Annotated in this window: 207 protein-coding genes (2 of these 207 running past the window's edge); 99 read left to right on the top strand and 108 right to left on the bottom strand. The window is 68.6% G+C overall.

The annotated features are described in order from the left end of the window. Positions 1–261 carry the final stretch of a YceI family protein gene (locus WIX39_RS07000; RefSeq protein ID WP_199851862.1) on the top strand. Its footprint begins 396 nt before the window's first position, so 261 of the gene's 657 nt are visible here — the last part of the coding sequence; its start codon lies beyond the left edge, outside the window; the stop codon is at positions 259–261. A 39-nt stretch (positions 262–300) separates the two neighbouring features. On the opposite strand, the gene WIX39_RS06995 is transcribed toward WIX39_RS07000, so the two are convergent. Then, positions 301–558 (bottom strand): hypothetical protein, encoded by a 258-nt coding sequence (locus WIX39_RS06995; protein ID WP_081267820.1) that lies wholly within the window; start codon positions 556–558, stop codon positions 301–303. 145 nt (positions 559–703) lie between these two features. Here WIX39_RS06995 and WIX39_RS06990 point away from each other — a divergent pair, with 145 nt between their 5' ends. Then, the gene (locus tag WIX39_RS06990; RefSeq protein ID WP_106935945.1) at positions 704–1,348 is read left to right on the top strand and encodes a LysE family translocator; all 645 of its coding nucleotides are present in this window, start codon (positions 704–706) and stop codon (positions 1,346–1,348) included. A 28-nt stretch (positions 1,349–1,376) separates the two neighbouring features. Here WIX39_RS06990 and WIX39_RS06985 read toward each other — a convergent pair whose 3' ends face one another. The 7 genes from WIX39_RS06985 to argS form a co-directional block, all read right to left on the bottom strand. Then, positions 1,377–2,978, bottom strand: coding sequence for a phospholipase D family protein (locus WIX39_RS06985; protein WP_106935946.1), 1,602 nt, complete (start codon positions 2,976–2,978; stop codon positions 1,377–1,379). 10 nt (positions 2,979–2,988) lie between these two features. Continuing rightward, on the bottom strand, positions 2,989–4,596 hold the full coding sequence (locus WIX39_RS06980) for an RNA polymerase factor sigma-54 (protein ID WP_106935947.1): 1,608 nt from the start codon (positions 4,594–4,596) through the stop codon (positions 2,989–2,991). A 20-nt stretch (positions 4,597–4,616) separates the two neighbouring features. Next, entirely contained in the window at positions 4,617–5,411 is a 795-nt protein-coding gene (lptB, locus tag WIX39_RS06975) for an LPS export ABC transporter ATP-binding protein (protein WP_106935948.1), read from the bottom strand. Then, on the bottom strand, positions 5,408–6,118 hold the full coding sequence (lptA, locus tag WIX39_RS06970; protein WP_106935949.1) for a lipopolysaccharide transport periplasmic protein LptA: 711 nt from the start codon (positions 6,116–6,118) through the stop codon (positions 5,408–5,410). The genes lptB and lptA overlap by 4 nt, the downstream gene beginning before the upstream one ends. 124 nt (positions 6,119–6,242) lie before the next feature. After that, a complete protein-coding gene (locus WIX39_RS06965; RefSeq protein WP_106935950.1) occupies positions 6,243–6,890 on the bottom strand; it encodes a thiol:disulfide interchange protein DsbA/DsbL in 648 nt (215 codons plus the stop codon). A gap of 149 nt (positions 6,891–7,039) precedes the next feature. Then, positions 7,040–7,810 carry an SPOR domain-containing protein gene (locus WIX39_RS06960; RefSeq protein WP_409194735.1) on the bottom strand — a complete coding sequence of 257 codons (771 nt, stop codon included), beginning with the start codon at positions 7,808–7,810 and terminating at the stop codon, positions 7,040–7,042. An 11-nt stretch (positions 7,811–7,821) separates the two neighbouring features. Further along, positions 7,822–9,507, bottom strand: a complete 1,686-nt coding sequence (gene argS, locus WIX39_RS06955; RefSeq protein WP_285411493.1) for an arginine--tRNA ligase — start codon at positions 9,505–9,507, stop codon at positions 7,822–7,824. Positions 9,508–9,637: 130 nt separating this feature from the next. Here argS and WIX39_RS06950 point away from each other — a divergent pair, with 130 nt between their 5' ends. Next, positions 9,638–9,970, top strand: a complete 333-nt coding sequence (locus WIX39_RS06950) for a hypothetical protein (RefSeq protein ID WP_106935952.1) — start codon at positions 9,638–9,640, stop codon at positions 9,968–9,970. Positions 9,971–10,027: 57 nt separating this feature from the next. On the opposite strand, the gene WIX39_RS06945 is transcribed toward WIX39_RS06950, so the two are convergent. The 5 genes from WIX39_RS06945 to WIX39_RS06925 all read right to left on the bottom strand — a co-directional run bounded on the left by WIX39_RS06945 (position 10,028) and on the right by WIX39_RS06925 (position 14,758). Then, a complete protein-coding gene (locus WIX39_RS06945) occupies positions 10,028–10,480 on the bottom strand; it encodes a DUF2214 family protein (RefSeq protein WP_081270062.1) in 453 nt (150 codons plus the stop codon). Positions 10,481–10,681: 201 nt separating this feature from the next. Beyond that, on the bottom strand, positions 10,682–11,608 hold the full coding sequence (locus tag WIX39_RS06940; RefSeq protein ID WP_081270063.1) for a LysR family transcriptional regulator: 927 nt from the start codon (positions 11,606–11,608) through the stop codon (positions 10,682–10,684). Between the two features lie 43 nt (positions 11,609–11,651). Continuing rightward, positions 11,652–12,632 (bottom strand): Bug family tripartite tricarboxylate transporter substrate binding protein, encoded by a 981-nt coding sequence (locus tag WIX39_RS06935; RefSeq protein ID WP_409194734.1) that lies wholly within the window; start codon positions 12,630–12,632, stop codon positions 11,652–11,654. A 4-nt stretch (positions 12,633–12,636) separates the two neighbouring features. After that, positions 12,637–13,827, bottom strand: coding sequence for a CaiB/BaiF CoA transferase family protein (locus WIX39_RS06930; protein ID WP_409194733.1), 1,191 nt, complete (start codon positions 13,825–13,827; stop codon positions 12,637–12,639). Continuing rightward, complete coding sequence (locus WIX39_RS06925) at positions 13,820–14,758, bottom strand: hydroxymethylglutaryl-CoA lyase (protein WP_409194732.1); 939 nt, start codon at positions 14,756–14,758, stop codon at positions 13,820–13,822. The genes WIX39_RS06930 and WIX39_RS06925 overlap by 8 nt, the downstream gene beginning before the upstream one ends. Before the next feature lie 116 nt (positions 14,759–14,874). Between WIX39_RS06925 and WIX39_RS06920 the strand changes: the two genes are divergently transcribed. Further along, positions 14,875–15,615, top strand: coding sequence for an IclR family transcriptional regulator (locus tag WIX39_RS06920; protein ID WP_081270067.1), 741 nt, complete (start codon positions 14,875–14,877; stop codon positions 15,613–15,615). 24 nt (positions 15,616–15,639) lie between these two features. Here the strand turns inward: WIX39_RS06920 and hisC are convergent, their stop codons facing one another. Continuing rightward, the gene (hisC, locus tag WIX39_RS06915) at positions 15,640–16,617 is read right to left on the bottom strand and encodes a histidinol-phosphate transaminase (RefSeq protein WP_409194731.1); all 978 of its coding nucleotides are present in this window, start codon (positions 16,615–16,617) and stop codon (positions 15,640–15,642) included. Between the two features lie 204 nt (positions 16,618–16,821). On the opposite strand from hisC, the gene WIX39_RS06910 reads away from it, so the two are divergent. Next, positions 16,822–18,996 carry a malate synthase G gene (locus WIX39_RS06910; RefSeq protein WP_409194730.1) on the top strand — a complete coding sequence of 725 codons (2,175 nt, stop codon included), beginning with the start codon at positions 16,822–16,824 and terminating at the stop codon, positions 18,994–18,996. Between the two features lie 48 nt (positions 18,997–19,044). Here the strand turns inward: WIX39_RS06910 and WIX39_RS06905 are convergent, their stop codons facing one another. Next, positions 19,045–20,247: a PDDEXK nuclease domain-containing protein gene (locus WIX39_RS06905; protein WP_106935959.1), complete on the bottom strand. Its 1,203-nt coding sequence runs from the start codon at positions 20,245–20,247 to the stop codon at positions 19,045–19,047. Positions 20,248–20,409: 162 nt separating this feature from the next. On the opposite strand from WIX39_RS06905, the gene WIX39_RS06900 reads away from it, so the two are divergent. Continuing rightward, positions 20,410–21,720 carry an MFS transporter gene (locus WIX39_RS06900; protein WP_409194729.1) on the top strand — a complete coding sequence of 437 codons (1,311 nt, stop codon included), beginning with the start codon at positions 20,410–20,412 and terminating at the stop codon, positions 21,718–21,720. Here WIX39_RS06900 and WIX39_RS06895 read toward each other — a convergent pair. Both WIX39_RS06895 and WIX39_RS06890 read right to left on the bottom strand, forming a co-directional pair. Then, entirely contained in the window at positions 21,699–21,914 is a 216-nt protein-coding gene (locus WIX39_RS06895; protein ID WP_106935961.1) for a hypothetical protein, read from the bottom strand. The genes WIX39_RS06900 and WIX39_RS06895 overlap by 22 nt on opposite strands. 168 nt (positions 21,915–22,082) lie before the next feature. Then, positions 22,083–22,340 (bottom strand): hypothetical protein, encoded by a 258-nt coding sequence (locus WIX39_RS06890; RefSeq protein ID WP_409194728.1) that lies wholly within the window; start codon positions 22,338–22,340, stop codon positions 22,083–22,085. Here WIX39_RS06890 and WIX39_RS06885 point away from each other — a divergent pair. Next, positions 22,327–22,905, top strand: coding sequence for a fasciclin domain-containing protein (locus WIX39_RS06885; protein WP_106935962.1), 579 nt, complete (start codon positions 22,327–22,329; stop codon positions 22,903–22,905). The genes WIX39_RS06890 and WIX39_RS06885 overlap by 14 nt on opposite strands. 7 nt (positions 22,906–22,912) lie before the next feature. On the opposite strand, the gene WIX39_RS06880 is transcribed toward WIX39_RS06885, so the two are convergent. Continuing rightward, positions 22,913–23,839, bottom strand: a complete 927-nt coding sequence (locus WIX39_RS06880) for a LysR substrate-binding domain-containing protein (RefSeq protein WP_285411501.1) — start codon at positions 23,837–23,839, stop codon at positions 22,913–22,915. Between the two features lie 82 nt (positions 23,840–23,921). Between WIX39_RS06880 and WIX39_RS06875 the strand changes: the two genes are divergently transcribed. From WIX39_RS06875 to WIX39_RS06855, 5 genes are all read left to right on the top strand, one after another. Further along, positions 23,922–24,254, top strand: coding sequence for a DUF2917 domain-containing protein (locus WIX39_RS06875; RefSeq protein ID WP_409194727.1), 333 nt, complete (start codon positions 23,922–23,924; stop codon positions 24,252–24,254). 135 nt (positions 24,255–24,389) lie between these two features. Continuing rightward, entirely contained in the window at positions 24,390–25,568 is a 1,179-nt protein-coding gene (locus WIX39_RS06870) for an acetyl-CoA C-acetyltransferase (protein WP_106937588.1), read from the top strand. A 5-nt stretch (positions 25,569–25,573) separates the two neighbouring features. Then, positions 25,574–26,377 (top strand): enoyl-CoA hydratase-related protein, encoded by an 804-nt coding sequence (locus WIX39_RS06865; RefSeq protein ID WP_409194726.1) that lies wholly within the window; start codon positions 25,574–25,576, stop codon positions 26,375–26,377. Positions 26,378–26,434: 57 nt separating this feature from the next. Then, positions 26,435–27,691: a 6-phosphofructokinase gene (locus WIX39_RS06860; protein ID WP_409194725.1), complete on the top strand. Its 1,257-nt coding sequence runs from the start codon at positions 26,435–26,437 to the stop codon at positions 27,689–27,691. Then, positions 27,691–27,921 (top strand): cysteine-rich CWC family protein, encoded by a 231-nt coding sequence (locus tag WIX39_RS06855; RefSeq protein WP_409194724.1) that lies wholly within the window; start codon positions 27,691–27,693, stop codon positions 27,919–27,921. Before WIX39_RS06860 ends, WIX39_RS06855 begins: the two co-directional genes overlap by 1 nt. Here the strand turns inward: WIX39_RS06855 and WIX39_RS06850 are convergent. Then, on the bottom strand, positions 27,912–29,237 hold the full coding sequence (locus WIX39_RS06850) for a zinc-binding metallopeptidase family protein (protein WP_409194723.1): 1,326 nt from the start codon (positions 29,235–29,237) through the stop codon (positions 27,912–27,914). The genes WIX39_RS06855 and WIX39_RS06850 overlap by 10 nt on opposite strands. Positions 29,238–29,382: 145 nt before the next feature. Here WIX39_RS06850 and WIX39_RS06845 point away from each other — a divergent pair, with 145 nt between their 5' ends. From WIX39_RS06845 to WIX39_RS06830, 4 genes are all read left to right on the top strand, one after another. After that, the gene (locus tag WIX39_RS06845; RefSeq protein ID WP_081270078.1) at positions 29,383–30,888 is read left to right on the top strand and encodes an MFS transporter; all 1,506 of its coding nucleotides are present in this window, start codon (positions 29,383–29,385) and stop codon (positions 30,886–30,888) included. A 77-nt stretch (positions 30,889–30,965) separates the two neighbouring features. Then, positions 30,966–32,111 (top strand): ABC transporter substrate-binding protein, encoded by a 1,146-nt coding sequence (locus WIX39_RS06840; protein ID WP_409194722.1) that lies wholly within the window; start codon positions 30,966–30,968, stop codon positions 32,109–32,111. A 39-nt stretch (positions 32,112–32,150) separates the two neighbouring features. After that, positions 32,151–32,918 carry a class II glutamine amidotransferase gene (locus WIX39_RS06835; protein ID WP_081270080.1) on the top strand — a complete coding sequence of 256 codons (768 nt, stop codon included), beginning with the start codon at positions 32,151–32,153 and terminating at the stop codon, positions 32,916–32,918. Between the two features lie 115 nt (positions 32,919–33,033). Continuing rightward, the gene (locus WIX39_RS06830) at positions 33,034–35,250 is read left to right on the top strand and encodes a TonB-dependent receptor (protein WP_409194721.1); all 2,217 of its coding nucleotides are present in this window, start codon (positions 33,034–33,036) and stop codon (positions 35,248–35,250) included. Positions 35,251–35,259: 9 nt separating this feature from the next. Here the strand turns inward: WIX39_RS06830 and gshB are convergent, their stop codons facing one another. Together gshB and WIX39_RS06820 are read right to left on the bottom strand one after the other, a co-directional pair. Then, positions 35,260–36,219 (bottom strand): glutathione synthase, encoded by a 960-nt coding sequence (gene gshB, locus WIX39_RS06825; protein WP_081270082.1) that lies wholly within the window; start codon positions 36,217–36,219, stop codon positions 35,260–35,262. Further along, entirely contained in the window at positions 36,219–36,353 is a 135-nt protein-coding gene (locus WIX39_RS06820) for a hypothetical protein (protein ID WP_285411509.1), read from the bottom strand. The genes gshB and WIX39_RS06820 overlap by 1 nt, the downstream gene beginning before the upstream one ends. A 222-nt stretch (positions 36,354–36,575) precedes the next feature. Between WIX39_RS06820 and WIX39_RS06815 the strand changes: the two genes are divergently transcribed. Then, a complete protein-coding gene (locus WIX39_RS06815; protein WP_409196327.1) occupies positions 36,576–36,929 on the top strand; it encodes a nuclear transport factor 2 family protein in 354 nt (117 codons plus the stop codon). Between the two features lie 13 nt (positions 36,930–36,942). Next, positions 36,943–37,869 carry a polysaccharide deacetylase family protein gene (locus tag WIX39_RS06810; protein WP_409194720.1) on the top strand — a complete coding sequence of 309 codons (927 nt, stop codon included), beginning with the start codon at positions 36,943–36,945 and terminating at the stop codon, positions 37,867–37,869. A 16-nt stretch (positions 37,870–37,885) separates the two neighbouring features. On the opposite strand, the gene WIX39_RS06805 is transcribed toward WIX39_RS06810, so the two are convergent. The 6 genes from WIX39_RS06805 to leuS all read right to left on the bottom strand — a co-directional run bounded on the left by WIX39_RS06805 (position 37,886) and on the right by leuS (position 47,006). Then, positions 37,886–39,754, bottom strand: coding sequence for a potassium transporter Kup (locus WIX39_RS06805; RefSeq protein WP_081270084.1), 1,869 nt, complete (start codon positions 39,752–39,754; stop codon positions 37,886–37,888). Between the two features lie 165 nt (positions 39,755–39,919). Further along, entirely contained in the window at positions 39,920–41,248 is a 1,329-nt protein-coding gene (gene gshA, locus WIX39_RS06800; RefSeq protein ID WP_106935969.1) for a glutamate--cysteine ligase, read from the bottom strand. A gap of 123 nt (positions 41,249–41,371) precedes the next feature. Beyond that, on the bottom strand, positions 41,372–42,664 hold the full coding sequence (locus WIX39_RS06795; protein ID WP_409194719.1) for a glutamate-5-semialdehyde dehydrogenase: 1,293 nt from the start codon (positions 42,662–42,664) through the stop codon (positions 41,372–41,374). 93 nt (positions 42,665–42,757) lie between these two features. Next, on the bottom strand, positions 42,758–43,831 hold the full coding sequence (gene holA, locus WIX39_RS06790; RefSeq protein ID WP_081270087.1) for a DNA polymerase III subunit delta: 1,074 nt from the start codon (positions 43,829–43,831) through the stop codon (positions 42,758–42,760). Between the two features lie 7 nt (positions 43,832–43,838). Beyond that, on the bottom strand, positions 43,839–44,360 hold the full coding sequence (gene lptE / locus WIX39_RS06785; RefSeq protein WP_081270088.1) for an LPS assembly lipoprotein LptE: 522 nt from the start codon (positions 44,358–44,360) through the stop codon (positions 43,839–43,841). A 15-nt stretch (positions 44,361–44,375) separates the two neighbouring features. Beyond that, complete coding sequence (gene leuS, locus WIX39_RS06780) at positions 44,376–47,006, bottom strand: leucine--tRNA ligase (RefSeq protein WP_081270089.1); 2,631 nt, start codon at positions 47,004–47,006, stop codon at positions 44,376–44,378. Between the two features lie 203 nt (positions 47,007–47,209). Between leuS and WIX39_RS06775 the strand changes: the two genes are divergently transcribed. The 9 genes from WIX39_RS06775 to WIX39_RS06735 all read left to right on the top strand — a co-directional run bounded on the left by WIX39_RS06775 (position 47,210) and on the right by WIX39_RS06735 (position 62,007). Further along, positions 47,210–48,175: a Bug family tripartite tricarboxylate transporter substrate binding protein gene (locus WIX39_RS06775; protein ID WP_409194718.1), complete on the top strand. Its 966-nt coding sequence runs from the start codon at positions 47,210–47,212 to the stop codon at positions 48,173–48,175. Then, entirely contained in the window at positions 48,168–49,238 is a 1,071-nt protein-coding gene (locus WIX39_RS06770) for an NAD/NADP octopine/nopaline dehydrogenase family protein (RefSeq protein WP_409194717.1), read from the top strand. Before WIX39_RS06775 ends, WIX39_RS06770 begins: the two co-directional genes overlap by 8 nt. An 88-nt stretch (positions 49,239–49,326) precedes the next feature. Beyond that, positions 49,327–51,018, top strand: a complete 1,692-nt coding sequence (locus WIX39_RS06765) for an alpha-amylase family glycosyl hydrolase (protein WP_409196326.1) — start codon at positions 49,327–49,329, stop codon at positions 51,016–51,018. A 5-nt stretch (positions 51,019–51,023) separates the two neighbouring features. Next, positions 51,024–53,198, top strand: a complete 2,175-nt coding sequence (gene glgB / locus WIX39_RS06760) for a 1,4-alpha-glucan branching protein GlgB (RefSeq protein WP_409194716.1) — start codon at positions 51,024–51,026, stop codon at positions 53,196–53,198. Between the two features lie 592 nt (positions 53,199–53,790). Then, complete coding sequence (gene glgX / locus WIX39_RS06755; RefSeq protein ID WP_409194715.1) at positions 53,791–55,908, top strand: glycogen debranching protein GlgX; 2,118 nt, start codon at positions 53,791–53,793, stop codon at positions 55,906–55,908. Between the two features lie 100 nt (positions 55,909–56,008). Beyond that, on the top strand, positions 56,009–57,325 hold the full coding sequence (gene glgC, locus WIX39_RS06750; protein ID WP_081270779.1) for a glucose-1-phosphate adenylyltransferase: 1,317 nt from the start codon (positions 56,009–56,011) through the stop codon (positions 57,323–57,325). Between the two features lie 22 nt (positions 57,326–57,347). Beyond that, entirely contained in the window at positions 57,348–58,826 is a 1,479-nt protein-coding gene (gene glgA, locus WIX39_RS06745; RefSeq protein WP_409194714.1) for a glycogen synthase GlgA, read from the top strand. 252 nt (positions 58,827–59,078) lie between these two features. Continuing rightward, positions 59,079–61,562, top strand: a complete 2,484-nt coding sequence (locus tag WIX39_RS06740) for a glycogen/starch/alpha-glucan phosphorylase (protein WP_409194713.1) — start codon at positions 59,079–59,081, stop codon at positions 61,560–61,562. Between the two features lie 22 nt (positions 61,563–61,584). Then, positions 61,585–62,007 carry an Ig-like domain-containing protein gene (locus WIX39_RS06735; protein ID WP_409194712.1) on the top strand — a complete coding sequence of 141 codons (423 nt, stop codon included), beginning with the start codon at positions 61,585–61,587 and terminating at the stop codon, positions 62,005–62,007. Positions 62,008–62,031: 24 nt separating this feature from the next. Here WIX39_RS06735 and WIX39_RS06730 read toward each other — a convergent pair whose 3' ends face one another. The 4 genes from WIX39_RS06730 to WIX39_RS06715 all read right to left on the bottom strand — a co-directional run bounded on the left by WIX39_RS06730 (position 62,032) and on the right by WIX39_RS06715 (position 64,773). Continuing rightward, entirely contained in the window at positions 62,032–62,517 is a 486-nt protein-coding gene (locus WIX39_RS06730; RefSeq protein WP_106935978.1) for an ExbD/TolR family protein, read from the bottom strand. Between the two features lie 8 nt (positions 62,518–62,525). Then, positions 62,526–63,221, bottom strand: a complete 696-nt coding sequence (locus WIX39_RS06725; RefSeq protein WP_409194711.1) for a MotA/TolQ/ExbB proton channel family protein — start codon at positions 63,219–63,221, stop codon at positions 62,526–62,528. Between the two features lie 18 nt (positions 63,222–63,239). Beyond that, positions 63,240–64,085, bottom strand: coding sequence for a 4-hydroxy-tetrahydrodipicolinate reductase (dapB, locus tag WIX39_RS06720; RefSeq protein ID WP_409194710.1), 846 nt, complete (start codon positions 64,083–64,085; stop codon positions 63,240–63,242). 118 nt (positions 64,086–64,203) lie between these two features. Continuing rightward, positions 64,204–64,773, bottom strand: coding sequence for an outer membrane protein assembly factor BamE (locus WIX39_RS06715; RefSeq protein ID WP_106935980.1), 570 nt, complete (start codon positions 64,771–64,773; stop codon positions 64,204–64,206). 88 nt (positions 64,774–64,861) lie between these two features. Here WIX39_RS06715 and fur point away from each other — a divergent pair, with 88 nt between their 5' ends. After that, complete coding sequence (fur, locus tag WIX39_RS06710) at positions 64,862–65,281, top strand: ferric iron uptake transcriptional regulator (RefSeq protein WP_081270771.1); 420 nt, start codon at positions 64,862–64,864, stop codon at positions 65,279–65,281. Positions 65,282–65,344: 63 nt separating this feature from the next. Here the strand turns inward: fur and hprK are convergent, their stop codons facing one another. The 4 genes from hprK to WIX39_RS06690 form a co-directional block, all read right to left on the bottom strand. Then, positions 65,345–66,304 (bottom strand): HPr(Ser) kinase/phosphatase, encoded by a 960-nt coding sequence (gene hprK, locus WIX39_RS06705; RefSeq protein WP_081270770.1) that lies wholly within the window; start codon positions 66,302–66,304, stop codon positions 65,345–65,347. A 144-nt stretch (positions 66,305–66,448) separates the two neighbouring features. Continuing rightward, entirely contained in the window at positions 66,449–66,916 is a 468-nt protein-coding gene (locus tag WIX39_RS06700; protein ID WP_081270769.1) for a PTS sugar transporter subunit IIA, read from the bottom strand. Positions 66,917–67,104: 188 nt separating this feature from the next. Further along, complete coding sequence (gene hpf, locus WIX39_RS06695; protein WP_081270768.1) at positions 67,105–67,434, bottom strand: ribosome hibernation-promoting factor, HPF/YfiA family; 330 nt, start codon at positions 67,432–67,434, stop codon at positions 67,105–67,107. 330 nt (positions 67,435–67,764) lie between these two features. After that, entirely contained in the window at positions 67,765–69,885 is a 2,121-nt protein-coding gene (locus tag WIX39_RS06690) for an ATP-dependent helicase (protein WP_409194709.1), read from the bottom strand. A gap of 225 nt (positions 69,886–70,110) precedes the next feature. Here WIX39_RS06690 and corA point away from each other — a divergent pair, with 225 nt between their 5' ends. After that, positions 70,111–71,097 carry a magnesium/cobalt transporter CorA gene (gene corA, locus WIX39_RS06685; RefSeq protein ID WP_081270766.1) on the top strand — a complete coding sequence of 329 codons (987 nt, stop codon included), beginning with the start codon at positions 70,111–70,113 and terminating at the stop codon, positions 71,095–71,097. Here corA and WIX39_RS06680 read toward each other — a convergent pair. The 10 genes from WIX39_RS06680 to WIX39_RS06635 all read right to left on the bottom strand — a co-directional run bounded on the left by WIX39_RS06680 (position 71,090) and on the right by WIX39_RS06635 (position 82,453). Then, positions 71,090–71,848 carry a 5'-methylthioadenosine/adenosylhomocysteine nucleosidase gene (locus tag WIX39_RS06680; protein WP_409196325.1) on the bottom strand — a complete coding sequence of 253 codons (759 nt, stop codon included), beginning with the start codon at positions 71,846–71,848 and terminating at the stop codon, positions 71,090–71,092. The genes corA and WIX39_RS06680 overlap by 8 nt on opposite strands. 117 nt (positions 71,849–71,965) lie before the next feature. Next, the gene (locus WIX39_RS06675; protein ID WP_081270764.1) at positions 71,966–73,597 is read right to left on the bottom strand and encodes an ABC transporter substrate-binding protein; all 1,632 of its coding nucleotides are present in this window, start codon (positions 73,595–73,597) and stop codon (positions 71,966–71,968) included. 36 nt (positions 73,598–73,633) lie between these two features. Then, positions 73,634–74,680: a dipeptide ABC transporter ATP-binding protein gene (locus tag WIX39_RS06670; protein ID WP_409194708.1), complete on the bottom strand. Its 1,047-nt coding sequence runs from the start codon at positions 74,678–74,680 to the stop codon at positions 73,634–73,636. Then, entirely contained in the window at positions 74,677–75,705 is a 1,029-nt protein-coding gene (locus tag WIX39_RS06665) for an ABC transporter ATP-binding protein (RefSeq protein ID WP_106935984.1), read from the bottom strand. Before WIX39_RS06665 ends, WIX39_RS06670 begins: the two co-directional genes overlap by 4 nt. A 17-nt stretch (positions 75,706–75,722) precedes the next feature. After that, positions 75,723–76,628: an ABC transporter permease subunit gene (locus WIX39_RS06660; protein ID WP_106935985.1), complete on the bottom strand. Its 906-nt coding sequence runs from the start codon at positions 76,626–76,628 to the stop codon at positions 75,723–75,725. Between the two features lie 4 nt (positions 76,629–76,632). Beyond that, entirely contained in the window at positions 76,633–77,637 is a 1,005-nt protein-coding gene (locus WIX39_RS06655; RefSeq protein ID WP_081270760.1) for an ABC transporter permease subunit, read from the bottom strand. Between the two features lie 51 nt (positions 77,638–77,688). Further along, positions 77,689–79,368, bottom strand: coding sequence for a long-chain-fatty-acid--CoA ligase (locus tag WIX39_RS06650; protein ID WP_409194707.1), 1,680 nt, complete (start codon positions 79,366–79,368; stop codon positions 77,689–77,691). A gap of 100 nt (positions 79,369–79,468) precedes the next feature. After that, the gene (locus tag WIX39_RS06645; protein ID WP_409194706.1) at positions 79,469–80,968 is read right to left on the bottom strand and encodes an NAD(P)(+) transhydrogenase (Re/Si-specific) subunit beta; all 1,500 of its coding nucleotides are present in this window, start codon (positions 80,966–80,968) and stop codon (positions 79,469–79,471) included. Beyond that, complete coding sequence (locus tag WIX39_RS06640; protein ID WP_081270757.1) at positions 80,965–81,294, bottom strand: NAD(P) transhydrogenase subunit alpha; 330 nt, start codon at positions 81,292–81,294, stop codon at positions 80,965–80,967. The genes WIX39_RS06645 and WIX39_RS06640 overlap by 4 nt, the downstream gene beginning before the upstream one ends. Before the next feature lie 28 nt (positions 81,295–81,322). Then, positions 81,323–82,453: a Re/Si-specific NAD(P)(+) transhydrogenase subunit alpha gene (locus WIX39_RS06635; protein ID WP_106935986.1), complete on the bottom strand. Its 1,131-nt coding sequence runs from the start codon at positions 82,451–82,453 to the stop codon at positions 81,323–81,325. 438 nt (positions 82,454–82,891) lie between these two features. Here WIX39_RS06635 and WIX39_RS06630 point away from each other — a divergent pair, with 438 nt between their 5' ends. From WIX39_RS06630 to WIX39_RS06620, 3 genes are read left to right on the top strand one after another with little or no spacing between them, the layout of a single operon-like run. After that, positions 82,892–83,638, top strand: coding sequence for a response regulator transcription factor (locus WIX39_RS06630; protein WP_106935987.1), 747 nt, complete (start codon positions 82,892–82,894; stop codon positions 83,636–83,638). A gap of 47 nt (positions 83,639–83,685) precedes the next feature. Next, on the top strand, positions 83,686–84,111 hold the full coding sequence (locus WIX39_RS06625; RefSeq protein WP_234382133.1) for a DUF4019 domain-containing protein: 426 nt from the start codon (positions 83,686–83,688) through the stop codon (positions 84,109–84,111). Positions 84,112–84,133: 22 nt separating this feature from the next. After that, positions 84,134–84,625 carry an NUDIX hydrolase gene (locus WIX39_RS06620; RefSeq protein ID WP_106935989.1) on the top strand — a complete coding sequence of 164 codons (492 nt, stop codon included), beginning with the start codon at positions 84,134–84,136 and terminating at the stop codon, positions 84,623–84,625. Position 84,626: 1 nt separating this feature from the next. Here the strand turns inward: WIX39_RS06620 and mnmA are convergent, their stop codons facing one another. Further along, on the bottom strand, positions 84,627–85,736 hold the full coding sequence (gene mnmA, locus WIX39_RS06615) for a tRNA 2-thiouridine(34) synthase MnmA (protein ID WP_106935990.1): 1,110 nt from the start codon (positions 85,734–85,736) through the stop codon (positions 84,627–84,629). Positions 85,737–85,882: 146 nt separating this feature from the next. On the opposite strand from mnmA, the gene WIX39_RS06610 reads away from it, so the two are divergent. Beyond that, entirely contained in the window at positions 85,883–87,610 is a 1,728-nt protein-coding gene (locus WIX39_RS06610; RefSeq protein ID WP_409194705.1) for a long-chain-fatty-acid--CoA ligase, read from the top strand. A 9-nt stretch (positions 87,611–87,619) separates the two neighbouring features. Here the strand turns inward: WIX39_RS06610 and WIX39_RS06605 are convergent, their stop codons facing one another. From WIX39_RS06605 to WIX39_RS06585, 5 genes are read right to left on the bottom strand one after another with little or no spacing between them, the layout of a single operon-like run. Then, positions 87,620–88,615 (bottom strand): LLM class flavin-dependent oxidoreductase, encoded by a 996-nt coding sequence (locus WIX39_RS06605; protein ID WP_081270750.1) that lies wholly within the window; start codon positions 88,613–88,615, stop codon positions 87,620–87,622. A gap of 44 nt (positions 88,616–88,659) precedes the next feature. After that, positions 88,660–90,336, bottom strand: coding sequence for an FxLYD domain-containing protein (locus tag WIX39_RS06600; RefSeq protein ID WP_081270749.1), 1,677 nt, complete (start codon positions 90,334–90,336; stop codon positions 88,660–88,662). A gap of 48 nt (positions 90,337–90,384) precedes the next feature. Beyond that, the gene (locus WIX39_RS06595) at positions 90,385–90,984 is read right to left on the bottom strand and encodes a hypothetical protein (RefSeq protein WP_106935994.1); all 600 of its coding nucleotides are present in this window, start codon (positions 90,982–90,984) and stop codon (positions 90,385–90,387) included. A 16-nt stretch (positions 90,985–91,000) separates the two neighbouring features. Continuing rightward, on the bottom strand, positions 91,001–92,803 hold the full coding sequence (locus WIX39_RS06590) for a VanW family protein (RefSeq protein WP_409194704.1): 1,803 nt from the start codon (positions 92,801–92,803) through the stop codon (positions 91,001–91,003). After that, a complete protein-coding gene (locus WIX39_RS06585) occupies positions 92,800–93,405 on the bottom strand; it encodes a DUF6891 domain-containing protein (protein WP_106935996.1) in 606 nt (201 codons plus the stop codon). The genes WIX39_RS06590 and WIX39_RS06585 overlap by 4 nt, the downstream gene beginning before the upstream one ends. A 200-nt stretch (positions 93,406–93,605) precedes the next feature. On the opposite strand from WIX39_RS06585, the gene WIX39_RS06580 reads away from it, so the two are divergent. After that, positions 93,606–94,286, top strand: coding sequence for a DUF4407 domain-containing protein (locus tag WIX39_RS06580; RefSeq protein ID WP_234382138.1), 681 nt, complete (start codon positions 93,606–93,608; stop codon positions 94,284–94,286). Between the two features lies 1 nt (position 94,287). Here WIX39_RS06580 and WIX39_RS06575 read toward each other — a convergent pair whose 3' ends face one another. Together WIX39_RS06575 and WIX39_RS06570 are read right to left on the bottom strand one after the other, a co-directional pair. Then, positions 94,288–94,893 (bottom strand): isochorismatase family protein, encoded by a 606-nt coding sequence (locus WIX39_RS06575; RefSeq protein ID WP_106937593.1) that lies wholly within the window; start codon positions 94,891–94,893, stop codon positions 94,288–94,290. A 129-nt stretch (positions 94,894–95,022) separates the two neighbouring features. Next, complete coding sequence (locus WIX39_RS06570) at positions 95,023–95,403, bottom strand: helicase SNF2 (protein ID WP_081270745.1); 381 nt, start codon at positions 95,401–95,403, stop codon at positions 95,023–95,025. Positions 95,404–95,588: 185 nt separating this feature from the next. Between WIX39_RS06570 and WIX39_RS06565 the strand changes: the two genes are divergently transcribed. Then, positions 95,589–96,080, top strand: a complete 492-nt coding sequence (locus WIX39_RS06565) for a DUF6314 family protein (RefSeq protein ID WP_409194703.1) — start codon at positions 95,589–95,591, stop codon at positions 96,078–96,080. A 9-nt stretch (positions 96,081–96,089) separates the two neighbouring features. Here the strand turns inward: WIX39_RS06565 and WIX39_RS06560 are convergent, their stop codons facing one another. From WIX39_RS06560 to WIX39_RS06530, 7 genes are all read right to left on the bottom strand, one after another. Beyond that, on the bottom strand, positions 96,090–96,680 hold the full coding sequence (locus WIX39_RS06560) for a biotin transporter BioY (RefSeq protein ID WP_409194702.1): 591 nt from the start codon (positions 96,678–96,680) through the stop codon (positions 96,090–96,092). Between the two features lie 40 nt (positions 96,681–96,720). Then, positions 96,721–97,314 carry an energy-coupling factor transporter transmembrane component T family protein gene (locus tag WIX39_RS06555; RefSeq protein WP_106937594.1) on the bottom strand — a complete coding sequence of 198 codons (594 nt, stop codon included), beginning with the start codon at positions 97,312–97,314 and terminating at the stop codon, positions 96,721–96,723. Beyond that, on the bottom strand, positions 97,307–98,026 hold the full coding sequence (locus WIX39_RS06550; protein WP_409194701.1) for an energy-coupling factor ABC transporter ATP-binding protein: 720 nt from the start codon (positions 98,024–98,026) through the stop codon (positions 97,307–97,309). The genes WIX39_RS06555 and WIX39_RS06550 overlap by 8 nt, the downstream gene beginning before the upstream one ends. 83 nt (positions 98,027–98,109) lie before the next feature. Then, positions 98,110–98,952 carry an isocitrate lyase/PEP mutase family protein gene (locus WIX39_RS06545; protein WP_409194700.1) on the bottom strand — a complete coding sequence of 281 codons (843 nt, stop codon included), beginning with the start codon at positions 98,950–98,952 and terminating at the stop codon, positions 98,110–98,112. A 73-nt stretch (positions 98,953–99,025) separates the two neighbouring features. After that, positions 99,026–100,321: an MFS transporter gene (locus WIX39_RS06540; protein ID WP_409194699.1), complete on the bottom strand. Its 1,296-nt coding sequence runs from the start codon at positions 100,319–100,321 to the stop codon at positions 99,026–99,028. Next, positions 100,318–102,645, bottom strand: coding sequence for a N,N-dimethylformamidase beta subunit family domain-containing protein (locus tag WIX39_RS06535; protein ID WP_409194698.1), 2,328 nt, complete (start codon positions 102,643–102,645; stop codon positions 100,318–100,320). The genes WIX39_RS06540 and WIX39_RS06535 overlap by 4 nt, the downstream gene beginning before the upstream one ends. Before the next feature lie 11 nt (positions 102,646–102,656). Further along, positions 102,657–104,069 (bottom strand): aspartate aminotransferase family protein, encoded by a 1,413-nt coding sequence (locus WIX39_RS06530; protein ID WP_409194697.1) that lies wholly within the window; start codon positions 104,067–104,069, stop codon positions 102,657–102,659. Positions 104,070–104,170: 101 nt separating this feature from the next. Between WIX39_RS06530 and WIX39_RS06525 the strand changes: the two genes are divergently transcribed. Continuing rightward, positions 104,171–105,088: a LysR family transcriptional regulator gene (locus WIX39_RS06525; RefSeq protein ID WP_081270737.1), complete on the top strand. Its 918-nt coding sequence runs from the start codon at positions 104,171–104,173 to the stop codon at positions 105,086–105,088. Here WIX39_RS06525 and WIX39_RS06520 read toward each other — a convergent pair. Continuing rightward, positions 105,072–106,805, bottom strand: a complete 1,734-nt coding sequence (locus WIX39_RS06520; RefSeq protein WP_409194696.1) for a M14 family zinc carboxypeptidase — start codon at positions 106,803–106,805, stop codon at positions 105,072–105,074. The genes WIX39_RS06525 and WIX39_RS06520 overlap by 17 nt on opposite strands. A gap of 159 nt (positions 106,806–106,964) precedes the next feature. Between WIX39_RS06520 and WIX39_RS06515 the strand changes: the two genes are divergently transcribed. Continuing rightward, positions 106,965–107,678, top strand: coding sequence for a YebC/PmpR family DNA-binding transcriptional regulator (locus tag WIX39_RS06515; RefSeq protein WP_106936003.1), 714 nt, complete (start codon positions 106,965–106,967; stop codon positions 107,676–107,678). 82 nt (positions 107,679–107,760) lie between these two features. Here the strand turns inward: WIX39_RS06515 and ssb are convergent, their stop codons facing one another. Beyond that, on the bottom strand, positions 107,761–108,315 hold the full coding sequence (gene ssb, locus WIX39_RS06510) for a single-stranded DNA-binding protein (protein ID WP_106936004.1): 555 nt from the start codon (positions 108,313–108,315) through the stop codon (positions 107,761–107,763). Positions 108,316–108,421: 106 nt separating this feature from the next. Between ssb and WIX39_RS06505 the strand changes: the two genes are divergently transcribed. Further along, positions 108,422–109,804 (top strand): chloride channel protein, encoded by a 1,383-nt coding sequence (locus WIX39_RS06505; protein ID WP_106936005.1) that lies wholly within the window; start codon positions 108,422–108,424, stop codon positions 109,802–109,804. Between the two features lie 49 nt (positions 109,805–109,853). Next, positions 109,854–112,952, top strand: a complete 3,099-nt coding sequence (uvrA, locus tag WIX39_RS06500; RefSeq protein WP_409194695.1) for an excinuclease ABC subunit UvrA — start codon at positions 109,854–109,856, stop codon at positions 112,950–112,952. Positions 112,953–112,976: 24 nt separating this feature from the next. Here uvrA and WIX39_RS06495 read toward each other — a convergent pair whose 3' ends face one another. Genes WIX39_RS06495 through WIX39_RS06485 form a run of 3 tightly spaced genes read right to left on the bottom strand, consistent with a single transcriptional unit; the run spans position 112,977 to position 116,982 of the window. Beyond that, a complete protein-coding gene (locus tag WIX39_RS06495; protein WP_081270732.1) occupies positions 112,977–113,732 on the bottom strand; it encodes a GntR family transcriptional regulator in 756 nt (251 codons plus the stop codon). Next, positions 113,729–115,498, bottom strand: a complete 1,770-nt coding sequence (locus WIX39_RS06490; protein ID WP_409194694.1) for a glycerol-3-phosphate dehydrogenase/oxidase — start codon at positions 115,496–115,498, stop codon at positions 113,729–113,731. The genes WIX39_RS06495 and WIX39_RS06490 overlap by 4 nt, the downstream gene beginning before the upstream one ends. Continuing rightward, on the bottom strand, positions 115,495–116,982 hold the full coding sequence (locus WIX39_RS06485; protein WP_409194693.1) for an FGGY family carbohydrate kinase: 1,488 nt from the start codon (positions 116,980–116,982) through the stop codon (positions 115,495–115,497). The genes WIX39_RS06490 and WIX39_RS06485 overlap by 4 nt, the downstream gene beginning before the upstream one ends. Positions 116,983–117,163: 181 nt before the next feature. Here WIX39_RS06485 and WIX39_RS06480 point away from each other — a divergent pair, with 181 nt between their 5' ends. The 12 genes from WIX39_RS06480 to WIX39_RS06425 all read left to right on the top strand — a co-directional run bounded on the left by WIX39_RS06480 (position 117,164) and on the right by WIX39_RS06425 (position 132,884). Beyond that, positions 117,164–118,210, top strand: coding sequence for a substrate-binding domain-containing protein (locus WIX39_RS06480; RefSeq protein ID WP_409194692.1), 1,047 nt, complete (start codon positions 117,164–117,166; stop codon positions 118,208–118,210). After that, on the top strand, positions 118,207–119,730 hold the full coding sequence (locus WIX39_RS06475) for a sugar ABC transporter ATP-binding protein (RefSeq protein ID WP_409194691.1): 1,524 nt from the start codon (positions 118,207–118,209) through the stop codon (positions 119,728–119,730). Before WIX39_RS06480 ends, WIX39_RS06475 begins: the two co-directional genes overlap by 4 nt. Then, positions 119,727–120,755: an ABC transporter permease gene (locus WIX39_RS06470; RefSeq protein ID WP_409194690.1), complete on the top strand. Its 1,029-nt coding sequence runs from the start codon at positions 119,727–119,729 to the stop codon at positions 120,753–120,755. Before WIX39_RS06475 ends, WIX39_RS06470 begins: the two co-directional genes overlap by 4 nt. 11 nt (positions 120,756–120,766) lie before the next feature. Continuing rightward, complete coding sequence (locus tag WIX39_RS06465) at positions 120,767–121,747, top strand: aldo/keto reductase (protein WP_409196324.1); 981 nt, start codon at positions 120,767–120,769, stop codon at positions 121,745–121,747. Positions 121,748–121,787: 40 nt separating this feature from the next. Continuing rightward, positions 121,788–122,645 carry a class I fructose-bisphosphate aldolase gene (locus WIX39_RS06460; RefSeq protein WP_409194689.1) on the top strand — a complete coding sequence of 286 codons (858 nt, stop codon included), beginning with the start codon at positions 121,788–121,790 and terminating at the stop codon, positions 122,643–122,645. A 155-nt stretch (positions 122,646–122,800) separates the two neighbouring features. Further along, positions 122,801–127,510, top strand: a complete 4,710-nt coding sequence (locus WIX39_RS06455) for an RICIN domain-containing protein (protein ID WP_409194688.1) — start codon at positions 122,801–122,803, stop codon at positions 127,508–127,510. 140 nt (positions 127,511–127,650) lie between these two features. Beyond that, complete coding sequence (gene atpE / locus WIX39_RS06450) at positions 127,651–127,890, top strand: F0F1 ATP synthase subunit C (RefSeq protein WP_081270724.1); 240 nt, start codon at positions 127,651–127,653, stop codon at positions 127,888–127,890. 156 nt (positions 127,891–128,046) lie between these two features. Next, positions 128,047–129,252: an ABC transporter substrate-binding protein gene (locus WIX39_RS06445; RefSeq protein WP_081270723.1), complete on the top strand. Its 1,206-nt coding sequence runs from the start codon at positions 128,047–128,049 to the stop codon at positions 129,250–129,252. Positions 129,253–129,382: 130 nt separating this feature from the next. Further along, positions 129,383–130,303, top strand: a complete 921-nt coding sequence (locus tag WIX39_RS06440) for a branched-chain amino acid ABC transporter permease (RefSeq protein WP_106936011.1) — start codon at positions 129,383–129,385, stop codon at positions 130,301–130,303. Further along, on the top strand, positions 130,300–131,283 hold the full coding sequence (locus WIX39_RS06435; RefSeq protein WP_106936012.1) for a branched-chain amino acid ABC transporter permease: 984 nt from the start codon (positions 130,300–130,302) through the stop codon (positions 131,281–131,283). Before WIX39_RS06440 ends, WIX39_RS06435 begins: the two co-directional genes overlap by 4 nt. Further along, the gene (locus WIX39_RS06430) at positions 131,280–132,035 is read left to right on the top strand and encodes an ABC transporter ATP-binding protein (protein WP_106936013.1); all 756 of its coding nucleotides are present in this window, start codon (positions 131,280–131,282) and stop codon (positions 132,033–132,035) included. Before WIX39_RS06435 ends, WIX39_RS06430 begins: the two co-directional genes overlap by 4 nt. 144 nt (positions 132,036–132,179) lie before the next feature. Continuing rightward, on the top strand, positions 132,180–132,884 hold the full coding sequence (locus tag WIX39_RS06425) for an ABC transporter ATP-binding protein (RefSeq protein WP_106936014.1): 705 nt from the start codon (positions 132,180–132,182) through the stop codon (positions 132,882–132,884). Here WIX39_RS06425 and WIX39_RS06420 read toward each other — a convergent pair. The 12 genes from WIX39_RS06420 to WIX39_RS06365 form a co-directional block, all read right to left on the bottom strand. After that, positions 132,869–134,344, bottom strand: coding sequence for a SulP family inorganic anion transporter (locus WIX39_RS06420; RefSeq protein WP_106936015.1), 1,476 nt, complete (start codon positions 134,342–134,344; stop codon positions 132,869–132,871). The two genes, WIX39_RS06425 and WIX39_RS06420, sit on opposite strands and share 16 nt — an antisense overlap. A gap of 274 nt (positions 134,345–134,618) precedes the next feature. Next, positions 134,619–135,332: an SDR family oxidoreductase gene (locus WIX39_RS06415; RefSeq protein WP_081270717.1), complete on the bottom strand. Its 714-nt coding sequence runs from the start codon at positions 135,330–135,332 to the stop codon at positions 134,619–134,621. Between the two features lie 319 nt (positions 135,333–135,651). Continuing rightward, entirely contained in the window at positions 135,652–136,260 is a 609-nt protein-coding gene (locus WIX39_RS06410; protein ID WP_106936016.1) for a glutathione S-transferase, read from the bottom strand. A gap of 19 nt (positions 136,261–136,279) precedes the next feature. Further along, positions 136,280–138,004, bottom strand: a complete 1,725-nt coding sequence (locus WIX39_RS06405; protein WP_409194687.1) for an FAD-dependent oxidoreductase — start codon at positions 138,002–138,004, stop codon at positions 136,280–136,282. Next, a complete protein-coding gene (locus WIX39_RS06400) occupies positions 138,004–138,747 on the bottom strand; it encodes an SDR family NAD(P)-dependent oxidoreductase (protein ID WP_106936018.1) in 744 nt (247 codons plus the stop codon). Before WIX39_RS06400 ends, WIX39_RS06405 begins: the two co-directional genes overlap by 1 nt. Before the next feature lie 24 nt (positions 138,748–138,771). Beyond that, entirely contained in the window at positions 138,772–139,521 is a 750-nt protein-coding gene (locus WIX39_RS06395) for an SDR family NAD(P)-dependent oxidoreductase (protein ID WP_409194686.1), read from the bottom strand. Positions 139,522–139,545: 24 nt separating this feature from the next. Then, complete coding sequence (locus WIX39_RS06390) at positions 139,546–140,265, bottom strand: ABC transporter ATP-binding protein (RefSeq protein WP_285411559.1); 720 nt, start codon at positions 140,263–140,265, stop codon at positions 139,546–139,548. After that, complete coding sequence (locus tag WIX39_RS06385; protein WP_106936020.1) at positions 140,258–141,034, bottom strand: ABC transporter ATP-binding protein; 777 nt, start codon at positions 141,032–141,034, stop codon at positions 140,258–140,260. The genes WIX39_RS06390 and WIX39_RS06385 overlap by 8 nt, the downstream gene beginning before the upstream one ends. Positions 141,035–141,095: 61 nt before the next feature. Further along, a complete protein-coding gene (locus tag WIX39_RS06380) occupies positions 141,096–142,079 on the bottom strand; it encodes a branched-chain amino acid ABC transporter permease (RefSeq protein WP_409194685.1) in 984 nt (327 codons plus the stop codon). Continuing rightward, positions 142,076–142,978: a branched-chain amino acid ABC transporter permease gene (locus WIX39_RS06375; RefSeq protein ID WP_081270710.1), complete on the bottom strand. Its 903-nt coding sequence runs from the start codon at positions 142,976–142,978 to the stop codon at positions 142,076–142,078. The genes WIX39_RS06380 and WIX39_RS06375 overlap by 4 nt, the downstream gene beginning before the upstream one ends. A 13-nt stretch (positions 142,979–142,991) precedes the next feature. Continuing rightward, a complete protein-coding gene (locus WIX39_RS06370; RefSeq protein WP_081270709.1) occupies positions 142,992–144,209 on the bottom strand; it encodes an ABC transporter substrate-binding protein in 1,218 nt (405 codons plus the stop codon). A 45-nt stretch (positions 144,210–144,254) separates the two neighbouring features. Further along, entirely contained in the window at positions 144,255–145,034 is a 780-nt protein-coding gene (locus WIX39_RS06365) for an SDR family NAD(P)-dependent oxidoreductase (protein ID WP_285411562.1), read from the bottom strand. 146 nt (positions 145,035–145,180) lie between these two features. On the opposite strand from WIX39_RS06365, the gene WIX39_RS06360 reads away from it, so the two are divergent. After that, on the top strand, positions 145,181–145,912 hold the full coding sequence (locus WIX39_RS06360; RefSeq protein ID WP_409194684.1) for a GntR family transcriptional regulator: 732 nt from the start codon (positions 145,181–145,183) through the stop codon (positions 145,910–145,912). On the opposite strand, the gene WIX39_RS06355 is transcribed toward WIX39_RS06360, so the two are convergent. The 8 genes from WIX39_RS06355 to gtdA all read right to left on the bottom strand — a co-directional run bounded on the left by WIX39_RS06355 (position 145,878) and on the right by gtdA (position 154,269). Beyond that, positions 145,878–146,786: an acyl-CoA thioesterase gene (locus tag WIX39_RS06355; protein WP_081270707.1), complete on the bottom strand. Its 909-nt coding sequence runs from the start codon at positions 146,784–146,786 to the stop codon at positions 145,878–145,880. The genes WIX39_RS06360 and WIX39_RS06355 overlap by 35 nt on opposite strands. A gap of 118 nt (positions 146,787–146,904) precedes the next feature. Next, a complete protein-coding gene (locus WIX39_RS06350) occupies positions 146,905–147,618 on the bottom strand; it encodes a hypothetical protein (RefSeq protein ID WP_081270706.1) in 714 nt (237 codons plus the stop codon). A 30-nt stretch (positions 147,619–147,648) separates the two neighbouring features. Next, on the bottom strand, positions 147,649–149,001 hold the full coding sequence (locus tag WIX39_RS06345) for an FAD-dependent oxidoreductase (RefSeq protein ID WP_409194683.1): 1,353 nt from the start codon (positions 148,999–149,001) through the stop codon (positions 147,649–147,651). Then, positions 149,001–149,978: a Bug family tripartite tricarboxylate transporter substrate binding protein gene (locus tag WIX39_RS06340; protein WP_081270704.1), complete on the bottom strand. Its 978-nt coding sequence runs from the start codon at positions 149,976–149,978 to the stop codon at positions 149,001–149,003. The genes WIX39_RS06345 and WIX39_RS06340 overlap by 1 nt, the downstream gene beginning before the upstream one ends. Before the next feature lie 84 nt (positions 149,979–150,062). Beyond that, complete coding sequence (locus tag WIX39_RS06335; protein ID WP_205367733.1) at positions 150,063–151,049, bottom strand: Bug family tripartite tricarboxylate transporter substrate binding protein; 987 nt, start codon at positions 151,047–151,049, stop codon at positions 150,063–150,065. 53 nt (positions 151,050–151,102) lie between these two features. Then, a complete protein-coding gene (locus WIX39_RS06330; protein WP_409194682.1) occupies positions 151,103–152,326 on the bottom strand; it encodes a 3-hydroxybenzoate 6-monooxygenase in 1,224 nt (407 codons plus the stop codon). Between the two features lie 30 nt (positions 152,327–152,356). Next, complete coding sequence (locus tag WIX39_RS06325; RefSeq protein WP_081270701.1) at positions 152,357–153,061, bottom strand: fumarylacetoacetate hydrolase family protein; 705 nt, start codon at positions 153,059–153,061, stop codon at positions 152,357–152,359. A gap of 146 nt (positions 153,062–153,207) precedes the next feature. Further along, entirely contained in the window at positions 153,208–154,269 is a 1,062-nt protein-coding gene (gene gtdA / locus WIX39_RS06320; RefSeq protein WP_285411566.1) for a gentisate 1,2-dioxygenase, read from the bottom strand. Positions 154,270–154,390: 121 nt separating this feature from the next. Between gtdA and WIX39_RS06315 the strand changes: the two genes are divergently transcribed. The 6 genes from WIX39_RS06315 (at position 154,391) to WIX39_RS06290 (ending at position 158,416) form a co-directional block, all read left to right on the top strand. Continuing rightward, on the top strand, positions 154,391–155,287 hold the full coding sequence (locus tag WIX39_RS06315; RefSeq protein ID WP_081270699.1) for a LysR family transcriptional regulator: 897 nt from the start codon (positions 154,391–154,393) through the stop codon (positions 155,285–155,287). 85 nt (positions 155,288–155,372) lie between these two features. Beyond that, positions 155,373–155,822, top strand: a complete 450-nt coding sequence (locus tag WIX39_RS06310) for an acyl-CoA thioesterase (RefSeq protein WP_081270698.1) — start codon at positions 155,373–155,375, stop codon at positions 155,820–155,822. An 89-nt stretch (positions 155,823–155,911) separates the two neighbouring features. Beyond that, positions 155,912–156,388, top strand: coding sequence for a phasin family protein (locus tag WIX39_RS06305; protein ID WP_081270697.1), 477 nt, complete (start codon positions 155,912–155,914; stop codon positions 156,386–156,388). 141 nt (positions 156,389–156,529) lie between these two features. After that, positions 156,530–157,237, top strand: coding sequence for a TetR/AcrR family transcriptional regulator (locus tag WIX39_RS06300; RefSeq protein WP_106936027.1), 708 nt, complete (start codon positions 156,530–156,532; stop codon positions 157,235–157,237). 8 nt (positions 157,238–157,245) lie between these two features. Continuing rightward, positions 157,246–158,091: a hypothetical protein gene (locus WIX39_RS06295; RefSeq protein ID WP_172839945.1), complete on the top strand. Its 846-nt coding sequence runs from the start codon at positions 157,246–157,248 to the stop codon at positions 158,089–158,091. Positions 158,092–158,158: 67 nt separating this feature from the next. Further along, a complete protein-coding gene (locus WIX39_RS06290; protein ID WP_007835415.1) occupies positions 158,159–158,416 on the top strand; it encodes an acyl-CoA-binding protein in 258 nt (85 codons plus the stop codon). A 17-nt stretch (positions 158,417–158,433) separates the two neighbouring features. Here WIX39_RS06290 and WIX39_RS06285 read toward each other — a convergent pair whose 3' ends face one another. Genes WIX39_RS06285 through WIX39_RS06270 form a run of 4 tightly spaced genes read right to left on the bottom strand, consistent with a single transcriptional unit; the run spans position 158,434 to position 163,182 of the window. Beyond that, positions 158,434–159,678, bottom strand: coding sequence for a CaiB/BaiF CoA transferase family protein (locus tag WIX39_RS06285; RefSeq protein WP_106936028.1), 1,245 nt, complete (start codon positions 159,676–159,678; stop codon positions 158,434–158,436). Between the two features lie 12 nt (positions 159,679–159,690). Continuing rightward, positions 159,691–160,008: a polyhydroxyalkanoic acid system family protein gene (locus WIX39_RS06280; RefSeq protein WP_106936029.1), complete on the bottom strand. Its 318-nt coding sequence runs from the start codon at positions 160,006–160,008 to the stop codon at positions 159,691–159,693. After that, entirely contained in the window at positions 160,001–161,125 is a 1,125-nt protein-coding gene (locus WIX39_RS06275; protein ID WP_106936030.1) for an aminopeptidase, read from the bottom strand. Before WIX39_RS06275 ends, WIX39_RS06280 begins: the two co-directional genes overlap by 8 nt. Further along, on the bottom strand, positions 161,122–163,182 hold the full coding sequence (locus tag WIX39_RS06270) for a molybdopterin-containing oxidoreductase family protein (protein WP_409194681.1): 2,061 nt from the start codon (positions 163,180–163,182) through the stop codon (positions 161,122–161,124). The genes WIX39_RS06275 and WIX39_RS06270 overlap by 4 nt, the downstream gene beginning before the upstream one ends. Before the next feature lie 51 nt (positions 163,183–163,233). Here WIX39_RS06270 and WIX39_RS06265 point away from each other — a divergent pair, with 51 nt between their 5' ends. Further along, positions 163,234–164,364 (top strand): ABC transporter substrate-binding protein, encoded by a 1,131-nt coding sequence (locus WIX39_RS06265; RefSeq protein WP_081270688.1) that lies wholly within the window; start codon positions 163,234–163,236, stop codon positions 164,362–164,364. On the opposite strand, the gene WIX39_RS06260 is transcribed toward WIX39_RS06265, so the two are convergent. The 3 genes from WIX39_RS06260 to WIX39_RS06250 form a co-directional block, all read right to left on the bottom strand. Next, entirely contained in the window at positions 164,354–165,448 is a 1,095-nt protein-coding gene (locus tag WIX39_RS06260) for a M14 family metallopeptidase (RefSeq protein ID WP_081270687.1), read from the bottom strand. The genes WIX39_RS06265 and WIX39_RS06260 overlap by 11 nt on opposite strands. A 7-nt stretch (positions 165,449–165,455) precedes the next feature. Beyond that, positions 165,456–166,658: a M20 aminoacylase family protein gene (locus tag WIX39_RS06255; RefSeq protein ID WP_081270686.1), complete on the bottom strand. Its 1,203-nt coding sequence runs from the start codon at positions 166,656–166,658 to the stop codon at positions 165,456–165,458. A gap of 81 nt (positions 166,659–166,739) precedes the next feature. Then, on the bottom strand, positions 166,740–167,261 hold the full coding sequence (locus tag WIX39_RS06250) for a nucleoside deaminase (protein WP_081270685.1): 522 nt from the start codon (positions 167,259–167,261) through the stop codon (positions 166,740–166,742). 132 nt (positions 167,262–167,393) lie between these two features. Here WIX39_RS06250 and argE point away from each other — a divergent pair, with 132 nt between their 5' ends. The 9 genes from argE (at position 167,394) to WIX39_RS06205 (ending at position 179,674) form a co-directional block, all read left to right on the top strand. After that, positions 167,394–168,560 (top strand): acetylornithine deacetylase, encoded by a 1,167-nt coding sequence (argE, locus tag WIX39_RS06245; RefSeq protein ID WP_409194680.1) that lies wholly within the window; start codon positions 167,394–167,396, stop codon positions 168,558–168,560. A gap of 150 nt (positions 168,561–168,710) precedes the next feature. Beyond that, positions 168,711–169,934: a DUF445 domain-containing protein gene (locus WIX39_RS06240; protein ID WP_106936034.1), complete on the top strand. Its 1,224-nt coding sequence runs from the start codon at positions 168,711–168,713 to the stop codon at positions 169,932–169,934. A 140-nt stretch (positions 169,935–170,074) separates the two neighbouring features. Beyond that, a complete protein-coding gene (locus tag WIX39_RS06235; protein ID WP_409194679.1) occupies positions 170,075–171,787 on the top strand; it encodes a hypothetical protein in 1,713 nt (570 codons plus the stop codon). Between the two features lie 134 nt (positions 171,788–171,921). Then, a complete protein-coding gene (locus WIX39_RS06230; RefSeq protein WP_409194678.1) occupies positions 171,922–172,698 on the top strand; it encodes an MHYT domain-containing protein in 777 nt (258 codons plus the stop codon). 94 nt (positions 172,699–172,792) lie between these two features. Further along, positions 172,793–174,403, top strand: coding sequence for an acyl-CoA carboxylase subunit beta (locus tag WIX39_RS06225; protein ID WP_409194677.1), 1,611 nt, complete (start codon positions 172,793–172,795; stop codon positions 174,401–174,403). Further along, positions 174,400–176,352 carry an acetyl/propionyl/methylcrotonyl-CoA carboxylase subunit alpha gene (locus WIX39_RS06220; RefSeq protein ID WP_409194676.1) on the top strand — a complete coding sequence of 651 codons (1,953 nt, stop codon included), beginning with the start codon at positions 174,400–174,402 and terminating at the stop codon, positions 176,350–176,352. Before WIX39_RS06225 ends, WIX39_RS06220 begins: the two co-directional genes overlap by 4 nt. Positions 176,353–176,401: 49 nt before the next feature. Continuing rightward, positions 176,402–177,304: an SDR family oxidoreductase gene (locus tag WIX39_RS06215; RefSeq protein ID WP_106936039.1), complete on the top strand. Its 903-nt coding sequence runs from the start codon at positions 176,402–176,404 to the stop codon at positions 177,302–177,304. A gap of 26 nt (positions 177,305–177,330) precedes the next feature. After that, positions 177,331–178,491, top strand: coding sequence for an acyl-CoA dehydrogenase family protein (locus tag WIX39_RS06210; protein WP_081270784.1), 1,161 nt, complete (start codon positions 177,331–177,333; stop codon positions 178,489–178,491). Between the two features lie 7 nt (positions 178,492–178,498). Then, positions 178,499–179,674, top strand: a complete 1,176-nt coding sequence (locus tag WIX39_RS06205; RefSeq protein ID WP_106936040.1) for an acyl-CoA dehydrogenase family protein — start codon at positions 178,499–178,501, stop codon at positions 179,672–179,674. Between the two features lie 23 nt (positions 179,675–179,697). Here WIX39_RS06205 and WIX39_RS06200 read toward each other — a convergent pair whose 3' ends face one another. Further along, entirely contained in the window at positions 179,698–180,981 is a 1,284-nt protein-coding gene (locus tag WIX39_RS06200) for a DEAD/DEAH box helicase (RefSeq protein WP_106936041.1), read from the bottom strand. Positions 180,982–181,029: 48 nt separating this feature from the next. Here WIX39_RS06200 and WIX39_RS06195 point away from each other — a divergent pair, with 48 nt between their 5' ends. The 5 genes from WIX39_RS06195 to WIX39_RS06175 all read left to right on the top strand — a co-directional run bounded on the left by WIX39_RS06195 (position 181,030) and on the right by WIX39_RS06175 (position 184,460). Next, positions 181,030–181,407 (top strand): translation initiation factor Sui1, encoded by a 378-nt coding sequence (locus WIX39_RS06195; protein WP_081270676.1) that lies wholly within the window; start codon positions 181,030–181,032, stop codon positions 181,405–181,407. Between the two features lie 15 nt (positions 181,408–181,422). Continuing rightward, on the top strand, positions 181,423–181,659 hold the full coding sequence (locus WIX39_RS06190; protein ID WP_081270675.1) for a DUF3820 family protein: 237 nt from the start codon (positions 181,423–181,425) through the stop codon (positions 181,657–181,659). Between the two features lie 180 nt (positions 181,660–181,839). Further along, entirely contained in the window at positions 181,840–182,247 is a 408-nt protein-coding gene (locus WIX39_RS06185) for an RNA recognition motif domain-containing protein (protein ID WP_081270674.1), read from the top strand. A 199-nt stretch (positions 182,248–182,446) separates the two neighbouring features. Continuing rightward, positions 182,447–182,935 carry a tripartite tricarboxylate transporter TctB family protein gene (locus WIX39_RS06180; RefSeq protein WP_081270673.1) on the top strand — a complete coding sequence of 163 codons (489 nt, stop codon included), beginning with the start codon at positions 182,447–182,449 and terminating at the stop codon, positions 182,933–182,935. Between the two features lie 13 nt (positions 182,936–182,948). Next, complete coding sequence (locus WIX39_RS06175; protein ID WP_081270672.1) at positions 182,949–184,460, top strand: tripartite tricarboxylate transporter permease; 1,512 nt, start codon at positions 182,949–182,951, stop codon at positions 184,458–184,460. Positions 184,461–184,591: 131 nt separating this feature from the next. Here the strand turns inward: WIX39_RS06175 and WIX39_RS06170 are convergent, their stop codons facing one another. Beyond that, complete coding sequence (locus WIX39_RS06170; RefSeq protein ID WP_106936042.1) at positions 184,592–185,350, bottom strand: TSUP family transporter; 759 nt, start codon at positions 185,348–185,350, stop codon at positions 184,592–184,594. A 376-nt stretch (positions 185,351–185,726) separates the two neighbouring features. Between WIX39_RS06170 and WIX39_RS06165 the strand changes: the two genes are divergently transcribed. Together WIX39_RS06165 and WIX39_RS06160 are read left to right on the top strand one after the other, a co-directional pair. Next, positions 185,727–186,962 carry an ammonium transporter gene (locus WIX39_RS06165; RefSeq protein WP_081270783.1) on the top strand — a complete coding sequence of 412 codons (1,236 nt, stop codon included), beginning with the start codon at positions 185,727–185,729 and terminating at the stop codon, positions 186,960–186,962. Between the two features lie 18 nt (positions 186,963–186,980). Then, complete coding sequence (locus WIX39_RS06160; protein ID WP_106936043.1) at positions 186,981–187,283, top strand: hypothetical protein; 303 nt, start codon at positions 186,981–186,983, stop codon at positions 187,281–187,283. Between the two features lie 27 nt (positions 187,284–187,310). Here the strand turns inward: WIX39_RS06160 and WIX39_RS06155 are convergent, their stop codons facing one another. From WIX39_RS06155 to amaB, 3 genes are all read right to left on the bottom strand, one after another. Then, the gene (locus WIX39_RS06155) at positions 187,311–188,546 is read right to left on the bottom strand and encodes a pyridoxal phosphate-dependent aminotransferase (protein WP_106936044.1); all 1,236 of its coding nucleotides are present in this window, start codon (positions 188,544–188,546) and stop codon (positions 187,311–187,313) included. Beyond that, a complete protein-coding gene (locus WIX39_RS06150; protein ID WP_409194675.1) occupies positions 188,543–189,439 on the bottom strand; it encodes an amino acid ABC transporter substrate-binding protein in 897 nt (298 codons plus the stop codon). The genes WIX39_RS06155 and WIX39_RS06150 overlap by 4 nt, the downstream gene beginning before the upstream one ends. A 167-nt stretch (positions 189,440–189,606) precedes the next feature. Next, the gene (amaB, locus tag WIX39_RS06145) at positions 189,607–191,154 is read right to left on the bottom strand and encodes an L-piperidine-6-carboxylate dehydrogenase (protein ID WP_106936046.1); all 1,548 of its coding nucleotides are present in this window, start codon (positions 191,152–191,154) and stop codon (positions 189,607–189,609) included. Positions 191,155–191,465: 311 nt separating this feature from the next. On the opposite strand from amaB, the gene WIX39_RS06140 reads away from it, so the two are divergent. Next, on the top strand, positions 191,466–191,969 hold the full coding sequence (locus WIX39_RS06140; RefSeq protein ID WP_081266960.1) for a hypothetical protein: 504 nt from the start codon (positions 191,466–191,468) through the stop codon (positions 191,967–191,969). Positions 191,970–191,971: 2 nt separating this feature from the next. After that, on the top strand, positions 191,972–192,412 hold the full coding sequence (locus WIX39_RS06135; RefSeq protein ID WP_106936047.1) for a DUF4174 domain-containing protein: 441 nt from the start codon (positions 191,972–191,974) through the stop codon (positions 192,410–192,412). Positions 192,413–192,416: 4 nt separating this feature from the next. Here the strand turns inward: WIX39_RS06135 and WIX39_RS06130 are convergent, their stop codons facing one another. Further along, complete coding sequence (locus WIX39_RS06130) at positions 192,417–193,280, bottom strand: IclR family transcriptional regulator (RefSeq protein ID WP_081266962.1); 864 nt, start codon at positions 193,278–193,280, stop codon at positions 192,417–192,419. Positions 193,281–193,497: 217 nt separating this feature from the next. Here WIX39_RS06130 and WIX39_RS06125 point away from each other — a divergent pair, with 217 nt between their 5' ends. The 7 genes from WIX39_RS06125 to WIX39_RS06095 are packed head-to-tail and all read left to right on the top strand — an operon-like array spanning position 193,498 to position 200,152. Next, a complete protein-coding gene (locus WIX39_RS06125) occupies positions 193,498–194,571 on the top strand; it encodes an ABC transporter ATP-binding protein (protein ID WP_106936048.1) in 1,074 nt (357 codons plus the stop codon). Then, positions 194,568–195,428, top strand: a complete 861-nt coding sequence (locus tag WIX39_RS06120) for an ABC transporter permease (protein ID WP_081266964.1) — start codon at positions 194,568–194,570, stop codon at positions 195,426–195,428. The genes WIX39_RS06125 and WIX39_RS06120 overlap by 4 nt, the downstream gene beginning before the upstream one ends. 4 nt (positions 195,429–195,432) lie before the next feature. Then, the gene (locus WIX39_RS06115) at positions 195,433–196,227 is read left to right on the top strand and encodes an ABC transporter permease (protein WP_106936049.1); all 795 of its coding nucleotides are present in this window, start codon (positions 195,433–195,435) and stop codon (positions 196,225–196,227) included. Further along, positions 196,228–196,533, top strand: coding sequence for a (2Fe-2S)-binding protein (locus WIX39_RS06110; RefSeq protein ID WP_106936050.1), 306 nt, complete (start codon positions 196,228–196,230; stop codon positions 196,531–196,533). It abuts the gene before it with no gap. Beyond that, positions 196,530–197,936, top strand: a complete 1,407-nt coding sequence (locus tag WIX39_RS06105) for an FAD-dependent oxidoreductase (RefSeq protein ID WP_409194674.1) — start codon at positions 196,530–196,532, stop codon at positions 197,934–197,936. Before WIX39_RS06110 ends, WIX39_RS06105 begins: the two co-directional genes overlap by 4 nt. After that, positions 197,933–199,078 carry an NAD(P)/FAD-dependent oxidoreductase gene (locus WIX39_RS06100; protein WP_106936052.1) on the top strand — a complete coding sequence of 382 codons (1,146 nt, stop codon included), beginning with the start codon at positions 197,933–197,935 and terminating at the stop codon, positions 199,076–199,078. The genes WIX39_RS06105 and WIX39_RS06100 overlap by 4 nt, the downstream gene beginning before the upstream one ends. 21 nt (positions 199,079–199,099) lie before the next feature. Beyond that, the gene (locus WIX39_RS06095) at positions 199,100–200,152 is read left to right on the top strand and encodes an ABC transporter substrate-binding protein (RefSeq protein WP_106937599.1); all 1,053 of its coding nucleotides are present in this window, start codon (positions 199,100–199,102) and stop codon (positions 200,150–200,152) included. A gap of 4 nt (positions 200,153–200,156) precedes the next feature. Here WIX39_RS06095 and tet read toward each other — a convergent pair whose 3' ends face one another. Beyond that, positions 200,157–201,389 (bottom strand): Tet(A)/Tet(B)/Tet(C) family tetracycline efflux MFS transporter, encoded by a 1,233-nt coding sequence (gene tet / locus WIX39_RS06090; protein ID WP_106936053.1) that lies wholly within the window; start codon positions 201,387–201,389, stop codon positions 200,157–200,159. Positions 201,390–201,463: 74 nt separating this feature from the next. Here tet and tetR point away from each other — a divergent pair, with 74 nt between their 5' ends. After that, positions 201,464–202,150: a tetracycline resistance transcriptional repressor TetR gene (gene tetR / locus WIX39_RS06085; protein WP_409194673.1), complete on the top strand. Its 687-nt coding sequence runs from the start codon at positions 201,464–201,466 to the stop codon at positions 202,148–202,150. Here the strand turns inward: tetR and WIX39_RS06080 are convergent. After that, positions 202,092–203,723, bottom strand: coding sequence for a GMC family oxidoreductase (locus WIX39_RS06080; RefSeq protein WP_106936055.1), 1,632 nt, complete (start codon positions 203,721–203,723; stop codon positions 202,092–202,094). The two genes, tetR and WIX39_RS06080, sit on opposite strands and share 59 nt — an antisense overlap. A gap of 78 nt (positions 203,724–203,801) precedes the next feature. Further along, positions 203,802–205,313, bottom strand: a complete 1,512-nt coding sequence (locus WIX39_RS06075) for a CoA-acylating methylmalonate-semialdehyde dehydrogenase (RefSeq protein WP_081266971.1) — start codon at positions 205,311–205,313, stop codon at positions 203,802–203,804. Between the two features lie 120 nt (positions 205,314–205,433). On the opposite strand from WIX39_RS06075, the gene WIX39_RS06070 reads away from it, so the two are divergent. The 6 genes from WIX39_RS06070 (at position 205,434) to WIX39_RS06045 (ending at position 210,531) form a co-directional block, all read left to right on the top strand. Further along, on the top strand, positions 205,434–206,363 hold the full coding sequence (locus WIX39_RS06070; RefSeq protein ID WP_081266972.1) for a LysR family transcriptional regulator: 930 nt from the start codon (positions 205,434–205,436) through the stop codon (positions 206,361–206,363). Positions 206,364–206,549: 186 nt separating this feature from the next. Further along, the gene (locus WIX39_RS06065; protein ID WP_081266973.1) at positions 206,550–207,716 is read left to right on the top strand and encodes an MlaE family ABC transporter permease; all 1,167 of its coding nucleotides are present in this window, start codon (positions 206,550–206,552) and stop codon (positions 207,714–207,716) included. Positions 207,717–207,720: 4 nt separating this feature from the next. Beyond that, positions 207,721–208,566, top strand: a complete 846-nt coding sequence (locus WIX39_RS06060; protein WP_081266974.1) for an ABC transporter ATP-binding protein — start codon at positions 207,721–207,723, stop codon at positions 208,564–208,566. A gap of 16 nt (positions 208,567–208,582) precedes the next feature. Next, on the top strand, positions 208,583–209,542 hold the full coding sequence (locus tag WIX39_RS06055) for an MlaD family protein (protein WP_409194672.1): 960 nt from the start codon (positions 208,583–208,585) through the stop codon (positions 209,540–209,542). Positions 209,543–209,567: 25 nt separating this feature from the next. Further along, a complete protein-coding gene (locus tag WIX39_RS06050; protein ID WP_199851977.1) occupies positions 209,568–210,281 on the top strand; it encodes an ABC-type transport auxiliary lipoprotein family protein in 714 nt (237 codons plus the stop codon). 28 nt (positions 210,282–210,309) lie between these two features. Next, positions 210,310–210,531 (top strand): hypothetical protein, encoded by a 222-nt coding sequence (locus tag WIX39_RS06045; protein WP_409194671.1) that lies wholly within the window; start codon positions 210,310–210,312, stop codon positions 210,529–210,531. Between the two features lie 3 nt (positions 210,532–210,534). On the opposite strand, the gene WIX39_RS06040 is transcribed toward WIX39_RS06045, so the two are convergent. The 3 genes from WIX39_RS06040 to WIX39_RS06030 all read right to left on the bottom strand — a co-directional run bounded on the left by WIX39_RS06040 (position 210,535) and on the right by WIX39_RS06030 (position 213,259). Continuing rightward, positions 210,535–211,551: a hypothetical protein gene (locus tag WIX39_RS06040; protein ID WP_285411594.1), complete on the bottom strand. Its 1,017-nt coding sequence runs from the start codon at positions 211,549–211,551 to the stop codon at positions 210,535–210,537. A gap of 101 nt (positions 211,552–211,652) precedes the next feature. Continuing rightward, positions 211,653–212,402: an SIR2 family NAD-dependent protein deacylase gene (locus tag WIX39_RS06035; RefSeq protein ID WP_409194670.1), complete on the bottom strand. Its 750-nt coding sequence runs from the start codon at positions 212,400–212,402 to the stop codon at positions 211,653–211,655. Next, entirely contained in the window at positions 212,399–213,259 is an 861-nt protein-coding gene (locus tag WIX39_RS06030) for an IclR family transcriptional regulator (protein WP_409194669.1), read from the bottom strand. Before WIX39_RS06030 ends, WIX39_RS06035 begins: the two co-directional genes overlap by 4 nt. Before the next feature lie 145 nt (positions 213,260–213,404). On the opposite strand from WIX39_RS06030, the gene WIX39_RS06025 reads away from it, so the two are divergent. The 6 genes from WIX39_RS06025 to fahA all read left to right on the top strand — a co-directional run bounded on the left by WIX39_RS06025 (position 213,405) and on the right by fahA (position 220,094). Further along, on the top strand, positions 213,405–214,364 hold the full coding sequence (locus WIX39_RS06025; RefSeq protein WP_285411597.1) for an MBL fold metallo-hydrolase: 960 nt from the start codon (positions 213,405–213,407) through the stop codon (positions 214,362–214,364). Positions 214,365–214,509: 145 nt separating this feature from the next. Continuing rightward, positions 214,510–216,147 carry an FAD-dependent oxidoreductase gene (locus tag WIX39_RS06020; protein WP_409194668.1) on the top strand — a complete coding sequence of 546 codons (1,638 nt, stop codon included), beginning with the start codon at positions 214,510–214,512 and terminating at the stop codon, positions 216,145–216,147. A gap of 5 nt (positions 216,148–216,152) precedes the next feature. After that, entirely contained in the window at positions 216,153–216,353 is a 201-nt protein-coding gene (locus WIX39_RS06015) for a DUF2783 domain-containing protein (RefSeq protein WP_081267002.1), read from the top strand. 54 nt (positions 216,354–216,407) lie between these two features. Beyond that, positions 216,408–217,718: a homogentisate 1,2-dioxygenase gene (gene hmgA, locus WIX39_RS06010; protein ID WP_081266981.1), complete on the top strand. Its 1,311-nt coding sequence runs from the start codon at positions 216,408–216,410 to the stop codon at positions 217,716–217,718. Next, positions 217,715–218,689 (top strand): Bug family tripartite tricarboxylate transporter substrate binding protein, encoded by a 975-nt coding sequence (locus WIX39_RS06005; protein ID WP_409194667.1) that lies wholly within the window; start codon positions 217,715–217,717, stop codon positions 218,687–218,689. The genes hmgA and WIX39_RS06005 overlap by 4 nt, the downstream gene beginning before the upstream one ends. 139 nt (positions 218,690–218,828) lie before the next feature. Next, entirely contained in the window at positions 218,829–220,094 is a 1,266-nt protein-coding gene (fahA, locus tag WIX39_RS06000; protein WP_409194666.1) for a fumarylacetoacetase, read from the top strand. A 4-nt stretch (positions 220,095–220,098) separates the two neighbouring features. Here the strand turns inward: fahA and mrdA are convergent, their stop codons facing one another. From mrdA to WIX39_RS05980, 4 genes are all read right to left on the bottom strand, one after another. After that, positions 220,099–222,072: a penicillin-binding protein 2 gene (gene mrdA, locus WIX39_RS05995; protein WP_081266984.1), complete on the bottom strand. Its 1,974-nt coding sequence runs from the start codon at positions 222,070–222,072 to the stop codon at positions 220,099–220,101. A 54-nt stretch (positions 222,073–222,126) separates the two neighbouring features. Continuing rightward, on the bottom strand, positions 222,127–222,648 hold the full coding sequence (gene mreD / locus WIX39_RS05990) for a rod shape-determining protein MreD (protein ID WP_081266985.1): 522 nt from the start codon (positions 222,646–222,648) through the stop codon (positions 222,127–222,129). Beyond that, on the bottom strand, positions 222,645–223,604 hold the full coding sequence (gene mreC, locus WIX39_RS05985; RefSeq protein ID WP_409194665.1) for a rod shape-determining protein MreC: 960 nt from the start codon (positions 223,602–223,604) through the stop codon (positions 222,645–222,647). The genes mreD and mreC overlap by 4 nt, the downstream gene beginning before the upstream one ends. Before the next feature lie 170 nt (positions 223,605–223,774). Next, positions 223,775–224,818 carry a rod shape-determining protein gene (locus WIX39_RS05980; RefSeq protein WP_007833435.1) on the bottom strand — a complete coding sequence of 348 codons (1,044 nt, stop codon included), beginning with the start codon at positions 224,816–224,818 and terminating at the stop codon, positions 223,775–223,777. Positions 224,819–225,033: 215 nt separating this feature from the next. On the opposite strand from WIX39_RS05980, the gene gatC reads away from it, so the two are divergent. Both gatC and gatA read left to right on the top strand, forming a co-directional pair. Further along, positions 225,034–225,333 (top strand): Asp-tRNA(Asn)/Glu-tRNA(Gln) amidotransferase subunit GatC, encoded by a 300-nt coding sequence (gatC, locus tag WIX39_RS05975; RefSeq protein WP_409194664.1) that lies wholly within the window; start codon positions 225,034–225,036, stop codon positions 225,331–225,333. After that, positions 225,333–226,747 carry the 5' portion of an Asp-tRNA(Asn)/Glu-tRNA(Gln) amidotransferase subunit GatA gene (gene gatA, locus WIX39_RS05970; RefSeq protein WP_409194663.1) on the top strand. Its footprint extends 100 nt past the window's final position, so 1,415 of the gene's 1,515 nt are visible here — the first part of the coding sequence; its start codon is at positions 225,333–225,335; its stop codon lies beyond the right edge, outside the window. Before gatC ends, gatA begins: the two co-directional genes overlap by 1 nt.

The raw sequence follows: 226,747 nt of genomic DNA, 5'->3' as shown, positions 1-226,747 counted from the left end.
GACCGGATCGACATCAGCGGCGACAAGGTGGTCGACGTGCCGGGCACGCTCACGCTGATGGGGCAAACGAGGCCGGTGACGCTGAAGGCGGTGCGCTTCAACTGCTACCTGAGTCCGCTGATCAACCGCCAGGTGTGCGGCGGCGACTTCGAGACCACGGTGGAACGCAGCGACTGGGGAATCACCTGGGGACTGAACTTCGGGTTCGAGAACAAGGTGAAGCTGCTGGTGCAGGTGGAAGCGGTCAACGTCCAGCCGTAGGCGCTTCCGGCGCCGTGGCTGGCGGCCCTGCCGGCCTGCCTACCTGACGATGGTCTTGCCGGGGCGGCTCGCGGCCAGCGGTTCGTCGCCGTCGTCCTTCGGGGATTTCAGCCAGTCGCGGGCGGCCATCAGGGCACGCGGAAGATTCAGCAAGACCAGCATCCAGGCACCCATCGCCACCGCCATCACCGCACCGAACAGCAGTTGCTCGGCCAGCGGCGCATCGCTCCAGTAGAAGAAGCTCAGCAAACAGGACAGGATCAATGCCCAGATGGCCAGAAGGTAGAGATTTTTCATTTTTGTGCACCGCGGAAGTCGGTACACAAAATGTAAACGAAAACATAATTTTAGTACTACTTAAAGTTTACTTTTCAGTCGTTGATCAGCGTGACTTTCTCCACGCTATTCACCCATTTCAAATTTCCACCAAGAGGCAGCCCCGATGGACAACACCCTTTCCTTGCTAGGCATCGCCGGCGCGATGGCGGTGGGCGCGATGAGCCCGGGCCCGAGTTTCGTGATGGTGGCGCGCACGGCCGTGGTCTCGCGCGGCGACGGGCTGGCTGCGGCGCTGGGCATGGGGGCTGGCGGACTGGTCTTCGCCATCGCGGCGCTTGCGGGACTGCAGGCGGCGTTCCTGGCGGTGCCGGGGCTCTACCTGGCGATAAAAGGCTTCGGCGGCGCCTACCTCGTCTACCTGGGTTTTCGCATCTGCCGCGGCGCGCGCCAGCCACTGGCCGTGACACCCGATGTGGGTAACTCCCCCGGCCGGCAGGGGCGTGGCGGCCGCACCTTCCTGCTGGGCCTGGCGACCCAGGTCAGCAACCCGAAGACGGCCGTGGTCTACGCCAGCATCTTCGCCGCCTTCCTGCCGCGCGAGGTGCCGCTGGTGCTGGCGCTGGCGGTGCCGGCCGTGATCTTCTGCATCGAGACCGGCTGGTACGCCATCGTGGCGCTGGCGCTTTCCTCGGCGGCGCCGCGCTCGGCCTACCTGCGCTACAAGGCCTGGATCGACCGCGCGGCCGGCGGCGTGATGGGGCTGCTGGGGGTGCGGCTGGTCTGGTCGGCCTTGCGCGGCGGCCACTGACCGGGCACCGGCCGCGCCTGAAGCAGGCCTAGAGCAGGCTCTCGGGCGTCAGCGGCGCCAGCAGTTCGAGCATGGTGCGGTCCCAGAAGCCCGAATCGGGCTCCTCGTGCAGCACCGTGATCTGGCCGGCATCGTCGCTGACCCATTCGATGCGCCCGTCGTTGTTGCCTTCGGCAAAGCGCAGCCGGTAGGCGCCCTGCTGCTTGAGCACGTCGAGCAGCTTGAGCATCTGCTGCGCCATTTCGGGGCTGTGGATGATCAGGCCGATCTCGGTGTTCTGCGATTCCGAGCGCGGATCGAAATTCATCGAACCCACGAACAGCGTGCGCCGGTCGATCACCGCCGACTTCGCATGCAGCCGCCCGACCGTGGTGCCGAAAAGCCCCAGCCGCACGCTGCGCCGGGTGCGCGTGGAGCTCAGCTCGTACAGGTCGGCGCCGAGCTTGAGCATGTCGGGCCGGTAGCGGCGGTAGGCGGTGTGCACCAGCGGCTCGTCGGTGGCTGCCAGCGAATTGGTGACCACGCTGATCTTCACGCCGCGCCCGCGGATCTCGCGCATCACCTCGAGCCCCGTGGCGCCCGGTATCAGGTAGGGCGAGACGATGGTGACCTCGGCGCGCGCGCGGCGCATCTGCTCGACCACGTTGTAGCGCACGCTGTCGACGTCCAGCAGCGGCACGCCGCCGTACGACGCGGTCTTGCCGATCACGCGGTCGGGCGAGTCGGCATAGGCCTCGGCCAGGGTCCAGATCAGGCCCAGCCTGCCGGCGTTCAGGTCGTCGGCGATCGGGCTGTAGCCCAGCAGGTCGTTGGGCGCGGGCGGCGGCGGCGGCGGGGTGGTGTCGGCGCCGGTGGCGGCGTCGAAGCGGCGCTGCAGCTCCTCGCGCGAAAGGCTGCTCGCCACCACCGACTGCACGGGGCGCACATAGGTGCTGTTCCAGTACTGGTCGAACAGGCTGCCGAGCCGGGGAATGAGCGCGCCGGTCACGAAGGTGTCGAGGTCGAGAAAGTTCTCGCCCGCCGTGCGCGTGAAGTACTGGTTGCCGATGTTGCGCCCGCCCGCCACCGCCATCGCGCCGTCGGCGATGAACAGCTTGTTGTGCATGCGGCGGTTCACGCGGCTGAAGTCGAACAGCGAAGCCGCGAAGCGCCTGACCAGGCTGCTGCGCCCTGCCGGGAACGGGTTGAACAGCCGCAGCTCTACATTCGGCGTGGCGGCAAAGCCGAGCAGCAGTTCGTCTTCGCCCGATGTGTAGAGGTCGTCCATGAGCACCCGCACGCGCACGCCGCGCAGGGCGGCGTCGCGCAGGGTGCGCAGCAGGTAGCGGCCGGTCTCGTCGTTCTCGATCTGGTAGTACTGCACGTCCAGCGTGCGCTGGGCGCGGCGCGCCAGCTCGATGCGGGTGGCGAAGGCGAAGTCGCCGCCGGGCATCAGGCGAAAGCCGCTCAGGTCGGGGTCGGGCTGGGCCGCCATCGCGAGCTTGCCGAGCGCGGTGTCGGGCGACACGGCCATGGCCTTGGTGGGCGGGCGCGGCGCCTCGTCGGGCAGGGTGGCGCAGCCGCTGAACAGCAGCACGGCCAGCAAAGCGATCACCCAATGGCCCCAGCGCGACATCGGGAGACGGCTCATCGAAGGCTTTCTACAGGGCCTTGCGCAGGTTGGCGGGCGCAATGCGCAAGGCTTCGCGGTACTTGGCCACGGTGCGGCGCGCGCACTCGATGCCCTGCTCCTTCAGCATCTCGGAGATCTGGCTGTCCGACAGCGGCTTCTTGATGCTCTCGGAGCTCACGAACTGCTTGATCAGCGCGCGCACCGCCGTGCTCGACGCATTGCCGCCGGTCTCGGTGCCCAGCGCCGAGCCGAAGAAATACTTCAGCTCGACCGTGCCGAACGGCGTGGCCATGTACTTGGCGGTGGTCACGCGCGAGATGGTGGATTCGTGCAGGCCCAGTTCGTCCGCAATTTCGCGCAGCACCAGCGGGCGCATGGCCAGCTCGCCGTGCACGAAGTAGCTCTTCTGGCGCTCGACGATGGCGTTGCTCACGCGCAGGATGGTGTCGAAGCGCTGCTGGATGTTCTTGATGAACCAGCGCGCCTCCTGCAGCCGCTGCGACAGCGCCTGGCTGCCCTCGCCCTTGTGCGACTTGAGCGCGCCGGCATAGATGTCGTGCACGCGCAGGCGCGGCATGACCTCGGGATTCAGCATGACGCGGAACTTGACGTTGGTGCCGCGTCCGGTCTTGGTGACGATCACGTCGGGAATGACGATGTTGCGCTCGACGTCGACGAAACGGCGCCCCGGCTTGGGCTCCAGCCGCGCAATGACCTGCAGCGCCGAGCGCACCAGCTCTTCGCTGCTGCGGGTGAGCGTGGCCAGGCGCTTGAAGTCGCGCCGCGCGAGCAGTTCCATCGGCTGCTTGCAGATGGCGATCGCGGTCTTGTAGACCTGTGCCTGCTCTTCGTCTTCGTCGTCGTCCTCGGCGGCCAGCGCGCGCAGCTGGATGCTCAGGCATTCGCCGAGGTCGCGCGCCCCCACGCCCACCGGCTCCAGGCTCTGCAGCAGGCCGAGCGCCACCTGGAAGTGGTGCACCAGGTCGTCGAACTGGTCGTTGTCGTCGCCGGCCAGGCCCGAGGCCAGCGCAGGCAGGGAGTCTTCGAGGTAGCCGTCGTCGTTGAGCGACTCGATCAGGAAGCGCAGCGCGGCGCTGTCGTTCTCGCTCAGGCGCAGGCTCAGCGCCTGGCGGTGCAGGAACGACTGCAGCGATTCCTGGCTGCGCGCGAGTTCGGTGGCGTCGGCGCGTTCGTCGTCGCCCAGGTTGTTCTGGCGCGCGGGAGCGTCGCTGCCCCACTCGCTGTCGTCGGGCGCCATGTCGACGGTGCCGTCGCCTTCCCAGTCGGGCTCGCGCTCGGCGATCTCGGCGGCGGGGCCGTCGGAGTCGGCCGTGGTGGTGGTGGCGGTCTCGGTCGAGGCGGTGGAGGTGCTGGCGGGCGGCGGGGTGAAGTCGCTCTCGCCGTCGCCGCCGTCACTGCCGTCATCGCGCGCAGCGGGGGCGTCGGCGGTGTCGAGCCCGAACTCCTCGCGCGCCGCTTCTTCCGCGGTGCGCTCGAGGAAGGGGTTCTCGTCGAGCATCTGCTCCACTTCCTGGCTCAGTTCGAGCGTGGAGAGTTGGAGCAGCCTGATCGACTGCTGCAGCTGGGGCGTCAACGCCAAGTGCTGCGAGACGCGAAGGGACAGCCCTTGCTTCATGTGGAGAACCCGACCCTTCCTTACATACGGAAGTGTTCGCCTAGGTACACCCTGCGTACCTCGGCGTTGTCGACGATCTCCGAGGGCGTACCTTGTGCCAGCACATGCCCGTCGCTGATGATGAACGCGTGATCGCAGATGCCCAGCGTTTCGCGCACGTTGTGGTCGGTGATGAGCACGCCGATGCCGCGCTCTTTCAGGAAGCTGATGATCCGCTGGATTTCGATGACGGCGATCGGGTCGATGCCGGCGAAGGGTTCGTCCAGCAGGATGAAGCGCGGCTGGGTGGCCAGGGCGCGTGCGATCTCGACGCGGCGTCGCTCGCCGCCCGACAGCGCCAACGCCGGCGAATCGCGCAGGTGGTCGACGCGCAGGTCGGCCAGCAGTTCGGACAGGCGCTCTTCCATGTGCTGCTTGGACAGCGGCGCGAGCTTGCCGCTCGCGTCGGGCTCGTGCTGCAGTTCGAGCACGGCGCGCACGTTTTCCTCCACCGTGAGCTTGCGGAAGATCGAGGCTTCCTGCGGCAGGTAGCTCAGGCCCATGCGCGCGCGGCGGTGGATGGGCATGTGGGCGATGGGCTCGCCGTCGATGGTGATCTCGCCCGCGTCGGCGCGCACCAGCCCGACGATCATGTAGAACGAGGTGGTCTTGCCGGCGCCGTTGGGGCCGAGCAGCCCGACGACTTCACCCTTCTGCACGTCGAGCGAGACGTCCTTCACGACCGTGCGGCTGCCGTAGCTCTTCTTCAGGCCGCGCGCCACCAGGCGACTGCCCGGTGCGCCGTTGGCTTCCTGGGTTCCAGCGGTTTCGATCACTTGCGGGTTTCTCCATCGCCACCGAGCGTGGTGGTCGAGCGCAGGCCCGTGCCGGGCGCGGGCGTGGACGCTGCCGGCGCGGCCGGCTTGGCCCCGGCCGGTGCGCCGGGCGCGGGCGCCGTGGCGGCCTTGGGTGTCAGGATGGTCTTGACGCGGCCGCTCGGGGACGACGCGTTGACCGCGGTGTTCGGCGGCACGGTGGAACCGTTGACCGTGTAGGTGTCGTTGCTCTGGTCGTAGACGATCAGGGCGCCGGTGCTCACGTCGTTCGGCGTGGAACCGAGCAGGCGGCGCATTTCCGCGTTGCGGATGAACTTGACGTTGTCGGCACGGCTGTCGTACTCGATGACTTCGGACTCGCCCTCGATCCACTCGTCGGGGGCGTTGCGCTTCTGCTTGTAATAGGCCCGCTTGCCGGGTGCCGCCGTGACCACGCCGTACTGGTAGCCCTCGGCGTCCTGGCGGACATCGAGCCGCGCGCCGCGGATGATGATCGTGCCTTTTGTTACCAGCACGTTGCCCGTGAACACGCTGGTCTGCTTGAGGTCGTCGTAGCGCATGGCATCCGACTCGATGTTCATCGGCTTGCTGCGGTCGGCGGTCTCGGCCAGGGCGCCCGAGGCAAGGCCGGCCAGCAGCAACGCGGCGGCGGCCAGGCGGCCGACGCGACGCAGGAAGGGAGTGGTGGAGTAAGAATGCAATGTCATAGAGGCACGAAACTTGCTCGGCATTGTATGCGGCTGATTGCGACAACCCGCACGCACAGATGAAAAAGCCCGCCGAAGCGGGCCGGGGATGAGGCGCGGCGCCACGAGGTGCGCAAAGCCCGGGTCAGCCCTTCCTGGCTTCGCCCACGAGGTAGTTCACGACCTGCAGCACCTTGGTCATGCTGCCGGCGGTTTCGCCGTCCACGTACCAGCGGCCGGCCACGGCCATCGCCGGCACCCCAGCCACCTTGTAGGCATCGGTCATCTGCGAAGCCCGCTTGGCCTTGCTGGCCACGCCGAACGAGGTGAACAGTTCCTTGAACTTCGCGGCGTCGAGGCCGTTGGCGGCGGCCCAGGCAATGATGTTGGCGTCGCCGTTCACGTTCTGGCGCTGCGCGTGGATCGCGTTGAACACCTTCGGCTGGTATTCGTCGACCTTGCCCATGGCCTCGAGCGTGTAGTACAGGCGCTGCTTGGCTTCGACGTCGTTGCCCACGAAAGGCACCGGGATGCGGCGGAACGCCACTTCCTTGGGTGCCGACTTGACCCAGGCTTCGAGCGACGGCTCGAAGTCGTTGCAATGGGGACAGTTGTACGAGAAGAACTCGACCACTTCGACCTTGCCGGCCGGCGCGTCGACGGGCACGCGCTTGTCGAGCACCAGGTACTCGGTGCCGGCCTTGGGCGCACGCGCCTGGGCATGGGCCGGGTTGGCGGCCAGGGACAGCAGCCCGAGCGAGGTGGCGGCCAGCGAAAAGTCACGACGTTTCATTGAAAGGGTTCTCCAGTTGGTACGGCAGACTGAGCCGGCACGCGGCGGGGAGTTCCCCCGCCCGCGGCGCGCCCAAGGCGATGAATGGTGGCGGCAGATACCGCGCGGCGAAGCTTAAGGGCTATTGGTGGCAATCGATCGCCGCGGCGTCAGCGCTGCACCCGCACGAGCGCCGAATCGAGACCGCCGCCGTCCAGGCGCTCCTTGAGCCGGTCGGCGTCTTCCTTCTTGTTGAAGGGGCCGGCCCGCACGCGGTAGACGGTGCGGCCCGCCTGCTCGCGCTCGGTGACCTTGGCCTCGACGCCCATCAGCGACAGCTTGGCGCGCTGGGCCTCGGCGTCGTCGGTGGTGCGGAAGGCGCCGGCCTGCACGAAGTACATGAACGGGTCGGCGCCCGAGCTGCTGCTGGCGGCGCTGCTGTTGCTGCTGGGCGCGGCCGACGCGGTGGTCGTGCTGCCGGAGCCGCCGCCCGAGCGGGCGCGCGCCAGGTCGCCCAGCGGGTCGTTCGACGGCGGCAGCGCGTTGGCCTCGGCGGGCGCGGGGGCGGGGGCGGTGCGCGGCTTGGCGGCAGTGGGGGGCACCACCACGGGCACGGGCGGCGCGGTGGTCGCCGGCGCGGTGGCAGGCGCGACGGCGGTGGCGGCCGGCTCGCCGGTGACGGGGTTGACCGGACCGCTCGCGGCCGGCGCCGGCTTGGGCGCGCCAGCCTTGCCTGCCAGCGGCGCGTTAGGGTCCCAGTCGCGGTTCTTGCGGGCTTCGGCCTCGTCCTGCTCGGCGCCGCCGCGCTGCGTCTTGGTCACGAAAGGAATCGGCACCTTGGTCACGTAGACCGCGATGCCCAGCGCGACGCCCAGGCCGAGCACCAGCCCGATGATCAGGCCGATGACGATGTTGCCGCGTTGTCTGGTTGTCTTCTTCATGGTGGGGTGGTTCACATCTTGCTCGGCGCACTGACGCCGAGAATCGCGAGGCCATTGTGCAGCACCTGCGCGGTCGCGGCGACCAGCGCCAGGCGGGCCAGCTTGACCTTCTCGTCGTCCACCAGGATGCGCTCGGCGTCGTAGTAGCTGTGGTAGCTGGCGGCCAGCTCGCGCAGGTAGAAAGTGACGTCGTGCGGGGCGAAATCGCGCGCGGCGGCGGTGAGCATGGCCGGGTACTTGGCCAGCAGCAGCATCAGCGCCTGGGCCGCCGGGCTTTCCAGCGGCGACAGGTCGACGCCCGCCAGCGTGGCGCGGTCGCCGCCCCAGCCCGCCAGCACCGAGCAGATGCGCGCATGCGCGTACTGCACGTAGTACACCGGGTTGTCGTTGTTCTTGGTGACCGCGAGGTCGACGTCGAAGGTGTACTCGGTGTCCGGCTTGCGGCTCAGCAGGAAGAAGCGCACGGCGTCGGTGCTGGTCCATTCGATCAGGTCGCGCAGCGTGACGTAGCTGCCGGCGCGCTTGCTGATCTTGACCTCCTCGCCGCCCTTGACCACGCGCACCATGGTGTGCAGCACGTAGTCGGGGTAGCCCTCGGGGATGCCCTCGCCCACGGCCTGCAGGCCGGCGCGCACCCGGGCGATGGTGCCGTGGTGGTCGGTGCCCTGGATGTTGACGACCTTGTGGAAGCCGCGTTCCCACTTGGCGATGTGGTACGCCACGTCGGGCACGAAGTAGGTGTACGTGCCGTCCTGCTTCTTCATGACGCGGTCTTTGTCGTCGCCGTAGTCGGTCGACTTCAGCCACAGCGCGCCGTCCTGCTCGTAGGTCTTGCCGGCGGCCACCAGCTTCTGCACGGCGGCCTCGACGCGGCCGCTGGTGTAGAGGCTCGACTCCAGGTAGTACTGGTCGAAGTGCACGCGGAAGGCCTGAAGGTCCAGGTCCTGTTCGCGGCGCAGGTAGGCCACGGCGAACTCGCGGATGGCGTCGATGTCCTCGATGTCGCCGGTGGCGGTGACTTCGCGGTCTTCCGACTTGACCGTCTTCTTGGCCTTGAAGTCTTCGGCGATGTCGGCGATGTAGTCGCCGTTGTAGGCCGGCGCCTTTTCGCCGCTGGGCCATTCGGCGTCGCCGGGCTTGAAGCCGCGCGCGCGCAGCTGCGTGCTGTTGGCCAGCGTCTGGATCTGCACGCCGGCGTCGTTGTAGTAGTACTCGCGCCACACGCTCTCGCCCTGCGAGGCGCGCAGGTTGCAGATGGCGTCGCCCAGCGCGGCCTGGCGGCCGTGGCCGACGTGCAGCGGGCCGGTCGGGTTGGCGGAGACGAACTCGACCAGCACCTTCTCGCCCGTGGCGGGCTGCTGGCCGAAGCTTTCGCCGGCCGACAGCACCTCGCGCACGATCTGCTGCTTGGCCGCCGTCTTCAGGCGGATGTTGAGGAAGCCGGGGCCGGCGATCTCGATGGCCTCGACCCATTGGCCGAAGGCGGGGGTTGCGAGCAAGGCGGCGCTGAGCTGTTCGGCCAGCTCGCGCGGCTTGCGCGCTAGCGGTTTGGCGAGCTGCATGGCTGCCGTGCTGGCGAAATCGCCATGGGCGGCCACCTTGGGCGACTCGAACGCGGCTTTGGAGCCAGCGCCGGGCGAGAGGGATTCGAGCGTGTTCGCGAGCGCCGCGAGCAGCTCCTGTTTGACCAATAGCATCTGCGAATTTTACCGGGGGCAAACCCGGGAGCTGTTGACGATGGTCATCCAATCGTGAACCTGGCCCGTTACGATGGTCGGCCCCGGGGCGGGGCAACTGTCACAACCAACCTTGCAAGGACATATCACCATGAAGAAGTTCCTTTCCCTGGTAGCCCTGGGCGCCTGTCTCTCCTTCGGCGCCTACGCGCAAGACAAGGCCGCCGCACCGGCGGCTGCTCCCGCCGCCATGGCCGCGCCGGCCGCCGGCGCCAGCTGCGACGCCAAGGCTGTCGACAAGAACGGCAAGGCCCTGGCCGGCGCCGCCAAGGCCAGCTTCGTCAAGAAGTGCGAAAAGGACGCCAAGGCCGCCGCCGCTCCCGCCTGCGCCACCAAGGCTGTGGACAAGAACGGCAAGGCCCTGGCCGGCGCCGCCAAGAACAGCTTCATGAAGAAGTGCGAAGCGGACGCAGCCAAGGGCTGATTCACCGCCAACGCTGAAGAAGCCCGCCTCGCGCGGGCTTTTTTTCGTCCCGGCTTCCTATTTGCCGAAGCCGCGCGCCAGGAACACCGCCACCAGCGGAATCAGCGCGATCAGGTGCGCCTGCACCATCACCAGCTTGCGCGTCTTCCTGATGTCGGGCTCGTCCGGCAGCTTGCCGGTGGCGCGCAGCGTCTTGCGCCAGCGGAAGTAGGTGAGCGTCGGGAAGATCGAAAGCACGCCGACGATGATGAACAGCCCCAGCTTCACGTGCAGCAGCGGGTTGGTCCAGTACCAGGCCGTGCCCTTCATGCCCCACCAGGTGCGCGCGATGCCGGTGGCGAGCACCGCGATGGCCGCGATGCCGTAGACCATGTCGACCTTGGCCAGCCGCTCCACCACCGCTGCGTTGAGCCACTGCACCCGGCACAGCGCCGCTTCGCTGGAGATGAACACGACCATCGTCAGGATGGCGAGCAAGTGCAGATAGGCGAGGATGGCTTCGAGCGTCATCGGTGACTTTCAAGGATGTGGCTCGCCCCCAGGCTGCGCGCACTTCGTGTCGCTTCGCCAACCCCCTGCTGGGGGCAACACCTGAGGCCCGGCAAAGCCGGTTCCTCGGTGTTTCGCGAAGGAGCCTCGATCGCTGTCAACGTGGGGAGCGTGTCAACAGAATTTCAAATGTGAAGAGATTGTGCCGCCGCACCCCTGCCCTCAGGCCCTGCCGCCCCAGAATTCCGGGTTCCCGTATTGCTCCTTGAGGAAATCAAGCCACAGCCGCACCCGCAGCGGCAGGTGCTTGGCGCCCGCGAACACCGCGTAGATGCCGTTGGGCGGCGCGGCGAATTCGTCGAGCAGCGGCACGAGCAGGCCGGCGTCGATCTCGGCCTCTACCTCCCAGGTGCTGCGCCAGGCGATGCCGTGGCCGGCCAGGCACCAGTCGTGCAGCACCTGGCCGTCGGAGCAATCGAGCGGGCCGCTGGGCCGCAGGTGGATCAGCTCCTGGGCGCCGGCCTCGGTGGTCACGCGAAAGGCCCAGCCGCGCGTCTGCGAGGCGTCGCTCGACAGCGTGAGGCAGGCAAAGCGCGAAAGCTCGCCCGGATGCTTCGGCTTGCCGTGGCGGCGCACGAAGTCGGGCGTGGCGACGCAGCGGCGGCGGTTGTCGGCCAAGCGCACGCTCACCAGCGACGAATCGGGCAGGTCGCCCACGCGCACCGCGCAGTCGAAGCTCTCGCCGGTGACGTCGACCACCCGGTCGCTGAGGTTCAGCGAAATCGTCACCTCCGGATGCAGCGCATGAAAGCGCGGCACCAGCGGCGCGACGTGGCGTCGGCCGAAGCCGGCCGGCGCCGTCACCCGCAGGTGGCCGCTCGCCTTGACGCCGCCGGCACTCACGCTGGCCTCGGCGTTGGCGAACTCGGTCAGCAGGCGCTGACAGTCTTCGAGGAAGGCGCTGCCCTCGTGCGTGAGCGTGATGCGGCGCGTGGTGCGCACCAGCAGCTTGACGCCCAGCCGCTCTTCGAGCGCGTCGAGCCGGCGGCCCATGATGGCCGGGGCCACGCCCTCGGCCTTGGCCGCGGCGGTGAGGCCGCCCCGGGTCGCGACGGAAACGAAGGATTCGAGCTGCTTGAGGCGGTCCATGGCGGGCGGAACTATATCCCCCCGCCCCGCGAAGGAAGCGGCCTTATTCGGGCCGCACGCCCGCCTCGCGCACCGCCGCGCCCCAGCGCGCATGTTCGGCCTTGATGTACTGCGCCGCCTGCTCCGGGCTTCCGCCGCCGGGCGTGCTGCCTTCGGCCAGCAGCTGCGAGATGGTCGCCGGCCTGGCCAGCGCCTTGCCGATGGCGGCGTTGAGCTTCTTCACGATGTCGGCGGGCGTGCCGGCGGGCACGACGATGGCTTTCCAGTCCACCGCCTCGAAGCCCTGGTAGCTCTCGCCCACCGTCGGCACGTCGGGCATCACCGGCAGGCGCTTGGCCGAGGTGACGGCCAGCGCGCGCAGCTTGCCGCCCTTGACCATCGAGAGCGCGCCCTGCGGCGTGGCGAACATGTAGTCGGTCTGCCCGCCGAGCAGGTCGGTGATGGCGGGCGCGGCGCCCTTGTAGGGCACGTTGAGCACCTTGAAGCCGGCGCGCTTGGCGAGCACCTCGCCGGCCATGTGGCCCAGCGTGCCGGTGCCCGCGAGCGCCTGCTTGATCTCGCCCGGCCTGGCCTTGGCGGCCGCGACCAGTTCGGCCAGCGACTTGTACGGCGCCTCCGTGCGCACCACCAGCACCACCGGCTGCGAGGCCACCACGGCCACCGGCACCAGGTCCTTCAGCGCGTCGTAGGGCATCTTGGGGAACAGCGTCGGGTTGATCGCGAGGTTGGCGGTCTGGCCCAGGCCGATGGTGTAGCCGTCGGGCTTGGCCTTGGCCACCACGTCCATGCCGATGTTGCCGTTGCCGCCCGCGCGGTTGTCGACGATGAAGGTCCACTTGGTGTCGTCCATGACCTTCTGCGCGATCAGCCGCGCCACGATGTCGGTGGCGCCGCCGGGCGTGTAGGGCACGACGAGGCGCACCGGCTTGTCGGGCCAGGCCGTGTCGGCGAGGGCGGGTGCGGCGCTCAGGCATGCCGCGGCCGCGGCGCAGGCGAGCAGAGCGCGCCGTGTGATCGATTGCATGGGGTCAGTCTCCGAGGGTGATGTTGTGTTTTGCGAGCGCGGCGATCTGTTCGTCGCTGTAGCCCACTTCTTTGAGGAGTTCGCGGCTGTGTTCGCCGATGTGCGGCGGCTGCAGCCGGATGCCGGGGCGTTCGCCGTCCAGCGTGAACGGCATCAGCGGCACCTTGGCCGTGCTGCCGTCGTTCATGCGCACCGGCGCGAGGCCGCCGGTGGCGTTGAGGTGAGGGTCGTCGAACAGCGCCTGCGGCTTGGTGATGGGCGCGAAGGGCAGCTCGTTGCGCTCGAACACGGCGGCCAGCTCGGCGGCGCTGCGGTGCGCCAGGTGCGAGCGCAGGATGGGCATCATCCAGTCGCGCGCCAGCACGCGGTCGTTGTTGGTCTTCAGGCGCGGATCGGCCAGCATGTCCTCCAGGCCGAAGGCCTTGCAGAAGATGGCCCACTGCTTGTCGCTCACCGCCGCCAGGAAGATCTGCTCGCCGTCTTTCACGGTGAACACGTCGTACACCGCCCAGGCCGAGATGCGGCTGGGCATCGGGTCGGCCGCCTTGCCGGTGGCGGCGAACTGCATCATGTGCTGCGCCACCAGGAACACGTTGTTCTCGAACAGCGCCGACTGCACCTCGCAGCCCTTGTCGGTGAGCTCGCGCTGGCGCAGCGCGGCCATCGCGCCGATGGCGCCGAACATGCCGCCCATGATGTCGTTCACGCTGGTGCCGGCGCGCAGCGGGTCGCCGGCGCGGCCGGTCATGTAGGCCAGGCCGCCCATCATCTGCACCACCTCGTCGAGCGCGGTGCGGTGGTCGTAGGGGCCGGGCAAGAAGCCCTTGTGGCTCACGTAGATGAGGCGCGGGTTGAGCCTGGCCAGCGTGTCGTAGTCCAGCCCCAGCTTCTTCATGGTGCCGGGCTTGAAGTTCTCGCTGACGATGTCGGCGGTGGCGATCAGGCGCAACGCGGCCTCCACGCCCTCGGGCTTCTTCAGGTCGAGCGCGATGCTCTTCTTGTTGCGGTTGAAGGTCGGGAAGAAACCCGCGCCGGAGCCCAGCAGGCGGCGCGTGTTGTCGCCCTCGATGGGCTCGACCTTGATGACCTCGGCGCCGAGGTCGGCCAGCAGCAGCCCGCAGGTCGGGCCCATGACCATGTGGGTGAACTCGACGACGCGAACGCCGGCGTACGGCAGGGGATTGGCTTCAGACATGTTGTGCGTTGTGTTCCTGGACGAAGCCCTTGGGCAATCCGGCTTCCGGCGTCATGCCGTAGACCGGCTCGCCCGGCAGGCCGGCCATGAGCGGCGCGCGCGCCGCGATGAGTTTCTGGATGTCGATGCCGGTGCGCACGCCCATGGCCTCGAACATGAAGACGAGGTCTTCGGTGACGGCATTGCCCGAGGCGCCCGGCGCATAGGGGCAGCCGCCCAGGCCGCCGAGCGAAGCGTCGAAGGTGCGCACGCCCTCGTCCCACGCCGCCAGGCAGTTGGCGATGCCCAGGCCGCGCGTGTTGTGCATGTGGGCGGCGCCCGCGTGCACGCCGATCTCCGCGCGCAGCCGCCTGAACAGCCGGCGCACTTGCGCGGGGTTGGCATAGCCGACGGTGTCGGACAGGCCCGATTCGTCCGCGCCGGCCTCGATGCATTGCGCGGCCAGGCGGATCACGTCGTCTTCCGGCACCAGGCCCTGCAGGGTGCAGCCGAAGGCGGTGGAGATGCCCGCCTCCAGCTTCACGCGCGGCGCGATGGCGTTGCGCAGCTCGGAGATGGCGCGCACTTCTTCCACCATTTCCGTCGGCGTCTTGCGCACGTTGGCCAGCGAATGCGCCACGCTCGCAGACACCGGCATGGTGAGCTTGTGCACGCCGGCCTCCAGCGCGGCCTGCGCGCCCTTGCGGTTGGGCACCAGCGCCATCACCACCAGCCCGGGCAGCGTGATGGCATGGCGCACCACCTCGGCGGCGTCGGCCATCTGCGGCAGCAGCTTCGCGGGCACGAAGGAAGCGACCTCGATCTCGCGCACGCCGGCGGCGTAGAGCGCGTCGATCCAGCGCAGCTTGCTGTCGGTGGGCATGGTGGCCTTGACCGACTGCAGGCCGTCGCGCGGGCCGACCTCGCTGATGAGGACGTCTGGGGGTGTCATCGGATCTGTCTCCCGTGCTGGAATCTCTTGACCGTTCTGTCTTATAGAACTATATTCCGTTAAACAGAATTAGACCGCCGATCCGCCCTGGCTGTCAAGCCGATCCATTGCCGCCCATGCCACGCAAAGCCCAGACTCAATCCGCCTCCGACCTGAATGCCGCCCCCGGCGGCGCCGCCGCGGTCGACCGCGCGCTGAGCCTGCTCTCGGCGTTCCGCCCGGGCGACGAGGCGCTGTCGCTCGCGCAGTTCGCCGAACGCACGCAGCTCTACAAGAGCACCGTGCTGCGGCTGCTGGCTTCGCTCGAACACGCGCGGCTGATCCGCCGCCAGGACGACGGCCGCTATGCGCTGGGCATGGAAATCGCGCGGCTGCATGGGCTGTATGCGGCGTCGCTTTCGGTCGACCGCATCGTGCTGCCGGTGCTGCGCGCGCTCGCGGCGACCACCGGCGAAAGCGCGGCGTATCACGTGCGGCAGGCGCAGGGCGGCAGCTGGGTGCGGCTGTGCCAGTTCCGGATCGATTCATCGCACGTGGTGCGCGACCATGTGCGCGCCGGCGACCTGCTGCCCAACGACCGGGGCGCGGGCGCGCGCGTGCTCATCGCCTTCGGCCCGGAGCGCGACCTGCCGCTCGGCGCCGGAGAACGCAAGCTCTACGAGGACATTCGCGCGCGGGGCTACTGCGCGCTGGTGGGCGACCGCACCGCCGAGCTGGCGGGAATCTCGGCGCCGGTGTTCCATGCGGACGGCAGCCTCGCGGCGGCCGTGACGCTGACGATGCCCACGCACCGGTACGACGAGCGCTACATCGAGCCGGTGCGCGCCGCGGCGAAGGAGCTGAGCGGGCAGGTCTGACGCCGCCCGGCGCCAGTCCGTCAGTCAGCGCAGCGCGGCGAGCACCGCGCGGTTCTGCTCGGGCAGCCCCACGCTGATGCGCAGCCATTGCGGCAGGCCGTAGGGGCCGAGCAGCGACACCTCGATGCCGGCGGCCAGCAGGCGCGCATGCACCGCCTGCGCATCGCCGACCTGCACCATCAGGAAGTTGCCGGAAGAAGGAACGCAGGGCAGGCCAAGCTCCTTGAAGCCGGCCGCGAGCTGGTCGCGCCCCGCGGTGTTGAGCGCGTAGGTGCGCGCCAGGAAGTCCGTGTCGCCGAGCGCGGCCACCGCGGCGGCCTGTGCGGGCGTCGTCACGTTGAAGCGCGGGCGGTGTGCGTTCATGCGCGCCGTGAGCGCCGGCTGCGACACGCCGTAGCCGATGCGCAGCCCGGCCAGGCCGAAGGCCTTGGAGAAAGTGCGCGCCACGATCAGGTTCGGCAGGCGGCGCACCCACTCGATGCTGTCGTAGCGCTGCGCGGGCGAGAGGTATTCGGTGTAGGCCTCGTCCAGCAGCACCGTCACATGCGCGGGCACCGACTGCAAGAAGGCCAGCAGCGGCGCGGCGTCGATGAAGGTGCCGGTCGGGTTGTTGGGGTTGGCCACGAACACCAGTCTGGTGTCGTCGCCGATGGCGGCGCGCATGGCGTCGAGGTCGTGGCCGAACTCGCGCGCCGGCACGACGGTTGCGTGCGCGTGGGCATGCGCCGTGGCCGCGGCATAGACGACGAAGCCGTACTGCGAATAGACGACGCCCTCGCCCGGCTTCAGGCTCACCTGGGCCGCCAGCTCGAGGATCTCGCTCGACCCGCTGCCCAGCGTGAGCCAGTCGGCCGGCACGTCGAGCCGGGCGGCCAGCGCGTTCTTCAGGGCCGTGCCGTTGCTGTCGGGGTAGTTGCCCGCGCCCTCGAGCGCGGCGGCGGCGGCGCGACGGGCCGATTCGGGCATGCCGAGGGGGTTTTCGTTGGAGGACAGCAGAATCATGGAACAGGTCGGGATTTATTTAAGAAGTTAAATATATCCGTCGGTCACGGCATTCTTGTCAGTGCCTACCCTTTGCGCGCCGCAGCTCGCTCGTTCGATTACCTCTATTTTTGTCACGGATAAATCCCGCTTGCGGCTCTTACTGGCCAGCAAAGTATCGAATAAAGTTCATCCCAAGACTGCATCTTTCTCAAGGAGAACCCCATGACCGCCCGCACCACCGCCCACGGACTCCAGGTCGCGACCGAGCTCCACCGCTTCATCGAGGACAAGGTCCTGCCCGCCAGCGGCGTGGCCAGCGACGTCTTCTGGAAAGGCTTCGACGCCATCGTCAGCGACCTCGCGCCGAAGAACATCGCACTGCTCGCCGAACGCGACCGCCTGCAGAGCGAGCTCGACGCCTGGCACAAGAAGAACCCCGGCCCCATCGCCGACATGCCGGCCTACCGCGCGTTTCTCGAGAAGATCGGCTACCTGCTGCCGCAGCCCAAGGACGCGAAGGCCACCACGGCCAACGTCGACTCCGAACTCGCGCTGCAGGCAGGCCCGCAGCTGGTGGTGCCCATCCTCAATGCGCGCTACGCACTGAACGCCGCCAACGCGCGCTGGGGCTCGCTGTACGACGCGCTCTACGGCACCGATGCCATTCCCGAAACCGGCGGCGCCGAGAAGGGCTCCGGCTACAACCCGGTGCGCGGCGCCAAGGTCATCGAGTTCGCGCGCAACGTGCTCGACCAGGCCGCGCCCCTGGCCAACGGCTCGCACAAGCAGGCCACCGGCTACAGCGTGAAGGACGGCAAGCTGGTCGTCGCGCTGCAGAGCAGCAGCACCGGCCTGGCCGACGCATCGCAGTTCATCGGCTACCAGGGCGACGCCGCCTCGCCGTCGTCGGTGCTGCTCAAGCACAACGGCATCCACCTCGACATCCGCATCGACCGCTCCACGCCCATCGGCAAGAGCGACGCGGCCGGCGTGAGCGACCTGGTGCTCGAAGCCGCGCTCTCGACCATCCTCGACCTCGAAGACTCGGTGGCCGTGGTCGACGCGGCCGACAAGGTGGTCGCGTATTCGAACTGGCTGGGCATCGTCGAAGGCACGCTGACCGAAGAAGTCGCCAAGGGCGGCAAGACCTTCACGCGCGGCCTGAACCCCGACCGCGAATACACCGGCGCCGACGGCAAGCCCGTGAAGCTGCACGGCCGCTCGCTCATGTTCCTGCGCAACGTCGGCCACCTGATGACCAACCCGGCCGTGCTGTATGCGGACGGCAAGGAGATTCCGGAAGGCATCCTCGACGCCGTGGTCACCACCGCCATCGCCACCATCGACCTGAAGCGCAAGGGCAACTCGCGCACCGGCAGCATCTACATCGTGAAGCCGAAGATGCACGGGCCCGCCGAAGTGGCCTTTGCCAGCGAGCTGTTCGGCCGCGTCGAGCAACTGCTCGGCCTGCCCGCCAACACCGTGAAGCTCGGCATCATGGACGAAGAGCGCCGCACCAGCGTCAACCTGAAGGCCTGCATCGCCGAGGCCGCCGCGCGCGTGGCCTTCATCAACACCGGCTTCCTCGACCGCACCGGCGACGAGATGCACACCGCCATGCAGGGCGGCCCGATGATCCGCAAGGGCGACATGAAGTCCAGCGCGTGGATCGGCGCCTACGAAAAGAACAACGTGCTGGTCGGCCTGTCGTGCGGCCTGCGCGGCAAGGCGCAGATCGGCAAGGGCATGTGGGCCATGCCCGACCTGATGGCCGCGATGCTCGAGCAGAAGATCGCGCACCCCAAGGCCGGCGCCAACACCGCCTGGGTGCCCTCGCCCACCGCCGCCACGCTGCACGCGCTGCACTACCACCAGGTCAGCGTGACCGCGGTGCAGCAGGAGCTGGAAAAGATCGACGCCGACGCAGAGCGCGACAACATCCTCGACGCGCTGCTGCAGGTGCCGATCGCGGCCGAAGCCAAGTGGACCGCCGAAGAGCGCCAGCAGGAAATCGACAACAACGTGCAGGGCATCCTCGGCTACGTGGTGCGCTGGATCGACCAGGGCGTGGGCTGCTCGAAGGTGCCCGACATCCACAACGTCGGCCTGATGGAAGACCGCGCCACGCTGCGCATCTCCAGCCAGCACATCGCCAACTGGCTGCTGCACGGCGTGGTCACCAAGGCGCAGGTCGACGAGACCTTCCAGCGCATGGCCAAGGTGGTCGACGAGCAGAACGCGGGCGACCCGCTCTACCAGCCGATGGCCGGCAACTTCGCGACCTCCGCCGCGTACAAGGCCGCGCAGGACCTGGTGTTCAAGGGCATCGAGCAGCCCAGCGGCTACACCGAGCCGCTGCTGCATGCATGGCGACTGAAGGTCAAGGGCGAGGCCTGAAACCTGCTCGGCCCCGACTGACGCGAACGGCACCTCAGGTGCCGTTTTTCATGCGCCCGGCTTTGCCTTTCTCTTGGGCTTCGCATCGTCGGGCGACCCCATGGAAAGTTGCCTGAGTTCACGGCGCAATTCGCGTTCGAGTTCCTGCTCCGTCGGCAAATGAAGCTGATAGCGGCTTGCGAAGATGTTGCGCTCCTGTTGCTCGCCGAGCGTGTACTTCACCACGGCATCGTTCTTGTCAGGACACAGGATCACACCCAGCGTGGGGTTGTCGCCTTCGGTGCGACGTTCGCGGTCATAGTAGTTCACATAGAACTGGATCTGGCCGAGGTCGCCATGGGTCAACTTGCCAACCTTGAGGTCGATCAGCACGTAGCACTTGAGCACGGCGTGATAGAAAACCAGGTCGACGTAGAAGTGATCGCCATCGATCGTGATTCGCTCCTGCCGCGACACGAACGCGAAGCCCTTGCCCAGTTCGAGCAGAAAGGTCTGCAGGTTGTCGATGAGTGCCTGTTCCAGCCTGGACTCCACCAGCTTCGGTGACTCCGGCAGTCCGAGAAACTCGATCACCATGGGATCCTTGAATGCGTCCAGCGGCTGTGTCACCTCCTGGCCGTGCGTCGCCAGCCGCATCAATCCCTTCTTGTCCTTGCTCTTCGCCAGGCGGTCGTAGAGCAGGCTGGATGTCTGCCGCTGCAGTTCACGCACTGACCAAGCGTTGCGGATTGCCTCAATTTCGTAGAAGGCACGCGCCTGCGGCCTCGACACACCCAGGAGCTGCCGATAGTGGCTCCATGACAGAGACGAATGCAAAGCTCCGGGCTGCCATCCCTTGTCGCCCTTGGATTTCCGAGACGTCGCCTCGGAACTTGCCTCCGGAGGCAGCACCATGGGCTCGGCCGATTTCCGATACACCGTCTCGGAAATCAGCATGGGGTAATTCAAATAGAACTGCCGAAACGCCTCGAGGTTGTCCACGGAATAGCCTCGGCCGAACTCGGCATTCAACCGTGCCGACAGATCGGCAAGAAGCTTGACGCCGTAGCCTGCCCTGCGCTGCCCACGCTGCTCTTCTTCGACGATCTCGCGGCCGATCAACCAGTTGGCCGCAACCTGCGTCGTATTGACCGTACGCGTCACGCCGACACGCGCAGCCTCCAGGATCTCGCGAACGCGGCTGAAAATCGAAACGGCTTTTGCTCCCGGAGGCTTGGCCGCACGGGCGTGGGTGGTAGGTGGGGTGGGCAATGCGCTGCTCTGGAGGAGTGGTGAGAAATTATGGGGGCATGGTCGACGCTATGGCGCCTTCCATCATGCGCCGCGTGGAAAGCCGCGTCGCGGCGGTGACCACGCCTGCATGGCGATCCATTAGCATTCAGGCCGCCTCATCCTTCCGGCCCTTCTCTCCTCATGAATCCGAACGCGGCACCCAAGCCCGCGGAGCGCTCACGCCTCTCCCGCATCGCACGCTTCTCACACTGGTCCGCCTCCACGACAGCGATGCTGGTCGCGCTTGCCACGGCCTTCGCCCTGAGCCAGGCCTTCCGCACCGTGGGCGCGATGATGGCCACGCCGCTCTCCCAGAACTTCGGGCTGACGCCGCAGCAGCTCGGCATGTGGGCCGGCACCTTCCATTTCACGTTCGGCGTGATGCAGCTCGGCATGGGCGTGTCGATCGACATGTTCGGCGTGCGCCGCACGGTGCTGAGCGCCTTTCCGCTGGCCATTGCGGGCGCGGTGCTGTGCGCGATGGCGCCGAGCTTCCATGCGCTGCTGCTGGGGCAGGCGCTGATCGGCGTGGGCTGCGCGCCCGCGTTCCTGGCGTGCACGGTGTTCATCGCGCGGCACTTCGATGCGGCGCGCTTCACCGCCATGTCGGGGCTGGTGATGAGCATGGCCGGCATGGGCATTCTGTTCACCGGCACGCCGCTGGCATTGCTGATCGAAGCCGCATCCTGGCGTGCCGGCTACGCGGCGCTGGCCGGGTTCGCGGTGCTCTCGTGGCTGGTCATCTTCTGGCGCGTGCGCGAGCCCGCGCGCGCGGCGGTAGTGCATGGCGGCGGGCAGCAAGTGCCGGCTGAACGCCAGTCGTTGCGCAAGGCGGTGCGCGAACTGCTGCCGCTGTTCGCCATGCCGCACACGCTGGGGCTGCTGTGCTTTGCCTGCGTGTCTTACGCGGCATTCATCACGCTGCGCGGCTTGTGGCTCGGGCCGGTGCTGCATGAACGGCACGGCCTGTCGCTGGTGGCCAGCGGCAACGTGGCGCTGGTGATGACGGTGGCCGGCATGATCAGCCCCGCGCTGTTCGGCCGCATGGACCCGGGCGGCGCGCGGCGCGGCCGCTGGATGATGAGCTGCGCCGTCGCCGGCGCGCTGATGTTCGGTGCGATGGCGCTGACGCATTCGGCGGTCGTCGACATCGGCCTGCCGGTCATCTACGGCCTGCTCTCGGGCTACAGCGTGCTGCAGTACGCGTATACCAAGAACGCCTACCCGGCGGAGATGACCGGCCGCGCGATGGCGCTGCTGAACATGGCGATGTTCCTCGGCGTGTCGCTGATGCAGTGGACCACCGGCGTGGCCGCATCGTGGGCGGTGGCGCACGGCGCGGAGCCGTTCCGCGCGGTGTTCCTCACGGTGGCCGGCATGCTGGCTCTGGGAACGCTCGCGTTCCTCGTGCTGCCGCGCTCGCATGGCGGTCAGTCCTCCGTGAAGCGATAGTCGGCCTTCCGCAGGGCCACCTTCTGCGCGCGCCGTTCCGCGCGATGCGTGCGCAGGTGGCGCCCGGCCTTCTGGTTGGATTCGCCGCGCGCCATCGCGGCCACCACGGGATTGCGAGGTGCCGTCGCCGGCACCGAAAAGTAGAACCGGCCCAGACGCTTGTCGTCGTCACGGGCCTTTCGTTGAGCACTCATGTGCGCACACTCCGAAAAACAGAAAGCCCCGGCGAATGGCTGCGCGGGGCCTTTGTCGATGGGCCTCGGCGGGTGCATGGATGCACGTCCGGCCGGGGCGGTCGGTGTGCGTGTCAGGTGTTCAGGAAAAGCTTCATTGATTGGTGTTGTCGCCCGGGAGGTCGGTCGTCACCGGGCGCGGTGAGAAAAGAAACTGTTGCCGAAAAACGAAGGGCGGATTCTGGCGAGCGCCTGCACGAACCGCAAGGCCGGCATGCGCGGCTGTGGCGCAAAGCCGACGCGGCACAAATCTGCAACCGGGTGCGAATCCAAAAGCGAAGCGGCCCCGTATCCGATCCAAGCGCATCGCGCCTCCGAGCTGTTGGCGGTTTCCACAGACACCTTCAAGAACCATTCTTTCCAGGAGCCTTCAATGAAAAAACTCATGATTGCAGTCGGCGTTTCGGTCCTGCTCGGCGCTTGCGCTGGCGGCATGGGCATGAGCGGCAGTGGCAGCAGCGGCATGTCGTCGAACCCGATGGTCGGCGGCGCCGCGATGTACCCGACGAAGGACATCGTCGACAACGCCGTCAACTCGAAGGATCACACGACCCTGGTCGCCGCTGTCAAGGCCGCAGGCCTGGTCGACACGCTGAAGAGCCCCGGCCCGTTCACCGTGTTCGCGCCCACCAACCAGGCCTTCGCCGCGCTGCCGGCAGGCACCGTCGACACGCTGCTCAAGCCCGAGAACAAGCCCACGCTGACCAAGGTGCTGACGTACCACGTGGTGCCCGGCCGCATGGACGGCCCCGCGCTGATGAGCGCGATCAACGCGGGCGGCGGCAAAGCCGTGCTGAAGACCGCCAGCGGCGGCACGCTGACCGCGACGATGAACGGCGGCAACATCTGGGTGACCGATGCCAAGGGCGGCACCGCGATGGTCACCATCGCCAACGTGTACCAGTCGAACGGTGTGATCCACGTGATCAACAAGGTGCTGCTGCCGGGTTGATCCTCCTTCAGGTCCGCTGCGCGGCGTCCGCCTCGTCGCGCAGCCATTGGGCGAAGTCCTGCGCGTCGCGGTTGCCCGCGGCGCGCTTCGACATCTCGACGAAGTAGGCGCGGCGCGACACGGCGCCTTCGCCCAGCGGCGCCACGAGGCGGCCGTCTCTCACGAGTTCGCGCAGCAGCGGCATCCGGCCGATCACCACGCCCTGCCCCGCCACCGCCGCCGCCACCGCGTCGGCGTAGTGGGTGAAGCGCAGCGTGCTCTTCATGCGCAGGTCGGCCAGGCCCATCACGCGCAGCCAGGGTTCCCAGTCGGTCGTCGCCGTTTCGCTGGGGTCGGCGTAGTCGACCGTGAGCAGCGTGAGGCCCGACAGGTCCGACGGCGCATGCAGCGCATCGGCGAGCCTGGGCGCGCACAGCGGCACCACCGATTCCTCGAACAGCGCCGGCCCCACGCCACGGCTGATCGGCGCGAAGCGCACGGCGATGTCGATGCGGCTGCTTTCCAGGTCGAGCACATCGAGCGTGGCCGACACGCGCACGTCCACCTGCGGATGGGTGCCGGTGAAGCGCGCCAGCTTGGGAATGAGCCAGAGCGACGCGAAACCCGGCGTGGTGGTGATCGCCACCTGGCGCGGCGCGGAGTTGGCGCGCACGCGCGCGGTGGCGTCGCGCAGGCGCTCCAGGCTGTCGGTGACGGCGCGCTGCATGACGCCGCCGGCCTCGGTGAGCGACAGCGCGCGGTGGCGCCGCTCGAACAGCAGCACGCCCAGGCTGGCCTCCAGCTGCTGGATCTGCCGGCTCACCGCCGACTGCGTCAGGTGCAGTTCGCCGGCCGCGAGCGTGAAGCTCAGGCGCCGCGCCGCGGCCTCGAAGGTGCGCAGCAGCTCGAGCGGCGGCAGCTCGCCGGCCGGGGCTTTCGCATTCTCTGGGTGCATGCAACGAGTTCCGAATGACCGCGTGTAAGTGCGGGGCCGGCTCACTATATTCATTCGTATCACGAATGCAATGGAGCTTGCCATGAGCACCTCTTCCAACAAACCCGGCGCCACACCGCGCTTTCACGTCAGCCTGCCGACGCGTTCCGTCTTTGCCGTGCCCGACGGCGCCGGCGTGGGCATCGAATGCCGCAGCGGCTCGGTCTGGGTCACGCTGGACCGCGACACGCGCGACATCGTGCTCGCGCCGGGCGAGCGCTTCGAGAGCCCCGAGCACCGGCGCGTGCTGGTGTCGGCGCTGGAGCCGTCGTGCATCACCGTGTCGGATGCGCAGCCGGCCGCGATCCCCCTCGCCAAGCGCACCCGCGCGCGGTCGCCTTGGCGACTCCTGCCCCACGGGTTGTCCCCGGCTTGACCGGGCACCATGGGCGTCGAACCATCGATGCCCATGAGCCCCGATGCATCCCGATTGCCGCCGCTGTCTGACGGGCGGCTTTTTTGCTTTGGGGCGTCCGGCATTCCACAGGCTTCCTGAACGAAGGACATGAACATGGCAGAGGCATACATCGTCGCCGCGGCGCGCACGGCCGGCGGACGGCGCGGCGGCAAGCTCGCGGGCTGGCACCCGGCGGACCTGGCGGCGCAGGTGATAAACGCGCTGGTGGCGCGCAGCGGCATCGACCCGGCGGCGGTGGAGGACGTGATCCTCGGCTGCGTGAGCCAGGTGGGCGAGCAGGCCACCAACATCGCGCGCAACGCGGTGTTGGCGTCGAAGCTGCCTGAATCGGTGCCGGGCACATCGGTCGACCGGCAATGCGGCTCGTCGCAGCAGGCGCTGCACTTCGCGGCACAGGCCGTGATGTCGGGCAGCATGGACGCGGTGATCGCGGGCGGCGTCGAGAGCATGACGCGCGTGCCGATGTTCACGCCCAACGCGCTGCCCGCGAAGGCGGGGCTGGGCACCTACATGAGCCCCGCGATGAAGGCGCGCTACCCCGGGGTTGAATTCAGCCAGTTCACCGGCGCGGAAATGATCGCCAGGAACTACGGCATCGAGAAAAGCGCGCTCGACCGCTACGCGCTGGAGAGCCACCACCGCGCGATCGCCGCGACCCGCGTGGGCGCGTTCGACGACGAGATCGTGCCCGTCGACGTGCTGCTGGCCGACGGCACCCGCGGCGGCGAGGCGCACACGGTGGACGAAGGCATTCGCTTCGACGCGACGCTCGAAGGCATCGCGGGCGTGAAGCTGATCGCCGAGGGCGGGCGCTGCACCGCCGCCACCGCAAGCCAGATCTGCGACGGCGCGAGCGGCGTGCTGGTGGTGAACGAGCGCGGCCTGAAGGCGCTGGGCGTGAAGCCGCTGGCGCGCATCCACCACATGAGCGTGATGGGGCACGACCCGGTCATCATGCTGGAGGCCCCGCTGCCCGCGACGCAGCGCGCGCTGAAGAAGGCCGGCATGAAGATCGGCGACATCGACCTGTACGAAGTGAACGAAGCCTTCGCGCCCGTGCCCATCGCATGGCTGCAGGCGCTCGACGCCGACCCGGCGCGGCTCAACGTGAACGGCGGCGCCATCGCGCTGGGGCATCCGCTGGGCGCCTCGGGCACCAAGCTCATGACCACGCTGATCCACGCGCTGGCGAAGCGCGGCAAGCGCTACGGCCTGCAGACCATGTGCGAAGGCGGCGGCATGGCCAACGTGACCATCGTGGAAAGGCTTTGAAGGCAATGAGCGACCAGGCTTTCATCCTCCACGCGCTGAACGACGGCATCGCCACGCTCACGCTGAACCTGCCGGCCAAGCTGAACCCGATCGCGCGCGAGCTGCAGGTCGAGCTGCGCGACGCGCTGGAGCGCATCCGCGACGACCGCGCGGTGCGCGCCGTGATCCTCACCGGCGCCGGCAAGGCTTTCTGCGTGGGCGCGGACCTGAGCGCGATGGCGCCCGGCGAAGCCGGCAAGTCGCTCGGCACGCAAACCGCCGAGTGGATGCAGGAACTCAGCAATCCGCTGATCGAGACGCTGCGCACCCTGCCGGTGCCGGTGGTGGCCGCAGTGAACGGCCCGGCGGCCGGCGCGGGCGTGGGCCTGGCGCTCGCGGCCGACGTGACCATCGCGGCGCGCAGCGCCTACTTCTACCTGCCCTTCCTGCCCAAGCTCGGCATCGTGCCCGACCTCGGCTGCACCTGGGCCATTCCGCGCCGCGCCGGACGGGCGCGCGCCATGGGCATGGCGCTGCTCGACGAGCGCGTGGACGCGGAGCGCGCGGTGCAGTGGGGCCTGATCTGGTCCTGCGTGGACGACGCGCAGCTGATGGAAGAAGCCACCGGCGTCGCGCAGCGCCTCGCCCGGCTGCCGGCCCATGCGGTGGTCGAGGCGCGCGAGGCCTTCGACGCCTCGGAGCGCCACTCGCTGGGGGAACAGCTGCACTACGAAAGCGAACGCCAGCGCGAGCTGATCGACCGGCCAAGTTTTCGCGAAGGCGTGAGCGCCTTCCTGCAGAAGCGCCCGCCGGTCTTCGAGAGCCGCTGACATTCCGACACCGGCGCCCTCTGGCGCCGGCCCGGGGGCTGCGTGACAATGCCGCGCATGCCCATCCCCAATGCCTTCTACGCCCAATCAGGCGGCGTCACCTCGGTCATCAACGCCTCGGCCTGCGGGGTGATCGAGACGGCGCGCCGGCACCCGGAGCGCATCGGCAAGCTCTACGCCGGGCGCAACGGCATCATCGGCGCGCTGACCGAGGAACTGATCGACACCGGCGCCGAACCGGCCGAGGCCATCGCGGCGCTGCGCACCACGCCTTCCGGCGCCTTCGGCTCGTGCCGCTACAAGCTCAAGTCGCTGGAGAAGAACCGGCGCGAGTACGAGCGGCTGATCGAGGTGTTCAAGGCGCACGGCATCGGCTACTTCTTCTACAACGGCGGCGGCGATTCGGCCGACACCTGCTTCAAGGTGAGCCAGCTGTCGCAGTCGATGGGCTATGCGCTGCAGGCCATCCACGTGCCCAAGACCATCGACAACGACCTGCCGCTGACCGACTGCTGCCCGGGCTTCGGCTCGGTCGCGAAATACGTGGCGGTGTCGACCATCGAGGCCTCGTTCGACGTGCGCTCGATGGCGGCGACATCGACCAAGGTGTTCGTGCTCGAGGTGATGGGGCGGCATGCGGGATGGATCGCCGCGGCCGGCGGGCTCGCCGCGGACCAGGGCATTCCGGTGGTGGTGCTGTTCCCGGAGATCGAGTTCGACAAGGTGCGCTTCCTGGCGCGTGTCGACGAACTGGTGAAGCAGCACGGCTATTGCTCGGTGGTGGTGTCCGAGGGCTGCCACCACCCCGACGGCACCTTCCTCGCCGAACAGGGCACGCGCGATGCCTTCGGCCATGCGCAGCTGGGCGGCGCGGCGCCGGTGGTGGCGCAGATGGTCAAGGACGCGCTGGGCCACAAGTTCCACTGGGCCGTGGCCGACTACCTTCAGCGCGCGGCGCGCCACATCGCCTCGGCCACCGACGTGAAGCAGGCCTACGAGCTGGGCCAGCGCGCGGTGGAGCTTGCGCTGGAAGGCCGCAACGCGGTGATGCCGACCATCGAGCGCATGTCCGACGTGCCGTACACCTACCGCATCGGCAGCGCACCGCTGGAGGCGGTGGCGAATGTCGAGAAGCCGATGCCGCGCGATTTCATCTCGGACGACGGCTACGGCATCACCGAGAAGTGCCGCCGCTACCTGCTGCCGCTGATCGAGGGCGAGGACTACCCCGCCTACAGCGGCGGCCTGCCGGTGTACACCACGCTGCGCAACCTGGCCGTGCCGAAGAAGCTGCCGGCCTTCGAGATCGCATGATGGCAACCGGCACGGCGGTCATCGACGCCACACGCTGCCCGCTGTGCGGCGGGCCGAACCGCTGCGCAATGGAGATCGAACGCGAGACCGGCCGGACGCAGCCGCCCTGCTGGTGCATGCAGGTCGACTTCAGCAATGCGCCGCTGACCAACCTGCCGGATGAAATGCGCGGGCTGGCGTGCATCTGCATGCGCTGCGCGACGGGCGCCGCGCCGCAGCGTCAGGACTGAGCGGCGTCCTGGGACTGAGTCTGTGATTGCGTCTGGGGCTGCACAGCCTCCGGCGCGGCCACCTCGCCCGACATCACCATCGACGGCGTATCGCCCTGCCGCTGCTGCGTGATCACCTGGTGGATGAACTGCAGCTTGCCCACGGCCGTGCGCGGCAGCACGAAGGGGTAGTAGTCGGGCTGGCCCATGCTGCGCGACAGCTCGTTGAGCACGTTGGTGAGCAGCACCCAGCCGTTGATGAAGTCGAGGAACTGGCCGGCATCGGGGTGGTCCGGCTGCCACAGGTCGTCGAGGGTGAACAGGTCGTTCGTGAGCTCGACGTTGGCCGCGTCGACGCCGAAGCTCATCGCGGTGTCCGCCGTGTCGGCCATGTGCAGGTAGTGCGCCCAGGTCTCGGCCCAGTCTTCCCACGGATGCGTGCTGGCGTAGCTGCTGACGTAGCGGTCGGTCCAGTCGGGCGGCGGGCCCTGCTCGTAGTGGGTCTGGAGCGCGGCCGCGTAGTCGGCGCGCTCGTCGCCGAAGAGCGCGCGGAAGTCGTCGATCCACGGCGTGGGCTGCACCAGCAGGTCCCAGTAGTAGTGGCCGATCTCGTGGCGGAAATGGCCGAGCAGCGTGCGGTAGGGCTCGCGCATCTCGGCGCGGATGCGCTCGCGCACGGCGTCCTCCGCCTCTTCGGCGTTGAGGGTGATCACGCCGTTGTCGTGGCCGGTCATGACGTGCGGGCCGCCCGGCACGTTGCTCAGGAAGTCGAAGGTCATGCCGTGCACCGGATCGGCGTGGCGGCTCACCACGGGCAGGCCGAGCGCGAGCAGCTGCGAAATGAGCCGGCGCTTGGCGGTTTCCAGCTTGCGCCAGAGCTCGCCGTTGCTCTCCATCGACAGGTCGGGAATGGTGCGGGTGACGCTGCACGCCAGGCAGTAACCCGGTGCCAGGCCGTGCGGGTCGGCGGGCGGCTGCTCGCCTTCGCGCGCGGCCGGCACCATCCAGCTGCAGGCGGCGGGCGTCATGAGGTTGGCGCAGCGGTGGTAGGTGGGGCCGTGCGGGTCGCCGAACACGGTGAAGGTGTCGGGCTGCGCGCCTTCGCCTTGCGCCAGCGCGAGCGGCACGACGCCGAGCCGGTCGACCACGTAGCCCAGCGGCGTGTGGCAGGCCAGGCATTCGCTGTTGCGCAGGAACACGGGGCGCCCGCACTGGCAGCGGTAGGCCCGGCTCACGGTGGGCGCGGCGAGCTCAGTGGCGAGCGTGGACGCGCCCTCGGGTTCGGCGGCGGCCGGGGCGCCGCCTTGCGGATCTTGGGCTTCGGTCAGGGAATCCATGTGGTTGTCTTGATCTTCTGGAAGACGTCTTCTGGAAGACGCGGAGGGGACAGCCGAACCATTGTGCGACCCGCGGGCACGGCCCTCATCGCGCAAACACCGATATGCTTGTAGGACGACGGACCCCGAGACATTCCGCCGCCCCATGACCTCCCCACAGACACCCGAAGAAGCCGCGAGCACGCCGGCCCCGCCCTCCATCGGCACGCTGCGCCAGCGCTATGGCGAACGCTATCGCTGGTACCTCCTGCTGTCGGTCATGGTGGGGACGATGGCGTCGATCATGTCCTCGACCATCGTCAACGTGGCCATTCCGGGCATGAGCCATCACTTCTCGCTCGGGCAGGAGCGCGCGCAATGGGTGAGCTCGGGCTTCATGGTGGCGATGACGGTCTCGATGCTCACCACGCCGTGGCTGCTGTCTCGCTACGGCTACCGGCGCACCTATGTCGGCACGATGGTGCTGCTCCTGCTGGGCGGCATCGTGGGCGGGGTGGCCAACGACTTCTCGCTGGTGCTGTTCGCGCGCGTGGCCGAAGGGCTGGCGGCGGGGGTGGTGCAGCCGATTCCGGCCATCATCATCCTGCGCGCCTTCGAGCCGCACGAGCAGGGGCGCGCGAGCGGCATCTTCGGCATGGGCGTGGTGCTGGCGCCAGCCATCGGGCCGAGCATCGGCGGTGTGCTGGTCGACCTGTTCGGCTGGCGCTCGATCTTCTTCATGGTGGTGCCGTTCTGCCTGGCCTCGCTCTGGCTGGCCTACAAGTTCGTGCCGACCACGGCGCCCGGCGGCGTGGCGGCGGTGCGCGGCGGCGGGCTCGACGGGCGCGGGCTGGCGCTGGGCACCATCGGCACGCTGTGCCTGCTCAACGGGCTGGTGGCGCTGCGCGGCGATTCGCCCCTGCAGGCAGGGCTGCTGCTGGCCGGCGCGCTGGCGGCGTTCGGCGCCTTCGTGTGGTGGCAGCGGCGGCTGGCGGCTTCGGGCGGCACGCCGCTGATGAACCTGGCGCTGTTCCAGTACCGGCAGTTCGCGATGGGCAGCGTGGTGGCGTTCATCTACGGCACGGCGCTGTTCGGCTCGACCTACCTGCTGCCGGTGTACATGCAGGTCGGGCTGCACCTGTCGGCCTCGCACGTGGGCACCATCCTGCTGCCGGCGGGCATCGTGCTGGCGCTGACCATCGCCGGCGTGGGCCGGCTGGCCGACCGGCATCCGACCTGGGTGCTGGTGACCATCGGGCTGGCGCTGCTGGCCGCGTCGTTCGCGCTGATGATGGTGCTGCGGCTGGACAGCGCGCTGTGGCTGCTGGTGGCGTTCGCGATCATCGGGCGCATCGGGCTGGGGTTCATCCTGCCCTCGCTCAACCTGGGCTCGATGCGGCCGCTGGCCAAGCCGCTGATTCCGCAGGGCGCCAGCGCCATCAACTTCGTGCGCATGCTGGGCGGCGCGGCCGGCGTGAGCCTGTGCGCCATCGTGCTCGAGTGGCGGCTGGCGGCGCACGGCGATTCGCTCGCCAACCCGATGAGCAGCCCGGCGCGGCTGGCCGCCTTCGACGAGGTGTTCGCGATGCTCGCGGGGCTGTGCGCGCTGGCGATCTGCGCGGCCTGGCAGCTGCGGCAGGGGCCGGCGGAGACTGTGCGCAAGCCTGGGTAAACCCCGGCGGCGGAAGACGGGGCTTTCGCTTTCAATTGTTATCAGTTGTATCGAACTCGCCAGCGAGCCCCATTCCCATGCATCGCAGAAATTTCATTGCCGCTTCGGCGGCGGCCGTCGCCGTGCCCGCGCTCGGGCTCATGTCTTCCGCCCAGGCCGCCGAAAGCGGCGCGGCGGACACCGAAATCGTGCTCGGCCTCACCGGCATCCTGAGCGGGCCGCTCGGGGCGCCGATCAAGGTCGTGGTGGCCGGCGCGGGGCTGGCTTTCGACGCGGTGAATGCGCAGGGCGGCCTGTCGGGCCGCAAGATCCGGCTGGTGTCGCTCGACGACGAGCTGGTGCCCGAGAAGGCGGTGGCCAACTACGAGAAGCTGCTCGCCGAGCACCGCGCCTTCGCCTTCTTCGGCTGCGTGGGCTCGGGCACCACCGCGGCGGCGGCCAAGGTGCTGAACCAGAGCGGCGCGCCGATGGTCGCCGGGTATGCGGTGTCGGATTCGGCGCGCGAGAAGGTGGCGGGCTCCGGCTACTTCGTGCGCGCCACCTTCGCGCGCGAGGCGCAGGCGCTGGTGCAGCACCTGACGACCATCGGCGTCTCGCGGATCGCGGTGGCCTACCTCGACAACCCCGGCGGCGCCGAAGTGGCCAGGCTGGTCGAGGCCGCGCTCGCCACGCTGCAGCTCAAGCCCGTGGCCGCCGTGCCGGTGAAGGGCGACGGCTCGGCCAACGAGGCCTCGGGCAAGGCGCTGGCGGACAGCAAGGCGCAGGCGGTCATCATGTACCTGGGCGGCGGCATCGGCGGCGAGGTGATGAAGAGCGCCTGGGCCGCGGGCGGGCGCCAGATGTTCTACGGCATGTCGATCGTGCCGGGCGACGTCACGGCGCGGCTGGTGGGCGACAAGACCAGCGGGCTGGCCATCTCGCAGATCGTGCCCTACCCGTGGAGCGAGGTGGACGCCGGCGCAAGAGAGTATCGGCAGCTCGCCGAGCGCGCCAAGGTCGACGTGGGCTATCTGAGCTACGAAGGCTACGTGAACGCGCTGGTGATGATCGAGGCGCTGCGCCGCACCGGGCGCGACCTGACGCGCGCCAGGCTGCATGCCACGCTCAAGGCGATGAAGCTGCGGGTGAACAACATGGAGATCGATTTCACCGGCGCCAGCAACACCGGCTCGCGCTTCATCGAGATGGTGCGGGTGACGAAGGAAGGCAAGTTCCTGCGCTAGCGGACGCCCGGCCGCGCGAATCGCGGTCTAATTGCGGGCATGTGTCAATTGCTAGGGATGAACTGCAACACGCCGACCGACGTGACCTTCAGCTTCACGGGGTTCGCGCAGCGCGGCGGCCGCACCGATCACCACGCCGACGGCTGGGGCATCGCGTTCTTCGAGGACCGCGGGCTGCGCCACTTCGTGGACCACCAGCCGGCGTGCGAATCGCCGGTGGCCGAGCTGATCCGACGCTATCCCATCCAGAGCCGCAACGTCATCGCGCACATCCGCAAGGCGACGCAGGGCGAGGTCAACCTGCAGAACTGCCACCCGTTCGTGCGCGAGCTATGGGGGCGCTACTGGGTGTTCGCCCACAACGGCGACCTGAAGGAATTCCGCCCGCGCCTGCACGGCAACTTCCATCCGGTGGGCAATACCGACAGCGAGCATGCCTTCTGCTGGATCATGCAGGAGCTGGCCAAGTCGCACGCGGGCGTGCCGAGCATCGAGGAGCTGACGCTCACGCTGCGCGAACTGGCGCCGCAACTGGCGAGCCACGGCACCTTCAACTTCATGCTGTCCAACGGGCAGGCGCTGTGGGCCCACGCGTCGACCAACCTCTGGTACGTGGAGCGGCAGCATCCGTTCGTCACCGCGCAGCTCTCCGACGAAGACCTGGCGATCGACTTCGCGCAGCACACCACGCCCAGCGACCGCGTGGCGGTGGTGGTGACGGCTCCGCTCACGACCAACGAAACCTGGACGCAGTTCGCGCCCGGCGAGCTTCATGTGTTCGTGGATGGACGGCTTTCGGGGTACTGAGCCGAGGTTGCAACCTTTCTACTGACACATTTTCGCAACAGTGCAATAAAGTATCAGCGGACGGACGAAAGTGCGAGAACAATAACTGTTCTCATTTGCATCTTTCGAACCGTCCATGCCCGCATCTCATTTCCATCTTCGGCCTGTCGTGGCCGCAACGCTGCTCGCGCTCCATGCCGTGGCGGCACTGGCCCAGAACAACGCGGCCGAACCGGCCGCCGCAACGGCGTCGAGCGGCACGCTGGCCACGGTGAACGTGGAAGCCAGCGCCGACGCATCGGCCGAGGGCCTGGCCAAGCCCTATGCCGGCGGCCAGGTGGCACGCGGCGGACGCGTCGGCATCCTGGGCACCCAGGACATGATGAGCACGCCCTTCTCCAGCACCAACTACACCAACGAGCTGATCCAGGACCAGCAGGCCAAGAGCGTGGCCGACGTGCTGCTGAACGACCCGTCGGTGCGCCAGGCGCGCGGCTTCGGCAACTTCCAGGAGCTGTACGTGGTGCGCGGCTTCCCCGTGTACTCGGACGACGTGTCGTACAACGGCCTCTACGGCATGCTGCCGCGCCAGTACATCGCCTCCGAATTCTTCGAGCGCGTGGAAGTGTTCCGCGGCGCCAACACCTTCCTGAACGGCGCGGCCCCCGGCGGCAGCGGCATCGGCGGCGCGATCAACCTGCTGCCCAAGCGCGCGCCCAACGAAGCGCTCACGCGTGTCGGCTTCGGCGTGCAGAGCGGCGGCCAGGGCTTCGTCAATCTCGACCTGGCCCGCCGCTTCGGTCCCGACGACAGCCTGGGCGTGCGCGTGAACGCGGTGCGCCGTGAAGGCGGCACCGGCGTGAACAAGGAAAGCCAGCAGCTCAGCGCCTTCGGCGTCGGCCTCGACTGGCACAACCGCAACGTGCGCCTGTCGGCCGACTTCGGCTATCAGGACTATGACCTGAAAGACGGCCGCCCGAGCCTGACGCCCTCGTCCACGCTGCCGATCCCGCGCGCGCCCGACGCCCGCACCAACTTCGCCCAGCCCTGGACCTATTCGAAGGAAAAGGACAAGTTCGCCACCTTCCGCGGCGAAATCGACATCACCGACAACATCACCGCCTGGGCCGCCGGCGGCGTGCGCCGCAGCAGCGAAGACAACGTGCTGTCGAACCCGACGCTCACCGACGCCTTCGGCAACACCAGCAACACGCGCTTCAGCAACACCCGCGAAGACCGCATCGGCACCGGCGAAATCGGCGTGCGGGGCAACTTCGCCACCGGCCCGGTGAAGCACACGCTGGTGGCCTCGGCCGCCAAGTACAGCAACGACCGCGACAACGCCTACGCCATCTCGGCACAGAGCGTGCGCAACAACATCTACACGCCGTACGCGTCGCCCTACCCGGTCGCCAACGGTGCTTTCGTGGGCAACACGCTCGACGATCCGCGCCTGACCGACCGCATCGAAACATCGAGCGTGGCCGTCGCCGACACCATGGCGTTCATGGACGACCGCCTGCTCGTCACGCTGGGCGCGCGCCGCCAGACCATCAAGCAGACCAGCTACGCCTACAACACGCTCAAGCAGACCAGCGACTACGACAAGAGCAGGACCACCCCGGTGGCCGGCGTCGTGTTCAAGATCACGCCGACGGTCTCGGCCTACGCCAACTACATCGAAGGCCTCGTCAAGGGCAACGTGGCGGGCACCACGGTGAACAACCGCCCCGTCACCAATGCCGGCGAAATCTTCGCGCCGTACCAGGCCAAGCAGAAGGAGATCGGCGTCAAGTACGACGGCGGCACGCTCGGCGCCAGCGCCGCGTTCTTCACCACCGACCAGCCGACGTACTACTACGCCGGCCAGACCTACGGCCTGTACGGCAAGCAGCGCAACCAGGGCCTGGAGTTCTCGGTGTTCGGCCAACCGGCCAAGGGCCTGCGCCTGCTCGGCGGCCTGACGCTGCTGGACGCCAAGCAGAAGAACACGCAAGGCGGCGCCACCGACGGCCTGACGGCCATCGGCGTGGCCAAGCAGCAAGCCAACCTGGGCGCCGAATGGGACGTGCCGGGCCTGCGCAACCTGTCGCTGAACGCCCGCGTGCTCTACACCTCGAAGCAATACGCCAACGCCGCCAACACCCAGTCGGTGCCGTCGTGGACGCGCTTCGACATCGGCGCGCGCTACCTGGTCGACCTGGGCAACGGCCGTGCGCTCACGCTGCGTGCGCGCATCGACAACCTGTTCAACAAGTCGTACTGGGCCTCGGTGGGCGGCACGCAGGGCAGCAACTACCTGGTGCTGGGCGCGCCGCGCACCTTCTCGCTGAGCGGCACCATCGACTTCTGACGCTGGAGGTCAGCGGCCCTGCGGCTGCAGGGTCGCTTCCAGCGCATCGATGAACATGGCCGGCACGTCGAAGCCGGTCTGCTCGGTGATTTCCTGGAAGCAGGTCGGGCTGGTCACGTTGATTTCGGTGACCGAGTCGCCGATCACGTCGAGCCCGATCAGCAGCAGCCCGCGCGGCGCGAGCACACGGCCGATGGTTTCCGCGATCTCGCGGTTGCGCGCGGTCAGCGGCTGCGCCACGCCCTTGCCGCCGGCCGCAAGGTTGCCGCGCACCTCGGTGCCTTGCGGAATGCGCGCCAGCACGAAGGGCGCCGGCTCGCCCGCGATGATCAGGATGCGCTTGTCGCCCTGGACGACCTCGGGCACGAAGCGCTGCACCATGATGGTCTCGGCGCCGTCCTTGTTGAGCGTCTCGACGATGGAGCCGAGGTTCAGCGCGTCCTGCTTCACGCGGAAGATGCCCATGCCGCCCATGCCGTCGAGCGGCTTCAGGATGATGTCGCCGTGCTCCGCATGGAAGTCGCGCACCGCCTGCGCGCTGCGCGTGACCAGCGTGGGCGTGACGAACTGCGGAAACTCCATGATCGCGAGCTTCTCGGGGTGGTCGCGCAGCGCGCGCGGCGAGTTGACCACCCGGCCGCCCTCGCGCTCGGCCTGCTCCAGCAGGTGCGTCGCGTAGATGTACTCGGCGTCGAAGGGCGGGTCCTTGCGCATCAGCACCGCGTCGAAGTCCTTCAACGCCTTCGACTCGGTGATGTCGACGCGGTACCAGTCCTTCGCGTCGCCCGTCAGCGTGATCTGCTGCACCGTGGCGGTGACGAAACCACCCGACTTCCACTGGATGTCCTGCGGCAGGCAGGCGGCGATGCGGTGGCCGCGGCGCTGGGCCTCGCGCATCATCGAGAAGGTGGTGTCCTTGTAGATCTTGAAATGATCGAGCGGGTCGGCGACGAAGAGGATGTTTTTCATCAGGCGTTCTTTCTTGCGGTGCCACGAACGGCGGGCGCCGCCGGGTATCGGGGCGCGATGTTGCCGGAAGCGGCGATGTCCTTGCCGGCCGGGGCTTTTTCTCCATGCGCGCGGCCGGGCTGGAGCAATCGCATCGCGCGATTGTGCCGGGAGCCGTCAGCGCCAGATTGTCAACAATCCGAACAGCACAATGTCAACCATCGGGCACGGGACTTGCACGAACCCGCTTGCGACATCCCGCCGTGCACCGCCATGGCCCAGCAAGATTGGAGAACCCCGTGGAAGCATCCGTTTCGCAGCAGCGCCATCCCGCGCTCGTCCCCGCCGCCGTGGTGGACGAGTTCCTTCGCCTGGTGATGATTCCCGACCCGCAGTCGGCCTCGCGCTTCACCGCACCGGACATCCGCATCCGCTTCACCGGCAACCGGCCGATGCAGGCACCCGGCGACACCTCGGCCTTCAATGCGAAGCGCTATGCCTGGGTCAAGAAGAAGATCGAGCGCACCGAGACGGTGGCCGGCGGCACGCCCGAGGAAACGGTGGTCTACAGCCTCGGCACGCTCTACGGCGCATGGCCCGACGGCACGGCCTTCGAAGGCAATCGGTACGTCGACCGCTACGTGGTGCGCCACGGCCTGATCGTGCAGATGGACGTGTGGAACGACAGCGCCGAATGGCTGCTGGTGCGCGCCGGCCTCGCCGTGCTGTGACGAGGCCGCCGGCATGACGACGCGCTGGCCCGACCGGCTCCCCACGCACGACCGCTTCGACTACCTGCCCATCACGCGGCGGCCCGGCTACGTGTGGCCGAACGGCGCGCGGCTGGCGGTGTACATCGGCTTCAACGTCGAGCACTTCGCCTTCGGCGACGGGCTGGGCGCATGCATCGGCCCCGCCTCGCCGCAGCCTGACGTGCTCAACCACGGCTGGCGCGAATACGGCAACCGCGTCGGCGCCTGGCGCTGCCTCGAGCTGCTCGACGCGCTCGCGCTGCCCACGGGCGCGCTCGTCAACACCGCGCTGTACGACCACTGCCCAGAACTGGTCCAGGCGCTGGTGGCGCGCGGCGACGAATTGATCGGCCACGGCCACAGCAACGCCGAACGCCAGGGCGTGCTCGACGAGGCGCACGAACGCGCGCTGCTGCAGCGCTGCCGCGAACGCATGCTGCGCGAGAGCGGGCAGGCGCCGGCCGGGTGGCTCTCGCCATGGATCTCGGAAAGCGCCGTCACGCCCGACCTGCTTGCCGAGACCGGCTACCGCTACACGCTCAACTGGTGCCACGACGACCAGCCGCTGCGCATGCGCACGCGCGGTGGAGAAGGCTCGCTGTGGTCGGTGCCGTACCCGCAGGAGCTCAACGACATCCCGATGATCGTCGGCCGCCTGATGGACGCGAAGGACTTCAGCGCGATGGTGATCGACAACTTCGAGGAAATGCTCGAACAGTCGCGCACGCAGCCGCTGGTGATGGGCCTGGCGCTGCATCCCTACATCGTGGGCCAGCCCTACCGGCTGCGGCATCTGCGCACCGCGCTCGCGCATCTGGCGCGTGCGCGCGACCGGGGCGACATCTGGTTCACCACGCCGGGCGCGATCGCCTCGCACGTGGAACAGATTGCGAAGGAACGGCCGGGGGAGTTCGCCTGAGGCGCTCCGCCAGGCCTCAGATCTCGATCTTCGAGCCCAGCTCCACCACCGCGTTGTTCGGCAGCCCCAGGAACGCCGCCGCCCCGCTCGCGTTGTGGTGCATCTGCGCGAACAGCTTCTCGCGCCACGGCGCCATGCCGCTGCCGAGCGTGGGAATCACCACGTCGCGCGACAGGAAGTAGCTGGTCGTCATCGCCTCCAGCTGGCAGCCGCGCATGCGCGCGTTCTCGAGCGCGCGCGGCAGGTCGATGTCGTTCTTGAAGCCGTAGTGCACGATGATCTGCCAGCAGTGGTGGCCCAGCGGCTCGATCTCGATGCGCTTGTCCATGGGGATCCAGGGCACCTCGTGGTTGCGCACCGTGACGAACATGTTCTGCTCGTGCAGCACCTTGTTGTGCTTGAGGTTGTGCAGCAGCGCATTGGGCACCACGCCCGGCTCGGCCGTGAGGAACACCGCCGTGCCGTCCACGCGCACCGGCGGGCTCACGAACACCGAGTCGAGGAACGACTTCAGGTCGATGGCGTCGGCATGCTGGGCCTCGCCCATGAGGCGGCGGCCTTCCTTCCAGGTGATCATCAGCGTGAACACGAAGCCGCCGATCATCAGCGGGAACCAGCCGCCCTCGAACAGCTTGAGCAGGTTCGAGGCGAAGAACATGAAGTCGACGAAGAAGAACACCGCCGTCGAGCCGATGCACAGCAGCAGCGGCAGCTTCCATGCATAGCGGATCACGAAGAAGGTCAGCACCGTGGTGATCAGCATGTCGGTGGTCACGGCAATGCCGTAGGCCGCGGCCAGGCTGCTCGACGAGCGGAACATGACCACCGCCAGCACGATGGCCACGAACAGGCCCCAGTTGACCAGCGGAATGTAGATCTGCCCGGCCGTGCGCACGCTGGTGTGCTCGATGTTCAGGCGCGGCAGGTAGCCCAGCTGGATGACCTGGCGCGTGACGCTGAAGGCACCGGTGATGAGTGCCTGCGACGCGATCACCGTGGCCAGCGTGGCCAGCAGCACCAGCGGAATGAGCGCCCATTCGGGTGCCATCATGAAGAACGGGTTCTTCACCGCCTCGGGGTTCTCCAGCAGCAGCGCGCCCTGGCCGAAGTAGTTGAGCGTGAGCGCCGGCATCACCACCGAGAACCACGCGATGCGGATCGGGCTCTTGCCGAAGTGGCCGAGGTCGGCATAGAGCGCCTCGGCACCGGTCACGCACAGCACGGTGGCGCCCAGCAGGATGAAGCTGGTGCCGGGGTTGTCCCAGATGAACTTGAGCGCGTAGAACGGGTTCAGCGCCTTGAGGATTTCAGGGTGGTGCACGATCTGCGACACGCCCAGCACCGCGATCGACAGGAACCACACCAGCGTGACCGGCCCGAAGAACTTGCCGATGCCCGCCGTGCCGCGCTTCTGCACCACGAACAGGCAGAACAGCACGACCAGCGTGAGCGGAATGACGTAGTGCGTGAAGTGCGGCGACACCACTTCCAGGCCTTCCACGGCCGACAGCACGGAGATGGCCGGCGTGATGACCCCGTCACCGTAGAACAGCGATGTGCCGAAGATGCCCACTACCAGCAGCAGGTGGCGCAGCCTGGGCTTGTCCGCCACCGCGCGCGAGGCCAGCGCGAGCATCGCGACCAGCCCGCCCTCGCCTTCGTTGTCGGCGCGCAGCACCAGCACCACGTACTTGATGGAGACGATGACGGTGAGCGTCCAGAAGAACATCGACAGGATGCCGTAGACGTTCTCGACCGTGAACGGCACGTGGCCGTGGCCGAAGACTTCCTTGACGGCATACAGGACGCTGGTGCCGATGTCGCCGTAGACGACGCCGATGGCGCCGACGATCAGGCCGGCGGAGATGGTTTTGGGGGCTGACACGAAGTCGATGGGAAAAGGGCTGGCTGTATCAATCGACGTGTCAGACACGCGGGGGAGCGATGGCGGCGGATTCCGCGCCATGCATCCCCTCCGCCCTTTGGGTTCCGTTGATGTGGGGCCGCTATTTTGCCGCCGCCCGCCGCCGCCGCAAGCCGGCCCCCGCAATCATTCGTAGATTTCGGCGTCCGGGTTGGTGGCTTCCATCTCGTAGCTGGCGGCCACCATGGCCAGCCGGCCGACCACGCCGTACATGTAGAAGCGGTTCGGCGCGCTGGCGCCGGGCTTGGCGCCGGGCTGCGGCAGGTGTGCGCTCTCGGAGAAGGCCAGCGGCACGAAGCTCGCGCCCGGCAGCTTGAGGTTCTCGTCGGGCGCCTGCTCGGCATGCACGCGGTAGAAGCCGCCGACCACGTAGCGGTCCATCATGTAGACGACCGGTTCGGCCACGCCGTTGTGCACGCGCTCGTTGGTGAGCACGCCTTCCTGGACGATCAGCTCGGTGGGTTCGCGCAGCTCGCGCAACTCGCGTGCTTCCCGGCTGTTGGCGGCCTTGGCGGCCGACGCGCCGCGCGGCTTGCCGATCAGCGCCTCGACGTCTTTCACGTCGCGCACCGTCACCACGCCCGGGCTGCCGCTGTCGCTATGGCCGCCCTTGACGACCACGAACGGCTTCTCGTTGATGCCGTATTCCTTGTATTTGCGGCGCACCTTCGTCAGCACCGCGTCCACGTGGCTGGTCAGCACGTCGATGCCGCGGCCCTCGGCCACGTCGACGCCCTCGGCACGCGCATAGATCGGGTTTATGAGCCACGGGTCGATGCCCAGCAGCTTGCCGAAGCGCTTGGACAGCTCTTCATAGCTGTGCAGGTGGTTGCTCTTGCGGCGAACCGACCAGCCCGCGTGCAGCGGCGGCAGCAGGTATTGCTCGTGCAGATCCTCGAGGATGCCGGGCGTTCCCGCAGAAAGCTCGTTGTTGAGCAGAATTGTGCAGGGATCGAAGTTCTTCAGCCCCAGGCGGCGCTTGGTGCGCACCACCGGCTCCAGCGTGACGACGTCGCCGCCGGGCAATTCGATCTTCTTGGGCGACTTGATGGCCGGGTCGATCGACCCTACGCGCACGTTGAGCCCCGCCATGTGGAAGATGCGCACCAGTTGCGCGACGTTGGCAAGATAAAACGTGTTCTTCGAGTGATTTTCCGGAATGACGAGCAGGTTGCGCGCCTCCGGACAGATCTTCTCGATGGCTGCCTGCGCCGCCTGCACGGCCAGCGGCAGCATTTCCTTGGTGAGGTTGTTCCAGCCGCCGGGGAACAGGTTGGTGTCGACCGGGGCGAGCTTGAAGCCGGCGTTGCGGATGTCCACGGCGCTGTAGAACGGCGGCGTGTGTTCCATCCATTCGAGCCTGAACCAGCGCTCGATGGCGGGCATCGAGTCGAGCACCCGCTGCTCCAGTTCGTTGATCGGGCCGGTCAGGGCGGTGACGAGATGCGGAACCATGCGGCGGCCTTGTTGGTTTTGTGCTTAAAGGTAGAGCGGAATTGTAGGATTTGGGGATGGCCGCCCCAATGACAAGACGGGAGAAAGCAGACTTGCCTCAGCCGATCCGCTCTCCACGGCTTCTCAACTCCGGACTTCGCCCTGCCCGAGCACGACGTACTTGAGCGAGGTCAGTCCTTCGATGCCGACCGGTCCGCGGGCGTGGAACTTGTCGGTGCTGATGCCGATTTCGGCACCCAGCCCGAACTCGAACCCGTCCGCGAAGCGGGTGCTCGCATTGACCATGACGCTGGCCGAATCGACCTCGCGCAGGAAGCGCTGCGCATGCACATGGTCGCGCGTGACGATGGCGTCGGTGTGATGGCTCGAATAGCGGTTGATGTGGGCGATGGCCTCGTCCACGCCGGCCACCACCTTGATGCTGATCACGGCGGCCAGGTATTCCTCGGACCAGTCCGACTCCACTGCATCGACCACCCTGGCCTGCGGATCGATGGCGTCGTCGGCGCGCAGGATGCGGGCGGCTTCGGGGTCGCAACGCATTTCCACGCCCTTGGCCGCGAAGATGGCGGCGATCTCGGGCAGGAAGTCTTCGGCGACCGTGGCCGACACCAGCAGGCCTTCGGCGGCGTTGCAGGGGCTGTACTTCTGGGTCTTGGCGTTGTCGACGATGCGCAGCGCCATGTCGAACTCGGCCGTGTCGTCCACGTACACGTGGCAGTTGCCGTCCAGGTGCTTGATGACCGGCACCTTGGCGTCGCGGCTGATGCGCTCGATCAGGCCCTTGCCGCCGCGCGGGATGATCACGTCCACGAACTCCGGCATGGCGATCAGCTGGCCGACGGCTTCGCGGTCGGTGGTCTGCACCAGTTGCACCGCCTCGACCGGCAGGCCGGCTTCGGCCAGCGCCTCGGACACCAGCAGCGCCAGCGCCTTGTTCGATTCGATGGCTTCCGAGCCGCCGCGCAGGATGGCCGCGTTGCCGCTCTTGATGGCCAGGCTCGCGGCCTCGATGGTCACGTTGGGCCGGCTCTCGTAGATCATGCCGAAGACGCCGATCGGCACGCGCATCTGGCCCACGCGGATGCCGCTGGGCTGCTGCTTCATGCCGATGATTTCGCCGATCACGTCGGCCATGCCGGCCAGCTGCTCGCAGCCCTGGGCGACGGTCTCGATGACCTTGGGCGTGAGCTTGAGGCGGTCGACCATCGGCGCCGAGAGGCCGGCGGCCGTAGCGCGCTCCAGGTCTTTCTGGTTGGCCGTGGCCAGCACCGGGCCGGCTTCGCGCAGGCGCCGGGCCAGCGCCTTCAGTGCTATGTTTTTGGTAGCTGCATCCGCACGGGCCATGAGGAATGCAGCGGCTTTGGCTTGCAGACCCAGGGTCTGCATGTGCTCGCTGACGTTGAACGCGTTCATGCCCCTATTTTCCCACGCCGATCCGCGGCCGGGCTGCGGCGGGCTTTTTGATGGCTGGAGCCATCCTCGGATCAGGCGCGGATCAAGTGCCGGTCAAGCGCGCCTGGGGCCGGCCGCCGCGCTGCTGCAGGCGCGGCACAGCATCAACGCCAGCCGCTGCAGCGCCTGCCAGCCACTGGCGGGCCAGTCGGGCTGCTTCAGGCCCTTCACGATGCCGTCGACCACGTGCGCGGCGCGCAGCAGGCGGGTCAGCATGCGGTCGTCCAGCCGGGGCAGCACGCGCTCGAAGGCACGCTCGCGCGGACCCCAGATGCGGTTCTCGCGCAGCGCCATCGGCAGCGGACGGCCCGAGGCCATGGCGTCCTTCACGCGCTTGAGTGCGCGGATGTCCTCGGCGATCGTGTAGTGCACCAGCACCTCGGCCTCGCCCTCGGCCTGCAGGCCGTCGAGCATGCGCGCCACGCGCTGCGGGTTGCCGGCCAGCACGGCTTCGGACAGCTTGAACACGTCGTAGCGCGCCACGTTGTTGACCGCGCCCTCCACCTGCTCCCAGCTGAGTTCGCCCGCCGGGTGCAGCAGCGCGAGCTTCTGGATTTCCTGGTGCGCCGCGAGCAGGTTGCCCTCGACGCGGTCGGCAAAGAACTGCAGCGTGCGCTGGCCTTCGTCGCCGGGCATCACGCGCTGGCCCTGCTGACCCAGTCGCTGCGCGATCCACTGCGGCAGCGCATTGCGCTCGATCGGGTCGACCTGGATGCTCGCGCCGTTGTTCTCCAGCGCCGAGAACCAGGCGCCGGTGCGCGTGGCCTTGTCCAGCCGCGGAAGCATCACCAGCGTGAGCGTGCTGTCGTTGCCGGGCGCCGACTCGGCCAGCTGCTGCAGCGCCGCGCTGCCGTCCTTGCCGGGCTTGCCCGACGGAATGCGGATCTCCACGATCTGCTTGTCGGCGAACAGCGAGAGCGAGCCGCCGGCCGCGAGCACCGCGCTCCAGTCGAAGTGCGCGCCGGCCACGGTGTACGAGCTGCGCTCGGTATAGCCCTGCGCGCGCGCGGCGGCGCGGATGGCGTCGGCCGCTTCCTGCGCGAGCAGCGGCTCGTCGCCGTGGATCGTGTAGAGCGGCTTCAGGCCCTTCTGCAGATGGGCCCCGAGCGAGGCGCTGGCGAGTTGCATCGACGGATTACAGCGACTTGACCGCGGCGATGCGGCGCATCAGCTGCTGCGCGATGTCCGACTGCATGTCGCGGAACAGCAGGTCGGCTTCGCCTTCCTTGGCCAGCGCGTTGGTCTCGTTGAAGCTCAGGTCGCGCGTCTGCGAGACATCGGCGGCCGGAATCAGGTCCTTGCCGCCGGGAGTGCGCAGCCGGAAGCGGATGCGCAGCTGCAACTGCAGCTCGCGCACCAGGCCCGCCGAATTGGTCGAGATCACGATGCGGTTGCGGTCCTCGCCCAGGATCTCCAGGATCACGTCGGCCTTGGACGCGTCTTCCGGCGGCAGCACGGTCACCGAACCGGTGGCCCGCAGCTCGCGCCGGATCTGGTTGATCATGGCCGTGTTGCCCGACACCGACAGCGTCTTGAACGCAAACACCGGCGCCTTGCGCAGCTCGAAGCCGCAGCCGGCCAGGCCGAGCGAGGCGCCGGCCGCCGCCAGTCCGAGGAGAAGGCCGCGGCGCGGCAGCGAGACATTGCGATTGTTCATGCTTGAGTCGTTCGTTCAGAGAACCACGTTGACCAGGCGGCCGGGAACCACGATCACGCGCTTGGGTGGCGCGCCTTCGGCGAAGTTGACGAAGTCGTCGCAGGCCAGCGCGAGCTTCTCGATCTCGTCCTTCGAGGCGCCGGCCGGCACGCTGAGCTTGCCGCGCAGCTTGCCATTGACCTGCAGCATGAGCTCGATCTCGTCCTGCACCAGCGCGCCGACGTCGACCGTGGGCCAGGGCGCGTCGAGCAGGCCGCCCAGGTCCTTGTCGTAGCCGAGTTCGTTCCACAGCTGCTGCGCGATGTGCGGCGTGGCCGGGTACAGGCAGCGCAGCAGGATGCCGAAGCCCTCGCGCACCGCGGCGGCGTCGCCCGCGCTGCCGTCGGGCTTGAAGCCTTCCAGCGCGTTGAGCAGCTTCATCGCGCCCGACACCACCGTGTTGTATTGCATGCGCTGGTAGTCGTAGTCGATCTGTCGCAGCACGGTATGCACTTCGCGGCGCAGCGCCTGGGCGCCCTTGCCGAAGGTCTGGCCGGCCAGCGCGGCGGGAGCGACGTCGGCCTGCGCCGCGCCGAAGTTCCACACCCGGCGCAGGAAGCGGTAGCTGCCCTCGACGGCCGCGTCGTTCCACTCCAGCGTGGCTTCGGGCGGCGCGGTGAACATGGTGTACAGGCGCGCGGTGTCGGCGCCGTACTTCTCGATCAGGTCCTGCGGGTCGACGCCGTTGCGTTCGCTCTTGCCCATCTTGCCGACGCCGCCGTACTCGACCTTCGTGCCGTCGGCGGTGGTGCCGCCAATGATGCGGCCCTGCGCGTCGAGCACGGTCGTGACCTCGGCGGGCGGGAAGTAGTCCTTGCCGCCCTTCTCGTTGCGCTTGTAGAAGATGTGGTTGAGCACCATGCCCTGCGTCAGCAGCTTGCTGAAGGGCTCGTCGGCCTTCAGCAGGCCGAGGTCGCGCATCACCTTGGTCCAGAAACGCGCGTACAGCAGGTGAAGAATGGCGTGCTCGATGCCGCCGATGTACTGGTCCATCGGCATCCAGTAGTCGGCGCCGCCGGCCACCATGGCTTCGTCGTTCTTCGGGTCGCAGTAGCGCATGAAGTACCACGACGAGTCGACGAAGGTGTCCATGGTGTCGGTCTCGCGCCGCGCGGGCTTGCCGCAGACGGGGCAGACCACGCCGGCATGGAAGCCCTCGTGCTTGTGCAGCGGGTTGCCCGAGCCGTCCGGCACGCAGTCGGTCGGAAGCACCACGGGCAGGTCTTTTTCGGGGACCGGCACCGCGCCGTGCTCTTCGCAATGGATGATCGGGATCGGCGTGCCCCAGTAGCGCTGGCGGCTCACGCCCCAGTCGCGCAGGCGCCAGGTGGTCTGCAGCTCGCCCAGGCCCTTCTGGCCCAGCGCATGCGCCACGGCGGCCACGGCCTCCTTGTAGCTCATGCCGCTGAAGTTGTCGGAGTTGATGGTCACGCCGCGCTGCTTGTCGCCGTACCAGTCCTGCCACTTGTGATAGTCGAAGTGCGGCTCGTCGTCGACCAGAACGACCTGGATGATCTCGATGCCGTACTTGTTGGCGAAGGCGAAGTCGCGCTCGTCGTGCGCGGGCACGCCCATCACGGCGCCGTCGCCGTAGCCGATCAGCACGTAGTTGCCGACCCACACCGGCACCTGCTCGTCGGTGATCGGGTGCGTCACCGTGAGGCCGGTGGGCACGCCCTTTTTCTCCTGCGTGGCGAGCTCGGCCTCGGTGGTGCCGCCGCTCTTGCACTCCTCGATGAAGGCCGCGACCTTGGGGTCGAGCGTGGCAGCGTGTGCGGCCAGCGGATGCTCGGGCGCCACGGCGCAGAAGGTCACGCCCATGATGGTGTCGGCGCGCGTGGTGAACACGTACATGCGGCCGTCCTGGATCAGCTTGCCGTCGGCACCCTTGATGTCATGGGTGAAGGCGAAGCGCAGGCCTTCGCTCTTGCCGATCCAGTTCTCCTGCATCAGCTTGACGCGCTCGGGCCAGCCCGGCAGCTTGTGCTGGGTGTGCTCGAGCAGTTCCTCGGCGTAGTCGCTGATCTTCAGGTAGTAGCCCGGGATCTCGCGGCGCTCGACCGTGGCGCCGGTGCGCCAGCCCTTGCCGTCGATCACCTGCTCGTTGGCCAGCACGGTCTGGTCGACCGGGTCCCAGTTCACGACCTGGGTCTTGCGGTAGGCAATGCCCTTTTCGAGCATCTTCAGGAACAGCCACTGGTTCCATTTGTAGTAGCTCGGGTCGCAGGTGGCGATCTCGCGGCTCCAGTCGATGGCCAGGCCCATGGCCTGGAGCTGGCCCTTCATGTAGGCGATGTTCTCGTAGGTCCACTTGGCCGGCGGCACGCCGTTCTTCAGCGCCGCGTTCTCGGCCGGCAGGCCGAAGGCGTCCCAGCCCATGGGCATCAGCACGTTGTAGCCGCTCATGCGCAGGTAGCGCGTGAGCATGTCGTTGATCGTGTAGTTGCGCACGTGGCCCATGTGCAGCTTGCCGCTGGGATACGGCAGCATCGAGCAGGCGTAGTACTTCTTGCGGCTCGCGTCCTCGGTGACGCGGTAGGCATCGGCGGCGCTCCATTGCGCCTGGGCAGCGGACTCGACGTCGCTGGGTTTGTAGCTGGGATTCATGGCGGTTCGGCAAGAGCCCGGCGCAAGGCGGCCGGGAACGCGGGATTATCGCGCCGGACTAGACTCGCCCCCAGGCTTCGCGCACTTCGTGTCGCTTCTCCTTCACCCCGCCGGGGGCAATGCCGGCGGCCCGCCCAAGCCGGCTCCACGGCATTTCGCGGAATAACGAAGCCCGAACAGTGCGCCACGGGATGGAATTCGCCATGAAATTGTTTTTGAAACATCTTGTCCTGTGCTTCGCCGCAGTCGCCGCCACGCCCTTGTGGGCACAGCACAACGACAAGCCCCTGCGCATCGTCGTGCCCTTCGCCACCGGCGGCGCCCAGGACGTCATTGCCCGCTACCTGGGCGCCAAGCTGACCGACAGGCTGGGCCAGCCGGTCATCATCGACAACAAGGCCGGCGCCGGCGGCATCGTGGCCGCCGACGCGGTGGCCAAGGCGACCGACGGCGCCACCGTGCTGCTGGCCACGGGCGGCGCGGTCACGATCGCACCCCACCTGCAGGCCAGGCTGCCCTACGACCCGGCGCACGAGCTGGTGCCGGTGGCCCTGGTGGCCGACACGCCCATGACGCTGTCGGTGCGCACCGAAAGCCCCTACAGGACCGTGGCCGACGTGCTGCGCGACGCCAAGGCCAGGCCGGGCCAGGTGACCTACGCCTCGACCGGCAACGGCACCGTTTCGCACCTGACCGGGGCGCTGCTGGCCCAGGCCGGCGGCGTGGACCTGCTGCACGTGCCCTACCGGGGCGCGGCGCCCGCCATGACCGACCTGCTGGGCGGGCAGGTGGCGACCATCGTGACCAGCGTGGCCTCGATCGAGCCCATGGTGGCCAGCGGCAAGGCGCGCGTGCTGGGCACCTTCTCGCGCGTGTCCCTCCCCGGCATGGGCTCGGCGCCCACCATCGGCGAGGCCACCGGACTGCCGGGCATGGAAGTGCCGGTCTGGGTCGGCGTGATGGCGCCGGCACGCATGCCGGCGGCCAGCATCGAGAAGCTGTCGGCGGCGCTGATGGAGGTGTGCAACCTGCCGGAGACGAAGCAGCGCTTCGCCCAGCTGGGCGCGGTCAACACCTGCGGCGGCCCGGCCGCGCTGGGCAAGGTCGTGACGGAAGACAGCCAGCGCTGGGCCAAGGTCATCAAGCAGGGCGGGATCAAGGTTGAATAAATCGGCACACCGCGTCGGCATCGCCGGCGCAGGGGCGATCGCGCTGGCCAGCGCGGCGTGGCTGCGGCAGGCGGGGCACGGCGTGACCGTGTGGTCGCCGGGCGGCCGGGGCGCGGAGGCCCTGCGGACGCAGGCGCTGGAAGCCGGCGGCATCCAGTCGTTCTCGGTGACGGTCGAGGTCGCCGGCGACGCGGCCGGCCTTTGCGCGGCGTCGGACGTGCTGCTGCTCGCCCTGCCCGTCAACGGCCACAGGCGGGTGATGGACGCGCTGCTGCCCTTCCTGCGCGACAGCCAGACCGTGATCGTCAGCTCGATGGCCTCGCTGTCGTCGCTCTATCTCCATGAGGCAGCCAGGCAAGCCGGCCGGCAGATCACCGTGGCCAGCTTCGGCACGACCGTGCTGACCGCGCGCCGGGCGTCGGCCACGCAGGTCAAGGTCATGACGCGGCGCAAGGCGGTCGGCGTGTCCACCCTGCCCGGCGCGAAGGCGCACGAGGCCGTCGCGCTGTGCACCAAACTCTTCGGCGACGGCTTCTTCGCGCAGGAAAGCGCCCTCGCCAGCGCGCTGGCCAACGTCAACCCGCAGTCGCACGGCCCGCTCGCGGTGTTCAACTGGACCCGCATCGAGCGCGCCGAGAACTGGCCGCAGTACCACTGCATGACGCCCGGCGTGTCGCGCGCGATCGAGGCGCTCGACCAGGAGCGCCGCGCCGTGGCGCGGGCCTTCGGCATCGAGCTCGGCCCCATCGAGGCGCACTTCGCGCGTTCCTTCGGCACCACGTCGGAAAAGCTGGCGGACATCGCCGCCGAACTGCACGCCAAGCGCGGCGGCCCGCCCGGCCCGGTGCAGGCCGACACCCGCTACGTGACCGAGGACATGCCCTACGGCCTGGCCTTCATCGAGGCGCTGGGCGCCATCGCCGGCGTGCCCACGCCCGCGACCCGCACCATCGTGGACGCGGCCTCGCTGGTCAACGGCATCGACTTCCGCCGCGAGAACGACCTGCTCGAACCGCTGGGCCTGGCGAACGAAACCGTCGCCGGGCTGCTCGCGCGGCTGTAGCAGGGGCGGCGGCCCGGGGCGCGCACGGGGCTTGCCACTGGCCCGAATCTCGCATGCCACAATGATTTTTCCGACCACAGGGACCGGCATGGGCACCAGCGACAAGAGCAGCGACAAAGGCGGCAGCGAATGGTGGCGCGGAGCGGTGATCTACCAGATTTACCCGCGCAGCTTCAGCGACAGCAACGGCGACGGCATCGGCGACCTGCCCGGCATCACGGCCCGGCTCGACCACGTGGCGGCGCTCGGCGTCGATGCGGTCTGGGTCTCGCCCTTCTTCCGCTCGCCGATGAAGGACTTCGGCTACGACGTGTCCGACTACCGCGCGGTCGATCCGCTGTTCGGCACGCTGGCCGACTTCGACGCCATGCTCGCGCGCATGCATGCGCTGGGCCTGAAGCTCATCATCGACCAGGTGCTCTCGCACACCTCCGACCAGCACGCCTGGTTCGCCGAAAGCCGCAGCTCGCGCGACAACCCCAAGGCCAACTGGTACGTGTGGGCCGACCCCCGGCCCGACGGCACGCCGCCCACCAACTGGCTGTCGGTGTTCGGCGGCTCGGCATGGCAGTGGGATTCGCGGCGGCGGCAGTACTACCTGCACAGCTTTCTGGCCGAGCAGCCCGACCTGAACTTCCATTGCGCCGAGGTGCAGGAGGCCTTGCTCGGCGAAGTGCGCTTCTGGTGCGAGCGCGGCGTCGACGGCTTCCGCTTCGACGCCTGCAACCACCAGTTCCACGACGCGCTGCTGCGCGACAACCCGCCGGCCTCGCTCGCGTCGATCGACGAAGTCAGCACGGTGCGCGCCGACAACCCGTATGCGATGCAGCAGCACCTGTACGACAAGAGCCAGCACGAGAACCTGGCGTTCCTCGAAAACCTGCGCCGGCTGCTCGACGGCTACGGCGCGGTCGCGCTGGGCGAGGTCGGCGACGAGAACGCGCCGCCCGTCATGGCGCAATACACCGAGAGCGGCAGGCGCCTGCACCTGGCCTACAGCTTCAGCCTGCTCACGGCCGACCACAGCCCCGGGCAGCTGCGCCACCAGGTGGAGGCGCTCGACAGCGCGCTGGCGCCCACCGGCGGCTGGGGCTGCTGGGCCGTGTCGAACCACGACGTGCCGCGCGTCGCCACCCGCTGGAGCGGCGGCGCACCCGCCGACACGCGCCGCGACCGCCTCTGGCTGACGCTGCTGCTCACGCTGCGCGGCAGCGCCAGCATCTACCAGGGCGAGGAACTCGGCCTGCCCGAGGCCGAGGTGCCCTTCGAGCTGCTGCAGGACCCCTACGGCCGCGCGTTCTGGCCCGAGTTCAAGGGCCGCGACGGCTGCCGCACGCCGATGCCCTGGACCGCCGACGCGCCGCACGGCGGCTTCACCACCGGCACGCCCTGGCTGCCGGTGTACGGGCCGCACCTGCCGCTGGCCGTCGAGCGGCAGGCCGACGACCCGGGCTCGATGCTGGCCTTCAGCCGCGCCCTGCTGCGCTGGCGCCGCACGCAGCCGCTGCTGCGCACCGGCGGCATCGCCTTCATCGACGCGCCCGAGCCCCTGCTGCATTTCGAGCGCAACGACGGGAACCAATCGCTCCACGCGATCTTCAACCTGGGAAGCGTACCGGTGTCGATGCCCTTGCCCGATCGCCTGCAGTCAGTGCAGCCCCTCGTCGGACAACCGCTCGCGCCGACCGCCGCCGTGCAGACCGTGAACGAAAAGCGCATGCTGGTGCTGGCGCCCTATGGCGTCTTCATCGGCATGCCCGCCGAAGAAGGAATGAGCTGACCGCCATGCCCCCGAAGCCGTTGTCCGAATCAGAAATCCACGCGCTCATGCGCGCCGAACATGGCGATCCTTTTGCCGTGCTGGGGCCGCACGAGACCGCCGAGGGCCTGGAGGTGCGCGCGCTTCTGCCCGGCGCGCAGCGCGTGGCGGTGGTGCATTCGCGCACCGGCTGGCCGCTGTCGATCCTTTCGCGCCACGGCGAGTCGGACCTCTTCAGCGGGCTGGTGCCGGCGGCCGAGGCCCGCATGGGCTATTCGTTCCAGATCGACTGGGACGCCCACACCTCGCGGCTCGAGGACCCCTACCGCTTTCCGTTCGTGCTCGGCGACACCGACGTCTGGCTGCTGGCCGAGGGCACGCACCTGCGGCCGTGGGAGCGGCTGGGCGCGCACCTGCGCGAGATGAACGGCGTCAAGGGCGTGGCCTTCGCGGTCTGGGCGCCGAATGCGCGGCGCGTGTCGGTGGTCGGCAACTTCAACAACTGGGACGGCCGGCGCCACATGATGCGGCTGCGCCGCGAGTGCGGCGTGTGGGAGATCTTCGCGCCGCACGTGACGGTGGGCGATGCCTACGAATTCGAGATTCTTTCGGCCCACGGCGAAGTGCTGCGCAAGGCCGACCCGTTCGCGTTCTCGGCGCAGCTGCGGCCAGACACCGCCTGCGTGGTGCAGCCGCTGCCGGCTGCCGTGAAGATGCCCGAGGGCCGCGCCGAGGCCAACGGCCGCCACGCGCCCGTCAGCATCTACGAAGTGCACCTGGGCTCGTGGCGCCGCAAGAACAACGGCCACGAGTGGCTCGACTACCGCGAGCTGGCCGACACGCTGGTGCCCTATGCGCGCGACATGGGCTTCACGCACATCGAGCTGCTGCCGATCAGCGAGCACCCGTTCGACGGCTCCTGGGGGTACCAGCCGATCGGCCTGTACGCGCCGACCTCGCGCTTCGGCACGCCGGGCGACTTCCGGCATTTCGTCGAGGCCGCGCATGCGGCGGGGCTGGGCGTGATCCTCGACTGGGTGCCCGCGCATTTCCCGACCGACGCGCACGGCCTGGGCCGCTTCGACGGCACCGCGCTCTATGAGTACGCAGACCCGCGCGAGGGCTTCCACAACGACTGGCAGACGCTGATCTTCAACTACGCGCGCACCGAGGTGCGCAACTACCTCGTCGGCAACGCGCTCTACTGGCTGGAGCGCTACGGCGTGGACGGCCTGCGCGTGGACGCGGTGGCCTCGATGCTCTACCGCGACTACAGCCGCAAGGCGGGCGAGTGGATACCCAACACCTTCGGCGGACGCGAGAACCTCGAGGCCATCGACTTCCTGCGGCGCATGAACCGCGTGGTGGGCGTCGAGCGGCCCGGCGCGGTGACGCTGGCCGAAGAGTCGACCAGCTTCCCCGGCGTGACCCGCCCGCCCGAAGACGGCGGCCTGGGCTTCCACTACAAGTGGAACATGGGCTGGATGAACGACACCCTGGCCTATGCGGGCACCGACCCGGTCTACCGCAAGCACCACCACCAGAAGATCACCTTCGGGCTGATGTATGCGCACAGCGAGAACTTCGTGCTGCCGCTGTCGCACGACGAGGTGGTGCACGGCAAGGGCTCGCTGATCGGGCGCATGCCGGGAGACGAGTGGCAGAAGTTTGCCGGGCTGCGCAACCTGTATGGCTACCTCTGGGCGTATCCGGGCAAGAAGCTGTTGTTCATGGGGGGCGAGTTCGCGCAGTACGCCGAATGGAACGCGGACCGCAGCCTGGACTGGCATTTGCTGGAGCATGCGGCGCACCAAGGCGTGCGGCGGCTGGTGCGCGACCTGAACAACGTGTACCGGCATTTTCCGGCGCTGCACGAGCTCGACCATGACGGTGGCGGATTCGAGTGGATCGTGCATGACGATGCGGATCAGTCGGTGTTTGCCTTTGTCCGGCGGGCTCTTGACGGGGCGTTTGTTGTCGCTGTCTGCAACTTCACGCCTGTGCCTCGGGTTGGGTATCGGCTGGGGGTTCCCTGTGCTGGTTCTTACCGGGAGATCATCAATACGGATGGGGCTGTGTATGGGGGGAGTGGGGTTGGCAACGGGGTTGTCGAAAGCTCTGCCGTTGAGTGGCATGGGAAGGCGGACTCTGTTTGTGTCAGCTTGCCGCCTTTGGGTACTGTGATGTGGGTGTTGGTTTGATGTTCTTGGGTGTTTGTTTTCCGGGGCCGGGTCTCGGCCCGGCGGCCGACCTACTTTTCTTTGCTTCGCCAAAGAAACGTAGGCAAAAGAAAGGCGACCCTGCTGTCTGCGTCCCTTCGCTTCGCTACGGGCAACCTGCGGTGCTCGACTCCGGCGGGGGTCCGCAGAACTCGCTTCGCTCAAACAGCTGCGGCCCTGATCCCGCCTACGTCTGCGCTCCTCGGCGCAGCCAGAAGGGATTGGGAAACCAAACGCGCCATCGCTGCGCTCGGCGCGGTGGCGCAGCCGCGCAGCGGCTGTGCCACATGGGGCCGAGCGAAGCAAAGGCCCGAGTGGGCTCCCCTCCCCTCTGGCTGCGCCGAGGAGCGGAGCGTTTCGCGGATCAGGGCTCGCAGCTGTTTGAGCGAAGCGAGTTCTGCGAGACCCCGCGAAACGCGAGCACCGCAGGTTGCCCCGTAGCGCAGCGCAGGGGTCGCAGACAGTGGGGTCGCCTTTCTTTTGCCTACGTTTCTTTGGCGAAGCAAAGAAAAGTAGGTCGCCTGCCGGGGCGAGACCCGGCCCCGGACAGCAAGCCCCCTGCAAGGCAAGCAGCATGCTGAGCCCAGGCAAGCCCTTCCCCCTGGGCGCAACGCCCATGCAACAAGGCGTCAACTTCGCACTGGCCGCACCCACAGCAGAAGCCGTAGACCTCTGCATCTTCGACACCACAGGCAATAACGAACAACAGCGCCTGAGGCTGCCGCAACAGACAGACGGCATCTGGCACGGCCATCTCCCCAGCGGCAAGCCAGGCCTCGTCTACGGCTACCGAGTCCACGGCTCCTGGTCCCCAAAAGAGGGAAAGCGCTTCAACCCCGCCAAGCTTCTGCTCGACCCTTACGCCCGCGAAATAGTCGGCACGTATGACGGCAGCGACATCTTCCTCGGCCACGACCCCGCGAACCCGGACCTGAGGGACACGCGAGACAACGCCGCAGCAGCCCTCAAAGCCCGGGTAGCGGCAGCAACACCACAAAGCAGCGAACGCCTGGCCGGCCACGCCCGCATCCCCGCATCCGACCGCGTCCTCTACGAACTGCACGTCAAGGGCCAGACAAAGCTGCACCCCGCCGTGCCCGCCCCGCTTCGCGGCAGCTATGCGGGACTGGCCGAGCCCGCCGTGCTCGACCACCTCCAGCGCCTGGGCGTCACCACCCTGAGCCTCATGCCCGTGCAGCACCGCGCCGACGAACAGCGCCTGCTGCACATGGGCCTGAGCAACTACTGGGGCTACAGCACCATCGGCTGGTTCGCGCCCGAAGCCCGCTACTGGAGCGGCCGTCCCGGCACCACGCCCGCCGGCGAGTTCCGGGCGATGGCCGACGCGATCCACGCGCGCGGCATGGAACTGGTGATCGACGTCGTCTACAACCACAGCGCCGAGACCGACGAGTCCGGTCCCACCCTCTCGCTGCGCGGCATCGACAACGCCCTGTACTACCGCCTGCGCCCCGACGACCGCTCGCTCTACGAGAACTGGGCCGGCACCGGCAACTGCCTCGACCTGACCGAGCCGCGCGTGCTGCAGCTGGTCATGGACAGCCTGCGTTTCTGGGCCTGCGAAATGGGCGTCGACGGCTTCCGCTTCGACCTGGCCCCGGTGCTGGGCCGCAGTGCAGGCAACGGCGACTTCGACCCGCGCGCGCCGTTCTTCGCGGCCATCGCGCAAGATCCGGTGCTGTCTCGCACGCTGCTCATCGCCGAGCCCTGGGACCTGGGCCCCGGCGGCTATCGACTGGGCGAATTCCCGCCGGGCTGGCTCGAGTGGAACGACCGCTACCGCGACACCCAGCGCGGCTTCTGGCTGCGGCAGGACCACGAGGGCGACGGAAAGGCCGGCCTCGGCGAGTTCGCGCACCGCTTCGCCGCGTCGAGCACGCAGTTCGCGCACGATGGCCGCGCGCCGACCGCCAGCGTCAACTTCATCACCGCGCACGACGGCTTCACGCTGCGCGACCTCGTCAGCTACAACGAGCGCCACAACCTCGCCAACGGGGAAGGCAACCGCGACGGCCACGGCCACAACCTGAGCGACAACTGCGGCGTCGAGGGTCCGAGCGACGACCCCGGCGTGCTGGCCCTTCGCGAGCGGCTGCGGCGCGCGCTGCTGGCCACGCTGATGCTTTCCCAAGGCACGCCCATGCTGCTGGCCGGCGACGAGCTGGGGCACACACAGCAAGGCAACAACAACGCCTACTGCCAGGACAACGAGACCACCTGGCTCGCCTGGATCGGCGCCGCGTCCGATCCCGCGAGCGACGCGGCCCGCATGAGCGCCTTCGTGGCGCGGCTGGCGGCGCTGCGGCGCGAAGCCCCGGCGCTGCGCAGCGCGCGCTGGTGGCCGGCCGAGCCGCCCGAAGGCACGCCCCCCGGCATCCGCTGGCTGCGCCCCGACGGCGAGCCGATGACCCCCGCCGACTGGCAGACAGGCACGGCCCTTGCAATCCTCTTTGCCGCGAGTGATGCAACGGATGAAGCAAGCGAAAGAAAGCAAAGCGCATGGCTGGTGATGGTGAACGCGGGGCCGGACACCGTGCAGTTCAGGCTGCCCGGGGGCGGCTGGCGGCTGTGCCTGTCGAGCGATCCCGCACACGACCCGGGCAACGTGGCGCGGTCGCTCGACGGCACGGCGCAGGTGCCTTTCTCGAGCCTCGGAATTGCAAGAACGTAGGAGCCAGCCGCGCAGCGCGGTGCTAGTCTCGATGCAGAAACTCTGACGGCGGACGAATCACGACAAGCAAACAAACGAACGAACGAACGGAGACTTCAGGATGGACAACCTCGCACCCCAAGCGCCACAGCAACCGCAGCACGAGCTGCAGGCCCACCAGCTGGTCCGCCGCACCATCGCCCTGGTGCTGGCCGGCGGACGCGGCTCCCGCCTCAAGCAGCTGACCGACCGCCGCGCCAAGCCGGCGGTGTACTTCGGCGGCAAGTTCCGCATCATCGATTTCGCGCTGTCCAACTGCCTGAACTCGGGCATCCGGCGCATGGCGGTGGTCACGCAGTACAAGTCGCATTCGCTCATGCGCCACCTGCAGCGCGGCTGGAGCTTCCTGCGGGCCGAGCTCAACGAGATGGTCGACGTGCTGCCCGCGCAGCAGCGCGTGGGCGACGAGCACTGGTACCGCGGCACGGCCGACGCGGTGTTCCAGAACCTCGACATCATCCAGACCCGCTCCACGCCGCACGACTACGTCGTGGTGCTGGCCGGCGACCACATCTACAAGATGGACTACTCGATCATGGTCAAGGACCACGCCGAGCGCGGCCTGGGCTGCACCGTCGGCTGCATCGAGGTGCCGCGCATGGAGGCCACCGCCTTCGGCGTGATGCACGTGGACGGCGACCGCAAGGTCACGGCCTTCCTGGAAAAGCCCGCCGACCCACCGGCCATGCCCGGCAAGCCGGACGTGGCACTGGCGAGCATGGGCATCTACGTGTTCGATTCCACCTACCTCTACCGCTTGCTGGAGGAAGACAGCAAGGACCCGAACTCCGACCACGACTTCGGCAAGGACATCATTCCGCGCGCCGTGGCGGAGGGCCGCGCGCTGGCGCATCCGTTCGGCATGTCGTGCGTGACCCGCGCCATGCGCGGCGGCGACAGCCCGACCTACTGGCGCGACGTGGGCACGATCGACGCCTTCTGGGCCGCCAACCTCGACCTGGCCTCGATCACGCCGGAGCTCGACATCTACGACACCAACTGGCCGATCTGGACCTACCAGCGCCAGCTGCCGCCTGCCAAGTTCGTGTTCGGGCGCGACGGCAAGCCCGGCCTCACGACCAACACCATCGTCTCGGGCGGCTGCATCGTGTCGGGGTCGTCGGTGAGCGACTCGGTGCTGTTCTCGGGCGTACGCGTCCACTCGTTCTGCACCATCTCGCAGGCGGTGCTGCTGCCCGACGTCGAAGTGGGACGCGGCTGCCGCCTGAGCAAGGTGGTCATCGACCGCGCCTGCGTGATCCCCGACGACATGGTGATCGGCGAGGACGCCGAGGCCGACGCCGCGCGCTTCGAGCGCACCGAAAGCGGCGTGGTGCTGGTCACGCGCGAAATGCTCAAGCGGCTTGCGCCTGCCTGATACCCACCTCCCAGCCTCTACGATGCGAATCCTGCAAGTCAGCGCCGAACTCTTTCCCCTGCTCAAGACCGGTGGCCTGGCCGACATCGCCGGCGCCTTGCCGCTGGCGCTCATGGCCGAGGGGCAGGACGCGCGCGTGCTGCTGCCGGGCTTTCCGGCCATCGTCCGCGGCGTGCGCGAACTCGCGCCCGTGGCCGAGTTCGACGCGCCCTGGGGCGAGCGATTCGCGCTGCGTCTCGGGCGCGTGGCGGTCGACGGCACGCCGGGCATCCCGGCCTACGTGATCGATGCGCCCGCGCTCTACGACCGGCCCGGCAACCCGTACGAGGACAACGCGCGCCAGCCCTACGGCGACAACCACCGGCGCTTCGCGCTGCTGGGCTGGGCCGCGGCGCGGCTTGCGCAGGGGCTCGATCCATCCTGGCAGCCCGAGGTGGTGCATGCGCACGACTGGCACGCCGCGCTGGCGCCGGCCTACCTGCACTTCGCGCGCGAGGCCGGCCAGACGGGCGCATCGCGCGTGGGCAGCGTGTTCACGGTGCACAACCTGGCCTACCAGGGCCTCTTCGCGCCATGGAACTTCGCGGACCTCGGGCTGCCCGGGCCCGCGTTCCAGATGAACGGCATCGAATACCACGGCCAGGTCTCTTTCATGAAGGGCGGCCTGTGCTACGCCGACCGGCTCACCACGGTGAGCCCGACCTACGCGCTGGAGATCCAGACGCCCGAGCAGGGCTGCGGGCTCGACGGCCTGCTGCGCCAGCGCAGCGGCGTGCTGAGCGGCATCCTCAACGCGGTCGACGACCAGGTCTGGAACCCGGCGACCGATGCGGCGCTGGTGCAGGGCTACCACACGCCCGAAGGCCGCCACATGGCCGGCAAGGCGCGCTGCAAGTCGGTGCTGCAGCACCAGCTGGGGCTGGCCGAGCGGCCGGACGCGCCGCTGTTCATCCTGGTGAGCCGCCTGACCGAGCAGAAGGGCCTGGGGCTGGTGCTCGACGGCCTGGACGCGCTGCTCGCGCAAGGCGGCCAGCTCGCGCTGCTGGGCAGCGGCGAGGGCTGGCTCGAAGACGCATTCAGGCAGCGCGCGGCGGCCGCGCCGCAATCGGTCAGCGTGACCATCGGCTACGACGAGACGCTCGCGCACCAGCTCTTCGGCGCGGGCGACGTGACGCTGGTGCCCTCGCTCTTCGAGCCCTGCGGCCTCACGCAGATGTACGGCCTGAAGTACGGCAGCCTGCCGCTGGTGCGCCGCGTAGGCGGGCTGGCCGACACGGTCGTCGACAGCACGCTCGAGGATCTGGCCAGCGGCGAGGCCACCGGTTTCGTGTTCGACCGCTTCGACGTGGCCGACTACGAACGCGCCGTGCGCCGCGCCTTCGCGCTCTACCAGCGCGCGCCGGACTGGCGGCGCGTGCGCGGCAACGCGATGCGGCGGCCGGCCGACTGGGGCACTGCGGCTGCTCAGTACATCGATGTCTATCGGCAGGCGCTGGGATGAACGCCTGCTTTTCTTTTTGCCGTTTCGCGTGCTGTTCGGTGGGCGCTCACGCCAGCGGGGTACCTTGCTCCGCGAATGTCCCCCGGGCTTCGCCCTCCTCCTTTATTTCGCTGCGCAAGGCACCCCGCCGGCGTGAGCGTTCAGAGCACTTGTTGATCAGCCGGCACAAGAGCAGCGCTCGCTGTGCACACACCCCAAACGCCTCCTGACGGCAGATCAGACACACCAACACCCACCCAAAGAGCGCCAACCATGACGATCAAAGACTTCGCCTACGACCATCCCGACCGCGACGTCGCGGCCTTCAAGCGCGCGGTGGCCAACAAGCTGATCTATGCCGTCGGCAAGGACCCGGTCGCGGCCAGCCAGGACGACTGGCTCAACGCCACCTCGCAGGCCGTGCGCGACCAGCTCGTCGAGCGCTGGATGATGACCACGCGCGCCAACTACGCGCAGGACCTCAAGCGCGTCTACTACCTGTCGATGGAATTCCTCATCGGGCGCACCTTCACCAACGCGCTGCTGGCCGTGGACCTGTACGACACCGTGCGCGAAGCGCTGGCCGACTTCGGCGTCGACATGGACGCGCTGGCCGAACGCGAGCCCGACGCGGCCCTGGGCAACGGCGGCCTGGGCCGGCTCGCCGCCTGCTTCCTCGATTCGATGGCCACGCTCGGCGTGCCGGGCATGGGCTACGGCATCCGCTACGAATACGGCATGTTCCGCCAGCGCATCGTCGACGGCCAGCAGGTCGAGACGCCCGACTACTGGCTCACGCGCGGCAACCCCTGGGAATTCCAGCGGCCCGAGGTCAACTACCGGGTGCGCTTCGGCGGCCACGTGCAGAAGCGCGAGGGCGCCAACGTGCCGCCCGGCGCGGTCGACTGGGTCGACACCCACGACGTGCTGGCCGTGGCCTACGACACCATCATCCCGGGCTACGGCACGCAGGCCACCAACACGCTGCGGCTGTGGTCGGCGCGCGCCACCGAGGAAATCGACCTCTCGGCCTTCAACCGCGGCAACTACATGGGCGCGGTCGAGAGCAAGAACCAGTCGGAGAACGTGTCGCGCGTGCTCTACCCCGACGACTCCACGCCTTCGGGGCGCGAGCTGCGGCTGCACCAAGAGTACTTCTTCTGCAGCGCCAGCATGCAGGACCTGCTGCGCCGCTACCTGCGCAACCACACGACCTTCGACCAGCTCTCGGAGAAAGTCAGCATCCACCTGAACGACACCCACCCGGTGCTCGCCGTGCCCGAGCTCATGCGGCTGCTGCTGGACGAGCACGGCATGCCGTGGGACGAAGCCTGGGCGCACACGCAGAAGGTGTTCAGCTACACCAACCACACGCTGATGCACGAGGCGCTGGAGACCTGGCCGGTCGAGATGCTGGGCCGCATCCTGCCGCGGCACCTGCAGATCATCTACGACATCAACGCGAAGTTCCTGGCCACCGTCGCGCAGAAGCTGGGCAACGACGTCGAGCTGATGCGCAGGCTTTCGCTGGTGGACGAGACCGGCGAGCGGCGCGTGCGCATGGCCTACGTGGCGGTGCTGGCGAGCCACTCGGTCAACGGGGTGTCGGGGCTGCACTCGGAGCTGATGAAGCAGTCGATCTTCTCGGACTTCGCGAAGCTCTTTCCCGAGCGCTTCAACAACAAGACCAATGGCGTCACGCCGCGCCGCTGGCTGGCGCAGGCCAACCCGCCGCTGGCGGCGCTGCTCGACCAGCGCATCGGCAAGGGCTGGCGGCGCGACCTGTCGCAACTGGAGGCGCTGAAGCCGATGGCCGCGCAGCCCGCCTTCGTGCGCGCCTTCCGCCATGCCAAGCGCGAGAACAAGCTTCGGCTGGCCAACTGGGTCGAGCAGCACCTGAAGGTGGACGTCGACACCGACGCGATGTTCGACGTGCAGGTCAAGCGCATCCACGAATACAAGCGGCAGCTGCTCAACGTGCTGCATGTGGTGGCGCGCTACCACCGCATCCTCGACGCGCAGGCCACGGGTGCGCCGGTCGACATGGTGCCGCGCGTGGTGGTGTTCGCGGGCAAGGCCGCTTCGGCCTATGTGATGGCCAAGCTGGTGATCCGGCTCATCAACGACGTGGCCAGCACCATCAACGCCGACCCGCGCGTGGGCAAGCTGCTGAAGGTGGTGTTCCTGCCGAACTACAGCGTGAGCCTGGCCGAGATCATCATGCCGGCGGCCGACCTGTCGGAGCAGATCTCCACGGCGGGCACCGAGGCCTCGGGCACCGGCAACATGAAGTTCGCGCTCAACGGCGCGCTGACCATCGGCACGCTGGACGGCGCCAACGTGGAAATGCGCGAGAACGTGGGGCCGGAGAACATCTTCATCTTCGGCAACACCACGCCCGAGGTCGCCGACATCCGCGCGCGCGGCTACCAGCCGCGCGACATCTACGAAGGCAACGCCGAGCTCAGGCGCGTGCTCGACGCGATCCGCGACGGCGCTTTCTCGCCGGGCGAGCCGGGCCGCTACCAGGGCATCTACGACGCGCTGGTGAACTGGGGCGACCACTACCTGCTGCTGGCGGACTACGCGAGCTACGTGGCGAAGCAGGCCGAGGTGGATGCGCTGTATCGCGATTCGGATGCGTGGACGCGGATGGCGATCCTGAACGTGGCGGGCATGGGCGCGTTTTCATCGGACCGCACGATTGCGCAGTACGCGCATGAGATCTGGCATACCAAGCCGGTCGTGCTGGGCTGAACCACCTTCGAGGCAACACGCCATGGCATACGCCCGGATGAAAGTCCACGCGGCCGCACTGCTCGCGGCACTGGCCCTGTGCACGGTCGCGCACGCCCAGAAGGGCACCCCGCGGGAGCACACCTGGCAACGCAGCACCACGGCGGGCCAGGAGGTGCGCATATTCACCTACGTGCAGCAACGCTCCGATTGCAGCCAGGGGCCCGATCCGGTCGTCACCATCCGCACGAAGCCCGCACACGGCACCGTGAGCGTGCGACCGGGCTCCGTCACCGTCGGCCCGCCGCGGTTCGGCGCGGTCGATTGCAGCGGCCGTACGTTGTCGGGGCAGGGCATCTGGTTCGTGCCGGAACCGGGATTCAGCGGAACCGACCAGTTCGACTACGAGGTGCAGTTCACCAACGGCGTGGCGCACGACACTGCCATGGTCGAGGTCAAGCCCTGACGCTTCTACGCGCGCGCGGGGCGTTCAGCGCTTGGCGGGCGCGGTGGGATCGGTGGCCGGCTGCGGCGCGTCGGTGACGAAGCCGATGCGGCTCAGGCCCGCCTTGTTGGCAATGCCCATCAGCGCCACCACCTTGCCGTAGGGCACGGTCTGGTCGGCGCGCAGCTGCACCTCGGTGTCCTTGCTGTCGGCCGCGGCCTTCCCGAAGCGGTCGGCCAGTTCCTCGTCGGTCACGGCCTGGTCGTTGAAGAAGACCTTGCCGGAGGCGTCGACCGACACGCTCACGAACTTGGGCGTGTCGTTGGGCTGGCCCGCGTCGGTCTGCGGCAGGTCGAGCTTGATCGAGCTGGCCATCAGCGGCGCGGTGATGATGAAGATCACCAGCAGCACCAGCATCACGTCGACCAGCGGCGTCACGTTGATGTCGGACAGCGGCCGCTGCGCGCCGCCGCCCATCGCGCGCCCGCCGCCTGCGGCGCCGCTGCCCAGTGAAGTACGACCGAAGGCCATGGCGCGGCTCAGACCGGCATCGGCCGCGCGGGCGGCGGCGCGGCGGGCGTCGGCGGCTCGCCGAAGCTGCCCAGCAGGTCGTGCGCGAAGCCTTCGAGCTCGGCTTCGATGCGGCCGATGACGCGGCCGAACACGTTGTAGGCCAGCACCGCCGGAATGGCCACGGCCAGGCCGAACGCCGTCATGACCAGCGCCTCGCCGACCGGCCCCGCGACTTTGTCGATGGTGAAGCCGCCGGTCTGGCCCGCGATGCCCGACAGCGCCCGGTAGATGCCCCAGACCGTGCCCAGCAGCCCCACGAATGGCGCGGTGGCGCCCACGGTGGCGAGCAGGATCTGGCCGGCCTGCAGGCGGCGCAGCGCGCCGTGCAGCGCATTGCGCAGGACGCGGGTCAGGCGCTGGTTGCGGTCGACCGCAGCGCCCAGCGTGCCCTCAGGGGCGCCGGCGGCCACGCCGCGGATGGCCGACACCGCCGGCAGCACCAGCGCCGCGCGGTCGAAGGCCCGGAGTTTCTGCTCGGCGTCGGCCGGCGTGGCCGATTGCCAGAAGGCGGCGATGCTGCGCAGCACGTCGCGCGTGCCGCCGCGCAGCAGCCAGGCCTTCCAGAGAATGATGACCCAGCTCGCGATCGACATCGCCAGCAGCAGCGCGGCCACCGAACGGCTGACGCCGTCGCCGTGGGTCAGCAGTTCGAGCACGCTCATCGGCCGTCCTTTGGTTTTCTAGCGCAGGCCCAGCACGTCGTACATGTCGAACAGGCCGGTGCGCTGCCCGGCCAGGAAGCGCACCGCGCGCAGGCTGCCCTGGGCATAGGTGACGCGGCTCGACGACTTGTGGGTGATCTCGATGCGTTCGCCGGTACCCGCGAACAGCACGGTGTGGTCGCCCACGATGTCGCCGCCGCGGATGGCCGAGAAGCCGATGGTGGAAGGATCGCGCTCGCCGGTGATGCCTTCGCGGGCGTACACGGCGCAGTCCTTGAGGTCGCGGCCCAGCGCGTCGGCGATGACTTCGCCCATCTTGAGCGCGGTGCCCGAGGGTGCGTCGACCTTGTGGCGGTGGTGCGCCTCGATGATCTCGATGTCGTAGCCGGTCGACATGGCCTTGGCGGCCATCTCGAGCAGCTTGAGGGTGACGTTGACGCCCACGCTCATGTTGGGCGCCATCATGATGGCGATGTCCTTGGCGATCTCGGCGATCTCGGCCTTCTGCGCGTCGCTGAAGCCGGTGGTGCCGATGACCGCCTGAACGCCCAGTTCGCGGCACACCGCGAGGTGCGCGAGCGTGCCTTCGGGGCGGGTGAAGTCGATGAGCACCTGCGCGTCCTTCAGGCCCGAGCGCAGGTCGGACACGATGGAAACGCCGCTGTCGAAGCCCAGGAAGCCGCCGGCATCGGCGCCGAGCGCCGGGCTGCCCGCGATGTCGAGCGCGCCGGCCAGGCGCAGGTCGGGCGCGTTGCGCACGGCCTCGATCAGCATGTGGCCCATGCGGCCCGATGCTCCGGCGATGGCGACGCGGCGCGGCGCGGAAGCGGGATGGCTGGAAGGATTGGAGGTGGATTCGGTCACGCGGATTCAGTCTTCGAAATGGCCAATGGCATGCATGGACTCGGGACGGACGCCGCCTGACTCGGCGGGCGCCGCCCGCTGTTTTCTTCTATCGCTTCGGCTCGTTGCCGCAGCACGCTCAGCGCGTGGCTTCGAGCGGAGGGTACGCGGCCGGCAGCGGCGGCAGGCTGGCCGACGGCGACGAGGCGGCGCTGTTGTCGGCCTTCTTCTCGTCCTTGGAGGGAGCGAATTTCTTGAGTTCGTCCTCGGATGCCTCGAGCGTGGGCACCTTGCCGGAGCGCTTGCGGGTGTCCAGCGTGGCGACGAATTCTTCCTCGCTGGGCATCTCGTCGCCTTCGAAGCGGTCCATCAGTTCGCCGTTGAAGAACACGGTCAGGTGGCGTTCCTGCGGTTCCACGCCCTGGCGGCGGATGGTGAAGACGTAGTCCCAGCGGTTGTTGTGGAAAACGTCGCTCAGCAGCGAGGTGCCGAGGATTTCGCGCACCTGCTGGCGCGACATGCCGGGCTTGAGCGCCGCGACCTGTTCCTTCGAGACGAAATTGCCCTGCACCACTTCGACTTTGTAAGGAGTGACGGCCGTCAGGGCGTTACGCGTGCGCTCGCTGAAACCGCTGCAGGCACCGAGGCCGAGCGTCGCGGCGATGGCGGCGACCAGCAGCCAGGGACGGCGTTGGAGAATGGCAGGCATGGGAGGAAGGGGGGTAGCGATATGATCGGCCATTGTAGCGGCTGCCCTTTTCAGGGCCTTTGCCGCAGCCAAGGGCGCAGGAATCAACATGGCCAACATCGACGAACTCAAGAATACCGGCCTCAAGGCCACATTGCCGCGGCTGAAGATCCTCGAGATCTTCCAGACCGGCAGCCAGCGGCACATGACCGCGGAAGACGTGTTTCGCGTGCTTCTGAACGAACACTCGGACATCGGCCTGGCCACCGTCTACCGCGTGCTGACCCAGTTCGAGCAGGCCGGCATCCTCGAGCGCAGCCATTTCGAGAGCGGCAAGGCCGTCTACGAACTCAACGAAGGCACGCACCACGACCACCTGATCTGCACCTCGTGCGGCAAGGTCGAGGAGTTCTACGACGCCGAGATCGAACGCCGCCAGCAGATGATCGCCAAGGACAAGGGCTGGATCCTGCAGGACCACGCCATGTCGCTCTACGGCCTTTGCGGGGATTGCGCCAGGAAGCGCTGAACCCGCACCTGTTCCCGCGGCAGGAAGCCAAAGAAAAAAGGGGCGAATGCCCCTTTTTTGCTTTCAGTCGTTGTCGCGGGCGTTTTCCATCGCCTTGTGGTGGCGTGCCACGAAATCGGCATAGGTGTCGATGCCGCGCAGCTGCAGGATGGAGTTGCGCACCGCCGCTTCGACCAGCACGGCGATGTTCCGCCCGGCCACCACCTGGATGATGACCTTGCGCACCGGGATGCCCAGCACGTCCTGCGTGAGCGGTGCCGAGGGCATGCGTTCGTAGTCGCGCTCGAAGCTGTCGCGACGCACCAGGTGCACGATGAGCTTGAGCCGCATCTTCCGGCGCACCGCCGTCTCGCCGAAGATCGCGCGGATGTCCAGCAGGCCGATGCCGCGCACTTCGAGCAGGTTCAGCAGCAGGTCGGGGCAGCGCCCCTCGATGGTGTTCTGGTTGATGCGGTAGAGGTCGACCGCGTCGTCGGCCACGAGGCCGTTGCCGCGCGAGATCAGCTCCAGGCCCAGCTCGCTCTTGCCCAGGCCCGACTCGCCCGTGATCATCACGCCCATGCCCAGGATGTCCATGAACACGCCGTGCATCGACGTGCGCTCGGCGAAGTGCTTGGACAGGTAGGCGCGCAGCAGGTCGATCACGAAGGCCGAGGATTCGCGCGTGGCAAAGAGCGGCAGCTGCGCGCGCTCGCAGATCGACAGCAGCTCGTCGGGCGCGGCCTGGCCGTCGGCCAGCACCAGCATCGGCGGCTCCAGCGTGACGATGCGGGCAATGCGGCGGGCGCAGTCTTCCTGGCTGCCGCGCGTCAGGTAGGCCACTTCGCGCGCCCCCAGGATCTGCACGCGGTACGGATGGATGTAGTTGAGGTAGCCGACCAGGTCGGCCGCCGACTGCGCGCGGCTGATGACTTCGGGGTCGAACTGGCGCTCTGACGCCCCGAGCCCGGCGAGCCATTCCCAGCGGAGCGACCCGCGGAACTCCTCGAACATGGCATCGGCGCTGATGACGGTCGGCTTCATGCGTTCAGGAGATGGCGCTCACGCACCAGATTTGGGGCAGGCCAGAATACCGCGGAACCGGCTTTGCCGGGCCGCTGGTATTGCCCCCGGTAGGGGGTTGGCGAAGCGACACGAAGTGCGCGAAGCCTGGGAGCGAGCCACAGCTCAGGCGATTTGGGTGGAGTGCCAGCCGGCGATGAGGCCGTGCAGGGCGGCGGCGTCGGTGCTGGACTTGATCTGTTCGCGCAGGCTGGAGTCGCTCAGCAGCTCGGCGATTTCAGAGAGGATTTCGAGGTGCTTCTGCGTGGCCGCTTCGGGCACCAGCAGGAAGATCAGGAGCGCGACGGGCTGTTCGTCGGGGGCGTCGAAGCCGATCGGGTTGGCCAGCTGGAACACGGCGGCCATCGGCGCCTTGAGGCCCTTGATGCGGCCATGGGGAATGGCGACGCCGTGGCCCAGGCCGGTGGAGCCGAGGCGCTCGCGCGCAAACAGGCTGTCGGTGATCAGGGCGCGTCCCAGGCCGTGAAGGCTTTCGAACAGCAAACCTGCTTCTTCGAAAGCACGTTTCTTGCTAGTAGCGTCAACGCTCACAAGCACTTGAGCGGGCGGCAGGATGGACGCGAGGCGATTCATGGTGGGTGCAGAGCGGGGGCGATTATGCACCCGCTTGGTAAAAACCCCCAGTCCCCCTATTTACTTTCTGTCTACACGTGGTCCGCAGGCCTCGTCCGCCCTCTGAGCGAAGGCAATGCCCCAGCGCAATAGTCGGAAAACAAAAAGCCGCCCGAGGGCGGCCTGTGGGGGGAGCCGAGGGCTCCGGTTTACATCAGGCGCTTGGGCGCCGCGTGATGGTGGTCCTGCAGGCGATCCTTGTGGCGGACCACCTGGCGGTCGAGCTTGTCGACCAGCTCATCGACCGCAGCGTAGAGATCAGCGTGGCTCGACTCCGCGAACATGTCATTGCCCTTGACGTGAATGTTGCACTCCGCCCTTTGGCGGCGTTCCTTTTCCTTCTGCTTTTCCACCGTGAGGATCACCTTGACATCGACTACCTGGTCGAAATGTCGCGTGATCCGGTCCAGCTTGCTCGTGACGTAGGTGCGCAAGGCAGGTGTGACGTCGAGGTGATGACCGCTGATCGTCAAATTCATGAATGACCTCCTGGAATTGACGGTTGGGGAAATGACCGCACTCCGGAATGGAGCTTGGCCGGCGAAACAGGTGTGTGGGGAAGCGGGGAGAGAAGAAGAGACTGGGTAAGAAGAAGAAATCTGGGAAGGTCGATTCACTATGCCCAAGCTGTCACGCTATTGCAATACCGGAGTTGCCCAAAGCTGCGCGCGCATCGCGTGCTTCCTGCGGCACGCTAGCGAATCAATAGCAGCATCCGCGCGCGGGACAGGCGCCGCGGCGTTTCGCTCAAAAATGTTTCAGCAGGAAAGACCCCGAAACCCTGCCGCCGTGAGGGCCAGCGGACGGGCTCAGCGCCAGGCGGCGCGCATGCGGTTTCGCAGGTCGATCACGGCAGCGGGCGGCGGCACGGCCGGCGGCCGCTCGGGTGGCGGCGGCCAGGTCTGCTGCTCAAAGCCCGCGAGGTCGGCATCGGCGATGAAGCGCGTGCGGTTGGCATACAGATGCCGGTCGCCGCGCGCCGACTGCTGCGTGACGTAGAAGCGCTGCGGCACCAGCAGGTGCAGGTGGTCGCGCGCCCGGGTCATCGCCACGTAGAGCAGGCGGCGTTCTTCTTCGAGCTCTTGCGCGCTCTGCGCCACGTCGGCCGGCAGGCAGCCGTCGACCACGTTGATCACATGCACCGAGTTCCACTCCTGCCCCTTGGCCGAATGGATGGTCGAGAGGATCAGGTAGTCCTCGTCGAGCAGCGGCGGACCCGGGCGGTCGCTGGTGGCCTCGGGCGGATCGAGCGTCAGTTCGGTCAGGAAGCGTTCGCGCGACGCGTAGCCGGCGGCCAGCCGCGCGAGCTGCTCGACGTCGGCGCGCCGCACGCCCGAGGTGTCCTCGTACAGCCGCTCCAGGTGCGGCTGGTACCAGGCCATCGCCACCTCCACGTCGGCCGGCCATGCGAGCGCAGGAGAGCGCAGCGCCTCGTAGGCCTTGGCGAAATCGGCCCATTGCTCGCGCGCCGCGGAAGGCGGCACGAAGTCGCGCACTGCGGCCACCGGATCGGCGGCCTGGTCCATCGCGTCGAGCAGCCGCGTGCCGGTGACGGGCCCGATGCCCGGGATCAGCTGCGTCACGCGAAAGCCCGCCATGCGGCCGCGCGGGTTCTGCGCGAAACGCAGCACCGCGAGCAGGTCCTTCACATGCGAGGCCTCGAGAAACTTGAGCCCGCCGAACTTCACGAACGGAATGTTGCGCCGCGCCAGCTCGAGCTCGAGCGCCGCGCTGTGCGACGAGGTGCGAAACAGCACCGCCTGCGACTTCAGCGCCAGCCCGCCCTCGCGGTGCGCCAGCACCTTGTCGGCCACCCAGCGCGCCTGCTCCGCCTCGTCGGGCACGAGCACCAGCAGCGGCTTGCCGGCCGATGGCTTGTCGGTCCACAGCGTCTTGGCGTGCCGCTCGGCTGCTTGCGCGATGACGCGGTTCGAGGCGTCGAGGATCGGCTGCGTCGAGCGGTAGTTGCGCTCCAGCGTGACCACGCGTGCGTCCTGCGTGAACTGCGACGGGAAGTCGAGGATGTTGCGCACCGTGGCGCCCCTGAACGAATAGATCGACTGCGCGTCGTCTCCCACCACCGTCACGCCGCGCCCGTCGGGCTTGAGCGCCAGCAGGATCGAGGCCTGCAGCAGGTTGGTGTCCTGGTACTCGTCGACCAGCACATGGTCGAAGCGCGCGCCGACGTGCGCGGCCAGCGCGGGCTCGGCGACCATGCCGGCCCAGTAGAGCAGCAGGTCGTCGTAGTCGAGCACGTTCTGCTGCTGCTTGGCCTCGACGTAGGCGCCGAACAGCTTCTTCAGCTCGGCCTCCCATTCGCCGCACCACGGGAAAGACTCCCGCAGCACCTCGGCCAGCGGCGCGCGCGTGTTCACGCAGCGCGAGTAGATCGACAGGCAGGTGCCCTTGCGCGGAAAGCGGTTGACGGTGGAAGACAGGCCCAGCTCGTGGCGCGCCAGCCCCATCAGGTCTTCGGCGTCGCCGCGGTCGTGGATGGTGAAGTTCTCGTCCAGCCCGATCTGTGCGGCGTACTCGCGCAGCAGCCGCGCGCCGATGCCGTGGAAGGTGCCAGCCCACGGCAGCGAAGGCGGCGCCTCCGACTTCAGGCCCAGCACCTTCGCCAGCACCTGGCCCGCGCGCCGCCCCATTTCCTGCGCGGCGCGGCGCGAGAAGGTCAGCAGCAGCAGGCGCTGCGGATCCACCCCGCCGGCAATCAGGTGCGCGACGCGGTGCGCCAGCGTGCTGGTCTTGCCCGACCCGGCGCCGGCGATGACCAGCAGCGGCCGCTCGTCGCGCTCGGCGATGGCCGCTCCCACCCCGTGCTCGACCGCCGCGCGCTGCGCGTCGTTGAGCGTGGCCAGCGCGGCGGCCAGGCGCTCGGCCTGGGTCTTCGGGGCGGTGGAAAGAACGGGGGACGCAGCGGTCTGCATGGGCACGACTTTACTGTATGCCCGTCCAGTCCAGCCACCTTGCTGCCATGTGGCCGGTGACATAATCGCGCCTCGCTGCAACCGGAGACTCTTCCCATGGAAACCGCCCCGTCTCGGCAGCTTTCAACTCCCTTTCACTGACGCGTTTTCCTCACGCACGTCGGGCCCGGGAATTGAAAGCGCCCCTCCCTCGCCCATCGTCCAGTCACCCCCGGGAGTGAGCCAATGCTCAACATCTTTACGCTCGCCAACGGCCGCCTCGTCCAGGAAGAGATCGAGGCGCTCGAAGAGCTTTCCAAGTTCCAGCCGATCTGGGTCGACCTCGAATCGCCCACGCTCGAAGAGAAGCGCTGGATCAAGCAGTACTACGGCCTGTCCATCCCCGAAGACGCGATGGACGAGGACATCGAGGAATCCGCCCGCTTCTACGAGGAAGACAACGGCGAGCTGCACATCCGCTCCGACTTCCTGATCGACGACGACGAGAACCCGCGCACCGTGCGCGTCGCTTTCATCCTGAACCAGCACAACACCGACCTGCGCAGCCGCGGCGTGCTGTTCTCGATCCACGACGAGGACGTGCCCGTGTTCCGCCTGCTGCGCATGCGCGCGCGCCGCGCACCGGGGCTGATCGAGGACGCCAAGGAAGTGATGCTCAAGCTGTTCGACGCCGACGCCGAGTATTCGGCCGACACGCTCGAGAACATCTACGACGAGCTCGAAGTGGCCGGCAAGAAAGTGCTCTCGGGCAACGTGAGCGACGAGCTGGCCGGCGAGGTGCTCGGCGCCATCGCGCGGCAGGAAGACTTGAACGGCCGCATCCGCCGCAACGTGATGGACACGCGCCGCGCGGTCAGCTTCATGATGCGCAGCAAGATGCTCAACGCCGAGCAGTTCGAAGAGGCGCGCCAGATCCTGCGCGACATCGAGTCGCTGGACAACCACACGGCCTTCCTGTTCGACAAGATCAACTTCCTGATGGATGCGACCGTCGGTTTCATCAACATCAACCAGAACAAGACCATCAAGATCTTCTCGGTGGCCAGCGTGGCGCTGCTGCCGCCCACGCTGATCGCCAGCATCTACGGCATGAACTTCAAGTTCATGCCGGAGCTCGACTGGGCCATGGGCTATCCGTATGCCATCGTGCTGATGGCGGCCAGCGCGCTGGTGCCGATGTGGTACTTCCGCCGGCGCGGCTGGCTCAAGTAGCCGCGCCACTACCCGCGTCTTGCGCGGGCAGCGTGGCCAGCCACGCGCCCACCAGCGCGAGGCTGTAGCGGCTCGCCACCTCCACCACGAAGCGCGCGAAGTCGCCATGCGCGGCATCGTCGGCGCGGTCCGAAATCGTGCGCATCGCGGCAAACGGCACGCCGTAGTCGTGACACACCTGCGCCATCGCAGCGCCTTCCATCTCGACCGCGAGCGCATCGGGCAGCTCGCGCTGCAAGGCCTCGCTCTCCGCGGTGGTGGAGACGAAGCGGTCGCCGCTCACCAGCAGGCCGCGATGCACCCCGGGCTGCCGGAGGCTGAATTCATCCACGGCCTGCTGGCCGACCAAGGCCCCGGGGTCGCGCAGCACGTCGGCCGCCACGGCCGCCAGCGCGTTGCCGATGGCAGCATCGGCCGCGAAGCGCGCCATGCCCATCAGCGGCACCTCGTGCTTCGGGAAAAGCGGCGAGGCGTCCATGTCGTGCTGCAGCAGTTCGGTGGCCACGACCACGTCGCCCACCTTCACGCCCGGCGCCAATCCACCCGCCACGCCGGTGAACACGATGGCCCGCACGCCGAAGCGCTCCAGCAGCACCGTGGCCGTCACCGCCGCCGCGACCTTGCCGATGCGCGACAGCACCGCGACCACCGGCTGGCCCTGCAGATGGCCCACCCAGAAGTCGCGCCCCGCCACGCGCACACGCTGCTCGTCGGGCATCTGCGCAAGCAGGGCACTCAGTTCCTCGTGCATGGCAGCGACGATGGCGATGGGCGCGCGCGGCAAAAAACTCAAGACATTTCTCTTTCCAGAAACACCGCGGAACCGGCTATGCCGGGCCGCAGGTGTTGCCCCCAGCAGCCTGGGGGGTTACTTGATATCCACACCATAGAAAGTGTGGCGCCCGAAGGGGCTCAGCTTGAAGTCGACCACTTCCTTGCGCACCGGCTTCAACTGCACCGCATGCGCGATGGTGAACCACGGCGCCTGCTCCTTGAAGATGACCTGAGCCTTCTTGTAGAGCGCATCGCGGTCGGCCTGCTTGGTCGCGCTCTTGGCCTTCACCACGAGGTCTTCGTAAGGCTGATAGCAGAACTTCGAGATGTTGCTGCCGCTGGCCGACTTGGCCGATGCGCAGCCCAGCAGCGTGTAGAGGAAGTTGTCCGGGTCGCCGTTGTCGCCGGTCCAGCCCAGCATGCCCATCTGGTGCTCGCCGGCCTGCAGACGCTTGCGGTACTCGCCCCACTCGAAGCTCTTGATCTCTGCCTTGACGTTGATCTTGGCCAGGTCGGCCTGCATCAGTTCGGCGATGCGCTTGGCGTTCGGGTTGTACGGGCGCTGCACCGGCATGGCCCACAGGTCGGTCGAGAAGCCGTCGGGGTAGCCGGCCTGCGCCAGCAGCTTCTTCGCGGCTTCGGGGTCGTACGGGTCATCCTTCACCGCGTCGTTGTAGGACCACATGGTCGGCGGAATCGGGTTCTTCGCAGCCACGCCGGTCGTGAGGTACACACCGTCGATGATGGCCTTCTTGTTGATCGCCATGTTGATGGCCTTGCGCACACGCACGTCGTCGAAGGGCTTCTTCGTCGTGTTGTACGAGAGGTAGCCCACATTCAGGCCGGGCTGCTCCAGCACCTGCACGTTGGGGTCCTTGCGGATCGCGTCGAGGTCGGCAGGGTTCGGGTACGGCATGACGTGGCACTCGCCCTTCTGCAGCTTGGCCCAGCGCACCGAGGCATCGGGCGTGATGGCAAACACGAGGTCGTCGATCTTGGCCTTGCCGCCCCAGTACTGCGGGAAGGCCTTGAAGCGGATGATCGCGTCCTTCTGGTACTGCACCAGGTAGAACGGACCGGTGCCGATCGGGTCCTGGTCGACCTTCTCGGGCGTGCCGGCCTTCAGCATGGCAATGGCGTATTCCTTCGACTGGATGCCCGCGTACTGCATCGCCAGGTTCGCGAGGAAAGGCGCCTCGGGCTGGTTGAGCACGATCTTCACCGTGTAGTCGTCGATGCGGTCCACCGTCTTCAGCAGCTTGGGCATGCCCATGTCGTTGAAGTACGAGTGGTTCTGGCTCGTGACCTTGAAGAAGGGATCGCTCTCCTTCCACTGGCGCTCGAGCATGAAGATGAAATCGTCGGCGTTGAAGTCGCGCGTGGGCTTGAAGCTCTTGCTCGTGTTGTGCCACTTCACGCCCTTGCGCAGGTGGAAGGTGTAGACCGTGCCGTCGGCGGAGATGTCCCACTTCTCGGCCAGGCCCGGCACGACCTTGGTGCCGCCGCGCTCGAACTCGACGATGGTGTTGTAGACCTGCGTGGTCACGTCGAACGAGGTGCCGGTGGTGTTCATGCCCGGATAGAAATTCTCCGGGCTGCCTTCCGAGCAATACACCAGCGTCTTGGCTGACACCGCGCCGCAGGCCAGGGTAAGGGCCGCAATCGCTGTCGGTGCCAGGAGCGCCAGGCTTCGTGAGCGGCGCGAAACGGTGGGCTGGGTCTTCATTTGGACTCCTTGGGACACGGTTGAAAAAGCAGGTTGCTAGGGATTCGTCGCCATCGCGATGGCGGCCGGCGGAACATCGGCGCGCACGAGCGGCGCGCCTTCGAGAAACTTCTCCGAGAAATGGCACGCCACCAGCCGCTCGTCGAGCAGGCGCGGCAGCGGGCGCTCCTGGCGGCAGCGCTCGGCCACGTGCGGGCAGCGCGTGCTGAACACGCAACCGGCAGGCGGGTTCAGCGGCGAAGGCAGTTCGCCCTTGAGCACGATGCGCTGGCTGCTGAGCCCCGGCGTCGAAGCCAGCAGCGCCTGCGTGTACGGATGCAGCGGCCGCGCGAAGATGCGCGACTTCGGGCCCTGCTCCACCGCATGGCCGAGGTACATCACGAGCACGTCGTGCGCGATGTGCCGCACCACGCCGAGGTCGTGCGAGATGAAGAGATACGCCAGCCCCAGCTCGGCCTGCAGGTCGGACAGCAGGTTCAGCACCTGGGCCTGGATGGACACGTCGAGCGCCGACACCGGCTCGTCGGCCACCAGCAGGCGCGGGTTCAGCATCAGCGCACGCGCAATGGCGATGCGCTGGCGCTGGCCGCCGGAGAACATGTGCGGATAGCGGTTGGCGTACTCGGGCCGCAGGCCCACGCGCGCCAGCATCTCGCGCGCCTTGGCTGCGCGCTCGGGCTTGCCCATGGTGGTGTTGATGGCCAGCGGGTCTTCGAGCACCGCCGAGATCTTCTTGCGCGGATTGAGCGAGCCGTACGGGTTCTGGAACACCAGCTGCACGGCCTGTCGCAGCTCGCGCTTGCGCTCGGGCGGTGGGTTCACCGCGTCGGCGCCCACCAGCGTGAGCTGGCCCGCGGTCGGCTTCTCGATCAGCGCGACCATGCGCGCGAGCGTCGACTTGCCGCAGCCCGACTCGCCGACCACCGCCAGCGTGCGGCCGCGCTCGATGCGGAACGAGATGTCGCCCACCGCGCGCAGATGCGACGGCGCGCGGAACATGCCGCGGCGGATGTCGTAGGTGCGCTGCAGATGGGTCGCCTCGACGACCACTTCGTTCGAGGTACCGGTCGATGCTTCGCTCATGGCAGCACCTCGTCGGCCGTTCGCCGCTTCGGCGGGTCGCTTTCGATGGCCGCCTTGCGCCCCGGCTCGCCGAGCGGAAAGTGGCATCGCACTTCCGCGCCCTGCCATTCGCGCAGCGCCGGCCGCACATGGCAGGCGCGCTCGGTGACGTAGCCGCAGCGCGGCGCGAACAGGCAACCCGCCGGCCGGTCGTGCACGCCCGGCACCATGCCGCTGATGGTGGCGAGCCGGCCCTCGGGCGCAACGCGTTCGGGCAAAGCCGCGAGCAGGGCCTCGGTGTAGGGATGCTGCGGCGATGCGAAGAGCCGATCGACGCGCTGGTGCTCCATCACCTGGCCCGCGTACATCACCGCGATGCGCTGCGCCATCTCGCTCACCACGCCCATGTTGTGCGTGATGAGCACCAGCGCCATGCCGCGCTCCCTCTGCAGGTCGCGCAGCAGGTCGAGGATCTGCGCCTGGATGGTCACGTCGAGCGCGGTGGTCGGCTCGTCGGCGATCAGCAGGCGCGGGTTGCAGGCGATGGCCATCGCGATCATCACGCGCTGGTTCATGCCGCCCGAGAGCTGGTGCGGATAGCTGCCCAGGCGCGACGACGCGGCGGGAATGCCGACCTGTTCGAGCAGCTCCGTCGCGCGGCGCTTCGCATCGCGCTTGTCGAGCTTCAGGTGCAGCCGCAATGTCTCCATCAGCTGGAAGCCGATGGTGAAGCAGGGGTTGAGGCTGGTGGTCGGCTCCTGGAAGATCATGGCCACTTCCTTGCCGACCAGCGAGCGCCGCGCCTTGTCGGAAATGCCCAGCAGTTCCTTGCCGGCAAAGCGCATGTGCTCCGCGCGCACACGGCCCGGAAAGCCGACCAGGCCCATCAGCGCCATCATCGTGACGCTCTTGCCCGAGCCCGATTCGCCGACGATGCCGAGCACCTCGCCCTCCTCGAGCGTGAGGCTCACGCCATCGACCGCGTGCAGCACGCCGCCTTGCGTGGGGAACTCGACGTGCAGGTCCTTGATGTCAAGCAAAGGCATCTGTGCTTTCCTTTGCTTCAGCGCTTGAGCTTGGGGTCGAGCGCGTCTCGCAAGCCGTCGCCCAGCAGGTTGAAAGCCAGCACGGCCATCAGGATCGCCAGGCCCGGGAAGGTGACGACCCACCAGGCGCGCAGCACGAACTCGCGCGCGTCGGCCAGCATGGTTCCCCATTCGGGCGACGGTGGCTGCGCGCCGAGGCCCAGGAAGCCGAGCGCCGCCGCGTCGAGGATGGCCGTGGAGATGCCGAGCGAGGCCTGCACGATCAGCGGCGCGGCGCAGTTGGGCAGCACCTCGCGGAACATCAGGCGCAGCGTGCCTGCGCCGCTCACGCGTGCGGCGGTCACGTAGTCGCGCGAGACCTCGGCGATGACCGCCGCGCGCGTGATGCGCACATAGTGCGGCAGCACCACGATGGCCACCGCCAGCATCGCGTTGACCAGCCCCGGCCCGAGGATGGCGACGATCACGATGGCCAGCAGCAGGCTGGGCAGCGTGAGCACGATGTCCATGAGCCGCATGATCGCGATCTCGAGCACGCCACGGAAGAAGCCCGCGATGAGCCCGAGCACCACGCCCGCGACCACCGATATCGCCACCACCGCCACGCCGATCGACAGCGAAAGCCGCGCGCCATGCATGAGCCGCGAAAGAATGTCGCGCCCGATGGCATCGGTGCCAAGCAGGTAGCTCATGGAGCCGCCCTGCTGCCATGCCGGCGGCAGCAGGAAGACGGCGCTGTTGGTTTCGTTGGGCGCATGCGGCGCAATCCACGGCGCTAACAGCGCGATCAGCAGCAGGAAGACGATGGTGGCCAGCCCGATGACCGCGCCGCGGTTGGCCGAGAAGGCCGTCCAGAACTCGCGCCAGGGGCCGGGAGGTGCGGTGCTTTTCGCACCGTTGGAAATGGTTTGTGTCGAGGCCATGAGCTCAGCGCCGGATGCGCGGGTTGATGACGCCATAGGCCACGTCGACGAGCAGGTTCACCAGCATCACGATGCCGCCGAGCAGCAGCATGCCGCCCTGCAGCACCGGGTAGTCGCGCCGGCCGATGGCCTCGATGAGCCACTTGCCGACGCCCGGCCACGAGAAGATGGTCTCGGTGAGGATGGCGCCGGTGAACAGCACGCCCACCTGCAGGCCGATCACGGTCACCACCGGAATGAGCGCATTGCGCAGCGCGTGCAGCCCGACCACGCGAAAGCGCGACAGGCCCTTGGCGCGCGCGGTGCGGATGTAGTCCTCGCCCAGCACCTCGAGCATGGCCGAGCGCGTCATGCGCGCGATCACCGCGAGCGGCACGGTGCCGAGCACGACCGCCGGCAATATCAGGTGATGCAGGGCCGACCAGAACGCGCCGGTGTCGCCGGCGCGCAGCGAGTCGATCAGCAGGAACCCGGTCTCTGGCTCGATGTAGTACTGCACCGCGATGCGCCCCGACACCGGCGTCCATCCGAGCTGCACCGAGAAGAACAGGATCAGCAGCAGCCCCCACCAGAAGATCGGCATCGAGTAGCCGGTGAGCGACGTGGCCATCACGCCGTGGTCGAAGATGGAGTTGCGCCGCACCGCCGCCAGGATGCCGGCCGGCAGGCCCAGCAGCAGCGCGAAGAGAATCGCGCAGACCGCGAGTTCGACGGTGGCCGGGAAGAGCGCGAGGAACTCGCTCATCACCGTGTCCTGCGTGATGAGCGACTTGCCCAGGTCGCCGTGCAGCACGCGGGCGATGTAGATGCCGTACTGCACGATCACCGGCTTGTCGAAGCCGTAGGCGGTGCGCAGCTCGGCGTGGCGCGCGGGGTCGATGCCGCGCTCGCCGGCCATCGTCTCGATGGGGTCGCCGGGCACCAGCCGGATGAGAAAGAAGGCGAGCAGCGTCATGCCGATGAACGTCGGCACCAGCAAGCTCACGCGGGTCAGGATGAATCGAAACATCGACCCGCGAATATGCAAGATCGATGCCGTGGCCCTACCCGGGCCGAACCCTTACTTTCTGGCGTCGCGCAACTCGCGGCGCAGGATCTTGCCGACAGGCGTCTTCGGCATGTCGGTACGAAACTCTACGATTCGCGGCTGCTTGTAACCCGTAAGGTTTGCCCGGCAGTATTCGCGCACCTGCGCCTCGGTGAGCGACGGGTCTTTCTTCACGATCACGAGCTTCACGGCCTCGCCGGTCTTCTCGTCGGGCACGCCGACCGCCGCGCATTCGAGCACGCCCGGAATCAGTGCCACCACGTCTTCCACCTCGTTCGGGTACACGTTGAAGCCCGACACCAGGATCATGTCCTTCTTGCGGTCGACCACCTTGAAGTAGCCGCGCTCGTCGACCACGCCGATGTCGCCGCTCTTGAAGTAGCCGTCGGGCGTCATGACCTTGGCGGTCTCGTCGGGACGCTGCCAGTAGCCGGCCATCACCTGCGGGCCCTTGATCGCGATTTCGCCGCGCTCGCCCATGGGCACTTCGTTGCCTTCGTCGTCGAGCAGCTTGAGCCAGGTGCTCGGCAGCGGCAGGCCGATGGTGCCGGTGTAGGCGGTGCTGTTGGTCGGGTTGCAGGTGGTCGACGGCGAGGTCTCCGAGAGGCCGTAGCCCTCGCAGATGGGGCAGCCGGTCTTCTCGAGCCAGAGCTTGGCCACCGCGGCCTGCACGGCCATGCCGCCGCCCACCGAGATCTTCAGGTTCTTCCAGTTGACGGTGTTGAAGTCGGGGTGGTTCGCCAGGCCGTTGAACAGCGTGTTGACGGCCGGGAAGCTGTGGATCGTGTGCTTCGACAGTTCCTTCAGCACGGCAGGGATGTCGCGCGGATTCGGGATCAGGATCAGCTTGCCGCCCGTGCGCATGCTCAGCATCATGCCGACCGTGAACGCGAAGATGTGATACAGCGGCAGCGCACACACGCCCGTGGGCTGCTCGTTGGCAGGCACCTTGGCCATGGCCGGCTCGTTCCAGGCTTCGGACTGCAGCACGTTGGCGATCACGTTGCGATGCAGCAGCACCGCGCCCTTCGACACGCCGGTGGTGCCGCCGGTGTACTGCAGCACGGCCACGTCGTCGGGGCCGATGGCCGCCGGCTTGAGCGAGCCGCTCGCGCCCTTGTCGAGCGCGTCGTTGAAGCGCACCGCGCCGGGCAGGCTGAAGTGGGGCACCAGCTTCTTGACGTTGCGCACCACGTAGTTGACCAGCGCGCCCTTCAGGAAGCCGAGGCGGTCGCCCATGGAGGCCAGCACGATGTGCTTGATCGGCGTGGACGCGATGCACTGCTGCAGCGTGGTGCCGAAGTTCTCCATGATGACGATGGCCTTCGCGCCCGAGTCCTTGAGCTGGTGCTCGAGTTCGCGCGGCGTGTAGAGCGGGTTCACGTTGACCAGGATCAGGCCGGCGCGCAGGATGGCCGCGACCGCGATCGGGTACTGCGGGCAGTTGGGCATCATCGCGGCGACGCGGTCGCCCTTCACCAGGCCCAGTCCCTGCAGGTAGGCCGCGAAGGCCTTGCTCTGCCTGTCGGTCTCGCCGTAGCTGATGTCCTTGCCCATGAAGCTGTAGGCCGTGCGTTCGGCGTACTTGGAAAAGCTCTCTTCCATGAGCGCGACCAGCGAGGGGTAGTGCGATGCATCGATATCTGCGGGCACACCCTGCGGGTAGCTGCTGAGCCAGGGACGATCGGTCATTGGATTTGTCTCCTCCGGGGGTCGGACTGTTGAAAACGAAAACGGCGCACGAAGCGGCGCCGAGAGGAAGCGCGCCGCTCGGCGCGGCACGGACCCGGGCCTATTCGATGGCCTTGCGCATATCTTCCACTACTTTCTTGGCATCCCCAAAGACCATCATGGTCTTGTCCATGTAGAACAGTTCGTTGTCCAGTCCCGCATAGCCGGCGGCCATGGAGCGCTTGTTCACGATGACGGTCTTGGCCTTGTAGGCCTCCAGGATGGGCATGCCGTAGATCGGGCTGCCCTTGGTGTGCGCGGCGGGGTTCACCACGTCGTTGGCGCCCAGGATGATCGCCACGTCGGCCTGGCCGAACTCGCCGTTGATGTCCTCCATCTCGAAGACCTGGTCGTAGGGCACCTCGGCCTCGGCCAGCAGCACGTTCATGTGGCCGGGCATGCGGCCGGCCACCGGGTGGATGGCGTACTTCACGGTGATGCCCTTGTCGGTGAGCTTCTGCGCGAGCTCCTTCACCGCATGCTGCGCGCGCGCCACCGCCAGGCCGTAGCCCGGCACGATCACCACCGTCTCGGCGTTGCCCAGCACGAAGGCCGCGTCGTCGGCGCTGCCGGTCTTCACCGGGCGCTGCTCCTTGGCCGCGCCGCCGGTGGTGGCCGCCTCGCCGCCGAAGCCGCCCAGGATCACGTTGAAGAACGAGCGGTTCATGGCCTTGCACATGATGTAGCTCAGGATGGCGCCCGAGGAGCCCACCAGCGAGCCCGCCACGATCAGCATCGCGTTGTTCAGGCTGAAGCCGATGCCCGCGGCCGCCCAGCCCGAGTAGCTGTTGAGCATCGACACCACCACAGGCATGTCGGCCCCGCCGATCGGGATGATGATGAGCACGCCCATCACGAAGGCCAGCGCCAGCATCGCGAAGAACGCGCCCCAGCTCTCGGTGGCCACGAACAGCAGGCCCAGTGCGATGGTCAGCAGGCCCAGCACCAGGTTGAGCATGTGCTGGCCCTTGAACTGCACCGGCGCGCCCTGGAACAGGCGGAACTTGTACTTGCCCGACAGCTTGCCGAAGGCGATGACCGAGCCGCTGAAGGTGATGGCGCCGATGGCCGCGCCCAGGAACAGTTCGAGCCGGTTGCCGTACGGAATGGCGTAGCGCACGAAGCCGTCCAGCACCACGGCGCCGTCGGGCGTCTGCGCGCCGATGAGCGCGGCCACGGGTGCGGCCGTGATGCCGAAGGCCCAGGGCTCGGCCACCGCGGCCACGCCGATGAACACCGCCGCCAGGCCGATCATGCTGTGCATGAAGGCGACCAGCTCGGGCATCTTGGTCATCTCGACCTTGTTGGCCATGAAGGCGCCCAGCCCGCCGCCGACGACCACGGCCGCCAGCACCCAGCCGATGCCGGTGGCGAAATTCACGCCGAGCGAGCGCGTCAGCCCGTGGATCAGCGCGATGGTCGTCAGCACGGCGATCGCCATGCCGGTCATGCCGAAGATGTTGCCGCGGATCGAGGTGGTGGGATGGGACAGCCCCTTCAGGGCCTGGATGAAGCAGACGCTGGCCACCAGGTACAGCAGCGTGACGAGGTTCATGCTCACTTGGCGGCTCCCTCTTCGGCCTTGGGGGCGCTCTTCTTTTCTTTCTTCTTGAACATCTCCAGCATGCGCCGCGTGACCAGGAAGCCGCCGAAGACGTTCACCGCGGCCAGCGCCACGGCCAGCACGCCCATGGTCTTGCCCAGCGGCGTGGTGGTGAGCGCGGCCGCCAGCATGGCGCCCACGATCACGATGGCCGAGATGGCGTTGGTCACGGCCATCAGCGGCGTGTGCAGCGCGGGCGTGACGGTCCACACCACGTGGTAGCCCACGTAGATGGCCAGCACGAAGATGATCAGGTTGATGACGGTATGGGATACGGGATCCATTTGCTCTTCTCCTCGCGTGTTCGCTGGCTTACTTGCGGGTGACCTGGCCGTCCTGCGTCATGCGGCAGGCGGCGACGATGTCGTCCTCGAGGTCGATCTTCAGCGCGCCCTCCTTGGTGACGATGAGCTTGAGGAAGTCGAGCACGTTGCGCGCATAGAGCGCCGATGCGTCGGCCGCCACGAGCGCCGCGAGGTTGGTCTCGCCCACGATGGTCACGCCGTGCTTGACCACTGTCTTGTCGGCTTCCGACAGCGGGCAGTTGCCGCCCACGCCATCGGCGCCCTTGCCCGCGGCGATGTCGACGATCACCGAACCCGGCTTCATGGCCTTGACCATGTCCTCGGTGATGAGCGTGGGCGCGGCGCGACCGGGGATGAGCGCGGTGCTGATGACGATGTCGGCCAGCGCCACGCGCTTGGCCACCTCGACCTGCTGGCGCGCCAGCCAGCTCGCGGGCATGGGCTTGGCGTAGCCGCCGACGCCGACGGCGGCTTCCTTTTCTTCATCGGTGTCGTAGGAGACTTCGATGAACTTGCCGCCCAGCGATTCGATCTGCTCTTTCACGCTCGGGCGCACGTCGGAGGCCTCGATGACGGCGCCCAGGCGCTTGGCCGTGGCAATGGCCTGCAGGCCGGCCACGCCGACGCCCAGGATGACGACGCGCGCGGCCTTCACGGTGCCGGCCGCCGTCATGAGCATGGGGAAGAAGCGCTGGTATTTGTCGGCCGCGATCATCACGGCCTTGTAGCCGGCGATGTTGGCCTGAGAAGAGAGCACGTCCATGCTCTGGGCGCGCGTGGTGCGCGGCGCGGCTTCCAGCGCGAAGGCGGTGACGCCGGCTGCGGCCAGGCGCTGCAGGCCGGCAGCATCGAATGGATTGAGCATGCCGATGACGACGGCGCCGGACTTGAGCAGCGCGGTCTCGTCGTCGGTGGGTGTGCGCACCTTGAGCACCATGTCGGCACCGAAGGCGCCGGCCCGGTCGGTGATCTCCGCGCCCGCGGCCTGGTACGCCGCATCGGTCACGCTGGCTGCAACGCCGGCCCCGGACTGCACGCGCACCGTGTGCCCCGAGGCCGAAAGTTTCTTCACCGTCTCGGGTGTCACGGCCACTCGGGTTTCGCCAGCCAGTATCTCGGCAGGCACGCCTATCAGCATAGAGTTCTCCTCAGAGCAAGGGGGCACACGGAATGCGGGCAGAGCTTACAGCAAGATTACAGCCCGCCGTTGTCTCGCAGATTCCCTTCCCGCTTCTTTTGGAAGGCCTGTATTTGCTGGCCTAGCAGCTATTCAATTGATAGCAAATTCGGGTATTCGATAGCCTGCATATGGCACTCGGATCGACCTGGACACCACGGCAAGCCTGCGGCAACGCCTTGAATTAACAAGTTCGCTAACAAGTCAATAGAACCGTTGATCTAATAACTAGATATCTGCATTTAAAATTAGCTAATTGTTATTAGATCGATTTATAAAAATCGGAATAGCGTGCATTAGTTGCATCCCGATTTTTCTCGCGCCAGTGCCCGGTGGATAGACTGCGCCTCCTATCGCCAGCTCATGGAGGCTGGCGAAGGGAGGAAAAAGAGGGATGGAATGCGTATTGCTGTACTCGACGATGGCCCCGACCAACGCAGGCTGATCAACCAAACCATGGTGGCGCTCGGCCATGAGTGCCATACGTTCACTGCAGGAAAGGTGCTGCTGCATTCGCTGCGCCGGCAAACCTTCGACCTGCTCATACTCGACTGGAACCTGCCCGACATGGTGGGCCCCGAAGTGGTGAAGAGCATCCGGGTCGATCTCAAGAGCCGGCTGCCCATCCTGTTCGTGACCGCCCGTCGCGACGAGGACGACATGATCGAGGGGCTCAACGCCGGCGCCGACGACTTCATGGCCAGGCCCATCAGGGCGGGCGAGCTCGAAGCCCGCGTCAATGCGCTGTTTCGCCGCTCCTACCCCGCCCGCCACGAGCCCGAGCTGGTGTTCGGTCCCTATCACTTCTATCCGCCTTCACGGGTACTGAAAGTGCATGGCAAGGAGGTCGAACTGAAGAACCGCGAGTACGAACTGGCGCTGTTCCTGTTCCAGAACATCGGGCGGCTGCTGTCGCGCGAGCACCTGCACGAAGCCGTGTGGGGGCTGGGCATCGAGGCGCTGTCGCGCTCGCTCGACACGCATGTCTCGCGGCTGCGCACCAAGCTCGACCTGCGCCCATCCAATGGCTTCCTGCTGCTGGCCATCTACGGGTTGGGATACCGCCTCGAGACGATCGACGCGGACAGCGTGCTCAAGATCGGAAGCGCACGCTCACAGGCCTGCGGGGAATCTATGCCCCGCTGAAGTCTCCAAAGGTCTTTGGCCATATCGAAGCGAGACGAATGAAACCCATGATCAGGCTCCTGCTCGCCGCCATGCTGTCCTGGAGCTGGATCGGGCCGGCCGCCGCCCAGGAGGTGGAGGCCGGCGACATGGTGCGAGGCGGCATGCAGGCGATCCAGATGATCGACCAGGGCAAGACCGGCGAACTCTGGGACGGCGCCACGGCCGCCACCCGCAAGCGCGTGACGCGCGCCGAATTCATCGACCAGGTCGCCAGCAGCCGTGCGCCACTCGGCGCGCCGCGCATGCGAACATGGGTCGCGGTCAACCGCCAGGTCGTGGCCGACTCCGACCACGACACCGACGGCCAATATGTCAGCATCGAATACGAAACCCGCTTCGCCAACCGCCCCGACGGCACGCTGCGCGAACTCGTGAGCTTTCACCTCGACCGCGACCGCATGTGGCGCTTCAGCGGCTACGTGCTGCGCTAGAACAGAGCAAGGACAAGAAAAGATGGCTGCCGCCACGCGCTGGAAACCCAATGTCACCGTGGCTGCGGTGATCGAACGCGACGGGCGCTTCCTGCTCGTCGAAGAACAGGCCGGCGACGGCCTGAGGCTCAACACGCCCGCCGGCCACCTCGACCCCGGCGAATCGCCGGCCGAGGGCTGCGTGCGCGAAACGCTCGAGGAAACCGCCCACCACTTCACGCCCACGGCGCTGGTCGGCATCTACATGGCGCGCTCCCGTCCGCTGGCCGAGCGCGGCGAAGACGTGACCTACATGCGCTTCTGCTTCACCGGCACGCTGGGCGCCTTCGAGGCGGGCCGCGCGTTGGACGACGGCATCGTGCGCACGCTCTGGATGACGCCGGACGAAATCCGCGCCAGCGTGGCGCGGCATCGCACCCCGCTGCTGCTGCAGTGCGTGGAAGACTACCTCGCCGGCAAGCGCTACCCGCTCGAACTCGTGCAGGTCGACGAATCGGTGCGCTCGGCTCCCTGAATCAGACGATGACGCCGCCGCCCAGGCAGCGTTCGCCGTCGTACAGCACGGCCGACTGGCCCGGCGTCACGGCCCATTGCGCCTCGCCGAAGCGCAGGCTGAACGCCGCCGCATTGCCGCCGTCGCCCGCACCCATCTCGCAGGCCGCGTCGGCCTGGCGGTAGCGCGCCTTCGAGCCGTAGCTCCCGGCGGCGGGCGCCTCGCCCGACACCCAGCTCGCATCGTCCGCCTTCAGTTCCGACGACAGCAGCCACGGATGGTCATGCCCCTGCACCACCCACAGCGTGTTCTTCTCGACGTCCTTGCGCGCCACGAACCAGGGCGAATGGTCGCCCGAGCCCCTCTGCGCGCCCTTCTCCTTCACGCCGCCGATGCCCAGCCCCTGCCGCTGCCCCAGCGTGTAGAAGCTCAGCCCCTGGTGCTCGCCCAGCTTGCGGCCGCGATCGTCCTTGATCGGGCCCGGCTCCTTGGAGATGTAGCGGTTGAGGAAATCGCGGAAAGGCCGCTCGCCGATGAAGCAGATGCCGGTCGAGTCTTTTTTCTTCGCATTAGGCAGGCCGATTTCCTCGGCGATGCGGCGCACCTCGGTCTTGTGCAGTTCGCCCACCGGGAACAGCGTCTTCGACAGCTGGGCCTGGTTCAGCCGGTGCAGGAAGTAGCTCTGGTCCTTCGACGGGTCGAGTCCCTTCAGCAGCTCGTGCCTGCCGGTGGCCTCGTTCAGGCGAACGCGCGCGTAGTGCCCGGTGGCGATCTTCTCGGCGCCCAGCCGCATGGCGTGGTCGAGAAACGCCTTGAACTTGATCTCGGCGTTGCACAGCACGTCGGGGTTGGGCGTGCGGCCTGCCTTGTATTCGCGCAGGAACTCGGCGAACACGCGGTCTTTGTAGTCGGCCGCAAAGTTGACGTGCTCGATCTCGATGCCCAGCACGTCTGCCACGCTGGCCGCATCCACGAAGTCGATGTTCGACGAGCAGTATTCGCTGTCGTCGTCGTCTTCCCAGTTCTTCATGAAGATGCCGACCACCTCGTGCCCCTGCTGCTTGAGCAGGTGCGCAGTCACCGCGGAGTCCACCCCGCCGCTCAGTCCCACCACGATCCGTTGCTTTGCCATAAGCCCGCCATTGTCCCAGCCTCGCGTTAGGGGCTTCCCGTGTGTGGGAAATCGGGAAAACCCGTGTCGCCGGCTTGTCAGCTGCCGCTGCGCGATGCGAAAGGCCGGCGCTAAAGTGCCGCAAAAGCACAGCGGAGACAAGACGCATGGCCACCCCCTCCCCCGCCGCCCGGTCCGGCAACGACACCCCCTGGACGCGCAACTACCCGCCCGGCATGCGCTGGGACGCCGAGCTGCCCGTCAAGCCGGTGCAGCAGATGCTCGATGAAGCCGTCACGCGCTGGCCCGAGCATTCGGCCGTGGAGTTCATGGGCCAGGCCATCACCTACAGCGAGCTGGGCGCGGCGGTCGAACGCGCAGCCAAGGGTTTGCAGGACCTGGGCGTGAAGCCCGGCGTGCACGTAGGCCTGTACCTGCCGAACACGCCCCACTACCCCATCGCCTTCTTCGCGGTGCTGAAGGCCGGCGGCACGGTGGTGAACTACTCGCCGCTCGACGCCGAGCGCGTGCTGGCCCACAAGATCGAGGACAGCCGCACCGACATCCTCATCACGCTCGACCTCGTCAACCTGTATCCGCAGATGGCGCGCCTGCTCGACAGCTCGCGCCTGCGCAAGCTCGTGGTCGGCAGCCTCGGCGACTACGGCGCCGCGGGCGACAAGGTGCAGGCCCAATTGCAGGGCGCCGGCCAGATCGCGCCCGTGCCGACCGACGACCGCCACCTGCGCTTCACCGACCTGCTCAAGAGCGAAGGCACGCACCAGACGCATCCGCTCGGTGACCTGGCCGAGGAAATCGTCGTGCTGCAGTACACCGGCGGCACCACCGGCCTGCCCAAGGGCGCGATGCTCACGCACGCCAACCTCACGTCGGCCTCGGCGCAGTACTACGAATCGACCAGGGGCGATCCGCCGATCCTCGACGAGGGCAGCGAGCGCTTCCTGGTCGTGCTGCCGCTCTTCCACATCTTCGCGCTCAGCGCCGCCATGCTGCTCGGCGTTCGCCTGGGCGCCGCGCTGGTGCTGCACACGCGCTTCGACGTGGATGCGGTGATGAACGAGCTGGCCGCCAGCAGGATCAGCGTGTTTCCCGGCGTGCCGACGATGTACACCGCCATCCTCTCGCACCCCAAGGCGAAGGAGATGGACCTGCGCTCGCTCAAGTTCTGCGGCTCCGGCGGCGCGCCGCTGCCGGTGGAAGTGGAGCAGCGCTTCTTCGAACTCACCGGCTGCCACCTCAACGAAGGCTGGGGCATGACCGAGACCTCGCCCGTGGGCACCTTCACGCCCGCGCGCGGCGTTTGCAAGGCGGGGTCGTGCGGCATGCCGCTGCCGCAGGTGCGCATCAAGCTGGTGAGCCTGGACGATCCGTCGAAGGACGTCACCGCGTTCGGCGAAGCCGGCGAGCTCTGCATCAAGGGGCCGAACGTGATGAAGGGCTACTGGAACAACCCCAAGGCCACCGCCGAGTCGATGACGCCCGACGGCTACTTCCGCAGCGGCGACGTCGCGAAGATGGACGCCGACGGCTATTTCTACATCGTCGACCGCACCAAGGACATGCTGCTGTGCGGCGGCTACAACGTCTATCCGCGCGTGCTGGAAGAAGCGGTGTACGAGCACCCCGCCGTGGCCGAAGTCTGCGTGATCGGCATTCCCGACGAATACCGCGGCCAGTCGCCCAAGGCCTTCGTGAAACTGAAGGAAGGCGCGGGCGAATTGACGCTCGATGCGCTCAAGGCCTTCCTGAAAGACCGCCTCGGCAAGCACGAGATGATCGGCGCGCTGGAGATTCGCGCGGAGCTGCCCAAGACCGCCGTGGGCAAGCTCTCGAAGAAGGACCTCGTGGACGAGGAAGCCCGCAAGCGGGCCTGAGCCCCGGCGCTACTGCTTCGCCGTCTGGCCGAAGGCCGCGGCGAGCAGCTCGTAGGAGCGCAGCCGGGCAGCGTGGTCGAACACCTGCGAGGTGATCATGAGTTCGTCCGCGCCCGTGCGCGCGACGAACGCTTCCACGCCCTTCTTCACCGTCTCGACCGAGCCGACCGCGGAGCACGACAGCACCGAGTCGAGCAAGGCGTTTTCCGCGGGGCCGACCTTCTGGCGGTAGTTCTCGACCGGCGGCGGCAGGCGACCGGGCCGCCCGCTACGCAGGTTCACGAAGGCCTGCTGCCACGAGGTGGCGCGGAACTCGGCCTCCTCGTCGGTATCGGCCGCGAACACGTTGAAGCCCAGCATCACGTACGGCTTGCTCAGCTGCGCCGAGGGCTTGAAGGTCTCGCGGTAGATCTGGATGGCCTGCATGATCTGCTGCGGCGCGAAGTGCGAGGCAAACGCATAGGGCAGCCCCAGGTGCGCCGCCAGCTGCGCGCCGAAGGTGCTGGAGCCGAGGATCCACACCGGCACCTCGAGCCCCGCGCCGGGCACCGCGCGCACCGCCTGCTGCGGGTTCTTCGACATGAAGTCCATCAGCTCGATCACGTCCTGCGGGAACTGGTCGGAATCCGATTCGAGGTTGCGGCGCAGCGCCCGCGCGGTGCGCTGGTCGGAGCCGGGCGCGCGGCCCAGGCCCAGGTCGACGCGCCCCGGGTACAGCGACTCGAGGGTGCCGAACTGCTCGGCGATCACCAGCGGCGAGTGGTTCGGCAGCATCACGCCGCCGGCGCCGATGCGGATGGTGGACGTGCCCGCGCCCACGTACGACAGCAACACCGCCGTGGCCGCGCTCGCGATGCCCGGCATGCCGTGGTGCTCGGCGAGCCAGTAGCGCGTGTAGCCGAGCTTCTCGCCATGCTGCGCCAGCGAGAGCGAGTTGCGGAACGACTGCGCGGCGTCGCTGCCCTCGGTGATCGGGGAGAGGTCGAGGATCGATAACGGAATCATGGCTCGATCATGGCGCGAACCGCCCAACGCCGTCGCGGGAGGGGCTATTCGGTTTGGTATAGCGTGGTCACGCTCGCGAAGTCCCGGCCGTTCTGCTCCACGTTCACCTGGAACGGCACGCTCTCGCCCGGCGCGATGGCCGGCAGGTTTTCCACCAGCTTGAAGCCCGTGAGCTGCCCGCCGCGGTCGCGCAGGCTCACCCACAGCCGCACCTTGCCGACGATGCCGTTGCCCGGGTTCTTCACGCTGCCCGTCACCTCCACGCTCTTGTAGGTGAAGCGCTGGGTGAAGTTCAGCAGCACGCTGCCGGTCTGGGCCTTGGTGCCCGTCACGCGCACTTCCAGCGGCTTGCGCGGGCCCGGCATGGCGGCGCGGCGCATCGGCTTCCATTCGATGCGGGTCTCGGTCAGCTTCTCCATGTCTTCCGGTTCGAGGAAGATGGGAAAGCGCTCGCCGGGATACAGGTAGGCCAGCCCCGAAATGTTGGTCGTGCCGCGCGCCTTGCTGCCGCTGAAGCGCGAGATCACGCCGCCCGGCGCCAGCACGATCGCGTCGGCGCTGCGGTTCACCAGCTCGGTCAGGAACAGCCGCTGCTGGATGTTGTTGCGCCCGTCGATCAGCGGCAGCAGCTCCAGCTGCCTGGCGTCGAAGCGCTCGCTGTCGCTGGCCAGCAGGTCGTCGGTCCCCAGCCGCAGTTCGGGGTTGAAGTTCTCCGGTCCGCCGGTGGCGCGGATCACGCGGTCGGCGCTCAGCACCGGAGTGCGCGCGCCTGAAGCCCCGACGATGCTGTAGCCGATGCGGTAGTCCCAAGCCGCGACCGCAGCCGCACGGCCGAAGCGGGCGATGCTGACGTCCACCGAGGTCTGCGCGCCCGGCTGGATCTCGTTGGCCTGCCCGTAGCCGTGGCCGATGCCGATCACCTGGCCGGCGTCGTCGTACAGCGTGGCCAGCACCTCGATGCCGCCGATCTCCACGCCGTCGGTGCGCGCATTGGCGATGCGGCCTACCAGCCGCACGCGCTCGCCCTGCTGCACCAGCCGCACGCGCGAGAAGGTCATGCGCGGCCCCTCGGTGGCGCTGTAGGGCTCGGCCAGCTTCTGCACGCGCAGCTCCTGCCGGGTGATGTTCTTGCCGCTGGGCATGTCGATGAGCGCGGGCGCACTTTCCCCGGGCTGCAGCACCGACACCGGCAGCATCTCGCTGCGCTCGTCGAGCCGCGAGTCGCCGTCGTAGTAGATGGCGCGCACGCCGGCACGCGAAAGCGGCTTGCCGGTCTCGTTGCGCGCCACCACCAGCAGCTTGGGCAGGGCCGAGCTGCCGGTGCCCACCAGCACCTGGCGCGGCTCGCCGAGCTTCAGCCCGTCGGGCGGAATGGTGCGGTCGATCGCGGCCACCGCGGCGGGGCGCGCATCGGGCGACGGCTTGCCGGAGCCGATCAACAGCCCCACGATGCGCCCCACCAGCACCACGCCGAGCACCGCGATCACGCCGATGCCGATCTTGCGCAGCATCAGTTTCTGCTTGAGCGCCTCCTCGGCCGCGAGCCGCCGGCCGGCCTCGTTCTTCACCTGGTCGAGCACGCGCTCCAGCCGGTCGGACACGTTGTCCTCGACCAGCGTGACCGAGCCGCAGTGCTCGCAGGTGTATTCGTTGAGGCCCGTGCGCTTGAGCACGCTGCTGCCGCATTCGCCGCACCTGAGCGTCTGGAGGTCGATGGTCATGAATTGCTCCCGGGTTCTTTTTCTTGATTGCCTGCCTGCGCGGCGCCGCTACCAGTCGAACGCGGCCGCCAGCCCTTCCGCCGCCGCGGCACCGCCGAGCAGCGGTGCCAGCCGTTCGACCAGCCGCGCGCGGTATAGCGGATTGACGGAATCGTCGTCCAGGAAGATGTCGTCGCCGGCTTCCTCCCAGACCTGGCCCATGGTGCCGAGGCACGCGGCCATCTCGAGGATGTCGGCAAAGATCGGTTCGTCGTCCTGCCACGCGCCCGCGCCGTGGAAGGCGAACTGTATCGCGCCGGTGCGCAGGTCGAAGATGAACGGGTCCGCGCCCTGGTCGGCCACCACCAGCCAATGATCGGGCCAGCCGGACAGGCGCTCGCCGGTGATGCCGTGCCAGCGGTAGCCGGCCTGCAGCTGCCACAGGCGCGCGAGCGGCGGGATGCTGAAGTCGTTGCCGGCGGTCGGGATCGAGAGGCCCGCGTGGCCCACGCGCTCGTTGATCCAGTCGCCCAGCGGGCCGACCTGCGCATAGAAAGCCTCGATGGCGGGCGGCAGCGCGATGTCGCCGCGCCAGTGCTCGGCCGCGGACTGCGGCGCCAGCGCGCCATGGGGAGCCAGGGCCGCTCGGGCCTGTTCGATCGATGCCACGTGTGTTGTTCTCCGTTCAGTTACTGCAGGCGGCGCGCACGGCGGCGCGCAGCGATTCCACGTCGCCCGGCGCGACCTCGCGCACGCCAGGCAGGGCCGAGAGGCCGCAGGCGGTCGAGGCCACCACCGGCACGCCGGCCGCCACCGCGCGCAGGACCGCGCGCGGCGCATGCTCGATGTGCGCCGGCAGCACGACCACGCTGGCGCCCGCCAGCGCGTCGCCCTGCCAGTTCATGTGCTCGACCTGCGCAATGCCTTGCCAGAGCCGCGCGTCGCTCGACGGCGCGCCCAGCACGCGCAGGCGGCACGGCCAGCCTTGCAGCGCGGCGGCGAGTTCGCGTGCGCCCTTGCGGGCCAATGCGCTTGCCGCGAACACGACGAGGGGCGGGTCGGCGCGCCCACTGGCAACGGTCTTGGCCTGGGGCAGCACCCAGTCGAGCCGCACCAGCGCGGCCCGTGGCGCAAGCCGCTCGATCCGCGCCGCGGCCTGCGCATGCGGCGTGACCACGGCCACCGCGCGTGCAAGAGCCTGCGCCTCGGCCAGCGCCAGCGCGGGGTCGGCGCGGAAGTCGCGCAGCGTTTCATCGCCGGGCCAGCGGTGCGCGGCGGCATCGAGCCGGCGTTCGATCTCGGCCATCGGCAATGCGCCGGCCAGCACGGTGACGCGGCGTCCGTCGAGCGCGCCGATGCGCTGCAGGTGCGGCAGCAGCGATTGCTCGACCACCAGTTGCGTGTGCGCCGGCTTCAGCCGCGCTGCGAATGCCAGCGCGAGCCAGCGCTGCCCGTCGATCAGGCTCGCCTGCCGCCGCCCCGCGTGCCGCGCCCAGAGCCGCTGCCACAGCGCCCGTCGCAGGCTCACGGCCCACAGTGCTTGCGCGGCCTGCGTGCCTTGCGCGACGGCTTCGCGCTGCCAGCCGGTCGCGGGCCGGCGCCAGAACGCGAGCCGCAGCGGCACGGGCTGCATGCGCTCGGCCTGCGGATGCGCGGCGTGCAGGTAGCGCGCGAACTCCGGCGTCCAGCCGTCCACCAGCACGGCGGTGCGCCCCTGCGGTTCGACGTCGACGCGGGGGCGGTGGCGAAAGCACGCGGCCTGGTCGCAGCTCAGGCAGCCGCGAGCCAGAGGCAATGCGGCTGGCGCATCCGCTGCGTTCGCACGCCGCAGCACGAGCGGCGCAGCAGCAGCCGTGGGCGGTGAACGCGCGCGGATGCGCAACACCAGTTCGCTGTCGGTCAGCTCCACTTCGAGCCGCCATGCGTGCCTGGCGCGCAGCTTGAGATCGACGTAGTTCCAGAACACGGTCGCATCGATCGCATCGCCATCGGCGTCGCCGGCCTGCTCGATGCGCGCCGTATGCCCGTGGCGCTCGACCAGTTCGAAACCCGCGCGCGCGGCGACCGTCGCCAGCGCATTCGACAACTGGCAGAGGCCGCCGGCCAGCGTCGGCACCACGCAGCCGCCGCGCAATTCGCGCCCGACCACGAAGCCGCGCCAGGCAGCGGGCCGCCCGAGCTGCCGCCAGAAGCTCAGCAGCTCGCCCGCCGGCACCTCGACCGCGTCGAAGGCGCGCCGCGCCACGCGCAGGTTCTGCACCTTGCCGGCCACCAGCGGAAATTCATCGGCGCGGCCGTCGGACCAGAGGGGCGTGCGGTGTTGCGCAATGACGGGCGCATCGGCCAGCGCGTGACTGCCGCAGTGCCAGCGCCGGGCCGAGGGCCGCAGTGCCTCGCGCAGCGCATGGGCAGTGGCCAGCAGCCGCGAGCGCAGCCAGAAATCGATGGCGTCGATACGGCGCGGCGGCTGCCAGGCCTGCACGCTCACGCGGAGGGGCCTCGCTTGCGCCATTGGCCGAGGTCGGCTTCGATGCGCTCGTTGATGTCGCCGCTCCAGTGCGCGCCGAAGCCAGCGGCGCGCAGCAGCTCGACGATGCGGCGGCCGACGACGACGGTGTTGGCCTCGCGCTGGTCGATCTCGGGGATCATGCCGCCGCTGAACGCCAGGTGCAGGCGGCCGGTGCGCACTGCCGTGTCGAGATCCTGCGAGTGATAGAAGCAGCAGCCGCGGATGCCCGACGCCAGGCGCCCCGCGGCGCGCCATTGCTCGCGCACGTCGTCATGCCCGTCGGCCAGCGAGTTGCCGGCGCGATGCAGCGCGATGATCTTCTCGGCACGCAGCTGCGCGAACACGGCTTCGAGCCGGTCGTATTCGGTCAGCGCAGGCCAGCCTGCCTCGGCGGCGCGCTTGGCGGCGCATGCGCGCGCGGCCTCGGCCTTGATCCATGCACGGTCTTCGCCCGTGAGCTCGTCGGGGTCCAGATACTCGTCGGTGATCATCCATTCGACGTCGGCATCGGGATAGAAGCCGCACCACACGAGATCGTGGATGCGTCCGCGCGTGTCTTCGGGGTCGAGAGTAAGGGCCATGCGTGAGGGGTTGCCACCTTGGCGGCGAAGGATCGTGCTTTCGTTTTTCCTGGCAGGAGCGCTCGGTATTTTCGCCCGAGTGCACCACCATGGCGCATTAATGCGAAAGCATGACGTCTCGCGGCCCGCCCTTCCGCACCACACCATCATGCGGGATGCCCAGCGGCAAGGCAATGCGCCTTTTGGCGGAGGCGGCAGCTATGCTCCGCGCCTTCATGCAAGAGCACCAGCCCGCCATCGACCTGCCGCCCATCGACGAACTGCTCCCGGACCAATGGACTTCGGGCGCACCGCAGGCCACCGAGCGCGCACCGAAGTCGCCCGCCGATCGGCTCGGCTGGCTGATCGCGCTCGCGGTGCTGGCTTTCTTCGCGGTCTTCGGCTTCCAGGCCATGACCTGGGCACTGGCCGGCGGCTGGCAGTGGCTGTGGATGCTGGTCGGCCTGCCGGTGTTCGCGATGTTCTCGGTGCTGACCGTGGTGTTCGTCTGCACCTCGCTGCGCGAGCGGCGCCGCGTGCGCGTGGCGCTGGCGGACATCCGGCTGGAGCGCGGCGAGGGCCTGCGCATCGGCGAGCCGCTGGAGCTGCGACTGCGCGCGACGGTGCCCGCTGCCCGCCAGGGCGAACGCACGAGGGCGCCGGAGCGGCTCACGCTGCGCCTGATGAAGCGCGTCGACGCCTCGCTGCCCGACACCTGCTGCGACGAGACCGCCGTGCACTGCGAGGACGCGCAAGCGGCTCGGCTGCTCTACACGGGCACGCTGTGCGCGCGGCCGGAGGATGGCGCGGCGGCGCGGTGGTTCGTCACGGTCCACGAGACGGGCGCAGCCGGCACCGCGCCCTTCCTGGTCGCCCCGCTGCGGCTGCTGCCCGCGCGCTGAATCAGCGCTGCTGCTGCCCGGCAGCCGCGGCGATGGCCTTCAGCACCACCTCGGTCGACCGCACGCGGCCCATGCGCGGGAACACCTGCTGGTTCGCGAAATCGTGCGGCTCGGCCGCGAGCGAAGTCATCGCGTCTTCCACGAACACCAGTTCGTAGCCACGGTCGAAGGCCGCACGCGCTGTCGACTCGACGCCGAAGTTGGTCGCGATGCCGCTCATCAGCAGCGTCCTGATGCCGCGGCGGCGCAATTGCTGGTCGAGGTCGGTGCCGTAGAAGGCACCCCACTGGCGCTTGGTGATCCGCACGTCGGCGGCCTGCACTTCGAGCTCGGGCACCAGTTCGGAGAACTCGGGCAGCGGCACGGGCGATCCGGCCGGGCGGCTGATGGATGCGTCCGCCGGCAGGCTCAGCAGCGCGCTCACGTCCACCCTCACCCAGACCACGGTGCCGCCCGCCTCGCGCAGGCTGTCGGCGATGCGCTTGCCGCGCTGCACCACGTCGGCGGCGGAATGCGGCGCAAGCTGCCGGGCGACGTTGCTGTTCTGCAGATCAATGGAGATGAGTGCAGTTTGGCCGGGGTTGATGTCTAGATGTTGGATTTGCATGCAGGCCATGATACGGACGCCGTATGAGCCCGCCATGAGCATCGCCATACGCATAAAAGCTGGACCATGCAGATGCATGGTCCAGCTTTTATCGAAAGATGCCCGCCGAAGCGGGCTTGCTGCCGAAGATTACAGCGGCAGGGCGTCGCCGTGCGCTGCGGCACGGGCTGCTGCGCGAACTGCGGCGCGGTCAACGGTGCTGGCGACCACGGGGGCTACGCCCGACGAAGCGCCTTCGGCGTAGGGGTCGGCACTGTGCGCGGCGGCAACGGCGTCGGCACGGACGGCAGCGCGGCTGGTGTTCGACACGAACACCTGGGCCGGGCCGGCGTTGGCACCGGTGGCGTAGGGGTTGGCGCTGTGTGCGGCCACGACGGCCTGGCTGGCGACGTCGGCGCGGCTGGCGGCCGAGGTCAGCTGATGCACGCCTTCATAGGTTTCGGCGTGGGCGGCACCGGCGGCGGCCAGCAGGGCGATGGAGATGGCGGAGAGGAGCTTCGAGGCGGTCATTTGGATGTCCTTCAATTGGTTCGGTTCTTGTTTCTTGGTCTGGATCAGCTGAAGGGCTGGTCCATGGGAAGAATTGTGCGCCGATATCTAAGTAAAAACCCTTAGCAAACGGAACCGCGGTGTTCACACGGTGGAAACAATCACCGCTCCGAAAAGGAGAAAACGGCTTGTCGTAGAGTGCCGGGATGAGCGCGCAGCCCCCCTCTTCCATCCTTCCGCCCCAAGCTCCCTGGGACGGTCCGGACACCGTGTTCGACGCGCTGGCGGGCGCCTGGGCCCTGGCGCGAACCATCGAGGGCCAAGCCACCATGACCGGCACCGCGGTGTTCACGGAAGTCGCCCAGGACATGCTCAAGTACCGCGAGGAAGGCCGCATACGGCTGGCCGACGGCAAGGAATTCGACGGGCATCGCGAATACCTCTTCGAGCGCGCGCCGGGCGGCTTCGTGGTGCACTTTGCCGAAACCCGGCCGCGCCTGTTCCACGCCATCGGCATCGAACGCGACGGCGCGGCGCTCGCCGGCTCGGCCGTGCACCTGTGCACGCCAGACACCTACGACAGCAGCTACCGCTTCCTGCCGGACGGCTCGTTCGAGATCCGCCACGCGGTGCGCGGCCCGCGCAAGGACTACCTGTCGGCCACGGTCTTCACCCGTCAGGGCGCGCGGCCCGGCTGAAGAAGACGATCAGTCGCGGTCGAGCCGCCAGCCCGGCATGCCGCGCATCACCGTCTGCACGAGCATCGCGCAGATGCCGCACTTGATGAGGTCGCCGGGAATGAAGACCAGCATCGCCAGCGCGGCCTGCGACAGCGACATGTGGGCGATCAGCGAAAGCCCGACGATGCCGAAGGCGTAGACCACGCCGATGCCGCCGACCACCGACGCCAGGAAGGCCGCGGCCAGCAGGCCCGTGCCGGTGGCGCCGGCCATGCGCCGCATCGCCAGGCGCATCAGCAGGCCGCAGGCGAAGGCACCGAACATCCAGCCGAAGAGAAAGCCGCCGGCCGGAGCCACGAACACGCTCAGCCCGCCGCGTCCGCCCGGCAGCAGCGGCAGCCCGAGCGCCACGGCCAGCAGGAACAGCGCGATGGCCAGGAAGCCGCGGCGCGGCCCCAGCAGGCAGCCCGCGAGCATCACGCCCAGCGACTGCAGCGTGATCGGCACGCCGAACGGCAGGTCGATCTTCGGGATCAGGCCGAACACTGCCATCAGCGCCGCGAACAGCGCGATGTAAGACAGTGAGCGGGACGAACTGAGGGAGCCGGTGGTGGTCATGGCGGTCGATCGCAATCGAAGAAAAAAAGAAGAAGCTCGGTCAGCGGCCGAGCCGTGCGGCCAGCGCGTCGGCCACGCGCTCGGCGGTCTGCAGGGTGCGGATGGTCAGCGGCGCCAGCAGCCGCAAGCCGCCGCCGTGGCCCGCGCGGGCGCGGTAGGCGTCGTCCAGGCGCTGCCATTGCACATAGAAGTTTTCGGCGAAGCGCAGCATCAGGCCAAGGCCGAGCGCGATCCGCTCGGTCGGCACACCCACGCGCTGCAGCGGATGCAGCACCGCTTCGAGCACCGCCAGCAGGTCTTCGAAGCGCGTGGTCAGCGTCAGCATCAGCGCCAGCGTGGCCGCGCTCGCGAGCCGCAGCGCGCTGGCCACGCCCAGCGGAGTCGTGCCCATGGCCCAGTGGAAGCCGATGATCAGCGCCCCCGCGATCGCCACGCCGAGCAGCATGCGCACGCGGCGCCACGCAGGCGGCCCGAGCGACGCGAAGATGCCCAGCACCACGACGCAGGCCACGGCCAGCGTCAATGGCCGCTCGACCAGCACCAGCAGCGTGCCGCACACCGACAGCACCGCGAGCTTGGCCCACGCCGCGATCGCGTGCATCCACGTCGGCTGTTCTGAATAAAGGCTACGCACGGCGCCCCCGCTCCAGCGCGGCGCGCTCGCGCACGTTCTCTGCATAGGCTTCGCACACCTCGCGGCCCGGCCCGTCGGCGCGCACCTTGCCCTGGTCGAGCCACAGCACGCGCTCGAAGTCGTAGACGTGTTCGAGCAGGTGCGTGGAAACGACGATCTGGTGGCCGCCGTCTTCGAGCTGCTGAGCCAGCCGCGCCTGGCTCAGCAGGTCGAGGCTGGCGAAGGGCTCGTCCAGCAGCAGCGTGGCGGGCTCGCTGATCTGCAAGGCCAGCAGGCACACCTGCTGGCGCTGCCCCTGGCTCAGTTCGCCGACCGCGCGCGCGGCCCAGGCCTCGAGCCCGCGCCGGGCGAGGAACTCGCGCGCCTGCTGCCGCGCCGCCTGGCGGGTCTCGCCGCGCGCCGTGAGGCTGAAGGCCAGCTCCTCGGCCACGGTGGGAAAGATGATCTGGTCGTCGGGGTTCTGGAACATCAGCCCGACGTGCTTCGACAGCTGCTTGCGGTCGGCCTGCGTATCGAGGCCGTGCACGGTCACGCGCCCCTGCTGCGGCTGGTCGAGCCCGCTGATCAGCCGGAACAGGCTGCTCTTGCCGGCGCCGTTGTCGCCGATCAGCCCGATGCGCGCTTCCTGCAGGCTCAGCGTGAGCCCTTCGAAGACATGCTGGTTGCCGCGCACCAGCGTCACCGCGTCGAGGCGGATGCTGTGCGTGGACATGGGTTCTGGCGGGGTCGGCTGCGGCAAGGGGCGCCCACTGTACTCGAACCTACCCGAACCCGCCCCGGCGGCAGGCAGGCGGCTCAGGGCGTGGCGGGAAAGAGCCCGTTGATCTCGCCCACCGACAGCATGCCCTCGCCCATCGCGTCGAACCGGCCCTGTGCAAAGGCTTCGCCGGCGATGCGCCCCACGAGCCCCAGCGCCGATTGCAGCGGGCCGCAGCCCAGGCTGATGCGCCGCGCGCCTGCGCGCGCAAGCTCGCCGGCCGGCGGAGCGCCCGCATAGCCGGCGTATACGTTCAAGGGCAGTCGCACGGCATCGGCCAGTTCAGCGATCTCCTCGGGGCTGGACATGCCGGGCACGAAGATGCCGTCCGCGCCCGCCGCCGCGTAGAGCCGCGCGCGGCGCAGCGCCTCGCCGAAGCGCGCCGCCGGGTCGTCCCAGGGCACGAAGTAGGCGTCGGTGCGCGCGTTGATGAAGAAGCGCGCGTCGAGCTTGCGGATGGCGGCGATGCGCTCGCACAGCACCTCCGGCGGCGCCAGCTCGCGCGTGCCCGGCCGCGCGCCGTCCTCGATGTTGATGCCGGCCGCACCCATGTCGACCAGCGCGCCGGCCACGTCGCGCACCGCCTGCGTGCTGTCGCCGAAGCCGCGCTCGATGTCCACGCTGACCGGCACGCCGGCCACGCGGCAGATGCGCGCGCAAGCCGCGACCAGCTCGCCGGCGGGCATGCGCTCGCCGTCGGCATACCCGAGCGACCAGGCCATGCCGGCGCTGGTGGTGCCGATGGCTGCCGCGCCCGCGCGCTCGACGATGCGGGCGCTGACGGCATCCCAGGCGTTGACGAGGACCAGCGGGGCGGGGCCCTCGTGCAGGCGATGAAAGGCATCCGTCTTGTGTTGTCGTTGCGCGTCGCTGGCTCGCATGGTCATTCGTCCGGAAAGTCGTGGAATGACCCGAGCGTAGGCAAGGCGCGCCGCCGCGACTTGGAGAAAACTGCTATTTCACGCCGTACCGGCGGGCGGCTCGCAGCGCCGCCAGGCTCACCAGCACGCCGAAGCCCACGTAGAACGCCGGTGCGATCTTGCTGCCCGTGGCCGTGATGAGCCAGGCGCTGATGAAGGGCGCGAAGCCGCCGAAGATCGCCACGCCGAAGCTGTAGCTGACCGACAGGCCGGTGCCGCGCGTGGCCGCCGGGAACAGCTCGGACATGGCCGCGGAGATGGGGCCCCAGTAGGCGGACGCCACCACGCCCATGGCGGTGAGCGCCACCATCAGCGCCGGCACCGACGGATGGTTCACCAGCAGGTAGAACAGCGGCACGATCATCACGAGCATGACCAGCGCCGCGCCGCGCATGATGGCCAGGCGCCCCACCCGGTCCGACAGGCTGCCGAACACCGGCACCAGCGCGAACTGCAGCACGCCGAACCAGAAGGTGCCGGCGAAGGCCATCGACGGCGGCAGGCCCAGCTGGCGCACCGCGAAGGTCGGCATGAACAGGCCCGTGTAGGCCACGATGGTCGCGAGGATGATGAGCCCCATGGCCGCCAGCGTGCGCCCGCGCTGGTCCACCAGCGTGGTGCGTACCGGCGTGGCTTCCTGGGCCGCGCGCTTGAACTCCAGGCCTTCGTCCAGGTGGCGGCGGATGTACAGGCCGGCCGGCCCGATCAGCAGGCCGAAGAAGAACGGAATGCGCCAGCCCCAGGACAGCAACTGCTCGGGCGTGAGCAGCGTGTTGAGCCCCATGCCGAAGCCCGCCGCCAGGAAGGTGGTGATGCCCTGGCTCGCGAACTGCCAGCTCGAGAAGAAGCCGCGCCGCCGCGGATCCTGCTCGGCCAGCAGCGCGGTGGCGCTGCCGAACTCGCCGCCGGCAGCAAAGCCCTGCAGCAGCCGCGCGAGGATCACGAGCCCCGGCGCCCACAGCCCGATCTGCGCGAAGGTCGGCGACACCGCGATCAGCAGCGTGCCGAGCAGCATGAGCGCCATCGACAGCGTCAGCGCGTTCTTTCGCCCCCTGGCGTCGGCATAGGCGCCGAGCACCAGCGAGCCGACCGGGCGCATCACGAAGGTCACGCCGAAAGTGCCCAGCGTGATGAGCAGCGACACGGTGTCGTTCTCCGCGGGGAAGAACAGCTTGGAGATGGTCACGGCGAGGAAGCCGTAGATCACGATCTCGAACCACTCCAGCGCATTGCCGATGGAAATGGCGGTGATGACCCGCAGCGTGCTCTGCCGGGAGGCAGGCTCGGCGGGTTCGGATAGCTCGGCGGCGCGTGGGGCGAGTGTGCTCATGGTGCTTCGTGCTCCAGGGATGGTTGAACTGCAAGGTCCGCGCCCGTCTCGGGCCGGACGCCGAAGTGATGCAGCACATTGCGCAGCACCCCTTCGAAACAGGGATCGACGCCGAGCACCCAGCTCGCGCCCACGGCGCCGGCGTTGAACACGCGGCCGCCCCGGGGGCGTTCCCAATAGATCATCTCGGCCGAGAGTCCGTCGAGCGACTCGGTCACGTTCGAGAAGTAGTCGAGATACGCGTCGAGCCGGCCCGGCCGGTGGCGGCGCCCCTGCGCGATGACCTCGATGCCGCGCTGCGGCTCGGGCAACTGCTGGCCGGCCGGCAGCGCGTGCGTCATGCGGCACAGCGTCGCCACGCTCAGGTCCCACTCGTGGCCGATGGCGCGCGGCAGGCCGCCGCCCGGCGCATGGCCGAAGGTCGCGCCCTGGGTCAGGCCCAGCGCATTCGGCTGCGTGAACAGGAAGTGCCGCGGCTGCGTGGCGTGGTACACGCCGAAATCGCCGCCGTCGGCAAAGGCCCAGCCCGCCGACTCGAGCCCGATGATCTCGGCGCACGAGCGCCCGGCCTGCCTGAAATGGCCGCCGCGCGCCCAGTCCTGCGAGTGGTACTGCTCGCCGTAGGGGCCGGCGGGCGGGCGCACCTTGGCGGCCTCCTCGCTGTCCAGGTCGTTCGCGCCGAGCACCTTGCGCTGCTCCATCACCGTGCCCTCTTCGTTGTAGCTCACGCGCAGGTACATGGTGTTGCCCGACAGCACGATGGCCGTGCCGCCGCCGCACAGGTAGTCGTCGAGCCCGTCGCAGGCCGGCAGCGACCAGTACTCGCTGTGGCCGTTGACGATCACCGTCTTGTAGGCCTTCAGCAGGCCCGGGTCGCGGTGCAGGTCGAGGTCGCTCACCACGTCGTAGTCGTAGCCGGCCTGGTCCAGCCACACATGCAGCCGGCGCTCCAGCCGGGTCCACTGGCTGAAGCCCGCGTCGGCGGGGTCGTACAGCGCGTTGGGGCTGGCGTTGGGCCAGGGCATGCGCAGGCCCACCTGGTAGGTCGGCTGGCCGCCGCGGTGGTAGGTGTAGCTGCAGTAGGCCGGGGCCTCGGGATGGCTGTTCTCCAGGCCCGCCGAACGCCGCGGCCACACGGGATCGCCGGCCGTGTTCTTCGCGAAGGGCGTGCTGGCATAGGCCAGCCAGCTGTTGGTGGCGCAAAGCACCAGCACCGGCGCGGGAGCCCGGTGCGCGGCGCGGCGCACGATGAAGGCGATGTCGTATTCGGCGGGCTCGCCGTCCAGCAGGTAGCGCACGCGGCCCACGTACACGCCGGACTTCGCATCCGGCGGAATGCGCAAGGCATGGCTCTCGGGCCAGCGGCAGTCGTACAGGTCGTCGCTCGCCAGCCGCAGGCCGTGGCCGCGCGTGGGGTCGGCCAGCGGGTCGTAGCCGTCGTCGGAGAATTCGTTCACCCGCTGTGGCTCGAAGGCCGGGCCGACGATCATCCAGGTGCCGTGGTTGACGATGCGTCCGGTGCGCTGGTGGCCGCTGGCGTCGGCCACGGTGTCGCCGCGCTCCTCGCGCAGCGGCCAGCAGGCCAGCACCGTGCGACCGCGCGGCGTGTGCAGGCCGCGGTCGGCGAAACGCGCGCGCACCTCGGCCGGCTGCAGCGCATGCGAATAGATCGCGGGCATGACGATGTCGCCCTCCAGGAACGCATCCGCCAGGCCGTCGATGCCGCTGCCGCCCAGGCGCAGCGGCGCGCGGCCCGGCTGCATCGGGCCGGTCCACCGGCCCCGCGCAACCGCTTCGCCGTCGATCCACAGCACCGTCTGCTCGCCGTCCCATGTGGCGACGAGGTGGTGCCAGCGCTTGGCCCGCAGCGCGCCGCCCGCGAGCTGGCCCTGCGGACGGAACGCGCCGCCGTCGCCCAGGTAGAACACCGCGTGCCCGGCCTCGTCGATGAAAAGGCCGTAGCCGCAGGCGCCTGGCAGGTCGTATTGCCCGACGACGCTCTGGCGCGTGCCGATGCTCCAAGGCTGCACCCAGCACTCCAGCGTGAGCGCGCGCAGCGGCTGGTCGAGCCCGCGCGCCACCTGCACGTAGGAGCCGGGGTGGATCGGATGCACGCGCGCGGCGGAAGGCGCGAAGGCATGCAGCACGGTGTCGGCCGTGCGGCCTTCGACATCGGGGCCGAGCCGGCACACCGAAAGCGCATAGGGCACGTCGCTGCTCAGGTGAAAGCGAACCACCTCGCCGGCGGCCACGCTCTTGCGGTCGGTGTAGCCATGCACGCCGGGCACTTGCAGCGCGCGGTGCGGCGGAATGGGTTGCGGCATCGCGGCTGCCTTCATTGCACCGAAGTGGCCAGGACCTTGGCCGCGATCTCGTCGGCCAGGCCGCGCAGCGAAAGCGCCAGCAGGTCGGCAAGTTCGTCGATCTCGGAGGGCGTGATGGTCAGCGGCGGCGTGATCATCTGGAAGTCGCCAAAGGCCCCCAGGTTCGCGCGCCGGTTGTACAGCGCGATGCCGTGCTTCAGCCCGTGCTCGGTCAGGCGCGCCGGTGCATTGAAGCTGGCCGGCAGCTGCCGCTTCGTCGCCTTGTCGGCCACGATCTCGATGGCGGTGAAGAGCCCCTTGCCGCGCACGTCGCCCACGATGGGGGAGCGCTCGGCCACTTCGCGCAATCGGGCCATCAGCAGCTCGCCCATGTCGCGCGCGCGGCCGACCAGGTCTTGCCGCATCACCTCGCCGACCACCGCGTTGGCCACGGCGCACGACAGCGGATTGGTGAAGTAGGTGTGGCCGTGCACGAAGCCGCCGCTGCCGGCGACGGCGTCGACGATGCGGTCGGGCGCCAGCAGCGCGCCCAGCGGCGTGTAGCCCGCGGCCAGCCCCTTGGCCAGCGTGACCAGGTCGGGCCGTGCGCCGGCCCAGTGGTGCGCGGCCAGGAAGGCGCCGGTGCGGCCCGCGCCGCTCATGATCTCGTCGTAGATCAGCAGCACGCCGTGGCGGTCGCAGATCTGCCGCACGCGCTCGAAGTACGCCGCCGGGGACACCACCGCGCCGGTCGACAGGCCGCCGATGGGCTCCAGGATGAAGGCCAGCACGGTGTCGGGTCCTTCGCGCACGATGGTGGCCTCCAGCGCGTCGGCGCAGGCCATCGCATGGCTCTCGGCCGTGTGGCCGTCGGGCACGCGGTACGACAGCGGCGCGGGCACCTTCGGCATCTCGCGCACCATCGGCCCGTAGATCGACTGCGTGTGCGCGTCGCCCGTCACCGCCAGCGCGCCGAGCGTGGAGCCGTGGTAGCTCGGGTTGCGCGAAATCACCTTGGCGCGGCGCGGCTGGCCGCAGACCACGGCGTACTGCCGCGCCAGCTTGATGGCCGACTCGTTGGCCTCGGAGCCCCCGGAAACGAAGAAGGCCCTGTCGAAGCCCTCGCCCGCCAGCGCGCACACGCGGTCCGCCAGCTCGATGCTGTGCTCGCTCTCGAAGAAGCGCGGGTAGGCAAAGGTGACCTGCGCCGCCTGCGCCTGCATGGCCGCCAGCACGCGCGGGTTGCCGTGGCCGATGTTGGCGACCACCGCGCCGGCGGTGGCGTCGAGGAAGCGGCGGCCGCCGGCATCCCACAGGTAGATGCCTTCGCCGCGTGCGATGCGCGGTGGCCGGGGCGAGCCCTTTGCGGCATAGAAGCCGAGCACGGAGCCGCCCTTGGGCGTGTCGCCCACAGTGCGGGCGGTGTCTTCGATCGTGGCGCTCATCGGGAAATATCCATTCGAATGTCTTGAACGGGCCCGACGATAGGCAGAGCCGGGCGACATGGGTAGACGTATGGGACGATGAAGTGATATACGTCTGGCGCATGAAGAACGCGCACGACCGGCTCGACCTGCTGGACACTTTCATCAAGATCGGCGAGAGCGGATCGCTCAGCAAGGCGGCACGGCTGCTCGGCACCACGCAGCCCACGGTGAGCCGCCGCCTGCTGGAACTGGAGCGCCTGCTGGGCTGCAAGCTGGCCATTCGCAACACCGCCAATTTCTCCCTCACCGACGAGGGCCGCTCGCTGCTGGCGGAGGCGCACGACCTCACCGACCGCTGGTCGGGCCTGTCACAGCGGTTGCTGGGCGGGCAGAGCCGGCCCGAGGGCACGCTGCGCGTCATCGGCCCCTCGGGCTACGGCACCGGCTTCCTGACCGATGCGGTGACGGACCTGCGCGCGGCGCATCCGCAGTTGCGCGTCGAGCTCACGCTGACCGACCGGGTGGTCGACCTCGCGGCCTCGGGTGCCGAATGCTGGGTGTGCGTGGGCGAGGTACGCGACCCCGGGCTGGTGTGCCGCCCGCTCGGACGCATGGACCGCGTGCTGATCGCCACGCCCGAGCTGCTCAAGCGCATCGGCCCGGTCACGCTGGCCCGGCTGCCGCAGCTGCCGTGCGTGGGACTGATGCCTTACGTGACGGGCAACGTGCGCCTGATCGACCGCAGCGGGCGTTCGCGCATCGTGGCGCTGGACACGCCCATCCGCACCGACAGCCTGCTCGCAAGCTACCGCGCGGTGCTCAACGGCGCGGGCATCGGCGCGGCGGCGCCATGGATGTGCCACGAAGACGTGCAGGCCGGCCGCCTGAAGCGCGTGCTGCCGAACTGGTGGCTGGAGCCGGTGGGCGTGCATGTCGCGCTGCCGCCGGGGCTGTACCGGCCGGCGCGCGTCACCGCATTCGTGGAAGCATTGCGCGCACGCATGCACGCGCTGCCGGGGTTCAGGCCCGCGCAGTGACGAGCGGCACGGCCTGCATCAATGCCACCACCGGATAACGCCGCCACTCCGGCTCCGCATGGCGCCTGCCGTGCGCAAAAAGAAAACCCAGCACCGCGCCCTGGTCGGACAGCTTCGCGGGGTTCGCGGTCTTCCACTCTTCGAAACGGCGCCGGAGGTCCGGCTCGTCCTCCAGCATCTGCAGCGCGGTGTCTTCGAACACGTAGGCGGAGAAGGCCTCCTTCTTCTCCAGCACGCTGTTGAAGAAGCCCCAGCGAAAGAAGCTGTCGTGCGCCTCGGGCTCCAGCGTCTCGACGGCATAGCGGGCGTTGGGCTGGTCCAGCGGCACCCACATGTCGCCCGCGCGCGCCTGGAAGCGCTCGGTGTGCGAGGCGAGCGTCACCTGGTCATGGAACATGTGGCCTTCGTAGGCGTTCGGGCGCGAGGCCACCTGCTGCACGCGGTACACCCGGGCCGCGTCGAACAACTGGTCGGCCTCCAGGCGCCGCATCTCGACGCCGTTCCATTGCAAGCGCTCGATCACTTCGCGCCAGGCCTGGGGCACCAGGTAGGCCTTGGGCGCCGCGACCGCGATGTCTTCCACGCAGCGGTCGAAGTGGACGATGTCCTTCTCCCACGGCTGGCTGCGGTCGTAGGCCAGCCGTTCGTAGTTGCCGAGCCTGCTGGGCGTGCGCACGGCCTGGTAGCCCCTGAAGCGCAGGCTGGCCGGGCGGTCGTGGTCGTTGCGCCATGTCAGCGGCCAGCGTGCCTGTCGCGCGGCGGCGGCCCGGGCTTCGTTGCGCAGCGCCTGGATGCGCGCCGCGTTGGCCACGGTGAACGCCAGCACCACTTCCACCAGCGTGCGCATCGACGCCACGCGGTCGGCGAAGGGCTTGAGCATGTGGGTCTCGGGCATGAAGCCGATGGTGTGGTGCAGCGCGGCGTAGCCGGTGGAAAAGCGCGGCAGGTCGAGGAAGTCTTCGATGCCGTCGTCCGGCGTCTCGGCCAGCAGGTTCACGTAGGGGCAGGTGGGCCAGCCGCGCCGGTCCATGTCGCCGTAGATCGCGGGCAGCATGCGCTCGCGCAGGAAGTCGCCCAGCCCGCCGCCCAGCTTGTCGGGCTGGGTCGGAATCAACGTCATGGTGCAGGCGTAGTCCGCGCCGTTGGACGTGTGGGTGTCGACCATCACGTCAGGGTCCCACGCGGTGAAGAACCGGTTGAACACCTGCGCGGCGAGGCTGTCGCACTTGATGAAGTCGCGGTTCAGGTCCAGGTTCCGGCCGTTGCCGCGGAAGCCGAAGGACTCGGGCCCGAGCTGGTTCACGCGCGAAGTGGCCTGGCGGTTGATGCAGCCGTCCACGTTGTAGACGGGAATGAACAGGAACACCGTGTCGCCCAGCGCCGCGAGCCGATCGGGCTGCAGGCAGAAGTCGCGCACCAGCGCCATGCAGGCGTCGATGCCCTCGGGCTCGCCGGGGTGGATGCCGTTGTTGTTGAAGAACACCGGGCGGCGCTGCCGCCGCAGCGTCTCGCGGTCGAACACGCCGTCTGCCGTGACCACCCCGGCGTGAATCGGCGCGCCGGTGTCCGACAGGCCGATCTGCCGCCAATGCAGCACGCCAGGGAACCGCGCGGCCAGCCGCTCGTAGAAGGCGATGCATTCGGCCCAGGTGGCGGTCCGGTTGCCGTTGCCGGATTCGAAGGGCGTGGGATACGGATCGTCTTGTGCAGCGGTCATGGAAAAAAAGCTCCGTTCATGCGGCAACGGCGCGGCGCTGCTGCTGTTTACGGGCTTTTAGCACGGCCTCCGGCTACAGTAACGGCCCCAACCGGTCATCCAGCCCTTCTGCGGAGAGCCAGACACGGCCGCAAACACACACTCGAGAAGGAATCAGCCATGGGCGCCCAATGGAAAGCGAAACACAAGGACCTGGCAGCCAATGCCAAGGGCCGGTTGTTCGGCAAACTCGCCAAGGAAATCATGATGGCCGCGCGCAACGGCGCCGATCCGGCCGGCAACTCGCGTCTTCGCCTCGTGGTGGAACAGGCCCGCAAGGTCTCGATGCCCAAGGACACGCTCGATCGCGCCATCAAGAAAGGCGCCGGCCTCACGGGCGAGGCGGTGCATTTCGAGCACGTGATCTACGAAGGCTTCGCGCCGCACCGCGTGCCGGTGATGGTCGAATGCCTGACCGACAACGTGAACCGCACCGCGCCTGAAATGCGCGTGCTGTTCCGCAAGGGCCAGCTGGGCACCTCGGGCTCGGTGTCGTGGGACTTCGACCACGTCGGCATGATCGAAGCCGAACCCGCCAAGCCGGACGCCGACGCCGAAGTGGCCGCCATCGAGGCCGGCGCGCAAGACTTCGAGCCGGCCGGGGAAGGCAATGCCGTCGTTTTCCTGACCGACCCGACCGACCTCGACCTGGTGAGCCGCGCGCTGCCGGCCCAGGGCTTCACCGTGTTGTCGGCCAAGCTGGGCTACAAGCCCAAGAACCCGGTCGACCCGGCGAGCCTGAGCGCGGAAGACCTGGAAGAGGTCGAGACCTTCCTGGCGGCCATCGACGCGAACGACGACGTGCAGAACGTGTTCGTCGGGCTGGCGGGCTGAGGCGTCCGCCAAAAGACAAAAGGGCTGGCTCCCGCAGGAGCCAGCCCTTTTTGCTGACGGAACTCGACAGGCCGTTTTCTGTTTAGAACGGAATATCGTCATCCATGTCGTCGAAGCCCGACGACGACTTGGCCGGTGCCTGGCGCGGAGCCGGTGCCGGAGCACGCGGAGCCGCCGCGGGTGCGCGGGGTGCGTATCCGCCGCCGCCGCCACCGCCGTTGCCGCCCTGCGAGTAGCCACCGCCGCCACCTTGCGAGTAGCCGCCGTCGTCCTCGGGACCGCCCGAGGGGCCGCCCTGGCCCTGGCGGCTGCCGAGCATCTGCATCTGGTCGGCGCGGATTTCGGTGGTGTACTTTTCGATGCCGTCCTTGTCGGTCCACTTGCGCGTGCGCAGGCTGCCTTCGACATAGACCTGCGAGCCCTTGCGCAGGTACTGGCCGGCGATTTCGGCCAGGCGGCCGTTGAAGACGATGCGGTGCCATTCGGTGGCTTCGCGCATTTCGCCGCTTTGCTTGTCTTTCCAGCGATCGGTGGTGGCCACTGTGACGTTCGCGACCTGATCGCCGCTCGGGAAGGTCCGCATTTCGGGGTCGCGCCCCAGGTTGCCGACGACGATGACTTTATTGACCGATGCCATATGCACTGCCCCTGATAAGTGGATAAAGGAGAAGGTTGAGAGGAACCCTCCATTGTGCCCGAAGGCCGACACGGCCAATACCCTACCGGTGCCAGAATGCTCTCTCATGAACCGCGAACCCGATTTCCTCGAGCACCTGCGCGCCGAGCTGTCCAGCGGCCGCGTCTGGCTCGACCGGGCCATCGTGCTGGGCTACGCCATCGCGGCCGGGCTTTTCGTGGTGGGCTTCACGCTCGCCAGCGACTGGGTCTTCGGCCAGTTCCACCGCTTCTACCGCGCCTGGCCCTGGGCCGTGCTGCTGACGACGCCGCTGATCACGGCGGGCATCGTGTGGTTCACGCTGCGCTTCTTTCCCGGCGCGGCCGGCTCGGGCATTCCGCAGATCAAGGCGGCGCTGCACCCCGCCCTGCCGGAAGAGCGCCGCTTCTTCTTCGCGTCGCTGCGGCTCACGGTCGCCAAGATCGGGCTGGGCGCGGCGGGTTTCGCGGCCGGGCTGTCGATCGGGCGCGAGGGGCCTTCCGTGCAGGTCGCGGCCGGGGTGATGCAGCACGCGCGGCGCTGGCTCTCGCCCAACACCACCATCGACAGCCGCGCGCTGCTGGTGGCCGGCGGCGCCGCCGGCATCGCGGCGGCCTTCAATGCGCCGCTGGCGGGCGTGGTGTTCGCCATCGAGGAGCTCTCGGGCCGGCTCGAGGCGCGGTCCAGCGGGCTGATCATCACGGCCATCGTGCTGGCGGGCCTGGTGGCCGTCTCGGCTTTCGGCAACACCAGCTACTTCGGCGTGATCCGCGTGCCCCGGCTGGGCTGGGACGCGCTCGGGCCCGGCCTGCTGGTCACGCTGCTCAGCGGCGCGGCCGGCGGGCTGTTCGCGCGGCTGCTGACAGCCTCGCTCACCGGCGCGCCGGGGCGGTTCAACCGCTGGCGGGCGCGTTTTCCGGTGCGCTTCGCGGCCGCAGGCGGGCTGGCGGTGGCCGTCATCGGGCTGGCCACGGGCGGCGTCACCTTCGGCGCGGGCTCCGAGGCGGTCAAGCAGATGCTGCAGGGCCATGACGAGCTGACCCCGCTCTACACGCTGCTCAAGTTCGTCGCCACCTGGCTCACGGCGTGGTGCGGCGTGCCGGGCGGCATCTTCGCGCCGGCGCTGTCCATCGGCGCGGGCATCGGCGACGCGGTGTCGCAGCTGGGCAGCAGCGAGCTCGGCCCGGCGCTCATCGCGCTGGGCATGGCCGCCTTCCTGGCGGCGGTGACGCAGGCGCCGCTCACCGCCTTCATCATCGTGATGGAAATGGTCGACGGCCATTCGATGGTGCTGAGCCTGATGGCCGCGGCCATGCTGGCCAGCCTGGTCTCCCGCATGATCAGCCGCCCGCTGTACGACACACTGGCCGAATACATGGTCGGGCGCGCCATCAGCGCCGCCGGGCCGGTGCATCCGCCTCCGCCGGAAGCCCCCGCGCCCGGAGCCCCGGAACCCGCCCGCTCGCCATGAATTCTCCGGCGGTCTATCATGTCCGGTTGCCCTCGGACGATCGCCTCCTTTGAATTCCAAAGCCACTGAACCAGCCGCGGCAGAAGCCGCCGAAGCTGCAGAACGCGCCCGCGATGCGGAACGCGAACGCGACACCTACCTCGGCGCGGTGCTGGCGCAGCAGCGCATCAGCATCCGCGGCGCGCGCACCCACAACCTGAAGAACGTCGACCTCGACATTCCGCGCAACAAGCTGGTGGTCATCACCGGCCTGTCGGGCTCGGGCAAGTCGAGCCTGGCCTTCGACACGCTGTATGCCGAAGGGCAGCGGCGCTATGTGGAGAGCCTGTCGGCCTATGCGCGGCAGTTCCTGCAGCTCATGGACAAGCCCGACGTCGACGTGATCGAGGGTCTGTCGCCCGCCATCAGCATCGAGCAGAAGGCCACCAGCCACAACCCGCGCTCCACCGTGGGCACGGTGACCGAGATCCACGACTACCTGCGCCTGCTGTACGCGCGCGCCGGCACGCCCTACTGCCCCGACCACCACCTGCCGCTGCAGGCGCAGACCGTCTCGCAGATGGTCGATGCCACGCTCGCCCTGCCCGGCGAGCCGCGGCTGATGATCCTGGCGCCGGTGGCACGCGAGAAGAAAGGCGAGTTCCTCGAACTCTTCGCCGAGATGCAGGCGGCCGGCTACATCCGCTTCCGCGTCGACGGGCAAACATACGAATACAACGACCTGCCCAAGCTCAAGAAGACCGAGAAGCACGACATCGACGTCGTCATCGACCGCCTGCGCGCTCGCCCCGACATGCAGCAGCGGCTGGCCGAGAGCTTCGAGGCCGCGCTGCGCCTGGCCGAAGGCCGCGCCATCGCGCTGGAGCTGGGCGCAGAGGGCGCGGCCGACAAGGAGCACCTGTTCAACGCCAAGTTCGCCTGCCCGATCTGCCACTACTCGCTGTCGGAGCTGGAGCCGCGCCTGTTCTCGTTCAACTCGCCGGTGGGCGCCTGCCCGAGCTGCGACGGCCTGGGCCACCGGGAAGTGTTCGACCCGGCGCGCGTGGTGGCCTTCCCCTCGCTGTCGCTGGCCAGCGGCGCCATCAAGGGCTGGGACCGCCGCAACGGCTACTACTTCAGCATGATCGAGAGCGTCGCCAAGCACTACAAGTTCGACGTCGACGCGCCCTTCGAGTCATTGCCGGCCTCGGTGCAGCAGGTGCTGCTGCACGGCTCGGCCGCCGAGGAGATCAAGTTCAACTACACCATGGAGTCGGGCAACTTCGCGGGCAAGAAGCTCACGAAGAAGCACCCCTTCGAGGGGATCATCCCGAACATGGCGCGGCGCTACCGCGAGACCGATTCGGTGATGGTGCGCGAAGACCTCGCGCGCTTTCGCAACCTGCAGCCCTGCCCCGACTGCGGCGGCTCGCGGCTGCGGCGCGAGGCCCGCAACGTGTTCCTGGTCGATGAATCGGCGCGCCCGGCCGACGGCGGCGAGCCGCCGCGCATGGCGATCTTCGAGCTCAGCCACCTCACCCTGCGCGATTCGCTGGCCTGGTTCCAGAAGCTCAAGCTGCGCGGCGCCAAGGCCGACATCGCCGACAAGGTGGTGCGCGAGATCGGCCTGCGCCTGAAATTCCTGAACGACGTCGGCCTGAACTACCTGAGCCTGGACCGCAGCGCCGAGACGCTCTCCGGCGGCGAGGCGCAGCGCATCCGCCTGGCGTCGCAGATCGGCTCGGGCCTCACCGGCGTGATGTACGTGCTCGACGAGCCCAGCATCGGCCTGCACCAGCGCGACAACGACCGCCTCATCGGCACGCTGAAGCACCTGCGCGACATCGGCAACAGCGTGATCGTGGTCGAGCACGACGAGGACATGATCCACGCCGCCGACCACGTGATCGACATGGGCCCCGGCGCCGGCGTGCACGGCGGCCGCGTGATGGCGCAGGGCACCTATGCCGAGGTGTCGGCCAACCCCGATTCGCTCACCGGCCAGTACCTGTCGGGCACGCGCAAGATCGAAGTGCCCAGGCGCCGCACCGCGTGGCTGCCGGTGATGAACAAGCCCGCGTTCAACGAAGGCAGGAAGCCCTCACGCTTTCCGCAGAGCCCCGCCGCAGAGCGCCGCGCGGCGCGCGAGGCCGCCCACCTGGCCACGCAGACCGACCTGCAGGAGATCCGCGTGGTCGGCGCCACCGGCAACAACCTGAAGAACGTGAGCGTCGCCTTCCCGGTCGGCCTGCTGACGTGCGTGACGGGCGTCTCGGGCTCGGGCAAGTCGACGCTGGTGAACGACACGCTCTACACCGCCGTGGCGCGCACGCTGTACCGCGCGCACGAGGAACCGGCCGAACACGAATCGGTCGAGGGCATCGAGTATTTCGACAAGGTCATCAACGTCGACCAGAGCCCCATCGGCCGCACGCCGCGCAGCAACCCGGCCACCTACACCGGCCTGTTCACGCCCATCCGCGAGCTGATGGCCGAGACCAACACCGCGCGCGAGCGCGGCTACGGCCCGGGCCGCTTCAGCTTCAACGTGGCCGGCGGGCGCTGCGAGGCCTGCCAGGGCGACGGCGTGGTGAAGGTGGAGATGCACTTCCTGCCCGACGTGTACGTGCCCTGCGAGGTCTGCCACGGCCAGCGCTACAACCGCGAGACGCTCGAGGTGCTCTACAAGGGCAAGAACATCGCGCAGATCCTCGAGATGACGGTCGAGACCGCGCACGAGTTCTTGAAGGCCGTGCCGACCATCGAGCGCAAGCTGCGCACCCTGCTGGACGTGGGCCTGAGCTACATCAAGCTCGGCCAGTCGGCCACCACGCTGTCGGGCGGCGAGGCGCAGCGCGTGAAGCTCGCGCTGGAACTCAGCAAGCGCGACACCGGCCGCACGCTCTACATCCTCGACGAGCCGACCACCGGCCTGCACTTCGCCGACATCGAGCTGCTGCTGAAGGTGCTGCACCAGCTGCGCGACGCGGGCAACACCATCGTCGTGATCGAGCACAACCTCGACGTCATCAAGACGGCCGACTGGCTGATCGACATGGGGCCGGAAGGCGGCGCCGGCGGCGGCACGGTGGTGGGCGAAGGCACGCCGGAAGACATCGCGGCGAACGAGGCGAGCCACACGGGGCGGTATCTGAAGCGGCTGCTGTAGCCGCTCCCGGCCTGGGCAAGACGCTCAGGTCGTCGTCTGCACGTGCAGCCGGCTGGTCTTGCAGCGGTGCAGCGCGCGGTAGTGCTCCAGCGGCCTGCCGTTGGCGCCGTAGGCGATGGACTCGATGCGCAGCAGCGGCTCCGGCGTGGGCAGGTTCAGCAGCTCGCAGGTGTCGGCGTCGGGCAGCACCGCGTCGATCCAGCGTTCGGCGCGCACCAGGCGCAGGCCGTACTGGCGGCGCAGCACGTCGTACAGAGAGCGGTCGTCCAGGCGCGTGCGGTGCAGGCCCGGCGCCAGGTCCGCGGGTACCACGGTTTCCACCAGAAGGCGCAGTTCGCCATCGACGCTGCGCAGGCGCTTGAGCGCCACCACCTGCGTGTCGTCGGTGAGGCCGAGGGAGGCCGCTTCCTGTTCGGTGGGCGCGCGCAGTTCCTGCGTGAGGATCTGCGTGCGCACCGAGCGGCCCTTGCGCTCCATCTCGTCGGAGAAGCCGAGCACGGTGGAGACAAAATCTTCATCGCGCTCGCGTGCCGACACGAAGGCGCCGCGGCCCTTGATCTTGTAGATGAGGTTGTTGCGCACCAGGTCTGCCAGCGCCTCGCGCACCACGATGCGCGAGATGCCGAACTGCTCGCCCAGCTCGGCTTCGGACGGCAACTTGGCGCCGATGGGCAGCACGCCCTGCAGGATCTGCAGGCGCAGCGCGTCGCGAAACTGCGCCCACAAAGGCGATTCGGAGCCACGGTCGAGCACGGTCGATATTTCGGTCGGAGAGTTCACGTCGAGGGTTGGCCCAGGGCCTGAGGAGTCGTCAATGATGCATCGAAAGATGCGGGCGCATCGGCGGCCACCGGCGAAAGCCGCACGCCGTGGCGCTCGCGCAGGGCGGCGGAGCAGGCCAGCAGTTCGCGCCGCGCCAGGGCCGCGTCCCACCCCAGTGCCTCGGCCGCGATGCCCGCCATTTCCGCCAGCGCAGCGCCGGTGACGAGGCCGCGGATCGCGAGCAGGGTCCGGCGGATCACGAGATCGTCGAGATGGATCACGCCCGTCTCGAGGCACAGGTAGGACAGCTCGGCGACCGAGTAGTCGGGCGCGTGCTGCAAGGGCACATCGCCCGAGGCTCCGAGCCGCTGCGCCAGCGGCAGCGCCTTCGATCCGTAGCGGCGCAGCAGCACCTGCGCGCGCGCACGGCCCAGGCCGGAGGCCGTGACCATGCGGTCGAGAAAGCGTTCCGTGGCCTGCGCGTCCGCAGGCAGCTCCGCGCCACCGCCGATGGGCAGCACCTCGGTCGATGCGGTGCGCGGGCGGCCCAGTTTCTGCAGCACTTCGTTCGTCGCCTCTTCGGCCAGCGCGCGGAAGGTCGTCCACTTGCCGCCGACCAGGCCGACGATGGGAATGTCGCGCGTGGCGTTGGGCAGGTCGACCACCACCGAATGGTCGCGCGAGATCTGCCCCGGCTTGTCGGCGTCGGAGCGCGCGAGCGGGCGCACGCCCACGTAGGTGTAGACCACGTCGCCGCGGCCGAACGCGAGGTTCGGGAACACCTCGGCCAGCACCTCGAGCAGGTAGTCGACCTCGGCCGGCTCGGTGGCGATCTGGTCGGGGTCTTCCACCGGGATGTCGGTGGAGCCCACCAGCACGCGGTCGAGGAAGGGATAGACGATGCACACGCGCCCGTCCACCGCCTCGAAGTAGGCCATGCGCCCCTGCAGCGCATCGCGCAGCGCGGGATGGTCGAGCACCAGGTGCGATCCCTTGGTGCCCATCACGCGCGAGCCCGCGCCGCCCAGCACGGCGGTGCTGCGGTCCAGCCACGCGCCGCTGGCGTTCACCACGGTGTCGGCCGTCACGCGCACCAGCGCGCCGGTGATCTCGTCGCGCAGGGTGAGGATGTTGCCCGCGCAGCCCATCACGCGGCAGTAGTTGGCGGCGGCCGAGCGCGGCTGGTCGCGGCAGGCGTCGCCGATGAGTTCCAGCACCAGCCATTCGGGGTGGCTGATCCACGCATCGAAGAAGGTCGCGGTCCAGCGCACTGCCGCGCGGAACAGGCTGCGGTCGGCGGTGGGCACGCGGCTGATGCGGTGGTTGGGCATCACGCGCTGGCGGCGGCCCAGCAGGTCGTACAGGCGCAGGCCCGCCGCCACCGCCAGCAGGCCGCGCGTGCGCTGCGGCGGCGTGCGGCCGAAGAACTTGAGCGCGCTGCTCATGAGGCCGCCGAAGAAGCTCGACAGCGGCACCACCGTCTTCAGCGGCTGCACCAGGTGCGGCGCGTTGCGCAGCAGCAGGTTGCGCTCGCGCGTGGCCTCGGCCACCAGCGAGAAGCTGCCGTTCTCCAGGTAGCGCAGGCCGCCGTGGATCATGCGCGAAGGCGCGCTGCTCGCGCCCGCGCTGAAGTCGCCCTTGTCGACGATGAGGCAGTCGACGCGCTGCAGGCACAGGTCGCGGAACACGCCCACGCCGTTGATGCCGGCACCGACGATCACCGTCGAAAAGTGGCGATCCGCCAGGGAAGCCGGACGCACGAAAGGCAGTTGCCAGGCGCTCATTGCTTGCCCCCGGCCAGATGTGAAAACACAGGAGACATGGTGTCGATCAGTTCGTTGAAGCCGGCCATGAAGCCGGCATGGGCGCGCGCCTGCGCGGCGTCGGGTTCGACGGTGTCGCAGGGCGCGAGCAAGGCGCTGTCCTGCCCGGCGTGGTCGATGCCCTGCGACATGGCGGCGTAGATGGCCGCGCCGCGCGCGCCGGTTTCGTCGTCGGCGCAGCGCTCGACCGGATGCGCCAGAAAGCCGGCCAGCAGGCGCACGAGGCGGGTGTCGCTCGCACCGCCGCCGAGCACGGTCGAGGCCGACACCGGCAGGCCGCAGGCCGCGAGCCGCGCCGTGTGGCGCGCATGCAGCGCGGCCACCGCATCGACCACGGCGCGTGCCATGTCGCCGCGCGTGTGATGGCTCTTGAGGCCGACGAAGCCCGCCGTCACGCCGCCGCCGCCGTTCACGAACGGCAGGAAGCGCAGGCCGCCCGCGCCCAGCGGCACCGACATCGCCAGGTCGACCACGGCGCGCGAATCCGGCAGGCCCAGCACGCCGGCCAACCATGCGATGTTGGCCATCGACGAGGGGCTGTTCTCCATGTAGAGCCGCCTGTCCGCGCGACCGAAGTTCACGACCGCCGCCACGTCGGGCTTGGGCTCGATCACCGGTCCGATGACCGCGTTCACGCACCAGGTGCCGAAGACCGACACCGCCCGCTCGCGGCCTTCGGCGCAGATCGCGGTCATCGATGCGAGCAGGTCGATGGCGCCCATCGCCACGGGAATGCCGGCGGGCAGGCCGCACAGCGCGGCTTCGGCAGGCCGCAGCTTGCCGACGACCTCGCCGCCGGGCACCAGCGGACCGAAGGCACGCGGCCCGAGGTCGGCGATGCCCGAGGCGTCGAAGGCCGCCTGCGACCACGTGCCGGTGGCGATCGACACCAGCCCGGCGGTGCTCGCATCGCTCGCGTCGGTCGCGATCTCGCCGGTCAGCAGGAAGCCGAGGTAGTCCTTCGCGAACAGCAGCCGGCGCACCTCGCCGCGCTGCACGGCGTCGGTGCCCAGCAGCTCGGCCGCGATCACGGTGGGCTGGCCCGGCCAGGGCCTGCAGCCGACATCGGCGAACAGCGCATCCCCGTGGCTCAGCGACAGCGAACGCGCACGCGCATCGGCCCGCTGGTCGGTGGAGGCGACGGCCCTGCCGCCCACGAGTTCGTTGCGCGCGTCCAGCGCATAGAGCCCGGCGCCGTGGCCGGTGCAGCCGATGGCGCGGACCTCGGACACGCGGTTGCCGAGCTGGTGGGCGACGTCGCGCAGCACGTGGGTCAGGGCCGAGCGGATGGCGGCAGCCCCCACTTCGCATCCTCCTGCGGGCAGCCGGTCGTGCGGCAATGGCATGCGGGACAGGGCGACGGCCCGGCCGCTCCCGGCTTCGAGGGCCAGGGCTTTCAGGCTGCTCGACCCCATGTCGATGCCGATCAGTATTTTTGTCTTCATGTCATAACAGCTTCGGCGGAATAAAAGCGCATCGCCAGTAGCGTTTCCCCTAGTTATCCCGTCAAACGGCCAGCGCGTACATTCTAGCCTGTCATAACAACTGTCGTGACAACGAGGATCGAAAAGCTGCCCTCAAAGGCAGCATCAGCAAGCTGTGCCACACAACGTGAGGAGACAAAAAATGAGGCGTAATTTCCTGAAGTCCGCGGCGGCCGCCGGTATCGGCCTGGCCGGTGCGAGCGCGCTTGCGCAGCAGCAGGCGGCAGCCCCCGCCGCGGGCGCCGGCCTGCGCGGCAATGCCAACGACGTCTACGTGATGAACGTGATGGTGTCGGGCGTGGAGTACTGGTTTCCGGTCTACGAAATGATGAAGCAGCTCGGCCGCACGCTGGGCGTGAAGACGCGCTACACCGGCACGCCCGAATACGACGTGAACAAGCAGCTCGCGTCCTTCGAGCAGGAACTGGCGCGCAAGCCGGCCGGCATCCTGCTGCATCCGATGAACCCCGACCCGTTCATCGAGCCGATCAACCGCGCGGCGGCGATGGGCATCCCGGTCGTCACCTTCGCGGCCGACTCGCCCAACTCCAAGCGCACCTCGTTCATCACGTCCGACAACGACCGCGAAGGCACGCAGGCGGCCGACGCCATCGCGGCCTCGATGGGCGGCAAGGGCGAATACGCCGTGCTGGAGAACCCCGGCCAGGACAACCACGACCGCCGCATCGCCGCCTTCGTCAACCGCATGAAGACCAAGCACCCGGGCATGAAGCTGGTCGGCCGCGCCGCCAGCAATCAGGACCCGAACAAGGCCTACCAGGCCGTGCTGAGCCTGGCGCAGGCCAACCCGAACCTGGGTGCGCTCTTCATGCCCGAGGCCAACTCGGCGCTGGGCGCGGCGCAGGCCAAGGTCGAGACCAAGAAGAACATCAAGGTGATGTGCTGCGACGTGAACGCCAAGATCCTGGACATGATCAAGTCGGGCGACGTGTTCGGCTCCATCAACCCGAACCAGGGCATGCAGGGCTACATGGGCATGATGATGCTGTTCCTGGCCAAGAACCCGACGCTCATCGACCCGATGAACGACGCCAAGCGCAACGGCACCAACCCGATGTCCGTGCCCTTCCTGGACAACGGCCTGGCCGTGGTCAGCAAGGCCAACGCGGACGACTTCTACTGGGACAAGTACCTCGCCCGCCGCGGCACCAAGGGAATCGGCGAGTGAACGCAGTGAGCGCATTGCTCGAACTGAAGGCGATCAGCAAGCGCTTCGGCGCTTCGCGCGCGCTCACGGGCGTGGACTTCTCGCTGCACGCCGGCGAGATCCACGCCCTGTGCGGCGAGAACGGCGCGGGCAAGTCCACGCTGATGAACATCATCGACGGCATCCACCAGCCGGACGAGGGCGAGATCTCGCTCGACGGCCGCAAGGTGGTCATCGACGGCCCGGCGCACGCCATGCGCCTGGGCATCGGCCTGGTGCACCAGGAGATCGCCCTGTGCGGCGACGCCACCGTGGCCGAGAACATCTTCATGCCGGAGATCAACGCCGGCAAGCATGCGTGGATGGACTACGCCAGCCTCAACGCGCGCGCCGCCCGAGTGCTGCAGCGGCTGGGGCAGGACGTCGACCCGTCGGCGCTGGTGAAGGACCTGAGCATCTCGACGCAGCAGCTCATCGAGATCGCCAAGGCGCTCACGCTCGACTGCAAGGTGCTGATCCTCGACGAGCCCACCGCCGCGCTGACCGACAACGAATCGGCCGCGCTCTTCAAGGTGCTGCACGACCTGAAGGCGCAGGGCATCGGCATCATCTACATCAGCCACCGCATGGCCGAGATCTTCGCGCACTGCTCGCGCGTGACGGTGCTGCGCGACGGGCGCAATGTGCACTGCGGCCCGCTGGCCGAGCTGGACGCCGACGCGCTGGTGCGCCGCATGGTCGGGCGCGACCTGGGCAACTACTACCCGCCGAAGCACGGCGACGCGGCGCACGGCGAGCCGGTGCTCGAAGTGAGCGACATCGCCGACGGCGAGCGCGTGCACGGCATCTCCTTCACGCTCAGGCGCGGCGAGATCCTCGGCATCGCGGGCCTCATGGGCGCCGGGCGCAGCGAACTCGCCGAGACCGTCTGCGGCCTGCGCCCCGCCACGCGCGGCAAAGTGCGCCTGCACGGCAGGACGCTGGCGATCCGCAAGTACAGCGACGCGCTGCGCGAAGGCATCGCCTACCTCAGCGAAGACCGCAAGGCGGCGGGCGTGTACCTCGACCTGCCCATCGCGCAGAACATCGCGTCGATGGCGCTGAAGCGCGTGAGCTCGCGCTTCGGCCTGCTGCAGCGCGCGGCCGAGCACAAGCTGGCGGTGGACCTGGGCGCCAAGCTCAAGCTCAAGTCCGACGGCGTGGCCATCGACGTGGCGAGCCTGTCGGGCGGCAACCAGCAGAAGGTGGCCATCGCCAAGCTGCTGGCCACCAACCCGTCGGTGCTGCTGATGGACGAACCCACGCGCGGCGTGGACGTGGGCGCCAAGTCGGAGATCCACCACATCCTGCGCGAGCTGGCGAGCCAGGGCGTGGGCGTGGTGGTGATCTCGTCGGAGCTGCCCGAGATCATCGGGCTGTGCGACCGCGCGCTGGTGATACGCGACGGCCGGCTGGCCGGTGAAGTGCAAGACAACGAAATGACGGAAGAGGCGCTGCTGCGGCTGGCCTCGGGACTTTGCGAAGAGGAAGCGACAGCGTGAACTACCCGGCACAACTCGACGCGGGGGCCGCACCGGGCCTCCAGCCACACCAGTCGGGGGGCGGCCCCGCCAAGCCCGCCAGCAAGCTCGGCAGCATGCGCGAGATGGGCCTGCTGCTCATCATTGCCGCGCTGTGCGTGGGCATGAGCTTCGCGTCGCCCTACTTCCTCACGTGGGACAACGTGCGCGCGATGCTGCTGTCGTTCTCCATCGAAGGCATCGTGGTGGTGGGCATGACGATCCTGCTGATCGTCGGCGGCATCGACCTGTCGGTGGGCTCGGTGGTGTGCTTCGCGATGGTGGTCACGGGCAAGCTGTTCCTCATGGGCTTCGACCCGTGGACGGCGGGGCTGGTGGCCATCGGCGCGAGCGCGCTCATCGGCGCCATGATCGGCGGCTGCGTCACGCGCATCGGGCTGAACCATTTCATCGCCTCGCTGGCCTTCATGGTGATCGTGCGCGGTCTGTGCCTGGCGCTCACGCAGGGCACGCCGCAGTCGCTGTTCTCGCTGCCGGCGGAGTTCAAGTTCATCGGCCAGGGCACGCTGTTCGGCATTCCGGCCGTCATCCTGATCTTCCTGCTGATCGTGGTGGTGAGCGACTTCGTGCTGCGCCGCTCCACCCTGCTGCGCCGCGTGTTCTACACCGGCAGCAACGAGAAGGCCGCGCTGTACTCGGGCATTCGCGTGGGGCACGTGAAGTTCTGGGTCACGGTGCTGTGCTCCGCTTCGGCGGGCCTGGCCGGCGTGATCTACACCGCGCGCTTCGGCGCGGCCACGCCCACCTTCGGCATGGGCATGGAGCTGAACGTGATCGCCGCCGCGGTGATCGGCGGCGCCAGCCTCAAGGGCGGCTCGGGCACGGTGCTGGGCGCGGTGCTGGGCCTGGCGCTGCTGTCGGTGGTGACAAGCTCGCTGATCCTGCTGGACGTGTCGCCCTACTGGCAGGACGTGATCAAGGGCCTGATCCTGCTCGCGGCCGTGACCATCGACCACATCATGAACACCAGAAAGACCAAGCGATGAACAACGCATCGATGAAGAAGACAACGCTCGGCCCGTCGGGCATCGAGTGCTCGGCCATCGGCCTGGGCACCTGGGCCATGGGTGGCTGGATGTGGGGCGGCGGTGACAACGCCGCCGCCGTGCTGGCCATCCAGGCATCGCTGGACGCGGGCGTGAACCTGATCGACACCGCGCCGGCCTACGGCCTCGGCCGCTCGGAGAGCATCGTCGGCACCGCGCTGAAAGGCCGCCGCCACGAAGCCGTGATCGCCACCAAGTGCGGGCTGGTGTGGCACACGCAGAAGGGAACGCACTTCTTCGAAGAAGACAGCCATCCGGTGTACCGCTACCTCGGGCGCGAATCGATCATTCATGAATGCGAAGAGAGCCTGAAGCGCCTGCAGACCGACTACATCGACCTCTACATCACGCACTGGCAGGACGCCACCACGCCCGTGGCCGAGACCATGGACGCGCTGCTCGCGCTGAAGAAGCAGGGAAAGATCCGCGCCATCGGCGTGAGCAACGTGAGCCCCGAGACGCTGGCCGAGTACCTGCAACACGGCCCGGTGGATGCGGCACAGGAGCGCTACAGCCTGATCGACCGCGAGATCGAGCAGACGCTGGTGCCGCTGTGCACCGAGCACGACGTGGCGGTGCTGGGCTATTCGTCGCTCGCGCTCGGCCTGCTGGCCGGCCCCATCGACCCCGCGCGCCAGTTCACCGGCGACGACCAGCGCGCGAGCAACCCGCGCTTCAGCGCCGAGAACCGCGCGAAGCTCAAGGCCTTCTTCGAAGAGCTGGAGCCGCTGCGCAAGCAGCTCGAATGCTCGTTCGGCCAACTGATGATCGCGTGGACGCTGGCGCGCGGCAGCGTCTCGGTGGCGCTGTGCGGCGCCCGCGTGAGCAAGCAGGCCGTCGAGAACGCGGCCGCCGGCTCGGTGCGCCTGCAGGGCGACGCGCTGGCGCTCATCGACGCCGCCGCGGCCCGGCATCTGGCCGCGCTGGGCTGAGGCCCCTTCCATCCCATCTCAACACAAGGATTTCTTCCGTATGTCGAAGGACAAGACCGCACGCCTGAACCGGCTGCTGAACAACGGGCGCTGCCTGGACATCGCGCTGGACCACGGCGTGTGCAACGAGCCCTCGTTCCTCAACGGGCTCGAGGACATGCCGGCGGTGATCGACAAGCTCGTGGCCGCCGGCCCCGACGCGATCCAGCTCAACTACGGTCAGGCCGACCTGCTGCAGGACCGCCCGGGCCGTGACAAGCCGGCGCTGGTCCAGCGCATCGACATGGGCAACCCCTACAACGCCACCGCGCACCGCGTGATGTGGGCGGTGCTGCAGAACGAGCACGACCCGGTGCTGCCGGCCGTGCAGCGCGACGCGGCCTGCGTGGTGGTCAACCTGTTCATGCTGCCGAACGAGCCCGACCTGTTCCGCCAGTGCGTGCAGAACATCGCGCGCGTGCGCGCCGATTGCGACCGCTACGGCATGCCGCTGATGATCGAGCCGCTGGTGATGCGCCCGCACGGCGAGCAAGGCGGCTACATGGTCGACGGCGACGCCGAGAAGATCGTCACGCTCGTGCGGCTGGCGCGCGAGATGGGCGCCGACATCGTCAAGGCCGACCCCACCACCGACCCCGCCGACTTCCACCGCGTGGTGCAGGCCGCGCGCTGCCCCGTGCTCGTGCGCGGCGGCGGACGCGAAGACCTGCAGCAGGTGTTCGCCCGCTCGCGCGTGCTGATGGACCAGGGCGCGGTCGGCATGGTGTACGGGCGCAACGTGTACCAGCACGCCAACCCGTCGGCGGTGGTGGATGCGCTGATGGCCATGATCCACCGCGGCGCGAGCGCCAAGGAGGCATGGGACATCTACGAATCGGGCGGCGCGAAGAAGAACTGAGCCGGGCCGATCCGGCGGGAGCTGAGCGACGGCGCAACGCCGTCCAGAAAAACGAGGAGGGAGAGGCTGTACGGCCGGCGACGCATGTCGCCGGCCGGGGTGCGCCCTGCGCGCGCGCTTTTGCAAGTGACCGATACAACAACCTGGAGGCGACGATGAGAATCCGGTATTACTTGATGGCGTTCCTGCTGCCGTTCGTCACGCTGCTGACGCACGCTGCAATCACCGGGGTCAGTCCGATGACGACCCTGAACAACATGGCGGCGGCGGTTTCCGCTGCGGTCGCCGACCCGCTCCCGCTGCAGGGGCCGGGCCTGGGCAACCTCACCTACACCTCGGCGGAACTGTTCAAACCGGTGTCGATGATCACCAGCGCCGCGCATCCGCTCGACCCGGCGCACAGCAGTGCCTACGAATCGCGCGAGGTGCCCGCCACCTACCCGGGCCGCAAGGACTACGGCATGAACGCGGGCATCATGATCAACGGCTACTTCCTCACCTCCTTCGCGCCGGACAGCGGCCTGGGCCCGGGAGGCTTCCTGCTGTACGACGTGTTGAACCCGCGCCAGATCCAGCTCGTCAAGAAGATCTACGAACCCGAGGGCCGCACCAAGGAGTTCCGCGAGACGCACTCCTTCGGCACGGCCAAGGTCGGCGGCAAGACGTACGTGGTGCTGCCCAGCATCAACGGCGTGGAGTTCTGGGACTTCACCGACATCAACGACATCAAGCAGGTGAAGAAGCTGGCGCTGCCCGGCGTCAACGGCGGCGACTACGAAGACGTGGCCTGGCAGCTCTGGTGGCAGGCGCCCTACCTGTACGTGGCCTCGGCCGGCCGTGGCATCTTCATCGTCGATGCCACGGACCCCGCGAACGCGGTGGTTGCCAACCGCGGCGCGGGCAAGCCCAACCCCGTGCCCACCGGCGAACTCGGCGGTTTCCGCATCGGGCCGATCTTCACGATGGGCAACCACATGGTGCTGACCGCGATGGAAAGCAACGGCGGCTTCGCGAGCCTGGACATTTCAGATCCGCTCAACCCCAAGGTGCTCGACTCCATCGTGGGCACCACGCCGTTCTATTACGCGACCTGCTTCGACGGCCGGAACCTGCACGTCTCCACGCGCAACAGCGGCGCGAAGATGTACAGCTACGACCTGAGCGACCGCTCGCGCTTCGTGGCAGAAGACAACCGCCTCGTCATCGACGAGCAGCTCTACTGCGCCACGCAGGACAACTACGTCATACAGGGCGCGCAGACCCGCATCCACAAGGTCGACGTGAGCAACCCGCTCAACCACGTGGAGGTGGGCCGCGGCAGCATCCTGCGCGAGGACGACCCGAACTTCTCGCACTCGGACAACGGCCAGGTCGCGATGTTCGGCAACCTGGTCTTCGTGGGCAACGACCACGGCTCGGGCAGCGGCTTCATCGTGCATTCGGTGGATCCCGACATCACCAGGCCCGAAGTGAAGCAGGTCTCGCCCGCCAGCGGCGCGAAGCAGCAGGCGCTGACCTCGCGCATCGGCCTGGGCATGACCGACAACATCCGGCCGGAGAGCGTGAACGCCAACACCTTCATCGTGCGGCCGGTGGGCGGCAACACGCTGGCAGGCACCTACAGCGTGCAGCTGGGCATCATCAACTTCTCGCCTGACCAGCCGCTGCAGCCCGGCACCAGCTATGAAGTGTTCCTGCCCGCCAACGGCGTGAAGGACTATGCGGGCAACGCCATCGCGGCGGACTACAAGTCGGTGTTCCACACCGGCAACGCGAGCGACATCAGCCTCATGCACTACTGGACGCTGGCGGGCAGCCTGTCGGACCAGATCGGCGCCAATAACGGCACGCCCGCCACCGGCGACGCCTTCGAGAGCATCGGCCTGAACTTCGCCAACCGCACGGCAGGCGTGCCGCTGAAGAACGACACCGTGGCCACCGTGCTCGGCGGCACCGCTTCGCTGAGCTTCTACATGAAGACCACGCAGACAGGCGCGGCCAACTCGTGGACCGCCCCCGGTGTCTTCGGGCGCGACCAGGCGAACGGCACCGACGACGTGTTCTGGGGCTGGCTCGACACCAGCGGGCGCATCAAGCTGTCGGTCGGCAACGACGCGGGCACCGCCTCCTCGGCCGCGGTGAACGACGGCAACTGGCATCACGTGGTGATGACGCGCGACGCCGCCTCCGGCGCGCAGGCGGTGTACGTCGACAGGGTGAAGACCACCTCCGCCGGGCTCGCCGGCACCAAGGGCCTCGCGAACAAGTTCCAGCTGCTGGGGCAGATCCAGGGCAACGCCGCGCTCTTCAAGGGCACGCTGGCGGAAGTGCGGGTGTACGGCCGCGTGCTGAGCGATTCCGATGTGGCCACGCTGCGCGGCCAGGCCATCATCGGCGACCCCGGCATCGGCGGCGGGCCGAAGCTGGTCAACGGCCAGCTGGTGTTCAACCCCGCGACGCTGGGCGCGAGCGGCGCGCAGTACCGCTGGAACTTCGGCAACGGCACGCAGACGGCCTTCTCGAACCAGGCGAACTACACCTACACCTACAACACGCCCGGCCACTACACCGTGACGCTGACGGTGCGCGACGCCCAGGGCCGCGAGACCTACTACACCTACAACCTGACGGTGATCGCGCCGGTCACCGCACAGGCGCCCACGCACACCACCAACATCGCGGGCGACGCCAACTCGGTGTACTCGGTCAACCCCGACAGCGGCACGGTGGCCGCCATCGATGCGCAGACCCTGGCCAAGCGCTGGGAGACCCGCGTGGGCGACGAGCCGAAGACGCTGGCCGTGGGCCCCGACGGCCGCATCTGGGTGCCGGTGCACGGCGAGGACAAGCTGGTGGTGCTCAACCCGGCCAACGGCACCATCTCGGCCACCGTGGCGCTGGCCTACGGCAGCGGGCCCTACGGCGTGGTCTTCACGCCCAACGGCAGCAAGGGCCTGCTGACGCTGGAGAGCAAGTCGGTGCTCATGAGCTTCGACCCCGCCAACGGCAGCACCACCGGCGCGGTGGCGCTCGAGGGCGATGTGCGCGGCATCGCGGTGGCGGCCGATTCGCAGGTGGCCTACGTCACGCGCTTCAAGTCGAAGATGACGGGCAACCAGCTGCACAAGGTCAACCTGCAGAGCATGAGCGGCATGGGCGCCATCGCGCTGCCGGTGGACACCACCACCGTCGACACCGAGAGCCGCGCGCGCGGCGTGGCCAACTACACCGCGCAGGTAGTGATCTCGCCCGACGGCAAGCGCGCCGTGCTGCCTTCGAAGAAGGACAACATCGTGCGCGGCAAATTCCGCGACGGCACGAACCTCGTGCACGACCAGACGGTGCGCTCCATCCTGTCGCAGGTCGACCTGCAGGCGGCGGCGCACAAGTTCGACGAGCAGATCGACTTCGACGACCGGGCACCGGCGCGCGCCGCGCTGTTCTCGCCGGCCGGCGACTACATCTTCGTCGCGCAGATGGAAGGCAACCGCGTGGCCATCGTCGACGCCTACAGCCGCTCCATCCGCGGCGAGATCAACGCCAGCAGCGCGCCGCACGGCCTGTACCTGGACGCGGCGCGCAAGCGGCTGTTCGTCAACAACTTCCTGGCGCGCTCGGTGTCGGTGCACGACGTGGCCTCGGTGCTGTCGTCGGAGACCAATGCGCCGAGCTTCCTGCAGAACGTGCAGACAGTGGCGGTGGAGCCCATGGGCGCCGCGGCGCTGCGCGGCAAGCAGGTGTTCTACAACGCGTCGGACCGCCGCATGAGCAAGGACAACTACCTGTCATGCGCGAGCTGCCACGCCGACGGCGGCGACGACGGCATGGTGTGGGACTTCACCCAGCGCGGCGAGGGCCTGCGCCGCACCATCAGCCTGCAGGGCCGGCGCGGCATGGGCCACGGCAAGCTGCACTGGACGGCCAACTTCGACGAGGTGCAGGACTTCGAGAACGACATCCGCAACGAGTTCGGCGGCACCGGCTTCCTGAGCAATGCAGACTTCGCGGCCACCTCCGACCCGCTGGGCGCGCCCAAGGCCGGCAGGAACGCGCAGCTCGACGATCTGGCGGCCTACCTGACTTCGCTGAACAAGTTCATGCGCAGCCCGGCGCGCGCGGCGGACGGCAGCCTCAGCGTGGACGCGGTGCGCGGCCAGACCGTGTTCAACACGGCACAGTGCGCCACCTGCCACACCGGCGCCACCTTCCGCGACGGGGTGCGGCATGACGTCGGCACGATCCAGGCCTCCTCGGGCAAGGGCATGAACCAGTCGCTGGCGGGCGTGGGCTTCGACACGCCGACGCTGCTGGGCACCTGGAACACCACGGCGTTCTTCCACAACGGCCAGGCGGCCACGCTGCAGGACGTGCTCGCCAGCGGCCACGGCAATGCGTCCAGCCTGCCGGCCAACGACGTGGTGGCGCTGCGCGAATACGTTCGCTCGCTCGACAACGACCCGACGCCGGTGGTCACGCGTATCCGCTCCAACCTGAGCAACCTGTGCGTGAACGTGAAGGGCGCGGCAACCACGAGCGGCACGACGGTGGTGCAGTGGCCGTGCGGAAACGCCGGCAACGAGCGCTTCACCATGGCGCAGACCGGCGACGGCTTCGTGCAGTTCAAGGTCGAGCACAGCGGCCTGTGCCTGGCGCAGAGCGGCACCGCGACCACCAACGCGGCCGTGGTGCAGCTGGCCTGCTCGGCCGGCAACACGACGCACTGGAGCCTGGTGGGCTCGACCCTGCGCAACCGCGCCTCGGGCTCCTGCCTGGACGTGCCCGGCGGCGCGACCGCCCAGGACACGGCGCTGATCACCTGGACCTGCAACGGCGGCAACAACCAGAACTGGACGCAGGCGCCCTGAGGCTTCGACGCTTCGCCTGCGAGCCGGCCGTATTCACGGCCGGCTTTTTTTCGCTTGCCCCATGACCTCCCACGTCATGGACCGTGCGCACCCGCTCTGGGAAAGTCTCTCCATCAATCAACCAACCAGGAGAAAACACCATGACCGGCTTCAACATCCTTCCGCTCGCAGTCGCATTGCTGATCGGCATTGCCGCACTCGGTTCGTGCCTCGGCATCGGGCTGGTGGGCCAGAAGTTCCTGGAAAGCAGTGCGCGCCAGCCCGAGATGGTGGACACGCTGCAGACCAAGTTTTTCCTGATCGCCGGCGTGACCGACGGCGCATTCATCATCGCCACCGGCATCGGCCTGTGGTTCGCCACGGCCAACCCCTTCGGCTGAACGGAAACGACACGACGCACTGGCACCATTCGTGCTAGTACCGTTGACACCAAATCGTTTATGGCTAAAGTATTTAGCTATCAACGGTTCGGTGCCATGGCTGCCGCAAGACGCGGCAGCCGGTGCGTCGTTTCATCCTTCCACGCCGGAGAATCCATGAGCCATCTGCCCCCGAAGTCGCCCGCGCTGCCGCGCACCCTGCTGTCGCTGCTGCTGTGCGGCGCCGCCCTTGGCACCGCCGCGCAGGCCATGGCCGCACCCGTGAAGGTGGGCCTGGCGCTCGACATCTCGGGGCCCTTCGCGGCACTTGGCGCCGAAGCGCGCGACGGCTTCGCGCTGGGCATCAAGCAACTGGGCGGCAAGCTCGGCGGACAGGACGTGGAGTTCGTGCAGGCCGACATGGCCGGCAGCCCCGACCAGGCCAAGCAGCTGGTCGACCGCATGATCCAGCGCGACAAGATCGACCTCTTCAGCGGCCCCATCGGCTCCAACGTGGCGCTGGCCGTGGGCCCGACGCTGTTCAACGCCAAGGTGCCCTACCTCTCGGCCAACGCCGGCCCGAGCCAGTTCGCCGGTGCGCAGTGCAACGCCTACTTCTTCGGAACCGCCTACCAGAACGACCAGTTCCACGAAGCCGCCGGCAAGTTCGCGCAGGACCGCGCGTTCAAGAAGATCGTGCTGATCGCGCCCAACTACCCCGCCGGCAAGGACGCGCTGGGCGGCTTCAAGCGCCAGTTCAAGGGCCAGGTGGCCGACGAGCTCTACACCAAGCTCGGCCAGATCGACTACGCCGCCGAACTCGCGCAGCTGCGCGCGGCCAAGCCCGATTCCATCTACTTCTTCCTGCCCGGCGCGATGGGCATCAACTTCATCAAGCAGTTCGTGGGCGCGGGCCTGTCGAAGGACATCACGCTGGTGACCAGCGGCTTCTCGGCCGACGAAGACGTGATCGGCGCCGTGGGCGATCCGATGCTCGGCCTGTTCAACACCTCGCACTGGGCGCACGACCTCGACAACCCCGCCAACAAGGCCTTCGTGGCCGCTTTCCGCAAGGAATACAACGGCCGCTATCCATCGGTGTACGCCGCGCAGGCCTATGACGCGATCCTCGCGATGGACGCGGCGGTGAAGCAATCGGGCGGCAACGCGCAGAACCGCGAAGCCGTGGTGGCCGCGCTGAAGAAGGCCAACTACGCATCGACGCGCGGCAGCTTCAAGTACGCCAACAACCACTACCCCATCGAGAACTTCTACCTGCGCGTGATCGGCAAGGATGCGCAGGGCAAGGTCACGAACAAGCTGATCAACACCGTGCTCACCAACTACGGCGACTCCTACGCCGACAAGTGTCCGCTCAAGTAGCTTGCCCCCAGGCTTCGCGCACTTCGTGTCGCTTCGCCTACCCCCTGCCGGGGGCGACACCTGAGGCCCGGCGAAGCCGGTTCCTCGGTGTCTCCTGAATGAAAACGCGGGCAACCCTGTTGGTTCTTCTATGAGTGGAATTCTTGTTCTGGAGCAGCTGCTCAACGGCCTCGGCTACGGGCTGATGCTGTTCCTGCTGGCGGCCGGGCTGACGCTGGTGTTCGGCATCATGGACGTGCTGAACCTGGCGCACGGCTCGCTGTTCATGGCGGGCGCGTATGTGGCGGCCGAGGCGCACACGCGCACCGGCTCGTTCGCCGCGGCCATCGTCATCGCGGTGGCGGTCACGGTGGTGGTGGCGCTGCTGCTCGAAGTGCTGCTGATGCGCCGGCTCTACACACGCGACCATCTCGCGCAGGTGCTCGCCACCTTCGGCGTGATCCTGGTGGCCGACGACATCGTGACGATGACCTGGGGGCCCTCGCCGGTGATGGCGCCGACGCCTGCCGCGCTCTCGGGTCCGGTGCAGCTGATGGACGGCCTGCCCTATCCGGCGTACCGCCTGGTGATCCTCGTGGGCGGGCTGCTGGTGGCGCTGGCGCTGTACCTGCTGGTGAACCACACGCGCATCGGCATGCGGGTGCGCGCGGGCGCCTCCGACCGGCCGATGGCCGAGCTGATGGGCGTGCGCGTGGGCCGCATCTTCAACGGCGTGTTCCTGCTGGGTGCCGCGCTGGCGGCGCTGGCCGGCGCGCTGATGGGGCCGATCGTCGCGGTGCAGGTCGGCATGGGCGAAGCGATCCTGATCCCGGCGCTGGTGGTGCTGGTGATCGGCGGCATCGGTTCGGTGCGCGGCGCCTTCGTGGCCGCACTGTTGGTGGGCGTGGTCGACACCGTGGGGCGCGCCTTCGTGCCGATGCTGCTGCGCGCCACGCTGCCGCCGGCCACCGCCGCCGACCTGGGGCCGCTGTTCGCCGAAGTCGCGATGTACGCGCTGATGGTGGTGGTGCTCATCTTCCGGCCATCAGGCCTTTTCTCGGCACGCGCATGAAGTCACCCTCACGCTACATCGGCCTCGGGCTGCTCCTTGTGCTGCTCACGGCGTTTCCGCTGGTCGCGCCGCTGTTCGGGCTCGAGTTCTACATCGGCTTCGTGCGGCGCGTGCTCATCGTGGCACTGGCGGCGGCGAGCCTCAATTTCATCCTCGGCTTCGGCGGCATGGTGGCGCTGGGGCATGCGGGCTTCATCGGCATCGGCGCGTACACGGTGGTGGCGCTGAGCGACGCGGGCGTGATGTCGGGCTGGATCATGTGGCCGGCCGCCGCGCTCATGGCCGGCCTGGTGGCCACGCTGATCGGCACGGTGGCGCTGCGCACGCGCGGCGTGTACTTCATCATGACCACGCTGGCCTTCGCGCAGATGCTGTACTTCGTGGTGGTGTCGCTGCGCCGCTATGGCGGCGACGACGGCTACACGCTGATGTCGCGCCCCACGCTGCTGCCCGGCCTCGACCTGGGCAATGAGTCGAACTTCTACTGGGTGGTGCTGGCGATCGTCGCGCTGGCGCTTTGGTGGCTGCACCGCGCGACGCAATCGCGCTTCGGCCATGCGCTGATGGGCATCCGCGACAACGAGACGCGCATGCGGGCGCTGGGCTATCCGGTGTTCCGGCTGCAGCTGGTGGCGTTCGCCATCGCGGGCGCCATCGCGGGGCTGGCGGGTGCACTGCTGGCCGGCGGCAACGGCTTCGTGAGCCCGGCCACGATGCACTGGACGCAGTCGGCGACGCTGCTGGTGATGGTGGTCATCGGCGGGCTGGGGCGCAGCTGGGGCGGGCCTGTGGGAGCTGTCGTGTGGCTGGTGCTGGAAGAAGCGCTCAAGCAGCATACGGAGCATTGGCACATGCCGCTGGGACTGTTGCTGATTGCCGTTGCCCTGTGGGCGCCCAAAGGATTGGCCGCACTGTACAAGCGCCGCCTGCCCCTCACCCCAACCCTCTCCGCAGAGGGGAGAGGGAGTAAAGCACCATGAGCCTCTTCAGAATCGAAGGGTTGGTCAAGCGCTTCGGCGGACTGCTGGCCACCGACCACGTGAACCTCACGGTGGAGCGCGGCGAAGTGCATGCGCTCATCGGGCCGAACGGGGCGGGCAAGACCACGCTGGTGAACCTGATCACCGGGCTGCTGAAGGCCGACGCCGGTCGCCTGCTGCTCGACGAGAAGGACATCACCTCGCTGAAAGACCACCAGCGCGTGGCCGCCGGCATGTCGCGCTGCTTCCAGGTGACGCGCGTCTTCGCCAAGGAAACCGTGCACGACAACCTGATGCTCGCGGCGCAGGCCCATGCGGGCAGCAGCCTGCGCTTCATGGCGCCGCGCGCCAAGGAGCGCGACCTCGTCGACCGCGCGGTGACACTGGCCGACCGCGTGGGCCTGGGCAGCGAGCGCGACCGCATCGCCGGCACGCTGCCGCACGGTGCGCAGCGCGCGCTCGACGTGGCGCTGGCACTCGCGGCCGAGCCCAAGCTGCTGCTGCTCGACGAGCCGATGGCCGGCATGGGGCCGGACGAATCCGCGCGCATGGTCGAGCTGATCGAATCGCTGCGCGCGTCGATGGCCATCCTGCTGATCGAACACGACATGGACGCGGTGTTCCGCCTGGCCGACCGGCTCACCGTGCTGGTGCAGGGCAAGGTGCTGATGAGCGGCACGGCCGACGAAGTGCGCGGCCATCCCGATGTGCAAGCCGTGTACCTCGGCACCGAAGCGGAGGGGCATTCATGACTCGCCCCCAGGCTGCGCGCACTTCGTGTCGCTGCGCCAACCCCCTATCGGGGGCAACACCTGCGGCCCGGCAAAGCCGGTTCCGCGGTGTTCCTCAAACTGGAAACACCCACTTCGCACTTCAAAGTGCGACGAGGTACTGAGATGCTGTTGGAAGCGAAGGCCATCGAAGCCGGCTACGGCGCGAGCCAAGTGCTGTTCGGCATCGACATCGACATCCGTCCCGGCGAAGTGCTGGCGCTGCTCGGCCGCAACGGCATGGGCAAGAGCACGCTGCTCAAGGTGCTGACCGGCACGCTGGCACCGATGCGCGGCGACGTGCGTTTCGACGGCGCGGCCATCGGCGGGCACAAGCCCGACGCCATCGCGCGGCGCGGCGTGGCCATCGTGCCCGAGGGGCGGCATGTGTTCCCCAACCTCAGCGTCGACGAGCACCTGCGCGCCTTCGCACGGCCGCGCCCCGGCAGCGCGCCGCGCTGGACGGTCGAGGCGCTCTACGGCCTGTTTCCGCGCCTGTCGGAGCGCAAGGCCAACGCGGGCAACCAGCTCTCGGGCGGCGAGCAGCAGATGCTGGCCATCGCGCGCGCGCTGTCCACGCACCCGCGCCTGCTGATCCTGGACGAAGCCACCGAAGGCCTCGCACCGGTGATCCGCGAGGAAATCTGGAATTGCATCGCCACGCTCAAGGCAGAGGGCGAAGCGATCCTGGTGGTCGACAAGTACGTGCAGCGCCTGCTGCCGCTGGCCAACCGCCATGTGATCCTGGAGCGCGGACGCGTGGTGTGGCAGGGCGACTCGGCGGCGCTGGATGCCGACCGGTCGCTGTGGACGCGCTACCTGGGCGTTTGAGCCTGGGGCGCCGCGTCGAGCTGCAGGATCAGGTCCTGGCTGGCGCGGTTGAGCCCGCTCACTTCCACCACGCTGCCATGCTTGCGCAGCCGCTCGACCACCTTCCTGAGTGCGGCCACGGCCGTCACGTCCCAGAAGTGCGCGCCTGACACGTCGATGTGCACCGGCGCACCGTCGATCTCGCGCACGTCGAATGCATCGACCAGCATGTCTGCCGATGCGAAGAACACCTGCCCGGTGACGCGGTACACGCGCGTGCCATCCGCGTGCTGCGCGGCATGCACGTGCAGCAGCCGCGCCACCTTGAAGGTGAAGAACACGCCGCTGAGCATCACGCCCGTGGCCACGCCGGCCGCGAGGTTGTCGGTGGCGACGGTGACGGCCACCGTCGCGAGCATCACCGCGCTGGACATGCGCGGATGCCGCACCAGCGCGCGCAGCGAACCCCAGTCGAAGGTCGATGCCGACACCATCACCATGATCGCCACCAGCGCCGCCAGCGGCACCTGCGACACCCAGGGCTTGAGCAGCACCATGAGGATCAGCAGGAAAGCGCCGGCGAAGAGCGTCGACAACCGCCCTCGCCCGCCGTAGCGCACGTTGCTCACCGTCTGGCCGATCATTCCGCAGCCCGCGATGCCGCCGAAGAAGCTGGCGGCTACGTTGGCCACGCCCAGGCCGCTGCATTCGCGGTTCTTGGAGCTGGGCGTGTCTGTCAGCTCGTCGACCACGCTGGCGGTCATCATCGATTCGAGCAGGCCGACCATCGCGATGGCGAAGGCAGGCAGCGCGATGATGCGCAGCGTGTCCAGCGTCAGCGGCACGTCGGGCATTGCGAACGCCGGCAGCGCGCCGGGCAGTTGCCCGAGGTCGGCCACCGTCTTCAGCGGCAGGCCCAGCCAGTGGCCCGCCAGCGTCACGACCACGATGCACACCAGCGGCGACGGCACAGCCGTGGTGATGCGCGGCAGCAGGTAGATGACGGCCAGCCCCAGGCCGACCATGGCCCAGGTCGCGGTGTTGGCGCCGATGAAGTGCGGCATCTGCGCCGCGAAGATCAGGATGGCCAGCGCATTGACGAAACCGGTGCGCACCGACGACGACACGAAGCGCATCAGCACCCCGAGCCGCAGCAGCCCGAACACGATCTGCATCAGGCCCGCGAGCACGCCGGCCGCCAGCAGGTATGGCAGGCCATGCGCATGCACCAGCGGCGCAGCCACCAGCGCCACCGAACCGGCCGCGGCCGACACCATGGCCGGCCGCCCGCCCGTGAAGGCGATGACGATGCCGATGACGAAGGAAGCGAACAGCCCCACGGCCGGATCGACGCCGGCCACGAAAGAGAAAGCGATGACTTCGGGAATGAGCGCGAAGGTGGCGACGGCGCCGGCCATCAGCTCGCGGGGAATGCTCGGGCACCACTCGGCGCGCAGGCGACTGTGCGGGGAAGAAGACATGGGAAGAAGAAAAATGAAGGCGCCCCGCATCGGCCGACGAGGCGATGCGGGACATGCATGGGCAGGAAGCGAAAAGGAAGCCGGCTTGCTTGCGGCTCCCCAGGTGTGGTGGCGGCCGGAGCAGGCCGCCGCGCATCACTGCGCAGCCTTCATCAAGGAGGCGTGGGCCGCGAGCAGCCTGACTGCCGGCGACGGATGGGGAAGCGGGGCATCCTCGGACACATGGGCCGCAATTGTAGGCAGCCCGAAGGACTGCCCTCTACGACTTGCTCACTTACACCGAGCGCGTGATGCCGCCGTCCACCCGCAGGTTCTGCCCCGTGATGTAGCCGCCGCCTTCCGACGCCAGGAAGCCGATGACCGCCGCGATCTCGCTGCTCTTGCCGTAGCGGCCCATCGGAATGCGCGAACGGAACTCGGCCTTCTCGGGCAGGCTGTCGATGAAGCCCGGCAGCACGTTGTTCATGCGCACGTTCTGGGCGGCGTACTTGTCGGCGAACAGTTTGGTGAAGGCCGCGAGCCCGGCGCGGAATACGCCGGAGGTGGGGAACACCGGGTCGGGCTCGAAGGCGGCGAAGGTGGAGATGTTGATGATGCTGCCGCCGCCCTGCGCCACCATCAGCGGCGCGACGAGCCGGCTGGGCCGCACCGCGCTCAGCAGGTAGACGTCCATGCCGCGGTGCCAGTCTTCGTCGGTGATCTCGAGGATGGGCGCACGAGGCCCATGGCCCGCGCTGTTGACCAGCACGTCGACGCGACCCCACTGGTCGGTGACCTTGTCCACCAGGCGCTTGATGTCGTCGTTCGACTGGTTGGAGCCCGTCACGCCGATGCCGCCCAGTTCCGCGGCCAGCGCCTCGCCCTTGCCAGACGACGAAAGAATGGCGACACGAAAGCCATCGGCCGCGAGCTTGCGGGCCGCAGCCGCGCCCATGCCGCTGCCACCGGCGGTGACTATGGCTACTTTTTTCTGTGCTTCGGAAGACATGTATGGGGTCCTTGGTTCATGCTGGACCTGCATTTTTAGCCGAGGATTTTCTGGGGGGTGTGCACAGGCCACCGGGTACTCCCCTCCGCGAATGTCCCCCGGGGCTGCGCCCCTCCTCCTTTATTTCGCTGCGGGGAGCACCCGGTGTCCTGTGCACGGGGCACGCTGCCGGTGCTCGACCGGTCAACCGGCGCTGCGTCCAACGCTCACGCCGGCGGGGTACCTTGCGCAGCGAAATAAAGGAGGAGGCCGCAGGCCGGGGGACATTCGCGGAGCAAGGTACCCCGTCGGCGTGAGCGCGCCCCGAGCCGAACGAAACTCAGGCAGTAGGCAAAGTGGCCTGCATCGACGAACGCTGGTTGAACACCTCGAACCACTTCGCGCTGTTAGGCGCTTCGGCACGCCAGTCGACCGAAGGAAAGCGGAAGTCCATGTACCCCAGCGCGCAACCGAATGCGATGGTGCCGATGTCCACTCGGTCGCCGAAGGAGGGCGCCGCAGTCTCGAGCCATTCGAGGCCGGTGCGCACCTTCGACAGTTGGCCATCGGTCCACTCAGACCAGCGCAAGGCCTCGGGACGCAACACGTTCTCATACCGTGCGAGCAATGCGGCACCCGTCATGCCGTCGGCCAGCGACAGCTCGGTCAACCGCGCCCAGCGCTGCGCACCTTCGGCCGGGAACAGCTTGCCCGACTGCGTGGCGTTGAGGTACTCGCAGATCACGCGGCTGTCGAACAGCACCTGGCCGTCGTCCGTGAGGAACGTCGGCACCTGGCCGAGCGGGTTCTTCGGGATGATGGTGGCGTCGCGCTTCACGGGGCCGGCCGCGCTCGGCAGCTTCTCGATGCGATCGGCAATGCCGAGCTCGTGCGCCACGACCATGCACTTGCGGACGAAGGGGGATGCGGGAGAGAAGAAGATTTTCATGACGAGGTGCTGTTGTCTTTCAATGGTGTTCGGCGGCGGAGCCGTGTGCCAGGTGCATGCCCGCCACCCAGCCGAAGGTTAGCGCGGGTCCGAGCGTGATGCCCGGCGCAGGGTACTCACCACCCATCACGGAGTGCATGTCGTTCCCGGCCACGTACAGGCCAGCGATGGGCTCGCCCTGCGCATCGAGCGCCCGCGCGTTGCCGTCGGCGCGGATGCCCAGCGCGGTGCCGATGTCGCCGGGGTACACCTTCACGGCATAGAACGGCGCCTGATTCACCGGCGCGAGGCAGGCATTGGGTTGATGCTCCGGATCGCCGAGGTAGCGGTTGTAGGCATCGCTGCCCTTGCCGAACACCGGGTCCTGGCCCTGCGCGGCAAGCGGGTTGAACCTGGCGACGGTTCGCGCCAGCCCGGCCGGGTCCACGCCCGCCTGCTGCGCGAGCGCTTCGAGCGTGTCTGCGCGATGGAGATAGCCGGCGCGCACCAGATGCTCGCGCGGACGACCGCCGGGCAACGCAAGGCCCAGGCCCCACTTCTCCATGAACGCGCTGTCGCACACCAGCAGCGCCGGAATGCTCGCGGCCTTGGCGTTCGCACGGTACATGCCGCGCACGAACTCGTGGTACGAGGTCGATTCATTGACGAAGCGCTCGCCGCGCGCATCGACCGCGATCAGCCCCGGCTTGGCGCGGTCCCACACCAGGTGCGGGTACCGCAGCACGCTGCCGTCAGGGCGCGTGAGCAACGAGACGGGCGCCCACAGCGCCGGCCCCGCGTGGCCCGTGCCGAGCACGCCGCCGGCCTGCTGCGCCATCGCAATGCCTTCGCCCGCATTGTCTTGCGGCGACATCGAGTACGGCCCGGTGGGTGCCGGATAGTGCTGGCCGCGCATGGCTGCGTTCCACGGAAAGCCGCCGGTGGCGATGACCACGCCGCGCCGCGCGTGCACCGTCAGTTCCTTGCCGTCGCGGCGCAGTCGCACGCCGGTGACCGCGCCTGTCGCGTCTTTCTCCAGCCCCAGCGCCGGCGTGTTCAGCCAGAACGGAATGCCCTTCTTCAGCACGCTGTGAAAAAGCCGGGCAGCCAGCGCATTGCCGAGCAGCAGCCGCGTGCCGCGGTGGTGGCCGCTCAGGCGGTCGCCGAAGTAGCGCAGCACCATCTTCACCCCATGCTTCCACGACGCGAACGAACGCCAGACCGCAAGCAGGTGCTTCACGTCGGTCATGTTGACCATCATGCCGCCGAGCACGCAGAACTCGGGCAGCGGGTCGCGCAGCGTCTTGAAGTGCGGGCCGAGCAGCCGGCCGTCGAACTCGATGGGATCGAGCGAGCGGCCGCCCATCGCGGCGCCTTCGCGGTCGGGGTAGTAGTCGGGCGAGTAGGTGCGCGCGGCGAGCTGCACGTCGGTGCGCTCGCGCAGGTAGCGCAGCGCGAGCGGGCCGGCGTCGAGGAATGCGTGGCGCAGCTCTTCGTCGCCGGCCGCGCCCACGGTGTTCTGCAGGTAGGTCCAGGCCTTGCCGCGCGTGTCGGGATGGCCGGCCGCCTCGGCCTGGTCGTTCAGCGGCACCCACACGGCGCCGCCCGAGATGGCCGTCGATCCGCCGATGCGGTCGGTCTTCTCGACCACCAGCACGTCGAGGCCTTCGAGGCTGGCGGTGAGCGCGGCGGAAAGGCCGCCCGCGCCACTGCCGACGACGACCACGTCGTACGCGGTCTTTTCCTGTTGTTGCTGCCGTGCCATCAGGACCCCGACCCGCCGAGCGACTTGCCGCCGTCCACGAACAGCACCTGCCCGGTAACGAAGCAGGTCGCCGGCGACGCGAAGAAGGCCACCGCGTGCGCGATGTCCTCGGGCCGTCCCGCCGCGCCGGTGGGCTGCAGCGCAAGCTGCGCGGCCAGGCGTTCGGGCGACAGCGCGCGCAGCAGCGGCGTGTCGATCAGCCCCGGCGCGATGGCGTTGACCATGATGCCGCGCGGCGCAAGCTCCATCGCGCTGGCGCGCGTGTAGCCGACCAGTGCAGCCTTGGAGGCCACATAGTGCGCGTGGTTCTTCGCGCCCAGGTAGGCACGCGATGCGATGTTGACGATGCGCGCGCCGTCCGCCATCTTGCGCGCGGCCTCCTGCGTGAGCGTGGCCACGGCCAGCAGGTTCACTTCGTACATGCGGCGGAAGTCCGCCGAGGTCACGTCGAGGAAGGCTCGCTCGTCGAAGATGCCTGCGTTGTTGACCAGCGCGGTGAGCGGCGGCAGCTGCTGCACCATCGCGCGCACGGCGGCCTCGTCTGTCAGGTCGATGGCGCGGCATTCCACGTCGAGGCCCGCGCTGCGCAGCACCTGCGTCTCGCGCTCGGCAAGCTCGCCGTTGTAGTCGGCCATGACCACGCGCCAGCCGCCCTGCGCCATGCGCTCGACGATGGCGCGGCCCATGCCGCTGGCGCCGCCCGTCACCAGGACGAGCGGCTTCTCTGTACTGCTGTTGTTCATGATTGTTCCGATGTGCGGCGGTGCTCAGACCGCCAGGTAGCCGCCATCGACCGGCAGCACCACGCCATTGACGTAGCTGGCCATCGAGGAAGCGAGAAAGACGACCGGCCCGGCGATCTCGTCGGCCTCGCCGTGGCGCTTGATGGGCACGCGGCTCATGTACCAGTCGGTGCCGTGTTCGGTCTCGCGCTGGCCGGCCGTCATGTCCGTGACCATGAGGCCCGGCGCCACCGCGTTCACGCGCACGCCGTAAGGCGCCAGGTCACGCGCCAGCACCTGCGTGAGGGAGCGCACGCCGCCCTTGGCCACCACATAGCCGGCCGACGAGATGCCCGCACCGAAGGCCACGATGGACGACAGGTTCACGATGTTGCCCTGCGTGCGCTTGAGCGCCGGCACGAAGGCCTGCGTGACGTTGAACACGCCCTGCAGGTTGACCGACATGACGCGGTCCCAGGCTTCGCGCGCGCCGGGCTCGTCGAACTTCGAGCGCGCGGAGATGCCAGCGTTGTTGACCAGCACGTCGATGTCGCCGTGCGACGCCGCGACGCGCACCGCGAGCGCATCGACCGCCGCCGCATCGCTCACGTCGACGCTCTCGGCATCGGCGCGGCCGCCGGCTTCGCGGATCGACGCGGCCACCTTTTGCGCGACTTCGAGGTCGCGGTCCACCACCAGCACATGCGCGCCCTCGGCCGCCATGCGGCGCGCGATGGCTTCGCCCAGGCCGCGCGCGGCGCCGGTGACCAGCGAGAGTTTGTCTTTGAGGAGCATGAACTTTCTTTCTGGGAAGCGGCGTCAGACGCCGAGGTAGGCGCGGCGCACCGCTTCGTCGTTTGCCAGTTGTGCGGCGGGACCGTGCAAGGAGATCTCGCCGTTCTCCAGGATGTAGCCGTAGCTCGACACCGCCAGCGCGAGCTGCACGTTCTGCTCGACCAGCAGGATCGTGATCTTCTGTTCGCGGTGCAGGCGCTCGATGATCCCGAACATCTGCTCCACCAGCAGCGGCGACAGGCCCATCGACGGTTCGTCGAACAGCATCACGCGCGGGCGCGCCATCACCGCGCGGCCGATGGCCAGCATCTGCTGCTCGCCGCCCGACAAGGTGGCGGCCATCTGGTGCTGGCGCTCCTTCAGGCGCGGGAACATCGTGTAGACCGACTCCAGGTCGTTGCGGATGCCCGCGCGGTCGCGCCGCAGGTAGGCACCGAGGTCGAGGTTCTCGCGCACGCTCATGTCGCGGAACACCTGGCGGCCTTCGGGCACCTGCACGATGCCGCGCCTGACCAGCGCGTCGGAGCCCAGCCGGTCGATGCGTTCGCCGTCGAGCCGCACCTCGCCCTCGGTGCAGTCCACCAGGTTCGAGATGCAGTTCAGCGTGGTGGTCTTGCCTGCGCCGTTGCTTCCGAGCAGCGCGACGATCTCGCCCTCCGGCACGTCGACCGACACGTCGCACAGCGCCTGGATGCGGCCGTAGGCGGCCGAGATGGCGCGCAGGGACAACAGTGCTTCAGCCATGCGCGGCTCCTTTTCCACTTCCTTTGCCAAGATAGGCCTCGATCACGCGCGCATTGCTGCCGATTTCCGCGGGCGTGCCTTCCGCGATCTTTTCGCCGAAGGCCATGACGGTGATGCGGTCAGAGATCGACATCACCAGCTGCATCACATGCTCGACCAGCAGCACGGTGATGCCGTCGCGCGCCACCAGCTCCTTGAGCAGCCGGTCGAGGCTTTCGATCTCGCGGTTGCGCAGGCCGGCCGCGGGCTCGTCGAGCAGCAGCAGCTTGGGCTTGATGGCGAGCGCGCGCGCCAGCTCCAGCAGCTTCTGGCGTCCGAAGTCGAGATCGCGCGCCGGCTGGTGGCGCTCGTCGGCCAGGCCGACGCGCTCCAGCAGGTGCATCGCAAAGTCTTCGGTCTCGCGATCAGGACGGCGCAGCAGCCTGCCCAGCGTGGCGGCGCCGCGCGAGTGCGTTCCGAGCAGCACGTTCTCGAGCACCGACAGTTCGGCGAACAGCTCCAGGTTCTGGAAGGTGCGCGCGATGCCCAGCGAGGCCATGCGGTGCGGCGACACGCTGGTGAGCTCGCGCCCTTCGAAGGTCACGCTGCCGCTGCTGGGCGTGTAGAAACGCGAGATGCAGTTGAAGGTGGTCGACTTGCCCGCGCCGTTCGGCCCGATGAGCGCATGGATGCGGCCCTGCTCCACCTGGAACGAGAGCCCGTTCACCGCCTTCAGGCCGCCGAACACCACGCTGATGTCGCGCACGTCGAGGAATGCGGTCGTGTTCATTGAATAACCTCCGCGCTGCGCGCTACGGTGCGAGCTTGCTCGGGGCGGCCCAGCGCGGCGCTCATGCGTGCTTCTCCGTTGCGTTCACGGAAGTCGCGCGCTGCGACTTGCGGCGCGCCGCGAAGAGCGACGCCATGCCCTTGGGCAGGAACATCATGAAGAGCATGAGGATGCCGCCGTAGATGATTTCCTGGTACGACGGCGCCTGCCGCAGCAGCTCCGACGCCAGGCCGAACACGATGGCGCCGGCCACCGCGCCGCGCACCGAACCCAGGCCGCCCACCACCACCATCGTGAGGATCAGGATGGTGGTCTGGAAGCCCAGGCTCTCGGGATGGATGAAAGAGGTGAACAGCGTGTACATGCCGCCCGCCACGCCCGCGAAGGCGGCCGACAGCACGAAGGCCGTGACCTTCACCGCGCGTGTGTTCACACCCATGGCGATGGCCGCCACGTCGCTCTCGCGCACCGCGCGGAACGACGACCCCAGCCGCGAGCGCGACAGCGCCACCGTGAGCCACAGCATCAGCGCCGCGATGGCCACCACGAAGGGGTATGCCTGCAGGTCGTTGAGCAGCTGATGGCCGCCGAGCGAGGCCGGCTTCATCTGCAGGCCGTTGGAGCCGTTGGTCACCGATTCCCAGTTCAGGAACACCCACTGCATCGCCTCGCCGAAGGCGAAGGTGGCCAGCGCCAGGTAGATGTCGCGCATGCGCAGCGCCAGCAGTCCGATCACCCAGCCCAGTACGGCCGACAGCACGGCGCCCGCGAGGATCGACACGAAGAACGGCGGCTGCCACTGGTTGTTGATGAGCCCGGCCGTGTAGATGCCGATGCCGAAGAAGGCCGCGTGCGACAGCGCGAACTGGCCCGTCTCGCCGATGACCAGGTGCATGCCCAGCGCCAGCACCGAGAACACCATCAGCAGGTTGACCACGTACAGCACATAGCCGCTGGTGGTGAAGGGCAGCACCGCGAGCACCACGGCCATGCCGAGCAGCACCCCGCGGTCCCACCAAGGGGACGAAACTGTCGAAGCGCTCATACCTTCTTCACCTGAGGCTTGCCGCCGAGCAGCCCTTGCGGACGCACCAGCAGCACCACCATGATCGCCACGAAGGGCGCGACCACGATGGCGTTGGACGAAATGAAAAGCCCCACCAGGTTCTCGACGATGCCGATGATGAAGCCGCCGACCACCGCGCCCGGCAGGCTGGTGAAGCCGCCGACGATGGCCGCCGCGTAGGCCAGGATCGCGATGTGGCCGATGTCGGGCGTGATGAGGATCTTGGGCGTGATCAGCAGCGCCGAGATGGCCGAGATGACACCCGTGAGCGCCCAGATCTTCATGCGGATGGTGCCGAGCTTCACGCCCACGATCTGCGCGCCGCGCGGGTTCATGCCCACCGCGCGCATGGCCTGGCCGGTGCGGGTGCGCGTGAACATCAGGTACAGCAGCACCATCACCACCACGGCCGAGCCGAAGATGGCCAGGTCGAGCAGCGTGAGCGAGGCCTGCCCGATCATGATGGGGTCCTGCGGCACCAGCGAGGGCAGCGAGCGCGGCGTGTCGCCCAGGCCGGTCTTGCGCACCAGCCCCTTGAGCAGGTACGCGAAGCCGAGCGTGGCAATGACGAGCTGCACGCCCACGCCGCGCGAGGCGGTCACGCGCTGCATCACCACGCGCTGGAAGGCCGCGGCGAGCAAGGCGGTGACCACGATGCTCGCGAGCACCGCGGCCCAGTAGGGCCAGCCCCACACCACCAGCGGAAAGAGCGCGGCGTAGCCGCCGGCCATGAAGATTTCGCCTTGCGAGAAGTTCGGCACGTCGGTCGTCTTGAAGACCATGACGATCGCCACCGCGAGCAGCGCGTAGACGCTGCCGGTGACGATGCCGGACAGCACGCCCTGCTGGACGAACAGCCAGATGTCGGAAAGACTCATGTCGCGCCGGCCGTCAGGGCTTGTACTGCCACACGCTCTTGTAGCTGCCCGGCACCAGCGCCATGTTGCTGCCGTCGAACTTGATGTAGATCGCCGCTTCCTGCGCCGCGTGGTCCTGCGGGCCGAACTCGATCGGGCCGGCCATCACGCCGGAGTCGAACTTCATCGTCGACAGCGCCGCGAGCACCTTCTCGCGCGTCGGGTTGGGGCCGGCCGCCTTCAGTGCGTTGACCACGGCCATCGCGGGCGGAATGCCGTAGGGCATGTAGGCCTGCGGATAACCCGGCTTGGAGGCCAGGTCGGGGTAGGAGGCCTTGTACATGTCGTACACCCACTTGAGCTTGGGGCCGCCGGGCACGTCGGCCAGCACTTCCTGGATGTAGACGTTCTTGAAGGCATCCTTGTTGCCCACGTTCTCCACCAGCTGCTTGAGGTCGGCGGTGGAGTTGACGGCCAGCACGATGGGCTTGTTGAAGCCCAGCTCGAAGGCGCGCTTGACGATCAGGCTCACCGGCCGTGCATAGGTGGTGAGCAGCAGCACGTCGGGGTTGGCGGCCTTGATCTTCAGCATGGGCGCGGTCACGTCGGTGATGTTCGGGTTGACCGACTGCACCTGCAGGTCGACGCCGCCCAGGGCCTTGGCCTGCGCCTGGGCCGACTCCAGGTTCCAGCCGCCGTAGGCGTCGTCGTGGTTGATGTAGCCGATCTTCTTCGCCTTGAGCTGCTCGCTCGCGAACTGCACCATCGAGCCGCCCACCGCATGCTGCGAGATGGAGAACGCGCCGTAGATGTACTTCGACGGCGGATACAGCGCGCCGTCGCCAGAGGCGTTGAGCATGACCAGCGGGATCTTCGCGCGCTCGACGTATTCGCGCGCGCCCACCACGGCGGCCGAGCAGGAGCCGCCGTTGAGCAGGAACACCTGGTCCTGCTCGGTGAGCTTCTTCACCGCGGCCAGCAGGTCGTTGGCGTTGCAGCGGTCGTCTTCCACCACGAGCTCGATCTTGCGGCCGTTCACGCCGCCTTCCTTGTTGATCTTGTCGTAGTACATCTTCGCGGCGTTGATGACGTCGAAGCCGTAGTTCATCGACGGGCCCGACATCGGCGAGAACATGCCGATCTTGATGGTCTTGTCGGTCAGGCCGGGCTCGGCCTGCGCGAGCGCGGCGGGCGCCGTCGCGCAGAGCGCGACGCCCAGGGCCAGTGCCGAAATGAGGAAGTTCTTTTTCATGAGCTGTCTCCGTTGGAATGAAAGGGTGAAAGACCTGCGCGGCCGTCACTGCATGCGGTAGCCGCCGTTGACGTCGATCACGTTGCCGGTGATGTACGCCGCCTGCTCCGACACCAGGTAGTCGACCGCGCCGGCCACGTCGTCCACCGTGCCGATGCGCCCGAGCGGGATGCTGGCGGCGGCCGCGTCGAGCGCGCCGCTGCTGCGCACGGTGCCGCGCAGCATGTCGGTGTCGATCAGCCCGGGGGCCACCGAATTGACCGTGACGCCCAGGTGCGCCGATTCGCGCGCCATCGCCTTCGTGAGGCCGAGCACCGCCGACTTGGCGCCGATGTAGGTGGCGCTGGAGCGGTAGCCGCCCAGCTGCGCCGCCACCGAGCCGAAGGTGACGATGCGGCCGTGCGCCACGGGCGCCGCTTCGCGCCGGCGCAGGTAGGCGCGCCCGCACAGGAACACGCTGCGCGCGTTGACGGCGAAGGTGCGCTCCCAGTCTTCGAGCGTGGTGTCCTTGATCGGCGAACGCTCACCGCCGGGCATCAGCAGGATGCCGGCCACGCAGACCATCGCGGCCACCGGGCCGAGCGTGCTCTCGATGTCGTCGAACGCGGCTTCGACGGCGGCTTCCTGGCTCACGTCGAACTCGCGGAAGTGGTGGCCCTCGCCGAGCGACCGGGCAACGGCGCGGGCGTTGTCGCCGTCGATGTCGGCCACCACGACGCGAAAGCCGCTGGCCGCGAGGCGGCGGCACACGGCCTCGCCGATGCCGCGGCCGCCGCCGGTCACGAGGGCCAGCCGGCCGTGAGGTTGTGCATGATGTTCCGACATGGGCTGCAAGGTCTCCGGGCCGCTTCGAGGCGGCATGAAAGTTGATCGAGGGCCGCATTGTGTATACATGAACACTTTTCGAAGCCCTCGTTTTCCCTGATATCACGCCTCATTTCTGACTTTCACTGGCATCATGTATACCTGACATGGACACACTCTCCCAACAAGTCACCGAGACGCTGCGCACCTGGATCCTTCACGGCAGGCTGCAGCCGGGCATGCGCGTGGAAGAAGTGCCGATCGCCGAAACCCTCAAGGTGTCGCGCACGCCGGTGCGCGCCGCGCTGGCCGCGCTGGCGATGGAAGGGCTGATCGACCACCAGCCGAAGAAGGGCTACCTGGTGCGCTCGTTCGCGCTCGAGGACATCCTCGCGGCCTACGAGGTGCGCTCGGTGCTGGAGGGGCTGGCCTGCAGGCGCTTCGCCGCGCTGGGCGTGGACGAGTCGACCGCCGCGCTGTTGCAGGAGTGCCTGCGCGAAGGCGACGAAATACTTGCGAAGGGAAAGCTGCTGGCCGAAGACCTCGCGCCCTACCAGCAGATGAATGTGCGGCTGCACAACGCGCTGATGCATGGTGCGGGCAACCAGTGGATCGTGCGCTTCGGCGCGCAGGCGCAGGCGGTGCCGTTCGCGTCGGACCGCATCATGCTGTGGCACGACCACGGCGTGATCCTGCGTTCGCACGACGACCACCACCGCATCGTGCAGGCCGTGATTTCAGGCGACGCCGCTCGCGCGGAGCAGCTGATGCGCGAGCATGTGTACTACGCCGGCATCCTGCTGCGCGACAACTACCAGCGACTGCTGGGCGAGCGCAGCCGCGACGGGCTGCAGCAGGCCGCGCTCACGGGCGAGTCGTCGCCGTCCACGGCTTCCTGATGCGCAGCATGCCTTCCTGCGCGGCCGAGGCCACAAGGCGGCCGTCGCGCGCATAGAGGCTGCCGCGGCACAGGCCGCGCGCGCCGCCGGCGCTGGGCGAGTCGAGCACGTACAGCAGCCAGTCGTCCATGCGGAAATCGCGGTGGAACCACATCGCGTGGTCCAGGCTGGCGGGGCGCACCTGGCCGCTCATGAAGCTCAGGCCGTGCGGCAGCATCGCGGCGCGCAGCAGGCCGTGGTCGGAGGCGTAGGCCAGCAGCGCGCGATGCACCATCGGGTCGTCGGGCAGCGGCGCGATGGCGCGCATCCAGATCGCGCTTTGTGCCGAGGCCGGGCGCGGCAGCGGCGCCATCAGGTCTTCGGGGTCGACGCGGCGGTACTCGATGCCGTGCGGCTGGATCGCCTTGCTGCGCCATGGCTCGGGCAGGCGGTCGCCCAGGGCGATGCGCTGGTCGAGCTCGCTGGCGAGGCCTTCGGGGCCGGCCACGGCGGGCATGTCGAACTGGTGCTCGACGCCCTCGTCCACGGTCTGGAACGAGGCCGACATCTCGAAAATGATGCGCTCCTGCTGGCGCGCCACCACGTGGCGGGTGGTGAAGCTGCGGCCGTCGCGCACGCGGTCCACGCTGTATTCGATGGGCGCATGCTCGCCCGGCAGCAGGAAGTAGGCGTGCATCGAATGCACCGGGCGCTCGGCGCCGACCGTGAGGCTGGCGGCCATGAGCGACTGGCCGAGCACCTGGCCGCCGAAGACGGCGGGGGTGCCGATGTCCTCGCTCCGGGCCCGGAAGCGGTCGCCGCCCAGGGGTTCGAGCTGCATGAGCGCGACGAGTTCGTCGACGAGGCGGGAGGCGGTGGCGGAGTCGGTGGTCATCGGAAAGTAGAAAGCGGGGCGAGGCTGTCGAAGCGGGCTGGAAGCAACCCTCCACCATAGCAAAGCCCGGGCCGGCCAGCTGTCGCGGGCCGGTCAGCAGCCCCACCGTCAGCTGCCGCTACTTGTAAAAGCACATGCCCATGAGGCGGGCGCGGCAGCCGTAGTCCGTGCCGCCCTGCACCACGCGCACCGGCACGCCGGCCAGCAGCAGCGAGCCGTCGTCGGCATACACCAGCGGCGAAGGCGCGGCCTTGCTGAAGGGGGCGCTGAGCGTTTCCTGCTCGACGTAGCCCAGGTACTGGCGCCGCGAGAAGTCGACCGTGTCGGCCGACTTGATCGGCACCGCCGCGTAACGCTTGCCGTAGACGGTGCCGAAGTAGCGCAGCGTGGGGCCGGGGCGGTCGCCGTATTTCGCGTCGGTCCTGGCGAAGCCGGTCTGGATCAGGAAGGCGCGGTCCTCGGGCGTCAGGTCGGCGTCGAAAGCCATCAGCACGTACTGGCCCTCGAAGCTCTGGTTGCGCGCCACCTTCAGCTCGCCGAGCAGCGCGGGCGTGACCTTGGCGCGGCCTTCCCAGCGCAGCAGCGCCGCCACCGACGGATCGCCGTCGAACACGTAGTGGTAGTTCTCGCCGGCAATGGCGACCTTGCGGCCGTCCTTGGCGGCGAAGAAGCTCAGCAGCCGGTCCTTGCCGTGCACGGGCTCGCCTTCGGGGGTACTGGCGCAGCCGGCCAGCATGAGGCCGATGGCGGCGCAGGACAGCGTCAGGAGGGTGCGACGCGCGGGTGTCGACAACGAAGGAAAGTGCACGGTTCGTCCGGGGTTCGAGTTCATCAAGCCCCGGACTCTAGCGCGCCGCCGCGATCAGCGGTCGAGGTCGACGCCGTCGGCGAGCAGCTTTTGCTGCAGCGCGGGAACGTCCACCTTCGCGAAGCTGCCGCCGCCCAGCGAGGCCGCAGCGGTGCCCGCCGCCTGCCCCATGACGAAGCAGCCCCCGCTCGCGCGCGCGGCCGACTGGCCTTCGTGCGTCATCGATGCGCAGCGGCCGGCCACCAGCAGGTTGTCGACCGCCTGCGGCACCAGCATGCGCCACGGCAGGTGGTTGTAGGCGTTGTCTTCGTCGCGCGGGAAGGCCCACTCGATGCGGCCGTCGGCGTGCATTTCCATCGGCCAGGCATTCAGGCCGATGTTGTCGTCGAACTTGGCCGAAGAAAGGATGTCCTCGCGCCCGAGCGCGTACAGGCCCTGGATGCGCCGCGTCTCGCGGATGCCGACCTGCGGCGCGATCTCCACGATGGCCGACTGCGCGAAGCCCGGCACCTCGGCCTTCAGGAACTTGAAGTACTCGCTGATCTGGCGGCGGCCTTCGAGCTCGCCTTCGGTCAGCTCGCGCGCGTCGACGCCGTTCATCGCGCGGCCCTGGGCGTTGCGGATCTGCGTGACGTTGGCGCGCCATTCGCGCGGGTCCTTGTTGGGCCGCAGGATGGCGCCTTCGCGCGGGAACTTGTAGACGCCCGGCTTCTGCTGCTCGGCGCGCGCCATGAAGTCGTTGATGGCCTTGAACTCGCCCACCGCCTCCAGCGCGGCCGGCGCGTCGACCTGGCCGATGCGGAACATGGTGGTCGGGAACAGCCCGCTGCCGTGGCCGTCGCCCACCTCGAAGGGCACGCCCGCGAAGGCGGCCACATCGGCGTCGCCGCTGGCGTCGATGAAGGCGTTGGCGCGGATGGCCTGGCGGCCTGACTTGGTCTCGACCACCAGCGCCGCGATGCGGCTGCCGTCGCGGATCGCCGCGGCCGCATACGCATGGAACAGCAGCTTCACGCCGGCCGCATCGAGCAGCTGGTCGGCGGCCAGCTTGTAGGCCGAGGTGTCGTAAGAGCGCACGCAGATGCGCCCGCCCATGCCGTTCTGCGGCTGGTTCATGCCGTTGAGCCCGGCGATGCGCTCGATCAGCTCGTCGACCACGCCGCGCACCAGCTGGGTCATTTCGCCCTTGCGCTTGCCGTACAGGCCCGCGAAGTTGGTGACGCCGCCGGCCGTGCCCATGCCGCCGAGGAAGCCGTAGCGCTCCACCAGCAGCGTGTTGGCGCCGTGGCGCGCAGCGCTCACGGCGGCAGCGATGCCGGCGGGGCCGCCGCCGACCACCACCACGTCGTATTCGCCGAAGACCGGCAGCTCGCGCGCCGGTTCGTGCAAGGTCTGGACTGTCGTCATCACTGCAATTTGATGCCGCGGGCCGAGATGATCTTGGTCATGATGGCCGCCTCTTCGTTCACCCGCGTGCGCATGCCGTCCGGCGAGGTGCCCACGGCCTGCCAGCCTTGCTCGAAGAGCTTGCGGCGCACGTCCGGGTCCTTCATGACCACTTCGAGTTCGCGGCTGATGCGCGCCTGCGCCGCCTTCGACAGGTTGGCTGGGCCCAGCAGCGCCACCCAGACTTCGAGGTTGAAGTCCTTCACGCCGGCCTCCGACAGCGGCGGGATCTCGGGCACCAGCGCGCTGCGTCCGCCCGTGAGGCCGATGGCTTTGAGCTTGCCGGCCTTGATCTGCGGCATGGCCACGCCCGGCGGGATCAGGCCCATCTGCACCTGGTCGCCCAGCATGGCGGTGATGACCTGCGGGTTGCCCTGGTAGGGCACGTGCTCGGGCTTGAAGCCGGGCACGCGGGTCTTGAGCAGCTCCATGCCCAGGTGGCCGACAGAGCCGATGCCCACCGAGCCGTAGTTCCACTTGTCGCCGGCCTTGCGGCCCGCGTCGAAGAAGGCGGCGCCCGAGGGCAGGTTGTTCTGCGCCACCAGCACCAGCGGCGCGGTCGCGATCAGCGACAGGTAGGTGAAGTCCTTGACCGGGTCGTACGGCAGCTTGGCGTACAGCATCTTCGACGACGTGAGGTTGCCGTTGATGACGATGCCCAGCGTGTGGTCGTCGGTGGCCTTGGCCACTTGGTCGGCCGCGATGTTGCCCGATGCGCCCGCCTTGTTGTCCACCACGATCGGCTGGCCCAGCGCCTTGGACAGCGGCTCGGCGATGGTGCGCGCGGCGATGTCGGGCGTGGAGCCGCCGGGGAAGCCCACGAGCAGGCGGATCGGCTTGTTCGGCCAGGCGGCGTTCTGCGCGCCGGCGGTCATCGGCAGCGCGGCGGCGGCGGCCAGGCCGCAGGCAATCAGGAGGGCTCTCTTGGTGACGGACATGGAGAAAAGTGTGAAAAAGTTAGCAAAAAGCAAAGAGGGCCAGCTTAACTGCCGAGCGAAGCGCTGGGCAAGGCGCGGGCCGCGCTAATCGAGGCTGATGTTGCCCCTGCGCACCAGCTCGCCATACACCTTCGACTTGGCCTCGGCGTTGCGCTCGATTTCCTCGGGCGACCAGGCCAGCGGCTCGAAGGCGAAGGTGTCGAAGCGGGCACGGATCTCGGGGTCGGCGATGACCTTGGCCACGTCGGCGTTGATCTTCGCCTTCACGGCCGCCGGCACGCCCTTTGGCGCGAGCAGCGACACGAAGGAATTGACCTCCAGCGAGGCCGGGCCGCCGGCCTCGGCCATGGTCGGCACGTCGGGCATCTGCGGAATGCGCCGTGGCGCCGCGACGGCCAGGTAGCGCAGCTTGCCGGCCTTGTAGATGCCCTGGCTCGACGGAATGCTCGCGAAGGCCCACGGCACTTCGCCGGTGCCCACGTTGGAATACAGCTGCGACACCTCGCGGTACGGCGCGTGGCGCATGCGGATGCCGGTGAGCGCCTCGAGCTGCTGCGCGCCCAGGTGGCCCGGGCTGCCGACGCCCCACGAGCCATAGACGATGGCGTCCGGCTCGGCCTTGGCGGCGGCGATCAGGTCGCCCATGTTCTTCCACTTCGAGTCGGTGCCCACCGCCACGAAGAAAGGCGTGCGAAACAGCGAGGCCACCGGGTCGAAGTGCTGCAGCGTCACGAAGTTCTTCGACTTGTACAGGTGCGGCAGCGCGGCGATGTGCTCGCTGTCGAGCTGCAGCAGCGTGTAGCCGTCGGGCGCGGCGCGGCGGGCCTGGTCGATGGCGATGAAGCCGCCGCCGCCGGGCTTGTTGTCGATCAGCACGCGCTGGTTCCACAGGCGCGAGAGCTTGTCGGACACCAGGCGCAGCACCGCGTCGGGGCCGCTGCCGGCCGCGAAGGGCGTGACCAGCGTCACGGGTTTGTTCGGAAAATCGCCGGCCTGCGCCAGCGCGGCGGTGGTGGCGGTGGCGCCGGTCACGGCAAGGATGCCGGTCAGCAGTGCGCGCGGGAAGTTCATGCTTTGTCTCCTGGGCCTCTGGCCTCGAATAATGATGATGAAGGGAACAGGTTTCAGCGCGGCGAAAGCGCCCGGGGCGCGTCGTCCAGGCAGTGCTCGGGCCGCCATGCGTAGAGCCACTCGACCGCATCGTAGAAGCGTTCGGGCGTGCGGCCGGTCCAGAGGCTGTTGCGCACCAGCCGCTCCACGCCCTTGGCGTGATAGATGCGGCCCATCTCGCGCACCGACAGCACCACGCGCGCGGTGCGGGCGACGCGCGCGGCCTCGTACAGCTTGAACGCGGCGGCCATGTCGAAATCGCAGCCTTTCACGGCCTCGCCCAGCGTCACCGCGTCTTCGAGCGCCATGCAGGCGCCCTGCGCGAGGTACTGCATCATCGGGTGCGCCGCGTCGCCCAGCAGCGTGGCCGGGCCGTCGCTCCAGCGCTCGACCGGGTCGCGGTCGGCGGTGCTCCAGCGGCGCCACGAGGTCGGGCGGTCGAGCAGCTGGCGCGGGCGCGCGTGCACGCCCTCGAAGTACGACAGCACTTCCTCCTTGCTGCCGTCGGTCACGCCCCACTGTTCCCGCTCGCGGCTGTGGAAGGTGACGACCAGGTTGTATTGCTCGCCGTGGCGCAGCGGGTAGTGCACCAGGTGGCAGTCGGGGCCGGCCCACACCACCGGCGCGTTCCAGCACAGGTCGGCCGGCATGTCGGCGGCCGGCACCACCGCGCGGTAGACCACGTGGCCAGACACGCGCGGCGCGTCGCCGATGAGCCTGGCGCGCACCACCGACTTCACGCCGTCGCAGCCGACGATGGCGTCGGCCTTGAAGCGGCGGCCGTCGGTGGTGACGGCGGCCACGCCCTGGGCGCCGATGTCGAGCGCCTCGACCTGCGCAGAGGTGTGGAAGCGGATCAGCGGATGCTGCTTCACCGCCTCGTGGATCGCGCCGTGCAGGTCGGCGCGGTGGCTCACCGCATACGGGTTCCGGAAGCGCGCGCGGAAGGCTTCGCCCACCGGCACCGAGGCCACTTCGCCGCAATCGACGGCGTCCATCATCACCAGCCGGTCGGTGAACACCGAGCCCCGGCGCACCGCCTCGCCCACGCCCAGCGCGTCGAGCGCGGCGAAGGCGTTGGGGCCGAGCTGCAGGCCGGCGCCGATCTCGCCGATGGCGGCGCTCTGTTCCAGCAGGTCGATGGACACGCCAAGGCGCGCCAGCGCCAGCGCCGCGGCCATGCCGCCGATGCCGCCGCCGACCAGCAGCACGGAGGGGGGATTCTTCGAAAGGGTCATGGCGCGTGCCTGTGCGATCGGGAGAAAGACTCAGTCGATACGGACCGTGAGAGACGGCAGGCGCTCGATGCTCACCTTGATGGTCTGGCCGGCCTTCACCGCGCCCACGCCTTCGGGCGTGCCGGTGAAGATCAGGTCGCCGGGCTGCAGCGTGAAGAGCGTCGACAGGTTGGCGATGACCTCGTTCACCGACCAGATCAGGTGCGTGATGTCGCTGTTCTGGCGCACCTGGCCGTCGACTTCGAGGGTGATGGCGCCGGCGTTGATCTCGCCCACGTCGGCCAGCGTGCGCAACGGCGCGATGGGCGCGGAGAAATCGAACGCCTTGCCGATTTCCCAGGGGCGGCCCTGCTCGCGCATCTTCATCTGCAGGTCGCGGCGGGTCATGTCCAGGCCCACGGCATAGCTGTGGATGTGGCTGGCGGCGTCTTCGACCTTGATGTCCTTGCCGCCCTTGCCGATGGCCACGACCAGTTCGGCTTCGTAGTGGTAGTTGCTGGTGAGCGGCGGGTACGGAATGCTGCCGGTCGCGCCCGCGGCCACGGGCACCACGGAAGCGTCATCGTTCGGCTTGCAGAAGAAGAACGGCGGTTCGCGGTCGGGGTCGAAGCCCATCTCGCGCGCATGGGCCGCGTAGTTGCGGCCGACGCAGTACACGCGGCGCACGGGGAACAGCTTGTCGGAATCCACGATGGGCAGGCCGACGACGGAAGGAGGCGTGAAAACAAAGGACATGGGGGGTTCCTGCCGCACGGGGCGGCACACGGTCAACAAAACAAAAGAAGAAATTCGGCCGGCGCCGGGCCGCCCCAAGGCGGCCGAGCCTCCCCCTCGGGGGGTGGCGAATTACACGAAGCGAAGCGCAGTGAAAAGCCGGGGGGTCAACATCCTTCGAGGAAGGCTTCGCGCAGGATGCCCATGGCCTGCTGCACGGGGCGGTCCGAGAAGCTGAAGAGCACGGCGTCTTCGCTCGGCGACGACAGCTTCAGCGGCGCCCACGACGGCACCACGAAGGTGTCGCGCGGGCCGAACGTGAAGCGCTGGCCGGCGATCTCGGCCGTGCCGTGGCCTTCGACCACGCTGTAGACGGCGCCGTCGGTCGCGCGGTGGGTCTTGCCCGCGAAGCCCTTGGGCAGCAGCTGCAGGTTGGTCGAGATGGTCGGCATCGGCGAGCCGCCTGTCAGCGGGTTGACGTAGCGCAGCTTGTGGCCCAGCCACGCGTCAGGCGCTTCCTGCTTCTGCAACAGGGCCAGTGCCTCGCGGCTGCGCGCATAGGGGTAGTTGAAGATCGGCGAGGTGGCCGACACATGGTCGTGGCGCACCGGCACCATGTTGTGGCCGAAGCGCGCAAGGCTGTTGCCTTCCGCGCGCGAGACGTGCTGCACCTTGGAATCGTCGTTCTCGGCGAAGCCCGCGTCGAAGAAGCGCAGCATCGGAATGTCGAGCCCGTCGAGCCACACCACCGGCTCCACGCTGCCGCCGATGCCCTCGTTGCCGTGGTCGTGCCAGGCCCACGACGGCGTGATGATGAAGTCGCCGGGGTACATGGTGGTGCGCTCGCCGCCCACCGTGGTGTAGGCGCCCTTGCCGTCGACGATGAAGCGCAGCGCCGACTGCACATGGCGGTGCGAAGGCGCCACCTCGCCCGGCATGATGAGCTGCAGGCCGGCATACAGCGACTGCGTGATCGACGAGTTGCCGGGCAGCGCCGGGTTCTCGAGCACCAGCACGCGGCGCACGGCCTCTTCGGCGGTGATGAGGTCGGCCGACTCCATCAGCAGCGGGCGGATCTCGTCGTAGCGCCACAGCGCGGGCACGCAGGGCGTCTGCGGTTCGCGCGGCACGAGCGCGTGCAGCGACTCCCACAGCGGCGTGAGATGCAGCGGCCCGATGCGGGCGTAGTAGTCGCGGCGCTCTGCCGCGTTGGAGGGAACGGGTTTCATGGGCGTGGTTGTCTCCGTGGCCGGGCATTGTTGAGCCGCACCACTATTTCCTCAAGCCCGGCAGCCAATACACGGAATCCGGAATTTCGATAATGGTGCCTTTCGCTCCAGGGAAACACCCATGTCCAGGCTCGATCTCGAATGGCTCGCCGTGTTCGACGAGGTCTACAAGACCGGCAACGTCTCCAAGGCGGCCGAGCGGCTGGGCATGGCGCAGTCGGCGGCCAGCACCGCGCTGAACAAGCTGCGCGCGCACTTCGACGACCGCCTCTTCACCCGCACCGCGCAGGGCATGCAGCCCACGCCGCATGCGGAGCGCATCTACCCGAACCTGCGCGAGGCGCTGGGCCAGCTGGCGCAGGCCCAGGGCAACCGCAGCAGCTTCGACCCCGCGCAGGCGCAGCGGCGCTTTCGCATCTGCATGACGGACATCAGCGAGGTGGTGCTGCTGCCAGGCCTGCTCGACCACCTGCGGCATGCGGCGCCGGGGGTGCACATCGAGACCGAGATCATCTCCACCATCAGCGGGCGCCGCCTGCAGGACGGCGAGGTCGACCTGGCCGTGGGCTTCATGCCCCAGCTGGACGCGGGCTTCTACCAGCAGACGCTGTTCATGCAGAACTTCGTGTGCCTGGCCGCGCAGAACCATCCGCGCATCGGCGCGCGGCTCACGCGCAGGCGCTTCGAGGCGGAGGCGCATGCGGTGGTGTCGACGTCGGGCACGGGGCACGCCATCGTCGACACCACGCTCGCGCGGCTGGGGCTCAGGCGCAACGTGGTGGTGCGGCTGTCGAGCTTCCTGAGCGTGGCGCGCATCGTGGCGCATACCGAGCTGCTGGTGGTGGTGCCGCGCATCCTGGGCAAGGTGCTTGCCACGCAGGAGCCGGTGAAGCTGCTGGAGCCGCCCTTCTCGCTGCCCGACTACGCGGTGAAGCAGCACTGGCACGAGCGCTTCCACGCCGACCCGGGCAACGCGTGGCTGCGGCGCACGCTGGCCCAGCTGTTCAGCGGCGCCTGAAGGGGGCGCGTGAAGGGGCGCATGAAGGGGCGCGCACTCGCATAATCGCGGCTCCCCACCACAGCCATTCCAGAAAAGGCGAACCATGTCCTCGATCACCCTGCGCTTTCTTGCCGAGCCGAACACCGTCAACTTCGGCGGCAAGGTCCACGGCGGCACGGTCATGAAGTGGATCGACGAGGCCGGCTACGCCTGCGCGACCAGCTGGGCCAAGCGCTACTGCGTCACCGCCTTCATCGGCAGCATCCGCTTCCACCGGCCGATCATGATCGGCGACCTCGTCGAGGTGGAGGCCCGCCTGGCCTACACCGGCAAGACCAGCATGAACATCTCGGTCGAGGTGCGCAGCGGCGACATGAAGGGCGGCGCGATGGAGAAGACCACCGAGTGCCTGATCGTCTTCGTGTCGGTCGACTCGCACGGGCGGCCATTGCAGGTCGAGAGCTTCGCACCCGGCACCCCGGGCGAAATGGCGCTGGCCGAGCGCGCCAAGGCCCACCTGGACGCCAGCCGCGCCGCGGGCGCCACGCCCTGAGCCAGGCGCTAGGCGCAAAGCCCTAATCGCGAGCGCCGGGGGCCGCTAGAGTCCTGCGATCGATTCGAATCTTTCAAGGAACACCTCGCATGGCCTCCCAGGACGACAACAGCAAAGCCGCCGACCGCATCAAGGACTCCGCCCAGCAGATCTGGCTGGCCGGGCTCGGCGCCTTCGCCAAGATGCAGCAGGAAGGCAGCAAGGCCTTCGAGGCGCTGGTCAAGGACGGCGCAGGCATGCAGAAGAAGACCCAGCAGGCCGCCGAGGAAACGCTGGCCCAGGCCCAGCAGCGCATGGCCGGCTTCGCGAGCGAGTTCGGCACCAAGGCGGCCGGCCAGTGGGGCAAGCTGGAGAACATCTTCGAGGAACGCGTGGCGCGCGCGCTCGAAAAGCTCGGCACCCCCTCGGCCGCCGACATGGCCGCGCTGCAGGCGCGCGTCGAAGCGCTCGAGGCCCAGCTGAAGAAGCAGGCGGCAGCAACAGCAGCCCCGCGCAAGGCTGCGGCCCGCAAGACGGCGGCTCCGGCCGCCAAGAAGACCACCTTGCGCCGCAGCAAGGCCGGCTGACTCTCCGCGCCGGCCCGCATCGGCCGGCCGCTATTGCGGCACTGCACAAGAAAACAGCCCCTCAAAACATGCACCGCGCCGTTCATGGTGCGGTGCACATGCGCTAGAGTGCCTTCAAGAGACAACCGGGGGCACCGAGACATGGCAAAGAAGGCGCCACGCCGCACAGCGCAACGCATCCTCGAAGCCGCATTGGACCTGTTCAACCGCTTCGGGGAGCCGAACGTCTCGACCACCCTGGTGGCAGGCGAACTCAACATCAGTCCGGGCAACCTCTACTACCACTACCCGGCCAAGGAAGAGCTGATCAACAAGCTCTACGAAGGCTACGAAGCCGAGCTCAACGAGCTGCTGCACGCGAGCGAAGGCGTGCACGACGTGGAGGACGCGTGGTTCTTCATGCACAGCCTGTTCGAGCTGATCTGGCGTTACCGCTTCCTGTACCGCGACCTCAACGACCTGCTGAGCAAGAACCGCCACCTGGAAACCCAGTTGCAGCTGGTGCTGGAGAACAAGGCCCGCGCCATCCGCCAGCTGATCGCCGGGCTGAGCCGCGCCGGCCACCTGGAGATCGATGCGCACGAGGTCGGCACCCTTGCACACAGCATGGTGGTGGTGCTGACCTACTGGCTGAGCTACGAGTACGTGCGCAACCCGCGCGAGGCGCTGGAGCCGGCGCATGCGCAGGGTGCGCTGATGCGCGGCGGCCAGCACACGCTGCACCTGCTGGCGCCGTACCTCGGCACCGAGCAAAGGCGGCATCTGCTGACATTGAGCAATGCCTACGGCGCGGAAGATGCATCCAACGCGACGTCCCCGGTCGCGTCCCCGGTCGATATGGCGGCCTAGACAAGACCATGCCCCACCCCGATTTCAAACCGCTCTCGCTGATGTCCGGCGGCGCCGCGGCCGCCGCCACCGCCGCGCAACCGTGGACGCCCCTGCCCTACGCCGACACGCCCCGCCACGACGCGCGCAGCGTGCTGGCGCACTGGCCGCGGCTGCACGCGGGCCACGACCACATGCCGCCGCCCGCCGCGGACTCGCCGCTCGCCGAGGGCTGGGCGCTGTACCACAGCGGCGAATTCGAGCGTGCGGCCACGGTCGGCCTGCTGCACGGCGCCGACGGCATGGTGCTGGCCAACCAGGCCACGGCCATCTACGCCAACTACCTGGAGCCGCGCGAATCCGTGCGGCTCGCCATGTTCCGCCAGGTGATCGAGCGCGCCGGCGCGCAGGTGCTGGCCGATCCCGGCAACTGCCAGGCCCTCTACTGGCAGGCCTATGCGCTGGGTCGCTACAGCCAGGGCATCAGCGTGGCGCGCGCGCTGGCGCAAGGGCTGGGCAGCAAGCTCAAGGGCGCGCTCGAACACGTCATCGAACTCCAGCCGGGGCATGCCGATGCGCACGTCGCGCTGGCGGCGTTCCACGCCGAGGTGATCGACAAGGTCGGCGCGCTGGTCGGACGCATGACCTACGGCGTGCGGGCCGAGGCCTCGATCGAGCTGTTCGAACGCGGCCTGGCGCTCAACCCCGATTCCGCGGCCGGAATGATGGAATACGCCCGCGCGCTGGTGATGCTGCACGGCGAGTCGCGCATGCGCGAGGCCACGCAGTGGTTCGAGAAGGCCGCCGCGCTGAATCCGGCCGACGCCCGGGAGCGGCTGGACGTGGAACTGGCGCGCGCGGGGCTGCGCGACTGACCCCGGTACTTTCAAGTACCACGCGATTTAAGATGCGCGTTTTCAGCTTTTCAATTCGACCAAGCCCATGTCCGACCTCAACGCCCAATTCGAAGCCGCCCAGGCCAACTCCAAGCTGCTCGCCGAGCGCCCCGACAACCCGACGCTGCTGAAGATCTACGGCCTGTTCAAGCAGGCCACCGAAGGCGACAACACCGCCAAGAAGCCGAGCTTCAGCGACATCGTCGCGCGCGCCAAATGGGACGCCTGGACTGCGCAGAAAGGCGCGAGCGCCGACGAAGCCAAGCAGAAGTACATCGACCTGATCGAGTCGCTGCGCGGCTGACCAGCCAACCGCCGGCTCTACCCCACGATCCCGCGCGCACGCAGCGCGGCGATCTGCTCCTCGCTCAGCCCGATTTCCTTCAGCACCGCATCGGTGTCCGCCCCCACTGCCGGTGCGTTGTGGCGGTGGCTGGCCGGCGTGAGCGACAGCTTGGGCACGAAGCCCGGCACGGCCAGCTGGCTGCCGTCGCTCATTCGCACCTGCTGCAGCATGCCGCGCGCCGCGTAGTGCGGGTCGACCGCGATGTCGGCGATGGTGTAGATGCGCCCTGCCGGCACGTGCGCCGCGTCGAGCGCGGCCAGCACCTCTTCCACCGTATGCCGCGCGGTCCAGTCGCCGATGGCGGCGTCCAGCATCCCGACCTGCGCCACGCGCCCGGCGTTGCCGGCCAATGCCGGGTCGGCGGCCAGGTCGGGCCGGCCGATGCATTCCATGAGCCTGCGGAAGATGCTGTCGCCGTTGCCCGCGACGATGGCGTAGCCGCCGTCCGCGCAGCGGTAGGCGTTGGTCGGCGCGATGCCCGGCAAGGCGCTGCCGGCCGCCTCGCGAACCGCGCCGAAGGCGTCGTACTCGGGCAGCAGGCTTTCCATGCAGTTGAACACCGCCTCGTAGAGCGCCACGTCGATCGCCTGGCCGCGGCCCCTGGGGTATTCGGCGCTCACTGTCGCATGCCGGTGCTGCATGGCCAGCAGCACGCCGATCACGCCGTGCAGCGAAGCCAGCGTGTCGCCGATCGACACGCCCACGCGCACCGGCACGCGGCCCGGTTCGCCGGTGAGGTGGCGCAACCCGCCCATGGCCTCGGCCACCACGCCGAAGCCCGGCCGATCGCGGTACGGCCCGGTCTGGCCGTAGCCGCTGATGCGCAGCATGACGAGGGCGGGGTTGGCGGCCAGCAGCTCGTCGGGGCCGAGGCCCCAGCCTTCCATGGCGCCGGGGCGGAAGTTCTCGATCAGCACGTCGGCCTCGGCCGCGAGCTTGCGCACCACGGCCTGCGCCTCGGGCTCGCGCAGGTCGAGCGCCAGCGAGCGCTTGTTGCGCGACTGCACCTGCCACCAGACCGAGGTGCCGTCCTTCAAGAGCCGCCAGCTGCGCAGCGGATCGCCCGTGCCGGGCGGCTCGATCTTGACGACCTCGGCGCCGAAGTCCGCCAGCGTGCGCGCCGCGAACGGCCCCGCGATCAGCTGGCCCAGTTCGATGACCTTGAGGCCGGCCAGCGGACCGCCGGCATGCGTAGAGGAGGCGTTCGTCGTCGCGGTCATGCCCCGGACCGCTCAGGCCAGCCGGGTACCGCCGCCGCCGGGCGCGCCGAGCAGCGCGTCGAGGTTGCGCGTGATCTTCTGCTCGATGACCTCGCTGAAGCTGCTGAACAGGAAGCCCAGCGTCGCGTCGAGCGTGAAGGTGTCGGCCGTGACCTCGACCGTGCCGTCGATGCCGGCGCGGGTGAACTGCGCCACGTCGCGGTCCTTGCCTTCGGTGTAGGCGCATTCGAGGCCGAATTCCTCCTGAGCCTGCTTCACCCACTGGCGCGCGACTTCGCGTGCGCCGGCAATGCCAAGCGCGTGGTTGCGTTCGATATGGATGTCAGGCACCGGGATCTTCCTTCTTGTCTTGGGGGCTGGAATGGGTCTGCAGCACGCCGCTGGCCGCCTGCAGCGCGGCGCGGCGCGCCTGCTCGGTCGGCAGCGCGGCGATGCGCTTGACCTCAGTGTAGAAGCGCGGCCAGTCGCGGCCTTCGCGCTCGAAGAGTTGCTCGAAGCTCGGCACCAGGTCGTCGTAGGCGCCCTGCGCGCCGAAGGCCGCGTTGTTGGCGCGCGCCACCCAGGCGTCGTAGGCGTTCTGGCGCGGGCCGCTCCAGCCGGCCTTCAGGCTGGCGTAGCGTTCGCGGAAGTCGGCCATGGCGGCCTGCTTCATGGTCTCTACCTTGGACCAGTCCTTGGCCTTGGCTTCGGGCGACTCGTAGACCTTCGTGAGCGCGCGGCGGGTGTCGAGCGCAAGCGCGCGAAAGTCCTGGCGCTGCCTGTCGAACTGCGCGTATTCGCGGCGGGCCGGCTCGCCGGCCTCGCGCTGCAGCCACAGCGCGCCGCCGATGCGCTCGACCGCGGTGGCGTAAGACTCGTTGAACACCGTGTCCCCCGGCACGTAGAGCACCTGGTGCGCCAGCTCGTGGAACACGATGCGCGCCAGCTCGCCCTCCGGATAGCCGATGAAGGTGGACAGCAGCGGATCGCCGCCGGCCCAGTTCATCCAGCCGAGCGTGGAGTACGCGGGCACGGGGTAGACGGCCACCTCCATGCCTTCTTTCTTCTGCGCCTCGGCTTCGGCCTTGGCCGAGGCTTCGTCGTAGTAGCCGCGATAGCCCACGCAGCCCGCCACCGGGAAGCACCAGCTCTTGAGCGTGAGCGAATACGGCGGCGCGGCCACCACGTTCCACACGGCGGCGGCGCGGTGCAGGTCGGCGTACGACTTGTAGCTGGGGTTGTCGGGCAGGCCGAGTTCGGAAGAAGCGAAGCGCCGGATGCGCTGCGTGAGCTCGAGCTTGGCTTTCAGCGCCGCGGACACCGCCGGATCGGCCAGCCACTCGGGCACGGGCTTGGCGGCCCGCATGATGCCGATGTGGCCGCTGGCCGACTGCCAGTAGTAGCCGAGGTCGGCACAGCCGGTGAGGAACACCGAGCCGGCCAGCGCGAGCGCCCCAAGCAGCTTCACGCCTTCTCGACCTCGACGAGGCAGTCGTAGAAGGTCGGGCCGCGGCCGATGTCGGTCAGGCGCTGGCTGGTGAGCTCGTTGACGTTGGTGCCGTCCATGCCGAACTTGCGCCACCAGATGCCCATGCCGTGCACCACGCCCTGGCGCGCGCGGCGCGAGACCTCGGCGCGGCAGCGGTGCTCTCCGCGCTTGTTGAACACGCGCACCAGCGCGCCGTCCTCGATGCCGCGCGCGGCGGCGTCGGCCTCGTGGATCTCCAGCAGCGGCTTGACCTCGATGGCGCGCAGGCTCGTCACGTTCACGAAAGTCGAATTGAGGAAGTTGCGCGCCGGCGGCGAGATCATGGCCAGCGGGAACTCGGTCGAGCTGCCGGCCGGCTCCCAGTTGGGCACGTGGTCGGGCAGGCCGTTCATGCCCATGGCCTCCAGCCGCGCGCTGAAGAATTCGCAGCGGCCCGACGGCGTGGGGAACTTGCCCTCGGCAAACGGCGCTTCCGGCAGCTTCAGGCTGGTGAAGCCTTGCGCCAGCAGCTGCGGGAAGTCGATTGCGTTCTCCGCGAAGGCGGTGCGGCACAGCGTCTCGTCGGAATCTGAAAAGCAGGGTTCGGTGAAGCCCATGCGTTTTGCCAGTTCGCGGAACACCCAGGCGTTGCTGCGGGCTTCGCCGCGCGGCGCCACGGCCGGGCGGTTCAGCAGCACGTCGGTGTGGCCGTAGCTGCAGTGGATGTCCCAGTGCTCCAGCTGCGTGGTGGCGGGCAGCAGGTAGTCGGCGTAGTCGGCGGTGTCGGTGCGGAACTGCTCCAGCACCACGGTGAAGAGGTCTTCGCGCGCGAAGCCCGCCGCCACCTTGGCCGATTCGGGCGCCACCGCCACCGGGTTGCTGTTGTAGACCACGATGGCCTTCACCGGGTTGGCGGTGTCCAGCAGCGCATCGCCGATGGTGCTCATGTTGATGGTGCGCGGCTTGCGCCCGGCCAGCAGGTCGGGGCGCTGCAGCGCGGCGCGGTCGACCGGGTAATGGCCCGAGCTGCTCAGCAGCAGGCCGCCCGCGCGGTCGCGCCAGGCGCCCACCAGCGCCGGCAGGCAGGCGATGGCACGGGCCGCGTTGCCGCCGCCGCGCACGCGCTGCATGCCGTAGTTCAGGCGGATCGCGGCCGGCTTGGTGGTGCCGTAGGCCCTGGCCAGCGAGACGATCTGTTCTTCGGGAATGCCGCAGACTTCGGCCGCGCGCGAGGGCGGCCACTGCAGCGCGCGTTCGCGCAGCTGCTCCCAGCCCAGCGTGTGGCTGGCGATGTAGTCGTGGTCGAGCCAGTCGTGCACGATCAGCTCGTGCATGAGGGCCAGCGCCAGCGCGGCATCGGTGCCTGGCAGCAGCGCGATGTGCTCGTCGCACTTGTCGGCGGTTTCGGTCTTGCGCGGGTCGATGCACACCAGCCGGGCGCCGGCGCGCTTGGCGGCCTGGGCGTGGCGCCAGAAATGCAGGTTGCTGGCGATGGAGTTGCTGCCCCATATCAATATGAGCCTGGCCTCGGCGAAGAACTCGATGCGCATGCCGACCTTGGCGCCCAGCGTGTAGACCATGGCCTCGCCGCCGGCCATGGAGCAGATGGTGCGGTCCAGCAGGGTGGCGCCCAGCTTGTGGAAGAAGCGCCGGTCCATCGACTCGCCCTGCACCAGGCCCATGGTGCCCGCATAGCTGTAGGGGACAATACCCTCGGGTTTTCCCTGTAATACTCGAAGATGCGCGGCGATGTCGTCCAGCGCGGCCTCCCAGCTCACCGGCTCGAACTGCCCGCTGCCCTTGGGTCCGACGCGCTTGAGCGGCTGGACCAGCCGCTCGGCGTGGTCGTTGCGCTCGATGTAGCGCGACACCTTGGTGCACAGCACGCCGCCGGTATGCGAATGCGCGGCATTGCCCTGCAGCTTCACGGCCACGCCGTCCTTCACGGTGGTGACGAGCGCGCAGGTGTCCGGGCAGTCATGGGGGCAGGCCCCCAGCACGGTGGACGTGGCGGGCGGGGGTGCTTCTTCGAGCAGGGAATCCGGTGCGTGGGGCATCGGGCAAGTCTAATTTGTGCGCAAGTCAGAGCGCGGGAACGGGTTTTCAACATGACGATGAATCGACGACATTTTTCGCTGGCCGCCGGCGCGGCCGCCACGCTGGGCGGCTTCGGCATCGCCCGGGCACAGGGTGACACGCCGCTGGTGCTGGGCCAGTCGGCGCCGTTCAGCGGGCCGTCCGCCCAACTGGGCATCCAGTTCAACCAGGGCGCCAAGCTGTTCCTGGACCAGTACAACGCCCAGCCGGGCCGCCGCAACCTGGTCATCAAGAACCTCGACGACGGCTACGAGCCCGACCGCTGCGCCGCCAACACGCAGAAGTTCATCGAGGAAGACGTGTTCGCCCTGTTCGGCTACGTCGGCACGCCCACCAGCCTGGCGGCGCTGCCGCTGGCGGTGAAGGACAAGGTGCCCTTCGTGGCCCCCTTCACCGGCGCGATGTCGCTGCGCGAGCCGTTCCAGAAGAACGTGTTCCACCTGCGCGCCTCGTACAACGACGAGACGGCGCTCATGGTGAAGCAGCTCACCCACCTGGGCCTGAAGAAGATCGCGGTCTTCTACCAGAACGACGCCTACGGCAAGGCCGGGCTCGACGGCGTGACGCTGGCGCTCGGCGAGCAGCAGCTCAAGCCGGTCGCACTGGCCACCGTGGAGCGCAACTCGGCCGACGTGGCCCAGGCCGTGAAGAAGATCGTGGCGGCGCGGCCCGACGCCGTGGTGCAGGTGGGCGCGTACAAGGCCTGCGCGACCTTCATCCGCGAAGCGCGCAAGGCGGGCTACGGCGGCACCTTCTTCAACATGTCCTTCGTGGGCACGCAGGCGCTGGCGGACGAACTGGGCAAGGACGCGGCCGGCGTGATGATCACCCAGGTGGTGCCCTCGCCCTACAACCAGGCCAATGCGCTGGCACGCGAGTTCGCCGAAGCGGTGCGCAAGGCCGGCAACGGCGCGAGCGCCAACTTCTCAAGCATGGAAGGCTACCTGGCCGCGAAGGTGCTGGTCGAGGGCCTGCGCAAGGCGCCGGGCAAGCCTGCGCGCGAGAGCCTCATTGCAGGGCTGGAGAGCATCGACCGCCAGCAGTTCGGCGGGTTCGAGGTGTCGTTCTCCTCGAAGAACCACGTGGCCTCGAAGTTCGTCGAACTGTCGATGCTGACCGGAGACGGCCGGGTCAGGACCTGAGGCCGTCCACCGCCTGGAACATCGCCTGGCGGGCCTGGCTGACGATCTGTCCGCGCCAGGCATCGGTGTCGGTATAGAAAGCTTCCACCATGCGCGCGCGGATGCTGTCCGCCAGGTCGGCCGGCGCCTCCGGGTGCTTGTGCAGCCAGTGGTCGGCACGCAGCGCGCCCGTCACTTCCAGGATCGGCAGCGTGCCGTACTCGAGCGCGATGCCGGTGTACTCGGCCTGCGGGCACTCTTCATACATGGCGTCCCACATCAGCCCGCGCAGCAATGCGGAGGTCGACGAACCGTCGTAGATCGACGTGACCGGCGCGGCCGGCGTGCCCCACCACGCATTGGCGCGGGCGTAGGCGACCTTGTCGTCGCGGCAGGCGAAGATGCGCTCGCCCAAGCCGTTCGGGCCCAGGCCCGTGTGCAGGTCGATCCAGGCCACGCGCCGGGCCTTGCCCGCATGCCGCTTGAGCACGCCGCGGATGGTCTTGTTGCTCCAGGTCGGCGCCTTGCCGCCGAAGAACAGGCCGTCGTCGAACTGGTACTGGCCGCTGGTGACGGCCGCCTGGTAGGCGGTGGCGCCGTGCTTCTCGATCCACCTGGCCACGGCCGCCTGGTTCTCCGGCGTGGGCGGCCAGGTGGCGGGCAGCAGCAGTTCGTGCAGCTTGGCGTAGGGCTCGTTGACCGGCACCGGCTTCGAGAAGTCGATGAAGTTGCGGTTCAGGTCGACGTTTTCGTGTGTGACGCGCCGGCCGTACGAAAAGCCGTGCGGGTTGAGCGCATGCACGTACAGCACCGCCACGCCCTGCGCCTTGGCCTTCTCGCGCCATTCGGCGTCGTGCAGCGCGAACACCTGCACGCCGCTGCCGCAGTGGCCTTCCACGCCATGGCAGGCGCTGGTGACGATCAGCAGATGCTCGGCATCGGCATTGCCGTCGAGCGCCACGTCCATCGACAGCTCCTCGCCGTCGCGCCCCTTGAGCGGATGCGCATGCGGCTCGACCGTGAGGCCGGCGCTCACGCAGGCCTGCAGGAACTTCTGGCGCGCCTGCGCGTAGCGCGGCGAAAAGGCTTCGGGAATGGCGATCATCGGGCGGTCACTCCGCGGCGGCGCCGGGCTTGAGGAACTGCTCGGCGATCTGCACCCAGCAGGTGGCGCCCAGCGGAATCAGATCGTCGTTGAAGTCGTAGCTCGCGTTGTGCAGCGTGCACGGGCCTTCGCCGTGGTGCACGTCGCGGTGCGCGCCGTCGCCGTTGCCGATGAAGGCGTAGGCGCCGGGCTTGGCCTGCAGCATGAAGGCGAAGTCTTCCGAGGTCATGGCCGGCTCCTGCTTCAGCACGTTCTCGGGCCCGACGATGCCGCCCATCACGCGGCGCGCGAAGTCGGCCTCGGCCTCGGTGTTGACGGTGGGCGGGTAGTAGCGCTCGAAGCGGAACTCGCAGGTGGCGTCGTGCGCGGCGCAGATGTTGTCGGCGATCTGCTTCATCTTCGCCTCGATCAGGTCCAGCACCTCCAGCGAGAAGGTGCGCACCGTGCCCGACAGCTCGCAGTTGTCGGGGATCACGTTGTTGGCTTCGCCCGCATGGATGGTGGTGACCGAGATCACGGCCGAATCGGTCGGCTTCATTTTGCGCGTGAGGATGGTCTGGAAGGCCTGCACGATCTCGCAGGCAATCGGCACCGGGTCGATGCCGGTCTGCGGCAGCGCCGCATGGCCGCCCTTGCCGACCACGTTGACGAAGAACTTGTTGCCCGACGCCATCACCGGCCCGGGGCTCACCGCGAACTGGCCGGCCTTCATGCCGGGCCAGTTGTGCATGCCGAAGACGGCATCCATGGGGAACTGCTCGAACAGCCCTTCCTTGATCATTTCGCGGGCGCCGCCGCCGCCCTCTTCCGCCGGCTGGAAGATCAGGTACACGGTGCCGTCGAAGTTGCGGTTCTTCGCCAGGTGCTGCGCGGCCGCCAGCAGCATGGCGGTATGGCCGTCGTGGCCGCAGGCGTGCATCTTTCCGTGGTGCTTGCTGGCGTGGGCGAAGGTGTTGAGCTCGGTGACGGGCAGCGCGTCCATGTCGGCGCGCAGGCCGACGGCGCGGCTGCTGGTGCCGTTCCTGACGATGCCCACCACCCCGGTGGTGCCGAGCCCCCGGTGGATGGGAATGCCCCATTCGGTGAGCTTGCCTGCCACCACGTCGGCGGTGCGGACTTCTTCGAAGCAGAGTTCGGGATGGGCGTGGAGGTCACGTCGCACGGCGGCGATGCCGGCCGCCTGCGTGACGAGCGAATCGATGAGTTTCATGGCGTGGAGGTCTCAAAATGCCAGTCTATACAGTCTGCCCGCCCGGGGCACCGCGTAGATACACGCAGCCCGCGCACCCGCTCAGTGCGCGGCATGCCAGAAGCCCCGGTGCGGTGCGGCCGCCTCGTCCTCGAGCAGCGGGCCGACCACCTCGACCTTGTGCTGCCCGCGCACGAACACCTCGCGGCAGGGCAGCGAGAAGGTGGGGTTCTCGGGGTGGTCGCCAGTCAGGCCCAGCAGCGTGTGTTCCGACAGCGCATAGACCACGCGGCCGATGTTCGTCCAGTAGATGGCGCCCGCGCACATGCAGCAGGGCTCGGCGCTGGTGAACAGCGTGCAGCGCGCCAGCTGCTCGGGCGTGAGCAGCCGCGCGGCCTGCGCGGCGGCCACCAGCTCGGCGTGCTGGGTGGGGTCGCCCTCGGGCGGCATGGAGTTGTTGCCGGCGCTGGCGACGACCTCGCCGTGTTCGTCGGCCACCAGCGCGGCGAAGGGATGGCGCCCGCGCGCCTTCGATTCGTCCGACAGGCGGATGGCCATGCGCAGCAGTTCGAGGTCGCGCGCGGAGAGCTCGGCCGGCGTGGCGGGATTTGCGTGAGCGTTCATGGAAATGTTCGGGATGAAAAAAGAGGCGGGACGCCCCGGATCGATGCACCACAAGCGTGGCAGATCATCGCCGAGCACCCGGCGGCATGGCCACGTGCACGCATCGTGCCGACTTCCGGGAGAATGCGGCGCATGCTCCACACGCTTTCCCCCCAAAGCCTCCTGCTGGCCCAGACCCTGGTGCGCATGAACACCGTCAGTGCCAACAGCAACCTCGAACTGATCGACTTCGCGCAGAGCCACCTGAAGGCCCTGGGCGTGCAAAGCCGCATCACCTACAACGCCGAGCGCACCAAGGCCAACCTGTTCGCCACGCTGGGCGAAGGCAAGCCGGCCGGCGTCATCGTCTCGGGCCATACCGACACGGTGCCCTGGGACGGGCAGGACTGGAGCGTCGACCCGCTCTCGGCCGTCGTGCAGAACGAGCGCCTCTACGGGCGCGGCTCGGCCGACATGAAGAGCTTCATCGCCATCGCGCTGGCCAATGCCCATCGCTTCCTCGAAAGCGACTCGCCATTCGCGGTGCACTTCGCGTTCAGCTATGAGGAAGAGATCGGCTGCTTCGGCGTGAAGGAACTGATCGCCGACATGCGCGACGCCGGCATCAAGCCGCTGGCCTGCATCGTGGGGGAGCCCACCAGCATGGTGCCGGCCATCGCGCACAAGGGCGTGTACCGCTACAAGTGCTGCGTGCGCGGCAAGGAGGCGCACTCGTCGCTCACGCCGAAGTCGGTCAACGCCATCGAGATGGCGGCGCGCGTGATCGGCAAGGTGCGCGACATGGCGGAGGACTTCGAGCGCAACGAACCGCGCTACGAGGGCTTCGACGTGCCCTTCAGCACCGCCAGCGTGGGCCAGTTCCATGGCGGCATCGCCGACAACGTGGTGCCGCGCGACGCGGAGTTCCGCTACGAGTTCCGCGACCTGCCCACAGCCGACGCCGGGCAGATGCAGGCCAAGGTGGTGGCCTATGCGGGCAGCCTGGAGCCCGCCATGAAGAAGGTGGCGCCCGACGCGGGCTTCAGCTTCGAGACGATCTGCGAGATTCCGAGTTTCCTGGGCGCGGCGGACAACCCGGTCACGAAGCTGGCGCAGCGCCTGTCGGGCGAAGAAGGCACCACGCTGGTGGCTTTCGGCACCGAGGCGGGCCTGTTCAAGAACGCCGGCATTCCCACGGTGGTGTGCGGGCCGGGCAGCATCGAGCAGGCGCACCAGCCGGACGAGTTCGTGAGCCTGGAGCAGCTCGCGCGCTGCGAGCTGTTCATGGAGCGGCTGGCTTCTTCTCCTGCCATCGGCTGACGTGTGTCGGGTGGGGACCGTCGTTTTTCGGGGCGCGCTCACGCCGACGGGGGACATTCGCGGAGGGGAGCACCCGGCGCCCTGCGCGCACACCCCGAACCAAACCAACACGGCCCTCAATTGAAAGAACAAAGCAACGGCCTGCAGCAAATGAAGCGCATGGCACTGGGCCTGCTGTGCGGCGCCGCCGTGCTCTATGCGGTAGCCAGCGTGCTGCATGCGCAGCACCCCGCCTGGGGCTACGTCGCCGCGTTCGCCGAGGCCGCGATGGTCGGCGCCATCGCCGACTGGTTCGCGGTGGTGGCGCTGTTCCGCCATCCGCTGGGCCTGCCGATACCGCACACGGCCATCATCCCCAGCAACAAGGACCGCATCGGCGCCAAGCTCGCCGGTTTCATCTGCGACAACTTCCTGAGCACCGCGCAGGTGCTGGGCAAGCTGAGGGAATTCGACACGGCCGGCCGCATCGCCGGCTGGCTGGCCCGGCCCGAGAGCGGCCGGAAACTCGGCGAATGGGGCGTGGCCGCCACGCGCTACGGGCTCACCGCATTCGACGACGAACGGGTGCGCGACTTCATGGGCCGCGCCGCCGCCGCCGGCCTCGCGAAAATCGACCTTTCCCGCCTCACCGGCCAGGCGCTCGATGCGCTCACCGCGGGCGGGCGCCACCAGGCGCTGCTCGACGACGTGTTGCAGCAGGTGGCCGGCCTGCTCGAAGGCGAGGAGGTGCAGGCGCACATCACCGAAGCCATTGCGCGCGAGATCAAGACGCTGCGCTACGTGGGCCTCGACCAGGTGGCCGCCAAGCTGGCCACGCGCAAGATCGTGGCGGCCGTGGCGCACACCATCGGCGAACTGGCGGCCGAGCCCGACCACCCGATGCGCCGGCGCTTCGACCACTTCGTCGACGACTTCGTGGTGCGCCTGAAGCTCGACCCCGAGTTCCAGCAGCGCGGCGAGCAGATCCGCGCCGAACTCATCGCGCACCCGGCCCTCGGCGACTACCTGCACGGGCTTTGGGGCGAACTGCTCGCATGGCTGCACGACGACCTGGGGCGCGGCGACTCGACCATCGGCCAGCGCATCGCCTCGATGGCGGGTGCGCTGGGCACCCGGCTGCAAGGCGACGAAGCCATCCGCCGCTGGATCAACGAGCAGATCGAGGCCGCCGCGCCGCTGGCCATCGAGCGCTACCGCGAGGACATCCGCCGCTACATCGAGCAGCGCGTGGGCGAGTGGAACGCGCAGGAAATGACGGTGGAACTGGAGCGCCACATCGGGCGCGACCTGCAGTTCATCCGCATCAACGGCACGCTGGTGGGCGGGCTGGTGGGGCTGCTGATCCACACCGTCACGCAGCTGCTGCGCGGCTAGGCCGCGGCTGAATGGCGGCTGAAGCCCGCGGGTAATCCACAGCAAACGAAAGTCCGCATGCTGTCCCTGGCGCGACGCGGTGGACACGTTCGGCTCCTAGACTGTTTCGCGAATACAGAAACAGAAGAGGAGAAGAACCCATGCACCGCAGATACCTTCGCGCCGCCTTGCTGGCCGCACCCCTTGCCCTGCTGGCCGCCTGCGGCACGGTGATGCCGCCGGCCTCCGCGCCGCCCTCGTCGGCGCCGCCGACCGCATCGCCCGCACTGCCTCCGCCTGCGACGCCGCCCACGCGCCCCGCCGCCTGGGCCGCGCCCGAGGTGCTGGTCGCGCCGTCATCGTTCGCGGGCGTGCACGGCCTGGCGATCGACGCCAAGGGCCGGCTGCTCGCGGGCTCCGTGCTGGGCAACACGCTGTGGGAGGTCGACCGCGCCACCGGCGCCGCCAAGGTGCTCATCGACGCGCCCGAAGGCCAGGCCGACGACATCGCCGTCGGCCCGAACGGCGAACTGGCGTGGACCAACTACCTCATGGGCAAGCTGCGCTACCGCGAGCACGACGGCGCACCGCTGCGCGTGCTGGCCAGGGACCTGCCCGGCCTCAACTCGCTGGACTTCGACCGCCGCAACGGCAGGCTCTACGCCTCGCAGGTGTTCCTGGGCGACGCGCTATGGGAAATCGACCGCGCGGGCCAGAAGCCGCCACGGCTCATCAAGAAGGACATGGGCGGCTTCAACGGCTTCGAGGTCGGCCCCGACGGCATGCTCTACGGGCCGCTGTGGTTCAAGGGCCAGGTCGTGAAGATCGACCCGGCCGACGGCCGCATGGCGGTGATCGCGGACGGCTTCCAGGTGCCGGCCGCCGCCAACCTCGACGGGAAGGGCAACCTCTGGGTGGTGGATGCGCGCAGCGGCGAGCTGGTGCGGGTGGAACTGGCCAGCGGGCGCAAGACCGTGGCCAGGCAGTTGCGGCCTTCGCTCGACAACCTGGCCATCGCATCGGACGGCACGATCTACGTGTCGAACATGGCCAACAACGAGATCCAGGCCTTCGACCCCGCCGCCGGCGCGCTGCGCACGCTCACCAGCGGCAAGGTGGCGGTGCCGGCGGGCATGAAGATCGATGGCAACGACCTCTGGGTGGCCGACGTCTTCGGCTTCCGCCGGGTCGACGTGCGCACGGGCGAGGTGCAAGACGTGTTCCGCATGCAGCGCGACCCGGAGCTCGACTACCCGTTCGCGGTCGGCCTGTCGCCGAAGCTGTTCGCGCTGAGTTCGTGGTTCACCGGCTCGGTGCAGCTGGTGGACCGCCGCACGCTCAAGACAGTGGAAGTGATCCACGGCCTGAAGGCGCCGTTCGACGCAATTCCCATGCCGGACGGCAGCGTGATCTACGCCGAGATCGCCACCGGCGCCATCACCCACGCCAGCGGGCCGAAGTTTGCCGAGAAGTCAGTGCTTGCCAGCGGCCTGAGCGGCCCGGTGCAGATGGTGCTGGGCCAGGACGGCGCGCTCTACGTGACCGAGGCGGCCGGCAAGCTGCTGCGCATTCCGCTGGACGCCAGCGCGCCGCTGCGCACGGTGGCGGACGGGCTGGCGCTGCCCGAGGGCCTGGCGCAGACCCCCTGGGGCAGCTTCATCGTGGCCGAGAGCGCGGCGCGCCGGCTGGTCGAGATCGACCCGGCCGACGGCAGCCGGCGCACCGTCGCGGACAACCTGCCGATCGGCCTGGCACCCGGCCCGGGCCTGCCGCCGCCCTATGTGGTGACGGGCGTTGCCGTGGGCGCCGACGGCACCGTCTACATGGCGGCAGACCGCAACAACGCGATCTATCGAATCCGTGCCGCAAGGTAGGTAACAGAAGGTGTAATTTCCCTGTTTACTTTTTAAAACAATCATTACAAACTGATCGGGACGTCCCAGCGGCGTCCCGATCGCATCCGGTTGTCGGGAGTCTGCGAGGCGTTTTCTTCTTGAAAGGGAACTGCATGACTCCGCTTGTCGTAGGCCAATTGCTCTCGCCCGAATACACACCGGGCATGGTCGCCCTCTCCTTCCTGATCTCCTTCGCCGGCTCGCTGGTGGCGCTGATCTGCGCGCGGCGCATGATCGGGCCCGACGGCAAGCCCAACCTCGCGGTCGTGGCCTGCGCCGCCGTGGCGCTGGGCGGCATCGGCATCTGGTCGATGCACTTCATCGGCATGCTGGCGTACCGGCTGCCGGTGCCCGTCTCCTACAACATGCCGCTCACGGTGGTGTCGCTGGTGGCGGCCATCCTGATCTCGGGCATCGCGCTCTACATGGCCGGCGGACGGCGCCACTTCAGCCGCTCGGGCTGGCTGGCGGGCAGCCTGCTGGCCGGGCTCGGCGTGTGCGTGATGCACTACATGGGCATGTACGCCATGAACATGCGCGCATCGATTTCCTTCGACATCGCGACGGTGGCGCTGTCGGCGCTCATCGCCGTCACCGCCGCCGCCGCCGCGCTGTGGCTGGCATTCAACCTGCGCAGGTTCACGCACCAGGTCGCGGCCGCGGCGGTGATGGGCGTGGCGGTGTGCACCATGCACTACGTGGGCATGAGCGCGGCCAGCATGATCTGCACCGCGAGCGCACCCGCCGACGCACTGGCCATAGGCGGCAGTTCCATGGGCCTCATCGTGTTCGGCACTGCCGGCTCGGTGCTGATCTTCATCTACTGGGTGGTCACCGGCAGCAGCCTCGACACGCCGGTCGCCGCCGGGCGGCGCCCACGCCTGAACTGACGCGCCGGCCAACCAGCTAGTTGGCGCAAGCGGGCGCGAGGGCCCGCTTCTACAGTCCGTGCAGAACGAAAACACACGATCCGCACAGACTCTCATGCCCGTCATCGAATCCCGGCTGCACGCGGCCAGCGACACCTTCCAGGCCAACCGCACCGGCATGCTCGCGCTGCTCGACCAGGTGCGCGCACACGAGGCCCGCGCCGCGGCGGCGTCGGGCGCGTCGGCCGAGCGCTTCGCCAGGCGCGGGCAGCTGCTGCCGCGCGAACGCCTTGCGCTGCTGCTGGACACCGGCGCGCCCTTCCTGCCGCTGGCCACGCTCGCGGGACTGGGCCACGACAACGCCGACCTGTCGAAGAGCGTGCCCGGCGGCGGGCTGCTGTCGGGCATCGGCCAGGTGTCGGGCGTGCGCTGCATGGTCAACGCCTCCGACTCCGGCATCGACGCCGGCGCGCTGCAGCCCATGGGCCTGGACAAGCAGTTGCGCGTGCAGGAGATCGCGCTGGAGAACAAGCTGCCCTATGTGCAGCTGGTGGAAAGCGCCGGCGCCAACCTGATGCAGTACCGCGTGCAGGACTTCGTACGCGGCGGCAACATCTTCCGCAACCTCGCGCGGCTCTCGGCCGCCGGGCTGCCGGTGGTGACGGTGACGCACGGCTCCTCGACCGCCGGCGGCGCCTACCAGACCGGCCTGTCCGACTACATCGTGATGGTGCGCGACCGCACCCGCGCCTTCCTGGCGGGGCCGCCGCTGCTGAAGGCCGCCACCGGCGAGATCGCCACCGAGGAAGAACTGGGCGGCGCCGTGATGCACACCCACATCTCGGGCCTGGGCGACTACCTGGCCGAAGACGACCGCGACGCCATCCGCATCGCGCGCTCGATCCTCGGCGGCATCGACTGGGCGCGCCACGAAGCGCCGCGCCGGTTCGCGCCGCCGCGCTACGACGCCGAAGACCTGCTGGGCATCATGCCCAGCGACGGACGGCGGCCGGTGGACATGCGCGAGGTCATCGCGCGCATCGCCGACGGCTCGGAGTTCCTGGAGTTCAGCGAGCACTACGGCAGCGCCACCGTCTGCGGCCACATCCGGCTGGAAGGGCATGCGGTCGGCATCATCACCAACAACGGCCCGATCGACTCCGACGGCGCGACCAAGGCCACGCACTTCATCCAGGCCTGCTGCCAGTCGCGCACGCCCATCGTCTACCTGCAGAACATCACCGGCTACATGGTGGGCCGCGCGCACGAGGAGGCCGGCATCATCAAGCACGGCGCCAAGATGATCCAGGCCGTGACCAACGCCAGCGTGCCGCAGATCACGCTGCACTGCGGCGCCTCCTACGGCGCGGGCAACTACGGCATGTGCGGGCGGGGCTTCGCGCCGCGCTTCTGCTTCAGCTGGCCCAACGCGCGCACAGCGGTGATGGGCGGCGAGCAGGCCGCGAAGACCATGGCCATCGTCATGGAGGCGGGCATGGCGCGCAAGGGCGCCGTGGACCACGCGAAGATCGACGCGATGCAGCAGCAGGTCGTCGAGCGCTTCGACCGGCAGATGAGCGTCTTCACCACCAGCGCGCTGCTGCTGGACGACGGCGTGATCGACCCGCGCGACACCCGCGCGGTGCTGGCCGAGGTTCTCTCGGTATGCCGCGACGCCGATGCGCGCGTGCCGCAACCCATGCAGTTTTCGGTGGCCCGGCCATGAGCACGAACTTCCAGAAGATCCTTATCGCGAACCGCGGCGAGATCGCGGTTCGCGTGATGCGCAGCGCGCGTGCCATGTGCCGGCGCACCGTCGCCGTTTACTCCACCGCGGATGCCGACGCCGAGCATGTGCGGCAGGCCGACGAGGCGGTGTGGATCGGCGAATCGCTGCCAGCGCAGAGCTACCTGAACATCGCCGCCATCATCGACGCGGCACGCACGAGCGGCGCCGATGCGGTGCACCCGGGCTACGGCTTCCTGGCGGAGAACGCCGCGTTCGCGCAGGCCTGCCACGACGCCGGGCTGGTGTTCATCGGGCCTTCTCCGCAAGCCATTCGCGCGATGGGTGACAAGGCCGGCGCCAAGCGGCTGATGCAGGCGGCGGGTGTGCCGTGCATTCCGGGCTACCAGGGCGAAGACCAGGGCGCCGCAAGGCTCGCGGCGGAGGCCGCGCGCATCGGCTGGCCCGTGATGATCAAGGCGACCGCAGGGGGCGGCGGACGCGGCATGCGGCTGGTCGCTTCGGCCGAAGGCTTCGCCGATGCGCTGCAGAGCGCGCAGTCCGAGGCGCTCAACGCCTTCGGCGACGCGACCGTGATACTGGAGCGCGCCATCGTCGCGCCGCGCCACATCGAGATCCAGGTGTTCGCCGATCGCCACGGCCATGCGATCCACCTCGGCGAGCGCGACTGCTCGGTGCAGCGCCGGCATCAGAAGGTGATCGAGGAAGCGCCCTCGCCCGCGGTGTCCGAGGCGCTGCGCCAGCGCATGGGCGCGACCGCCGTCGCCGCCGCCAAGGCCATCGCCTACGAAGGCGCGGGCACGCTCGAATTCCTGCTCGACGCCGACGGCCAGTACTGGTTCATGGAAATGAACACGCGCCTGCAGGTGGAGCACCCGGTGACAGAGGCGGTGACGGGCCTGGACCTGGTCGAGCTGCAATTGCACGTGGCGGCCGGCGAGCCCCTGCCGCTCGCGCAGCAGGACGTGCGCATCGCCGGCCATGCCATCGAAGTGCGGCTGTGCGCCGAAGACCCGTTGCAGGGTTTCATGCCGCAGAGCGGCACGCTCGCCGCATGGCGGCCTTCGCCGGCACTGCGCACCGAGCATGCGCTGCGCGACGGCGCGGCGGTGCCGCCGTTCTACGACTCGATGGTCGCCAAGCTCGTGGCGCACGGCCGCACGCGCGACGAAGCCCGCCGCAAGCTGATCGCCGGCCTGGGCGACACCGTGGCGCTGGGCGTCGCGACCAACCAGCAGTTGCTGCAACGCGCGCTTTCGCACGAGGTGTTCGCCGGCGGCGGCGCGACGACCGCCTTCATTGCCGATCACCTCGATTCGCTGCTCGCGTCCGATGAGGCCGCCGACACGCAGGCCGCCTTGCTCGCCGCATTGCTGCTGCAACTGGGCGAGCGCGGCTGGCCCTCATCGCTCGCGCACACGCTGCCGAACGCGCTGCGCTTTTCGCTCGACGGCGTGGTGCACGCCGCCCGCGTGATGCCGTGCGGCGCGGGCCGCTTCGACATCGCGCTCGACGAATCCGCGCCGGCACAGGTCGCGTTGCTCGCGCTGCCCGGCGACGGCACGCTGCGCTTCTCTTGCGGCGGGCTCTCGGAGCAGGCCTTCGTCGTGCGCGACGCGGGCCGCGTGAGCTTCCATTTCCGCGGCCGGGCCTTCCAGCTCGACGACCTCACGCATGCCGCCGTCGCACGCGCCGATGCGGCGGACGGCGACGGCCTGCTGCGCGCATCGATGAACGGCCGCGTCATCGCGCTGCTCGCGGCCGAAGGCGACACCGTCGCCGCCGGGCAGCCGCTCGTCACGCTGGAGGCCATGAAGATGGAGCATGTGCATTGCGCCCCGCGCGCCGGCCGCGTCGCCGCGCTGCACGTGGCGGTGGGCGCGCAGGTCGCGGCCCGCCACGTGGTGGCGGAGATCGCCGACGCCTGACGAATAAACCGGCCGCAGCCCTTTGCGCAGTTTCAAGAAAGCATTTCGAATGAACGCCTCCCCTGCGAGCTACCGCTCCATCTTCACGCCCGGCCTGTTCGGCGGGCAGGTCATCGTGGTGACGGGCGGCGGCTCGGGCATCGGCCGGTGCACCGCGCACGAACTCGCATCGCTCGGCGCGCAGGTCGTGCTGGTCGGCCGCAAGCCCGAGAAGCTGGAAGCGGTGAAGGCCGAGATCGAGTCCGCCGGCGGCAAGGCCGCGACGCAGGCCTTCGACATCCGGCACGAAGACGCGGTGCGCGACGCCGTGCGCGCCATCGTCGCGGCGCACGGCCGCATCGACGGGCTGGTGAACAACGCGGGCGGCCAATACATCACGCCGCTGGCGGACATCTCGGCCAAGGGCTGGGAAGCGGTGATCCACACCAACCTCACGGGCGGCTTCCTTGTCGCGCGCGAGTGCTTCGTGCAGAGCATGCGCTCGCACGGCGGCGCCATCGTCAACATCGTGGCCGACATATGGGGGTCGATGCCCAACATGGGCCACAGCGGCGCGGCGCGCGCGGGCATGGTGAGCTTCACCGAGACCGCCGCGCTCGAATGGGCCGCGAACGGCGTGCGCGTGAACGCGGTGGCGCCGGGCTATATCGCCTCCAGCGGCATGGACCACTACCCGCCCGAGGCCGGCGACATGCTGCGCGCCATGCGCAAGACCGTGCCCGCGGGCCGCTTCGGCACCGAGGCCGAGACCTCCGCCGCCATCGCGTTCCTGCTGAGCCCCGCGGCCAGCTTCATCAGCGGCAGCGTGCTGCGCGTGGACGGCGCGCGGCCGCAGGTGCGCATGGGCTGGCCGATGGCGCTGCCGGACGCGCAGGCCCGGCAGCGCCCCGCGGTGAAGCCCTACGACGGATTCCACCTCGCGCAGACGCCGCGCGTGTTCCAGGACAAGTGAAGAACGAAAGACCGGAGACACACCTCATGCAGTACACGCACGAACACCTAGAGATCCAGAAAACGCTGCGCCGCTTCATCGACGAAGAAATCAACCCGCGCGTGGACGAATGGGAAGAAGCCGAGATCTTTCCCGCGCACGAAGTCTTCAAGAAGCTCGGCAACCTGGGCCTGCTGGGCCTGAACAAGCCCGAGGCCTTCGGCGGCGGCGGGCTCGACTATTCGTATGCGATGGCCATGGCGGAGGCGCTGGGCCACATCAGCTGCGGCGGCGTGCCGATGGCCATCGGCGTGCAGACCGACATGTGCACGCCGGCGCTCGCGCGCTTCGGCAGCGACGAACTGCGCCGCGAGTTCCTGGCGCCGGCCATCGCGGGAGACATGGTCGGCTGCATCGGCGTGAGCGAGCCCGGCGCTGGCAGCGACGTGGCGGGCCTGAAGAGCCATGCGCGCAAGGACGGCGGCGACTACCTCATCAGCGGCCAGAAGATGTGGATCACCAACAGCCTGCAGGCAGACTGGATGTGCATGCTGGTCAACACCAGCGACGGGCCGGTGCACCGCAACAAGTCGCTCGTGATGGTGCCGATGGACAGCCCCGGCATCGAGAAGGCGAAGAAGATCCGCAAGATCGGCATGAATTCGAGCGACACCGGGCTCATCTACTTCGACAACGTGCGCGTGCCGCAGCGCTACCGTGTGGGCGAGGAAGGCCAGGGCTTCGTCTACCAGATGCAGCAGTTCCAGGAAGAGCGGCTGTGGGCGGCGGCGAGTTCGCTGGAGCCGATGGAAGACTGCATCGCGCAGACCATCGAATGGGCGCAGCAGCGCAGCATGTTCGGCGCCACGCTGGCCGACCAGCAGTGGGTGCAGTTCAAGCTGGCCGAACTCAAGACCGAGGTGGAGGCGCTGCGCGCGCTCACCTACCGCGCCTGCGACCTGCATGTGCAGGGCCAGGACGTGCTCGAACTCGCGTCGATGGCCAAGCTCAAGACCGGCCGGCTCACGCGGCAGGTGGCCGACACCTGCCTGCAGTTCTGGGGCGGCATGGGCTTCACGCTGGAGAACCGCGTGTCGCGGCTGTACCGCGACGGCCGGCTGGGCTCCATCGGCGGCGGCGCGGACGAGGTGATGTTGGGCATCCTCGCGAAGACCATGGGCATCGCCAAGCGGCCGCCGCGCGGCTGAACACGGCATGGACGCCGAACTGCAGGCCGACCGCGCGGCGCTCGCCGACACCGTGCGGCGCTTCGCCGACAACGAGATCGCACCGAACGTGCAGGCGTGGGACGACGCGGGCGAGTTTCCGCGTGCGCTGTACGCGCGCGCCGCCGAACTGGGCCTGCTCGGGCTGGGCTACCCCGAAGCGCTGGGTGGCACGCCCGCCTCGTATGCGCTCAAGCTGCCGGCATGGGTCGCGCTCGCGCGCCACGGCAGGAGCGGCGGCGTGCTCGCGAGCCTGTTCTCGCACAACATCGGCCTGCCGCCGGTGGTGCTGCACGGCAGCGAAGCGGTGCGCCAGGAAGTGGTGCCGCCGGTGCTGCGCGGCGAGAAGATCGCGGCGCTGGCCATCACCGAGCCCGGCGGCGGCTCCGACGTGGCCGCGCTGCGCACCACGGCTCGGCGAGTCCCGGACGGCGATGGCGACCACTACGTGGTGAACGGCGAGAAGACTTTCATCACCTCGGGCATGCGCGCCGACTGGATCACCGTGGCGGCCCGCACCGGCGAAGGACGCGGCGCGGGCGGCATCTCGATGCTGCTGGTGCCGGGCGATGCACCGGGCCTCTCGCGCACGCGCCTGTCGAAGATGGGCTGGCTGTGCTCCGACACCGCCACGCTGCACTTCGACGACGTGCACGTGCCCGCGCGCTACCTTCTTGGGAACGAGGGCGAAGGCTTCCGCATGGTCATGGGCAACTTCAACGGCGAGCGCATCGGCCTCGCGGCGGGCGCGCTGGGCTTCGCGCAGGCCTGCCTCGACGAGGCGCTGGCCTGGGCGCGCGAACGCAGGGCTTTCGGTGCCGCGCTCATCGAACATCAGGCGGTACGCCACAAGCTGGTCGACATGCAGATGCGCATCGCCTCCACCGAGGCCTGGATCGAGGCGGTGTCGGCCGAGGGCGATGCGCTGGAGGCCGCCGGGCGCTTCAACGCCCCCGAATGGGTGGCGCAGATCTGCCTGCTGAAGAACCACGCCACGCAGACCATGCAGTTCTGCGCCGACCAGGCGGTGCAGATCCTGGGCGGCATGGGCTTCATGCGCGGCACGGTCAGCGAGCGCATCTACCGCGAGGTGAAGGTGATGATGATCGGCGGGGGTGCCGAGGACGTCATGAAGGAGCTGGCGGCGAGGCAGCTGGGCTGGTAGGGCCCCTGCTGCATCCTCTCTGTTCAGCCTTCGCTCTTGCCGCCGGCAGTGTCGCGTGCCGCGGCTTTCGCGGCCGCCGCGCGCAGCTTGTCCTTCTTGCTCGGCCGCTTGCCCTTGATGCCGCCCGTGCCCGAGGCGTCGACCACCGGCGGCGCCACCTCCGTCGGCTCGAAGCCCTCGACCTGCTCGCGCGGCAGGCTCAGGCCCTGGCGCTTCTCGATGAGGCGGAAGTGCGCCTCGCTCGCCGCGCTCACGAAGCTGATCGCCAGGCCGCTCTCGCCCGCGCGGCCGGTTCTGCCGATGCGGTGGATGTAGTCGGTCGGCGAGCGCGGCAGGTCGTAGTTGATGACCACCGGCAGCTGCGCGATGTCGATGCCGCGCGCGGCCAGGTCGGTGGCGATGACCACGTCCCAGCGGCTCTGCTTGAACTGCGCCAGGATGTCGGTTCGCGTGCCCTGCGCGATGTCGCCGTGGAAGGGCACGGCGTAGATGCCGTTCTTGTAGAGCTTCTCGGCCACGGTCTGCGCGGCATGCTGCGTGGCGACGAAGACCAGCACCCGGTCCCACTCGCCTTCGTGCTGCTTGAGCAGGTGCCGCAGCAGCTGCGTGCGGCGCGCGGCGTCGACCTCGATCACGCGCTGCACGATGTTGGGCTCGGTGCCGGGCTCGCCCTGCACGTCGATGACGGCGGGGTCGCGCAGCGTGGCGTCGGCCAGCGCCTGGATGGCAGGCGGGAAGGTGGCGGAGAACAGCAGGTTCTGGCGCTGCTTCGGCAGCATCGCGAGGATGCGGCCCAGCTCTTCGGCGAAGCCGAGGTCGAACAGGCGGTCGGCCTCGTCGAGCACCAGCGTGGCGACGGCGTCGAGCCGCAGCGCGTTGTGGTCGGCCAGGTCGAGCAGCCGGCCGGGGGTGGCGACGACGATGTCGGCGCCGCCGCGCAGGCTCATCATCTGCGGGTTGATCGACACGCCGCCGAAGGCGACGACGATCTTCAGCCGTTCGGGCAGGTGCTGCGCGAGGCTGCGCAGGGTCTCGCCGACCTGGGCCGCGAGTTCGCGCGTGGGCACCAGCACCAGGGCGCGCACGCGGCGCGAGGCGCCCTGCGCTCGCTCGGCGCCCAGGCGCTGCAGCAGCGGCAGGGAAAATGCGGCGGTCTTGCCGGAGCCGGTCTGCGCCGAGCCCCGCACGTCGCGGCCCTGCAGAATCGCGGGGATGGCCGCGGCCTGGATGGCGGTCGGTGCGGCATAGCCGCTTTCGGCGGCGGCGTGCACGAGCGCGGGGGCCAGGCCCAGTGAATCGAATGGCATGTGAGCAGACAGAGAGAGAAACCCGGTAACAGAGAAGAGATGGATCGAATGGCGACGACGAAAAGCAATCAGGCCGGCAGCACCCTGGTGTATTCCACCGAGGCGGGCGGACGCATGTGCCCCGGCTGCGGGGCGCCGGTGGCGCAGTGCCGCTGCAAGGAACTCAAGGCGCGCCTGCCGGCCACTGACGGCATTGTGCGTGTATCGCACGAGACCAAGGGACGCAAAGGCAAGGGCGTGACGGTGGTCAAGGGCGTCGCGCTCGATGCCGCGGGGCTCACGGCGCTGGGCAAGCAGCTGAAAACGGCCTGCGGCTCGGGCGGCACGGTGAAGGACGGCGTGATCGAGATCCAGGGCGACCACCGCGAACTGGTGATCGCGGCGCTCGTGAAGCAGGGCCACACGGTCAAGCGCGCCGGCGGCTAGAACGGGAAACCGCCGATGAACCCCGAAGACCTGCAGCGGCTCGTGACGCTCCAAATGCCTTTCGGCAAGCACAAGGGCACGCTGATTGCCGATTTGCCCGGAAATTACCTGACCTGGTTTGCACGCGAGGGTTTTCCCTCAGGAGAAATTGGCCGGCTGCTCGCCTTGATGCATGAAATAGACCACAACGGGCTCTCGGACCTGCTCAAACCGTTGCGAAACCGCCCGTCGCCTCGCGATGTTTCTCAATAACACACGAATTTCCCACCCTTTTTGCAATTGGGCTGGATAATCCGGCTTACGTGTCTGTGAGCTTCGTCTCCCGTGCACGTATTTTGGTGATCGGTCAGTTTCGCGCCACAGCGCATTTTGTTTGTTGTGATTCTGGGACTCCATCGCTTTGTCTTGTTGGTTTGAATTAGGAGTCCCTCAATGGGCAAGAAACTCTACGTAGGCAACCTCGCCTACTCCGTGCGTGACAACGACCTGGAACAGGCTTTCGGCGAGTTCGGCTCGATCGTCAGCGCCAAGGTCATGATGGAACGTGACACCGGCCGTTCGAAGGGCTTCGGCTTCGTCGAAATGGGTTCGGATGCTGAAGCACTCTCCGCTATCGAAGCCATGAACGGCCACTCGCTGCAGGGCCGCGCCCTGACGGTGAACGAAGCCCGTCCGATGGAAGCTCGTCCCCCCCGCACCGGCGGTGGCGGCGGCTACGGTGGTGGTGGCGGCGGTGGCGGCTACGGCGGTGGTGGTGGCGGCTACGGCGGCGGCGGCGGTGGCCGCAGCGGTGGTGGCGGCGGCTACGGCGGCGGCGGCGGTGGCCGCGGCGGCTACTAAGCCCTCACCCGCACTCCGAGAGCTCCGGCTCTCTGAATGAAAAGAAAGCTCCTTCGGGAGCTTTTTTCGTTTCAGGGCGAGCGAAGCCGGCCGGGACAACCCTTGCCCTGCGGTACGCATTTGTTCGTACCGTGCCGGTCAGCCAACGGTCAGGCCCGCGGAACGACCCTCGTCTCTCCATAACAAGAGGAGAGAGACAGTGCGCATCAAGAGCCAGGCAGACTTCTTTTCAGGAGTCATGTTCACCACCGTGGGGGGCGCATTCGCGATCGGCGCGACGACCTACACCGTCGGCAACGGCGCCCGCATGGGCCCCGGCTACTTCCCGTTGATGCTCGGCATCCTGCTGGCCGTCCTCGGGATCATCATCATGTTCCAGGCGATGGTGGTGGAGACCACCGACGGCGACCCGATCGGCAAATGGGCCTGGAAGCCGCTGGCCTTCGTGCTCGGCGCCAACCTGGCCTTCGGCGTGCTGCTGGGCGGCCTGCCCAGCATCGGCGTGCCGGCCATGGGCATGATCATCGCGATCTACGCGCTCACGATCATCTCGAGCATGGCGGGCGAGCACTTCAAGCTGCGCGACGTGCTGGTTCTCGCGACCATCCTGGCGGCCGGCAGCTATGTGGCCTTCATCTGGGCGCTGAAACTCCAGATCCAGGTCTGGCCCACATTCATTTCGGGCTGAGGAGAGAAACACCATGGACCTGATCCACAACCTCTCCATCGGTTTCGGCGTTGCCTTCACCTTCACCAACCTGCTGTACTGCCTGGTCGGCTGCATCCTGGGCACGCTGATCGGCGTGCTTCCCGGCATCGGCCCGGTCGCGACCATCGCGATGCTGCTGCCCGCCACCTATGCGCTGCCCCCCGTGTCGGCGCTGATCATGCTGGCCGGCATCTACTACGGCGCGCAGTACGGCGGTTCCACCACCGCCATCCTGGTGAACCTGCCGGGCGAGTCTTCGTCGGTGGTCACTTGCATCGACGGCTACCAGATGGCCAGGCAGGGCCGCGCGGGTCCGGCGCTGGCCGCGGCGGGCCTGGGCTCGTTCTTCGCGGGCTGCGTGGGCACGCTGATCCTGGCTGCCTTCGCGCCGCCGCTGACCGAACTGGCCTTCAAGTTCGGCCCGGCCGAGTATTTCTCGCTGATGGTGCTGGGCCTGATCGGCGCGGTGGTGCTGGCTTCGGGCTCGCTGATCAAGGCGGTGGCCATGATCGTGCTGGGCCTGCTGCTGGGCATCGTCGGCACCGACGTGAACTCCGGCGTGGCGCGCTACAGCTTCGACATTCCGGAACTCACCGACGGCATCGGCTTCGTGGTCATCGCCATGGGCGTGTTCGGCTACGGCGAAATCATCGGCAACCTCTCGCAGCCGGACGACGAGCGCGAAGTGTTCACGCACAAGGTCAAGGGCCTGTGGCCGACCAAGGACGACTTCAAGCGCATGCTGCCCGCGGTGCTGCGCGGCACTGCGCTGGGTTCGGCACTGGGCATCCTGCCTGGCGGCGGCGCGCTGCTGGCCTCATTCGCCTCTTATGCGCTGGAGAAGAAGATCAAGATGCGCCCCGGCGAAGTGCCCTTCGGCAAGGGCAACATCCGCGGCGTGGCGTCGCCAGAATCGGCCAACAACGCCGGCGCGCAGACCTCCTTCATCCCGCTGCTGACGCTGGGCATTCCGCCCAACGCGGTGATGGCGCTGATGGTGGGTGCCATGACGATCCACAACATCCAGCCGGGCCCGCAGGTGATGACCAGCAACCCCGAGCTGTTCTGGGGCCTGATCGCCTCGATGTGGATCGGCAACGCGATGCTGATCATCCTGAACCTGCCGCTGATCGGCATGTGGATCAAGCTGCTGACGGTGCCCTACAAGTTCCTGTTCCCGGCCATCGTGCTGTTCTGCGCCATCGGCGTGTACTCGACCAATAACAACACCTTCGACGTGTGGATGGTGGCGGCCTTCGGCTTCATCGGCTACCTGTTCATCAAGCTGCGCACCGAGCCGGCGCCGCTGCTGCTGGGCTTCATCCTGGGCCCGATGATGGAAGAGAACCTGCGGCGCGCGCTGCTGCTGTCGCGCGGCGCATGGAGCGTGTTCGTCACGCGGCCGCTGTCCGCCGGGCTGCTGGTGGCTGCCGTGGCGCTGCTGGGCATCGTGCTGCTCCCGGCCATCAAGGCCAAGCGCGAGGAAGCCTTCGTCGAGGAATAGGCTCGCCCCCAGGCTGCGCGGCACTTCGTGTCCGCTGCGCCTTCCCCCTGCCGGGGGCAACACCTGCGGCCCGGCAGAGCCGGTTCCGCGGTGTTCCTGAATGGAGAAAGGCCCGGGGTTCCGGGCCTTTCTCATTTGAGGAACGCGTCGTAGGCGGTCTTGAGGATCAGCGCGCTCACCACCACGATGAACACCACCCGCACGAAGCCCGCGCCGTGCTTCAGCGCCACGCGGGTGCCCAGCAGGCTGCCCGCCACGTTGGCGACCGCCATCACCAGCCCGTAGTGCCACCAGACGTGGCCCTTGGCGGCCAGCAATATCAGCGCGGCGGCGTTGGTCAGGGTGTTGATGATCTTGGCCGAGGCCGAGGCGTTGAGGAAGTCATAGCCCATCCAGCGCACGAACAGGAACACCAGGAAGCTGCCGGCGCCCGGGCCGAAGAAGCCGTCGTAGAACCCGATCGACAGGCCGATGGTGCAGGCCGCCAGCGTCTCGGCGCGGCCGCTGAAGCGCGGCGCATGCAGCCGGCCCATGTCCTTGCGCGCCAGCGTGTAGAGCAGCACGCCCAGCAGGATGACCGGCAGCGCGCGGCGCAGGAAGTCGCCCGGAAACAGCGTGACGCCCCAGGCGCCCAGCATCGAGCCGACGAAACCGAGCAGCGCGGCCGGCCACAGGGCGCCCCAGCGCATCTTCACCCGCTGGCTGAACTGCGCGGCGGCGGCGGCCGTGCCCCATATCGACGCACTCTTGTTGGTGCCCAGCAGCGTGGCCGGTGGTGCGCCCGGGAACACGGCAAACAATGCCGGCACCAGGATCAGCCCGCCTCCGCCCACGATCGAATCGACAAAACCCGCGAGCAGCGAGGCGCCCGTCACCACCAGCATTTCCATAGGGGACGGATTCTCTCACCGGGGTAACGCTATCAAAAAAGTAGCAGGAGACGACGGCGCTTCAAGCCGCGCGGGCATAAAAAAGGCGCCGACCAGCGGCGCCTTTCAAACTCAAACACGGCATCTCGTACGGAGCCTTTGAAGCATTTTTTTCTAGTTGCTTGGAAACTGTCTCCTCGGACCCTCGGCAGCACGAGCAGGGCCCGTTCGCGAGTGGCGTGACTTTAGGGCGTGCACCGGCCCAGTGCATTAGGAATTACCCGCTTTGCATTAAGTCGGAAGGTAGATTCGCAAACCAAAGTGTTTCTGCTGGTTAACGATGTGGCACGACTTGTGCACGTCCGGCCACAGCCCAACACTCGAAGAAGAAACGACCATGGCACTGGCATCGCAAGCCTCCATCAACGCGGCGGACACCGCCTGGATGATGACCTCGACCGCGCTGGTGCTGCTGATGACGCTGCCCGGCATCGCGCTCTTCTACGCGGGCATGGTGCGCCGCAAGAACGTGCTGGCCACGATGGCGGCCGTGGTGGCGGTCGCTGCGGCGGTGTCGCTGACGTGGTTCGCCGTGGGCTACTCGCTGGCTTTCACCGAGGGCTGGCCGTGGCTCGGCGGCGCGGGCCGCTTCTGGTTCTCGGGCTTCGAATACCTGAAGGAAGCCGGCCAGGTGGCGGTGAGCCACGTGGCGCCCAACGTGCCGGAGTCGGTCTACGCGATGTTCCAGCTGACCTTCGCGATCATCACCACCGCGCTGGTGCTCGGCGCCTTCGTCGAGCGCATGCGCTTCTCGGCGGTGCTGTGGTTCGCGCTGCTGTGGAGCGTGCTGGTCTATGCGCCGATCGCGCACTGGGTGTGGGAGCCGGGCGGCTGGCTCGCGCAGATGGGCGCGCTCGACTTCGCGGGCGGCTCGGTGGTGCACGTCAACGCCGGCATCGCCGGGCTGGTGTGCGCCTATGCGCTGGGTCCGCGCAAGGGCTACGGGCGCGAGGCCTTCGAGCCCTACAACCTGGCTTTCACCATGATGGGCGCGGGCCTGCTGTGGGTCGGCTGGTTCGGCTTCAATGCGGGCTCGGCGGTGGCGGCCGACGGGCGTGCCGGCCTGGCGATGCTGGTGACGCACATCGCGGCGGCTGCCGGCGCCATGAGCTGGATGCTCGGCGAGTGGATCGTGCGGCGCAGCCCCTCGCTGCTGGGCCTGTGCTCGGGCCTGGTGGCCGGGCTGGTGGCCATCACGCCGGCGGCCGGCTTCGTCACGCCGCTGGCGGCACTGGCCATCGGCGCCATCGCGGGCCTGGCCTGCTACTGGGGCGCCACCGGGCTGAAGCACATGCTGGGTGCGGACGACTCGCTCGACGTGTTCGGCGTGCACGGCATCGGGGGCATCGTGGGCGCACTGCTCACGGGCGTGTTCGCCGACGCGCGCATCTCGGGCGCCACCGGCGACGTGCTGACGCAGGCGATCGCGGTCGGCAGCGTGGCGATCTACAGCGCAACGGGGACGGCGGTGGTGCTTTTCCTGGTGCACGTGCTGGTCGGGCTGCGCGTGGAGGCCGACAGCGAAGTACTGGGCCTCGATCTTGCACAGCACAAGGAACAACTGGGGAGTTGATCCACCGACGGAGGAACCATGCCATCCATGTCCGAAAGCGAACGCATCGCCCTCGCCGCCCGCCTTCACGTGGCGCTGCGGCGAAAGCACGGGCGCGTGACCGACACCGAGTGGATGGCGACCAACGCCGAGTACGCCGCCGAGATCGTGCGCATGACGCGCGCGCACGCGGCCGACACCAAGGACGAGGAGCTCTACCAGCTCGCCACGCGGCTGGAGCAGGCGATGGAGCCGCTGGCGCGCGCGGCCAGGCTGGCGGCGCGGCAGCCCGACGGCCAGCCGCCCACGCCGCCGCCGCGCTATGTGGGCGGGCTGCGCTGAGGCGCCAGCCGGCCCCGGCTCGTCAGCTCACTCCAGCGCTTCGCAGGCCGCGGCAATGCGTGCGCAGGCCTCTTCCAGCTGCGCCATCGACGTCGCATAGGAGATGCGGAAGTACGGCGCCAGCCCGAACACGCTGCCCGGCACCACCGCCACCTCGAAGTCCTGCAGCAGGTAGCGGCAGAAGTCGCTGTCGCTTTGCAGCACGTCGCCGCCGCGGGTGCGCTTGCCGAGCACGCCGGCGCAGCTCGCGAAGGTGTAGAACGCGCCCTCCGGCACGCGGCAGCCCAGGCCCGGCGCGCGGTTGAGCGCGGCCACCACGAAATCGCGGCGCGCCTGGAAGTCGGCGCAGCGCTCCGCCACGATGTCCTGCGGGCCGGTCAGCGCCTCGATGGCCGCGGCTTGGCTGATCGACGACGGGCACGATGTCGTCTGGCTCTGCACCACGGCCATGGCCGCGACCAGCGCGCGCGGACCCGCGCCGTAGCCGACGCGCCAGCCGGTCATGGCATAGGCCTTCGACACGCCGTTGACCGTCAGCGTGCGCTCGCGCAGGCGCGGCTCCACCACCGCCGGCGTCGCGAACGCGAGCCCGTCGTAGAGGATGTGCTCGTAGATGTCGTCCGCCAGCACCCACACCCGCGGATGGCTCAGCAGCACGTCGCACAGCGGCTGGAGTTGCGCCGCGCTGTAGGCCGCGCCGCTCGGGTTCGACGGCGAGTTCAGGAAGATCCAGCGCGTGCGCGGCGTGATCGCGGCTTCCAGCTGCGCGGCGTCGAGCCGGAAGCCGTTGGCCTCGGTGCAGGCCACCGGCACCGGCACGCCGCCGCAGACCTGCACGATGTCGGCGTAGGAGGTCCAGTACGGCGCGGGCAGGATCACCTCGTCGCCCGGGTCCAGGCTGGCCATCATCGCGTTGAAGATGACCTGCTTGGCGCCCGCGCTCACGCTGATCTCGTCGAGCGCGAATTCGAGCGCGTTGTCGCGCCTGAACTTCAGCTGCACCGCCGCCTTCATGGCCGGGCTGCCGTCGAGCACGGTGTAGCGCGTGTCGCCGCGGCCGATGGCGCGCACCGCGGCGTCGCGCACGTTCTGCGGCGTGTCGAAGTCGGGCTCGCCCGCGCCCAGCACGATCACCGGGCGGCCCGCACGCTTGAGCGCGTTGGCATGGTCGGTGATGCGCAGGATCTCCGAGACGCCGATGGCGCGCACGCGCTGCGCCGGCTCGAAGACGCCAGGGGCCGTTGCTGCGATGTCCGTGGTCACTTGGCGTAGGTCTCCAGCGGCTTGTCGTTGGGCTCGGCCATCAGCTGCCTGAGCGTGGCGCTCATGGGCAGGTTCAGGCTGGTGTTCTTCGGCGGAATCGCGGCCACGAACCACTTGGTGTAGATCTTCTCGAGCTCGCCGCTCTTCATCATGCGGCGCAGCGAGTCGTCCACCGCCGCCTTGAAGGCCGGGTCGTCCTTGCGGAACAGCAGCGCGATCGGCTCGGAGCCCAGCGCCTCGCCGACGATGCGGTACGCGGCGGGGTCCTTCGAGTTGGCGATGATGCCGGCCAGCAGGTTGTCGTCGAGCACGAAGGCGTCGGCGCGGCCCGACTCCAGCTGCAGGAAGCTCTCGAGGTGGTCCTTGCCGAGCACGGTCTTGTACGACACGTTGTTCGTGCGCTCGCGCTTGCGCAGCAGCTGCACGGCGGTGGTGCCGGTCGAGGCCGACACGTTGCGGCCCGAAAGCTGGTCGAGCGTGGTGATGCCCGAGTCGACCTTGGTGGCCATGCGCACTTCGCTCACGTAGGTGGTGAGGGCGAAGGCCACCAGCTGCTGGCGCGCCATGTTGTTGGTGGTCGGGCCGCAGCCGATGTCGAGCGTGCCGTTCTGCACCAGCGCAATGGTGTTCTGCGCGGTCACCGCCATGTACTCCAGCCTGGCCTGCGGCGCGATGTCCTTGAGCACGCGCTCGCACAGCTCGACGTGGTAGCCCACGTACTTCTCGCCCGCGCCCAGCATGTAGGCCATGGGCGGCGAGGCTTCGCGCACGCCGAGCACGGCCTTGCCGCTGGCCTTGATCTTGTCGAGCGTGCCGGTGGCGGTCTGCGCGGCGGCGCCGAACGCGAGCGCGAGCAGCGCGACGGCCGCGGCGGTCTTGAAGGGAATGTTCATGGGTCCTGTCTCCTGTGGTTTTGTGATCTGCAAGGCAAAGGCTGCCCCCGGGCAGCGGACAGCCCGTTCGCAAGACATGGCGCAACCGGCTTTGCCGGGCCGCCGATGTCGCCCCCGGAAGGGGGTTGGCGAAACGACACGAAGTGCGCGAAGCCTGGGGGAGAGCCCTACTCTTCGATGTCGAAGGTGACGCCCTGGGCGAGCGGCAGCGCGGTCGAGTAGTTGATGGTGTTGGTGGCGCGGCGCATGTAGGCCTTCCAGCTGTCGGAGCCCGCTTCGCGCCCGCCGCCGGTTTCCTTCTCGCCGCCGAAGGCGCCGCCGATCTCCGCGCCGCTCGGGCCGATGTTGACGTTGGCGATGCCGCAGTCGGAACCGGCGCTCGACATGAAGCGCTCGGCCTCGCGCACGTTCAGGGTGAAGATCGACGACGACAGGCCCGCGCCCACCGCGTTGTGCCATTCGATGGCCTCGTCGAGCGAGCTGTAGCGCACCACGTACAGGATGGGCGCGAAGGTTTCGCGCAGCACCGGGCCGTCATGCGACTTGAGCTCCACCAGCGCGGGACGCACGTAGTAGGCGTCCTGGGTGCCGATGCCTTCCACGCGCTGGCCGCCGTGCACCGTGGCGCCGATCTCGCGGCTTTCGGAGAGCGCCTTCTGCATGCCGTCGAAGGCCGCGCGGTCGATCAGCGGGCCGACCAGCGTGCCGGCCTCGCGCGGATCGCCGACGCGCACGTTGCCGTAGACCCTGGCGAGCTTGGGCACCAGCTTGTCGTAGACGCTGTCGTGCACGAACAGGCGGCGCAGCGTGGTGCAGCGCTGGCCGGCCGTGCCCATGGCCGCGAAGGCGATGCCGCACAGCGTGAGGTCCAGGTCGGCCGAGGGCGTGACGATGGCGGCGTTGTTGCCGCCGAGTTCGAGAATGGCGCGGGCAAAGCGCGCGGCCAGCTTCGGCCCCACCTGGCGGCCCATGGCCGTGGAGCCGGTGGCCGAGAGGATCGGCACCCGGTGGTCGTCGACCAGCACCTCGCCGATGTCGCGCTGGCCCAGCAGCAGGCCCAGCAGGCCTTGCGGCGCGTCGCCGAAGCGCTCGATGGCGCGCTGCGCGATGGCATGCACGGCCAGCGCGGTCAGCGGCGTCTTCTCGGACGGTTTCCACACCACCGAGTCGCCGCACACCAGCGCCAGCGCCGCGTTCCACGACCACACGGCCACCGGAAAGTTGAAGGCCGAGATCACGCCGCACACGCCCAGCGGATGCCAGGTTTCCATCATGCGGTGCTCGGCACGCTCGGTGGCCAGCGTGAGGCCGTAGAGCTGGCGCGAGAGGCCGACCGCGAAGTCGCAGATGTCGATCATTTCCTGCACTTCGCCCGCGCCTTCGGACGGGATCTTGCCGGCCTCGAGCGTGACGAGCAGGCCGAGCTCGCGCTTGGCGGCGCGCAGCTCTTCGCCCAGCAGCCGCACCAGTTCGCCGCGGCGCGGCGCGGGCACGTTGCGCCAGGCCTTGTAGGCCTCGTGCGCGCGGCCGATGGCGTCGGCGGCCTCGGCCGGCGTGGTCTGCGGCACCTGCGCGACCACCTCGCCCGTCACCGGCGAGCGCACCGTCAGCGTGCCGCCGGTGTACGCATCGCGCGGCACGCCCAGGCGCTGCAGCAGTTGTTCGACTTCGGTGGCGACGGACGCCTGGGAGGTGGGGGTGTGGTCTTCGGACATGGACGCGCTCCGGGGAGGAGGAGAAGGAAGGAAGGCAGGAAGGCGGTACGGAGAGGACGGAACCCGGCCAATATCAGCGAACTGCGCGCGATTGGCTAGTGAAAATATGGAAGGACCTGATGCGTTTCAGGAATGAACTGCGCCCGAGGTCCTGCATGAAAAGGCTGATCGACGAAGAAGGGACCGGCTTGCCGTGCAAGGCAAGCCCGCATCCATGCGCTGAATTGACGACGTGGCTCTCGGGCTGCGCGCCTACGCACAAGGCGCCAGGCCGCATCGAAGATGCGCCACCCCCACTCGCCCGATGCGCCATGAAGACGATCCTCTCCCTCTACGCCGCGCTCCACGCGCTGACGGCGTTCGCGTTCGCCGCGGCGGCCGTGGTGTTGATCGCGGTCGCGGGGCACGCGGGCTTTGCCGCCGTCATGCAGGGCATAGACATCTCGACGGCCGAAGCGGTGATCGAGGCGGTCGGCCTGCTGGCGGCCGCGGTCGTGGCGCTGCAGATCTCCCAGACCGTGCTCGAAGAAGAGGTGGTGCGCGACGCCCACATCGGCGCCCCGACGCGGGTGCGCCGGTTCCTGTCGCGGTTCATGGTGGTGATCGTGGTGGCCGTGGCGGTCGAGGGCCTGGTCGCGATCTTCAAGGCCCGCGAGACGCCCGAACTCATGCTGTACGGCGCCGCCCTGCTGAGCGCGGTGGGCCTGCTGATGGCGGGCTGGGGCGTGTTCATTCGCCTGAACCGCTACGCGGAAGAACTGGAACCCGAAGCGATGCAGGAAGCCAAGAGCGAAGACATCAAGCTGAAGGATTGAGCATGCCTTTTCCGAGCTTTCTCAAGCCCGCCCTGGCCGCGCTGAGCGTGGCCCTGCCGCTCGCGGCCGTCGCCGCGGACCGCAACCCGCTCGTGGCCGAGCGCTGGAAGACGCGCCCGGTGGTCGTGGTGGTTCCGGCGGAAGGTGACGCGCTGCTGCGCAAGGTCGAGTCCGCCCTGCGCCAGACGGCCACGCGCGAGGCCTTCATCGACCGCGAGATGGTGCTCTACACGGTGGTCGCGGGCCAGGGCCGCCGCAACGCGCAGCCCCTCGACGCGGCGCAGACCCGCGCGCTGCTGGCCGCGCTGAAGCTCGATGCGGCAGGCCCGCCCACCTTCGTGCTGGTCGGCAAGGACGGCGGCGTGAAGATGACCGAAGGGCCCGACGTCGACCTGCAGGCGGTGTTCGCGGAGATCGACAGGATGCCGATGCGTCGGCGCTGAAGGCTCAGGCCTTGCCCGGCCCGGGTGCTTCCGGCAGCTCGATCTTCTGCCCCGCCGGCGAACTCGCCAGGCTCTGCGCCGGCCGCCTCAGCGTCGCGTCGAACGGGTTGATCTTCGGCCCGATCGCGGCGGCCTCGCGCTTGAGCAGCTCGACCACCGTCGGCATGCGGTCGGCATTGAGCCGGTCGGCGATGGTGCCCACGCTCAGCGCGGCCACCGCGCGGCCTTCGCGGTCGAGGATGGGCACCGCCACGCCGGCCATGCCTTCCAGAAGCCCGGTGTTGCGACCCGCATAGCCCTGCTGCCGCACGCGCTCGATCTCGGTGCGCAGGTAGACCTCGTCGTACACGCCGTACTCGCGCACCCGCGACAGGTTGAAGCGGATCACCTCCTCGCGCTCGGCCTCCGGCAGGAACGCGAGGATCGCCAGCGCGCCCTGCCCCACGCCCAGCGCGATGCGCCCGCCGATGTCGCCGGTGAAGGAGCGGATGGGAAACGGGCCTTCGCTGCGGTCCAGGCACACCGCGTCGAAGCCGCTGCGCGCCAGCAGGAAGATGCTGTCGCCCAGGCTCGCGCACAGCCGCAGCAGCACCGGCCGGCAGATGGAGCGCAGGTCGCCGGGGTTGCCCGCGCTCGCGGCCAGCGCGAAGAAATCGATGCTGAGCCGGTAGAGCTTGCTGCGCTCGTCCTGCTCGACCATGCCCTCGGCCATGAGTGACTGCAGCAAACGGTGCGTGGTGGCCTGGGTGAGGCCCACGGAACGTGCGATCTGGGTCACGCGCCCGCCTTCGGCCTGCACCGCGCCGAGCGCGCGGATCACCGAGAAGACGCGCGGCACGCCGCCGCTGGCAGCCGATGGGGTTTCCATACCTTCCTCCTTTGGAATTTCAATGATGCCTTGTCCGCATGATATTCCATTGAACGGAATAAATTGAAGAAAGATTCTGATTAATGGAATACCCGAGGCGATCTGGCGCAATCGTTGCAATAGAGTGAACTGAAAGACGCAAGCTGTCCATGGCGTGCACCAAGCTGGAACAAGCTGCCCGCAGCCATCTTTTAGCCACCGCAGAAAGGCCCGATCCATGTCATTCCTCAGGCTCACCGACGTGACCAAGTTCTATGGCGCCACCCGCGCGGTGTCGGCCATGAACCTGGCGGTGGAAAAGGGCGAGTTCGTCTCGCTGCTCGGCCCTTCGGGCTGCGGCAAGACCACCACGCTGCAGATGATTGCGGGCTTCGAGGCCGTGAGCAGCGGCCGCATCGAGCTCGCGGGCAAGGACATCACGCACGCCAAGGCCAACACGCGCGGCCTGGGCATCGTGTTCCAGACCTACGCCCTGTTCCCGCACATGACGGTGGCCGACAACGTGAGCTTCGGCCTGGAGATGCGCAAGATGCCCAAGGCCGAGCGCGCCGAGCGGGTGAAGCAGGCGCTGGCGCTGGTGCACCTGCAGGCGCACGCCGGGCGCTATCCGCGCGAGTTGTCGGGCGGCCAGCGGCAGCGCGTGGCGCTGGCGCGCGCGCTCGTCATCGAGCCGCCGGTGCTGCTGCTCGACGAGCCGCTGTCCAACCTCGACGCCAAGCTGCGCGAGGAAATGCAGTTCGAGCTGCGCCAGATCCAGCGCAAGGTCGGCACCACCACGGTGATGGTCACGCACGACCAGAGCGAGGCCATGTCCATCAGCGACCGCGTGGTGGTGATGGAAGGCGGCCGCGCCACGCAGATCGACCATCCGCAGCGGGTGTACGAGCATCCGAGCACGCGCTTCATCTCCACCTTCGTGGGCAAGGCCAACCTGCTCGACTGCCGCGTGTCGAGCAGCAGCGCCACGCGCACCTGCGTGGAGGTCGGCGCGCTCTCGCTCGACGTGGACGACACCGGCTTCGGCATGGACGCCGCCGCGCTGCTGAGCGTGCGGCCCGAGAAGCTGCAGCTGGTGCCGCCGGGCCAAGGCCGCCTCGACGGCGAGGTGCAGGAGCGCTTCTTCCTCGGCAGCCAGTGGCTCTACCGCATCGCCACGCCGGTCGGCGACCTCACGGTGCTGAGCCCCAACGACGGGCGCAACGCGCTGGACGAAGGCGCCCGCACCGGCATCGACTGGCCGGCGCACTGCATGCGGCTGCTGCCGGCCGAAGAAAGGGCTGTCGCAGCATGAGCGCCTCGAAGAGCAAGGCCACCCCGTGGTGGCTCTCCGGCCCGGCGCTGCTGCTGTTCACCGCGCTGCTGCTGGTGCCGCTCGCGCTCACTGCCGTGCTGTCGTTCAACGTGTACGACCCGGCCACCGGCCCCAAGTCGGGCGAGTTCACGCTCGCGCACTACGCGCTGGTGTTCTCCGATTCGTACTACCTCGGCATCTTCTGGCGCACCTTCTGGGTCTCGGCGCTGGTCACGGTGATCTGCGTGGTGGTCGGCGCGCCCGAGGCCTATGTGCTCAGCCGCATGCGCAACCCGTGGCGCTCGGTGCTGCTGCTGGTGGTGCTGGCGCCGCTGCTGGTGTCGGTGGTAGTGCGGGCCTTCGGCTGGAGCATGCTGCTGGGCCCCGAGGGCGCGGTGAACGGGCTGCTGGGCCTCGTCGGCATCGGGCCGGTGAAGATCCTCTACACCAACGCGGCCGTGATCATCGCGCTGGTGCACGTGATGCTGCCCTTCATGGTGATCCCGGTGTGGACATCGCTGCAGAAGCTGGACCCAGGCGTGGAGAACGCGGCGCTGTCGCTCAACGCCACGCCCTTCACCACGCTGCGGCGCATCGTGCTGCCGCAGGTGATGCCCGGCATTCTTTCCGGCAGCCTGATCGTGTTCGGCCTGGCCGCGAGCTCGTTCGCCATTCCGGGGCTGCTGGGCGGGCGGCGGCTGAAGATGGTCGCGACCATCGTGTACGACGAATACCTGAGCGAGCTCAACTGGCCGCTGGGTGCTGCCGTGGCACTCGTGTTGCTGGTGGCTAACCTGGTGGTGATGCTCAGCTACAACCGCCTCGTAGAAGGCCGCTACAAGAAAGCGCTGGGCTGAAGCGATGAACAAAAACGGCCCCATCGCCCTCGCGTTCAACGCGCTCGTCATCGTCTTCATGCTCGCGCCGCTGGTAGTGGTGTGCATCGTGGCGTTCACGCCCGAGAACACGCTGACCATCCCGACCACGCGCTTCTCGCTGCGCTGGTTCGAGGCGGTGTTCGCGCACCCCGACTTCATGCAGTCGTTCTGGAACAGCCTGTGGCTGGCACTCGGCTCGGCCACCATCGCGACGCTGCTCGCGGTGCCGGCGGGCATGGCGATCACGCGCTACGAGTTTCCGGGGCGCGATTTCCTCAACGGCCTGTTCCTGTCGCCGCTGATCGTGCCGCACCTGGTGCTGGGCGTGGCGCTGCTGCGGCTGTTCGCGCTGGTCGGCGGCACCGGCAGCTTCGGCTGGCTGGTGATGGCGCATGCGCTCATCGTCACGCCCTACACGCTGCGGCTGGTGGTGGCGGCGCTGGTGGGCTTCGACCGCAGCGCAGAGCAGGCCGCGCTGTCGCTGGGCGCGAGCCAGGCCACGGTGTTCCGCCGCATCACGCTGCCGATGATCCTGCCAGGCGTCACCGGCGGCTGGATGCTGGCCTTCATCAACAGCTTCGACGAAGTGACGATGTCGATCTTCGTCACCGCGCCAAGCACGGTGACGCTGCCGGTGCGCATGTACATGTATGCCACCGAGTCGATCGATCCGCTGATGGCGGCGGTGTCAGCGCTGATGGTGGCGGTGACGGCTTTCGCGATGGTGCTGCTGGACCGGATCTACGGCCTGGACCGCGTGCTGGTGGGGCGCAGATAGATGACGACGACTCCAACCGCCCTGCTTCACCGCGTGGCCGAAACCACCGGCCGCGAGGCCGTGCACTTCACGCTCGACGGCGATCCCGCCAGCGCGCTGGCCGGCGACACCGTGCTGACCGCCGTGCTCACCCAAAGCGCCCAGCTGCGCCGCAACGAATTCAGCGGGCTGCCGCGCGCGGGCTTCTGCATGATGGGCGCCTGCCAGGACTGCTGGATCTCCACCGGCGAAGGCGAGCGGCTGCGCGCCTGCTCGACCTTCATCGCGCCCGGCATGGCGCTCGTCACCGGAAAGAACGGCGCATGACGACGACAACAGGCGAACTCCGACCCGCGATCGTCGGCGCCGGCCCGGCCGGCGTGCGCGCGGCGCAGACGCTGGTGGCGCACGGCCTGCGGCCGGTGGTGATCGACGAGGCGCCGCGCGCCGGCGGGCAGATCTACCGCCGCCCGCCCGCGGGCCTCGCGCAGCGAACCGCCAGAACGCTCTACGGCTTCGAGTCGAAGCGTGCCGACGCGCTGCACCAGGCCTTCGACGCACTGCGGGGCCGCATCGACCACCGCCCCGACAGCCTGGTGTGGAACGCGCAGGACCACCAGCTCGACGTGCTGCACAACCCGACGCGCGGCACGAGCCGTGTGCCCTACAGCCATCTGATCGTGGCGACGGGCGCCACCGACCGCGTGCTGCCGGTGCCGGGCTGGACGCTGCCGGGCGTGTACACGCTGGGCGGCGCGCAGGTCGCGCTCAAGTTCCAGGGCTGCGCCATCGGCCGGCGCGTGGTGTTCATGGGCACCGGGCCGCTGCTGTACCTGGTGGCGTACCAGTATGCGAAGGCCGGCGTGCAGGTGGCGGCGGTGCTGGACACCGCGCGCCTGGCCGACCAGCTCGCCGCCACGCCCGCGATGCTGTCGCAGCCGGCGGTGTTCGCCAAGGGCGTGTACTACGTCGGCTGGCTGCGCGCGCACGGCATTGCGCTGCACGGCGGCGTGCGGCCGCTGCGCGTGCTGGGCGACGAGGCGCAGGGCCGCGTCACCGGCGTGGCCTGGCAGGACGGCAACGAAGAGCGCACGCTGGCCTGCGATGCCGTCGGCTTCGGCTACGCGCTGCGCTCCGAAACTCAACTGGCCGACCTGCTCGGCTGCCGCTTCGACTACGCGCCGCTGCACCGGGCACACCTGCCGGTGCGCGACGCGGCGGGCCGCGCGAGCGTCGAGGGCGTGTACCTGGCCGGCGACGGCGCCGGCATCATGGGCGCGGACGCGGCCGAGTGGGCCGGCGAACGCGCGGCGCTGGCGCTGCTTTCGGACAACGGCGTGGCGGTCGACACCGCGCGCGCCGCCGAACTCGAACGCAGGCTCGACCGGATCACCGGCTTTCGCCACGGCCTGGAGCGCGCCTTCCCCGTGCCCGATGACTGGGCCGCGCATGCGCCCGACGAGCTCGTGGTCTGCCGCTGCGAGAACGTCACGGCCGGCAGCCTGCGCCGGACGATCGCCGATGCCGGCGCCAGCGAGATGAACCGCCTGAAGGCCCTGTCGCGCGTCGGCATGGGCCGCTGCCAGGGCCGCATGTGCGGCGTGGCCGCGGCCGAGATCCTCGCGCATGCCACGCAGCAGCCGCTGCAGCAGGTCGGACGGCTGCGCGGCCAGGCGCCGATCAAGCCGATCCCGATCCGGCTCGTGCCCGCGGAAGGGGCCGGCGCATGAGCGGCATCAGGAAACTGCAGACCGAGGTCGCCATCGTCGGCGGCGGCATCGTCGGTTCTTCCGCCGCGCTGGCGTTGCGGCGCATGGGCGTCGACGTGGTGCTGCTGGAGCGCGACTTCTGCGGTTCGCGCTCCAGCGGCGTGAACTTCGGCGGCGTGCGGCGCCAGGGCCGGCCGCTGAGCCAGCTTCCGCTGGCGCAGCGCGCGCACCGCATCTGGGGCCGGCTGCCCGAACTGCTGGGCACCGACGGCGAATACGTGCGTTCGGGCCATTTCAAGATCGCGCGCAGCGAGGCCGACATGGCGTCGCTGGAGCGCTACCGCGCACTCAGCAGCGACTTCGACCTGGGCCTGGAACTGATCTCCGCCGCGCGGCTGCGCGCCGAATGCCCCTGGCTCGGCACACGCGCCGTGGGCGGCTCGCTGTGCATCGAGGACGGGCAGGCCAACCCGCGGCTGGTGTCGCCGGCCTTCGCGCTCGCTGCGCGACGCGCGGGCGCGCAGGTCTTCGAGCGCCACCAGGTCGACGAGGTGGCGCACGACGGCGCGCTGTTCACGGTGCGCTCGGGCAACGAGCTCGAAGTGCGCGCGCCGGTGCTGCTCAACTGCGCGGGCGCCTGGGCTGGCGCCATCGCCAGCCAGTTCGGCGAGACGCCGCCGATGCGCTCCCGCAGCCCGCTGATGGCGGTGACCGAGCCGTTGCCGCGCTTCATGGCGTGGAGCCTCGGCGTGGAGGGCGGCGGCATCTACTGCCGGCAGGTGGAGCGCGGCAACCTCGTGCTCGGCGGCGGCACCGGCATCACGCTCGATGCCGACCGCGCACGCGCCGAGCGCGACGGCATCGCCACGCTCGCGATGCAGGCGGTGGAACTGCTGCCCGCGCTGCGCCATGCGCACATCATCCGCACCTGGGGCGGCACCGAGGGCTACCTGCCCGACCGCGAACCGGTGCTGGGGCCCAGCCGCACCACGCCCGGCCTGTTCCACGGCTTCGGCTTCGCGGGCGCGGGCTTCCAGATCGGCCCGGCCGCCGGCGAGGTGCTGGCCGAGCTGGCGCGCGACGGACGCAGCGACACGCCCATCGACGCCTTCGCCATCGAGCGCTTCGACGAACAACCCGTTTCTTCACTTGTCCCCACCTGAACCTGATTGGAGAGCATCACCATGTCACGCACCGCCAAGTCCCCGAGCCCCGCCCTCATCCTGGCCGCCCTGCTCGCGGCCGCCGGCACCGCCGGCGCGCAGACCAAGACCCTCTACATCGGCATGAACGGGGGCACCATGGAGAAGGCGTACACGCAGTACGTGTTCCCGGCCTTCGAGAAAGCCTACGGCGCCAAGGTGGTGGTGGTGCCCGGCACCTCGTCCGACATCCTCGCGAAGGCGCAGGCCAACAAGGACAAGCCGCAGATGCACGTGATGTTCCTGGACGACGGCATCATGGTGCGCGCCATCGGCATGGGCCTGTGCCAGAAGCAGAAGCCCAGCCAGTCGCTCAGCGAGATCTATCCCGCGGCGCGCTTCAAGGACGACATGGCCAGCGGCGTGAGCCTGGGCATGACCGGCCTGGCCTACAACGCCAAGATGTTCAAGGAGAAGGGCTGGGCGCCGCCCACTTCGTGGATGGACCTGGCCGACCCCAAGTACAAGGGCAAGGTGGTGTTCCAGTCGATGTCGTCGTCGTCCTTCGGACTGCACGGCTTTCTGATGTTCAACCGCATCCAGGGCGGCAACGACAAGAACGTGGAGCCGGGCTTCAAGGCCTGGCCCACCACCGTCGGGCCGAACGTACTGGAGTACATCCCGAGCTCGGCCAAGCTGTCGGAGATGGTTCAGACCGGCGAGGCGGCCATCTTCCCGCTGACGCCCACGGCCGTCGCGGCGCTCAAGACCAAGGGCATTCCGGTGGAGTACGCGCCGCCCAAGGAAGGCGCGGTGGTGCTGATGGTGGGCCAGTGCGTGATCGCCAACAACAGCGAGCCCGAACTGTCGCAGAAGCTCGCCGAGTTCCTGCTGAGCCCGGTGGCGCAGGCCAACGTGCTGCAGTACGGCGCGCAGATCCCGACCAACCCCAAGACCCCCGCCGAGGGTGAAGGCGCCGCGCAGGTGGCGGACATCAACAAGTGGATGAAGACGGCCGTGACCATCGACTGGGAAAGCATCAACGCCAATCGCCCCGCGTGGAACGCGCGCTGGAACAAGACGATAGAGAAGTGATCCGTCAGCCCTGCGCGCCGGTTCTGCCAGTCCTGCGCAGCAGCACCGGCAGGCACAGCAGATAGAGCGACGCGCCCGCCAGCCACACGATGCCGGGGAAACGCGTGCGGAACGCGAAGTAGAGCGGGCTGATGAGCAGCGGGCCGAACACCGCCGCCAGGCTGGTGATGCTCGCGAGCACGCCCTGCAGCCGCCCCTGCTGCGCCTCGCCCACGCGCGCCGAGAGCGTCGCCTGCAGCGCTGGCGCGCAGACGCCGCCCATGCACAGGAGCGGCAGCATCGCGATCGCCATCCAGCCCTGCGTGGCGAAGGCGATCAGCGCATAGCCTGTGCCGTCGGCGATGGTGCCGATGGCGATGGCCGCGCGCTCGCCCCAGCGCTCGACCACCGGCCCCGCGACGAAGCCCTGCACCAGCGCATGCAGCAGGCCGAACACCGCGAGCGAGAGGCCGACCATGGTGCCGTTCCAGGCGTAGCGGTCCTGGCCGTAGATCACCCAGGTCGTGCCGGCGACCTCGCCCACAAGCACCAGCAGCAGGAACACGCCGAGAAGGGGCAGCAGCGCCGGAAAGCTGTTGGCCCAGCGCAGCGGCGCGAGCGGATGCAGCACGCCGCGGTCGAACGGTTTTGTGGCGAGCGCCGGCGGGCGCGACTCGCGCAGCACCAGCAGGCCGACGAGGAAGGTCACGCCGTTGAGCACCGCAGCCGCGATGAACGGCAGCCGCACGCCGTGGTCGCCGAGCACGCCGCCGATGGCGGGCCCGGCGATGAAGCCCAGTCCGAAGCAGGCGCCCATGCGGCCGAACCAGCGCGCGCGCTGGTTCTCGGGCGTGAGGTCGGCGATGGCGGCTGAGGCCACGGCGGTGCTCGCGCCCGTCATGCCCGCGATGGCGCGGCCCACGAACAGCATCCACAGCGAGGGCGCGAAGGCCATGAAGAGCGCGTCGATGGCGGCGCCCGCCACCGAGATGAGCAGCACCGGCCGGCGGCCGAAGCGGTCGCTGAGCGCGCCGAGCACGGGTGCGCAGAGGAACTGCATCAGCGCGTAGAGCGAGAGAAATGCGCCGAAGCGCCAGCCGAGATCGCCGGTGTGGCCGACCTCGCGCAGCAGGCCCGGCACGATCGGCATGACCAGGCTGATGCCGATGGCGTCGAGCGTGACGATCGCCAGGATCACGACATGCGCATGGCGGCCCTTCGCGGCGGAAGGCGTTGGGAGCGTGGTGGAATTTATCATTGATAAGGAATTATCAGCGATAAATTCCGGGCCGTGAAGTACCCTCCCGAATCGACATCGGCATGCACATCTGAATGAAACTGGACCGCGAAGTGATCCTCGAGACCGCCCTGGGGCTGCTCGACGAGGTCGGAATGGACAAGCTCAGCACCCGGCTGCTGGCCGAGCGGCTGGGCGTGCAGCAGCCGGCGCTGTACTGGCATTTCAGGAACAAGCGGGCGCTGCTCGATGCGATGAACAGCGAACTGCTGCGCCGCGCCCACAAGCGGCAGCTGCCGCTGCACGACGAATCGTGGGAAACCTTCCTGCGCGAGAACGCGCGCAGCTTCCGGCGCGCGCTGCTGGCGCGGCGCGACGGCGCGCGGCTGCACGCGGGCACCGAGCCCGATCCGGGCGACCTGGAAATGGTGGAGGCCCAGCTGGCGGCCGTGGTCGACCGCGGCGTGCCGGCAACGCAGGCCATGACGCTGCTGATCGCGCTGGGCCGCTACACGGTGGGCTGCGTGCTGGAGGAACAGGCGGCGCCGCCCGACGCCGAGGCGCGCCAGCAGGCGCTCGATGCCTCCGCGGCCTCGCGCCCGCTGCTGGCCGAAGCCTTCGCGAGCTACCGCGAGGCGGGCCCGGATGCGATGTTCGACATCGGCGTGGACCTGATGATCGAGGGCGCGAAGGCGCGCCTCGACAACATCGAGGCGGCCGGGGCTAGTCCTGCGCCTCGCCGCAAATCCAGCCGGCGGCCTTCTCCGCCATCATCAGCGTAGGGCTGTTGGTGTTGCCGCTGGTGATGGTGGGCATCGCGCCCGCATCCACCACGCGCAGGCCCCGCACGCCGCGCACGCGCAGCTTCGAGTCGAGCACCGCCATCGGGTCGCCGTCGGCGCCCATCTTGGTGGTGCCGACCGGATGGAAGATGGTGGTGGCGATGTCGCCGGCCAGGCGGGCCAGGTCTTCGTCGGTCTGGTACTGCACGCCGGGCTTCCATTCCTCGGGCTTGTACTTGGCGAGCGCGGGCTGCGACGCGATGCGGCGCGTCACCCGCAGCGAGTCGGCCGCCACCTTGCGGTCTTCGTCGGTGCTCAGGTAGTTGGGGGCGATGGCCGGCGCGTCCTGGAAGCGCCCGCTCTTGATGCGCACCGCGCCACGGCTGGTGGGGTTGAGGTTGCACACGCTGGCGGTGAACGCCGGAAAGCTGTGCAGCGGATCGCCGAAGGCATCGAGCGACAGCGGCTGCACGTGGTACTGCAGGTTCGGCCACTCGTGCTCCGGCGAGCTGCGCGTGAAGGCGCCGAGCTGCGAGGGCGCCATGCTCATCGGGCCGCTGCGCCTGAGCATGTACTCGAGCCCGATCTTCGCCTTGCCGACCATCGACGAGGCCAGCACATTGAGCGTGGGCGCGCCGCTGATCTTGTAGACCGCGCGGATCTGCAGGTGGTCCTGCAGGTTGGCGCCGACGCCGGGCGCGTCGACCACCACGTCGATGCCGTGCTGGCGCAGCAGCGCGGCCGGGCCGATGCCCGAGAGCTGCAGGATCTGCGGCGAGCCGATGGCGCCCGCGCTCAGGATCACCTCGCGCGTGGCTTGCGCGGTGACCGTCTCGCTGCCGTTCCACACCTCGGCGCCCGTGCAGCGGCGCGTGCCGTCGGGCAGCGTCTCGAACAGCAGGCGCGACACCTGCGCGCCGGTCCACAGCTCGAAGTTGGGCCTGCCATAGCAGGTCGGACGCAGGAAGGCCTTGGCGGTGTTCCAGCGCCAGCCGTTCTTCTGGTTGACCTGGAAGTAGCCCACGCCCTCGTTGCTGCCACGGTTGAAGTCGGTGGTGTGCGGCACGTCGGCCTGGGCCGCGGCTTCGGCGAAGGCGTCGAGGATGTCCCAGCGCAGCCGCTGCTTCTCGACGCGCCATTCGCCGCCGGCGCCGTGCATCTCGTCGGCGCCGAGGTAGAAGTCTTCGTGTTTCTTGAACGCCGGCAGCACGTTCTGCCAGCGCCACGACTCATCGCCCGTGAGCTGCGCCCACTGCTCGTAGTCGCGCGACTGGCCGCGCATGTAGATCATGCCGTTGATGCTGGAGCTGCCGCCGAGCGTCTTGCCGCGCGGATAGCGCAGCACGCGGCCGTTGAGGCCGGCGTCGGGCTCGGTGCTGTAGAGCCAGTCGGTGCGCGGATTGCCGATGCAATACAGGTAGCCGACCGGAATGTGGATCCAGTGGTAGTCGTCCTTGCGGCCGGCCTCGATGAGCAGCACGCGCTTGCTCTTGTCGGCGCTGAGCCGATTGGCCATGAGCGAGCCGGCGGTGCCGGCCCCGATGATGATGTAGTCGAATTGGGTCTCGCTCATGGCGTTTGACTTGTCTCTCTTTTTTGTTCGACGAAATTGCTGGCCGGGATGGCGGCGCCCCTCGCGCCGCACCGCATGCTACTTGGCCGTGGGCATGACGAACTCGGCACCCTTGCCGATGCTCTCCGGCCAGCGCTGCATGACCGACTTCTGCTTGGTGTAGAAACGCACGCCCTCTTCGCCGTAGGCATGCATGTCGCCGAACAGCGAGCGCTTCCAGCCGCCGAAGCCGTGCCAGGCCATGGGAACCGGGATCGGCACGTTGATGCCGACCATGCCGACCTGGATGCGGCGGCTGAATTCGCGCGCCACGTTGCCGTCGCGGGTGAAGCAGCTCACGCCGTTGCCGAACTCGTGCGCGTTGACCAGGTCGACCGCGTCCTTGAAGTTGGCCACGCGCACGCAGCTGAGCACCGGGCCGAAGATTTCTTCCTTGTAGATGCGCATCTCGGGCGTGACGTGGTCGAACAGCGTGCCGCCCATCCAGAAACCGTCGCCGCATCCTTCGCCCGCCTTGTTGCCGTCGAACTGGCGGCCGTCCACCAGCAGCTTCGCGCCTTCCTTCTCGCCCAGGTCGATGTAGCCGGTGATGCGTTCATGCGCGGCGCGCGTGACGATCGGGCCCATCTCGGCCGCGAGGTTGGTGCCGTTGAGCACCTGCAGCGTCTTGGTGCGCTCGATGAGCTTGGGGATGATCTTGTCGGCCACGTCGCCCACCAGCACCGCCACGCTGATGGCCATGCAGCGCTCGCCGGCCGAGCCGTAGCCCGCGCCGATCAGCGCGTCGACGGTCTGGTCGATGTCGGCGTCGGGCAGCACCACCATGTGGTTCTTCGCGCCGCCCAGGGCCTGCACGCGCTTGCCGTGGCGGGCGCCGGTCTCGTAGATGTAGTTGGCGATGGGCGTGGAGCCGACGAAGCTGATGGCCTTGACGTCGGGGTGCTCCAGCAGCGCGTCGACCGCGGCCTTGTCGCCCTGCACCACGTTGAACACGCCGTCGGGCAGGCCGGCTTCCTTCAGCAGCTCGGCCATGCGCAGCGAAGGCGTCGGGTCGGTCGGGCTGGGCTTGAGCACGAAGGTGTTGCCCGCGGCGATGGCCACCGGGAACATCCACATCGGCACCATCACCGGGAAGTTGAAGGGCGTGATGCCGGCGACCACGCCCAGGGGCTGGCGCAGCGTCCAGTTGTCGATGCCGGTGCTCACCTGGTCGGTGAAGTCGCCCTTGAGCAGCTGCGGAATGCCGCAGGCGAACTCGACGATGTCGATGCCGCGGCTGACTTCGCCCTGCGCGTCGGTGAAGACCTTGCCGTGCTCGGCGGTGATCATGCGGGCCAGCTCGTCCTTGTGCTCGTTGAGCAGCTGCAGGAACTTGAACATGACGCGCGCGCGGCGGATCGGAGGGGTGTCGGCCCAGGCCGGGAAGGCGGCCTGCGCGGCGGCCACGGCGGCGGAAACCTGCGCTGCATCGGCCAGGCCGACCTTGCCGGTGACGGCGCCGGTGGCGGGGTTGGTCACGTCCTGCGTGCGGCCGGAAGTGTTGGCGGCAGGCTGGCCGCCGATGAAGTGGTCGATGTTCGTGGTGGGCATGGGGACTGTGCTTTCGCGTGACGGGTCAAGAGGGGGAATGCGGCCAGTTTAGGCAGCGTGCCCCCTCGCGCCTAGACACGAAACTTGAATTTATTGTTCACCATGGCGAACAATGGATGCATGAAACCCCAAAATATCGAGTCGCTCTGGACCCACCTGCATTGGCTCACGGTGCTGGCGCAGCAAGGCAGCTTCACCGCCGCCGCGCTGCGCCTGGGGGTGAGCAAGGCGGCGATGAGCCAGCGCATCGCCGAGCTGGAGCACGCGGCCGGCGCGCCATTGGTGCAGCGCACGACGCGCAGCGTGCGGCTCACCGAGGCGGGCCGGCGGCTGGTGGACGACATGCGCGCGCCCTTCGAGCAGATCGCGCACAGCTTCGCGGGCGTGCGCGACCTGGCGGGCGTGCCGCGCGGGCTGGTGCGGGTGACGGCGCCGGTGGCCTTCGCGCGCCAGCAGCTGGTGCCGCGGCTGGCCGACTTCCTGCGCGCGCAGCCCGAGGTGCGCATCGAGCTCGACCTGTCGGACCGGCTGAGCTCGCTCGCAATGGAGGGTTTCGACCTCGCGATCCGCCACACGGCGGCACCGCCCGACACCCACGTGGCCTGGACGCTGTGCGAGACCCAGTCGGTGCTGGTGGCCAGCCGCGCCTACCTGCGCCGCCGCGGCACGCCGCGCGAGCCCCAGGCGCTGGCCGGCCACGACTGCCTGCACTACCCGCGCGCCCAGGAAACGCCGACCTGGCACTTCGAGGCCAAGGCCTCGGCGCCGCGCATCACGGTGCCGGTGTCGGGGCCGCTGGTGGCGAACAACAGCGAGGCGTTGCGCGACGCGGCGCTCACCGGGCTGGGCATCGCGCTGGTGCCCGACTTCAGCGCGCAGTCGGCGCTGCAGTCGGGCAAGCTGCAGCAGGTGCTGCCGCAATGGCGATCGGTGGGCGCTTTCGGCGAGCGGCTGTATGCAATAAGGCCCTATGCCACGCACGTGCCGCAGGCAGTGACGGCGTTCGTGGCATGGCTGCGCGAGGCGCTGGCGGACGGCTTCGCGGCCTGAGCGGGTGGGCATTCCCGGCCAGAGCCCGTGGCCTCGGCACGCCCGAGGTGTTAATTAAGAAAAGCTGAAGAAACGGCGTGGTGCCCTACGCGAACGAGGGGTCTGCAACACGTGCACGGCGGATGCACCCGGTTACGATGCGCGATTCGCACCTGGCTTTTGTTAACTTTCCCGCTCGTACGCCCTATGTCCCCTGCCCAATCGCCTGCCGACGCTCCAGCCGCCGACAGCGCGTGGCCCGGCCTCGGACAGCAGGAGCGGGACGGCCGGCAGTGGACCGTGGCCACCGGCCGCTGGACCACGCTGGCGATGTCGTCCAAGCCGGCCTGGCAGGCGCTGTCGAAGAGCCTGGAGGCCGCGCCGGCAACCGACGACCGCGCCTGGGACCTGCGCGCGATCGAGCAGCTCGACCACATCGGCGCGCAGCTGCTGTGGGAACACTGGCGCCACGCCTGGCCCGCCGCGCTGGAGATGGCGCCGCAGCACAAGGCGGTGCTCGACCATGTGGCGCAATACACCGTCGCAACGCCCGAGGAACCCTCGCCCACGCTGAACGACCGCCTGCGCGCGTTCTCGCACAACGGCCCGCGCGCGATGATCGTGATGCGCGACTTCACCAGCCTGCTCGGCCAGCTCGCGATCGACCTCTGCGCGCTGGTCCGCGCGCCGCACCGGGGACCCTGGCGCGATTTCTCCGGGCACCTGTACCAGTTCGGCGCCACCGCGCTGCACATCACGGCGCTGGTCGGGCTCCTGATCGGCGTGGTGCTGGCCTACCTGATCTCGCAGCAGCTGCGGCAGTACGGCGCCGAGACCTTCGTGGTGAACATCCTCGGCCTCTCGCTGATCCGCGAGCTGGGGCCGGTGCTGGCGGCGGTGCTGATCGCCGGGCGCTCGGGCTCGGCCATCACCGCGCAGATCGGCGTGATGCGCGTGACCGAAGAACTCGACGCGATGCGCGTGATGGGCATCGCCCACGGCTTCCGGCTGGTGATGCCGCGCGTGCTGGCGCTGGCCATCGCCATGCCGCTGATCAGCCTGTGGACCTCGATGGCCGCGCTCGCGGGCGGCATGCTGGCGGCCGACGCCGCGCTCAATATCTCGCCGTCGTACTTCCTGTCGGCGCTGCCGCGCGCGGTGCCCATTTCCAACCTGTGGCTGGCCATGGCCAAGTCGGCGGTATTCGGCGTGCTGATCGCGCTGATCGGCTGCTACTTCGGCATGAAGGTCAAGCCCAACACCGAGAGCCTGGGGCGCGGCACCACTTCGTCGGTGGTGACCTCGATCACCGCGGTGATCCTGGTGGACGCGCTCTTCGCCGTGCTCTTCAAGGGCATCGGCTTCCGGGGATGACGAGATGAGCATGCCCGTGCGCCCCGACACCGACCAGACCGTGGTGGACATCCGCGGCCTGTGGACGGTGTTCAAGAACGCCGACGGCGAGCAGGTGGTGCATCGCGACCTGCGGCTGCACATCGACCGCGGCGAGGTGCTGTCGCTGGTCGGCGGTTCGGGCACCGGCAAGACGGTGCTGCTGCGCCAGATCCTCGGGCTGGAAAAGCCCACGCGCGGCCATGTCGAGGTGCTGGGCCAGGAACCGGGCGAACTCAGCGCCTCGGGCGCGGCCAACGTGGGCATGCTGTTCCAGCACGGCGCGCTGTTTTCGGCCTTCAGCGTGCTGGAGAACATCGCGTTTCCGCTGCGCGAGCTGAAGCTGCTGCCCGACGAGCTGATCCGCCACGCGGCGCTGGTGAAGCTGCAGATGGTGGGCCTGGAGCCCCGGCACGCCAACATGAGCCCGTCGGACCTGTCGGGCGGCATGATCAAGCGCGTGGCGCTGGCGCGCGCGCTCATCATGGACCCGCCGCTGCTGCTGCTGGACGAGCCCACGGCCGGCCTCGACCCCGAGGCCTCCGACAGCTTCTGCAACCTGCTGCGCGGCCTGCACCGCGAGCTGGGCCTGACGGTGGTGATGGTCACGCACGACCTGGACACGCTGTTCGACCTGAGCACCCGCATCGCGGTGCTGGCAGACCAGAAGGTGATCGTCACCGGCGCGGCGCGCGAGGTCATCGCGTATCCGCATCCGTTCATCCACGAATATTTTCTCGGCGGGCGCGGGCAGCGCGCCCTGGAGGCCCTACACGACAAGCCCGCCGACGCAACTCTCGCATCGCAGCCCGCCGCGGAGGCGGGCCGCTGAAAGGTAGGTAGCCACCATGGAAAACAAGGCCCATGCCCTCGCCGCCGGCGCCTTCGTGCTCGGCCTGATCGCCGCGCTCGTCGCGCTGGTGATCTGGTTCACGCGCGACAACACCGTGCGCAACCTCTACGAACTGTCCACGCGCGAAGCCGTGAGCGGCCTGCAGCCGCAGGCCATGGTGCGCTACCGCGGCATCGCGGTGGGCAAGGTGACGTCGATCGACTTCGACCCCAAGGTCAAGGGCAACGTGCGGGTGCGCATCACGGTCGACGAGCGCGTGCCGCTCACCACCTCCAGCTTTGCCACGCTGAGCTACCAGGGCGTGACCGGCCTGGCCTTCATCGCGCTGGACGACAAGGGCGAGTCGACCGTGTCGCTCAAGCCGGACAACGACGACCCGCCGCGCATCCCGCTCAAGCCGTCGATGCTGGCGCAGCTGCAGGACCGCGGCGAAGCCATCATCAACCAGGTCGAGGAAGTGACCAAGCGCGCCAACCAGCTGCTGAGCGACCCCAACCAGAAGCGCGCCGCCGATGCGCTGGAGAACATCGCGGCCGCCTCGGCCAGCGCCAACACGCTGCTCAAGACGCTCGACAACACGGTCAAGACCGGGCTGAACCCGGCGCTGACGAAGCTGCCCGACACCATGGCCTCGGTGAAGAAGGCGGCGGGCGACGTCTCGCGCGTGGCCAACAACTTCAACACCACCGTCGTGCGGCTGAACGCGCCCGACGGCCCGGTCGAGCGCCTGAGCGACGGCACCAAGGCGCTGGCGCAGGCGGTCGACTCGTTCAACTCGGCCACGCTGCCGCGCGTGAACCGCGTGGCGGACGACACATCGCACGCCATCCGCCGGCTGGGCCGCGCGGCCGACAGCATCAACGACAACCCGCAATCGCTGCTGTTCGGCAACGGCGGCACGGCGGCGGGCCCGGGCGAGCCGGGTTTCAGCGCCCCCGCCGCGACGCGGCCCTGAGGGAGAGAAGAGGCCCATCATGATCATGAACGCCACCATCCACGCCATCCGTTCCCTGGCGAAGCCGCGCCGCGCTGCCGCCACGGCGGCGCTGGCCATCGGCTTCGCGCTGCTGGCCGCCGGCTGCGGCGCGCTGCCCGACAAGCCCGCGCGCGCGACGCTGTACGACTTCGGCCCCGGCCCCACCACTGCCACCGCCACGCAGGCGCAGGCATCGGCCCCGGCGCAGATGCGCCCCACCCTGGCGCTGGCCGAGTTCGAGAGCAACAGCCGCCTCGACGGCACGCAGATCCTCTACCGCCTGGGCTACGCCGACGCCAACGAGCTGCGGCCCTACGGCCAGTCGCGCTGGAGCATGCCGCCGGCGCAACTGCTGCGCCAGCGGCTGCGCGACACGCTGTCGGAGCGCCGCACGGTGCTCGGCCCGGAAGAAAGCGCGACCATCTCGCGCAGCAAGGGCGAAGTGCCCGACACGCTGCGCATCTCGCTCGACGAGTTCAGCCACTACTTCGATTCGGCCAGCGCCAGCGTGGGCCTGGTGCGCCTGCGCGCCACGCTGATCCGCGGCACCCCGGCCGGCGACCGCGTGCTGGGCCAGCGCCTGTTCACCGTGCGCAGCCCCGCGCCGAGCGCCGACGCGCCCGGCGGGGTGAAGGCGCTGGTCTCGGCCAGCGACGCCGCCGTGGCCGATGTGGTGCAGTGGGTCGACCAGTTGCAGCAGCAACAGCCCCGGCAGTAACCTGCGGCTTGATCGGAGGAGCTACACCATGAACGCAACACGCATCGTCGGCATCGTGCTGATCGTGGCCGGCATCGCAGCCTTGGGCCTCGGCAGCTTCAGCTTCACCAAGGAAACCCACGAGGCCAAGCTCGGCCCGCTCGAGTTCTCGATGAAGGAGAAGCAGACGGTCAGCTTCCCTCCCTGGGCCAGCGTGGCCGTGATCGTGGTCGGCGGGGCGCTGGTGCTGCTGGGTGGCAGGAAGGGCTGAATCTCACTCGGTGGCCGGCAGCGAAGTAACGCCGAGCTTCTGCTTGACTGCCTGCGCCATGCGTTCGCCCAGCACCAGCAGGCCGCGTGTGGAGATGTGAGTGTCGTTCGGGAAATAGAAGTCGCGCATCGCGGTCTTCTCCTGCTGAACGAATGCAAACAGATCGGGCCCCAGATCGGTCTGCCGCAGCGCACCCACGAATGCCTGCGAGCGCGCGGGCTCGAGATAGGCCGTCCACTTGTTCGGAACAACCATCCAGAGCACGGGCATCTTGGCGTGCGTGTTCGAGAAAGCCTGCATGCCGGCCACATTCGCTGCCGTGAGTTCTCCGTGATTCAAGTCGTCCGCCAGGAAGAGGGCCATATCGCAGCGGCGATGACTGAACAACGCGCACCCATCAGCCACTGGCCGCGCCAGCGTCATGGAGTTGCAACCGCTGCGAACCTTGCCGGCGATCGCCGCATGGGTACACCTGTTCGTCATCCAGCCCGAAAAGAGCTGCGCGTCCCAATTGAGAGCGAAGGCAGGCACCTGCGCCAAGGGCGGTGACGCCGGCTCGACTGCAGCCGTCAAAGGGCGCTTCAGCGGCGTGCATCTGCGTGAATGCGCGAGCCGCACATTCAGCAGGCGCTCAACGCTCTCGATGACCACCAGCTTGCCGCGAAAGCCGATCTGTGAGAGCCACTCTTCGAAGTCGGCGCACAGCATCTCGTCGATTTGCGACCAGTACATGGTCGCCACCGCGTGCCCCTCTTTCACCAGCGCCGATTGCCAGACGTGGGGCGCGGAAAAACTGTCGCCGATGACCAGGATGTCGGCCTTGTCGACGGGTGCGCCGTGCAGGAGGCTGCTGCCAATGTGCGGCGGCTCTATCTTCCAGCCGAAATCATCTTCGGAGACCCGCCCGACACGGGAGAGGTCTCCATAGGGAGCAAGCGTCAACAGAGACTGCAGCAGGAGGCACGCGCATACGGCAAAGCCCGACAAAAATATCGACAACCAGAGTTTTGCGGGCGCCATTCTTTGGATCAGGTAGGCGGAAGCGCGAACATGTGACGCCTCCCGGGGCGCCCGAGTTTAGACCGTCGCCATGGCGTAAACACCCGCCCCACATCCGGCTTTCAGCCCATGCCCGCCAGCAGCTTCGGCAACAGGTCTTCCGACGCCCCCCGCAGCACCACGGAGGCCGCATCGTCCAGGTGCGGAAGCGGCTCCAGGTTCAGCGTGACGAGCCGCGCACCGTGCGCCAGCGCCGTCTGCGGCAGTTCGGCGGCCGGGTAGACGATGGTGGTGCTGCCCACCACCATGAACAGATCGCACTCCTGCGCGGCCACCTGCGCGTCGAGCAGGACGCCGGCGTTCAGTATCTCGCCGAACATCACGACGTCGGGGCGCGCATGCGAGCCGCAGCGCAGGCAGCGGTGGAAGGGCCAGGGGCCGCTGCGGTTGCCGCAGCGGTCGCAGCGCCAGCGGCGCAGCGAGCCGTGCAGTTCGAGCACGTCCTGCCCGCCGGCCAGCGTGAGCAGGCCGTCGACGTTCTGCGTCACCAGCCGCGTGGCGGGGCGCAGCCGCTGCAGCGCCGCGAGCGCGGCGTGGCCCGGGTTGGGCTGCGCCGATTCGATCACCGACATGCGCTGCGCCCAGAACTTCGTGAACCCCGACGGATCGCGCGCCAGGTCTTCGGCGTGGGAGAACTGCAGGGCGTTCTGGCTCTTCCAGAGGCCGTCGGCGTCGCGGTAGGTCGGAATGCCGGAGGCGCGGGACAGGCCGGCGCCGGAGAACACGACGATGCGCCGGGCATCGCGCAGCAGCCGTGCGGCCGCCTGTACTGCTTCGAAGGTGGAGGTGTTTTCTGGTGTGACGCGCGTCATCGCTCTGGTTTGGGGGAATTCGCCGGGGCGGGAACGGCGGTGGCGCCCAGGCGCTGCGACACGGTGTCCGCGCAGGCCTTGAGCGCGCGGGAGATCTCGCCGTCCCACGCCGTATCGAAGATGCCGGCCGGGCCGATGGCGGTGACGGCCAGCACGATGGCGCCAGTGTGGTCGAACACCGGCGCGGCCATGGCGCTCACGCCCTCGATGACCTCGCCGTCGGAGCGGCTGATGCCGTGGTCGCGCACTTCTTTCAGCTGGCGCTCGAAGTCGCTCCATGAAGGCAGCGGCTGCACCGGCGGCATGCCGGCCGGCGGCGCGGGCTCGGCGCCCTTGCGCTGCTTCTGGCGCTGGCGCTCTTCCTCGAGCAGGCGGCGCACCACCTCGGCGTCGAGGTAGGTGGCGAAGACGCGGCCCGAGGCGGTGTTGGTCAGCGAGAACACCGTGCCGTGCCGCATGTTCACGTGCACCGGCGACGGCGACTCGGCCGTGCGGACGATGGTCGCGCCGCGCGCGCCCCACACGGCCAGCGCCACGGTGTGGCCGATCTGCTGGGCGAGCTGGCCGATCAGCGGCGTGGCGATGTGAACCGGGTCGGCCTGCTGCAGGCTGATGAGCCCCAGTTGCAAGGCCAGCGGGCCGAGCAGATAGTGGCCGCTGGCGCGGTCCTGCTCGATGAGGCCCAGGCGCCCGAAGCTGACCATGTACGGGTGCGCCTTGGCCGCGGTCATGTCGGCTTCCCGCGCCAGGTCCTTCAGCGCCATGGGCCGGCCGTGGTGCACCAGCGCACGCAGCAACTGGCCGCCGACCTCGATGCTCTGGATGCCGCGCTGGGCGCGGTCGGTGTCAGTGGCCATGGCTGCCTTTGGCGTCCGGTTGTTCGTTCATGAAGAAGGGATTAGACATTAACTGATCCGGCGCTTACACTCCAAAAATTCGTTAACCGCAAATTCGTTCGACTTAAACGAATCCCAGATTCCAACCCACCGACGGAGACACACGATGAGCCAAGCCAAGAAATTCGCCAGCCAGGCCGACATGGAAGAGAAGAAGATCACCTTCAGCCAGATCTCCGAACATGCCTGGGCCTACACCGCCGAGGGCGACCCCAACACCGGCATCGTCATCGGCGACGACTGCGTGCTGGTGGCCGACACCCAGGCCACCCCCGCCATGGCCGCCGACGTGGTGCGCCGCATCCGCGAGGTGACGGACAAGCCCATCAAGTACGTGGTGCTCACCCACTACCACGCGGTGCGGGTGCTGGGCGCGGCGGGCTACGGCGCCGAGCACATCCTGGCCAGCCAGGACACGCGCGACCTGATCGTCGAGCGCGGCGAACAGGACAAGGCCAGCGAAATCGGCCGCTTCCCGCGCCTGTTCCAGAACGTCGAGACCGTGCCCCCGGGCCTGACCTGGCCCACCATGACCTTCACCGGCAAGATGACGCTGTGGCTGGGCAAGCTCGAAGTGCAGCTGATCCAGCTGGGCCGCGGCCACACCAAGGGCGACACCGTCGTCTGGCTGCCGCAGGAACGCACGCTGCTGTCGGGCGACCTGGTCGAGTTCGGCGCCACCCCGTACGCCGGCGACGCCTACTTCAAGGACTGGCCGCAGACGCTGGACAACATCGCCGCGCTCAAGCCCGTGGCGCTGGTGCCGGGCCGCGGCGCCGCGCTCACCACGCCCGAGGCCGTGGCGGAAGGCCTGACGGGCACGCGCAACTTCATCTCCGACGTGTACGCCAGCGTGCAGGAAGGCGTGAAGGCCGGCCGCGACCTGAACGCGGTCTACAAGGAGACCTACGAAAAGCTCAAGCCCAAGTACAGCCAGTGGGTGATCTTCGACCACTGCATGCCCTTCGACGTGAGCCGCGCCTACGACGAGGCCTCGGGCCATGCCGATCCGCGCGTGTGGACGGCCGAGCGCGACATCGAGATGTGGAAGGCGCTCGAAGGCTGATCCCGCATCGCTCCCTCCCCCGCTGGGGGAGGGCTGGGGTGGGGGCAGGCAGAGCGCCAGTTTCGAGCGCCGTCGAGCCCCCATCCCGACCTTCCCCCAGCGGGGGAAGGAGCAAGACAAGGACAAAGGACACGGAGACAAGTACGTGATCGACTATCAAAGCCTGCGCTTCGACTACAAGCGCCACGCCGACCAGGACGCGGCGGCACCGGCGCGACACCCCGTCGTGATCGTCGGCGCCGGCCCGGTGGGCCTCACGCTGGCCATCGACCTCGCACTGCGGCAGGTGCCCGTGGTGCTGCTCGACAACGACAACACCCTGTCCAGCGGCTCGCGCGCGATCTGCTTCGCCAAGCGCACGCTCGAGGTGTTCGACCGCCTCGGCTGCGGCGACCGCATGGTCGACAAGGGCGTGTCGTGGAACGTCGGCAAGGTGTTCTTCCATGACGAGCAGGTCTACAGCTTCGACCTGCTGCCCGAGCCCGGCCACGAGCGACCGGCCTTCATCAACCTGCAGCAGTACTACGTCGAGGGCTACCTCGTCGAGCGCGTGGCCGCGCTGCCGCTCATCGACCTGCGCTGGAACCACAAGGTGACCGGCATCGAGCAAGGCGGCGACGGCGCGGTGCTGACGGTGGAAACGCCCGAGGGCGAGTACCGGCTGCATGCCGGCTACGTCGCCGCCTGCGACGGCTCGCGCTCCCCCACGCGCCAGATGCTCGGCCTGGAAGCGAAAGGCCGGATCTTCCGCGACCGCTTCCTGATCGCCGACATCACGATGGACGCGCACCTGCCCACGGAGCGCCGCTTCTGGTTCGACCCCTCGTTCCACCCCGGCCAGAGCGTGCTGCTGCACAAGCAGGCCGACGGCATGTGGCGCGTCGACTTCCAGCTCGGCTGGGACGCCGACCCGGCGGAAGAGCGCAAGCCGGAGAACATCACGCCGCGCGTTCGCGCGCTGCTCGACAGCATCGGCTTCGAGGGCGTGCAGTTCCAGATCGGCTGGGCCAGCGTCTACACCTTCGCCTGCCAGCGCATGGAGCGCTTCCGCCACGGCCGCGTGCTGTTCGCGGGCGACTCGGCGCACGGCGTGTCGCCGTTCGGCGCGCGCGGCGCCAATTCGGGCGTACAGGACGCGGACAACCTCGCCTGGAAGCTCGCGGCCGTGGTGCAGGGCCAGGCGCCCGATGCGCTGCTCGACAGCTACGCCACCGAACGCGAGTTCGCGGCCGACGAGAACATCCGCAACTCCACGCGCGCCACCGACTTCATCACGCCCAAGAGCGACGTGAGCCGCCTCTTCCGCGACGCGGTGCTGGAGCTGACCCGCCGCCATGCCTTCGCGCGCACGCTGGTCAACAGCGGGCGCCTGTCGGTGGCCACGGTGCTGCGCGATTCGCCGCTCAACACGCCCGACGCCGACGCCTTCGCCGGCACGATGGTGCCCGGCGCGGCGGCTGCCGACGCACCCGTGGCCCGCGCCGGCGGCAGCACCGGCTGGCTGCTGCGCGAATGCCATGCCGAGCGCTTCACCGCGCTGGTGTTCGGCCAGGGCGAAGCCGCCGAGCGCAGCCTGCAGGCGCTGAAGGAATGCGACCTGCCGCTGCATGTGGTGCGCGTGGAAGACGCCACGCCCGACGGCGAACTCGCCACGCGGCGCTACGACGCGCGGGCCGGCACCGTCTACCTGCTGCGGCCCGACCAGCACGTGTGCGCGCGCTGGCGCAGCCCCACGCCCACCCTCATCCGCGCGGCCGTCGACCGCGCACTGGCCAAGGCATGAAAGCCATGCAAGCACCACAGCAACTGATCACCACGCCCAACCTCGAGGCGCCCGACGATTTCTACGAGGCGCTCATCGAAGCGCACCAGGGGCTTTCCAACGAAGAGAGCCACGCCTTCAACGCCCGCCTGGTGCTCGTGCTGGCCAACCACATCGGCTCGCTGGCCGTGCTGCGCGAAGCCTTCGACGCGGCGCGCGCCGGCTGAGCCCCGGCAGTCACGCATTCCAACCTCATCGCGATTTTTCGAAAGAGAAAACACATGACCCAAGCAACCCCGCCCTCCGAACGGCGCTACCAGAGCGGCTTCGGCAACGAATACGCCTCCGAGGCGGTGCCCGGCGCCCTGCCCCAGGGCCGCAACAACCCGCAGCGCGGCCCCTTCGACCTCTACACCGAGCTGATCTCCGGCACCGCCTTCACCGCGCCGCGCCATGAGAACCGCCGCACCTGGCTGTACCGCCGCCAGCCCTCGGTGGTGTCGGGCCGCTACCAGCCGTATGCGCAGCCGCACTGGACCACCGGCGCCGACCGCGAGATCGCGCTGCCGCCCGAGCCGCTGCGCTGGCATCCGCAGCCGCTGGACGGCGCGGACGGCGTCGACTTCATCGACGGCATGCACACCATCGCGGCCAACGGCGACGCCGAGTCGCAGGTCGGCATCGGCTCGCTGATGTACCTGGCCGGCCGCTCGATGGAGCGCCGCGCCTTCGTCAACGCCGACGGCGAAATGCTGCTGGTGCCCCAGCAGGGCCGCCTGGTCGTCACCACCGAACTGGGCGTGCTCGACGTGAAGCCCGGCGAGATCGCGGTGCTGCCGCGCGGCATGGCCTTCAAGGTGGCGCTGCCGGACGGGCTCTCGCGCGGCTACGTGTGCGAGAACTACGGCGCGCATTTCCGCTTGCCGGAGCTGGGCCCCATCGGCTCGAACGGCCTGGCCAATGCGCGCGACTTCCAGGCGCCGGTGGCGGCCTTCGAAACGGAGGAAGGCGGCTACGAGATCGTCAAGAAATTCGGCGGCCGCTTCTGGCAGGCGCCGATGAAGCAGTCGCCCTTCAACGTGGTCGCCTGGCACGGCAACCTGTCGCCGGTGAAGTACGACACGGCGCACTTCATGGTGATCGGCTCGATCAGCTTCGACCATCCCGATCCGTCGATCTTCACCGTGCTGACCTCGCCCAGCGACACGCCCGGCACCGCCAACTGCGACTTCGTGATCTTCCCGCCGCGCTGGATGGTGATGGAGAACACCTTCCGCCCGCCGTGGTTCCACCGCAACCTCATGAGCGAGTTCATGGGCCTGGTGCTGGGTGAGTACGACGCCAAGCCGGGCGGCTTCAAGCCCGGCGGCGCGAGCCTGCACAACTGCATGGTGCCGCACGGGCCGGACGAGGAAGCCTTCGACAAGGCCACGAATGCCGACCTCAAGCCGCACAAGCTCGACAACACGCTGGCCTTCATGTTCGAGAGCCGCTACCGCTTCATTCCCACCAACTTCGCGCTGAAAAGCAGCGCACTCGACACCGACTACGCCGACTGCTGGGCCGGCCTGAAAGATCAATTCAAAGCATGAAGACTGTTTTCACCCTCACCCGCCGCGCGGCGGCCGTCGCACTGCTGGCCGTGCCCTTCCTTGCGCACGCGGCCGACTATCCGTCGAAGCCGATCAGGTTCGTCGTGCCCTACACGCCCGGCGGCACCACAGACCTGGTGGCGCGCACCGTGGGACAGAAGGTGTCGGAGAAGCTGGGCCAGCCGGTGCTGATCGACAACCGCGGCGGCGCGGGCGGCAACATCGGCATGGACGCCGTGGCCAAGGCCGCGCCCGACGGCTACACCATCGGCTTCGGCGCCATCTCGACCAATGCGCTGAACCCGCACATCTACAAGTCGATGGCCTTCGACCCGCGCAAGGACTTCACCGCCATCAGCCTGCTGGGCACCTCGACCATCGTGCTGGAAGTGCCGGCGGCCTCGGCCATCAAGACCGTGCCCGACCTGGTCGCCGCCGCCAGGAAGAACCCGGGCATGCCCTACGCCACCGCGGGCGCCGGCACCTCGATGAACCTGGCCGGCGTGATGTTCGCGCAGATGACCGGCACCGAACTCGTGCACGTGGCCTACAAGGGCAGCGGTCCCGCCATCACCGACATGCTGGGCAACAACATCGGCGTGATGTTCGACAACCTGCCGGCCTCGCTGCCGCACATCCAGGCCGGCAAGCTGCGCGCGCTTGCGGTGGCGGGCCCGGCGCGCTCGCCCTCGCTGCCCGACGTGCCGACCATGGCCGAAGCGGGCCTGAAGGGCTACGCGCTGGAGCCTTGGTTCGGCGTGTACGGCCCGGCCAACCTGCCGGCGCCGGTCGTCAAGGCGCTGAACGAAGCTTTTGTCGAAGCGCTCGCCATGCCCGACGTGAAGGCCAAGCTGGCACAGGCCGGCTTCTCGCCGCGCGGCTCGACGCCGCAGGAGCTCGCGAAGCTGAGCGACACCGAATACAAGCGCCTGGGCGAAGTCGCCAAGAAGGCCGGCATGTCGGCAGATTAAGGCTCGCCCCCAGGCTTGCCCACTTCGTGTGGCTGCCAACCCCCTACCGGGGGCAACACCTGCGGCCCGGCAAAGCCGGTTCCGCGGTGTTTCCCGAACGAACCCCAGGCTGCATAGAACATTTGCTTGAAAGACACACATGACCGCACTGAACGCCACCCATGACCCGAAGCTGCGCAGCTGGGTCGCCTCGGCCAACGAGGCCGGCAACGACTTCCCCATCCAGAACCTGCCCTTCGGCCGCTTCCGCGCCGCGGGCAGCAGCGAGGCCTTCCGCATCGGCGTCGCCATCGGCGACCAGGTGCTGGACCTGCGCGCCACCGGCCTCGTCGATACCGACGACATGAACGTGCTGATGAACGCCAGCGTGAAGGACCGCCAGGCCCTGCGCGCCGCCATCTCGGCCGGCCTGGCCGAAGGCAGCGGCAAGCAGGCCGCATGGTCGAAGGCGCTGCTGGCGCAGGCCAAGGCCGAGATGACGGTGCCATGCCGCATCGGCGACTACACCGACTTCTACACCGGCATCCACCACGCGACCACCATCGGCAAGCTGTTCCGCCCCGACCAGCCGCTGATGCCCAACTACAAGTGGGTGCCCATCGGCTATCACGGCCGCGCCTCGTCGATCGGCATCAGCGGCCAGAGCTTCAAGCGCCCGCAGGGCCAGACCAAGGCGCCGGACGCGGAGACGCCCAGCTTCGGCCCTTGCAAGCGGCTGGACTACGAACTGGAGCTGGGCTTCCTGGTCGGCCAGGGCAATGCGCAGGGCGAGCCGATCGCCATCGGCGAGGCGGAAGACCACCTGTTCGGCGTGACGCTGCTCAACGACTGGTCGGCGCGCGACATCCAGGCCTGGGAATACCAGCCGCTCGGCCCCTTCCTGTCGAAGAACTTCGCGAGCACGCTGTCGCCGTGGATCGTGACGGCCGAGGCGCTGGCGCCTTTCCGCGCCAAGTTCGAGCGGCCCGCCGGCGATCCGCAGCCGCTGCCCTACCTCGACTCGCCCGCCAACCGCGAAAGCGGCGCGCTCGACATCACGCTCGAAGTGCTGCTGCAGACCGCGAAGATGCGCGCGGCCGGCGAGGCGCCCGTGCGCCTCACGCGCAGCAACACCACCCAAGCCGCCTACTGGACCGCCGCGCAGCTCATCGCGCACCACACGGTGAACGGCTGCAACCTGCAGCCGGGCGACCTGCTGGGTTCGGGCACGCTGTCGGGCCCCGGCCCCGGCGAGGCGGGCTCGCTGATCGAGCTGACGCTGGGCGGCAAGCAGCCGATCACGCTGGCAAACGGCGAGAAGCGCACCTTCCTGGAAGACGGCGACACGCTGGTGATCCGCGGCTACTGCGAACGCGCCGGCGCCGTACGCATCGGCCTGGGCGAAGTCAGCGGCACGGTGGTCTGATTGCTCAGGGCGCGGTGGCGGGCGTCGTCGTTGCCGCGGCCGGCCATGCCACTTCGCTGGCCACGCGCGGCTTGCCGATCGGCGCGGTCGCCTTGCCGATCTTGATGGCCGCCAGGTCGGCCTCGCTCGGGTACTGGTTGGCGAGCCAGTAGTCGAACACCCGGCGCGCGATGGGCGCCGCGGCGCCCGCGCCCCAGCCCGCGTTCTCGACGATCACTGCAATGGCGATCTTCGGGTCGTTCACCGGCGCGAAGCCCATGAACAGCGCGTGGTCCCGCTGGTGCTCTTCGAGCGCGCGGGCGTTGTACTTGGTGTTCTGGGCCTGCGTCACGGCCTGCGCAGTGCCCGTCTTGCCCGCCGCCTGGTAGGCCGCGCCCGCGAACACGCCGCGCGCCGTGCCGCTGGTGACCACGCTGGTCAGGCCCTCGCGGATCACCGAGATGGCCGACGCCGTGTAGCCGAGGTTTTCCGCCGGCGGCTGCGGCATCGGCACCACCTGCCCGCTCACGGTGTTGCGCGTGGCCAGCACGAGGTGCGGCTTGTGCTTGAGGCCGCCGTCCGCCACGATGGCCGTGGCCTGCGCCAGCTGCAGCATCGTGAAGTTGTTGTAGCCCTGCCCGATGCCCAGCGAGATGGTCTCGCCCGCATACCACTTCTTGGCCTCGGGGCGCTTGTAGGCGTTGCGCTTCCACTCGGTGCTCGGCAGCACGCCGCGCACTTCGCCGCCCAGGTCGATGCCGGTGATCTGGCCGAAGCCCAGCGGCTTCATGGAGTCGTGGATCAGGTCCACGCCCATCTCGTTGGCCAGCGAGTAGAAATAGATGTTGCTCGACAGCTGGATCGCGCGGCGCATGTCGACGCCGCCCAGGTTGCCTTCGGGGCTGCCGAAGCGGTGGCCGCCGAAGTTGAAGTAGCCGGGGTCGTTCACCACCACGCTGGGACCGCGCTTGCCGGTCTGCAGCGCCGCCAGTGCCATGAAGGGCTTGTAGGTGGAGCCGGGCGGGTAGGTGCCGCGCAGCGCGCGGTTCAGCAGCGGCTTGTCGATGGATTCGGTCAGCGCCGCCCAGCTCTCGTTGTCGATGCCTTCGACGAACAGGTTGGGGTCGAAGGTGGGCTTGCTCACGAAGGCCAGCACCTCGCCGGTCTTGGGGTCGATGGCCACCACCGCGCCGCGGCGGTCGCCGTACATGTCCTCGATCAGCTTCTGCAGCTTGATGTCGAGCGACAGCATCACCGTGTTGCCCGGCGTGGCCGGATGGCTGGCCAGGCGGCGCACGGCGCGCCCGCCGGCGGAGGTTTCCATCTGCTCGACGCCGGTCTGGCCGTGCAGCGTCTTTTCGTAGCTCTGCTCGATGCCGAGCTTGCCGATGTAGTCGGTGCCCTTGTAGTTGGCCTGCTCTTCCTCGTCCCAGTCTTCCATCGCGGTCTTCTCGCGCTGGTTGATGCGGCCGATGTAGCCGAGCACGTGCGAGGCCAGCTCGCCCTGCGGGTAGTTGCGGAACAGCCGCGCCTTGATTTCCACGCCCGGGAAGCGGTAGCGCTGGGCCGCGAAGCGCGCCACCTCTTCATCGCTCAGGCGCGTGCGGATGGGGATGGAATCGAAGCTGCGCGAGTCTTCGCGCAGGCGCTTGAAGCGGCGGCGGTCGCGTGGCGACACTTCGAGCACCTGGGTCAGGCTGTCGATGGTTTCCTCGACGTCGTTGACCTTGGAAGGCGTGATCTCCAGCGTGTAGGCCGAATAGTTGGAGGCCAGCACGATGCCGTTGCGGTCGAGGATCAGGCCCCGGTTCGGCACCACCGGCACCACCGCCGTGCGGTTGCTCTCGGCCTGCTCGGCCAGGTCTTCGTGGCGCGTGACCTGCAGGTACACCAGCCGCGCGCACAGCAGCCCGAAGGCGAACAGCACCGCCAGCCCGATGACGATCACCCGGCGCTTGAAGCGCGCGAGGTCGGCGGCGACGTTGCGGATTTCGGTCATGGCGGTGGGAGCTTAGGCGCGCGCAGGTGCGATGGCAAATGCGGCTGGCTGGGCTTAGAGGGGGCGGTTCTCGTCGGGTTCCGGGGTGCGGCGCTGCGGGGCAAGTAACAGTGCGGTGGCCAGGGGCCAGAGCGCGGCCTCGATGGCCGGTGAGATCAGCACCGTCCAGCCCGGGAACACGCCGCCGCCGATCATCCGCGTGACGACCTCGATCAGCTGCGACAACGCAAAGAGCGGCAGCACCTGCAGCGCCTGCGACAGCACCGGATACCAGAGCAGGCGCCGGTGGATGGTGATCGCGAAGAAGCCCAGCGTGGTGTAGGACAGCGCATGCTGGCCGAGCATGGACGACTGGTGCACGTCCATGCACAGGCCGAACACGAAGGCCGCGCCGATGCCCACGCGGGCAGGCTGGTGCACGCCCCAGAACACGATCACCAGCGCCAGCAGGTCGGGCATCCAGACGGCGCGGCCGATCGGCACCATGTTGACGAGCAGCGCCACCACCAGGCTGGTCCACATGAAGAAGGGGCTGACGGGCAGCAGGAGCTGCTGCTGGCCGGGACGCTTGATCATCGACGTTCTCCTGGCTTCTTTTCGTTCTTGCCCGCGCCGGGCTTGCCTTCCGGCCGCTTGCGCTGGGTGGTGGCGGGCGGCGCCGGCGGCGGCGCGGTGGGTGCGCCGGTGGGCTCGAGCACCAGCACGTAGCGCGCGGCCGTCACATGGGCCAGCGGCACGCAGTAGATGCGGGCGAAGGCCGAATCGGCGCGGCGCTCGATGCGTTCGATCTTCGCGACCGGCAGGCCGGTGGGGTAGATGCCGTCGACGCCGCTGGTGGAGAGCAGGTCGCCCTCCTGCAGGTCGGCATTGGCGGCCATGAAACGCAGCTCCAGGCCGCCGCCGTGGGCCGACGCATCGCCGAAAGCCACGCTGCGCACGCCGGTGCGGGTGTTCTGCACGGGAATGGCCAGGTCGCGGTCGATGACCAGCGTGACCTCGCTCGTGAAGGGCAGCACCTGCGTGACCTGGCCCAGCACGCCGCGCGCGTCGATCACCGGCGAGCCGGCCACCACGCCCTGGGTCATGCCCTGGTCGATCACGATCTTGCGGGTGTAGGGGTCGGCCGCGTCGTACAGCACCTCGGCCGCGCGGCCCGGCGTGGTCGTGGCCTGGCGCAGCTCGAGGAGTTCGCGCAGGCGGGCGTTGTCCTGGGCCAGCGTGTCGGCCTGCGCGGCGCGCTCGGCCTGCATCATGAGCGCCTTGCGGGCGTCGGCCTCGTTGCGCTGGGCGGTCTGCAGGTCTTCGAGGTAGCGGCCGCCGCCCAGCAGGGCCTGCACCGGCTTGAGCGCCACCCATTGCACCGGGTACAGCACCGCGCCGATGCCCGCGCGGATGGGCTGCACGATGTGGAAGCGCGCGTCGGCCACCATGAGGAACAGGGCCAGCGCGCCGAAGAAGATCAGCTTGCTGAGTGCCGACTGCCCCTGGTTGAACAGGGGTGGCGCTGTGCGATCGAGCGTGCCCAGGGGCATGAATTCGGCCTAGTTTTCACCGCGCTTTGCGCGACTTACGACGCAGGAAATTAACACATCACGATGCCAGAAATACCGCGGAACCGGCTTCGCCGGGCCGCCGGTATTGCCCCCTGCAAGGGGGTTGGCGCAGCGACACGAAGTGCGCGAAGCCTGGGGGTGTGCCTCGATTATTCGCTCGTGAAGATGCTGCCCAGGCGGTCCATGCGCTCCAGCGCGATGCCGCAGCCGCGCACCACGCAGGTCAGCGGATCTTCGGCCACCAGCACCGGCAGGCCGGTTTCCTCGGCCAGCAGGCGGTCGAGGTCGCGCAGCAGCGCGCCGCCGCCGGTCAGCATCATGCCGCGCTCGGCGATGTCGGCGCCCAGTTCGGGCGGCGTCTGTTCGAGCGCGTTCTTCACGGCCGAGACGATGTTGTTGAGCGGATCGGTCAGGGCTTCCAGCACTTCGTTGCTGCTGATGGTGAAGCTGCGCGGCACGCCTTCGGAAAGGTTGCGGCCCTTGACTTCCATTTCCTTGACTTCGGAGCCCGGGAAGGCCGAGCCGATGTTCTTCTTGATGACTTCGGCCGTCGGCTCGCCGATCAGCATGCCGTAGTTGCGGCGGATGTAGTTGATGATGGCTTCGTCGAAGCGGTCGCCGCCCACGCGCACGGAGCCCTTGTAGACCATGCCGCCCAGCGAGATGACGCCCACTTCGGTGGTGCCGCCGCCGATGTCCACCACCATGGAGCCCGAGGCTTCGCTGACGGGGAGGCCGGCGCCGATGGCCGCGGCCATGGGTTCCTCGATGAGGTAGACGGAGGTGGCGCCTGCCGCCTCTGCCGCGTCCTTGATGGCGCGGCGCTCGACCTGGGTGGAGCCGCAGGGCACGCAGATGATGATGCGCGGGCTCGGCGTGAGCAGCGTGCGCGGGTGCACCATCTTGATGAACTGCTTGATCATCTGCTCGGTGATCACGAAGTCGGCGATGACGCCGTCCTTCATCGGGCGGATCGCCTCGATGTTGCCGGGCACCTTGCCCAGCATGGCCTTGGCTTCGCGGCCGACGGCCTGGATCACCTTCTTGCCGTGGGGGCCGCCTTCATGGCGGATCGCCACGACGGACGGTTCGTCCAGCACGATGCCCTTGTTGCGGGCGAATATCAGGGTGTTGGCGGTGCCGAGGTCGATCGCAAGGTCGGTGGAAAAGTACCGACGGAAAGCTCCAAACATGTGCGGAATCCTCTGAGCACGGCCTGCGCATCGGCAGGTCGTCGCTCTATTTTTTGGGTCGTTTGACGGGGTGAATTGATCGTTTTTGGCGCAAAAGCCGGCGCGTTCGCGGGGGTTGCGGCAAAGGCGGGATAATAACCGAATCCCCTCTGATTCCCGTATTAGCACCGGCTTCGCGGTGCGATTCCCCCTGCTTTTTTTAGCGTTCCGACCCTATGGCACTTTCCGCTTCCGATATTGCGCGCATCGCCTCGCTGGCAAGGCTGCAGCTTGCTCCCGACGAAAGCGAGCGCATGCTCAGCCAGCTCAACGGCTTTTTCGACGTCGTCGAACGCATGCGTTCGGTGGACACCTCCGGCATCGAGCCGCTGGCCCACCCCGTGGCGGCCATCGAAGACATCACGCTGCGTCTTCGTGACGACGTGGCGAGCGAGCCCAACAATCGCGAAGCCAACCAGAAGAGCGCCCCGGCCGTCGAGGCCGGCCTGTTCCTCGTGCCCAAGGTGATCGAATGATGAGCAGCAACCCCGAACTGCACCAGATGGGCGTGGTCGCGCTGGCCCAGGCGCTGGCCGACCGCAAGGTTTCGGCCGTCGAGGCATCCCAGGCATTCCTCGGCCGCATGAAGGCCCATGAATCGCTCGGCACCTTCGTCGACGTCAACGAAGAAGTCACGCTGGCCCAGGCCCGCGCCGCCGACGCGCTCATCGCCGCCGGCAATGCCCCGGCGCTGGCCGGCGTGCCCATTGCGCACAAGGACATCTTCGTCACCACCGATTTCGCCACCACCGCCGGCTCGAAGATGCTCGCGGGCTACCGCTCGCCCTTCGACGCGACCGTGGTCAAGCGCCTGGCCGAGGCCGGCGCGGTCACGCTCGGCAAGCTGAGCTGCGACGAATTCGCGATGGGCTCGGCCAACGAGAACATCGCCGTGCCCGCCGTGGGCCACGACAAGGCCGTGCCCGTGCAGAACCCCTGGAACCGCGAGCGCATTCCGGGCGGCTCCTCGGGCGCCAGCGCGGCTGCCGTGGCGGCGCGCCTGGCCCCCGCGGCCACCGGCACCGACACCGGCGGCTCGATCCGCCAGCCGGCGTCGTTCTGCGGCGTGACCGGCATCAAGCCCACCTACGGCCGCGCCTCGCGCTACGGCATGGTGGCTTTTGCGTCCAGCCTCGACCAGGCCGGCCCGATGGCCCGCTCGGCCGAAGACTGCGCGCTGCTGCTGTCGGCATTCTGCGGCCCCGACCTCGACCGCGATTCCACCTCGCTCGACAAGCCCGCCGAGAACTTCGCCCGCTCGCTGAACGACTCGCTCGAAGGCCTGCGCATCGGCGTGCCGAAGGAGTTCTTCGGCGAAGGCGTGGCGCCCGGCGTGCGCGCGGCCATCGACGCGGCCCTCGCGCAGTACGAGAAGCTCGGCGCCAGGCGCGTCGAGGTGACGCTGCCGCGCACCGAGCTGTCGATCCCCGTGTACTACATCATTGCCGCGGCCGAGGCCTCGAGCAACCTGAGCCGCTTCGACGGCGTGAAGTTCGGCCATCGCGCCAAGGACTTCATCGACCCCGCGAGCAAGAAGAGCGCGCTCACGCAGATGTACGAACGCACGCGCGCCGAAGGCTTCGGCGACGAAGTCAAGCGCCGCATCATGATCGGCACCTATGTGCTGTCGCACGGCTACTACGACGCCTACTACCTGCAGGCGCAGAAGGTGCGCCGCATGATCGCCGACGACTTCCAGCAGGCCTTCAAGGAGTGCGACGTGATCGCCGGCCCCGCCGCGCCCACCACCGCATGGAAGCTCGGCGAACACGGCGGAGACCCCGTGGCCGACTACCTCGCCGACATCTTCACGCTGCCCGCATCGCTGGCCGGCCTGCCCGGCATGAGCGTGCCCGCGGGCTTCGACGGCGGCATGCCCGTGGGCCTGCA

It is taken from the genome of Variovorax sp. AB1(2024) (assembly GCF_037482385.2).
In the GTDB taxonomy this organism is placed as follows: Bacteria; Pseudomonadota; Gammaproteobacteria; order Burkholderiales; family Burkholderiaceae_C; genus Variovorax.
Note: the sequence above shows the minus strand (reverse complement) of the source record. Positions and strands in the feature narration are given on the sequence as shown.

Coding starts and splice junctions, on each gene's coding strand:
- WIX39_RS06890 (WP_409194728.1), bottom strand. CDS start 22,340: ATGAGTTTTTTCATTGAAGGCTCCTGGAAAGAATGGTTCTTGAAGGTG.
- WIX39_RS06880 (WP_285411501.1), bottom strand. CDS start 23,839: ATGCACCCAGAGAATGCGAAAGCCCCGGCCGGCGAGCTGCCGCCGCTC.
- WIX39_RS06530 (WP_409194697.1), bottom strand. CDS start 104,069: ATGAGCGCCACGATCGAAGACACCGCCCGCACTGTGGGCGACACGCCC.
- WIX39_RS06100 (WP_106936052.1), top strand. CDS start 197,933: ATGAGCGGCATCAGGAAACTGCAGACCGAGGTCGCCATCGTCGGCGGC.
- WIX39_RS06175 (WP_081270672.1), top strand. CDS start 182,949: ATGGACCTGATCCACAACCTCTCCATCGGTTTCGGCGTTGCCTTCACC.
- WIX39_RS06110 (WP_106936050.1), top strand. CDS start 196,228: ATGACGACGACTCCAACCGCCCTGCTTCACCGCGTGGCCGAAACCACC.
- WIX39_RS06895 (WP_106935961.1), bottom strand. CDS start 21,914: ATGAGTGCTCAACGAAAGGCCCGTGACGACGACAAGCGTCTGGGCCGG.
- WIX39_RS06840 (WP_409194722.1), top strand. CDS start 30,966: ATGCATCGCAGAAATTTCATTGCCGCTTCGGCGGCGGCCGTCGCCGTG.
- hprK (WP_081270770.1), bottom strand. CDS start 66,304: ATGAAGCCGACCGTCATCAGCGCCGATGCCATGTTCGAGGAGTTCCGC.
- WIX39_RS06625 (WP_234382133.1), top strand. CDS start 83,686: ATGATCAGGCTCCTGCTCGCCGCCATGCTGTCCTGGAGCTGGATCGGG.
- WIX39_RS06795 (WP_409194719.1), bottom strand. CDS start 42,664: ATGAACGCGTTCAACGTCAGCGAGCACATGCAGACCCTGGGTCTGCAA.
- WIX39_RS06845 (WP_081270078.1), top strand. CDS start 29,383: ATGACCTCCCCACAGACACCCGAAGAAGCCGCGAGCACGCCGGCCCCG.
- hpf (WP_081270768.1), bottom strand. CDS start 67,434: ATGAATTTGACGATCAGCGGTCATCACCTCGACGTCACACCTGCCTTG.
- WIX39_RS06235 (WP_409194679.1), top strand. CDS start 170,075: ATGCACCGCAGATACCTTCGCGCCGCCTTGCTGGCCGCACCCCTTGCC.
- WIX39_RS06525 (WP_081270737.1), top strand. CDS start 104,171: ATGAAGAACGCGCACGACCGGCTCGACCTGCTGGACACTTTCATCAAG.
- WIX39_RS06985 (WP_106935946.1), bottom strand. CDS start 2,978: ATGAGCCGTCTCCCGATGTCGCGCTGGGGCCATTGGGTGATCGCTTTG.
- WIX39_RS06345 (WP_409194683.1), bottom strand. CDS start 149,001: ATGACGACAGTCCAGACCTTGCACGAACCGGCGCGCGAGCTGCCGGTC.
- WIX39_RS06655 (WP_081270760.1), bottom strand. CDS start 77,637: ATGTTTCGATTCATCCTGACCCGCGTGAGCTTGCTGGTGCCGACGTTC.
- WIX39_RS06415 (WP_081270717.1), bottom strand. CDS start 135,332: ATGTCTTCCGAAGCACAGAAAAAAGTAGCCATAGTCACCGCCGGTGGC.
- WIX39_RS06270 (WP_409194681.1), bottom strand. CDS start 163,182: ATGCCCCACGCACCGGATTCCCTGCTCGAAGAAGCACCCCCGCCCGCC.
- amaB (WP_106936046.1), bottom strand. CDS start 191,154: ATGTCCGAAGACCACACCCCCACCTCCCAGGCGTCCGTCGCCACCGAA.
- WIX39_RS06490 (WP_409194694.1), bottom strand. CDS start 115,498: ATGAGCGCCTGGCAACTGCCTTTCGTGCGTCCGGCTTCCCTGGCGGAT.
- WIX39_RS06835 (WP_081270080.1), top strand. CDS start 32,151: ATGTGTCAATTGCTAGGGATGAACTGCAACACGCCGACCGACGTGACC.
- atpE (WP_081270724.1), top strand. CDS start 127,651: ATGACCGGCTTCAACATCCTTCCGCTCGCAGTCGCATTGCTGATCGGC.
- WIX39_RS06075 (WP_081266971.1), bottom strand. CDS start 205,313: ATGCCCACCACGAACATCGACCACTTCATCGGCGGCCAGCCTGCCGCC.
- glgA (WP_409194714.1), top strand. CDS start 57,348: ATGCGAATCCTGCAAGTCAGCGCCGAACTCTTTCCCCTGCTCAAGACC.
- WIX39_RS06395 (WP_409194686.1), bottom strand. CDS start 139,521: ATGCTCCTCAAAGACAAACTCTCGCTGGTCACCGGCGCCGCGCGCGGC.
- WIX39_RS06375 (WP_081270710.1), bottom strand. CDS start 142,978: ATGAGTCTTTCCGACATCTGGCTGTTCGTCCAGCAGGGCGTGCTGTCC.
- WIX39_RS06605 (WP_081270750.1), bottom strand. CDS start 88,615: ATGATTCCGTTATCGATCCTCGACCTCTCCCCGATCACCGAGGGCAGC.
- WIX39_RS06860 (WP_409194725.1), top strand. CDS start 26,435: ATGCCCATCCCCAATGCCTTCTACGCCCAATCAGGCGGCGTCACCTCG.
- WIX39_RS06070 (WP_081266972.1), top strand. CDS start 205,434: ATGAAACCCCAAAATATCGAGTCGCTCTGGACCCACCTGCATTGGCTC.
- WIX39_RS06585 (WP_106935996.1), bottom strand. CDS start 93,405: ATGGCCCTTACTCTCGACCCCGAAGACACGCGCGGACGCATCCACGAT.
- WIX39_RS06445 (WP_081270723.1), top strand. CDS start 128,047: ATGAGCCATCTGCCCCCGAAGTCGCCCGCGCTGCCGCGCACCCTGCTG.
- WIX39_RS06995 (WP_081267820.1), bottom strand. CDS start 558: ATGAAAAATCTCTACCTTCTGGCCATCTGGGCATTGATCCTGTCCTGT.
- WIX39_RS06950 (WP_106935952.1), top strand. CDS start 9,638: ATGAAGAAGTTCCTTTCCCTGGTAGCCCTGGGCGCCTGTCTCTCCTTC.
- WIX39_RS06150 (WP_409194675.1), bottom strand. CDS start 189,439: ATGAACATTCCCTTCAAGACCGCCGCGGCCGTCGCGCTGCTCGCGCTC.
- WIX39_RS06990 (WP_106935945.1), top strand. CDS start 704: ATGGACAACACCCTTTCCTTGCTAGGCATCGCCGGCGCGATGGCGGTG.
- WIX39_RS06095 (WP_106937599.1), top strand. CDS start 199,100: ATGTCACGCACCGCCAAGTCCCCGAGCCCCGCCCTCATCCTGGCCGCC.
- WIX39_RS06920 (WP_081270067.1), top strand. CDS start 14,875: ATGCCACGCAAAGCCCAGACTCAATCCGCCTCCGACCTGAATGCCGCC.
- WIX39_RS06870 (WP_106937588.1), top strand. CDS start 24,390: ATGGCAGAGGCATACATCGTCGCCGCGGCGCGCACGGCCGGCGGACGG.
- WIX39_RS06305 (WP_081270697.1), top strand. CDS start 155,912: ATGGCCTCCCAGGACGACAACAGCAAAGCCGCCGACCGCATCAAGGAC.
- WIX39_RS06335 (WP_205367733.1), bottom strand. CDS start 151,049: ATGAACTTCCCGCGCGCACTGCTGACCGGCATCCTTGCCGTGACCGGC.
- WIX39_RS06875 (WP_409194727.1), top strand. CDS start 23,922: ATGAGCACCTCTTCCAACAAACCCGGCGCCACACCGCGCTTTCACGTC.
- WIX39_RS06670 (WP_409194708.1), bottom strand. CDS start 74,680: ATGAGCGAAGCATCGACCGGTACCTCGAACGAAGTGGTCGTCGAGGCG.
- WIX39_RS06265 (WP_081270688.1), top strand. CDS start 163,234: ATGACGATGAATCGACGACATTTTTCGCTGGCCGCCGGCGCGGCCGCC.
- lptE (WP_081270088.1), bottom strand. CDS start 44,360: ATGAACAATCGCAATGTCTCGCTGCCGCGCCGCGGCCTTCTCCTCGGA.
- tet (WP_106936053.1), bottom strand. CDS start 201,389: ATGATAAATTCCACCACGCTCCCAACGCCTTCCGCCGCGAAGGGCCGC.
- WIX39_RS06185 (WP_081270674.1), top strand. CDS start 181,840: ATGGGCAAGAAACTCTACGTAGGCAACCTCGCCTACTCCGTGCGTGAC.
- WIX39_RS06205 (WP_106936040.1), top strand. CDS start 178,499: ATGGACGCCGAACTGCAGGCCGACCGCGCGGCGCTCGCCGACACCGTG.
- WIX39_RS06855 (WP_409194724.1), top strand. CDS start 27,691: ATGGCAACCGGCACGGCGGTCATCGACGCCACACGCTGCCCGCTGTGC.
- WIX39_RS06130 (WP_081266962.1), bottom strand. CDS start 193,280: ATGGAAACCCCATCGGCTGCCAGCGGCGGCGTGCCGCGCGTCTTCTCG.
- WIX39_RS06370 (WP_081270709.1), bottom strand. CDS start 144,209: ATGAAAAAGAACTTCCTCATTTCGGCACTGGCCCTGGGCGTCGCGCTC.
- WIX39_RS06925 (WP_409194732.1), bottom strand. CDS start 14,758: ATGACACCCCCAGACGTCCTCATCAGCGAGGTCGGCCCGCGCGACGGC.
- WIX39_RS06635 (WP_106935986.1), bottom strand. CDS start 82,453: ATGCTGATAGGCGTGCCTGCCGAGATACTGGCTGGCGAAACCCGAGTG.
- WIX39_RS06390 (WP_285411559.1), bottom strand. CDS start 140,265: ATGGCTGAAGCACTGTTGTCCCTGCGCGCCATCTCGGCCGCCTACGGC.
- WIX39_RS06965 (WP_106935950.1), bottom strand. CDS start 6,890: ATGAAACGTCGTGACTTTTCGCTGGCCGCCACCTCGCTCGGGCTGCTG.
- WIX39_RS06600 (WP_081270749.1), bottom strand. CDS start 90,336: ATGACCATCGACCTCCAGACGCTCAGGTGCGGCGAATGCGGCAGCAGC.
- WIX39_RS06230 (WP_409194678.1), top strand. CDS start 171,922: ATGACTCCGCTTGTCGTAGGCCAATTGCTCTCGCCCGAATACACACCG.
- WIX39_RS06030 (WP_409194669.1), bottom strand. CDS start 213,259: ATGGCCACTGACACCGACCGCGCCCAGCGCGGCATCCAGAGCATCGAG.
- WIX39_RS06460 (WP_409194689.1), top strand. CDS start 121,788: ATGTCGAAGGACAAGACCGCACGCCTGAACCGGCTGCTGAACAACGGG.
- gshA (WP_106935969.1), bottom strand. CDS start 41,248: ATGGTTCCGCATCTCGTCACCGCCCTGACCGGCCCGATCAACGAACTG.
- WIX39_RS06775 (WP_409194718.1), top strand. CDS start 47,210: ATGAAATTGTTTTTGAAACATCTTGTCCTGTGCTTCGCCGCAGTCGCC.
- WIX39_RS06255 (WP_081270686.1), bottom strand. CDS start 166,658: ATGAAACTCATCGATTCGCTCGTCACGCAGGCGGCCGGCATCGCCGCC.
- WIX39_RS06135 (WP_106936047.1), top strand. CDS start 191,972: ATGCCTTTTCCGAGCTTTCTCAAGCCCGCCCTGGCCGCGCTGAGCGTG.
- WIX39_RS06485 (WP_409194693.1), bottom strand. CDS start 116,982: ATGAAGACAAAAATACTGATCGGCATCGACATGGGGTCGAGCAGCCTG.
- mreC (WP_409194665.1), bottom strand. CDS start 223,604: ATGCCCCTGGGCACGCTCGATCGCACAGCGCCACCCCTGTTCAACCAG.
- WIX39_RS06065 (WP_081266973.1), top strand. CDS start 206,550: ATGTCCCCTGCCCAATCGCCTGCCGACGCTCCAGCCGCCGACAGCGCG.
- glgX (WP_409194715.1), top strand. CDS start 53,791: ATGCTGAGCCCAGGCAAGCCCTTCCCCCTGGGCGCAACGCCCATGCAA.
- WIX39_RS06330 (WP_409194682.1), bottom strand. CDS start 152,326: ATGACCCTTTCGAAGAATCCCCCCTCCGTGCTGCTGGTCGGCGGCGGC.
- WIX39_RS06250 (WP_081270685.1), bottom strand. CDS start 167,261: ATGAACGCTCACGCAAATCCCGCCACGCCGGCCGAGCTCTCCGCGCGC.
- WIX39_RS06040 (WP_285411594.1), bottom strand. CDS start 211,551: ATGGCGCCCGCAAAACTCTGGTTGTCGATATTTTTGTCGGGCTTTGCC.
- WIX39_RS06440 (WP_106936011.1), top strand. CDS start 129,383: ATGAGTGGAATTCTTGTTCTGGAGCAGCTGCTCAACGGCCTCGGCTAC.
- WIX39_RS06830 (WP_409194721.1), top strand. CDS start 33,034: ATGCCCGCATCTCATTTCCATCTTCGGCCTGTCGTGGCCGCAACGCTG.
- WIX39_RS06015 (WP_081267002.1), top strand. CDS start 216,153: ATGCAAGCACCACAGCAACTGATCACCACGCCCAACCTCGAGGCGCCC.
- argS (WP_285411493.1), bottom strand. CDS start 9,507: ATGCTATTGGTCAAACAGGAGCTGCTCGCGGCGCTCGCGAACACGCTC.
- WIX39_RS06260 (WP_081270687.1), bottom strand. CDS start 165,448: ATGATCGCCATTCCCGAAGCCTTTTCGCCGCGCTACGCGCAGGCGCGC.
- WIX39_RS06380 (WP_409194685.1), bottom strand. CDS start 142,079: ATGAGCGCTTCGACAGTTTCGTCCCCTTGGTGGGACCGCGGGGTGCTG.
- WIX39_RS06315 (WP_081270699.1), top strand. CDS start 154,391: ATGTCCAGGCTCGATCTCGAATGGCTCGCCGTGTTCGACGAGGTCTAC.
- WIX39_RS06945 (WP_081270062.1), bottom strand. CDS start 10,480: ATGACGCTCGAAGCCATCCTCGCCTATCTGCACTTGCTCGCCATCCTG.
- WIX39_RS06225 (WP_409194677.1), top strand. CDS start 172,793: ATGCCCGTCATCGAATCCCGGCTGCACGCGGCCAGCGACACCTTCCAG.
- WIX39_RS06195 (WP_081270676.1), top strand. CDS start 181,030: ATGGCGACGACGAAAAGCAATCAGGCCGGCAGCACCCTGGTGTATTCC.
- WIX39_RS06365 (WP_285411562.1), bottom strand. CDS start 145,034: ATGTCGGAACATCATGCACAACCTCACGGCCGGCTGGCCCTCGTGACC.
- WIX39_RS06385 (WP_106936020.1), bottom strand. CDS start 141,034: ATGAACACGACCGCATTCCTCGACGTGCGCGACATCAGCGTGGTGTTC.
- WIX39_RS06465 (WP_409196324.1), top strand. CDS start 120,767: ATGAAGAAGACAACGCTCGGCCCGTCGGGCATCGAGTGCTCGGCCATC.
- WIX39_RS06350 (WP_081270706.1), bottom strand. CDS start 147,618: ATGAACTCGAACCCCGGACGAACCGTGCACTTTCCTTCGTTGTCGACA.
- WIX39_RS06815 (WP_409196327.1), top strand. CDS start 36,576: ATGATTCCCGACCCGCAGTCGGCCTCGCGCTTCACCGCACCGGACATC.
- WIX39_RS06940 (WP_081270063.1), bottom strand. CDS start 11,608: ATGGACCGCCTCAAGCAGCTCGAATCCTTCGTTTCCGTCGCGACCCGG.
- WIX39_RS06050 (WP_199851977.1), top strand. CDS start 209,568: ATGAACGCCACCATCCACGCCATCCGTTCCCTGGCGAAGCCGCGCCGC.
- WIX39_RS06535 (WP_409194698.1), bottom strand. CDS start 102,645: ATGCCGCAACCCATTCCGCCGCACCGCGCGCTGCAAGTGCCCGGCGTG.
- fur (WP_081270771.1), top strand. CDS start 64,862: ATGGCCAACATCGACGAACTCAAGAATACCGGCCTCAAGGCCACATTG.
- WIX39_RS06865 (WP_409194726.1), top strand. CDS start 25,574: ATGAGCGACCAGGCTTTCATCCTCCACGCGCTGAACGACGGCATCGCC.
- WIX39_RS06215 (WP_106936039.1), top strand. CDS start 176,402: ATGAACGCCTCCCCTGCGAGCTACCGCTCCATCTTCACGCCCGGCCTG.
- holA (WP_081270087.1), bottom strand. CDS start 43,831: ATGCAACTCGCCAGCGCCTCGCTCGGGGCCCATCTGCAGAAGGGCCTG.
- WIX39_RS06005 (WP_409194667.1), top strand. CDS start 217,715: ATGAAGACTGTTTTCACCCTCACCCGCCGCGCGGCGGCCGTCGCACTG.
- WIX39_RS06410 (WP_106936016.1), bottom strand. CDS start 136,260: ATGAAAATCTTCTTCTCTCCCGCATCCCCCTTCGTCCGCAAGTGCATG.
- WIX39_RS06295 (WP_172839945.1), top strand. CDS start 157,246: ATGCCCCACCCCGATTTCAAACCGCTCTCGCTGATGTCCGGCGGCGCC.
- WIX39_RS06765 (WP_409196326.1), top strand. CDS start 49,327: ATGGGCACCAGCGACAAGAGCAGCGACAAAGGCGGCAGCGAATGGTGG.
- WIX39_RS06045 (WP_409194671.1), top strand. CDS start 210,310: ATGAACGCAACACGCATCGTCGGCATCGTGCTGATCGTGGCCGGCATC.
- WIX39_RS06400 (WP_106936018.1), bottom strand. CDS start 138,747: ATGAACAACAGCAGTACAGAGAAGCCGCTCGTCCTGGTGACGGGCGGC.
- WIX39_RS06165 (WP_081270783.1), top strand. CDS start 185,727: ATGGCACTGGCATCGCAAGCCTCCATCAACGCGGCGGACACCGCCTGG.
- WIX39_RS06285 (WP_106936028.1), bottom strand. CDS start 159,678: ATGACCGCGACGACGAACGCCTCCTCTACGCATGCCGGCGGTCCGCTG.
- WIX39_RS06575 (WP_106937593.1), bottom strand. CDS start 94,893: ATGCAAATCCAACATCTAGACATCAACCCCGGCCAAACTGCACTCATC.
- WIX39_RS06690 (WP_409194709.1), bottom strand. CDS start 69,885: ATGCAGACCGCTGCGTCCCCCGTTCTTTCCACCGCCCCGAAGACCCAG.
- fahA (WP_409194666.1), top strand. CDS start 218,829: ATGACCGCACTGAACGCCACCCATGACCCGAAGCTGCGCAGCTGGGTC.
- WIX39_RS06740 (WP_409194713.1), top strand. CDS start 59,079: ATGACGATCAAAGACTTCGCCTACGACCATCCCGACCGCGACGTCGCG.
- WIX39_RS06080 (WP_106936055.1), bottom strand. CDS start 203,723: ATGAGCGAGACCCAATTCGACTACATCATCATCGGGGCCGGCACCGCC.
- lptA (WP_106935949.1), bottom strand. CDS start 6,118: ATGACATTGCATTCTTACTCCACCACTCCCTTCCTGCGTCGCGTCGGC.
- glgC (WP_081270779.1), top strand. CDS start 56,009: ATGGACAACCTCGCACCCCAAGCGCCACAGCAACCGCAGCACGAGCTG.
- WIX39_RS06160 (WP_106936043.1), top strand. CDS start 186,981: ATGCCATCCATGTCCGAAAGCGAACGCATCGCCCTCGCCGCCCGCCTT.
- WIX39_RS06650 (WP_409194707.1), bottom strand. CDS start 79,368: ATGACCGATCGTCCCTGGCTCAGCAGCTACCCGCAGGGTGTGCCCGCA.
- WIX39_RS06660 (WP_106935985.1), bottom strand. CDS start 76,628: ATGGCCTCGACACAAACCATTTCCAACGGTGCGAAAAGCACCGCACCT.
- glgB (WP_409194716.1), top strand. CDS start 51,024: ATGCCCCCGAAGCCGTTGTCCGAATCAGAAATCCACGCGCTCATGCGC.
- WIX39_RS06675 (WP_081270764.1), bottom strand. CDS start 73,597: ATGAAGACCCAGCCCACCGTTTCGCGCCGCTCACGAAGCCTGGCGCTC.
- WIX39_RS06340 (WP_081270704.1), bottom strand. CDS start 149,978: ATGTCCGTCACCAAGAGAGCCCTCCTGATTGCCTGCGGCCTGGCCGCC.
- WIX39_RS06930 (WP_409194733.1), bottom strand. CDS start 13,827: ATGTCTGAAGCCAATCCCCTGCCGTACGCCGGCGTTCGCGTCGTCGAG.
- WIX39_RS06820 (WP_285411509.1), bottom strand. CDS start 36,353: ATGCGATTGCTCCAGCCCGGCCGCGCGCATGGAGAAAAAGCCCCGGCC.
- WIX39_RS06580 (WP_234382138.1), top strand. CDS start 93,606: ATGCTCCGCGCCTTCATGCAAGAGCACCAGCCCGCCATCGACCTGCCG.
- WIX39_RS06610 (WP_409194705.1), top strand. CDS start 85,883: ATGGCCACCCCCTCCCCCGCCGCCCGGTCCGGCAACGACACCCCCTGG.
- WIX39_RS06325 (WP_081270701.1), bottom strand. CDS start 153,061: ATGTCCTTTGTTTTCACGCCTCCTTCCGTCGTCGGCCTGCCCATCGTG.
- WIX39_RS06200 (WP_106936041.1), bottom strand. CDS start 180,981: ATGCCATTCGATTCACTGGGCCTGGCCCCCGCGCTCGTGCACGCCGCC.
- WIX39_RS06515 (WP_106936003.1), top strand. CDS start 106,965: ATGGGCGCCCAATGGAAAGCGAAACACAAGGACCTGGCAGCCAATGCC.
- WIX39_RS06570 (WP_081270745.1), bottom strand. CDS start 95,403: ATGACCGCCTCGAAGCTCCTCTCCGCCATCTCCATCGCCCTGCTGGCC.
- WIX39_RS06405 (WP_409194687.1), bottom strand. CDS start 138,004: ATGGCACGGCAGCAACAACAGGAAAAGACCGCGTACGACGTGGTCGTC.
- WIX39_RS06105 (WP_409194674.1), top strand. CDS start 196,530: ATGACGACGACAACAGGCGAACTCCGACCCGCGATCGTCGGCGCCGGC.
- WIX39_RS06560 (WP_409194702.1), bottom strand. CDS start 96,680: ATGACCACCACCGGCTCCCTCAGTTCGTCCCGCTCACTGTCTTACATC.
- WIX39_RS06055 (WP_409194672.1), top strand. CDS start 208,583: ATGGAAAACAAGGCCCATGCCCTCGCCGCCGGCGCCTTCGTGCTCGGC.
- WIX39_RS06425 (WP_106936014.1), top strand. CDS start 132,180: ATGCTGTTGGAAGCGAAGGCCATCGAAGCCGGCTACGGCGCGAGCCAA.
- WIX39_RS06810 (WP_409194720.1), top strand. CDS start 36,943: ATGACGACGCGCTGGCCCGACCGGCTCCCCACGCACGACCGCTTCGAC.
- gatC (WP_409194664.1), top strand. CDS start 225,034: ATGGCACTTTCCGCTTCCGATATTGCGCGCATCGCCTCGCTGGCAAGG.
- WIX39_RS06220 (WP_409194676.1), top strand. CDS start 174,400: ATGAGCACGAACTTCCAGAAGATCCTTATCGCGAACCGCGGCGAGATC.
- WIX39_RS06545 (WP_409194700.1), bottom strand. CDS start 98,952: ATGCGAGCCAGCGACGCGCAACGACAACACAAGACGGATGCCTTTCAT.
- WIX39_RS06140 (WP_081266960.1), top strand. CDS start 191,466: ATGAAGACGATCCTCTCCCTCTACGCCGCGCTCCACGCGCTGACGGCG.
- hisC (WP_409194731.1), bottom strand. CDS start 16,617: ATGATTCTGCTGTCCTCCAACGAAAACCCCCTCGGCATGCCCGAATCG.
- WIX39_RS06910 (WP_409194730.1), top strand. CDS start 16,822: ATGACCGCCCGCACCACCGCCCACGGACTCCAGGTCGCGACCGAGCTC.
- gtdA (WP_285411566.1), bottom strand. CDS start 154,269: ATGAAACCCGTTCCCTCCAACGCGGCAGAGCGCCGCGACTACTACGCC.
- mnmA (WP_106935990.1), bottom strand. CDS start 85,736: ATGGCAAAGCAACGGATCGTGGTGGGACTGAGCGGCGGGGTGGACTCC.
- WIX39_RS06435 (WP_106936012.1), top strand. CDS start 130,300: ATGAAGTCACCCTCACGCTACATCGGCCTCGGGCTGCTCCTTGTGCTG.
- WIX39_RS06980 (WP_106935947.1), bottom strand. CDS start 4,596: ATGAAGCAAGGGCTGTCCCTTCGCGTCTCGCAGCACTTGGCGTTGACG.
- WIX39_RS06210 (WP_081270784.1), top strand. CDS start 177,331: ATGCAGTACACGCACGAACACCTAGAGATCCAGAAAACGCTGCGCCGC.
- mreD (WP_081266985.1), bottom strand. CDS start 222,648: ATGATCAAGCGTCCCGGCCAGCAGCAGCTCCTGCTGCCCGTCAGCCCC.
- WIX39_RS06680 (WP_409196325.1), bottom strand. CDS start 71,848: ATGCACGAGGAACTGAGTGCCCTGCTTGCGCAGATGCCCGACGAGCAG.
- leuS (WP_081270089.1), bottom strand. CDS start 47,006: ATGAATCCCAGCTACAAACCCAGCGACGTCGAGTCCGCTGCCCAGGCG.
- WIX39_RS06850 (WP_409194723.1), bottom strand. CDS start 29,237: ATGGATTCCCTGACCGAAGCCCAAGATCCGCAAGGCGGCGCCCCGGCC.
- WIX39_RS06060 (WP_081266974.1), top strand. CDS start 207,721: ATGAGCATGCCCGTGCGCCCCGACACCGACCAGACCGTGGTGGACATC.
- WIX39_RS06620 (WP_106935989.1), top strand. CDS start 84,134: ATGGCTGCCGCCACGCGCTGGAAACCCAATGTCACCGTGGCTGCGGTG.
- WIX39_RS06630 (WP_106935987.1), top strand. CDS start 82,892: ATGCGTATTGCTGTACTCGACGATGGCCCCGACCAACGCAGGCTGATC.
- WIX39_RS06240 (WP_106936034.1), top strand. CDS start 168,711: ATGAAGCGCATGGCACTGGGCCTGCTGTGCGGCGCCGCCGTGCTCTAT.
- WIX39_RS06455 (WP_409194688.1), top strand. CDS start 122,801: ATGAGAATCCGGTATTACTTGATGGCGTTCCTGCTGCCGTTCGTCACG.
- WIX39_RS06310 (WP_081270698.1), top strand. CDS start 155,373: ATGTCCTCGATCACCCTGCGCTTTCTTGCCGAGCCGAACACCGTCAAC.
- WIX39_RS06420 (WP_106936015.1), bottom strand. CDS start 134,344: ATGTCTTCTTCCCCGCACAGTCGCCTGCGCGCCGAGTGGTGCCCGAGC.
- WIX39_RS06640 (WP_081270757.1), bottom strand. CDS start 81,294: ATGGATCCCGTATCCCATACCGTCATCAACCTGATCATCTTCGTGCTG.
- WIX39_RS06550 (WP_409194701.1), bottom strand. CDS start 98,026: ATGTCCACGCACAGCATCCGCCTCGACGCGGTGACGCTGGTGCGCGGC.
- WIX39_RS06960 (WP_409194735.1), bottom strand. CDS start 7,810: ATGAAGAAGACAACCAGACAACGCGGCAACATCGTCATCGGCCTGATC.
- WIX39_RS06035 (WP_409194670.1), bottom strand. CDS start 212,402: ATGACGCGCGTCACACCAGAAAACACCTCCACCTTCGAAGCAGTACAG.
- ssb (WP_106936004.1), bottom strand. CDS start 108,315: ATGGCATCGGTCAATAAAGTCATCGTCGTCGGCAACCTGGGGCGCGAC.
- WIX39_RS06520 (WP_409194696.1), bottom strand. CDS start 106,805: ATGACCGCTGCACAAGACGATCCGTATCCCACGCCCTTCGAATCCGGC.
- WIX39_RS06300 (WP_106936027.1), top strand. CDS start 156,530: ATGGCAAAGAAGGCGCCACGCCGCACAGCGCAACGCATCCTCGAAGCC.
- WIX39_RS06935 (WP_409194734.1), bottom strand. CDS start 12,632: ATGCAATCGATCACACGGCGCGCTCTGCTCGCCTGCGCCGCGGCCGCG.
- WIX39_RS06565 (WP_409194703.1), top strand. CDS start 95,589: ATGAGCGCGCAGCCCCCCTCTTCCATCCTTCCGCCCCAAGCTCCCTGG.
- gshB (WP_081270082.1), bottom strand. CDS start 36,219: ATGAAAAACATCCTCTTCGTCGCCGACCCGCTCGATCATTTCAAGATC.
- WIX39_RS06540 (WP_409194699.1), bottom strand. CDS start 100,321: ATGAGCACACTCGCCCCACGCGCCGCCGAGCTATCCGAACCCGCCGAG.
- WIX39_RS06115 (WP_106936049.1), top strand. CDS start 195,433: ATGAACAAAAACGGCCCCATCGCCCTCGCGTTCAACGCGCTCGTCATC.
- WIX39_RS06900 (WP_409194729.1), top strand. CDS start 20,410: ATGAATCCGAACGCGGCACCCAAGCCCGCGGAGCGCTCACGCCTCTCC.
- WIX39_RS06730 (WP_106935978.1), bottom strand. CDS start 62,517: ATGGCCTTCGGTCGTACTTCACTGGGCAGCGGCGCCGCAGGCGGCGGG.
- hmgA (WP_081266981.1), top strand. CDS start 216,408: ATGACCCAAGCAACCCCGCCCTCCGAACGGCGCTACCAGAGCGGCTTC.
- WIX39_RS06715 (WP_106935980.1), bottom strand. CDS start 64,773: ATGCCTGCCATTCTCCAACGCCGTCCCTGGCTGCTGGTCGCCGCCATC.
- WIX39_RS06700 (WP_081270769.1), bottom strand. CDS start 66,916: ATGAATCGCCTCGCGTCCATCCTGCCGCCCGCTCAAGTGCTTGTGAGC.
- WIX39_RS06120 (WP_081266964.1), top strand. CDS start 194,568: ATGAGCGCCTCGAAGAGCAAGGCCACCCCGTGGTGGCTCTCCGGCCCG.
- WIX39_RS06360 (WP_409194684.1), top strand. CDS start 145,181: ATGGACACACTCTCCCAACAAGTCACCGAGACGCTGCGCACCTGGATC.
- WIX39_RS06170 (WP_106936042.1), bottom strand. CDS start 185,350: ATGGAAATGCTGGTGGTGACGGGCGCCTCGCTGCTCGCGGGTTTTGTC.
- WIX39_RS06480 (WP_409194692.1), top strand. CDS start 117,164: ATGAGGCGTAATTTCCTGAAGTCCGCGGCGGCCGCCGGTATCGGCCTG.
- WIX39_RS06430 (WP_106936013.1), top strand. CDS start 131,280: ATGAGCCTCTTCAGAATCGAAGGGTTGGTCAAGCGCTTCGGCGGACTG.
- WIX39_RS06025 (WP_285411597.1), top strand. CDS start 213,405: ATGAGCCAAGCCAAGAAATTCGCCAGCCAGGCCGACATGGAAGAGAAG.
- WIX39_RS05980 (WP_007833435.1), bottom strand. CDS start 224,818: ATGTTTGGAGCTTTCCGTCGGTACTTTTCCACCGACCTTGCGATCGAC.
- WIX39_RS06190 (WP_081270675.1), top strand. CDS start 181,423: ATGAACCCCGAAGACCTGCAGCGGCTCGTGACGCTCCAAATGCCTTTC.
- argE (WP_409194680.1), top strand. CDS start 167,394: ATGCTCCACACGCTTTCCCCCCAAAGCCTCCTGCTGGCCCAGACCCTG.
- WIX39_RS06735 (WP_409194712.1), top strand. CDS start 61,585: ATGGCATACGCCCGGATGAAAGTCCACGCGGCCGCACTGCTCGCGGCA.
- WIX39_RS06125 (WP_106936048.1), top strand. CDS start 193,498: ATGTCATTCCTCAGGCTCACCGACGTGACCAAGTTCTATGGCGCCACC.
- tetR (WP_409194673.1), top strand. CDS start 201,464: ATGAAACTGGACCGCGAAGTGATCCTCGAGACCGCCCTGGGGCTGCTC.
- WIX39_RS06290 (WP_007835415.1), top strand. CDS start 158,159: ATGTCCGACCTCAACGCCCAATTCGAAGCCGCCCAGGCCAACTCCAAG.
- corA (WP_081270766.1), top strand. CDS start 70,111: ATGCTCAACATCTTTACGCTCGCCAACGGCCGCCTCGTCCAGGAAGAG.
- WIX39_RS06665 (WP_106935984.1), bottom strand. CDS start 75,705: ATGCCTTTGCTTGACATCAAGGACCTGCACGTCGAGTTCCCCACGCAA.
- mrdA (WP_081266984.1), bottom strand. CDS start 222,072: ATGACCGAAATCCGCAACGTCGCCGCCGACCTCGCGCGCTTCAAGCGC.
- WIX39_RS06725 (WP_409194711.1), bottom strand. CDS start 63,221: ATGAGCGTGCTCGAACTGCTGACCCACGGCGACGGCGTCAGCCGTTCG.
- WIX39_RS06355 (WP_081270707.1), bottom strand. CDS start 146,786: ATGACCACCGACTCCGCCACCGCCTCCCGCCTCGTCGACGAACTCGTC.
- WIX39_RS06505 (WP_106936005.1), top strand. CDS start 108,422: ATGAACCGCGAACCCGATTTCCTCGAGCACCTGCGCGCCGAGCTGTCC.
- WIX39_RS06885 (WP_106935962.1), top strand. CDS start 22,327: ATGAAAAAACTCATGATTGCAGTCGGCGTTTCGGTCCTGCTCGGCGCT.